Genomic DNA, 230686 nt, shown 5'->3' on the forward strand with positions numbered 1-230686 from the left:
TTGTCTCGGCGCCTGGGCTGCGGCCGCGGCCAGAAACAGCATTTCAAAACAGCATATTTCTATCTGATTGGGACCCATCGTCAGCGGGTTGGGAACATTATGATCCAACCCTCTGGCCCAGCGCTCCATGGAGCTGGTATAACGCCAGCGACGCCCCATGACCTGAGGCGGCATAACTAACGGAGACCACGTAATCCGCCGGTTCTGTTGATGCCACTGCTCAGCAATATTAATCGCATTTTGCACATGTATTAATGCCATAAATAAATCCCTGATCCCTGCTGAATTCGGTGCTCAGACTTTTTATTTCATACCAGCTTGGTTGCGCTTCCGCATCACTCGCTGGCGTTTTATTTTCCGTTTAAGTTAGCGCCCAGATGAAACAAAACCCTTAATAGTTTTTGCGTGAAATCAGCGTTCATTCTGATTGGCTTAGCGCATACAGCAAACACAGATTAACTCCGTCGTTATAGATGCGATTCGATGCCCCCCTGCTCTGCAACCGTATATCTCCAGTCCAAACGTTGTCGCCTTGGGACTCATTGAAGACGTCGCCGCGTCATCGCCAACCCATAAAAACAAGTCTGCTTGCCAAAAGATCGGATTTATCGCCGCTGCAGTTCATCACGGTCAGTCAAAGATAACCTCCTATTCCCCTGATAATTCGAGCCTTTTCGCACAGTATACAAGCCAGCTTTTAGACCAAACAGCCTCGAACAAAAGTTAAATTGCTTTACACAAGTAAATCACTAGAATTATTGCTTTTCTTGCACATCTAAGGAAAGCGAAATGCAAAACAACAACCTTCCTCCGCAGCATCAACTTACGCCGCTGGAAAACCCGCTCCCTGCCTGGAACTCTCAAACTCCCAAGGCCGGTAAAAAGCTGATGATCACCAGGGAAGCAGACGTCTTTATGCGCAGCCTGAATCTGTATGAAAAAACCCAGGTATACAAAGAGGCCCTTAAGCTAACCAGCGACGGCGGCTATGGCTGGAACAGCAGAGGCTTTCAAAAAGCGCCCATGTTCATGCGCCATAAGATCTGCTCAGGCGGAATCAGTTTTATGTACAGCGTGAATCCCGAGATGATTGTTATTAATCGGATGAAGCTGGAGCGGGAAATTACCCAGATTGAAACACCGGCGAACATGCAGCAGATGGGATTGTTTGAGGTGAAGCGGGAGTCTGATATTCGGTGGCGAGAAGAGATAACTGAGAGGGAGATTCCCATGCTTGAAAAGGCTTGGGGAAGGCCACAGCCAGTTCCAATGATCAGAACGGAGCATGTTGCGATTAATGGCATGTCGAATGATTTGACAAAAGCTTCCTGGCTTATGGGCGTTCACATGGATACCGCCTACTGGGACGATTACGCCAAAGCCTATACGCTTATCTACAACCCGACTCGTGGGAAAATCGATTTCTTCGAATGTATCGCGGATAAAATTTCGACCACCAAGCTGGCGAAATTTCTGGCGGTTATGTTGATCGAAAACCAGCAAAAAGGGTTGAAACGTAAATGGACGGCGCACAGTCAAGGCGGCATTATCCTGACGAGGGCCGTTGAGTTGATTAATCAGAGAGGCATACGCCTGGAGGGACAAAGAGTCTCCATTCATGCGGGAGGTAACGAGAAGACTCGCGCAGAGAAGGCCTTCAAGCAGGCAGGTATAATCATTGATGAAATCAAACGAGACCACCCAAACGACCTCGTGCCAAACCTTGCTGGTTTCAATGACCTCTCCCCCGGCTCTTTCTTGCGCAGTATGAACAGCATGTTCCTGGTATTCCGCAATAAGCGTCCAGTGCAAGCCAGCCCCCATACATTACCCTTCCTCAACGCCGAATGCGCCATCAGGCACCTGCAAATGAATGGCTATCAAAGAAAAGCGGAAAGGCTGGCGAAGCATACAATGAAAGAGTTAGGCCTATTATGATCAACCAACTACTCAAACCAATCTTAACGGGCAAAGGGCCAGACTTTTCAAAACTGACCGCGAAGGAATGCCGCATCGGCGACTATCACTTGAACTTCAAGTTACCGGGCAATGTTCAGAGGTTAGCCAAACATAAAGACCCCGACCTTACACAGGTCAATCTCACTCCGGACGTTTTCGAGGCGAGCATAGAGAAAGTGTTCAACCGGGAGTATGTGCATGCCTGTTTCGAGTGGTGGGCATACAGAGGCCTATTCATACAAGGCTACTCCGGCAAGCTCAGCGACTTGAGCCTCACGATTGACGTAAACCGCGTAGAGTCCCGCCACCCTATTGTCGAGGGAGACCTCGAAAGCCTGGAGACATACCTGAGAAAGGATCTGTGGGACTACTACGAAACTGAGAAAAACAAAGACGGAAAACCCGGAGCCAACTGGGAGGCGCGGTACGCATTTGAGCACCCAGAGGAAATGAGCGCCCAAGGTTACATTCCACTCGGGAAACTCGTGTTAGTCACCCATCTGCCGGAGGTCTACTACAGAGAAAAAATCAATGGCGTCGACTGGCTGCACTACGGCATTCGCGGCGAAGGCGTCGGCCGAGGCCTGAACTATTACTGGGCTTATCCATTGAGCGCTGGCTACTACCTGACGTTCAATTTCAATTTGACCTCTGAAGTCGGAAATAAGGAGCTGAGGTACCAGCGTATGTACGAAGACGCCAAGCGTATTATGTCGATGGTCGTGCTTCGAAAAGCCTGATGGTTAAGAAATATTGGGCTTACTATGAACAAGCGACAGCTGAAGCGGCTTTTAACGGGCAAAGGGCCTGCTTTTTCAAGGCTTACTGCAAAGGAATGCAACATAGGAGACTATCGGCTGAGGTATCAACTGCCAGGGAACGCCATTGATATTGGCATACCGAAGAAGCCCAATCCTTCGCACTTGAATCTAAATAATGACCTGTTCACGACGTATGATTGCGACAAAGAGTTCAACCGCACCTTTGTGCAAATGGGGTTTGAGTGGTGGGCCTATCGTGGGCTTTTCCTACAGGGCAGTTTTGGCCAACTAGGCAGAATGTCTTTGCATGTGGATGTTAATCGCGCAGAACCTCACGCCCCCATATCGGAGGGCGACCTTAATAGTCTGGCGTCCTACCTGAAACAAGAATATTGGACATACTACGAAACAGACGGCGGCATAAACCTGAGAGCCAGACAGCACTACGAAAATAACAAGGTTTTGATGGGCGACACGCCTGTCTCCGGTTTTTTAGTGAAACTACCCGAGTCCTACACAAAACAACGCATCAATGGCGCAGACTGGCTTGCCTACCACATCAACTCGGAAGGCATGGCCGGGCGCCACCACACCTACTACTGGGCCTATCCCTTAAACAAGGATTACTACCTCACCATCAGCTTCTGGATGCAGCTCGAAATAGGAAATCGCTTGATGCGGTCCGAACGCATGCGCGATGACGCCAGACGCATCATGTCCATGATGGAACTTCGTAAGGGCTGATAATGATCAACCAATTACTCAGACCTGCCTTAACGGGTAAAGGGCCAGATTTTTCTATGCTGACCACAAAGGAATGCAGGATTGGGCGCTATGACTTGCACTACAAGTCACCCGGAAATGTGATTGATATTGGGAGATCAAGAAGGCCAAAGCCTACGCAGCTTAATTTGCAGCCCAGTCTATTTAGCTCATATGAAACCATGCAAAGGTTCAACCGGGCTTTTGTACAAATGGAATTCGAATGGTGGGCTTACAGGGGGTTATTCCTGCAAGGCCATTTCGGCAAGCTCAGCGACATGAGCGTCACCATCGACGTTAACCGTGCAGAACCTCACTCCCCGCTAGTCGAGGGAGACCTCGATAGCCTGGAGACATACCTGAGAAAGGATCTGTGGGACTACTACGAAGCTGAGAAAAACAAAGACGGAAAACCCGGCGCTAACTGGGAGGCGCGATACGCATTTGAGCACCCAGAGGAAATGAGCGCCCAAGGCTACATTCCTCTCGGGAAACTCGTGTTAGTCACCCATCTGCCGGAGGTCTACTACAGAGAAAAAATCAATGGCGTCGACTGGCTGCACTACGGTATTCGCGGCGAAGGCGTCGGCCGAGGCCTGAACTATTACTGGGCTTATCCATTGGGCGCTGGCTACTACCTTACGTTCAACTTCAATTTGACCTCTGAAGTCGGAAATAAGGAGCTGAGGTACCAGCGCATGTACGAAGACGCCAAGCGTATTATGTCGATGGTCGTGCTTCGTCAACAGCCTTAGAAGCAGAAGCAGCACCGGCCCCCTATTAGATGCATGATAATGCGTACTTCAAGGCTACCAGCATGAATAAAGCCAATTTATTTTGAGTGGTCAGATGCATCTGTGGAAATTTGTTCTAACTTTCTTTAATAGGGCTAACCTAAAAAACAGCGCCTTATTCATATGCTATTGATATTAAGGATAAAACATGGATGACCAAGACTCGCCTGGATCATTTATCACACTCAAAACAGATATTGGAGAACGCTCATTCGAAACCTACGATGAGCTAAAGGAGTGGTACACAAAAGAGGCTAATGCATGGGGCTGGCTACAAGAAACTATTCAAAAAAAACACGATGCTACGCTAGCGGATGTTTGGAACAGAATCAGCAGCCCCTTAAACAGAATCAGAAAGTTTGTCGATAATTTCCCTACCTTCTCTGAGAACCCAGAAGAACTCCATAAACAGAAAAAAGGCCTACAAATAGAAATTCATAATTCTGTAGAAAAAGGATATACAACAACAAAATCAAAGGAAGGGATATTTATATTAAGTCTAAAAGGAAAATCCACATCGTTAATCGCAGGATATGCGCTAGCGTTCATAAAGGAGATTGAGGTTAACACCAACTCAAACGCTGCTATTGAAGGTTGCTACTGGGGACTACAATTCCGCCATGGACACGCTGTAGAAAGTATCGCCCCAAATATCCGATCGTTAAATCTAAAAATCGAAGAATGGGAAAGAAGGCTAAATAAATCACTTAAATCTCATCTTGAGGAAAGAGGAACTCATGAAAGTGATTTAAAGGAACTAAAAGATAATTTCAGAAAAATCATAATTGAAAGCAAAAATCAGTGCGAAGAATCAAAAAGTGCATTGGAACTACTACTAAAAGAATCAAAAGCTGAGCTAGATAACATTGAGTTAGTTTACGACAAGAAACTCGCTTTAAAGTCATCAGTTAACTACTGGATAAATAAGCGAAAGCACCACCAAAATGTTATGACGTGTATGGCTTTACTCACTCTTGGAATAGGTACATCAACGGGGGCAGGGTTTATATGGGCTGCGAAGTCATTTCTTACGGAGGCAGCTGCCCAAACCCCTCTATGGAAATTAGGGGTCATGTTGGCCATATCCACTTTCGGAATATGGATGACTCGTATTTCTAGTAAAATTTTCATATCCAACTTACATTTAAGAACAGATGCCGACGAACGTGTTACGATGATTCAAACCTACCTAGCACTGTTAAGGGAGGATAACGCCATTAATGAAAATGAGCGGCAATTAATCTTGCAAACATTATTTAGACATAGCACATCAGGGATCATTAAAGACGAAGGACCAGCCGGGCTATACGAAATGCTAGCCGCGCACATCACGAAGAAATGACGCACAACTTTCTATATTAATTCAAATTACAATCTAGCCTTAAATGAAAGCCAACCAAGGAGATTAACAAATGTCACCAGAAGAATTAAAAGAAGTTGTTAATGCTTTAAAGAGTATTATTGATATTACGTCGCAAAAACCCAATCAATGGCTCCCTCTTTATGCAGCTCTCGGTGGTGCAGCAATGGGCGCCCTTGCCTCATTTATACCCACATGGATTTTCGAGAAACGGAGAGAAAAAGTTCAATCCATACAAATAGAAAGCAGTCTAATCTCAGAAATATCGGCACTAATAGACATTATAGAAACAAGAAAATATTTGCCCGCAATACAAGAAGCAATTAAGCACTTAGATTCAGATAAAACCATCACTCATTATAAAATAATAATTGATGTTCCAGCCCACTATTCAAGAGTTTATCAGAATAATTGCAAGAATATTGGCGCTATAAAGCCAGAAGTAGCTCGCAATATTATCTTATTTCATCAAATTATTGACGCTGTTATCCAAGACTTAAAACCTGGGGCCATCGTCCAGAACGACGAAATTGAGCCTCCAGCTAATTCAGAAGACACATTAGATACTTTTAGAGAGGTAGCCCGTTTACTTGAGCAAGCTCTATCTATCGGTAGGAATTTGTCAAAACAAGCCCGCAAGTATTCAACATGAAGCAACACTCAGCCACTCAAAATTACGCCAAATCGCCCCATCCCAGTGCACTGATTCCCATACAAAAACCACTACGCACCAAGATCGCCCCGCTATTTTCTTCAACTTTGCGGGCTGGGTCACGGTAGGGGAAAACAGGTGTGGTTGAGGGTTGTAGGTGAAACTTATCACGATTAGCTTAATCGGCTAATGGGTCGCCCCATTGCAATGGATTACCGGTTTTAAGGTTTCGTTGTACAAAAAACTACTCCTTAATGCAGATGATGGCGTCACATCTATCAGGTGGAGCAGTGTGTTTTCCAATCAATCCGATTGTACGAAATGTTTGGAAAAGTATCAGGGAGCGACGCCGCACTGTCGAAACAGAGAGTTGCTGATCAAAGATTCATTCGGGAATATGGGTCAGCTGCTTTCCCAGCCTAATTAGACGTCATCACAGTCATCGCGCCGACGATTCAAAGAAGAATAAACATCCAACTTCACATATGTCGTGGTTTCGACAGTGTAGAAGTCTTTCACCGCTGTTCGAAATAGATGAGGTGCTTTAATGAAGCTATCTATGGTAATGGTTTTGCTGGTATTGGCTGGACAGTTGTCCGGCTGCGGAGGGAATGACGATAATAATTCGGAAAGGACGCATGAAAGCGGCGATAGTAATGGCGATGTGACAACGCCAGATAATGACGCCTCCTCCAATGACGAGGACGACGCCGCCCTGGAGCCTACGCAGCTGCGTTCGGTTGAGTTCGCCCAGTCGCATGTTCTTCCTCCGGGAGGCCTTAGCTGGGACCTTAAAGAATCCGGCGAGCTGCAACTGGTCGAAAAGAGAGACACGCTGGTATTGGCCACCTTCGACGAAGCCGTGCAGGCTGCGGAAGTGCGCGTTTATGATAAAAACCATCAGTTACTTTCCTCCCTGAACCTGTCAAAGCCAAGCGACCTTCCTCCCACTGAGGGCGACGATCTGCCCTACTCGGACGACGCCTGGTCGGCGGTGATTCCGTCTGACGACATGTCTAAAGGCGTGAATATCCGCGTCGTCGCGCAAGGTAAGAGCGCATCGGAAATCGTCACTCCCGCTTTGCATCCCGAGTTGGATCTCACTATTCAATCGCTGCCCTTCCTGATCTATGGCGCCAATGAAAGTAATATCCCGTTTAAAATCGACGATCTGAAAGTGATGTTCGCAGACCCCGACACGGCCGGACAGGGCTTCGCGGGTATGCCCTTCTCAAAGACCCATATCGTTAACCATCCGTTGGGGGTGTTTGAATCGGACTATCTGATTGCGCCGCCGTCAGGATCGGCTCCGGCGAAGAAAGTGGAATCCGCTGCGGACCCCGACTATTCCAAACCGATTTTGGATATGGTCTGGCACATCGAATACGCCACCGGCGATATGGCGCTGAACAAAATCACCTTCGCCCCGTCCATGCTCATCGACCACTCAAAAGCGGGCCCGATTAAAACCCGTGGGTTTGGGGGCATGGCATACACAGGCTCAGGGGCGTCTATGGGTTATCCCTCTCTCGGACTGCTTTGGCACGAAGGCGGGCATGCATTAGGGCTTCCACACTCGTTGAGCGGCAGTAAAGATCTAAGAGGCCCCTACTATCCCTATGCTGAGGGCAGTTTAAGCGGCTCCGCCTGGGGGTACGATCAGCACAAGGGGTATTTCCGCTCCCCCCTTACCGCGCCGACTTCCCGCTACTTCGTCTGTAACGGAGAAAGAGGCGGAGGCGTTTTCCAAAAAACCCCGGAGGGACGCTGCTATCGATTCGATCCGATGCACTCTGCGGACGAGCAAAAAGACCCCGACGCCGCCTTCCCGTTATTCTCTGATTTTAATGCAGGAAAAATGCAGCGCTGGGTGCGTAATCGCGCCAGAATGAATCCCTCCAACGATGGCTTTCAGGTGCTTGACGACAACGGCGACTGGGCGGACTTTGTCCCAGAAACCAAACACTACGCGGGTTGGCACATCAAAGAGCACTACCCCGTGTCGTTTGATAAAACCACTGACTTCATCATGATCACCTATAGCCTCGCGGGAACCGACGCCGCGTCGCACTTCTATAACCCGATCCGGTACAAAGGAAACGCCATTGAGTATGTTGACGCGATCAATCAGGACGGCCTCAACAGCATTAACGCCGATATCTCAAGCGGCGCCAGAGCCAAATACTCCGACTACTGCCGACGCCAGGGGTGTGACTTTACCCTCAAGGTCACCTACGAAGACGGCTCAACCTCATACCGAGTGTTAAAGGGAAGCGCCCGCAAGGATTGGCAGCCTTCTGTGTGGAAGGACGACTATCTGAATGAAAACAGTAAAGACAGCTATCTGTTTTGGGCGGTAGCGCTGGTGGCGCCCGATGGCGCGCCGAAAGTGAAAAAGCTTGAGCTGCTCGACACGCCCATACTGTGGAATTTGAGCCCCACCGCCGTTATGGGAGCGGAGGCGCTCGTAGTCAAACAGCTGTAGCAGCTAGACAGGTTCAGCTTGCCCCCAATGCTTGAGCGTTCAGTTTTAGATAACCGAAGCGGCTTAACCGCCTTGGTTTTCTTAACAAGAGCGGAATCAAGTTTGGGGGAAAGTTTCACGCTTTTTATTAATATGGCAATGATATTGGCATGTTAATCATCAGGCGCATGGATGCGCCTGCGCGGCGGCGAGCCGCGGGAGACAGGGCCTGACCTGTGCAGGCCCTGTCGTTGCAGACAAATAGAAGGAAGCTATTTGTCTGCCTGATTAATAAGTCGCCCTGTCGGTCTGGGCGGACGGAGACCGGGCCGAGGCCATACCAGTTTGGGGTGCTGGCGGAACCGGGTCGTCCGGAGTTGTCATCGCCTTGAATGGTTACGGGAGAGATGGCGATATGACCGACCAGCTCGCCCTGCTCTTCCGCCACCAGTGAAATCGTCAATTTGCCGCGACTACGGAGCGCGTTGACGACCAGATGTTCCGTATGGCTGGTATGGGGCGCGTTCAGAAACGCCTGTTCGGTAACCTGGGTAATCGCGTCCAGATCGCTGGGCTGTTCATTGCGAATATGAAAGTTCATGCGCGGTCTCGTTGTTTCCTGCTGAACATAAACATCCCTGGCGGGCTGTGGTCAGCCGCCAGGGAATGAAGGTTTACTGGTTATCCAATTGCGGACGTACGGCTTTCAGCCCGGCCATATTGATTTGATAAGGCTTTCCGCTTTTCGAATGGATAAGGCGTTTGTTCTTGAGTTTAGTGAAGACCGGCAACGTGCAGTCGGCAAGCACATAGCCCTCGCGGGTGTAGCATTCAACGAATGTCACCTTACCTGAGCTATTGCGGGTAAATATGATGCGGCCGCCTTTGGCGAGGACGTGCAACGTCCGTTGTTCCGGCTTGGAAATGTTCATGTTGGAACCTGTAGCAGTAATCAAATATGCGACACGACAAGCATGCGTTCATGCTCGCCACGAAAATGCGCGTATCGATAACCGAAACTCCTGACAAAACAGGGGTTGGGTTATCGGATGACTGCTATCTCCAACATATAAACCTCTTGAAAGGCTGTTAAGCGATTCCATCCCGCTGTTTTTAAACAGGGATGAAATGAAAAATTCTGAATGAAAACAGACGCTTTGCGTCAGGCGGGGGAAGTTAGCTGATTTTTCGAGTAAGTGTCAAGCCGCCGGAGGCGCTTTCCGGCGGCGACTGGGGTGAGAAAGAAGGGCCGCGTTACAACTTGAATCGCGACACCAGACCGTTCAGCCCTTCGTTGGCGCTGGACAGTTGATTCATGGAAGCCTCGGAATTCTGCGCCAGTTTGGTCAGCTCACTGATGATCATGGAGATTTCCGACATATTCTCGCTGATCTTGTCGCTGACCTGGCTTTGCTCCTCGGCGGCGGTGGCGATATGAGTATTCAGGTCGTTGATCTCATCGAAGGAGCTGAGCACTTTGTCCAGGCCCAAGGTGAGTTCCTCGTTATCCTTCACGACTACTTCGCTGCTGTCCTTCATACCGGACATGGCGTTCACCACCACGGACACGCCGCTCTCAAGACGATTCAGCATGCCGTCGATTTCTTCCGTGCTGTTCTGAGTGCGCGCGGCCAGGGCGCGGACCTCGTCCGCCACCACGGCGAAGCCCCGGCCCTGGTCCCCGGCTCTGGCGGCTTCGATGGCCGCGTTGAGAGCCAACAGGTTGGTTTGTTCGGCGATGCCGCGAATCACATTGATGACGTTGCTGATCAACTGCGCCTCCTGGCGCATGGTGTTGACGTTCTCCACCGCCTCCGTGACGCGGCGACTCAGGTCCACCACGCTCCCCCGCGCCCGGGACACCGTCTCTTTGGATTTCTGCGCAGACCGGCTCGCTTCTTCTGTGAAAGTAGAGGTTTCCGTGGCGTTCTTGGCGACGGATTCCGCCGTGGCGGCCATCTCCGTGACGGCGGTGACCACCTGCTCGGTTTCCCCCGCATGCTTGTTCATCATGCGGTAGTTTTCTCTGCTCTGCTTCTCCACCTCCGACACGATGCCGGAGATCTGTTTGCTGGAAACCGACAGCTCGCCGATCATGGCCGCCAGATACTTGATGAATGTGTTCACCGACTCCGCCACGCTGCCCACTTCGTCGTGACTGCTGATTTGAATGCGCTTGGTCAGATCCGCCTCGCCCGTGCTGAGAATATCGATATTGGCGCGCAGCACGCCCAGGCGCTTGCTTAGTTGCGTGAAGGCCATGAGGCCGAAGAATACAATCGCCAGCGCAATGGGAATCTGAATCGCCGCCAGAGTGGTCATCACCGAGTCGGTCGCCGCGCTCAGCAAAGACGTTTTGATACTGACCGCCAACAACCAGGGCGTACCGGGCACGTCGCGGACAAAGAAGGAGTAGTCTTCGCCGTCTTTGGCGTTTTCATATTCGCTGGAATAAGTTTCTTGATTGGACGCCGAGCCCAGATAGTCTTTGACCTCCGCCAGAAAAGGAGACTGCGACGCCAGCTCGCTGACGTTCTTCAGAATCGCATCGCCCTGCAGTCCGCTGCTGTTGTTGAGAATCTTGCCGTCCCGTTCAAAGATCAGCAGTTGGCCGTTCAGCTCTTTTTCCTTCTCCGCCGCCAGGCCGTTAAAGAATCCCAGGGTCACATCGATAGTGGAAACGCCATAGGCTTCGCCGTTGACGCGAATGCCCATGGAGCAGTTGGTGCGCGCCTCCGGGCTGGCGGAATCCCGATAGGCCGGCGCCCAGGCGCACTGCCCGACAGGGGCGTTCAAGCCGTCTTTGTACCAGCTCTGCTCGTAATAATTTTGCGATTCCGGGGAGTTCCAGTAGGTATTGGTGACCAGCTTGCCGCTGCCGTCGCGATGGATAAAGGTGCTGTTCTTGACGACATTGCTGTCCCGTTTGCGCGGCAACGGCCAGACGCCGCCGCCGAATACCAGCTTCTTGCCGTACTGATCGATCATCGCCCCCAGTTGCTTATCGATCTGGTCGCTTTCCAGCAGCGGTACAGTCTGGGTGATCACCCGTTGTTGCGCCTGTACTTCGGACAGCTCCGACAGAATCTCATGCACCAGCGCATGCAGCACGCTGTTGATATTTCTCTGTTCTCCCTGCACCAGCGTGGGCGCCACCCACTGCTGAATTCCTAACGCCGTAAATACGCCGACAATGGCCAGAAACACAATCAAAAACAGGGTGTACCTGTAACGTATGGACATGACGTCTCCCCGAATGTACGCCTTGATTTCAGGATCTGTTGGAACAATTCAGGATGCGCCGGGCGCATCTCAACTAACTTTAAGATATAGCACTAAATTCCAGATTTTCCCTTTTGCAACGCAGGAGTAGTGGAGAAAGTCGGCGCTCATGGGTATTTTTCAAAGCGTCGTTTTGATAGCGCGGGGGGCTTGCGGGAGGGCTGATACACAAGAAGAGGCCGGCAAGCCGACCTCCTCTTTTTTTCTGCAGTTCCTTGCATGCAGTGCGCTTCCTGCTTGCATTCCTGAAGATCTCCTTATGTAGAATTCCTTTTTCTGGCGTCGGGCGCTGATGACAGTTTCACGTCGATCTGACATCAGTTTTCATCAAAGACATCAAATAACCCGATACCGCTATTTAGCGCCGCTCAGGCGGCGTTCTGCTGCATTGCGGAGTCCCAGGCCTTAATCCATCACAATCAGGGACATGTCATCCATGCGCACCCGTTCGCCATTGGTGTAGCCCATCAACTGGCCGATCACCCGAATGCGATACCAGCCGGTTTGCGAGGCGTAGAAGGTTCCATGGGTTTCATTGCTGCTCCAGGTCCCCAGAATGTTATTGCCATGGCCGGTGCAGAACGCATTGTCGCTGTTTGATGGCGCAATAATGGAGACGCTTCCGTTAGGGTAAGTCACCTCCAGGTTGATATCGAACCAAGTGTAATTGTCCGCAGACTGCACGGAACACTCCGCGTTGAAGAACACCGCCCGGGTGTCCACGTTGCTGACATAGACATAAGCGATGGTTCCGCCGCCGGAAGTGATCGGCAAAGCATGCGCCGCGCCGTCAGCATAAATCACCGGGTTAAGGTAGTAAGCACTGGACTCCACATCCGCGAAGCTGAAAGCGGAGGCTGCGCCTAACAGCGCGCCCGCGGTCAAGGAGATGAGTCTCTGTTTGGTTTTCATAGTAATGCCCTCTTGTTTGCTCGTATTGAGGCGCGCACCGCCCGCTCGCCGTCTAAAACCGCGACTGCGACGACGAGGGAATGTGTGCTCTGTGAATTTCGGATAAATGCGCTGGATATTTGGGGTCGGTTAACAGTTAAGGCGTCTGCGCCTGTTGTTCGTTGTCGGTCAAAGCCGCCACACTGCTTGTAGAAGAAAGAGAGGTGAGAATGGCCGTCGCCTGCTCTTTGACGAAAGGATCGCTGTCGCTTTGCATGGCCAGAGCCAGATCCCGTCTGATTGTTACGTCGATATCCTGCTGGCTCATCAGCTGATTGAAAGCGATGGCGCGCACCAGCGGCGACGGGTCCAGACGCGCCAGCCGGCTCAATTGGTCGAACGGAGCCGCTTCCCCACGCTCCGCATAGGCGCTCAGCGCCATGGCGCGGGTATCCGCATCGCTGGATTGCAGGCCCTGGTCGAATAGCCCGCCCACCTGATCAGGCGTCGCGCTCAATAGACTGGTCCGATACTGGGTGACGGGATTGTCGTCCACCGCCTCCGCAGGCGCGGACGCATAGAGACTGGCGTTAAGAAACAGCAGAGATTCGGTCAGCTCAATCTGCTCCCTCGGATACAGACTGATCGCCGCGAGGGATTCGCCGTGATAGAGATCCGCGTGATTATAGGACTGAGACAGGCGCTTCATGGCCTCGGAAACCTCGGCGCCGACGACCCGCAGCGTCACCTTGCTGTCCCGCAGGCGATCATCCAAATAAAAGCGAACGCCCGTCAGCGCTTCCAACTTGTTAGTCAGTAACGAGAGCGGAAATGCGTTCACATTAATCGTCACTGTTCCGTCGTCAGCGACAGCAATGGTCCCGTCCGCAGGCGTCGGTGCGCCCGCTGGCGCCTGCGTCTCCACATCGGCGACAGCCGGTTTCGGAGCCACGGTTGCAACCCTGTCGGCCGATGGCGCCACAGCGGTTTCCACGTGGCGGCTAACCGGCCTGGAACGGTCGCTCGACAGATAAATTGCGTTGGCGCAAATCGCCGCGCCCAAAACAATGGCGATGGAAAAATGAATGGTTTTCATAGCTGCCTCCTGCATTTATGATCCATGGGCTCCGCAACAAACTGGCGGCGCAGCCTAATGGAAACCTTTTGCAACGACGCTGTGTTTTATCGCTGCCTGTCATCAGGATGGAATCAGTTTACGAAGGGACGGATCAGGGAGCAGTTAACTATTGGGACGAAAAAATGTGACATTGTCACGAAACCAGGGAAAAACATTATTCACTTAATGAATTAGTACATAATTTTTAATTATTTTATCGCATATAAGAAGACACCTAGAATTGTCCGATCTTTATCAAAGGCCATGGGAGGCTTGTATGAAATTCAATCGCTTACGTCGCACTCTTGTACTTGGCGGCCTGGGTCTGGCCCTCGCCTCCGCTTTAGTCACCCCCAGCTTCGCCGCGGAAGACCTGCTGCAAAGCATTCAAAAAAGGGGCTCCATCCAGGTTGGACTGGAAGGCACTTATCCTCCGTTTAACTATCAGGACGAAAATGGCCAGCTCACCGGCTTCGAAGTGGAATTCGCCAAAGCGCTGGCGGACCGGCTGGGCGTGAAGGCGGAATACCAGACCACCAAATGGGACGGCCTGCTCGCAGCGCTGGAGTCCGAACGCCTGGATGTGGTGATCAACCAAGTGACCATTTCCGACGCGCGCAAAAAGAAATATGACTTCTCCGCGCCATACACGGTCTCCGGCATTCAGGCGCTGACCCGCAAGGATCTGGAAAGTGAAATTAACGGTCCTTCCGATTTGGCGGGCATGAAAGTGGGCGTCGGCCTGGGCACCAACTATGAAACCTGGTTGCGGGAAAACTCACCGCAGGCGGAAGTGAAAACCTACGACGACGATCCCACCAAATATCAGGATCTGCGCTTCGGCCGCATCGACGCCATCCTGATCGACCGCTTCGCCGCCTTCGAACTGCTGAACAAGACCGGCGACGCCCTCGCCCTGTCCGGCGCGCCGTTCTCTCGTCAGGAAGCGGGTGTGGCGCTGCGCAAAGGCAACCCCGAGCTGCTGGCGGCCATCGACCAAGCCATCGCCAAAATGCGCGAAGACGGCACGCTGCAAAAACTGTCGGAGAAATGGTTCAAGGCTGACGTAACGCAATGATCGAAAGCAGCCTCAAGCTGATTGCGGACTCCGCCCCATTCCTGCTGAAAGGCGCCGGATACACCGTCGGGCTCAGTCTCGGCGGTATGTTCTTCGGCCTGATTCTGGGCTTCACGCTGGCGATGATGCGGCTGTCCAGTTTCCGCGCCCTGGACTGGACCGCCCGGGTCTATATTTCCTTCTTCCGCGGCACCCCGCTGCTGGTGCAGCTGTTCATGATCTACTATGGACTGCCGCAATTGGGCGTGCGTCTGGAACCGCTGACCGCCGCGCTGATTGGCTTCTCTCTCAATATGGCCGCCTACGCGGCGGAAATTCTGCGCGCCGCCATCGCCTCCATCGACCGTGGACAATGGGAGGCCGCCGCCAGCATCGGCATGACCCGCACGCAGACGCTGTATCGCACCATACTGCCGCAAGCCGCGCGCACCGCCCTGCCCCCGCTGGGCAACAGTTTCATCTCACTGGTGAAAGACACGGCGCTGGCGGCGACCATTCAGGTGCCCGAACTGTTCCGTCAGGCGCAATTGATCACCGCCCGCACCTTCGAAATTTTCACCATGTATTTGGCCGCGGCGCTGATTTACTGGGTGCTCGCCAGTGTGCTTGCGCACTTGCAAAACCGCCTGGAAGCCCGGGTCAACCTGCATGAAAAGGATGCTTGATTGCCATGATCACCCTGCGCAATTTGACCAAACAGTTCAAAGGACAAGCGGTGTTGAAAGGCATCGACCTGGATATTCAGCCCGGCGAAGTCGTCGCCATCATCGGCCCCAGCGGCTCCGGTAAAACCACCCTGCTGCGCTGCATGAATCTGCTGGAAGAGCCCAGCGGCGGCCACATCCGCGTCGGTGATTATGAAATCGACGCCGATCGTCCTCTGGGAGCGCAGCAAGGTTTGATCCGCAAGCTGCGCCAGCATGTCGGCTTCGTCTTTCAGAACTTCAATCTGTTTCCTCATCGCACAGCGCTGGAGAACGTGATGGAAGGCCCGGTGGTGGTGAAGAAGGAGCCCCGCGAACAGGCCGCCGCCAAAGGCCGCAGTCTGCTGGCCCGTGTCGGCCTGACCGGGAAAGAGGACTCTTATCCTAAACGCCTTTCCGGCGGACAGCAGCAACGGGTGGCCATCGCCCGCGCCCTGGCCATGGAGCCGGATGTGATTCTGTTCGACGAGCCCACCTCCGCCCTTGATCCCGAGCTGGTGGGCGAAGTGCTGGCGACGATTCGCAGTCTGGCGGAAGAGAAGCGCACCATGGTGATCGTCACTCATGAAATGAGTTTCGCCCGGGACGTGGCCAATCGCGCCATTTTTATCGACGGCGGCGTTATCGTGGAGCAAGGGGACGCCAAAACGTTGTTCAGCAACCCTAAAGAAGCGCGCACCCGTCAGTTCCTGAACAAGTTCCTCGGCGACAACGCGGCTCAACCTCTGCCGGAAGACGCGTGAGCGTGCTTCCGGTGCGGTTGCGCCTGCAATAACCAGCGAAACAGCGCAAACTGCGACGGCAGGTAAAACAGATATTCCGGATGCCATTGCACGCCGATGATCTTGCGCCCGCTGACGCATTCCACCGCCTGCACGATAAAGTCCAGATCCCGCCCCACTACTTTCAGGCCTGCGCCGGGCACCTTGATGGCCTGGTGATGCAGGCTGTTGACGCGCAGCTTGCTGGCGCCGCAAACCGTGGAGACTCGGGAGTCCGTCTCCAGTTGCACCTGCTTGGTGGGCAGCAATCCCGGCCGGTTGTAGGTGAGCTTGCGCATATGGCGGATGTCCTGGTGCAACGCCCCGCCCAGTACGCAATTGATCAGTTGCGCGCCGCGGCAAATGCCCAACAACGGAATATTGTGCTCCAGAGCCTTGTGAATCCAGGCGATCTCCAGTGCATCCCGATCAGGGTCTATTTTGACTTTCTCATTGATGTCGCCGTTGTAATGCTCCGGACTGATATCGTCGCCGCCGCCAATGATCAAAGCGTCCAGAGGTATGCCGCTGGGCGGGTGGCGCACGCTGATGCGCTCTGGATGCGCGCCCGCCATGCGCAGCGCCAATTGCGAGCACCACCAGGACGGCGACCACTTGCGGCCGCTGCCGGTTACGCCAACCCGGAGTCTTGTATCCATTGTTCCATAGTCTCTATCCAATCATGACGGCTGACGCCCAATAAGGGACGCCACGCGCTCAGGTAGGCGGCGCTCAGGCGTTCGATGTCGTCAGAGCGACACGCCAGCTCCTCCACCACCCACCAGCTGTTCCAGGGAACCGCCAGGCTCCAGTCAGGACGGTCGATCAGTGAGTTCGGCAAACGGTAGTGAAAGGTCGGACGCGCCTGAACACGCTCATCGTCCACCGCTCGCCGCACCCGCTCGCCGTCTATTTCCGTCAGCAGCGGCAACATATCCAACGCGCGGTTACGAGTAGGATTATAGGCGAGATAGTCGATAAACAGCCGATCCAGGCTCGGCGATGGGTCCGACAGAAGTTGTCGCACGTAGGATTCGGGGTAAAGGTCGATATAAGGGCTGATGCGCCGAGTCAGGTCTACCTGCAGACGCTCCACCAGCCACCACTGCAACAGGCTGAAGGCCTTGAGATACGCAGCGATGGCGGCGGCGTCCAGAGAGGGAATTTCCGGGTTGATATGCACGCCATAGGCGGCGATGGGAGAATCTTCTGTGCCTTGCGCGCCGGCGTCTCGCAAGGCGGAAACCATGGGGTCCAACACTGTCAGCCCGGTTATGGGCAGCGGCGGACACACCACCTCCATCGGGACCAGTAACTTCGCCGCCTGCCCCAGTAATTGCACCCATTCGTCACCCTCCTCATCCTGTTGCAGGGCGGCCTGACGTTTGAAGTAGTCCCAGTCCACTTCGACGCTGAATTTCCCCAGCGACTCCACCTGTAGTTTCTTTTCCGCCGCCGAACCGGAGATCAGTTGCGCGCCCAGGGAACGTTTCAAAGCAGCAACGGTTTGTTCCAGGGTCAATCCGGTGAACTCCAGTTCAAATCCAACCAGACGCACTTCGCCATCGCCTCTGCGGACGATGGATGGGGTTTTGAAGCTGTCGCCGGCATTCATGCTATGGCCTCTGTTATTAATATGGCAATGATATTGGCATGTTAATAATCAGGCGCACGGATGCGCCTGCGCGGCGGCAAGCCGCGGGAGACAGGGCCTGACCTGTGCAGTCCCCGTCGTTGCAGACAAATAGAAGGAAGCTATTTGTCCTGATTAATAATACGCACTGGCGCTGCGGATTCATGATTGGGATTGTAGCATCCGGCGCCGGCCGTTGACTGCGGCATCCGCTTCAGGCGCCGTCAAAAATAAGTTCTATACGCACTCAACGCGGCGCCCGATGTCTTCAAAGGCCAGAAATGACGCCGCCTGGACAAAATGATTACGAAGAATTCAGGCTCGCAGAATTCTGCTGAAGCGCCCAAACCAAAGTGATAACCTTTCTCGTATAACAATGACGCCCATATTGACGGCGCCGTCAGCGTCCTAAGCGAGCCCACCACGCCAGGCCGCCCGAATCCGTCGGCGCGCACGATGCGCTTGTATTAATGTTTTTTCAGGCTAAGGACTCAGGACATGTTTTCACGAACGCTGAACGGGGCGCTGGCAGCAGCCCTGCTTGGTAGCTGTATCGCAGCGCCAACATACGCCGCCGGCAAACCGCCCACTGCCGTCGTCGCCGCCTCCGTGCAATCCGCGCCCTATTACGACAAAATCGAAGCCCTCGGCACCGTCAACGCCAACGAGTCGGTGAACATCACCCCGAAGATCACAGAGAAAGTCGTCAGCGTCCATTTTGACGACGGCGCCAGCGTCAAACGCGGCGACTTGTTGATCAAACTGGACGACGAGGAAGAACAGGCCAATCTGCGTTCGACGCTGGCGGTGCAGGCGGAACGGGAAAGCGCCTATCGTCGCGCTCAGGAGCTTTACAACCGCCGCGTCGGCAGCGAGGCGGATTTGGATGCTGCCCGCGCCCGCGTGGATCAAAGTCAGGCGGAAATCGAGGCCATTCGCACCCGCATCGCAGCCCATCAGATTACCGCGCCGTTCAACGGCGTACTTGGCTTGCGCCATATCAGCGTGGGCGCGCTGGTGGAGCCCAGTGACGTATTGACCACCCTGGATGACCTCAGCGTCGTCAAAGTGGACTTCGCCATCCCTTCCGTTTTTCTCGCCAACCTGAAGCCAGGGTTAAAAGTGGAAGCTGAAACCAGCGCTTATCCCGGCCAGACATTCACAGGCGAACTTAAGAGTATTTCTCCCCGTGTCGACCCGGTCACACGCACCGTGCAGGCGCGGGCCGCCTTCAATAACCCGGGGCGCATGCTACTGACCGGCATGTTGCTGCAACTGGACCTGCAATCACGCCCGCGCACCGCTCTGGTGATACCGGAAAGCGCCATCTCAACGGTGGGAACCTCCCATTACGTTTTTCTGGTCACCGCAGGCGAAACATCGAAAGCGCAACGCCGACAGGTGGACATCGGCTCACGCAAAGCCGGCAAGGTGGAGATTCTGCAAGGCCTGAACGAAGGCGATCTGGTGGTCAGCCACGGATTGGTGAAAATCTCCGACGGCGCCGCAGTGAAAGTCATTGCGGTGGATGACGGCGCGCTCAACGTCGCCAAGCTCTTGCAAGGCGAACAGCAGGCGGAACAAACCGAATGATGCTCTCAGACCTCTCCGTCAAACGCCCGGTGTTCGCTTCGGTCATCGGGCTGTTGCTGATCGCCTTCGGTTATCTCTGCTTTGAGCGTCTGCCGTTACGGGAGTATCCCGCCATCGACCCGCCGGTGGTGAGCGTCACCACCGACTATCCCGGGGCCGCCGCCAATGTGGTGGAAACCCGCATCACTGAAGTGATCGAAGAACGCATCTCCGGCGTCCAGGGCATCGTGTCGATTTCTTCCCAGTCCAGCAACGGACGCTCCCGCATCACCATAGAATTCGACATCGGCCGCGACATTGACGCCGCCACCAATGACATTCGCGACCGCGTCTCCCGCATCGCCGACAACCTGCCCGCCGAAGCGGAACCGCCGGACATCGCCAAAGAAGACAGCAGCGACGATGTGATCCTGTGGTTGAACCTGTCCGCCACCAACATGACCGTGCCGGAGCTGACCGACTACGCCAACCGCTATCTGGTGGACCGCCTGTCGGTACTGGACGGCGTCGCCCGCGTGCGCGTCGGCGGCGGCAAGGTTTACGCCATGCGCATCTGGCTGGATCGCAGCGCCATGGCGGCGCGGCGCATCACAGTGACGGATATTGAAGGCGCGCTGCGGGCGGAAAACGTAGAGTTGCCAGCCGGCAGCATCGAATCCCGGGACACCCAGTTCACCGTACGCACCGAGCGCAATTTCCATACCCCGGAAGACTTTCGCAAGCTGGTGATCGGCGCTGGACAGGACGGCTACCTCATTCGCCTCGGCGACGTGGCCAAGGTGGAGCTGGGCTCCGTCGAGGAGCGGGGAATCTTTCGCGGCAACGGCGAAACCATGGTTGGCGTGGGCGTCACCAAACAATCCACCGCCAATGTGCTGGATGTGGCGCGGGCGGTGCAGGCCCAGGCCAAACGCATCAACCCGACGTTGCCGGAAGGCATGACTCTGCAGGCCAGTTACGACTCTTCCGTTTTCGTGGAAGGGGCCATCAATGAAGTGGTGAAGACCCTGTTTATCGCCATCGGGCTGGTTATCCTGGTGATCTGGGCGTTCCTGCGCGACCTGCGCGCCACCCTTGTGCCGGCGGTAACCGTGCCGATTTCCCTGATCGCCACTTTCTGCGCTCTGTACGCCTTCGACTTCACCATCAACATGTTCACCCTGCTGGCGCTGGTGCTGGCTATCGGGATGGTGGTGGACGACGCCATTGTCGTGCTGGAGAACATTTATCGTCGCATGCACGAGCATAACGAAACGCGATTGGTGGCGTCATTCCGCGGCAGTCGTCAAATTGGCTTCGCCGTTATCGCCACCACTATGGTGCTGATCGCCGTATTCGTGCCGATCGCCTTCCTGCAGGGCGATATCGGCCGCCTGTTTTCTGAGTTCGCCCTGACTCTGGCCGCCGCGGTGGCGTTCTCCAGCGTCATCGCCCTCACCCTGTCCCCGGCGTTGGCTTCGAAGATTCTGCCCAGTGACGACAAGGCCCAGGGGCTGAGCGAAGGCGGTCATTTCTTCCATAAAGTACAGCATGTCTACGGCAGGATTCTGGCGGGTTGTCTCAAGGTGCGCTGGTTGTTCGTTATCCTGATGCTGGCGATTTGCGCCGGCTCCGCCTGGCTGTATAAAGATTTGCCGGAGGAGTATGCGCCCAAAGAAGACCGCGGCGCGTTCTTTATTCTGGTGAACGGCCCGGAAGGCGCGACCTACGACTACATGCTCGACTACATGAATGAGATTGAACGTCGCCTGATGAAGTTCGTCGACTCTGGTGAAGCGCAACGAGTGCTGGTGCGGGCCCCACGCGGGTTCGGCAATATTGAGAACTTCAACTCGGGATTCGCCCTGGTGGCGCTGAGTCCCTGGGGAGAACGCCGCTCCGCCTGGGACATCATGGACGATGTGCGCAAATCTCTATCGGACTTGCCGGGCGTACGCGCCTTCCCAGTCATGCGGCAGGGGTTCGGCGGCGGCATCTCCAAGCCGGTGCAGTTTGTCATCGGCGGCGGCACTTATGAGGAACTGGCGGAATGGCGCGATATTCTGTCCAAGGAAATCGACGCCTCCAATCCCGGCCTCGCCGGCGTGGACTTCGATTACAAGGAAACCCGCCCTTACCTGTCCGTGCAGATCAACTATGATCGCGCCGCCGATCTGGGGGTAAAAGTGCAGGATATCGGCCGCACGCTGGAGTCTGTTCTCGGCGGCCGCACCGTCACCACCTATCTGGATAACGGTCAGGAATACGACGTCATTGTGGAGGGCGAACGCGACGCCCAGCGCACCCCCGCCAGCATCCAGAACATCTATGTGCGATCACAGCGCAGCGGCGAGTTGATCCCTCTTTCCAGCGTGGTGACCCTGCGCGAATTCGCCGACTCCAGCAATCTCAATCGCTTCAATCGACTGCGCGCCATCACTCTGGAAGCCAATCTGGAGGACTCCCTTACCCTGGGCAAAGCGCTGAGCTATCTGGAAAATCTGGTGGAAACCCAGCTTCCCGCTCACGCCCAGATTGACTACAAAGGCCAGTCAGCCGATTTCCGCGAAGCGGGAACCGCGCTGGCGACCACATTGGTATTGGGCATACTGATTGTATTCCTGGTATTGGCGGCGCAATTCGAAAGCTACGTGCACCCGTTCGTGATCATGCTGACCGTGCCGTTGGCGGTAGCGGGCGGCATGCTCGGACTCTACATTACCGGCAATTCGCTTAACCTGTACACGCAGATAGGCTTGATCATGCTGGTGGGTCTCGCGGCGAAAAACGGCATTTTAATCGTAGAGTTCACCAACCAGCTACGCGATCAGGGGCTCACTTTCGATAACGCCCTGGTGGAAGCGTCCATGGCCCGTCTCAGGCCGATTCTGATGACAGCGGTGACCACCATCGCCGGCGCTGTGCCGTTAATGCTGTCCGACGGTCCCGGCTCGGAAACCCGCTCAGTCATCGGCATCGTCATCCTCTGGGGCGTCTCCGCCGCCACCCTGTTTACGGTGTTCATCGTTCCTGTGGCGTACAGCCTGCTGGCCCGCAAAACCCGTTCGCCCAAAGCGGTGGAAAAACAGCTGGAGGAAGAACTCAAGCTGCATGAAGACCACGCCATAGAGCATCTGGCGGATTAGATTCACTCCTCATAGCCCGTCGGGAAGGCGATTGCCGACGGGCCATATCCTTTAGCGCCCCCTTGTCATCAATGAGACGGCGCGTTTGGAGTTTGCTTTGGGTGGATAGCAGGAGTAATTCTTCGTCCCTGATACAGCGCGCTATCCCGCAAAAACTCCCTTGCCAACTGCGCCGCTGCAACTTGGTTATCCCTCACACTGGCGATTTCCTGCTCATTCAATTTAACGCTGATATCCTGAACAAAAGGCCCTCCAGTCAGAAAAGTCAGATACCAATCCTCACCTTCTTGCATCAGTAAATAGGAATACGCCTCTTGAAAAATAACTTTCAACAAGCCGCCTCAAAAGAAAAAGTAAATCTGTGGCGGTTGACCGACGCGCTGATTTTTTGATAATTGATTATTATCGTAATTATAAATAATCTATCTATTACCATTTTCGTCATTATATTAAGAAAGCTTCCTGCTGACGACACGCACCCAGTCTTCAACATCTATTTGATCATCGGTTTCAACAGAAAGAAGCTGAGTAAACATCTGAGTTGAAGTTACTATTGCCCAGATAGAAAAAAGACAGGCCTCATAGTCGTCTTGTGTTAAATCTGGAAATTCAGACAGTATCATCCTTCTAATATTTTCGTTAGCCCAGATACTGTCTAATAAATCAGCAACAAAAACATTTCCATTTATCGTAGCTATGCCTTGACGTATAACCTCTCCCTCTTTCTCTGTGCTTGCCCAATGCAGCTTACTCACAAGATTAAGTGATTCATCAGAGGTAGAGCCATGAAGAAGCATCCCCGCCCTTATACGATCAGTGGCCCTAGGCAGTTCCTCATTAGGCGTTAACCTAGTCGACAGCTCCTTAATAATGCAATTAAGAACTTGCTTTCCACTGCCTTTTCTCATAGTCATGCCTTATGCTTTTATTTAAAATTCCGCCAATTTTCGTTTTGGAAAATCAGTCTGATAATCCATGAAAAAATCACAGATAGGAGAGCATACTTAAAAAAGCGCCTATTTTTAATCTCAATAATTAACGATAAACTTCTACAGCCACTCCCACCCACGCAGGAAATAACGCTGCCTTCTGATGTCACTTCAATATAAAATATGAGGTATACAGCTGAGCCAATTTAGTCTTTGGTCTAAACAGCAGTACAGGCCATTTTGCGATTACCTGACCCGATCCTACCTATCGATGGTAGAACCGATTTAGTTCTTTGGAGTTTGTTTTGGATAGATGGACGGCGTAATTCTTCGCCCTTGATACAGCGTGCTATCCTGCAAAAACTCCCTTGCTAATTGCCCTGCTGCGACTTGATTATCCCTTACCCTGGCAATTTCCTGCTCATTTAGCTTCACGCTGATATCATATATCCCGCCCCCTCCCGAAAGAAAAGTCAGATACCAATTTTCTTCGTCTTGCATCAGCATATAAAAATATGCCTCTTGAAAAATAAGCTTCAACAAGCCTCTTCAACCTCTCTCATACAGGCAAAAACCACATCGCTTCCAAGCTTTTCGATATAACTCGCATGAATCTCCAGTTCAGGCTTCACTGCGTCATATAGGCCTGCGTGATGCAGTAAAGCCAAATAACGCCGTAAGAGTAGCGCCGCCGGGCTGTCATGACTCGAAAAGAGGTTAACCCCCGCCATCCGTCCCCGGTTCTTTTCCGCAAAATAAGAAGATAGGTTCGCTAGTAGATGAGAAAGTTCCTCACCCGTCATGTCAAGCCCTGCCATATAGGCCAAAAAAGCCTCTTCGAATTTCTCGCCACTCTCTTCAGATTCCGCTACAAAACGGCAGACTTGACCACTGATATTAGCCCCGTGCACATGTCCAAAATAATCTGGACTACGCACGAAATACCGATCTTTACCACGGAAAAAGTCATCAATTTCATTGTGATTGGGGGCGTACTCAAACGTGTTGGGGTTAGAGACCAAGATTTACCTCTTATGCCTTCAGTTTAGTAGTGAAGCGACTGCTGTCATCACACTGTATTGTGGGCTTTAATGTATTCCAAAGTCAGATGCTCAGGATTCCCCGTCCAGCCTTTTTCTAAATCAAAAACGTAACCAGTATTTTGATTGTTATAGCAGTAGAAGGTGGAGCCTTCCTCTCTGATAGCTAAGCCAGTTCTCTTTCCAAAAAAGTCACTTCCACAAACTGCTCAAAATTATCGCCATAGTAAATCAACTCATCTCCGGCAAGATAAAAGCGGCCATATTTATCCAATCTCTGGATTTATCAGGAAAGATATGTCAAAACTCAATACGGCTAAAGCAGGAGTTCATAAACACCTTATAAAACAGATCATGAAGCCAACAAGCCTTTGTAGGGGTAAGGCAGCAAACTAACTAATCTCTAAGTTACTGATGACTGAGCCTTCAGCCATTCACAAGCAGCGCTATCTCAATTTATATTTGCCCCAATAATCTTCGCATATCTCTGTGCCGCCTTATTAGCTCCATAACCACCAAAGTACAGCATTAGTCCTCCTTGCTCAGTAATCTCAGCGAAATACTTTATATTTCCCCCTTCTCCAACAATCCTAATCTGATCACACAAATCATCTACAGGAGGACCAAACTCCTTCAACATTCTGCTAATTTCTTTATATGTTTCATTTTTATTAGAACATTTCAGGCACTCTTCAACAGATTTAACCGGAGATGATATATGCGCGCTTTCTGCATCACTTAATATTTCGTATTTCACATAGGCTTTTTGACACACTAACTTTTTAAAACTATCAGCATAGAACTGCCCAATATCACCACAACTACTATAATGAACAAGACCATTAGATACGTTCATTGCAAGATCAATTCCTGCATGTCCTGCACCAACAATCATCCAATCACCTTCAGGGAAATCCTCAGGAAATTCGTCAATTTCCTCATAAGTTAGAATTAGGTTTTTCACATCCGTAAATGCTGGAATACTACTTAACAGCCCGCCATCGTTTACTCCAAAAACTTCAAGAAAACTTACATAATCCTCCGGGAGTTTCTTCCCGACAGCATCTTGTAGTTCATTAATTTCTTTATCGCTAGCACCTAGCACCGAATTATCTAGATTTTCGTCAATACAGCGATACTTTTCTTTTATTTCATGCGCCCAGCTCATATATTCACCCCTTCATCGCCTTCATCGCCTTCATCGCCTTCATCGCCTTCTTCATATATACTTCTTCATTATATTTATCAGAGCATGTATCGCAAGGATTCATTTCCGTACTAATATATTCTTTTATTTCATCCTTATTAGGTCCAGAATACGCATGAGGATTAGCCGTCTTTCCTCTCCACTGAGTTGACATTCCAGTTATCGGGCTATCTATTTCACTGGCAGATACAGCACATTTTGGCTCTGCACAAGCTCCCGGCATATTTCCTCCGTCTATTTGAGCAACACCATCCTCTTCGCCTAGTGTTTTATCACATACACTGTACTTCCCATAGCCGTATTTCTTATCCAATACCTGCTGTAACTTTTCTCTATTATTCTGAAATTTTTCTGAGGCCACATTTCCTGACAAACCTACACTGATACGCCCATCTTGATGTGTAAAGACATTAACTGCGGGGCTGCTTTTCTTACTTATCACCCCTTCCATCGACTCTATAACCTTTCTTGCTTCCTCTTGAGCCTCACGTGTTCTTGGGGGGTATTTATATGCTGTGTCTGGTCTCTGGTTAATTTCAGTTTCAGATTTATTGTTTGGACAGTAGCTTCCCGCCACCTCATTAAGGTTAGCCTCACTCTCCAAGCCTTCCTTTTCGAATTCACTTTCATCCATCATGCTAGTACTTCTTCCATTATTGGCTGACTTCTACAGTAGTAATAAAGCGCTTCCAGGCGGCGGCTCAAGGAGCCAAAGTTTCTATTCTCAAGATAATCAGAGCGAATCCAGGACAAGGACTTGTTATCCATAAAATCCCAACCATAAAGCACGCAGATATTGAGAAAGAAGAAGGCATCTTGGCGAATAGTGGCGCCGATACTTTGGGCCTGCTTGATTGCAGCCTCAAAACGCACAAAAAGCTCATTGTCATTCAAAGGCTGTAGCTTTTTCGTATAACGCCTCTTGAACAGTTTTACCATTCGCCGAACATATGCGTCCGCACTAACTTTGGCCAAAAGATCCCGTTGATCTGGTCTAATTTTCATTCCCAGACCACTAGATTCGGGATGTTTGCTAAGGTCAGTTATGTATAAATCGACCTCTGCTCCTGTGTCATTACTAGTACGCACTTCAAGCTCAATACCCCTGCGCCGATACCGACGAGAAAACGAAGGCTCGTCACCCTCCATCCAGAAAGCGCCAATATCTCCCATAATTTTGTTTATCTGCGTCAAATCGCAGCTTGGCAGTAGTGCACCGAGAAAGCGTGGATCACAATACCTAAAGTACCAGTTCTCATTATTGGGACCGCGAACTTTAGCAATTCGCCGAAAATGTCGCACCAGATCAGGCATGGGCTTATTGCTTGCTAAAAAAATCCCCCAACTTTTTCCCCACGTTTCTTCAAACAACCAGTTGCTGAAGCTGCCTTCCTTCAGCTCGACTATATGAGGAGATGCAGCTTTTAATTCCTCACCAACCTTTGGCCAAAAAAGAGTAGAACTATCGCAGGAGCTCTGGGTAATCGCAGGATATAGTCCATCATTACTGGCACAATCAATCAGCGCATAATAATGTCGATAACCAGGACAACACCCTTTGAAGGTTTTTAGTGTCGGCTTTTCGTATAAACTCGCATCATTAGTGGGCATAAATTATGCGTTTCACTCCTTTAAACTCCTTAACAGCTCTTTCTAGACAGACCAGCATGGGCCTACGTTTAGCTTTCTAACTCCAAATCAAATGCAATATTCTGACACTTCTTTAAAATTTGCGACAACTCTGGATCAGACTCTTCAAACTCTCTAACAGCAAAATGCCCAAGAATTATCTTATCTAGCTTACTTTCATCTTTTTCCTTTCCATCAACTATCGCAAGCAAATAATTAAGTTGCCTAGCTATACTATGGTAAATTTCAAAATCCGGCGTTAGCTTAAGCCTTTCTTCATTTATTGCTATAGCTTCGCATAGTGTTTCTTTTTTATTCATCCAACCACCGCTTTATAGCTCCCTTTATTAGCGCTAGCGGAGATTAGCTTTGTTCGCCTACTGCTATGGCCCAGCGCATACTGCATAATGGTCTAATCACTGACAATTCAGTAATTATCTGTCACAAGCTTTTTATCTACATATCTGATCCTGTTCTGCGGCCCATGGCCTGCATATTCGGTATAGGTTAAAAATACCGCCTTACAAATCATGCAAACATTTATATATGACTCATGGTAAGGGTAAAAATGAATGGCTATTGGAGCATCCTTGCTCCAATAATTTGTACCGTCTACGTGATACTCGGTATAACCATTCTTTTTTATTGACTCTTCTGCGCCTTCAAACTCTGCTATAGGTTTGATATTTTTACTAGTATCTGGAGTGATATTTGACCATCCCCTTAAGTCTTGCTTTCTACAGAATTCACAGGCATCAGTATTTTCTTCCTCTATTAGTTTTAGAAGTGACTCAAAATCCATTTTAACCAGCTTTTCTTGACTCATTATTTGCACCTACTTATCTTTAATTATCCTTGCATTTTCAAATGCCTTTTCATATCCATCTAAACTCTTTCCATGATCAACTTTCTCTGCACCAATAAGAGCAGCCTCTGTAGTTCCTGATTTAGTTTTCCCTCCTGGGACCCATTCACCAGGAATAGCACCAAATTCATTCCCTGTAGGCATTTCATAAGAAAATCTAGAGTCTCCTGGCTTTATTTGCACATACATTATTCTATCTTTCTCCAGTCCTTTTAAATCCATATCGCTTAGTCCGAGATTTAGCTCATCATTTAAAACATTTAAGTCACCAGTTGATTCAAATTTCTGAATAACCTGATCCATTTCTGACTTTAATCCTACAAACTTTCTTGGAGGGAGTGTCGAATGTCGGCTACCAATAGTCCAGCTTTCAACCACTATAAAAGCGCCGCCTTCAGAGGCAAATTTTTGCTTATAACTATCTATATAGGATTGAGGTAGGTAAGAAGCTGGATCATCAGGCTTACTACCTCTAGGCATACCTTCAACTTCCTTCATCTTCTGATAACTTTTTGCCGCCTCAGTACTGTTCGCAAAGTGTCCCTTAGTGTCTTTTTGGAACTGGTTCCAAGAGTTTTCCTTACAAGTCAACCCATACGGATCGACCCACCCCGTGGGATTCGGCGCATATTGATAGTTGTTGTCTCCCCCCAACAGCCCAACTGGGTCCTGGTTGATGAACCGTGCGGCGCTGGGGTCATAATAACGGCGCCGGTTGTAATGCAGGCCGGTTTCTTCGTCGTAGTATTGGCCCTGGAAGCGCAGTGGGTTCTGTACGTCTTCGACGTCTTGCAGCGCCAGATTGCCGTAGGCTTTGTAGCGGGCGGACCAGACGACTTCGCCTTCCGCGTTGGTCATTTCCTATGGCTTGTCCTGGTGGTAGTAATAGACCTGTGTATTCTGGATGAACGCCAACCGATGGAAGGAGCTTGTTCTTATAGACGTAGAGTTTGTTCAGAAATAGCTAGAGGGGCTCTGAAGAGAGAGTAGTCATTCACGCCAATCTGTACCTTCCCCCTCCTAGGGCTCAAAACATAAAGTCTCCCACCTTTAAATCATAAACTTCAACTCACTAGCCATCAAAAGTTTAATCAGCACTCATTCCCTTCAGGTGCTCCCTCAGCTTTAGTAAGTGCTTGCGATAATTTTCAACCACATACACTTCATCTCTATCAAGTTTATTTGTATAAAAGTCCCTCAAATCTACTTCGCATGCATCGATCAATTCTTGATCCATTCCTTTGTTTCGGTAATTCTCTATTTTATCTTCAGAAAACGGAAAAAATTTTATATATTCAGACCTTTTTTCGAGAATATCACTCAACGCTAATTCTGAAAAATTTTTCAGACATTCTTCTAACGCACTTATATATGCATCAGTCACAAATAAACACAGATCTATATTTTCCGAATAATATTTAACATACTCCTCACACCCTTTCTCATCTTCATCAAAGTCATATATATACGGGGGAAGATATGAAAGCCTAGAATCCCTTATCTTAACAATCATTTTTTTCACAATATTTTTCAAAAACATAATTTTCCGGAAGAATTTTTTCCAAAATCAACTTATCAGAGACAGGCGAAGTAGTTTTATCCCTCACTTGATCATTTTTACTAAGTAACCAAATAAAAAACTCCCAATAAAACAGGCTACTTAATAACTGCCATCTAAAGTTACCAAGGGTAAAAAAACTAGCCGCCCATGATCATACGGTTAAGCTCACAGATAGCACCTTCAACACTAGAGGCTATCTGAAATTTATTCACCGCCCCCCTGAGTGCTTCCTTATTTTCATCTGCGAAAACAAATTTTATTGGACTATCAGGCTCTATAAACCCCGAAGGATAAAGGCTAATATCATCTCCCCACACATAATCCAGCAATGTCAAATCTACAACGACCATATCCGGTTCAAGTAGAGTACAAACCTCTCTAAGGGCCCACTTTATTTTTAATGCATCCTCCTCTCCACCAGAACCATGTCGATACTTTCCGACAATTTTAATGCACACTCCTCTTATTTCCTCCCCCCAGGACGAGGCCTCATAACTTATATCCGAAATATCAAACGAAACACTCTTAGAATTATTCACTATGTAATCATGCGAAGCACAGTCCACATATATATTTTTGAAATATTTTTCAAAAGAAACAGGCAAGTCCTTTACTGCAGCCTCAATAGAATCAGAAACAATTACATTATCGATATTTCCAACCTCTTTACCTGTAACAATATAGCAGTTTCTTCTCCTCCTTATAAAGCGAGAAAACACATAATCAAATACAATTTCATTGACTTGACTTACTTTACTAACATCAAAAATCATCACCTTGCTCTTCATAAGCTCAAAAACCATACATGAAAGCAAGTACAGCATCTTATCAATTATAACTGAGTCATATTTGTCAAAGCGAACTTCTGATATATTAACAATTGCCACATCAGCAGTTGATCGAGGCAATTTAAGACACACTATTTCCAGCTCAAAAAAATCTGAAAAGGGTGGAATTGTAATTTTTTTCAGCTTCATCTATTATGATTTCCTCGTAATGACATAGTCGCTTTCTTTTTCTCTTTCAATAACTGACTTATTTAGCAATACCGCATCTGCTTTTCGACCGAGTTGATTGCTAGTTGTCTCGCTAAATTCGTCTAAAACCTCTTGCAAAACTGGATCTAACTCTTCCATTTTGTCTGGTTTTAAACGTCCATCATCTGTAAAGTATCTTGCATATCGTCTTTGTAATTTGTCACTGGTAAAAAAGAAGTCTACGTCACTTGCTTTTAGCTCACCACGATCAACCCGATATGCGCCGCCTTTTGAAGATACCCCCGTTAACTGCGCTCCCTCTGATTCCAATTTCCACATCATCAATCCCGAGTAAAGCAAGTTTATTTTTAAGATACCCTGATCTTTCCATAAGTTCGCCAGCATTCCTAAATCCACGAACTTTTTTCCCAGAGACAATGGTTTTTGATTCCCGATACGCTCTTCGCCTTCTTTGCCTATCACAATCTTTAGCCTGAAGTCCAAACGGATCGACCCACCCCGTGGGGTTCGGCGCATATTGATAGTTGTTGTCTCCCCCCAACAGTCCGACAGGGTCCTGATTGATGAACCGTGCGGCGCGGGGGTCATAATAACGGCGCCGGTTGTAATGCAGGCCGGTTTCTTCGTCGTAGTATTGGCCCTGGAAGCGCAGTGGGTTTTGTACGTCTTCGACGTCTTTAAGCGCCAGGTTTCCGTAGGCTTTGTAGCGGGCGGACCAGACGACTTCGCCTTCCGCGTTGGTCATTTCCTGCGGCGTGCCCAGGTGATCCAGATGGTAGTGGTAGACCTGTTTGTCCTGGATGAACGCCAGCGGGCGGAAGCTGTTGGGTTCGTAGACGTAGACTTTGTTGAGGTGGTTGCGCTGTTCCGAGAGCAATACGTCGCCGTTCCACAGGAACTCGGTCTTGCCGAAGGCGTCCTGTTTGGCGATGCGGCGTCCCAGGGCGTCGTAGTCGTAGCAGGATTCCGACGCGCCCAGGCTCTCTCGCAGCTATCGACCCACTTTGAGGGGTTGCTAGACGCTCAAGTGGAACTGTAACGGGATTGACATAGAGCCTCTGCTTTAATACCGCCTCTTTCTTTTTTAAAAAGGAAGTGCTAGATAAGACTGAAATATTCACTCTTTTTATACGAAAGATATTTTTTCTACATTTCATCAAGCATATTTAGCGCATCGCAAACTTCTTCCCTTATAACTCTATTGTTAATATTTTTCGCCGCAATCAACCCTTCTTTTGCTATCCTTCCTGCCGGTCTGTCAAGCGTTGCTATCCAGTGCAGGCAGTCAATACATTTTATATTTATATTAAAATTAAAGTCTCCATTTAATTCATATGGAATATAATTCAAAAGAGAAGTTGTCGCCTGCACCAATAATTCGTCATTTATTGGCTCCTCGACAAGATCGGAAATCAGATCAACAACCGCTTCAGGATGAAACTCCTCTTTATAATTATCCAAAATATCGCAGAAATATTTCATGTAAATTTGTTTTGGATTCTCTCTGCAAAAATAAAAGAGTCTAGCAACTAGCCCCCAATTCCTGTCGTGAATGGCACTATCAATAAGAGAAGAAATTACTTCCTGTGGAGGTGAAGAGATGTCTCTTAGATCATCGAAAGAGCAGCTGGCAATCTGATTCTTAAATTCGAGTTTGTTCATGTTTTTTTTCTTGGAGTCTATTTTTGTCATTTTAATCGGTTTAAATAATTCCTTTGTTTCTGGGCTCAGGCCATAATTCAAGCTCCCTCTCTCGCTTTTCAGGTGAATATATTTTTCTTTTTCAGATAATGCATTAGTAAATTCCGGCAAACTGGAAAATTTGCTTAACTCAGGTTGGTTGGGAGCACGAGCGCCATGTTCTTCCAACAGACTTCTCGTGCCAGCTGGCACTTCCAATTTAATAAGATGGTCGTATTTTTTCTGTGTTTTGGGTTTACTTTTATACATCAGATATAAAGGATAGCTTTTATCTTGGGTAACAAAGTAGTCTACGCCTCGGGGAACAATATTATTTTCTTTCTGCATTCTTTCCCACTCTTTATCACAAACAGCTCTATAAAAAATTTCGACATCTGCACACTGCCCTCCGGGCAGACTACTCTCTGCCGTAGGTTGCACTGCTTCAGCCTTAGGACAATCCCCAGGTTTGGCAGTCAACCCATACGGATCGACCCATCCCGTGGGGTTAAGCGCATATTGATAGTTGTTGTCTCCCCCCAACAGTCCGACAGGGTCCTGGTTGATGAACCGTGCGGCGCTGGGGTCATAATAACGGCGCCGGTTGTAATGCAGGCCGGTTTCTTCGTCGTAGTATTGGCCCTGGAAGCGCAGTGGGTTCTGCACGTCTTCGACGTCTTTAAGCGCCAGGTTGCCGTAAGCTTTGTAGCGGGCGGACCAGACGACTTCGCCTTCCGCGTTGGTCATTTCCTGCGGCGTGCCTAGGTGGTCCAGATGGAAGTGATAGACCTGTTTGTCCTGGATGAACGCCAGCGGGCGGAAGCTGCTGGGTTCGTAGACGTAGACTTTGTTGAGGTGGTTGCGCTGTTCCGAGAGCAGCACGTCGCCGTTCCACAGGAACTCGGTCTTGCCGATGCGGCGCCCTAAAGCGCCGTATTGTAAATAAGCCGCTTGATCCAGTTATTCGCTACTTCAGCGTCAAGCTCCTAAACCTGCGGGTCGATGATATCAACCGCGTTACAACCTAGTCAGATCTCGTTTGTGTAGCGTTCATTGTGTGTGTTTTCTAGTGCTATAACGTAGGTAAGGCGTGTACTCAAAAGTCTGCGCCTTATAGCCACATTGTGGGCGTGTGGAAAGCCCAAGAGGCTTACTCATCACAGTGATCACGACAGGGTAAAGTACACTGAGCGTTTGGATGAGGCAGGAATTAGGACCTCTCCTTCTGGTAGCGTAGAAGACTTCTACGACAACGCCTTGCCAGAAATAGTCAACGACTTGTACAAGACAGAAGTCATCTACTAAAACACCACCTGAAAAGGGCTGGATAAACTTCGATCAGCCCTTCTCACTTATGTGAGTGGTTCAACATTTGTCAAAATATTGACATCAATATATATCCTTCCTCTCAATATTTTCTATATCAATCTTCAATAACTCTAAAAAATCAGGCCCATACTGCTCTCCATTAACATGCAATTCTATCTCAACCCCACTTTCTTTAAGTTCATTTACCATCTCATAAACCAATCTCAAACCACAGTAAAACTCTGAGGCTTTCAGCCGGACATTACATATAGAGATTTTTCTTTTTATTGTTTCCGCGACAGATGAAACAGGGACATCAATATATTTTATAATTATTTTTATGGTTGAAGCCAGATCGTCTTCACTAACGACAAAAACCTCAACATTCAAATCTTTTTTCATTTAGCTATATGTCCTGCTTTTGCAACCACACCATCTTTTTTCTTCGTATCACAAATTTCCCTGTATAGTTACCTACAATACCTCAGAAGCACTTTGATTAAACTCAATCTTCATGAGCATCATGGTGCTTATTGTATGCATTAATCACCACACGAACCCAATCATCTATATTGATATCATCCTGAGTTTCAACTGAACGCAAATATGAGAACATTTGAGAGGATGACGTCATAGCCCAAATTGAAAAAAGACAAGCTTCGTAATCGCCCTCTGTCAAAGAAGGATATTCATCTAATATTAGTGACTTAACCTTATCGTTACACCATATACTTTCTAGTATATCTGAAACAAACACATTCCCATTTAAAGCAGCCAGTCCTTGGCGCACCACTTCTCCATCTTTCTCTGAGCTTGACCAGTGAAGCTTACTAACCAAGTCGAAGTTAGTTTCTGATGTAGAGCCATGAAGCAAAAGACCCGCTCTTATTCTATCTGTTGCTGCCGGCAGCTCCTCTTTATCGATCAGTTTTGTCGAGAGTTCATATAAAATTTTAAGAAGAATTTGTTTCCCGCTACCCTTTCTCATTCTACAGTTACCTTTTTAACTTTTTCATTAAACTCATCCAATAAGTTTATGCCAATACCGAATGCTCCCGGTTCATTATCTTTCGTAAATACTCCGTCAGGAAAGCCGGCTTCTCCCACATCCATATCCCAATAGTCTTCGGATAGGCTTTCGAGCCACTGAATGGTACCTGGCTCTACAAACATAGTTACTGTTTTCTCATGTCCTTTCTTGCTTAAGCTTTCTTGCTTATTCTTGACAGATACCCATTTTGCGCCTCTGCTGCCATGTTTTGGAACTAAACCTTTAGCTTCCATCATCTGAGCTGCTTCATCCTGATTTGTGCGCCTTACAATAGTCTCATACGAGTCTTTATCTTTCTTTTTCTTCTTCGGGCAATCTTTCGACTTAGTAACTATCTCATAACCTCATTGACGCCCCTGTAGCCGCCACATCCGCCGAAACCATAACAGACCACATGCCAATTGCAGCAATCCCAGATAGTTGCTGTCCTTTTTGTCATAGCGAATCAGTAACGCACGGCACTTAGACAGCCAACCAAACGTGCGCTCCACTACCCAACGCCGGGGCTTTCCACTTGGATGACGGTCCGCTGGCTGCGCCTCCTCGCCAATTCGGCAGATATGCGGTATGTAGTCATGCCGGGCTGCCACGTCTTCGCTCGCCACATTGTCATACCCCTTATCCAGGCATAAATGCTGCCGCGCCTCCACCGTTGGAGCCGGACGCTCTACCACAATCGACTCCAGCGTCGCTTCCAGCAGCTTATGGTCGTTGACATTGGCTCCGGCGATGACGAGTCCCAAGGGGCCTCCCTCGGCTTCCACCAGCAGGCTTTTCTTGGTTCCCTTCTTGCCTCGGTCTGTCGGGTTCGGCCCCACATTCTCCCCCCCCAAAGCGGGCTTTCCCCAGCCAGCCGTCCGCACTTTGCCATTCCCAGTCCACCCCTTCCAGTTCCTGGCAGTCTCGCAATAGACTCGCCCAGATCTTCTCCATCACGCCGTTTTTACTCCAGCGCTGAAACCAGCGATGGACCGTGGCGTCATCCCCAAATCGGCGGGGCAACTGGTTCCACTGACAGCCTGAACGCATCCGAAAAATAATCCCGTTCAAATAGCCCCTCCAGTTGCCGATGGGGCGGCCACCCTTGGCGCTGGGTTGCCAGTCTTCTTTTAAAATGGGTTCGATTCGTAGCCATAGCTCGTCCGGTACTTCCCATAGAGTGTCCAGGGGTTTCGATTTACTGGACGGGGCGCTTGAGTCCTTTTGTGACATGACGTTTCCTTATCAGAGAAGTGGCGCCTCAGTGAACCGGCAAAGGTTAAAAAATTCAAGTGGGGGTTATGAGATAGTTACTTAGCCATTAGACCCAAAGGATCCACCCACTCTATGGGATTCAGCACATATTCGTAGTTGCTCTCACCTCCCAGTAACCCTGCAGGGTCCTGGTTGATGAACCGTGCGGCGCTGGGGTCATAATAACGGTGCCGGTTGTAATGCAGGCCGGTTTCTTCGTCGTAGTATTGGCCCTGGAAGCGCAGTGGGTTCTGTACGTCTTCGACGTCTTTCAGCGCCAGGTTGCCGTAGGCTTTGTAGCGGGCGGACCAGACGACTTCGCCTTCCGCGTTTGTCATTTCCTGCGGCGTGCCCAGGTGATCCAGATGGTAGTGGTAGACCTGTTTGTCCTGGATGAACGCCAGCGGACGGAAACTGTTGGGTTCGTAGACGTAGACTTTGTTGAGGTGGTTGCGCTGTTCCGAGAGCAGCACGTCGCCGTTCCAGAGGATCTCGGTCTTGCCGAAGGCGTCCTGTTTGGCGATGCGGCGTCCCAGGGCGTCATAGTCGTAGCAGGATTCCGACGCGCCCAGGCTCTCTCACAGCTATCAACTCACTTTGAAGGACAACTAGACGCACACATTGATCTGTTACTTAAATGACCCAGAGCTTCCCCCTCCCTGCCCTATTAGAGTTAAATCTTCTTAATAAGAGAGTTAATTTCTTTTTTTAAACTTTCAAGAAGTTTCTTTTTCTCTTCACCATCTACATTCAATGAACATATTTCATACACTATACTTCTTGCTTTAGAGTATACATGACTGGGAGTAATAGGTTTTTTAAAATTTTTAAAAACCTCTCGCTCCTCTTCAGTAAGGCTAATTTGGACGCTTGTCGGCATCATCACGAGATTGTTTTCTTTAATATCTATCTGATGCGCAAAGAATGTGATGCGAGCACGACCAACTTCTGTGTAAAGAGCTCCACCATGTTCTTGGAAAATGCACAACTGTTTCATATAGTTTTGTCTAACCTTTTTTATATGGTTCTACTTTATGCTTTTGTATATTGGTGACTTTAGGATTTTTATTTAAAGCGGGCTCTTCGTACTCTTTCCATATAGCGCCTTCATAAGCCTGAACTACATTTACATCTCCTGAAGCACGCTCAGCATAATCCTCTGATATCGCGGACCATAACCGCCTTCCGTCTGTTGGCTTTCCTGATCCCCAGTCTTCGTAGATGAAGAACTCGTCCAGATATTTCCAATTATTAAATATATTTCCTCCAGGAGTCATCTCCAGAGTGGTCGCCCCTGGAATACTTTCTCTCAAATTTAACGCAAACTCTTCTGCTTTAGGGTAATTTCCTGACCAGAATACTGCGCCATTATTTGGGCTACTTAAATCGAGAAGCTCAGCCATTTTATCAAAGTCTCTGGCTTGAAAAAGCTTCCATGCAGCAGATGCCTCCGTAGAATTTTTAAACTGCCCTTTGGAACGCTGCTGGAACTCGTTCCACCTATTTGGTTTGGACTCCTTACAAGTTAACCCAAACGGATCCACCCACCCCGTGGGATTCGGCGCATATTGATAGTTGTTGTCTCCCCCCAACAGTCCAACGGGGTCCTGGTTGATAAATCGTGCGGCGCTGGGGTCATAATAACGGTGCCGGTTGTAATGCAGGCCGGTTTCTTCGTCGTAGTATTGCCCCTGGAAGCGCAGTGGGTTCTGTACGTCTTCGACGTCTTGCAGCGCCAGATTGCCGTAGGCTTTGTAGCGGGCGGACCAGACGACTTCGCCTTCCGCATTGGTCATTTCCTGCGGCGTGCCCAGGTGGTCCAGATGGTAGTGGTAGACCTGTTTGTCCTGAATGAACGCCAGCGGACGGAAGCTGTTGGGTTCGTAGACGTAGACTTTGTTGAGGTGGTTGCGCTGTTCCGAGAGCAATACGTCGCCGTTCCACAGGAACTCGGTCTTGCCGAAGGCGTCCTGTTTGGCGATGCGGCGTCCCAGGGCGTCGTATTGGTATTCGGTCTTTTGCCCGTCTTTTTCGATGGCGATCAGCTGGTTCTGCTTGTTGTACTGGTAACGGGTCTCCAGCTTGCCGCCTTTGCCGCGTTTTTCACGAATCAGGTTGCCGGCGGCGTCGTATTCGAAGTGGCGGTCGCCATGGAAATTCAGGCGGTTGCCCTTGGCCTGATTCTGACCATCGAGAATATTGCCCGCCGGGTCGAAGGCGAATTCTTCGTTGCAATAGCCTTCGACGGTTTTCAGGCGATCCAGGGCGTCGTAACGGTAATGAGTGGTCCCTTTTCTCAGGTCGTCGATGAGCGCCAGATTGCCGCTGGCGTCATAACCGTAGCTGCGCTCGATGATGCGCGCTTTGCTCTGACGATGACTGACCCGATGACGGATCAGGCGTCCCATGACGTCGTAGTCGTAGCGGGATTCCGCCGCGCCTTGGCGGCGACGTAATTCGCGTCCGTCCTCATCCCGTTCGATGCTGGCCAATACGTCGCCATTGAAACTGGCCTGGGTGAACAGGCCATGGCGGTCATAGCCGAAGCCGAGGACGCCGCCATCCGGCAACAGGGATTGGATGCGGGCGCCCAGTGGATTGTATTCATGACGCAGTCGCTGCCCGTCCTGGATTTCCTCCGCCAGACGTCCTGTCGGCGTATAGGCGAATTCCAGGGTGCGGTAAGGGTTGCTGGCCTGCGTCAATTGACCGTTGGCGTTGTAGGCGAAGCGGCTGATGTCGCCGTCCGGGCTGTGCTTTTCACGCAGGCGCCCCATGGGGTCGCGCTTGAACAGCGTGGTGTGTTGCGCGCGAATGCGTTCGTCGTCATGTACGCCTTCAATATGCGCTTTCAGATGGCCCGCCGGGTCATACTGATATTGCTGCACCCGGCCGTCGAAGCCGATTTCCTGAATCAGACGCTCATTGCGGTCATAGGCCAGTTCATAGCGCTCGCCCTTTTCGTTGATCAGGCCGATCAGGTTGCGTTCTTTATCGTACAGATACTCAAATGTGTGGCCGGCCGGGTCGATGCGTTTGCGCACCTGGGCCAGGCCGTCATACACGTATTCGGTGCAGCGGCCGGCGGCGTCGATAAAGTGCGTCAGCTGGTCGTTGGCGTTGTAACGCATTTTCAGGACGGAGCCGTCCGGGCGTTTGACTTCGGTGACGTTGCCGTTGCGGTCGTACTGATAGGCCGTGGTTTGTCCCTGATGATCGGTGGCGGCGCGGACCTGTCCCTGCGCGTTGTAGGCGTAACGGGTGGTGTGCTGGTTGTCCGTTTCGCTGACCAGTTGGCCTTCCCGGTTCCACTGCAGCTCCCGGGCCTGTCCCAGGGCGTCGATGATCTTTTGCGGCAGCCCCTGGGCGTTGTATTCGTACTGGGTCTGCGCGCCTTCTGGATCAGTGATGCGGGCCAGCAGGCCCTGTTCGTTGTACTCGCGACGCCAGACATGGCCGAGGGCGTTGGTGATCGCCACCGGCATGCCGTCGTCGTTGTAGTCGATTTTGTAATGGCCGCCGTTGGCGTCGATCAGGGCGGTTAACTGGCCGTTGTCATTGTAGGCGTAGTGGGTGCTGTGGCCGTTGGGATCGGTCTGCTCCACCAGATTACCGGCGTTGTCGTACGCGCGTCGGGTGATTCCGCCTTCCGGATCGATTTCTTTAACGATCTGGCCGCGATCGTCATAGTGGAAAGTGGTTCTGCCGCCGTTGCTGTCGATGGCGTGGGAGGTCTTGTTGGCCGGGTCCCATTCGAAGCGGTAGTCATAGACGCCCTGGTCGCCCCACTGACGCACACAGCGGGCGGCTTTGTCGTAGCGGCTCCACTCGAAATAAAAGCTGAAGCCGGTCTTCAGGGTGCGGCGGGTGATGACGTGGTTGCGATAGGCGTAGGATTCACCCGCGCCGGCCGGGTCCCGCACCTGCGCCAGATCCTGGGCGTCGTCGTATTCGTACCTGACCAGGGTGTCCACATCGCCGTCCGCGCGCAGCGACTGGATCTCGCAGATCAGTCCCTGGGCGTTATGCAGCACGTACAGACGTTTGCCCCAGCTGGTCTGAATAAGAGTGACCGGTCGCTCGTAGCCGTCCAGGTCCTGCCAGTATTGAATGCGCACGCCATTGCCGACGCCATCCAGCAATCCTTCCAGACGGTAGACGCCGCCGGCGCCCACAAACAGGCGGATGGGCTCGCCGCGTTGTTTAAGTACGTAATGGGTGTCGTCAATCCGGCGCAGTTCCAGATGTTCAGCGGCGTTGCGGACGGTCTGGCCGGGTTCCGCCAAAGGAAAATCAATATAGCGGCCTTCGTCCGTGGTGAAGACCAAACGTCCTTCCTGCTCCTCCAGCTGCTGACACAGCATGTGGGTCCAGCCCACGCCCAGACCGCGTTGATGGGGATTGGAGGATTTGTAGGTGCGCTTCCAGATAATCGGCAGAGGGCCGGCGACGGTGAAATCGGTCAGATCCAGCAATTCCTCGCCGGTGACCATGCTGATAGGTTCGCCGCTGGTGCAGACCTTTTTGTTATCCGGCGTGGTCGCGCCATTGTCATTGCCGCCGGATTTTTCGCTGACGCTGCTGTCGCTCGAGGGTGACGCGGAGCCAGCTCCGCCGGATTTTTCGCACTCCTCGCAGAAAGGTAACTCATCTTTGGCGGTGTTCTTAAGAGCCTGTGCTTGCGCCTGCTCATCCACCGCGCTTTCCGGCGCTGCGGGAGCCGCCTGGGCGGGAGGAGCGGAATAGGTCTTGGGTGGAGCCTGATGACTGGTGGACTCTCTGGGTTTGCTTTCCCAACCTGGGTTGCCATTTAGCGCAGTGACATCCATGACTTCGCCGGTAATCGCCGGCGGTGGTGGTGGTGCGGGGTTGGCGCGATTAATCAGACGCACGGCCAAAGTCAGTTCAGACACATTGGGCTTGAGGCCGTCTTCGCTCTCGCTCACAACAGAGCAAAACGGCTTTTTCTTGTCGGTAAAGACCAACAGGATTTCGCCTCGTTCGAGCCCTTTAACAAAGTCTTCTTTCCACTTACGCAGATGCCGTGAACCTCGGCCGGGAAACCCGCCAAACGATGAGCGAAAGTGACTCCCCTTTAAGTGATTAACGACATCGCCGACTTTGGCGTCTATGTTCAGACAACGCTCGGCATAGCTGGAAGCGAAAAAGGGGGATTCTACAAACGGCAGGTCCGCAACGGTGATGTCAGACCAATGCTTAAATACATAACTGCGAGTGGAATACATTCGGAGTACGTCCTTTGTAAAGCGACACAGCAAGCCAAACGGGCCATGGCGTCATGAAAACGGTTACTGGTAACTGGGGGCGATCAGCGAATACCTTAAAACTAACAACGACACATACCGCCCACTTGCCTTACGACACGTCGCGCCAATCTCCATGAGCTTGATTTACGCGCATACGTAGCCAGTTAAGCGTTAATACTGGGAATTTTCCTTCATTATTCAGGTGGTTATTTCGTGATGTAAGCAACGTTTTTGTGATGATGGCGTCAATTATCTTCTGACTTGCTCTTAAACATCTTCAAGGGATCAGCTAAAGCTTCTGCAATTAGACTCTTAACCCTCCGGTTGCAAAAGCGACTTTTCACCGGTCCCGCGAATTTCGGATCATGCATAACAATACTGATCAACGCAATGTCCGGCGCCCAACCTGCGTAGTTCAATGCCTGGCGGAGTCCGTTAACATGCGCGCCATGCTCTTCCGTCTCGCAACCATTCACCCAGGATTTATAGCAAGGTGGAGAGCCTCCATCGCCGATAGCGGCCACTTCAAACCCAACATCTTCTGTTTGGCCTTTGAACCGGAACATTTTAGGGTTAAAAGCCCATTTTGGTCCGCTCCACATCAGATAAGCCAGTTCCATCAGCCCCTGTTTAGAGACATAGCGTTCTCCATCAAACTCTACAATCAGTCCAGAGTATAAGTGAGCTAACTCAAACATCGCTTTTCTGAGCTGAAAGAAGTCAGGCAAACGATTATGAAACACTGACGGATCAAGAGTGAATTTAATGGAACTGCCGCTCGGTCCGTCGTATCTGAAACTTTCCAACGGCGCTAATACATCGCCTTTTCCGAAGACCTGCCTCCATCGCCATGCGCCATTGGAGCTTTCGATAGTCAGCTTTTCTGAAACTGCGTTTACCGCCGCCAGCCCAAGTCCGCCTCCCAGCACATGTATATGAGGAGCATGGTCATCCGCCGTTGGTTTATCGTGATGATGGGTGAGATAGCGTTCGACAAGATTGTGGGCGCTATCTTCTACTGGAAATGGAAAGCCCGGGCCGTCATCAATGACTATAATTTCACACTCACTGACATCCACCTTCAATGTCGTCGCCCTACCCGCCAAAAATAAATCCACAACATTTGCGACTAGCTCGTAGATAACATGATTGACGGCATTGTGGTCGATATCGCCAAAGTACATGCCAGGACGTTTTCTCACTGCGTCTTTAAAGGACAACATGCTTCATTCTCCTGCGCTGAATTATCCCTCTTCGCCCAATACATCTGCTTATGGCCTCTATCCTCGTAATCTTTCACCAGCTTCAAAGCTTCGGATTGAGTCATGTCGCCCTGGATGAAGAAGGTATTGTTGTTATCGTCCTGACGCCAGACTGACCAGTTTGGGGTTGCCGTTTCAGCAAGGTCTGACGGTTCGAATGCCGTTTGATCCAAAGGACACTCTTTAATGACGAAATGCTCCGTCAGGCCCTGAAATGGCGTTTGTTGAGAAAAATCTGCAATGGCTTGATCGGCTTTGGCTCGGGAGGTGAACACGCCGATAAAACCAGAAGGGGTCGAGTGATGGGAGGGGGAGAAAAATAACGCGTAGACGAGTTGCATGGCTAACGATCACCTGTCTGAGTGGAGCGTTTCAACGGGCGATAATTATACCTGAAGTTGTCGTTAGAAGCCTTTTAAATCTGAGGGTTAAAGCTAACTGGGCATCCCTGCCCTTGGCGCATATTCCTTATCTGCAATCCTGCTTGGCGCCCGTTTTTATCACGCCGCGCGCTGCAAAATTTCCCGACTGACATCCAAGGTGATTGCGCGATTTTCACCCAGTGCGGTCATGCCGTGTTTTTCCAGCGCGTCCACCAGGGCCGGAACGGCTGTGTCGCCTTCGATGCCAGCATGAGAGAGTCTGATGGGGATCTCCAAACTGCTGTAAAGGCGTTCGATGGCTTCGATCGTGGTTTCCGCCAGGTTGTCGTCCTGAGGCAGATTGAACACATTGCGTCCCATTTGCTCCAGCTTGGCGCGTTTGTCCGCGATCTGCACGCGCAGCAACGAGGGCTGTACGATAGCCAAAGTGCGAGCATGGTCAACGCCATAGAGGGCGGTGATTTCATGGCCGATCATGTGAGTCGCCCAATCCTGCGCCACCCCGGCGCCGATCAATCCGTTCAACGCCTGGTTGGCGGTCCACATCAGGTTGTTGCGCCAGACATCGTTGTCACGCTGCGGAAACTCTTCCGCCAGACGCACCAGGTTACGCAACAGCGCTTCCGCGTAGCCATCCTGCACCCAGGCGTCGCTGTTATGGGACAAGTACTGCTCACAAATATGCACGAATGCATCGACGACGCCATTGGCGACCTGACGCTCCGGCAGAGATTTGATCACATCCGGGTCCAGCACCGCGACGCGAGGCAACACCAGTGGAGAGCCGAAGGACAGCTTTTCTTTGGTCGCGGCTTTGGTGACCACAGAGCCGCCGTTTGATTCCGAGCCGGTAGCCGGCAGCGTCAGCACCACGCCCAAAGGCAGCGCGCGGGCGACGGTGTATTTGCGGGTGAGAATATCCCAGCCATCGCCGTCATACAGCGTGGCGGCGGCGATATATTTGCAGCCGTCAATGACAGAGCCGCCGCCGACCGCCAGGATGTAATCCACCTTCTCTTTGCGCGCCAGCTCCACGGCTTTATCCAGCGTTTCCACCGTGGGATTGGCTTCCACGCCGGAAAACTCCAGCCAGGAATGATCTTTCAGGGCGTCTTTGATTTGATCGTAAACGCCGTTCTTCTTGATGGAGCCGCCGCCGTACACCACTAACACCTTTTGATCTGCGTCGATCAATGAGGCTAATTTGGCGATGCGGCCTTGTCCAAACTCAATACGGGTGCTGTTGGAAAAAGAAAAATTCATACTCACTTCCTTTAAATCGCAATATCTTTGCAGGCGCGTCGACGCAGAGCGGCGCTGGACTAATTGCGCATACTCGTAGAGGGCCTTTCACTACGAGAAACAGGAAAACATCCGCGTCGAATATGGGACAGGAACATACTCCTATCGCGAGAGGAAACAAAGCGCTCCCCCTGCCTCGGAAGGAAGTTAGATAGAAATAGGCAAGGATTCGACAGAATCGGGATAAATACAAATGATCGACGCTGCGCCGGCGACAGTGCGACGCAGCGTTTTATGAAAAGAATAGATCAGGTTGGCGCATCCACCTGGATTACGCCACCGCCCCGGACTTTTTCACTGTTGCGAACGCCCTGCGCCGCCCCGTGAAAAACACGCCCTTCACCCACAGATAAAACAGCGGCACGAAGAAAATCGCCAGCGCTGTCGCCGCCAGAACGCCGCCCAGGACACTGGTTCCAATAGCGTTTTGACTCGCTGAACCGGGTCCGGTGGAGAGCGCCAGAGGGGCGACGCCGGCGCCGAACGCCAGTGAAGTCATCAGGATAGGACGCAAACGCAAGCGCGCGCCTTCCACCACCGCGGTCATCGGCGCCATGCCCTGGCGCACCGCCGCTTCCGCAAACTCTACGATCAGAATCGCATTCTTGGCGGAGAGCCCGATCGTCGTCAGCAGACCTACCTGGAAGTAAATGTCGTTGGGCAGTCCGCGCCAATACACCGCCAGCAACGCGCCCAGTACGCCAAGAGGTATCGCAGGCGCCACGGCGCAAGGAATCGTCCAGCTTTCGTACAACGCCGCCAGACACAGAAAAACAAACAGGATAGACGCCAGATACAATAACGGCGCCTGTCCGCTGGACAGTTTGTCCTGATAAGACAGGCCACTCCATTCGAAGTTAGTCCCAGGCAGGCTCGCCGCCTGTTTCTCCACCTGCGCCATCGCTTCGCCGGAACTGACGCCCTGGGCCGCCGCGCCGAACAGAGGGACCGCCTGCAGTCCGTTATATCGGCTCAATTCTGTCGGCCCATTGCGCCATTGCGTCGCGCTGAAGGCGGTGAAAGGCGTCATGGCGTCTCCGGCGCCGCGCACAAACCAGTGACGCAAATCCTCCGGCGCCGCGCGATAAGGCGCATCCGCCTGTACGATCACCTTTTTCACCCTGCCCTGATGCACGAAATCATTCACATAAGAACCACCCCAGGCCACGCTCAGGGTCTCATTGACGTCCTCCAGCGCCAATCCCAGGGCGGAGGCTTTCTCACGGTCGATATCCACGCGCAGTTGCTGCACGTTGCGGTCGGCGCCGGCGCGCACGTAGGAAAACGCCTCGCCGCCCTGCAGACGTTGTTCCAGTTCCGCAGCGGCGGCGGCCAGTCCTTCCGTCCCCAGTCCGCCCAGGTCCTGCAACCATAACTCGAAGCCGTTGCTGCGCCCCAGGCCTTCAATGGGGGGCAACACCATGCTGTAAGCCTGGGCGTCGCGCAGACGACTGAACGCCTCAGTGGCGCGATCGGCGATCGCCTGCGCGCTGTTTTCAGGGCCTTCCCGCTGCGACCAGTCCTTCAGCGCCACAAACCCCATGCCGGCGTTTTGCCCGGCGCCGTCAAAGCTAAAGCCGGACAGGATATACACCGTCTCCACATTCGCCTTTTCCTGTTCCAGGAAGTAGCGTTCAATTTCTTGCGCCACTTTCGCCGCGCGGTCATAGGTGGCGCCTGCCGGCAGATTGAATTGAACCAACACGGTTCCCTGGTCTTCGTCCGGAATAAAGGCGGTGGGCAGACGCCAGTACACCAGCGCCATCAATCCAACCGCCAAAATATACGCGGCGCTGAAACGAACCGGCCGGGACAGCATAAATCTCAGCCCGCCGACATAGCGCTGCTGAAACCTGGCGAAACCGCGATTGAATGCGTTGAAGCCGCCTGCGGACGCTTCGCCGTGGCGCAGGAACTTGACGCAAAGCGCAGGCGTCAGACAAATCGCCGCCACGGCCGACAGCGCCATCGCCGCGACCAAAGTCACGGAGAACTGTCGATAGATCACGCCCACAGAGCCCGAAAAAAACGCCATGGGCAAGAAAACAGCGGCCAGCGCCGCCGCCACGCCAATCAGCACTCCGGTAATCCGGTCCATGGATTTCAGGGTCGCCGCGCGGGCGTCCAGACCTTCCTCGCGCATGATGCGCTCAACGTTCTCCACCACGACAATAGCGTCGTCCACCAGCAGACCAATCGCCAGCACCATGGCGAACAGACTGAGCGTGTTGACGGAATAGCCGGCTGCGGCGAGAACGCCAAAGGTTCCCAATAACACAACAGGCACGGTTATCGCCGGGATCAAGGTCGCGCGCCAGTTCTGCAGAAATGCGAACATAACCAGCACCACCAGCGCCACCGCCTCCAACAAGGTCTGCAGCACCGAGTGGATAGACAACTTTACGAAACGCGTCGTGTCTTCCGGGAAGGCGACTTTCACTCCTGGCGGAAAGACGCCCCGTAACTGCGCCACTTTCTGCTTAACCGCCTCCGCCACTTGCAGAGCGTTGGCGCCGGGCGCCAGCATCACCGCCAACCCGGAGGCGGGATGTCCGTTCAGTTTGGTCGTCCCGCCATAATCCTCCGCGCCCAGCTCCACCCGCGCCACGTCTCCCAATCGCACCACGGCGCCGTCCGCATCAGTCTTGATGATGATGTCGCGGAACTGCTGCGGCGACGTCAAACGAGACATGGAGGTAACCGTCACATTCAATTGCTGGCCCGGTCTGGCGGGCAGCGCCCCCAACTCCCCTACCGAGACTTCCGTGTTCTGCGCGGCGATGGCGTCGGTCACATCTTTGGGCATCAAGCGAAAGCTGTTGAGTTTGTGCGGGTCCAGCCAGATCCTCATGGCGTAGGGGGAACCAAAGTTCTGCACCGCGCCCACGCCGTCGACCCGACTCAAAGGATCTTGCAGGCTGCCGGCGAGCCAGTCGGAAATGTCCGTGTCGCTGAGGCGATCGCTGGCGTCGTAGAACCCCAGAATCATGAGAAAGTTATTCTGCGACTTGTTAACCGTCAGCCCTTGTTGCTGCACTGGCGCAGGTAATCTTCCAGCCGCCTGGGCCGCTTTGTTCTGCACTTGCACCTGGGCGATGTCCGCGTCGGTTCCATGCTGAAAAGTCAGCATGACTTCCGAGGCGCCGGAGCTGCTGCTGCGGGAACTGAAATACATCAGGTTATCCAGCCCCTTCAACTCCTGCTCCAGAATCTGCGTAACGCTGTTTTCCACCACCTCAGCGGACGCGCCCGGATAGCTGGCGGAAATCATGATCGTCGGCGGCGCAATATCCGGATACTGCGATACCGGCATGGACATCAGCCCCAGCGCGCCGGCCAACATCACCACTATCGCCGCCACCCAGGAAAATACGGGACGATTGACGAAGAATGCGGCCAGTCGTCGCTGACTCAGGGCGTCACCCTGTATGGAGTCTCGCATCGCCGCCGCCTATTGTTTCAGCGCCGCCGCGGCGACATCGAAGTTGAGTTCCGTCGCCAGCGCCGGTTCGCCGGGAGTGGCGTTCAGCAGCCCTTCCACAATCACCCGGTCTCCGGCCTGCAGACCATCGCCGACAATCCAGTGATTGTCCTGCGCGCCCAGAATATGCAGTCGCCGCTCTTCGACAACCCCCTCAGCGCTGACCACCAGCGCTGTGGCTTGGCCACGGGCGTTGTGGGTCACCGCCTGCTGCGGGGTCAGATAGACGCCGGAGCGTACGCCTCCCGACAATTCCGCCCGTACGAACATCCCTGGCAGCAGGAGTCCGTCAGGATTGGGGAATTCCGCCCGCAACGTCACTGATCCGGTCGCCTCATTGACGCTGACTTCAGTGAAACGAAGCACGCCGGGATGAGGGTAGTCGGAGCCGTCTTCCAGCGTCAGTCTGACGTCTTTGGCCTCCTGTGAGTCAGGCTTCTCCGACAGGGACTGACGCAGCGCAAGCAGTTCACGGCTGGACTGCGCCAGGTCCACATAAATCGGGTCCAGTTGCTGGATCAACGCCAGAGGCGCGCTTTGCCCTTCCGTGACCAACGCCCCTTCACTGACAGCCGAGCGCCCGATACGACCGGGAATAGGCGCGTCAATGCGGGTGCGCTGTAAATCCACCGCCGCCAGTTGCAGCGCCGCCTGTGCGGCCTGCACAGCGGCTTGCGCCTGGCGGTGATCGCTCTGAATGTCTTCATGGTCCTGCCGGCTGACGCTTTTGTTGGCGGCCAGCTCCGCATAACGCCGACTCTTGCCGCCGAGACTGTCCAGGCGCGCCTGCGCCGTCGCCAAACTGGCCTGCGCCTGGTCGTACATTGCCTGGTAACGGTCGGATTCGATGCGATACAGCGCCTGCCCCTGCTCCACCACAGCGCCCTCTACAAACAAACGACGGTCGATAATGCCGTTCACCTGGGGACGCACCTCGGCGGAGCGGTACGCTACCGTCCGCCCCGACAATTGCACCCGTATTGGCGCATCCTGCGGCGTTAGCGTCACCACGCCGACCTCTGGAGGCGGCGGAGGGGTGGGCGCAGGCGCTTTCTGCTCGCCGCATCCGGTCAATAACAGGGGGAATAGCAAATAGCGAATTTTTTCCATGATGACTGCGTTCGATACTTCCTGAGTAAGAAGAGACGCCAACGAACGACGCGCTTCCAATTTATTGATTGTGGACAAGAATTACATAATGATAATAGTTATCATTTGCATTAGCATTATATGAGTCCTGACCGGCGACCTGTCAACGCGTTAGCGCGGCTTTTTACCTGTCGACACTCGATAAGCCCGCGCCTGCAGCGATTCAGGCGCCTTCGTTGCACACGGGCAGGACGCCAACAACCAATCAAAGGGGTAGAGATTTCACGATGTTGCGTAACCGCTTTTTACTTCTTCTCATATCGTTTTGCGCCTGCCTGCTAATCGCCTGTAGTGGAGATCGCGATGGCCCTCCTGACGCCTCGGCGCAATCATCCCCCTCCCTGACCATCCAGAATGCGTCGACCTGGCCAAGAACGCTGGTGACGTCACAGGGCGAACTCACCCTTGAGCAGGCGCCGCAACGGATCGTCTCCACCAGCGTGACCTTGACCGGCGTTCTGCTGGCTATTGACGCCCCGGTGGTGGCCAGCGGCGCCTCTTCGGCCAATACAGAGGTCGCGGATGAACAGGGCTTTTTCCGCCAATGGGGGGATGTCGCCCGTCAGCGCGGCGTACGTCCGATTTATCAGGGAGCGCCCGACGCGGAAGCCATCATCGCCGAACAGCCGGACCTGATTGTCATGGCGAGAACCGGCGGCGACTCCGCCCTCGCCCTTTATGAGCAACTCAGTCTTTTCGCGCCGGTGTTAGTCCTCAACTACGACGACAAAAGCTGGCAGGAACTGGCCTCAGCGCTGGGAGCCGCGACGGGGCGCGAGCAGCAGGCGCAAGCGGTCATAGAGGAATTCAACGCCCAGGTCGCCAGCGTCAAAACGCGCTTGCAACTGCCGCCGCAACCGGTCTCTGCGCTGGTGTATTACGAAGATGGCTCCGGCGCCAATCTGTGGACGCCGGATTCCGCACAAGGTCAGCTGCTGCAGGCGCTGGGCTTTGAAATTGCGACGCCGCCCTCCCACGTCCAGGGAGGAACCCTGCAGGGCGAGCGCAAAGATATTGTCCAACTCGCAGGGGAGAATCTCTCCGACGGACTCCAGGGCCGCACCATGCTGCTGTTCTCCGCTGACGAGAGCAGCGTCCGGCGCATCAATCAAGACAAGTTTCTCGCGCATACACCCGCCATTCTGAGCAACCGGGTGTACGCCGTGGGGTTGGACACCTTTCGTCTGGACTACTACAGCGCCAGCAATCTTCTGCAGCGACTGGCCAGTCTGTTTCCTGAAACGCCCACCGCTGTCGCCGACGCTAACTCGTCATTCATGAACCGCCCTTAAAACCTGTTACGCCTCCTAACCGGCGGACTCTGACTGTCTTTGACCCTTTACCCACTGCGCTGAGCGCAGCGGGTAAACTCAACATCAGGCGGGTTCTTCACTTTCCGCGACGTAGCCCGCCATGGTTTCAGTTTCATTGGGAGCCGCGCCGGATTGCAGTCTGCGCAGCGAACCAAATCCTACCGACATAAGCGTCCCCGCCGCGGCGATCGCAACGCCGAATGAGAAAACGCCCAGCACTGAGGTCACCGCCTTGGCCAATGCGCCCAACCCTACCGCGCCGACGCCGTCGCCGACCACATCCTGCGCACTCCACAGGCTGTTCACCCGGCCCAACAGTCGATCCGGCGTGTGGCCCTGCACCAGCGTAAACTGCAACAGAGAGGTGATGGAGCCAAGGTAACCGATCAGCGCCAGCGCCGCCAAAGCAGGCCAGATATGCCCGACCACGCCCAGAGAGGCCACCGCCAATGCGGACGCGATCAGCGTACTCAGCATTAAGGCGCCGGGGCGTCGCCAGCCTCCCACCCAGCCACTGGTGAAAGCGCCCAGCATGGCGCCCAGGGGTACGGCGGAAAACATCAACCCCACTTCAAAAGCGCCGCCGCCATAGCCCTCCTCGGCCAACGCCGGAAACAGTACGCGAATGGCGCTCAGCGCCGTTTGCGCCGTGCCCACCAGAATGACCGCGCCAACGATTTTATGGCCGAACAAAAACTGGAACCCTTCCTTCAGTGCTTGCAAGGGATGCCCCGGAGGACCGTCGCCAGGCTTCAGCGACGGCAAACGCACCAGCGGCAGCAAGGTTGCGACGGTGCCAACGCCCGCCAGAAGGTAGTTCCAGCTCACATCGGCGGTGACGATAATCAGACCGCCCACCGCCGGCGACATCACCGCGCCCAAGCGCACGGTAAGCATGCTCAAAGCCCCCGCGGCGGCCAGATTTTCCCGGCCGACCAAGGTGGGAATCGACGCCATTAAAGCGGTGATTCCCATGGCCCCGAAAAAGCCGTCCCAGGCGGAAACGACATAAAGCGCCAGCAGCGACGGCGCCGCCACGAAGCTATTCAACGCCAGGGCGAGAAAGCCCGCTCCGCAAAGGAACCGCGCCGTCAGAATGAGCTTGCGGCGATCGAACCGATCCGCCAGTACGCCGCCGCACATGAGCCCGACGAACATGCCGACGCTGTCCAGCGCCATGGCGAAACCGACCTGCAGCGTGGAGCCGGTCAGCTCGTGTATCTGAACCGGAACGGCGACAGTGAGAATGCCGAGCGCGAATACCGACATCATTCGCGCCACAAAAACAGCGCGAAAGTGTGAGTTGTTTTTGAGCAGACTGAAGTCCACAAAGATAGATGATTTGCTCATTACACCAGCCAAAGAATTGATGAATAGAAGTGATTTCCCTGCCTCTATTCGCAGGATCGCGCAGGAGTGGTTTTACCCGCAGGCGCAGCATGATAGTATACCAACCGTTAATACAAATCATTCTCATTTGCATTTGAGTCAGATATTTGAACGACGCCACCCTCTCCGCTTCCGCCCCCTCTTCAGCGCCTCGTTACCGCGCGCGGTGGGCGATATTCACAACAAGTCTGCTGTTGTTGGCCTTCATCAGCGCCCTTAGCTTAATGCTGGGAGCGAAGGCGATTCCTTTCCCCATCGTTGTGGATAGCCTGCTCGGGGTGACTGGCGGCGCAGACGCCATCATCGTTCTGGACAGCCGCTTACCCCGTACGCTATTAGGTCTGTTGGCCGGGGCCGCCCTGGGCGCCTCCGGCGCTCTGATCCAGGCATTGACCCGCAACCCTCTGGCTGAACCGGGCATACTTGGCGTCAACGCAGGCGCCGGGCTCGCGATGGTGCTGGGGGTGGCGTTCTTCGGCGTTCACTCGCAGCCAGGGTATCTTGGACTGGCGGCGCTGGGCGCGCTGCTTACGACGCTGCTGGTGTTTTTCGCCGGTTATTACGGGGCCACGCGCATGGACCCGTTGCGCTTTGTGCTGGCGGGGGTCGCCATTGGCGCGGTGATGTCCGGAGCCGCATCCGGCGTCACCCTGCTGCATCCCACAGCTTTCGACACCATGCGTTACTGGAGCGCCGGTTCACTGAACGTGCGTAGTCTGGAGCCGGTGCTGTGGGTCGCTCCCGTCATCGTCGCAGGCGTTATACTGGCGCTGATCCTGGCGCGTCCCCTTAACGCCATCGCCATGGGAGAAGAACTATCGGTAGCCTTGGGCGCCAGACCGCAATGGACGCAGGGGCTGTCCATCCTGGCGATCACGCTGCTGTGCGGAGGGGCCACCGCCGCGGCGGGCCCTATCGCCTTCATTGGTCTGATGATTCCCCATATCGCCCGCTGGCTGATGGGTGCGGATCAACGCTGGATCATCCTGCTTACATTGACGCTTTCTCCCTGTCTTTTGCTGTCCGCAGATATCCTGGGACGTTTTCTCACGCCAGGAGAACTGCGCGTCTCTATCGTCACCGCGTTCCTCGGCGCGCCAATGTTGATCTGGCTGGCGCGGCGTCAGCATGGAGAGTCGAGATGAACCGCGCCGACCACTTTCTGATTGGCGGGCTGGACAGCGCCGTCAGCCTGCCCCTCGATAAGCGCGCGCTGCGCCTGGGGGTCATCTTATGCGCCGCCTGTCTGGGATTGAGCCTGTTCGCGCTGGGTTGGGGAACGTTGACGCTCACATTCAACGATGTCGTGCAGGCGTTATTCGGAAATGCCCAAGGGCAAATACAGGTTGTGGTGACGCAATGGCGGCTACCCCGGATTACCGCAGCGGTCATACTGGGGGCGGCGCTGGGCGTCAGCGGCGCCATTTTCCAGTCGTTACTCCGTAACCCTTTGGGCAGCCCGGATGTAGTCGGTTTCAATACCGGCGCATACAGCGGCGCGCTCCTGGTCATCGCGGTATTTCAAGGCGGCTACTACGAGACCGCCGCCGGCGCGCTGTCAGGCGGTTTGGCGACGGCGTTGGTCGTCTATGCGCTGGCCTGGCGCAAGGGCTCCGCGCCGGGGTTCCGACTGATTATTGTCGGCATCGCCGTCAGCGCCCTGCTCAACGCCTTCAACACCTGGCTCATGATCAGCGCCAGCTTGCAAACCGCCATGTCTGCGGCATTGTGGGGAGCGGGATCATTGAATGGCGTCACCTGGAGCAAGGTTTCTCCATCTCTGATTTTTTGCCTGCTGGCCATCGCCGCCGCGGTCCCGATGCAGCGGCGCATACGATTACTCGCCATGGGCGACGACGCCGCTCAGGCGCTGGGCGTACCCGTCAATCGCTCCCGTCTCGCGCTTATGCTGCTGGCGGTGTCGCTGACCGCCGCCGCCACCGCCGCCACCGGTCCCATCAGTTTCATCGCCCTGGCGGCGCCGCAGATTACCCGACGCCTGCTGGGCGCCAACGACGTCAGCCTGCTTAACGCCGCCTGGATGGGAGCATTATTGCTACTCGCGGCGGATCAGATTGCGCATCACCTGTTCGCCCCCAGCCAGTTACCTGTCGGCGTCGTCACCATCAGCGTGGGTGGCGTCTATCTGGCCTGGCTGCTCATCAACGACTCACCACGGAAAACCTCATGACGCGACAGCCCTCCCCTTTACATATCGAGCCTCCTGCACCCCGTGCGCCACGCTTGCAGGCGCAGGGATTGACGGTGGGGTATGAGCGGCGCGTTATCAGCACGAACCTCAGCGTGGCTATTCCGGACGGGTCGTTCACAGTGATCGTCGGTCCCAATGGATGCGGCAAGTCCACGTTACTGCGCAGTCTATGCCGGTTGCTGAAGCCCGTTTCCGGAGAAGTGCTGCTTGACGGCCAGGACATCCATCGCTATCCCGCCAAACTGGTCGCGCGTCAGCTGGGGCTGCTGCCGCAAAGCGCCAACACGCCGGAAGGCATCCGCGTTCGGGATCTGGTGGCGCGGGGTCGCTATCCGCATCAAAGCGCCTTTCGCCGCTGGAGCCGGGAAGATGAAAGCGCCGTAAACGAAGCCATGATCAATACCGGCGTCGAAGACCTCGCCGACCGCATGGTGGATGAGCTTTCCGGCGGCCAGCGCCAGCGCGTCTGGGTGGCCATGGCCCTGGCCCAACAAACCTCTCTCCTGCTGCTGGACGAACCCACCACTTATCTGGATATCACCCATCAGATCGAATTACTGGAGTTGTTCCGCACTCTGAACCGCAGAGACAACCGCACCCTCATCGCGGTGCTGCACGATCTTAACCACGCCTGCCGCTACGCCACTCATCTCATCGCCATGCGCGACGGGGCCATCATCGCTGAAGGCCCGCCCGCAACCATCATTTCCGAGACGCTGGTGCAGGAGGTATTTGGGTTATCCAGTCTGATTATCGAAGACCCGGTGAGCCATACGCCGCTGGTGATACCGCGAGGCAAAGGAACTATGCAGGCACTGACGATTGCAGCAGATGCGAGAGATAGCTCTGTTTGCGGATGACAAAAGCGATCAACGCCTGCGCGAAGTCCACATCCACCGCGTCGATGACCGACTGTCTGGCCGCCAGTCGCCGGCGCCAGGCTTCGACCTTTGCGAGGCCCTTAAACAGGTCGCTTTCGACCAGGGTGCTAAAGACATCAAAGTAACGAAACACAGGCGCGTAAACGGCATCCACAATCATGAAATCCGCCCCTGAAAAATAGGGGCCGGCAATCACGTCTTCGAGCTTTTCAAATCGCCCCCTGAGTTGCGCTTCCGCATGACGAAAACTCTCCTCGTCTTTGGCGGAATAATATCCGCCAATTGCAGCAAGCGTCTGAGAGCCAAACTCAATCCATGACCGATGCAGCGCCCGTAATTTAGGGTCCGCCGGGAACAGGCTTCCCTCCGTGACTTCATCGAGGTATTCGCATATCACCGCCGATTCGAAAATAGCATCCTTGTTATCTATCAAGAGCAAGGGCACTTTTCCTGTGGGGGAAAGCGCCAGAAACCAGCCCGGCTTGTTCGCCAGATCGATATCCGTGCGTTTAAACACAACGCCTTTTTCCAGCAGTGTGATCACAGAGCGCTGCACGTAAGGACATAACTTAAAGCTAACCAGCTCAATCGTTCCGATATTCATTTCAGGCCTCCTTGGTGATGGTGTAACGTCCATTGCCCAGGAAAATCTGAGTGGCCGCCATCAAGACCAAAACCAGAGGGTATTCCCAGCCACCGCCTTCATTTTCAAACAACCACCCCGCATCCCAATGCGCCCAGGTCGCACCAAGCAGAATGGGCGCAACCATGGCGGCGGCGATCTGACTATGAAAACCGACAATGAGCGCAATCCCCGACACCGCCTCCACGAAGAAAAAGAAGTAGGCCAGAAATGCCGGCAGGCCTATCGAACTGAAGAATTCAGCCGTGCCCGGCAGGGTAAAAACCACCAGCTTTAAATACAGACTATGGGCGATCAGCACCGCGCCAAGCGTCACGCGCAGCAGCAACGCCGCCAGTTCATAGTTTCGGGAAATAGTCATGTGCGTCTCCAAGTGAATAGTGATGTTTTCATTCTATTCATTGCATTAATGCGTTATCAGTTGTAATTTTTGAAATTCTAAATTGCATAAATGCATTGGTTATGGACTGGAATTCTCTGAAGATACTCGCCCTGGTCGCCCAGAAAGGATCTATGTCCGGGGCGGCGAAAGAATTGGGCGTCAACTACACGACAGTGTTTAGACGCATGGAGTCGCTGGAGAATGAGATCGGCGGGAAGCTGTTTGAGCGTGGCTCAAAAGGCTATGTCGCAACGCCATTGGCGGAGAAGATGCTGGTGTTCGCCAACCGCATGCGCGACGGCGCGGAGCAGATCGAACGCCAGATTGTCGGCAGGGAGTTTCAACCTAGCGGCGTCGTGAAGATTACCGCTCCCTTCAATATTGCTAACCGTTACCTGCCGGAGGCATTGCGCCCCCTTGCGCAAGACTATCCCGACATCACCTTCGAGATACTCTCCAGTAACGACGATTTCAATTTGAATTCACGGGTCGCCGACATCGCCGTAAGAGCGACCCGCTCGCCGCCGGATCACTTGATAGGCCGCAAGGTCGCTTCGATCCCCTGGGCGATGTTCGTCGCGGAATCGTTTCTAGAGCGATTTTCACAACCGCCGACATTAGACACCCTGGCGGACTACCCGCTCATTGGCGCCTCGGGAAGCATGCTCAACCTGCCCGCGTTTACCTGGCTTGAGAAGAATCACGCCACCTCCATCGTAGCAAGATGCAACGAACTGACCGCCATGTCCTACTGCGCAGAAAGCGGACACGGCATTGCATTTCTACCAGTGGATCAACGCCGCAGCGGACTGGTTGAGTTAGCGGAATTTGCGCCTGGAAAAACCAGCGACATGTGGGTCTTGAGCCATCCGGATTTGAAAAAGACTGAGCGCATACGAATCGTTGTGGAGCAGCTTGTCAGCTATTTCAGGAGTCTGGATTTTTGAGGCTGGAATGTGGCCGGGATTGACGCCCCAGCCGAAAACTCAATTTCTGAGCATCAAAACAGCTAACTGACTTCAGTTACAACTGGATAATGGTCTCCGCCTTGCTCATGGTGGCGCTCTGTATTCTTGGTGAAAACACCCTCGCTACGCAGAAAAAAATCAAGTTCTTTGCCAGAGCCAGGGTGCGTAACCTTACCGCAGTTAGAAGGGTAGACTTTAAAGCCTCTCGACGCTGTTCCTATCTGGACAGTCCTGGTCATGCCACTGGGTAGTTCCGATGGCTGACAGTTGAAGTCGCCTCCGACAATAAAAGTATTTTCGCCAATACTGTTAATAAGAGACATCGCCGTTGTGGCGTCAAACTGACCACTTCCACCCGCATTAGAATGCAGCGTTCCAATCACCATGCCATTGTATTGGGTATAGATTACGCTTCGTCCGGTATCGCTTTGCAGGTATTTTGAGTCAAACGACAGACCCACATGACGGGTGATGATGCAAGTGGTGCAGCGATTATTCAGCGCACCGGCCTGCCCTACACTGTATAGGATCTTGTGCGCCGAAATGGCGTCTAATTCCGCCTGCGTTAGACCGCCGCACTCTTGTATTAAAACAAAGTCGCAGTCATTCAGCAGTTGCTTCAGTATCTTTTGTTTAGGGTCCGTAGTGGGCTTTCCCTGAGAGTTCCAAGTCGCTATTTTCACATTCACCTCAACTGGATCAGAATCATATAGCCGTTATTCAGTGATAAATATTAGGGAACCTCTGAAGAACGTTGGCGAGGCCGCCAATATTTATGTGAACTCAGAGATAAGCGGGGCTATCTCTATCATTCCTTCAGTTGATCTGAAAAATGACCCGATCCAAACAATCCCCAGCGAAATATAGACGATGGAAATTCAGTGCTTTTCCACATGGGTGAGCAACAATTCCTCGTTCTTTATTGAGGCGTCGATAGCTGTGCAATTCTTGCCGTCATGACACAAGCCCTATCACCTACTGGCGAATCGCCGTCACTTGAAACAACTTGAGCGAACCGATAAGAGAGCCGGGATCAGTTTCTCTCTGGCGCCCTTCAGCACTGGCTGCTCGATGTGAATATCGCTCACTTGCAGAGAAGCCGGCATATCGTTCAGGAGGCGGTGTCCATAGTCATAATTCACCCTTTCATTTTGCCCAGCTCAAGCGTCAGCTCACTGGCGTAATAGAACTCAGATAAGCAGGGGTAGCAAAACTGGCTGGATAATTCCGGCTCCTCAAACACAGCCGCTCCGCCAGGATTCAGAAGCCCTGCGACTCTTTCCAGATACCTCTGTTTATGCGGTTGATGCATTAATACGAATTCCATAACATGGTTCAATACGTTCATGACCAACAGATCCATGCGCCACAAAAACATAATTATCCACCTGATTATCGGCGGCTTCCTGCTTCTCAGCGCCTGCGCCACCTTCACCTCAACTTCCACCAAACAACGCTATCTGGACATGACCTACCAGGACTTCGGCCCGCCCGCCCTGGCGACGGATTTATTAGGCTCCGAATGGTGGCAATGGAATCCTCACGGCGACCCCAGACCAAGACAGTACGACGTTCATGTGATCGTCTACCGCGATATAACGGAGAAAGAAATCCGCAAACGCTTCCCTATCGACGAAGCCACCGAAAAAGACTACCGCTACCTCCCCTACTCAACCGCCATGACTTACCTCAACACCCACATCGCAGAACTCGCCTCAGATGACGAAAACGTAGTGCAGGAGATTAGAGAGCAGTTGATTCAGACAAGGAGAGAAATTGTTCGAGCGCTGGGGGATTGAGGCGTCTACTCTTTTGTAGCCAATGACGACCTCCCAGCCCCGTTCGCCCCGTTCGCCCCGTTCGCCCCGTTCGCCCCGTTCGCCCCGTTCGCCCCGTTCGCCCCGTTCGCCCCGTTCGCCCCGTTCGCCCCGTTCGCCCCGTTCGCCCCGTTCGCCCCGTTCGCCCCGTTCGCCCCGTTCGCCCCGTTCGCCCCGTTCGCCCCGTTCGCCCTGAGCCTGTCGAAGGGCTCTTCAAAACGCAAGCAATACATCAACAATTTCCCCTGCATTTTCGACGTCCTTGTCTATACTTCTTTTCACCTGATCAAAAATCAACCACAACCAGGGACGACTCAGGCATCTCCATATGACATGGAGAATTAGGATTCGATTTGTTTACTGCTTGATTTCACAGAAATTACTGCACAAACAGTCTTCAGGAAGCCTGAACGATGGACGTATTCGAATATCGCGATGCCGTAATCGCCGACTACGAAAGCTTCAGCCGAAGCTTCGCCAAAATCAGCGCCGCTGATATCCAAAGTTTTATCTCTGAACGATACGAAAAAGGTCACTATTGGCCTGCGCCGTTGATTCAAATTAACCCTTCATTCGTGCCTGGCGACAATGTTGAAGCGTTAGTAGCAAAAGGGACTTTGCATAAAGAGTGCGCGAATATTTTCCGTTTTAACCGCAGTACTGCAGATCCCCAAGGCATTCCGGCGGGCCTGCATACGCATCAGCAGGCCGCCATCGGCTTGGCGCAAAGTAGAGAAAGTTATGTATTAACCACAGGAACCGGTTCCGGGAAGTCGCTGAGCTATATCCTGCCGATTGTCGACGCGATACTGAAAGAAAAAGAACATAACTCCCGCCCCTCCATCAAAGCGATCATCATTTATCCCATGAACGCCTTGGTGAACTCACAGCTTGAAGAGTTGGAAAAGTTTCTTGGCCACTATGGCGACAACAAGCCTGTGACCTACGGAAGATATACCGGTCAGGAGTCCCAAGAAGCCCGCCACGCCATGTCGGCCAATCCACCGGATATTATCCTGACCAACTTCATGATGCTTGAGCTGCTTATGACGCGGCAGGACGAGATTGATCGCCTCGTAATCCAGTCTGCGAAAGGTTTACGCTTCCTCGTACTGGATGAACTCCATACCTATCGGGGGCGGCAAGGAGCGGACGTAGCAATGTTGGTGCGTCGCGTTCGTGAGGCGCTAAACCCGGAAGTGTTATGTATAGGCACCTCAGCCACTATGGCCAGTGAGGGGTCGCTGGCGGCGAAGAATGCAGCCGTGGCGACCGTGGCCAGCAAGTTGTTCGGCGCGCAAGTTAAGTCAGAAAATATTGTGACTGAAACGCTGCAGCGTATAACTACTCAAGACATTAAACCAACGCCCGAAACACTGTCTCGCGCCCTGCAACAGCCCATTCCTTCAGCTTTTGATTTCCGGGCATTCTGCGCACACCCCATCGCTGTCTGGGTCGAGCTGACTCTGGGATTGGTATGGGAGGAAGAGCGTTGGGTTCGCGCCAAGCCCCAGAACCTCGCATGGGCGGCGGAGAAACTATCCGCCGACTCGGGTTTAGACCAGCAATCATGTCAGGATTATCTCCGTCAGTTCTTGCTGGCGGCGTATCGCTGCAAGAGTCCGACAGGTAAGCCGGTTTTTGCATTTAGACTGCATCAGTTTATTTCTGGCCCCAGCCATGCTTACTCCACCTTAGAGCCGGAAGGAAAAAGAGTGGTGGACCTCAGCGGCCAGCAGTTTCTGCCTGGCAGCAATCGGGAAAAATTGTTCTACACCCTCTATTTCTGCCGCCAATGTGGGCAGGATTACCATCCGGTTTGTTATGAGAATGAAAGCGGCGAAGGCGCGTTAAAGCCCCGGGGCATTGATGACAAGAATAACGATGAGGAATCCAGTGATTGGGGCTATTTCATGCTCGATCCACAGCGTAGATGGGACGATGGCAATTACGAAAGCAGTTATCCGGAACACTGGTTAGAGGAAAAAAACGGCGATTACCGTCTTCGCAGCAGCTATAAGAAATTCAAACCGACCGAAACCTTTGTAAAGCCAGACGGAACAATCGATATTCAGGGCGAAAGAGGATGGTTCATCCCGGGTAGTTTCAGATTCTGTCTTAACTGCGGCTTTGTACATCGCGGGAAGAGTCGAGAAGCGAGCCGGCTCACGTCTCTCAGTGGCGAGGGCCGCTCCTCCGCAACAACGGTGCTAACTATCTCTGCATTACGCTACTTGCTTGAGCGCGATACAGAATTAAAGGACGACGCCAAAAAGCTGCTGGGTTTTACCGATAACCGACAGGATGCTTCACTGCAGGCAGGCCATTACAACGACTTTATTCAGATACTGCTACTCCGCTCCAGTCTGCTGGCGGCAGTTAAAAGCGCTCCAAACGGCTACCTCACGGATAGCCTTTTATCGCAAGCGGTTTTTCAAAGCCTGGGATTCGACAGAGTTGAGGAAAGGCCCCAATACCTCGCCAATCCATCCGTCGATGGGCCAGGCTTGAGAAAAGCGGAGGAAGCGTTACGGAATGTGCTTTCCTATCGGCTCTATTTTGATTTAAGAAGAGGTTGGCGATTCAACAATCCTAACCTGGAGCAACTGGGATTATTAAAGATCGAATACGAAGGGCTCGCTGATCTCAGTCAGGACCAACGCAAGTGGGAAAATTTAAAATTTCCTGAGCTGCAGAATGTTTCGGTAGAATTCAGATTTAAAGCCCTCAAAGCCGTTCTAGATACAATGCGCCGAGGTCTGTGTATCAAAAGCAGGTTCCTGGATGCTTATCAGCAAGAGCAGTTCAAGTCTCAAAGCTACGCACACCTTATAGAGCCCTGGGCTTTCACGGAAGAGGAGCAACTTCAACCAAGTTGCACTATGATTCTGACAAGCAAACCCAAAGGCAGGAACAGCTACAATCTTGTCACTGCCTCAAGCCGATCCTCATTGGGCCAAACCTTAAAAAGGTCCAATGTATGGGGTGATGACCTCTCACTGCTTCCTAGAATAAACGACGCCAATTACCCTGATCTCATCTTAAGTTTAATCGGAGTGCTTCAGAGTTATGGTCTGGTCGAGGAAGTCAATGAAGAGAGAGGAATACAAGGCTATCAACTTGTTGGGGAGTTTATACAATGGATGCCCAGCACAGGCGTATCCTCAACTGATCCGACGACCCCTTACAGCTCAGAAAACGAGTACTTCAAAAACCTATATCAAAACATCGCTGAATTTTTAGTTGCTGGAAATAGGACATTCTTCGAGCTTGAAGCTCGTGAACATACCGCCCAGGTCAGCATTGATAAACGGGAGGAGCGGGAAAAACAATTCCGCGAAGCCACTTTAAAAACACTATTCTGCTCCCCCACCATGGAGCTTGGCGTGGATATCGCGTCCCTGAATTCTGTTTACTTACGCAATGTCCCTCCTACGCCAGCCAACTACGCACAGCGCTCCGGCAGGGCGGGCCGTTCCGGGCAACCCGCCTTGGTCATCACCTACTGCGCCGCATTAAGTCCTCATGATCAGTACTTCTTTTCCGATCCCGCCCGCATGGTGCACGGTCATGTCAGCCCGCCCACTCTGGACCTGGCGAACGAGGACCTTATCGCCAGCCACTTACATGCCATCTGGCTGAGTGAAACCAAGCAAGCGTTACCTAAGACCGTCAATCTGATGCTGGACATGAACCAACCCTCGAACATGCCGGTTTTGGATGAGTTCGACATGCAGATGAACAGCGATAAAGTTCGCAGCCGAACCATAGAACGGGGTTTGGATATTATGAGAATGCTGGTTGGCGATATAGCAGTCGCACAAGGCGCCTGGCTTAGTGACGAGCATTCTTTAGAGGAAGCCATCAGCCAGTGGATGAAGCGCAAGGTGAATGCCGCTTACATAGAGTTTTGCGATTCGTTGAAGCGTTGGAGAGAGCTCTATGCCTCAACTCAGGATCAAATGCAGAAAGCTCACCTGATCAATACCAATCCAGCGGCCAGTGAGACAGAGCGGAAAGCCGCTGGCCAACGTTACGGCGAAGCGCGAACGCAAATGGATTTATTGCTTGATGCGCACAGCGACACCAGCTCGGACTTCTCTACTTATCGCTATCTCGCCAGTCAGGGTTTCCTGCCTGGTTATAACTTCCCTCGCCTGCCTTTGCTGGCCTACATCCAAGGCCGACGCGGCAACATCGGTCGCGATAGTTTTCTCGCCAGACCGCGCTTTCTGGCCATTTCCGAATTCGGACCTTTAAGTCTTATTTATCATGAAGGCAGTCAGTATCGGGTCAAAAAAGTCATCTTGGGCGTGCGTCCAGAGCAATCACTGGATCAGCCCGGTTTAGTCAAAGAAGAAGCCAGACTCTGTCCAGCTTGCGGATATGGGCATTTTCATACCCAACTGGAGGATGAACTTTGTAACGCCTGCGGTTCTCCCATTGAGGGAGGAAAGCGTGTGTCCAATCTTTATCGCATCGACAATGTCAGCACCAAGAGAGCTTACCGCATCACCTGCGATGAAGAAGAGCGGCAAAGGCAAGGTTACGAAATGCAGACCACTGTTCAGTTCCACCAGACTGACGGTTGCCTGCGCGTCACCCAAGGCGAACTACTCAGCCAAGGGAGCCGTCTGTTTACGGTCCAGTATGCGCCCACCGCCACAGTTTGGCGGCTGAACCTGGGATGGCGGCGTAGAAAAAATCCTTCCATCTATGGCTTCAACATCGACGCCGTTTCCGGCCAATGGAGCGCCGACGAACAAGCCGCCCAGGAAAACAGCGATGATCTGGCGCAAGGAGAAAACCATGTAGAGCGTATCACGCCCTATGTGGAAGACCGACGCAACATTCTGATACTGAGGCCGGAGGCGGAGCTTAAACTTGATGAACATGCCCTGGCCACGCTGCAATACGCCTTGAAACGAGGCATTGAAGAAGAGTTCCAGATTGAAGAAGCGGAGCTGGTGGTTGAACCGCTGCCCAGTCGGGATGACCGGAATACCATTCTATTTTATGAAGCCTCAGAAGGCGGCGCAGGCGTCTTAACCCGGCTGACCAGCAGCAAATACGCCTTTGCGAGCATTGCAGAGCGCGCACTGAGAATCTGTCATTACTCGACAAACGATGACTGGGCCAGCGTGCCTGAAGATATGAATACTGACTGCGATGCCGGTTGCTATCGCTGCCTGCTCAGTTACTACAACCAGATTGATCACAAGCTGATTGACCGCAAGAACAGTGAAGCGGTCAACGCGCTTCTCAAGCTGATTCACTCTGAACTAAAAGTTGGTGCAGGTTCAAAACCTTACACAGAGCAGGAAGACTATTTAAAACAGCTTTCCGGCAGCTCGCTGGAAAGCGCCTTTCTTAATCACCTTAAGACAAACGGTCACCGGTTGCCGGATAAAGCGCAGGTCGTCATAGAAAAGTTCAGAACCCGGCCGGACTTTATATACAGCGATCATAACGCCGCCATATACATAGACGGTCCTCACCATGAAATGCCCCAGCGGCAAAAGCTGGACGAAGAGCTTTCGAGGCGACTTCGCGCGCATGGATTAACCGTGATCCGCTTCCCCAAAGAACGTGAGCGCTGGCCATCTATCCTCGCTGAGTATCCAGATATTTTCGGAGCGGCGACGAAATGAGCGAGCACACTTTCAGCCCGGGATCAGTCGTCACGGCCAGAGGCAGAGAGTGGATAGTGCTGCCGCAGAGCGACGCCAGGTTACTCCATTTACGCCCTCTTGGTGGAGGTGATGACGCCATCACGGCGCTGCTTCCCGAGTTAGAACCCATTCACTCCGCCAGCTTTCCGCCTCCACAGGTGATGCACTCCGGCACACAAGCCGCCGGCCTGCTCTTGCGTGACGCATTGATGCTGAAGTTGCGGGCCGGCGCAGGCCCATTCCGCAGCTTTGGCAATATCGCAATAGAGCCCCGCGCCTATCAGCTGGTCCCCCTCATGATGGCGCTAAAACTGGAAACCATTCGCCTGTTAATCGCGGATGATGTAGGCGTTGGCAAAACCATCGAGGCGAGCCTGATAGTCCGTGAAATGCTGGATCGGGCGGAAATCAACCGATTTACCGTGCTGTGTCCGCCCCACTTATGCGAGCAATGGCATGAAGAACTGAAAGAGCGTTTCCATCTGGACGCCACTATCGTGCGCTCCACCACAGCGGCGCGCCTGGAGAGAGGTCTACTGCAGGACCGTTCGATATTTACAGAGCACCCTTTTACGATTGTGTCTCTGGATTACATCAAGAATAAAACCCGCCGCGACGCCTTCCTGCTTCATTGCCCCGAGTTCGTCATTGTGGATGAAGCCCACACCTGCGCCAGAAGCGGCATGGGGCCTCATTTGCGTTATGGACTATTAAAAGACCTTGCAGCGAACGAAGCCAGACACATGGTGTTGCTGACAGCGACGCCGCACAGTGGTGACGAAGAGGCTTTCTATAACCTGCTCTCGTTATTGAAGCCTGAGTTCGTCGACCTGAGAACCATCGATAATGCGGCGCATCCTCTTCGCCAGGCGCTGGCCAACCATTTTGTGCAGCGACGCCGGCAGGATATCGGTGAGTGGAAAGAAGGCAACCTGTTCCCCGACAGGCTGACCAGCGAAGCGACTTACAAACTGACGGGAGAATGGAACGCCATTTTTCATGATGTGCTTGAATACGCGCGCGAGCTGGTCAGTAGAGAGTCGGAAGGTACGTTCAAGGCTCGAATGAACTGGTGGGCGGCGCTGGCGCTCCTCCGCTGTATCTCTTCATCGCCTCAGGCGGCGATACGTGCGCTCAATACACGCCTCGACAACACCCTCTCCCCCGATGGCAAATCGCCTGACGAGGAAGACCAACGATGCCATATTGAAGCTTTGAACGAAAAAGGAGCCCTAAGCGTACTGGATGGAACGGATGACAACCTGACGTTGGACGATGTCGAGCCCGGTGCAGCCCAGGAGGAAGATGTTGCAATACTGAAGCGCTTGATTGAACGCGCCAAACATCTGAAAAGCGGCAACGACCCCAAACTGCAAACCTTAAAACAGATTATCAAGCCCGTGTTGGACGAGGGCTATAACCCTGTCATCTTCTGCCGCTATATCGCCACAGCGGAATATCTGGCGGACGAACTGAACTCCGCTTTTCCTCAACGAGAGGTCATTCATGTCACCGGCGATTTAACGCCGACGGAACGGCTTGAACGCATTGAACAGCTCAAGGAAAGCGACAAAGCCCCATTACTGGTCGCCACAGACTGCTTATCAGAGGGCGTGAACCTGCAAGAGCAGTTCAATGCCGTTATCCATTATGACTTGAGCTGGAACCCGACCCGTCATGAACAGCGTGAAGGCCGGGTTGATCGCTTCGGGCAAAAGGCTAAAAACGTTAAGGCGCTCATGTACTACGGCGAGGAAAATCCTGTGGACGGGGCCGTCCTGCAGGTCATTCTCAGAAAAGCGGAAAGTATTCGCAAAGCCCTTGGCGTTACCGTTCCCATGCCCGAAGAAGGAGACCGCGCAGAACAAGCCCTGATGAAAGCCGTACTCCTGCGCAGCGGCAACTATATCGGCAGTAAAGGCATGGACGACCTGTTCGCCCAGGACGCAGACCTCCAAGCGTTAGACGCCAAATGGGAATCGGCTCGCGAAAAAGCCAGACGACACCGCACCTTGTTTGCGCAAAACCGGTTAAAACCGGAAGACGTCCTGCCGGAATGGGAAAAAGCTTTTGCCGTGCTGGGAACAGAGGAAGACGTAAAGCGCTTTGTTTTAAACGCCTGCGAGCGCCTGGGCGCACCCTTGAAAAGTCTGAAGCAAGGCGGCTATCAAGCCCCATTACCCCATTTCGGCGAAAAGCACCCCGGCCTTCGTGATCGACTGGACGCAGCCGGCTTACTCGCCTTAAAGCACATTGATTTCTACTATCCAAGCGCTCTCAAAGCGGAGTTTATCCATCGCACCCACCCACTGGTCTCACACTTGGCGGACTATCTTGCGGAACTGGCGATGAGCGGCGAAGACACAAAACTGATCGCAAGAGCCGGCGCTCTGTACACGAAGGAAGTAGAAACGCGCACAGTCATCTATTTGCTGCGCATCCGATCACGATTGATTCTCAAAAGAACCTTGCATGAGTGCGACCTGCTGGCGGAAGAGGCGCTGGCCATCGCCATCAATGCCGATAACCAAGCCTCGGTCATACCGAAAGATCAGGCCTTAAAACTGATGCAGGCGTCCGTGAGTAAGGATATGTGTAAAGAGGCTAAAGAGCGCGAATTGGCTGAGGAACTCAACCAACTGGAAGAAAAGCAGCCAATGTTTAGAAGCCTGGCGGAAGCGCGAGCCAAGCAATTATTAGCGGATCATCGCCGCACCCGCGAGGCGGCGCAAGCCAAAGGCAGCTATGAAGTAAAACCACAATTTCCTGTGGATGTGCTGGGCGTGTACGTGCTGATTCCGGACCTAAAACTTTTCTAAGCCCCGGATACAGGCCCTCACCTCAAGTTATCTGAAGTCGACTTCGGTCAATCGCAGTAGGAGGGATGAACATGGCGTTAAAAAGGCAGATCGAGCAGCCCTTTGAATCAACACATGTCATAGGCGGGTTATTGAGTACGGAGCTTTTAACCCGCTTGCGAGAGACCGGACGCAACGCCCTGCCAGGGCGCTCCGAGGCGGAATACGGCATCCCCAAGGGCCTGAAGTTCAATGAAGAACTGGGGCGTTATTGGCGTATTGCACAGTCGTTATGGCAAAACTATCGGGAACTGGCCCAGCGCCAGGATTACGCTGATCATGAAAGCCAGAAAAGGTTAGCCCTTGAGGAATGGCTGATTCCCCTGCTGCAGGACGTCTTCTGTTATCGCCCTGAGCCAACCGACCCGATAACCATTGGAGAACGTTATTTCCCCATCACTCATTTTGCTAACAAGCACACCCTTCCCTTTGTGTTATGCGGTGCAGACCAGGATCTGGATAAATCTGATGCGGAGTTTGGCCAAAAAGATAAAAAAGGCGATAAAAAGCGTTCTCCGACCGCCTTGGCGCAGGAGTACCTGAATGCAGAAGAGCAATGCCTGTGGGCGATCGTGGCCAATGGGCTCTATCTTCGCCTGCTGCGCGATAATCCAGCGATCACCCGTCCCGCATACATTGAAGTCGACTTTGCCCGCATATTCGACGAGGAAGACTATGCGGAGTTCACCATCGTCTGGCTATTGCTGCACCAGTCTCGCACCCGACCACTGACATCAAAAAATGTTTCCGTTCTTTCCGTGGAGCGTTGCTGGTTGGAGAAGTGGCGCGAGAAAGGCAAAGAAGAAGGAGAAAGGGCCAAAGAGTCTCTTCGCTATGGCGTTGAACATGCCATGGAGTCCCTGGGGACGGGCTTTCTGTCACACTCCAAAAATCAACGTTTACGTGATTTATTCACCAACGGGCAACTGGACGAAAAAGGCTTCCATAATCAGATTCAACGCCTGGCGTATCGGTTTCTGTTTCTGCTGGTTGCGGAAGACAGAGACATCGCCCTGTTGCCGCAGTTTTATCAACAACAGGACTACCGAGGCGCCCGGGAGCTGTATCAAAAATGGTACAGCGTGAGCCACTTCAGGAAACAAGCGCGCCTGCGCTCATGCCGGGACTCATACGGCGATGCATGGCGGCAACTGCTGGTCACTTTTAAAGGCTTTGCCGTGGGGCAACCTCTGCTGGCGCAGCCTGCGCTGGGCGGTATTTTCGCGCTCGATCAGTGTCCTGACTTGGACCAGTGCGAGCTTGAAAACAAATACCTGTATGAAGCGTTATTCAATCTCTGCTTTTTTGTACAACACGACGTGTTACGGCCGGTTAATTACCGAGATATGGACACCACTGAGTTTGGTTCAGTCTATGAGTCTCTGCTTGAATTGATGCCGCAGATTAACGTGAATGGTGTCTGGCGGTTTTGTTTAATCAAAAGCAAAGGAGATAAAAAGGAACTAGGAACCTATTACACTCCCGAGAATCTGGTCCAAGAGCTTATCAAATCTGCCCTTAAGCCCGTCATTGAGAATCGACTAAAAAATATAGGGGGTAACCCCAGTGATAAAATTCTATCTATCACTATTTGCGACCCCGCTTGCGGTTCTGGTCACTGCCTGATTGCGGCTGCTAAATGTCTCGCTGCGGAGCTGGTGCGTTATGACACCCAATCAAGGAACTCGGAACTGCAACATCGTATTGCCATGCGAAAAGTAATACAAAAGTGTATCTACGGTGTAGATATTAATAACATGGCGATTGAGCTTTGTAAGATTGCACTATGGTTAGAGTCAGTAGAACCGGGTAAGCCACTAAGTTTTCTAGACTCTCACATTAAACACGGTAATTCTTTAGTAGGAATCCTGACCTCCTCTCAAATAGAAAAAGGAATACCTGACGAAGCTTTCCAACCGCTAACCAGAGATGACAAAAGTATATGCCCAGACTTAAAAAATAAAAACAAAAAAACTGGAAAAAATATTGCAATCTCTCTAAGGACAATTGGCCTCCTACACCATGATCTGGAAGAATTATGTGAGGATACTCTTGAAGAGGTATCTTCTAAAGAGAGCAGGTATAAGAAATTTGAAAATAGTGAAAGTTACCTTCAGGAGAAATTAAAAGAAGACTTATTCACTGCATCCTTCTTTATTCCGAAGACCTTTGAAACCAAAGCATCGGTCCCGACTAACGAAATGCTACATTTATTCTCGCATGGTGAAAATTTACCTCCAGAGACTTTGCAGCTAGTGCAAAAAACTGCAAAGTCCTACCACTTTTTTCACTGGCCATTGGCCTTTCCGAATATTTTTGGAGATAAAGGACGAGGAGGCTTCGATGTAGTCATTGGAAATGCACCATGGAACGTTTCCCAATTAAGTGAAGACGAGTACTTCGCCGTAGACGCCCCAAGTATTACTAATTTATCTGGTGCAAAACGCAAAAAAGCCATACAAGATCTAGAAGTAAGCAATCCTGATTTATGGAATAGATTTCAAATAGATAAACATAAAATTGAAAGCCACAATCAATTCTATCGTTTTGGCGGCCGCAACAAGCTTACCGCGAAGGGAAAAATAAATCTTTATGCCCTCTTCGCAGAACTTTTCGCCACTATGATAAATAGTACTGGTCGGGCAGCTATGATATCCCCAACAGGAATCGTTACAGATGACTCTACAAAGTTATTTTTCTCTTGGTTAACTAGCCAAAAAATTCTCGCAGGTATTTACGACTTTGAGAATAGGAAAAAGTTATTCCCTGCCGTTGATTCTCGGATTAAGTTCTGCGTGCTGTCTATAGGGCATGATATTGAATTAGCGAAGTTAGCATTTTTTCTTGAGAAAACAGAACAAACTACGGACACAAACCGAGTTTTCACCCTGAGCAGCCAAGACTTTAACTTGATTAACCCAAATACAAAAACATGCCCTGTGTTTCGCTCTCAAATGGACTGTGAGCTGACTAAAAAAATTTACAAAAGTGCTCCAGTCCTTATCAAGGAAGAGACTGCCAATGAGCCTGAAGTAAATCACTGGGGAGTCCGCTTTTCCCAGGGTCTGTTTAACATGACATCTAAAAGCGATCTATTTAAAGAATATAGCGAGATTATTGATGAGGGAGGAGCTGTAACCAGGAATATTGCACATATTAACGACCACAAATATCTCCCCCTCTACGAAGCCAAAATGGTCCACCACTACGACCACCGCTGGGCTACCTACGAAATAGACGGCAAGACAAGTCGCGACTGCACCCTCGCGGAAAAACAAAATCCCAACTACCACAGCCTGCCTCGCTATTGGGTAGCGGAAAATGAAGTCACACTCCGCACAACCCGAGCGCCAAAAGCCGTCCTGGATGCGATTAAAAAGCAAGACGCTGAAAAGCTGGATCACACTCTCAGACTATGGGCTGCGGGCTCATACATCGAAACCCATCCTGACGGACTAGACAGCGCGATTGTTAGAGGTCTTCTGCAAGACGCCCGATCCAGTGATGACAATGACTTGTATGACGACACTTATGATCACCGCGCTATAAACACTGCCTGCTTGTTAGCGAAAGAGTCCATGTTGAGCAATGAAGAAGTTGAACAGCTCGTCGCCAATCTAAACCGCTCACAAGATCCGTTTTCATTCATCTGGCCGCTGCTGGAAGCACGCCGGCCAAAATACCTGCTGGGCTGGCGGGATATTACAAATGCTACTAATGAGCGCACTGTGATTGCCGGAGTGATTCCGTTGAGTGCTGTGGGAAATAACATGCCTCTTGCTTTCGTTTCAGAGACTTATAGTGCGAAGCATATAGCGGCACTAACAAGTAACTTATCATCATTACCTCTTGATTTCGTCGCTCGTCACAAAGTGGGCGGTACTCATTTAAATTTTTTCATATTTAAACAGCTTCCAGTTTTGTCCCCTGAACAATATGAAACCTCTGACCTGGAATATATTGTTCCCCGCGTATTGGAGCTCACGTATTCATCATACAACTTAAAGCCATTCGCTGAAGACATGGGCTACAACGGCCCTCCCTTCAAATTCGACCCAGAACGTCGCCACCTCCTCAAAAGCGAACTAGACGCCTACTACGCCAAACTCTACGGCCTCACCCGCGATGAACTACGCTACATCCTCGACCCGGCAGACGTCATGGGCGAAGACTACCCCTCCGAAACATTCCGGGTACTGAAAAAGAATGAGATGAAAGCGTTTGGCGAATACCGCACTCGGCGGTTGGTGTTGGAGGCTTGGGATCGGTTGGGATAGACGCAGACCAAGAAAGCTGAATCGCTCGCATATTTTATAGGAGGAAAAGCAATGTCCAGGGTTCCTACATACAAAACGCTCTTATGGATTTACAACAATAGCCCCGAAGAAGTCAGATCCCATTTCGACCACATACGACGAAGTGTATAACGTGGCGAAATTCAGACCCTTTGGCGATATGCTCGGGTTCAGAGGCAGAGCCGATTCATTAGATATTAATACGACAAAATGGCTTATGCGCGGCCTGGGGTTTGGCGTCAGGGCCTAGCTGAAAATACCTTCATAATAATAAACACTTGGGCGGCTACTCATAAGAAATCATCACTATTGAGAGGAGCCAGGCTATGCCGATGCATAAGAAACATTGGTTAAAGTGCAGCCATTGTGGAGAAAATGTCACCAGGGACTCTTTCGCCATCGCACGTCATTTCAAAATGAGACATAACATTAACCTGTCGGAAGGTGAAGCCTATCGGTTAGGCTCTTCTAAACCCGTTATCCTGATGGATCAAAATATAAAGCTTCGACCTGCGGAAAATGTTAGCCATCATGATAAGCCGCGTAAAAAACGTCGTTCCCGAGGCCGTAGCATGGCGTCAAAGAAGCCAAAGCTCTCTAATCCCCCGAAAAACTATATCCAGAAAAGAAAACAGAAAATAGAAGCCACTCATAAGATATCTGGATATAACCGTAAGAAGGTTAAGTTGGTGCAAGGTGGCTCACCGGGCCTTGGTAAAAATGCTTAATATCAATATTAATGATTAGGCATATAAATCACAAAAACCTGTTGATTTAACCAGCATTCCAGTTAATGATAGAAGGGTATTTCCCATGTTAGAAACCGACCGTTTCCAAAGGAAAATATAACTAAATATCTTGATTTAAATATATGAATTGAAGCGCTACCCCTGAGTGCTCGCAACACCCAGAGGCAGCTAACCACAAAAGACTTACCAGGAGTCAATCATGGCTAAGCCGCATGATAAGCCAGAGCGTCGCTCGGCTAAAGTAAAATCTGCCCTTCCCCATCAGCGCCGTCTCAAGGTCCGCAAGGGTTATTACGATTATCACCTCTCCTCCAGCCGTTATGATTATGGCGGTTTCAAACCCGTTCCCTGGATGTTGATTAAGGGTTATTGGCTGGAGCAAGCCGGGTTTGGGGTGGACACGGAGGTTGAAGTCAGCGTCAGTGAGGGCAGGATTGTATTCACCGCAGGGGCGGGTTAGTGGTTTTGGATTAGCGCTCTGGGAAGCCCTTCGACAGGCTCAGGGCGAACGGTGGATGGAGTGGCGCGTTTGAGTCTTGGCTCGCGCGCCTTTTGCTTTTCAGGCTCCAAGCTTGCTGCAGGTGTGTTAGCGATTTATTCGTGCTGAGGCTCAATTACTGTGACGTTTAAGCCCCAATCAGGAGAAGGTTCGACAAAGTATTTTGTTATTTGCACAAACAACAACCTATAAGGCTATAAATATAACCTTATAGGTTATTAATTTGTCGCATAGTGTGAGGGTAACTAAGTTTTCTTCCTGCTCTTATCACTATTGTGAACCAAGGGAGGCTTCCTCTCCTCGGGACGATACTCTTCGATTTCGTCAGGAAACGCTTCAGCATCACTGGAATTTAAAGACTTTTCTCCGCCGAATATAACACCGCTTTCATCGAAATCAGCAGGACCGTGCTTGAACATATCATCAACAACGGATTGAGTCTCTTGGCGCACCCATTCCTCGAATTCTTTCGTTCCAGGTTTCGGACGTTCATTACTCATGACAATTTCCTATAGCAATAGTCTCCTCTCTCATTGTAAGAGAACCCAAACAGGCAATTAAGGTAATAGTTTCAGACGACTTCATTGATAGGTTTCATCCAAAAAGTCGAGCCAGAGCTTATCACCGGTCCACGTTAGTCTGCCTAATGATAGCCCTCGCGCCACCTCTAAACAGGCTCTTTGGATTAGATAAAACTCACGGTTTTTAACCATTACCAAAATGGTTAGAAACCCCTGGCCTGTATGAATAACCCCTTATCTCCCCCCCTAATATGGACTTTAAACAATGTCGGTTTTTATAAGCCGCTCCCACATGTCGACGGAATCCAAGTATTCAAAAATACGTCGCGAAGTCGTTGAAATGGCAAATGAGTTACTCCCTATCCACTATAAGCACTCGGTTTCATATGGTTTGATAGACATGAAGGCTCTTATGGAACACAGATCCTGGCATGGAGCACCAGGACGCAAGGTAAATTGGGATTGGGAAAGAGGAGACTATGGCTACAATCACTACCTTTACCAAGAGCCAAAACGGTTTGAAATTGCTGTTTGGTGGCGCCAAATGAAACTATGTGGCTTGTCCTTGGGGCAACCAACATGGTCAGGAAGCCGCTTGCGGCTAGACTTCATTGAAGCAACGCCTCTCGACAACCCGATAAAAGGGCTTACCTTCTCATTTATTGAGAGGGCGGCGGAGCTATACGCAATGCGCATTGACGCCAACGAAATCAGATTAATGAAGCCCATCAGCGCAGGCGTGATAGACTACTACGGAAAGAAAGGTTATGCCTACAATAGCCGTGAGAACTACTGCTACAAGGTGTTGAGATGACCAAGCAGAAAAAGCCTGATCCCGATTCTGTAGATATCGAGGAGATCAAAAGGAAAATGCGAGTCCGGTTTAACGAACTCGTAGATGAGGAGCCCATGGAAAATGAGCCCCAAGTACTCTGCGGCTCCCCTGACCTGTTTTTCAAAACCGACGCTGAGCTTTTCCCAAGTGATTTAAGCGAATATCGCCCAGAAGAAAAGAAGTTGCGACTTGTGAAAACAGACAAACGCAAAAAGGATACGGACGACGATCAGATCGGAGAATAGGCGCATTCACCGCCAGTGAAAAGAGGGGTATCCTGGCGCTCTATTAAAGGTGGAAAATGCATGATTAAACGTGAAGTATTGATGCCAATTGAGCTTATAGAAGATATTGCTCGAATTGTGCACGAGGAAGGTTATGTTGCTTTACAAGACGCATTTCCCAGCATTGATACTAAGCCACCAATATTTCTTAGCGACGTGGAGGCTGAGGCGCTAATTGATTTGGCGGTTATTGAAAAGAAGAAAGTCAGGCTTATGTTCCCGTACTATGATGATGAGCACCCGCTCTTCAATGAGGAGCATGAAAAAGGGTTCGATGACATACAAATGGGAATATATGAGAAAACCATATATTACGTCGAATCCGCTTTTAAAAAGCGGTCGATTCGATCATCTGATTTGATAGACATTAAACTACGGAATAGACACATTCATCGCCAATGAATATAAAGGCGCTTATGCGCCTTCACCTTTTCATAACCTCACTTACAAAGCCGTACCAGACCATGATAGATCGCAAAAAGCACCAACATTCGGCTCTCCCTACTACTTAAATTTCTATATTTTCAATTGCAGCCCCATCGCCAGAAGTTCCAGACACGCATAGCATCTTTTCAACCACCGCTACATGCGCCCTTTAAAAGTATTCCCTTCCAGAGAAGGATTAAAGTATGCCTTTTACCCCACTCGGGATCGAGGCCGTGGTTATATCTGCATAACCTACTCCGGTTTGATTACAGGGGGACACTTCCCGCTATTTTTCACCGTTCAACGCCCGTTCAAACGCTCTCGAAACCAAATGAACCAGCTCATCATGAATCGCATGCCGTGAGCGCCCGCCACCGTCGGAGCATATGGGTTCTCCAATCTGTTCTTCTTCGGCGATGTCCGCCGCATGAGGTTTGCATTCGCCAAACAGGCTGTAGTGACTGGCGTCGCTGATCAGTGTGTAGGTGGCGTCAGGGATGGCCTTGGCTATGTCAGAAGCCAGTGCTGTTTGCGGGATCTTTCCAGATGGTCCCAGATTTATCAGCGCAACGGGAATTGTAATGTCCTTGAAAGAGTCGTCGGCAATAACGTCTACAGGCACTGGATCGATAGCCATCGCAAAGCGAATGCGTTGATCACGATAGTCACGGCCTGCTGGTTGAAGGTCCCATTTATGGAGATCCACGCCGCTTTGCCTTACCCACTCACACAGAGACGCATTACGCTGGTCGGTATCACAGTATGCCGCGAGGAGTTCAGGGTCGAGGCGGGCTCCAGCCATCAGCAATGCCGCGCCGCCGCCCATGGAGAGCCCGAGAACGCCTACCCTGTCGAAGCGTGAATATTCGCGGAAAAACGCATCCGTCTGCATTGCATTAAGGGCGTCAGTTAGATCAACGGGCCGTAGCCAGAGTTTCATCGTTTCAGCGGCGGATCTATTCGGCCCAGTGTTGCCGGGATGAGTCGGCGCGATGACGATAAATCCCCGCTGCGCCAAAGGCGTGGCTATCCAGCTCATAGCTTGGGCGCTTCCGCCCAGCCCTGCGCCGTGGGAAAGCAGGATAAGCGGAAATTTTCCGGTAACCATAGGTGCGTTAAGCGCGGCGGGAACGCCAGAGAAAAAAATACTGTCGCCCCGTAACACCGGCTCACCGCCCTCGGTCGCCGGATACCATACCGTCACATCAAGATCGCCGGCTCGCTGCTCCGACGCCACATTGAGATGCCGCACGCCCACATGATCCGCCGCCATCACGGTACAACCCGACGCTATACCCAACATCAGGATCGACCAGTTAAGAAACCTGCTAAATACCGCCATTAGCCTCTCCATATTCGTGCTGTTTAGAGGGTTGCTGACGACAACCCCGAAGGCAGCTATTAAAACGGAAAAGCCCGTACGGTAAGACCTTGATCGTGATTTAGGACGTGCTGCCGAAGTAGTTTCTCAGAAAGAATGTACTCTAAAGATATATGCAAACCACTCCCAGATGTATGCCTCCTCGCATCAGCCATCTTTTACGCCACCGCAATTAAATGCATATAAAACAGATTGTTAGCTATCAAATAGCCGACGTAAAAGTATGCCGCATGGCCATTGACACCCTTTTCAACGGGAACCTAAACTCCCCAACCTTTTAATGAGTTGGTTCATGAACACTTTTTTCATTGACGACGACGGATATAAGTTTCAACAGATTCTGCTGACGCAATTTGATTTAAAGCAGCACGCGCCAACGGACATACCCCGCCACGAGCTTTACCTCTTCTCAGATTCGAACCTGCAAATGTCTGGCTGGTGGAAGCCGTTAGAAACCGCCTTTGAGTCAGTTGAAGACTATCCAGATGGAGAAATACCTGATTTATCCAAATGGGTTGGCGCTTCAATGATTCTGTCTCCAAGAGCATTTGAGGCTTTAGGAGAGAAGCTTGAAAGATGTGGTGAACTCCTTCCGTTGAAAATCGATGGCTCAACTTATTATTTATTTAACTGTTTAACCGAAGGACGAATCGACGAGATTAACAGCAAACCCCATAAGTTAGGAGAGGAACCCTCGGAACCTTTCACAGTTGCCTTCAACTCAGAGGATGTGAGAGACAAATTGGTGTTCAAAACCAAGTATGACAACTGCTCAAGTCTCTATTGCACTGAAGAGCTTAAGCAGTTGGTTGAAAACCATGAGTTGACAGGCGTGAGCTTCGTCAGCACGCGAGAGACTCAAGGCTAGTTAAGGCACGAAAGGCCCAGAGGCTTCCACTTGCCAGTTTTCCGGTAAGGTGCGGGTGGCGACGAACATGTGAATGTCGCCGCTTCAGCATCCAGCAGGCCGAGGAATCGCCAAACGCGCAATTTGGCGACCAGTCCATGGGCAGAGGGGGGGCATTTTCACGGCTGAGGGTGGTTAGTGGGTTTGGGTTAGCGCTCTGGGAGGCCCTTCGACAAGCTCAGGGCGAACGGAGGAGTGGCGCGATGACGTTTTGGTCTGCGCGCCCTATTCTTATTTTTGCTGAGCTTGTTGGCGCACCGATCAAATCTCAAGTCAAGCAGACATAGGGTTCCAACACAATATGCCCAATCTGAAATATGCCAGCTAATGGCTCAAGACCCTTGATAATGTTTGAAGGCGTGCGCTTTTTCGCAACTATGTGAAGATGTATGCAGCACCCTCTCAAATTGAATAAGCTAGTTATTTCGATTTACGAAACGCTTCAGCCATTTTTTCTAGCTTATCCATAAGAAATTCATCCCTATCAGTACCTTTAACAACCTCTGGTTGTTTCCAATTCCAGTGTTTAACAATGCTAATCAAAAGATACCAGTTAGGATTATAGAACCCAGGACAGTAAACCAAAACATATCCAGATGTACGGTAGAACTGAACCGTATAAAGGGGGAACTTTTTACCTCCACGCATAATATGTATGTGCTGCAACTCGAGATATTTTCTATTCGTAGTATGGTCATAAGGGGCGTCACGTCCAAATGTATCAGGTAAAACTCCAGTGCTCTTATACGCTCGAAAGTCATCAAAAAGAGCTTGAGCTTCTTCAGGGTCCAAAGCCTTAGCAATAAGCTTGCTCTGGAATATCTTAACTTCTACTTTTGACATCAAAAATCCTTTTTCCCTTTCTCATATAATACTTTCTCTGTAGTCTCACTCAGCTTCTTCAGCCTACTTTCTGTAGGCCTAAACTTCCCTTTAACAGAAGAAGAGACTTTGTCATTACTATCTTTTCGGCCATCTTCGTATATTTCGATAATTTCGTTATCTATACTTTTTATGTATTCTTTTCGCATTCTATAAACTCTCCAAGATCATCATCTGACAAGTTTTTTAATCTTTCCGTCATGTCATCAACCATATCAGCGGTTAAATTAAACTTCCCCGGGGCGGTTTTTAGTTCAGTATTTCCACGCTGCATATACTCAACATAATTAATAATATCTTCAAAAAGCTTCGCAGGAACAGCATAAAACTGAACATCTCCTTTGGCTGTAATAGCAACAGGAGCGCCTTCACCTTTCTCTAGCGCTTCGTTTGGGTCTGAAACAAATTCTTCAACTGAAAAGGTTTTGCTACTTATGTGATTATTTGACATATATTGCCTCCGAAATTACCTCTGGCGTTAATAGACTGCATATAGGTTTTAAGGGTAATAGTATAGTTGGAAGTCCCCTTCTAAACTATCCGCCATTTTCTATAGATTTCGATAAACCATTACCTTTTGAGGATATTACTGTATTTGGTGAATATTAGAACACTACAATCACACTGAGCAGATGCATCAAGGACTGTTGAATGCCAGGGCGCCGTATACATCACCACATTGCGCGATTTCCTGTTAGATGAGTTTCGACATTGGTCATGTCGGAAGGCGCTGCGCTTTTCCAACCTACTTGAGATACGAGAGGATCTTTCCGCATTTTGTAAACGCTCCAAGATTCTCTCCATGGGCCAGGGAAAGGCCCGAGGCTTCCACCCCAGGGCCAAATCTAGATCAGCGCTCGCCACCTCCTTCGCTTATTTCCGTCAGCAGTTTATTCAGCAGCGGCCCCAACGTTTCCAGCGTCTCCGGGGAGACGATGTCTTCGTGGTTACAGGGAATATCGTGGCGGGTCATGGTGCGAATGTAGGGCTTCCAGCTGCCTTCCACTTGCCAGTTTTCCGGTAAGGTGCGGGTGGCGACGAACATGTGAATGTCGCCGTCATAGATCGGCGTTTGCGCAGTGGATAGGAGTTTTACGGAGGCTTCGTAGTTGGCGACGATTTGTTTGAACATCACCGTTTTCTCCTGCTCGACGAAATCATCCGCCGCAGCTTCCGCGTCCAGCATGAACTGCTCCTTCTCACGCTCCACTTCCGCGTGCGCTTCTTCTTCCGTCGGGCCGCTCCAGTCCTGACCTTCCGGGGGATATGCATCCAGCAGGCCGAGGAAGGCCACGTCTTCGCCGAGCATACGCAGCTTCGCAGCCAGGCCGTGAGCGATGGTTCCGCCCAGCGAATAACCGATCAGATGATAAGGGCCACGGGGCTGAATGCGACGCAGCGTCTGCAAATGACGTTCACATACCGCATCGATATCGTCGCTGGCGGCGATGGCTCCTTGAGAGCCTGGCGACTGCAAGCCAATCAGTGGAATATGCGCAGGCAGGTGGCGCACCAGTCCGCTGTATTGCCAGGCGAATCCAGAGGCGGGATGCACACAGAACAAGGGCGCGCCGCGCCCGGCGCGCAGGTGCAAGACTTCGCCAAAGCCGGCGTTGGCGGGGTCGCGCATCGCGTTCTCGTCCGCCAATAACGTCGCCAACTGCGCCACGGTTGGCGAGGTCATAATCGTCCCGACGGAGACAGGACGCGCCAACGTCTTGCGCAGTTCCGCCGCCAGATTCATCGCCAGTAAAGAGTGGCCTCCCAGTGCGAAAAAGTCATCGTCCGCCGCCACTGTCGGCAATTTCAGAACCTGCGCAAAAACGCTCGCGATCTGGGTCTCCAACCCCGGCCTTGGCGCCCTGCCCTGCATCCCGCCAGTCACTGCGGAAGGTTCCGGCAGGGCTTTGCGGTCCAGTTTGCCGTTGGCGCTCAGCGGGAATTCGCGCACCGGTACGATGGCGACGGGGACCATGTGGGCCGGCAGCGTTTCCGCCAGTCGGCGGCGCAGGGCGTCTGCGTCGATGTCGTCAGCATGAGGGATGACGTAGCCGACCAGTTGACGATTGTCCGCCCCCGCCATAGCCGCCTCGCCGTTATTGATCACCCGGGCGCAAACCACCGCCCGTTTGACGTCGGGCAGGTTCTGCAAGGCGGATTCGATGTCTCCCAGCTCGATACGCTGGCCGCGAATTTTAAGCTGGTCATCGCTGCGCCCCAGGTATTCTACATCGCCGTTCGACAGCCAGCGCGCTACGTCGCCGGTGCGATACATCCGCGCGCCCTCGCCTTCGGTATCGGCGACAAAACGCGCAGCGGTCAGGTCCGGTCGTCCCAGGTAGCCATCCGCCAACTGCGCGCCGCACAGATACAGCTCCCCCGCCACGCCGACCGGCGCCGGACGCAACCATTGATCTAGGATACGCAGCTGGGTATTCCACACCGGGCGTCCGATCGGCACACTCAAACCGGTACTTTCACGCTCTTTATCGAGTGGCCCGGAAGCCTGCTTGTAGGTGACGTCCACCGCCGCCTCCGTCGGGCCATAGAGATTGTGCAACGGGGCGCGGATGTAGACGGAGTATAGATCCGCCAACTCACGAGTGAGCGCCTCGCCGCTACAGAACACCCGCCGCAGTCCGGCGCAGGGAACCTCGCCCAGCTCGGCGATCGCCGCCGGCAGACGGTTGACGAACGCCGCCAGCATGGACGGCACGAAGTGCAAGGTCGTCACCTTGTGACGCTCGATCAGCGCCAGCAACTCATCCGGGTCGCGGTGCGCCTCTGGCGGCGCCATATACAACGACGCTCCCACCATATGCGCCCAGAAAAACTCCCACACCGACACATCGAAGCTACAGGGCGTTTTCTGCAGCACCACGTCGTCGGCTTGCAACCCGTACTCCGCCTGCATCCACGCCAACCGGTTGACGATAGCGCCATGAGACACCAGCACGCCCTTAGGATTGCCGGTGGAGCCGGAGGTGTATATCAGATAGGCGGGATGATCCGGCGTCAGCCCTGGCGCCAGCATGTCCTCGCCCTGCTCCTGCGGATACTCCTGCGCCACTTCCGCCGTCAATTGATCGAACAGCATCAGTTCTCCCATGGCGCGGAAGCGCGAGGCCTGTTCCGAAGAAGTGATGATCAATCGCGGCGCGGCGTTGCGCACCATGTACCCCAGACGCTCATCCGGGTATCCCGTGTCCAGCGGCAGATAGGCCGCGCCGCTTTCCAGCACCGCGGTCAGGGCGATGCTCAAGCGGGCGCTTCGGGGCAAGGCCACCGCCACGATATCTCCGGTACTGACGCCAGCCCGCCGCATTTTCTGCGCCAGCGCCAGGGCCTGGGCGCGCATTTGCCGATAGCTCAGGCGATGCGTTTCATCCTCCAGCGCCACCGCATTCGGCGTCTTGCGCGCCTGTTCCGCCAGCAGCTCGCACAAGGTAGCGTTAGCCACGGCGGCGTCAGTGGCGTTGACGCCGTCAATCAGGTTACGTTCGCTTTGCGTGCGCAGGTCCACCTGGCTCCACGGCGTATCAGGGTGATACGCGAATTGCTCCAGCACCGTCAGCAAACGCTGCGCGATCACCTGCGGCTGGCTGACCGGTTCCCGATATTCAATGATCAGACGCAGACTGTCGCCGGGCAGCACCATGATGGTGAGCGGATAATGGGTGTAACCGCGATTGCGGATATGAGTCAGCCGCGCGCCGCGGTAATCCCGCGAGGTCAGCGCGCCGTCATCCGGATAGTTCTCACTGACCAGCAAAGTATCGAACAGGGTCGAGACGCCCGCCAGCCGCTGGATGTCCGCCAGACCCAGGCAGTCATGCTCCAGCAGCGTCACCTGTTGCGCCTGTAACTGCTGTAACGATTCCAGCAACGTCTGCTCAGGACGAAGGCGAACGCGCACCGGTATCGTATTGCTGAACAGACCCACATGTTCCTCCAGCCCATCCACGGGGCTGAAGCGCCCTGATACCGGCGCGCCGAACACCACGTCGTCACGTCCGCTCAATGCCGCCAATACAGCGGCCCAGGCGCCCTGCATCAGCGTATTGAGGGTCAGTCCACGCTCGCGGCAGCAGGTTTGCAGGGCCTGCTCCAACGCCTTCGGCAAGGTCAGCTCCAGCTCTTTCACCTGCGCCTGGGGCGAAGCGCCTTCAAACAACAAAGTCGGTCGCGCGTCCTTCAACGCCCCGCTCCAGGCGGTGGCCGCCGCCTCAGTATCCCTGTCGCACAGGGCGCGCACCACCTGCGCATAATCGGAGCGGGTCGGCGTCAGGGTATCCGCGCCGTCGCCATACGTATGCAGAAAATCCCGCAACAGAATCGGCGTGGACCAGCCGTCCACCACCAGATGATGGGCGGTTAAAAACAGGGTATGCCGGTTATCGCTGTGATGAATTAACCGGGCGTGCAACAGGGGCTGCGCAGGCAATGCGGCGATGTCGAAATCGCGCTCCAGTTCTTCCTGCTCCAGGCTCCATAACTCCCGCTCCAACGCCTCGCCACGCAGATCGCCCAGATAACATTGCGACCAGGGCCAGCGGCGTTCGCCGTCGATCACCAGAGGGATCAACTGCAAGGGTTGGGCGAGAACTTCCGTATCAAACGCCGCCGCCATTTGCGGATGGCGTCGCAACACCGCTTCCAGCGCGTCCCGAATCCGCTCCACGTCCAGGGTTCCGGTGAAATCCAGGCGCGTGGTGGAGTTGTATTTACTGGCGGCCTCTCCCAGCTGGGCATGAAACAGCAGCCCCTGTTGCAAAGGCAGCACCGGCAACGCCGCCGCCATGGCGCCGCAGCGGGCGCGTAAGTCGGACAACTGCCGTTCATCCAGCGCAACGCCCGCTATCACCGCTTCCGCCGCCACCAGCGTATCCGCCGCAGCGCCGGGACGATAGGCGGCGAAGTGATCCAGTTCGCGCAGATTCTCAACGATGCGCTGATGCAGACGGCCAATCAGCCAGCGGTCATACAGGCCGTCCGCCCAGGTCCAGTTGATCGCCAGTCTGGGCTCGCCCTTGCCTTCCTCAATGAAAATATTGATTTCCAGACCGTACAACATAGACAGGTCGCCATCGATATCCACGGCGAATGCGTCTTTGAAGCGCTCCCCCAGATTGCGCGGCGTCCAGTACCCCTCGCCGGCGCTGAAGCGTCCCAGGTAGTTGAACAGCACCTGGGGACGATGCTCGACTTCCAGCATGGCCAACTCGTCCTGGCTGGACTTATCCAGATAGCGCAGCACGCCATAGCCCAGACCACGGTCCGGAATACGCCGCAGACTGCGCTTCACCGCCCTTACCGGCTCCGCGCTGTCCCGCTGCCCCGCCAGCACCGCCGTCATGTCGAAAGCGACGGGATATTCCGCGGTCAGCCAGCCAACGGTGCGGGCCGGATCAATGTGCTCCTGTAAAGGCTCGCGTCCATGAGACTCCAGCGAGAAGCGCACGCCGGGCGCGGCGCGTTCTTCACAAAACGCTTTCGTCACGGCGGCCAGCAGAATTTCTTCAATCGTCGCCCGAAATGCTCCCGGCAACGTCTGTAACAGTGCGCCGGTCAGGGGAGCGTCGGCCAGGGTTCGCCACTGTTGCGCCGCGCCGTAATTGTCAGACACCGGATCAAGCGGACGCCGCGACAACAAAGGCAGATAACCTTGCAGCATCTCCCGCCACAGCGCCATCTCGCGGCGGCGCGCGGGAATCTCTTCACTCAACGCCCGCGACCAGTCGCGCAGCGAGGTTTCTTCCGCCGCCACCTTGGGCGCGGCGCCGCCCGCCGCGGCTTCACAAGCCGTTTCCAGCTCCCGCAACAGCACCCGCCAGGACACCCCGTCGACCACCAGATGATGCAGCGTCAGCAATAGCCATGCGTCACCTTCTCTATCGGTAATGCGCCTGGCGCGCATCATCACGCCGGCGACCGGGTCCAGCTCCGCCGCAGACGCCTCGAACAACTCGTCCGCCAGTTTGCCGAACGCCTCCGACTGCGCGCTATGCGCGACCTCCACGCGGGTGAGTATGCGGCTGTCGAGCCCCGCCTCAATGTCTTTGATCGCCAGCCCTTCCTCTGCGATATAGGCGCGCAGGGCGGGATGCGCCCATTGCAGCGCGTGCAGCGCCTCGCGCAGATGGGACGGCTGTATGGACGCAGGAATGCGCAGCATCACCCCCTGGGCGAAACGGCGCTCCCAGCCGTAGTGCTCAGCGAACCAGCTTGGCGCCGGCAAAGGACCGACCGGCCCCTGTATCAGACTGACGCCGCTTCCCGCCTGCTTTTTCAACGGTTGCATGGCCCGGCTCATTCGCGCCGCCGTACGCTGGGTGAAAACATCCTTGGGACGTAACTGATAACCGCTGCGGCGCAACTCGGTTCCCAGGCTCATGGCGGAGATACTGTCGCCGCCCAGGTTGAAGAAATCATCGTCGACGCATGTATGTTCCAGGCCCAGCACCTGGGCGATGGCGGCGCACACCAGTTTTTCTTCCGCGGTGACCGGCGCTTTTCCTGTCTGACGGGATGGCGGACGAATGGTCGGCAGCGCCTGTTTGTCGATTTTGCCGTTCACGGTCAATGGCCACGCCGGCAAAATCGCCAGGGCGGACGGCATCATGTAATCCGGCAGCATTTCAGAGAGTTGGCGATACAGGCGATCGCGCAACGCCTCGTCATCATGGCGCAGCCCTTCGTTGACGGTGCAGTAGGCGGTCAAGCGATGGCTGGCGCCCGCCGTGGCCGCCGTCACTACCGCGCCGCTGACGCCCGGCAACGCCTCCAGAGCGTGCTCCACCTCGCCCAACTCCACACGGAAGCCGCGCACTTTCACCTGACGGTCGCTGCGGCCCACGAATTCCAGTTGTCCGTCTGGGGTCCAGCGCACCAGATCGCCGGTTCGGTACATCAGATCGCCTTGCCCTTCCGGGTCAGCCACAAAACGGGCGGCGGTCATGCCGGGTCGCGTCAGATACCCTCGCGCCAGTCCCGCGCCGGCGACATAAAGCTCGCCGGTGACGCCCTGCGGCGCATAGCGCAGCGCCTGATCCAGCACATAAATCCGGGTATTGGCGATCGGCCGTCCCACCACCGGCTGCTCCGCCGCACCGACGCCAGCGCCCAAAGCATCCACCGTATATTCAGTGGGGCCATAGAAGTTGTGTACATGCAATTTCGGATACTGCTTGACCCTGCGCCACAGCGAAGGCGGCGCCGCTTCGCTGCCGATCAGAATCAGGCAAGGGTGCGGCGCGCCTTCCCGCATCAGTCCGCAATCCAGCATCTGTTGCAACATGGAGGGCGGCACATCGAAGGCGTCGACGCCGCGTTCATGCGCCAGTTCAACCAGGCCCTGAGCATCGCGGCGCTGTTCTTCCGTGCAGATATGCAACTCCTGTCCCAACAGCAGCCAGATCAATTGCTCCCAGGAAGCGTCGAAAGAAAACGACGCGCTGTGGGCCGCACGCACGCGACGGCCATGCAGTTGCATCATGGCTGCGCCGTACAGGGACGCCTGATGCGATAACACTAAATTGAGCAGACTACCGTGGGTCACCATCACGCCTTTGGGCGCGCCGGTGGAGCCGGAGGTGTATATCACATAAGCCAGATGACCGCTGCGCAACGGCTCGGCGCGTTCTTCATCGCGAACCGGCGCGCCGGAGCGGGCGTTCACCCGTTGCGTCAACGCCGGATCATCCAGCGCCACACAGGGAACGATCGCCGCCAGGGCATCCTGCGCCGCTGCGTTGTGGACCAGCGCCAGCTTCGGGCGGGCGTCTTCGAGCATCAGCGCCAGACGCTCCGGCGGATAATCCAGATCTAAAGGAAGATAGGCCGCCCCCGCCGACAGCACCGCCAGAATAGACACCACATAGTCCACGCCTCTGGGCGCCGCAATCGCCGCCAGATCGTCCGGCGCCAGCCCTTGCGCGATCAGTTCACGGGCCAGGCGGGCGACGCGGGAGGAAAGTTCAGCGAAGGTCAGGCTTTCATCGCCGCAGCGCAGGGCGACCTCTTGTTCGGAGACCGTTGCATTGGCCTGAAACAGGTCCAGTATGGTTTGCGTCCCGGCCGGCGTCGCCACCTGGGGTCCCACGGACCAGGTCCGTAGACGCGCCAGCTCTCCTGGCCCCAACAAAGGCAGTTCGTCGATCGACGTTTCCGGCTGACGCAATGCGGATTCCAGAAAATGCGCCAATCGCTCGCAATGCAGCCGCAACTCCTGATCCGCGTAGCGCTCCGGGTTGGCGGTCAGCTCGATCACCAGCGCGTTCTGCTCCATCCACAGCCCGAACTCCAGATCTTCCACCGGGCCGGCGGCGAGCACCTGCGTCACGCCGGGAACGCCGTCCAGGTTTAGGCCCTGATCGTAGATCTTCAGGTTAATCGTGGCGGCGTATAACCCTCTGCCGGAGCCCACCACGCCCACGTCCCGTTGCAGTTGTTCCGCATCGTAGCGCTGACGACGGCGAATGCGGGCCAGCTCCGACGTCAGACGGCGCGCCAGACTGTCGATGTCCGGCGCGCCCTCCATATCCAGTTGCACCGGCAGCACATTCACCACGGGGCCGGAGGCGTTCAGCGCCGCCGAACCCATGCGTCGCATAAAGGGCATTCCCACCACAATCCGCGTGTTTCCGGTCATCCGGCGCAAATAGGCGAACACGCCGGCCATGGCGATTTCATTCGGGTTCTGACGCGTCTCGCCCACCGTGACGAAGCGCTCCAGAGGCAGGCGCAATCTTCGTTTGAGCGTATTGACGTTGGCGAACCCCGCCGCCATTTGTCGCTCACCCGCCGCCAGAGACACCGGCTCCGCCAGCGCGGCGGCGTAATCCCACCAGAAGGCGCGGTCCTGAGCGAAGGCGTCGGACGCCTGATAAGTCTGATATTCCTGCACCACTTTGCCGAACGGAGTCTGACGCCCCTGGTCCGGAGCGCGTCCCTTGCGCAAGGCGTTATATATCTCGGCGATGCGGCGGGTGATGGCGGCGAAGCTGTAGCCGTCTACGCTGACGTGATGGTAACGCTGATACCAGTACCAACGCTCAGGTCCGACTTTGATCAGCATGTGCCGATACAGCGGCTGATCCTGTTCACCCCGCCAGGGCGTTCCCAGATCCTCGTACATGATGGCGCCGGCCTGGCGTTTGGGGTCTGCTTCCGTCGTCAGATCCAGCAGGTCCGGGACATCCACATCGTCAACGCACCGGTTCATCGGCAGGCGCTGCGTTACGCCTCTGTCATCCTCAATAAAACGGGCGTGGGGAGTATCCGTCTCCGCCAGCCCCATGCGTATCGCACGCTGCAAAAGAGGCGCATCCACCGCCCCTTGTAAATCCACATAATGAGCCACCACGTAACTGTTGCGTCCCACCGCAATCTGATCGGCGAGCCAGATGCCCATTTGCGTTCCAATCAGAGGAAGTTCCACCTCCTCTGGCGCCAGAGAGTTCTTACCTGAAGTTTCTAACACAATGCCTTCCCTCTTGTCGGCCGGATAAATTCGAATCGGGAGTGTTGGGACAGACGCTCTACGGCGTCGTTAATAACCAGACGCATCAATGCGTCGGCGCGGCCACTAGCCGCGCGGGACAGGGCCCGACATACTCAGGGCCTGTCGTTTTCAGACAGCAGGAAAAACGTTACTTGTCTGCGGGATGAGCAGGTAATCGGGGGCGGATGTCGGTCCAGTTCTGCTCGATATAGTGAATACACTCAGCGCGCCTGGCCGGCCCCAGCACATTGCGCCAACCGGGGGGAACCGAGGTGATTTGCGGCCAAAGACTGTACTGCCCCCGGCTGTTGATCAGCACCAGGAAAGGCAGGGATTCGTCGTCAAATGGATTGGGCTGTTCTGTATTCATAGATGGGTCTCCTTTAATGCAATCGGCCGCCGCGGCGGCGTCTGATTAATCCGTCAGTCAGGTTGTTCCAGCAGCCAGCGCAGGCCTTCTATGAGTCCGCCGCGCCAGCAGAGCCAGTCGTGACCGCCTTCGAACAATTGGTAATTCACGTGATGGCCGGCGCGTTCAAGCTCTATGCGCAGGGTTTCGTTGAGGTCGATCATCACATCCTCCCGCGCGCCGACTTCCTGATAAATGCGCAGCGGCCGGGCGCTGAGGCGGCCTTGCGCCAGTTGCTCCGCCAGCGCGCCGCGTTCTCCGGGTCGACGCACTGCGCACTGCCCCAGGGGCGCGTGCAGCAGCTCCACGTAGGGCCACCAGAAGGAGCCGGACTGGCTAAGCACACAGCCGAAACGCTCGGAAAACGCCAGTCCGGCGTACATCGCCGCCAGTCCCCCAAAGCTTTGCCCCGCCACAATAGTGTCCATGGCGCGACTGGAGAATGGCGTCACCGTAGCCGCCAGCGGGATAAGTTCATCCTGCACCGCTTCCCAGAAGCGGGGGTTACAGCAGAGCTCTTCGCTGCGCCGTTCGCCGTCGATGGAGTCGATCATCACATAGACGGCGGGAGGCAACGCGCCCTGCCGGGTTTCATATTGCAGGGCGGAAAACGCCGGCATGCGGGTCGCCCAGTGTTGCCCGTCGAGCAGAATGACAAGAGGACGTCGGCGAGGGTCAATATTGTCGCCCTGCGCCTCTTCCGGGCTGAACACCCAGATTTTGCGGCGATTGCCCAGGGTCTCGCTGTTCCAGTACAGCTCCTGCAGCATCGCGCCGCCGTCATCGCCAAAGCTCCCTTCGCCGGCATCCACCCAAGACCAGGCGGTTTGCGCCGGCGCCTGCGGCAGATGCAGGGCGGACGCCGCGCCGCCCCAGCCTGCGCTATAGGGCCGCTGGGGATTCAGCGGATCGGCGATGGCCTGACTCATCACATCCCGCCACCACACCCGCTGGCTCATGCGCCGGCGCTCTTCGCTACCGCTCCACCGGGGCGGCAGATAATCCTTCGTGACAGGGGCCAATGCATAGGTTCCCCGCCAGTTGGCCGATAAGGTCGTCCGCCAGCGCCACACATCCGTCCCGGCGATGCGCTCCAGGCTTTGTGGATTAGGGCTGCGGTGATTGGTGACGGAGTTGACGTCGATATACACGCGCCGAACAGGCGAACGGCTTTCGTCTCCATGAGGGTCGCGCCAGATAAAGGTGACGCGCGCCTGGCTGGCGTCAATGGACTCCACCAGGGGCGTTCCCTTCTGTTGCAATGAGCGCCACCAGAGATCGTCGCCAATAACGCCCGGCAGTCCGAATACGTCGAATTCCGTGGACGCCTGCGGCAGCGTGGTTGACGACGCCAATGTGCTTGACGACGCCAGTGTGGCGGGCGGTCGTTGCGCGCTGGATGATTTTTGTGGGATTGGGACCGGCATTCTGCGGTCAATGGCCTCGGACATGGTTTTCACCTTCCCGGGACGGCGCCCGGCGTTCATTTCTTCCATCTCTTCCATCTGCAATGGACTCGCGGCAGTCAGGAGCAGCCAGGAACGGCAACGCCGTTCGCTAACGCCAGACTCTCCCGCCCTATAACGGTAAAGCCGCGTCGACTAACGAAATTTCCGCTCTGTCTGCATCAGTGTTGTTTTACATAATAATAATGATTATCATTTGCATTCAATAGTTATTTGCGAATGATTCTCATTTAGATAATCATCCGTCCGCACTGCGCCGGTTTCCGATGCAGATAGTCAGGAATGCCTGCGGACATCACCCGAGGTCGTCATCCACCCTCCTCTTCGATCGCATTAACAGGGAGCCAAGCACAGGGCGCGTCCGCCAGCGGCGCACAGCAATTACCAACTATCTGGGGAGACAATGATGTTCCTGTTTCGGGATAAACGATCGAATCCACGCCTGCATCCCTTGGCGTTCGCCACCAAAGTCGCCGTCGCTACGCTCGCAGGAGGCATGGCCGCCCATGCTGCGGCGGAAACCCTTGCACTGGCGCAGCCGGATCGCGTCAAACAGTCAGCAAGCACCACCCTGGCGCCGGTGGTGGTGACCGGTGAAAAGATCGACCGCGACCTGCAGGAGTCCACCAGCGCCGTCACCGTACTGGACGACCTAAAAGTGGACTCCGGCGAGACGCAGTCTGTCTTCGAGGTGGTGGATAAAGTGCCGAACATGATTGCGAACCCCTACGGCGTTCCCAACATCCGGGGCGTGGAGGGCTCCGGCGCGGCGAACGGCAGTTTCGCGCTGGTGGCGGGCTCGCGCCCCAAAGTCAGCACCAGCGTCGATGGCGTTTCAGAATCCTGGTTCGGCCAGGAGTATGTAGACGCTAATTTATGGGACGTGCAGCAGGTGGAGGTATTACGCGGACCGCAATCCACCACTCAGGGTCGCAATTCCATCGGCGGCGCTATTGTCGTGCTGACCAAAGACCCGACTTATCATTGGGAAAGCGCCATTCGCGCTGGCTATGAAACCGCCGACAGCAAGCAGCAACTTGCGTTGATGACGTCCGGTCCTCTGATCGACAACGAACTGGCGTTCCGCCTCGCCGCCAGCGCATCTCAGGGCGAGGGTTATATCGACTACCCTATCAGCGATCAGGAATGGCCCTGGGACCCGTCTGAGTCCAAACGCTACAACCTGCGCGGCAAATTACTTTGGGAGCCTTCCGCTTTGTCCGGCCTGTCGGTGAAGTTCACTGCGACGCACCGCAGTCAGGAGGGCGAATACCTCAATTTCGTCAACGGCGACTTCTTTGACTATGAGCTGAACGGAGACGTGTCCAACACCCGTTATCAGGACTCGGACAGCGCCAGCTACGCCCTGGACGTTCAATACGCTCTCAATGACGCGCTAACCGCTTACCTGACCTTGAACCACGCCGACACCAACGCCAAGTTTGAGGAGTACGCTTCCCGCGTGAGGGATATCGATCTGAGACTGGATCTGGAAGAGCGAAGCAACTCGCTGGAAGGCCGTCTGGTGTATGACCCTGCGTCGGGCTCGTTAAGCGGCGTGGTGGGCGTCTATCTGTTCAAGCGCACCCAGGACCTCGCCGTGGTTCCCGCAACCTTCACCGGGGATGACGATGTCAGCACCGTCGCGGTTTATGGTGACGCCACCTTCGCGCTGACGGATCGTCTCGATCTGATTTTGGGCGGCCGGGTGGAACGGGAAAGCCAGGAACGCAATATCCTCGCCTGGCCGGATACCAGCTATGAAGGCCGCTTACTGACCGATATCGGCGAAACCATGTTCCTGCCCAAGGCCGGCGTCAGCTATCAGGCGACGCCGCAAACCACGTTGGGTCTGGTGGTGCGAAAGGGCTACAACCCAGGCGGCGGCTCGTTGGACTGGGATGACAGCAGCTTCTATGAGTATGACAAAGAAGAAGTTATTACCTATGAAGCCAGCAGCCGCTCCAGTCTCTGGGACAATCGCATGACGGTGGGCGTCACGCTGTTCGCCAATGAGTACGACGGGTATCAATCCATTCTCAACCGTCGTTTCGTGAATATTCCACAAGGCCGCAGCTACGGCCTGGAGGTGGAAACCAACGCGCAGGTGGCGGCGGGACTTGAAGTATTCGGCTCCGTGGGCCTGCTGAAAACGGAAGTCACCGAGGCCGTCGCAGGCGGGCCGGACATCAAAGGCAACGAATTCAGCTACGCCCCGAGCGTCAACGCCAACCTGGGCTTCACCAAGTATTTCGACCAGGGCTACTTCGCCGGGGCTGACGTCAGCTACGTCGGCGAATACTACTCCGACGTCACCAACAACGACGACCTGACCGCCGGCGATTACGTGATCACCAACGTCAACGCCGGCTACGAAAACGACGACTTCACCGTGCGCCTCTATGTGAAAAACCTGTTCGACGAAGAAGTCCTCTACCGCCAGACAACCACCTGGGCCACCACCGAAGCCCAGATCGGCCCCCCCCGCACCGCGGGCATCGTGGTCGACTACCGACTCTAGAGTGAGACTGCGCTCACCCCTACCCTAGAGCGCAGCAGACCGCCAAGGACGGCCGCAGCTGCAAACCTGCAATCAAAGTCTGTTTTTGGGTGAGCGATGCTCACCCTTTTTTTGTGCTTCACCTGAAACCTTTGACTCTTCAACCCTCTACTGTAATTAGAGGATTAATAGATTTATCACTCCGCCAGACTGCGGATAATTGCAGGAAGATGGCGACGAGGATTCTATCGCTCAATGGCCGAGGCTAATGGCTTGGCTCCTCTTGAAATAGAGCTGCCCAAAGAAGTGAAAACCACCTCATTCTGTTCCATCATCATACCCCCTTTAGGAGAGTGACTTATTCTTTTAGTCGCCCGGGGAGGCCCTTCGACAAGCTCAGGGCGAACGGTGGAGGGATCAATTTGGAGGAGATGGTTGGACGTTGACTTTACTGATTCATAGAACGGGAAGCTGACCATGGCATGGTATCGCCGAGGGGGGCAAAGCTGCTCGCCTGGAACATTGAACGTTACTTATGCCTCGGAAAGACGAAAGCCCAACCGCCAATTAATCGTATCCGAAACCTCCCCGCTCTCACTTCCCCCGTTCGCCCTGAGCTTGTCGAAGGGCTTTCCAGAGCGTTAATTCATAGACGATTATCCCCTGTCTCCATTACGCGCCCTGAAGAAACAGCATAACTTTTCCCTCTGCCACCCAGGAATGCCCTTCTACAAGCTCAGGAAAACCTAACACGCGCCCAATAGATGTTTAAGCCGCTCATTAGCGCTCTCCAATGAGATGAAAACGACCTCGCTCGGCTCCATCATCATTTCAGAGTCTACGAGTGATATAAGGCCCTCTTGAGCCATTTCGCCGGCAATCACCAACGTCTCTAATTCCCGCTCGCAACCCGCAGCGATGACGCCCGCCATCGCATCTCCCCACTCGTATGTGAGTTTTGAAAAGTCAAACACCAGCGCGTCTGGATCAGCAAAGGCAATGGAGGCATGGGTCATCGCGGTCATGTATCTGGCGTCGGTATTGCCCTTACATCCATATCCGTAGGTACCGGAAAAACGCATCAGCAATACAGTTTTTTCAAACTCACCCTTCAATGTATACAGCATAGGCTGGCAATCAATGTTATGTTCAGGGGCGATATTCAACGGCTGTATTTCATTCATAAACGCTTACTTCAATTCGTTGATGTGGATGAACTCAACTTCCTGCGGCAGCGCCGTCAGTCGTTCTTTGAGAAATTGCGGCCATAGATTTAGTGAGGCGACGTCCGCCAGTTTAACCCAGCGAAATACGATGTTGACGTCTTGCTCCAGTCCTCTGACGTCTTGGCCGAAAGGGATGGCGTTTGGGTCTTGCAGTGTAGTCAGGTAGTAGGTGGCGATTTCGTGGCTTTTCACGCCGCCGCGGGCGTAGAAGTCTTCCACGAACCAGAGAGGTCGGACGATGTTGGCGGCGACGCCGAGTTCTTCCTCCAGTTCGCGGATAAGGGTGGTGTGGGAGAATTCGAAGAATTCCACTTTGCCGCCCGGCAGCGCCCAGAAGTCGCCTTTGACGACTTTATGCAGCAAAACATGGCCATTGTGGATGATCACCGCCACGCTGCGGAATTTGAATCGCTTATCGCCGCTCTCGAATTTCAACGTCCCTCTCCTCTATTAAGCAGTTCCCAATGCCCTTTCGCTCAATAGCGCACCCATGAGCGAAACGCGGGGGAGCCAATAATCAGCTTTCGATTTCATTCACTGTCAGAAACTCAACGCCTTCAGGCAGGGAGCGCAGGCGGGTTTTGAGGAAGTCGGGCGCCAGTTCGATTGAGTCCAGTTCACTCAGCTTGAACCAACGGAAGATCAGGTCGACATCTTCCTCCACGCCCGGAAAATCCACATTAAAAGGAATGACGTCAGGATCGGCCAGCTCAGTGAGATACAGCGTGGCGATTTCGTGGAAACGCGTCTGCTGATACTGGAAAAAATTCTCTACGTACCAGAGAGGGCGAATCACGCGAGCCGTCATCCCCAGCTCTTCCTCCACTTCCCGCGCCAGGGTATCGCTGGAGAATTCGAAGAACTCCACGCGACCGCCCGGCAACGCCCAGAAATTGTCCTGCACTGCTTTATGCAGCAGCACGTGATCCTGATGCATAATCACCGCAGCGCTGCGGAAATTAAAGCGGTTGTCGCCAACATCAAACTTCAACATGGTTTACTCCTTGAAAACCGGTCTAAATATTTTCTCCAAATCGCCACAGCACGCCGCTGGGGTCCGTCAGGGTAAAGTCCAGCATGCCCCAGGGCTGCTCCATCACTTCAGAGAGACGAACCTCGTATTTCTCTACTACGCCCGACTCCATCACCTTCTTCCGCCAGGCGTGAATGTCCTTCACCAAGACATGCATCATGAAGTTTTCAGCGTGTTCCTGACGATAAAAGTCCTGCAGTAAAAAGCTGCAATTCCCATGATGGAAATAAGCGACGCCGCCGCCATCCGAAGCCTGAGTGAAACCCAGGTCTCGATAGAAGGCTTTGGACTGCTCATAGTCTTTTGCGGGGACAAAGGCTTTGATTTCTACGATCTCTTCCATAGCGATTCCTCTTGCGGAGAAGTGAGCGGAATGGCGCCGCTGGCCAACGGCGCTGCGACAGGTTGTGAAAGTCTACTCTTTTTAGATTTAAATCATAACCTTATCACCGAGCACGGCGATAACTACAGCAGAAAGAAAAGGGCAAGGCGTCGCGGTTTTTCCTGGATGACGTGTAAGCCTTCCATCACCCAGGGCCACGCCGCCGGACAACAGGCGGTCAGCTCTTTTCACAAGCACTACCTGAACCGCTTCACTAGCTCATTCCTGACCCTGGACATAGGGGACGGCGGCGTGTACGACGGCAGTTTTTACTTCGTTGTGGTCGCCGCGTTTTATCCCGCCAGATTTACCCTATCCGCGAACTCATCCCACCAGCAACGGAAACGCCACTTCCCCCGCCGCCGACGCCCAGTTGCGCACCAGTTCCGCCACCATGGCGTTGGTGCTGGTCAGCCGTACGCCGGCGCGCTCCATACGTCGCCAGGACATTTCTTCCGCGATTTGGTTGGTGGAGCCGCAGGCGTCGCACACGACCTGTACGTTAAAGCCTTCCTCCAGCGCGCTGATGGCCGGGGACACCATGCATACATCCGTGGTCACGCCGGCCATGACGAAATTGCGTTTACCGGTTTGGCGGCACGCTTCCGCAAACGCAGGATCATCCCAGGCGTTCACTACGCCAATACGCTTGATGCGGACGGCGAACGCGTCCGGGGCGATTGCTTCCAGTTCCGGCATCAGAGGGCCTTGCACGTCGACATTGGTTTCCTGGCTGGAAGTGAGCACCAACGGCATGCCCACGCCCTTGGCGAATGACGCCAGAATGATCACATTGCGCCGCAACAGCTCCAGGGGCGTAGTGGACGCCCAAGTGTTAGTGCCGGTCTGGTGATCGATAAGAATCATCGCGGTGTCGTCAATGTTAAAGCGCTGCATCTCAGTTACCTCGTTAGTGGAGTCAGTGAGATACTACATTGATCCATTTGAAAGATAATGGCCGCGATTGCTATTCTCTTTTTCATATTCGCAACAATAACCAGCCACTATGAAAGACCTGTCCGCCCTGCAAAATGTCGCCCTGTTTGTGGAGGTGGCGCGCACTCGCAGCTTCAGCCGCGCCGCGGAGAATCTGGGTCTGTCGACAGCCACCCTGTCCCGACGCATCCGCGCGCTGGAGCGTGAGTCGGGAATCAGCCTGTTCACCCGCACCACTCGCCGCGTCGAGCTGACCGAGGCGGCGCGGCGGTACTTCGAGCGTTGCGAACGTCTGGTGGATGAGGCTTTCAGCGCTCAGGAAGCCCTGTTCGAAGAAGCCAAGCGCCCGCAAGGCACGCTGCGTCTGTCCATGCCGGTGGACCTGGGCGTCCACTATATCGCCCCCTTGCTGCCGGAGTTCGCCCGTCGCTATCCGGGCATTGATTTCGAAATCGACCTTTCGCCGCAACATCGCGATCTGGCCAGCGAGCAGATCGATATAGCGATCCGCCTTGGCGTGGTGAAGGATCAGAACCTAGTCAGCCGACGCATCGGCTGGATCGAGCAAGGCCTGTTCGCCTCCCCGACTTACCTGCAACGTCAGCCCGCGCCCTCGCACCCCGAACAACTCAGCGACCACGACTGTATTATCATCGGCGCGCAAGCACAGGCGGTCTGGCGTCTTCAGCGCGCCAATGAAACCGTAGAGGTTGCGGTTAAAGGCCGCTTCGCCGTCAACAATGTAAGCCTGATGCGCGTGCTGGCGGAACGAGGATTCGGCGTCGCCAGTCTGGCCACTGTGCTGGCCCGCGACGCGCTGGCTGAAGCGCGCTTGATACCCATACTGACGGACTGGACAGTACCCCGACTGCCTGTGCAGGCGGTCACTTCCTCGCGCCTGCCAACCGCCTGCGCAAAAGCGTTTATCAGTTATCTGGCCGAGCGCTTCACCTCCATTTGAATCCAGCCGCTCCCAGACCTTTGATCTGAGTCAGATTCCCCGCAAATACCTCTTTGGTGTACTGGATTCACTTAATAATAGCGTTAAGAATAGGAAAGATTCTCAATCTCACTTTCATTTAAAGGCGGTCGTATGAGCACGTTCGAGCATAAGCCTTTCCCTCTGGCGCTGGCGCAAGAGAGCGAAAGAGTGAAAGTTCATCTGTTACGCGGGGGCAAAAGCCTGGAAATGCGTTTGACCTCACTGGGGCTCAACGTGGGATGCGAGCTGATCGTGCTGCATCGCAAGGGCGCGGATCTGGTCGTCATTCGCGCCGATTCACGCCTGGCGTTGGGCGCCGGTATGGCGCAGAAAATCATGGTGGTGCGCGAAGGCGCCGCTGCAAGCCGTCACTGAGGAGAATCCCGCGACAATGAGCAACGTCAGTCTCAAAGATCTCAAAGTCGGCGATCAGGGCCGCGTATTAGGCTTCGGCGAAGGCGGCAAAAATTATCGCCGCAAACTGTTATCCATGGGCTTGACCCCCGGCGTCGAATTCAGCGTCACCCGCTATGCGCCTATGGGCGATCCAGTGGAAATCCTGGTGCGGGGATTTCGCCTCAGCCTGCGCAAAGACGAAGCAGGCGGCATTCTGATAGAGAAAATCTAGCCTTCTCTGAGTTCATTCATCTTGAATTCAGATGTATCAGTCCGGTCCCAAGCAGTTTTTTGGAGAGAGCAAGTCGATCATGGCCAGTCCCGAGCGCAACGCGGAAAAATACGTCATCGCAGTGGTGGGCAACCCCAACTGCGGCAAAACCACCTTATTCAACGCACTGACCGGCTCCAAACAGCGGGTGGGCAACTGGCCCGGCGTGACCGTAGAGCGCAAAAGCGGGCGTTTCTCGTTTCAAGGCGTAGACTTTGAGCTGATCGATCTGCCAGGCACTTATTCCCTCGACGTCTGTGAAGAAGACGTTTCCCTGGATGAGCAAATCGCCAGAGATTTCGTCGCCGGGCGCGAAGCGGACCTCATCATCAATATCGTCGACGCCTCCAACCTGGAGCGCAACCTTTACCTCACTTGCCAGTTGCTGGAAATGAAAACGCCGTTACTGACGGCGCTGAACATGATGGATGTGGCGGAGGAGCGCGGTCATGCGGTGGCTCACGACAGGCTGGCCAGTCTGTTGGACTGTCCCGTGGTTCCTATTGTGGCGGCATCCGGCGTCGGTCTGCCGCAGTTGAAGGCGGCGATTCTGGACGCTGCGCGCCGCAAACATGTCTCCAACGCCAACATCGCCTATCCCTCCCCTGTCGCCGAAGCGCTTAATGCCCTGACTCCCATGCTGGGCGCGCACAGCGAAGGCAAATGCGATCCGCGCTGGCTGGCGACGCGGATGCTGGAAGGCGACGCTTCGGCCTTGAAACTGGCTGACGCGACGCTGCGCGCCAAAGTGGAGGAACTGCAAGAAAACGTAGTGCAACAGCTGGAGGACGACATCGATATCTGTCTGGCGGACGCCCGCTATGGCTTCGTCAACGAGGTAGCGAGCGCCAGCGTCAAACGCAACCATGAAGTGCAACGCAGCCTATCCGACAAAATCGACCGCGTAGTCCTGAACCGCATGCTGGGCATTCCCATATTTCTCGTCGCCATGTACTTGATGTTCATGTTCACCATCAATATCGGCGGCGCCTTCATCGATTTCTTCGACCAATTTACCGGCGCGCTGTTCGTAGACGGATTCGGCGCGCTGTTAACCTCCCTCGGTGCGCCGCAATGGCTGCGTCTGCTGCTGGCTGACGGCATGGGCGGCGGCGTGCAAGTGGTGGCCACTTTCATTCCGGTGATCGGCTTTCTGTACCTGTTTCTGTCCGCGCTGGAGGATTCCGGCTACATGGCCCGCGCGGCTTTCGTCATGGATCGCGCCATGCGCGCCATCGGCCTGCCTGGCAAAGCTTTCGTCCCCTTGATCGTGGGCTTTGGCTGCAATGTGCCGGCGGTGATGGCCACCCGCACAATGGAAAGACAGCGGGACCGCATCATGACTATCATCATGGCGCCCTTTATGTCCTGCGGCGCGCGCCTGTCGGTGTACGCTTTGTTCGCCGCCGCGTTTTTCCCTGTCGGCGGCCAGAACGTAGTGTTCGGGCTCTACATTATTGGCGTCGCCATCGCCGTGCTCACCGGTCTGGTGATGAAAACCACCCTGCTGCAAGGTCAGGCCACGCCCTTCATTATGGAACTGCCGCCGTATCATATTCCCACGTTGAAAGGCGTTGGCATTCGCACCTGGGAGCGCACCCGCGGCTTCATGTTTCGCGCAGGCAGGGTGATCGTACCAATGGTGCTGGTGTTGAACGTGCTCAATTCCATAGGTACTGACGGCTCCTACGGCAATGAAAACAGCAATAAATCCCTGCTGAGCGAAATCGGCGGCGTCATCGCCCCCGCCTTCGGTCCCATGGGGCTCCGCGAGGATAACTGGCCCGCCGCGGTAGGCATTTTCACCGGCGTGTTGGCGAAAGAAGCAGTGGTCGGCGCTTTGGACTCCCTGTACAGCGACATGGCGCGCCTGGAGGCCGAAGCCGCGGGCGCAGAACCGGAACAGGACCCGGAATTTAATCTGCTGGACAGCGTGGCGGCGTCCTTCGCCACCATTCCCGCCAACCTCGGCGACGCACTGGGCTCCTGGAGCGATCCATTAGGTCTGGATGTGGAAAGCGCCGCCCAGGAACAAGCCGTGGACACGGGCACTTTCGGCGCCATGGCGGCGAAATTCGACGGCGCAGCAGGCGCTTTCGCTTACCTGCTATTCATCCTGTTGTACATGCCCTGCGCCGCCACGCTGGCCGCCGTCTATCGTGAAACCAACCTGAACTGGACGCTTTTCATCGCAGGCTGGACCACCGGCGTCGCCTACGTTGTCGCTACGGTGTTCTATCAGGTCGCCACGCTAAGCCGTCAGCCCGCACACGCCCTGTCCGTCATCGCCATTATGCTGGCGACGTTCGTCGCAGTCCTGGCGGCGCTGCGCTACGCCGGCGACAGGCAGAGCCCTGCCACGGCGGCGCCCCGATGATCCTGTCAGAAATACGCGCCTACCTGCAAACCCACAAGCGGGCGGCGCTCAAAGACATGGCCTGCCGTTTCAATACGGAGCCGGATGCATTACGAGGGATGCTTGATAAATGGATCGCCAAAGGCCGGGTGGAAAAGCTGCCGCAGGGTACGCCCTGCAGCGGCTGCACCCTATGCGATCCGGGAGACATAGAGATTTACGTGTGGAAGGAAGCTATTTGTCTGCCTGATTAATAATCAGGCTAGCGCAAGTTTCCTGTCGCGCTGCGCCCGGCGCGCCACCATGGCCTCTGTTTTCTGAACGGACGGCGGCGCTGATTGTAGCGCATCAGCCTTGGCGTCTTTTATCGGCAGCGCGTATTTGACGATGCGTTTAAGCACCGAGCCGAACTGACGCAGAAAAGGTCCTGTATTGTAGTGTTGCCCGTATTTGTCGCAGATGGCTCTGACCTTGGGGGCGATTTCCGGGTAACGATGCGCGGGAATATCCGGGAACAGATGATGTTCGATCTGATGACTGAGGTGGCCGCTCAACAGGTAAAACCGACGACCTCCCTCTATATTGCCGGAGCCGTGCAGCTGCCGCAGATACCACTGCCCCCGACTCTCATTGCGGGTTTCTTCCTCAGTGTAAACCCGCGTGTCAGCCGTGAAGTGACCGCAGGAAATAATGGCGTAGGCCCAGACATTGCGGATGACATTGGCCGCCAGATTACCCGCCAGCACCTTGGGCGCGCCGACGCCCGCCAAGGCGGGAAACAACACATAATCTTTGCCGAGCTGCCTGCCTGCTTTACGCAAAAAAGGCTTTAACCGACCAACCAATTCCTGTCTGCTCATTTTGCCGGACACCGCACGCTCCAGCTCCAATCCGAATAAGGCCACGCCCCATTCGAAAGTCAGCGCCTGCACCACATTGTATACCGGTTGCAGCAAGTAAACCGGCCGCCAGGGCTGCTCCGCAGTCAATCGGGTGATGGTGTAACCGAAATCACGATCTTTGCCGAGGATATTGGTGAACGTGTGATGCTCGTAATTATGGTAATGCCGCCAGGCGTCTCCGGCGCATACAATGTCCCACTCATAGCGCTTGGAGTTCAGAGCCGGGTCCTGGGTCCAATCGTACTGACCGTGCATCACATTGTGGCCCACTTCCATATTTTCCAGAATTTTGGACAAAGACAAACAGGCCACGCCTGCGACCACGCCCAGAGGTGTAAAACTGACGTGCAACAACACTCGGCCGGCTAACTCTGAATACCTGACCGCGTTTATCACACCCCGAATATGCTCCAGATCCCGCTGCCCCAGATCATCCACCACCTGCTGTCGCAGGTCGTCCAGCTCATTCTGAAAAGATTCCAACTGTTCCGGCGTTAATGCTCGACTGGAAGGATGGCGCATAACAAATCTCCTTGTTTGTTCTGATTCATCAGATATCACACATCAAGAGAGACATCGGTTATGGGGATGCAAATACACAACTGGATTTCTTCACTTCCGGCGCTGGAGGCTTTTCCTGTCACCAGATTACGCACCACACCCGCTCGTTTTCTGGCTTTGCAGCTATGGCAAATTCCCATCCGGCAACCAAAGGGCGGGTGCAGCCCGGCGGCTTCAGCCAAATCCAGCAGGCTCTGCCGGCCATCTGCTTCAATGACGCAGGCGGAGCGTTGAAAGTCCACCTGGCAAGTCGCCGACTGTGACGGCGCAATGAGTCCTGGGTCGAAGACGTCCTGAAAGGCGCCGGTGAAATCTTCGAAGCTAATGCGCGCCTCACCCCCCTCTTCCCGCCAATGCCGTCGCACGCGCTGCATCAATCCCTCAGGGCCGCAGACCAGTGTCCGCCGGTCGCGATAGTCCGGAACCCAGCGGGAGAGTTGGTCTGGATGAAAGCGTCCTCCCTCTTCCGCCTGGTTGTGACCCGCTGCGGTATAGCAGATATGCACGGTGAGATGCGCACACTGAGCAGCGGCTTTACGAATTTCCTCCGCAAAGATCAGCTCTTCGCGGCTACGGGCGTAGTAAATCAATACGGTGTTTCGAGGGTGTTCTTCGAGTTGATACAGCATGGCGCGCAACGGCGTAATGCCGCTGCCTGCGGCGATCAGCAGCAGAGGCTCTGACAGAGACTGCGGCGCTGTGAACTCTCCCTGAGCCTGACTCAGCAACAAAACATCCTGCTTGCGCAGATTCCGCAGCAGCCAGGAGGACACGCGCCCATCTTTCTTCTCTTTGACGGTGATGCGAAGCCGCTCCGGCTCACGCCAATCCGAAGACAAACTGTAGCAACGCTGCTGACGCACACCCTCTATTTCAACAGTGACCGTAACGAACTGACCTGGTCTGAAACCCCGCCACAGACCATTGGGTTGCAAGATAAACGACTTGCAGCCGGCGCTCTCATCGACAATATCGACGACCCGCGCCTTGACCTGACGCATGGACCACAAAGGAGACAAATGGGAGACATAAAACTCAGTCAGCTCGGCGTTCACAACGCGTTTCAGCCAAGCGGGCGTCAAGTCAGATAGAGAGCCCCCAGCAAAGGCGGCGGGAGGGAGGCGGAGAGTCCATGTCATGGCGGCGTCCATTGGGAGGGTGACCTATCTGAGTATACAGACGCCGGAACGATTAAATATACAGTTGTTCACAAATAAGCGTGAGAATGTGACACGAACCTGATTATGCGTATTGCGCCAACATCTTCACAAAAGCATCCTGTGGCCAGCTCTTTCGGTCCGATACCTGGCCATCGCCAATCTCCACCAAGCGAGTGACTCCATCCTGACGACGCGCCAGATCAATAGAGTAGAAAGGCGCGTCAATATATTGCGCTATTTCCCGACACAGGGCTGGCGTCTCGCCATAAGCTGAATAAGCAACGCCATTCAGGACAAAGTACCTCTGCTCAGATGCCTCGTCATAGTCCTCCACCCGACGCAGCGCAACGCCGCCTTCTATGCCGCCGCGATGAGCGCGGATCTGACTCACAATCTCAACCACTTCCTCCGGCGAGCGTGCGATAGAACCCTGCCCGGTCGAGTTGGATTTAACGAAGTCTTTTACAAAAAAGCTTTCCCAGCCCAAACAGGAGACCTTGTGTAGCAGCTCATCGTCGTCCGAGAAGAATCGGGTTTCCGCCGTAAAGGACCGACAGGCTTCATACCAGCCTGGTAAATGATGACAGCGCAGGTAATTTCCAAAAGACGTTATCGGCCTCCCGCCAGCTTCTTCAATCAATTGAGTCAACTGACGGTAACGCTCAGGAGCAAGCATCCAGCCCCGATAAAGCACCGGCTCACCCGCCCCTATTGCAGGACGTATACCACTCAGACCGTTGCCCAACGCATCAATATCAACAACAGAACAACTCACCCCAACCTGACGAAACGCCGTAAATTCTTCCAGGTAGGAGTCATCTGGTTGCTGAGAGTGAAGAGGATGGGAGGGGAAAAGAAGTCTCATAAGGACTTATCTATTAAGACGGCGAGCAGCCCGGCTTATTGTTTCTTCACCGAGCTGCCGCAACTAAAGTTTTTTCACTTAAAAAGAAAGGCGTATGCTTCCCAAATCAGGAGTTTTCGCCCTCACGCAGCTTCAGCAGCTTGTCGTGAATAACCGCCAGCTCTGGCTTGTGCTCCAGAATTTCTTCCGTGGTCAGGCCGTGCAATTCGTGGGGGAAAACCAACCATTGGTCCGTCTCATGTACGAAGTAGTCAGGCACTTTGTCGGTTTTGTTGTTGGACGGCTTAAAGTATGGCGTCGCAATCTTGATGTCTGGCGTATTCTTACGGCAGGCCGCTTTCAGATCCGTCACCACCTGCTGTACGCTCAGGCCGGTGTCGTAAACATCATCCACGATCAGAACAGAGTCTTCCGCATTGACGCGCTTTACCATGTAGTTCAAACCGTGAACGGTAACATGGCGGCTTCTTTCGCCGATGCCAGTGTAGGAAGAGGTGCGAATAGCGATGTGGTCGGACTCCACGCCCAGAAAATCAAGCAGCTCCTGCACCGCGATGCCGACCGGAGCGCCGCCGCGCCACACGCCGACAATATAGTTAGGTCGATAGCCGCTCTCGTAAATTTTCAGGCCCAGTTTGAAGGAATCGTCTAATAGCTGTTGAGCGCTGATGAAAGTCTTTTCCACAAATTAACTCCCGAATAAGCCGGTGGAAGCCCGGCGAACCATCTGAGGAAGACGCTATGCCGGAAAAAAGGTTGCATAAAATACAGGAAATTTCGGAGAACTCAACATAATAAATCCTGTTTTCGGGAAAATGCCAGGGTTTGAGCGACGTTCACGCAAGTCGCGCCGCCTTCCCGTTATCGACCCTAATCACACTGGGACGCTGGCGGCGAAATAGCTCTGGCTTCAAGTTCTATTTTATCGCCAGACTGCATATCAAGGGCCAAATAATAGTCACCACTTGTAAGCAACCTGGGACCTTCCACCGCATTAACCGAGACACTGCCGCCCCACGCCTCTCTTCTTGGAACGACAAGGTTCGCAAGCCCATCCGCCACGATGAAAACATCCTCCGAGCGACTATTTTTCAACGTAATCGTAGCAGCTCCCTTTTGCCAATCGACCGCCAACGCTACCAGCGTCCAATCATGCATAAACTTTTCGCCTTCGGTGGTATATTCAAATCAATTTCGCTCATTAACTGCTTTCAAGTTTTCTTCTACTGAGCCATCCATGAAACGACAACACAAACATTGAAAAGCTGAGCGCCACCAACAGCCTTTCAGCAAGCCCCTCATAGATATTAAAAAAAACAAATATAAGGAAGATCGTTGCAGCTTGGATTTTGTCTGCTTTAGATGTCTTTGAATACACCCTTACAAGACTAACCCCATAAGCTAGCCTGACCATCACCAGATAAATTAGTGTTAGTGCGCTCCAGGTAACTGCATGCCTGATCTTCTCAAAACTGATCATCGAGAGAAGAAAGTATCCTGCTATGACAAGCAGAAATACTAACGCTTCCTTTAAATTCACTCTTTCACTTTTCATCACAAAACTTCAAAAACATCAGTCTCACCATCAGTTAGAGAAAATATCAATAAGGAAAATCAACAGACAGTAACCATATATGATTCATCTCACCACAGAATTGACAAGAAAACTTCCTTTTGGATACGCACTCATCGTATGTCCTCAAAAAAATCATTCACCATTAGCTTTCGCTATCTATAAAAATAAAGTCACTAATTTCCTTAATCTTATAAAAGTGTTTTTCTTGAATTTCTGTAGCTGTAAAAAGTAGAGGAGATATAATCCAAGACGCTAAAATCAACCTCTTCTCGCCCCCACTCGTAACGAGCAACGCTTCCACTCGCTCTTTAAAAATCCCTGCATTATTAACGGAGATTACACCAAAATCCTTTACAACACTTTCTTTCTTTAATTTAAATAATCGCAGCCGAATTCTTTTCACGATACTCATCACTTCTACTCCTTACATAATTCCGATACAGACAAACATCTCCGTACAGTTGCGTAAAACCGAACATCCGTATGAATCTCAACTTTCGCTCTTTATTATTCATACCAAAATAGAGGAGCATCTCCAGCATATGATAAATTAACACAGTAATCTGTATCTGCACCTTGTAGGTTATACCTCTTACCTGAAAGCCACTTTACGAGATTAACATATATTTCCTTACCTATCTCGTTATGAGGTAAATGCACCCATGCCAAAAGCCTGTAGCAAATTTTAATGTCAACAACATCAAACAGTAGGCAACGCCCAAGAATTTAACATTCAACATATAGATAGATATAAAAGCTCATAAAACGCCAGTTTAAACCTTTATTTCGAGCCATTAATATTTATCTTAATTTCTGGAAACTCACCAAACTTCTCGTTCATCTCTTCCTTAGCTTCAACCCAATGACCTTCACTGTTCTTCAGTGATATTTTCGCTATCTTAGCCTTTTTCTCTTCTAGCAGTGTATCCAATTCAATTGCAACCAGTCTCACGTACTTCACTTCTTCCGGTGAGTCTTTCATTATCAGTTCCTTAACCACTGCTATCGCCTCAGCGCCGACTATATCGCGATCATCTACAAAGTTCAGCGTTGTCCTATAAATAACATGTACTAATTCCGGCCTTGTTTTATCCCGATATATATTGTCAATATAAACAGGTCTCCCGCTTTCCAATATATCAACCATGCCGCCATTCTGGACGCCAAACAGTCTGGCGAAGACACGCCTCGCTTCGTCTATGTTCTCAGGGCTAATCGCTGGCCCCAAAGCGACTCTGTATGGCTTTACTTCGCCAGATAACCTCCCCTCTTCCACGTACATTCCAGCCTTGCCCAAGATGCTTGAATCACATTCAAAGTAATACCTGGAGGTCTCTGAGAGACTATCGACAATATTGTCAGACTCTAGAATGAGATAAATATACTCTGAGTTTTCTGTAGGCCTGCAATTAGAGACACCTCCCCAGCTCTGAAGAAGCGTTTTAATATCCCAGCTCATCCGTAACTTTTTCTTTGCTTTATCTTTCGGTCTGTAATGCATCAACTGAACCGCCTCGGTCTCTGGAGCAGTTTGAAGCGCGCGCACAAATTCGGTTACGTCAGCCTTCGCCGTCGTGCAAATCATCATTAGAAAAATACAGGCAAATTTTTTCATTTCGTAGTTCTATATACAGGTTAAGGAGTGAGCATCAGGCGCGTTCAGTATTGCAGTGCAACGGGCGTTGTCTGCGGCGGATGTTAGTTCAGTTTCGGGCTTAGGCCAAGCATCGAAACTGAACTGGTTTTATAGTTAGCGTACAACAGCCGCGGAATGTCACCGCTCTTGAAGTATAATTCACTTATTACACTCCATGTTTTCGCCTATATCTCAACTCCCACTCCGCAATATATCCAACTGCTCCCTCAGCATTTGATTCTCCCGCGCCAGGTCGCTTTCGCGGAAGGCTTGTTTGACGTTTTCGCGCAGGTGCTCCGAGTTCCAGGGTTTGGTGATGAAGCGGAAGACGGCGCCTTCGTTGATGGCTTCGAGGACGTCTTTGAAGCCGCTGTAGCCGCTGAGCACCATGCGGACGGTGCTGGGATGGATGGCTTTGACTTTACGCAGCAGGTCCACCCCTTTTATTTCCTTCATGCATTGATCGGCCACAACGACGTGCATTTCGTGAGCGGCGAGTAGGCGCAATGCTTCCGCCAGGGTGTGCGCTTCAAAGATGTCGTAGCCTTCGTGGCCAAGTTCGCCGCAGACGGCGCGTAATATAGTTTCGTCGTCGTTGACGATCAGTATTCTTCTGGCTTGCGGGCCATCTTCGATTTCTTTGCGCTTTTTCCCCCACAGGTGATCTTCCTGCAGGAAGTGCATGCAGGCGGCGACCGGTAGCGGGGGCGAGTAAAAATAGCCTTGGATCAGGTCGCAGCCGGCGCGCACCAGGAAGCTGTATTGTTCGACAGTTTCCACGCCCTCCGCCACGATTTTGATGCCCAGGGTTTTGCCCAGGCCGATAATGGCGCGGATGATGGCGGCTTCCTGGGGATCATTGGTGACGTTACGAACAAAGCTTTTATCGATCTTGAGCTGATCGAAAGGAAACATCTTCAGGTAACTCAGAGAGGAATACCCTGTGCCGAAGTCATCCATGGACAGTTGTACGCCCATGGCTTTGAGCTGGGTCATGGTGCGTAACGCCTCTTCCGCGTTGTGCATGACCATGCTTTCCGTCACTTCTATTTTGAGGCAGCCGGGTTCAATATTGGATTCCTGCAGCACTTTGCGCACCAGTTCGACACAATAGGCGTCCTGGAATTGCCGGGGCGACAGATTGACGGAAACAGGGACCATCTGCTGTTTCTGATCCCGCCACATTTTTAATTGCAGACAGGCGGCTCGCAGCACCCAGGCGTCAACCTCAGTGATCAGGCCGGTTTCTTCCGCAATGGGGATAAACTCCAGCGGGGGCACCATGCGGTCGCCCTTGCGCCAGCGCACCAGCGCTTCCAGTCCGACAGCGCCGCCGCCATGGGGGTCCAGTTGCGGCTGGTAATACAGCTCCAGCTCGCCATTTTCGATGCCGCGCCGCAGATCTTGCTCCATTTGCACCCGTTTCTGGATCGACTCATTCATTTCCTGGGTGTAACTGCATATACGATTGCGTCCCCGCTCCTTGGCCTTGTACATGGCGGTATCGGCGTTTTTAAGTAAAGTGGAAGCGTCTTCCCCGTCTTCTGGAAACTGACAGACCCCAATACTGGGAGTGACCAGAATTTCTTTATCTTTCAAACGACGGGGCTGCGACACCAGTTGCTGGATACGGTTCAACATCAACCCCAAGGGCCTATCGCATTCTTCTTTATGCATCAGAATCACGAACTCATCCCCGCCCAGCCGCGCCAGCGTATCGCCTTCCCGCAGACAACTGCGCAAGGATTCCGCCACTTCTGTCAGCAATTGATCCCCGGTCTCATGGCCCATGCTATCGTTGATATACTTGAAGTTATCCAGATCGAACACCGCCAGAGCGAAGCCCTTGTTGCGCCTCGCCGCATAGGCGATGGCCTGCTGGATACGGTCATTAAGAAGATTGCGATTAGGCAGCCCGGTGAGGTTATCGTACTTGGTCTTGTATTCCAGCTGCGCCTGATACTGAATGGACTCCGTCACGTCGTTCAAGATAGCGACGAAGTGAGTGACGTCGCCCTTGGCGTCCGTGACCGGAGCGACTTTCAGCTCACTCCAAAACAGCGTGCCGTCTTTGCGATAGTTTTTCAGCAAGGCGTAGCCTTCGGTATTGGATTTAAGCGCGCGTTTGATGTTCGCAACGCCCAGTTGACTGGTTTCGTTGCCGAGCAGGAATAGAAAGTTGCGCCCTGTAACGTCCTCCAGGTTGTAACCGCTAATGCGTTCAAAGGCCGGGTTGGCGTATACAATGGGGTTATCCGGTTCGCTTTTATCGGCGATGATAATGGCGTTGACACTCGCGTCTACGGCGCGATTACGCAGTTTAAGTTGCTCCTGGGCTCTCTCTTTTTCCGCCATTTCCGCTTTCAGGGCGGAGGTGCGCTGCTCCACCAGACTTTCCAGACTGTCGAACAGTCTCGCCCGGCCCAGAGCGACCGAGAACTGATGCCCCAGAGACTGCAGCGCGCGCAGCGACTCCTCCGCCCAACGCTCGCCTTCGGTGCGGGCGACGTTGAGCAGGCCGATGACCTCTCCTCCCAGCAGTAACGGAATGGTCGCATGGTGATTGCTGATGAAAACGCCCTTCATCGCCGGACAGTCAGCGATATCCACAGCGCCGGTCAGACCATCGTTAATGACGCCATGCCGGCACGGACACTCACGGCCACAAGGGTCCAGTTGCGCGGAATTGATCTTATCGCCGCGATAGCCCGCCAGGCGCCAGCCGCCGTCATCCAGATCCGCATCCACCAGCAACAGCCAGGTGGCGATGACGTTGGGGAACGACAGCACCTGCCCCAGTCCTTGTTCAATGGTGTCCTTTTCCGTGCTGGCGGCGCTAAGTCCCGCTGTGAAATGAAACAAACTGTTGATCAGCGAATGAGTGTGACTGAGTTCTTCGTGCTTGGCTTTCAGTTCACGATTGAGGCGGATGCCTTCTTCATAGGTGGAAATCAGCAGGTCAAGGATCTGCTGACGGGCGGAATTAATGAAGTGACGTTCGCCGTCCAGAATAATTTCGATGCCCATCTTCACCCGCTGGTGATCCCGGTGCTCCAGATTGGCCAGGAAGTAACGGATGCGCGACAGCAGGTACTTCTCGTCATAGGGCTTGGTGATGAAGTTGTCCGCGCCGGCGATCAACCCCTGCACCACATCTTTCGGGTCGGTGAGCGTGGTGACCAGAATGACCGGAATGGATTCTGTCTTGGGGTCCGACTTCAGCGTCCGGCATAGGGTGTAACCGTCCATTTCCGGCATCATGATGTCGCTAACGATGATGGTCGGTCTGCGCTCAGCGATGCATTTCAAGGCCTGTACGCCGTTTTCCGCAACCGTGACGATGCAGTTATTCTGCTCCAGCAGCATTTGCAGTTGCAGGGCCTGGGTCAGACTGTCTTCGACAATGAGAATCTCTGTTCCTGTTAACATCACTTCAACTCTCTTGTGGTTTTCTCTACGACCTTGTTGCATAAGCAAATCAGACGCAGCTTTGTACCGGTAGTTCGTTTAGTAGCGCAGCGATGCGCGGGGGACTCAACACGTGCCGGGCTGCGCCCAGCTTCACCGCCTCCCCCGGCATGCCGTTCACTACCACCGTGGCGGGGTCCTGCGCAATGGTCAGGGCTCCCAGCCGGTGCAGTTCCGCCATTTCCGCAGCGCCGTCGCGCCCCATCCCCGACAGCAACACAACCACCGCGTTCCTGCCGAAATTTTTGGCGACGCTGCTGAACAGACGCGACACGGACGGACAGAGCGTCTCGTCGCGATTCCCGTTCACCAGACTGATGCGACAGGACCGATCCACCTCCATGTGGCAGCCGTCCGGCGCCAGATAAACCCGTCCCCGCTCAGCGCGCTCGCCGTACTCGCCGATACTGACCGGCAACGCGGACACCTGATTGAGCCACTCGCAAAAACTGGTCAGAAATCCCGGCGATATATGCTGCACCACCAACACCGGACAGGGGGTTTTCCGCGATATCCCCTGCAGCAATTCCTTCAGCGCCACCGGGCCGCCGGTGGAAGCGCCGATCGCAATCACCCCCGGCTGAAAACCTTCATGCTCATGGTTCACAGGGGGCGGCGGTTGGACCTCCTCGCGTTTTCCCTGGCGGCGACGAAACCTTCTCACCACTTTGACTTCACTGATGAGGCGAATGGTCCGCAACAGGCTTTCCACATCGCGCTCGAAGTCCGGATGTGAAGGCCCTTGCGGCTTGGGCGTGACGGTAATGGCGCCGGCCTCCAGCACCTGCATGGCGGTCACCGCGTCTCCCAGACTGTAACTGGCGGTCACCACCACAATCGGCGTCGGGTATTCCTCCATGATTCTCCGCGACGCTTCCAGCCCATCCATCACCGGCATGTGAATGTCCATAGTGATCACGTCCGGTCTGCGTCTGGCGATACAACGCAGCGCTTCCACGCCATTCGACGCTTCACCGATCACCCGCATGCCGCCTTCTTCAATGATGTGGCGCAGCAGCTGTCTGATAACAGGCGAGTCGTCCACTATCAACACATCCATCGTTGTCACCTCTTCTCCTGTTGTCGAGGGGCCATCCTGCGCCCACCCCTGAAATCAGAGCAACTGGCGGATAATCTCCAGCAAATTGGCCTGATCAAAACCGCTTTTTACGATGTAGGCGTTGGCGCCCGCCTCCATGCCCCGCTCTTTGTCCTCAGGGCTCTGCAAGGCGGTGACCAACACCACCGGCAACTCCGCGAAGCGGCGGTCTGCGCGCACCTTCGCGGTTAACCCGAAACCATCCAGGCGAGGCATTTCAATATCCGACACCATCAGGTCGAACGCGCCCTGCTTCAACGCCTCCCACGCCTCAACGCCATCGTTGGCGGTCACGGCATCATAGCCGGCGCTTTCCAGAATGGTTTTCAACAACCCCCGCGACGTGACGGAGTCTTCCGCGATCAAAATGCGCTTACGCCGGCGCAACTCCTCCATGTCTCCCACCTGGAGCGGCGCGGAATCCGTATTACAGGCGCTTTTATAGAGATCAAACGGATGCAGGATAGGCACAATGCGGCCGTCCCCCATTTGCGTCGCGCCCAGGACATTGCGCACTCGCAATAGCTGCGGCCCCAATGGCTTAATGATGACTTCGTGATCGCCGATGACTTCGTCCACCATCAGTCCGAAGCGATCGCCATTGACGTTCATAACCGCTATTTGCGCGCAGGCGGCCTTATCCGGCGCCGAAACGGAGGTCCCCAGCCCGAGGATATCCGACAACCGCCACAGCGGATTGGCTTCGTTATGCAAGGTAAAGGAAAGCCGGTTTTCCACGCTTTTGACTTCTTCCTGGGGCAGACGCAGCACCCGCTCCACCGACTGCGCGGGAATCGCCATCAGCTGGTCTTCCACTCGCACCAGCAGCGCACGGTAGGTTGCCATGCTGGTCGGCGCCTGCAGCGTGATGGCGGACCCGCCGCCAGGGGTCGTTTCCAAAAGGGTGCGGCCGCCCAGGCGCTCCACCTTCTCGCGAACAATAGCCAACCCCAAACCGCGTCCGGACAGATCCGTTATGATGCTGCTGGTGGACACCCCGGAAGTGAACGCCAGTTGCGCCGCGTCTTTGTCGCTCATCGCGGCGGCTTTATCTTCATCCAATACTTTCTGGGCGATGGCTTTGGCTTTCAGTTTAGCGGGGTCGAAACCTACTCCATCATCGCGAATTCTTACTTCAAACAGCCCGGCATTTTCCTGCATGAAGTCCAGTTCGATTAGCGCGCATTCCGGTTTACCCAGCTCGCGGCGGCGCGCAGGCGTCTCCACGCCATGATCAACGGCGTTACGCAGCATGTGCTGCAGCGGGCTCTTCAGCTCATCCAGCACGCGCTTGTCTACTTGCAGGGTTTCTCCCGAGTAGCGCAGGCGCACTTTTTTGCCCTGGGAACCCGCAATGTCCTGCACCATGGCCGGCAGGCCTTCCACTAACACAGAACAGGGCAACAGCAGCACCGTCTGCATCTGCGAATGCATGCCGTCCGCAACCGTAGCCACGCCTCTGGCGACTTTTTCTGAAATTTTGGCCAACTGGCTGAGCCGGTATTCCCACTGCCCAAGGAAGTCCGACGCCCAGGCGCTGAAGTCAATCAGGGTCTGTTGCTCCCGCTCCATCGACACCGACACCAGGTCGCGGTTCGCCTGACGTTCAGATTCGTGCTCGATATGCGTCCGCAACTGGCGGGCGGCGGTGGTGATTTCATGCCGGTGCTTGCGCCATTCCGTGAATCCAGCCACCGCTTCTTTCAGCATTAAACAGGCTTGCGTCGCCTCCAGCTTGGCCTGCTGCAAGTCCTCGACCTGATACATCAGTTCATCCAGATGCTCCGCCTTAATACGCAGCATGCCGCTGCTTCCCGTCAACCCGGCCAGCTCAGGAGGCCGTTGAGGCAGGGTTTGCCGCCCCGTCTCATTCGACGGCGCCGTTTCGTTTGACTCGGCGACCTCTTCCTGTAACGGTTGGGCTGAAACTGGCGGGGGTGCGGGACTGGCTTCGACTGGCGGCGGAGAAACTTTTGGCTCTTCCGGCATGGACGGTTCAGAGTCGTCTGGCGCCGAATCCTGAGTCAGGCTCTCAGTGGGCTCCGGACCTGCCAGATCCTCCCCACGCTCAATGCGCCGACAGAAGTCCGAGAGCTGGTCATTGGGTATGGCGGCGGCGTCCGCCATTAACTGTCGCAACAGACCATGACATTTACGATTGACGCTGAGCTGCGTTTCGCTGACGCCGGCGCCGCTATGTTTGATATCGGCAAGCAGAGTTTCCCAGGCCTGGCACAGTTTCTCCACCGCCCCCAGGGATACCGCCCTGGCGGCGCCTTTGAGGCTATGCACTTCCCGGAATACACTTTCCACCAGCGCGGCGTCGAAGGCGTCAGCAGACATGGCGAACGCATCCGCCAGAATTCGCATGCGGTCGCCGGCTTCCATACGGAAAGCCTCCAGCAACCGCTTTTTCAGCGCTTCATTTCTGTCTTGCATACTTCTTTCCACCCCGCATCCACGACAGACGTTTCCGTGCCATCCCCACTATTTCCCGCCCAGCAAAATCCTTTCCACAGCCTGAGTAATATGGCAATGATATTGGCATATTAATATCTGGCGCATGGATGCGGCGGCGAGCCGCGGGATTAATAAGTCGGCGCGCATTCGGCGTTGCTCAGGCATTGAACTGCGCAATCCGGTTCTGCATGCGCACCCCCAATTGATGCAGATTGCGCGCCGCCTGCTCCGCCTGTTTGGTGCCCTCCACATTGTCCTGGCTGGCTTTCTTGATGCTCTCCATGGCGCTCGCCACTTGATCCATGCCCACCAATTGCTGCTGGCTGGAAGCGGCGATCTGCAACGCAGCGCCGGAGGATTCTTCAATGCTGTCCGCCAGCATGCGGATGGAGTCTCCTGACAGCTTCGCCTGTTGATAGCCGCCATCCACCACTTTGCTGCCTTGCTCCGCCACCATGACCGCTTTGTTCATGGCTCGCTGAATATCATTGAGGATATTGCGCACTTGTCCGGTGGCCTGCTTGGACTGATCCGCCAGCGTTTTCACTTCCTGCGCCACAACCGAAAATCCACGCCCCTGTTCGCCGGATTTGACCGCTTCGATGGAGGCGTTGACGCCCAGCAGATTGGACTGTTCCGCCAGGTCGTTGACCGTAGCGACAATCTCCGCTATAGCCTGACTCTGCTCGCTCAGCCTCACGATACTCTCCGCCACGGCGTGCATCTGCTGACGAATCTGACTCATGCTGTCCTGGGTAGCCTCCACGGCCTTGCGTCCGTCCTGAGACACTTGCAGGGTGCGTTGCGCGGCTTCGGTGACATGCTTGGCTTTCTGATTGGAGACAGTCGCCGTCTGTTTGACTTCTTCCACTGTGGTGGTGATTTCACTGATGGCGGTGGCGGTTTCCTGGGCGCTGGCGGCGACCTGCCCGGTTGACGCCATAATTTCCTGACTGGCGGTGGATAGCACCGCCACCCCTTCTTTCAGGTCGGCGGTGAGGCTCTGTAAATTAGCGATCATGGCGGAAAACGCATTGCCCAAAATGTCGCGTTCGGAACGCGGCGCGACAGTCACTGTCAGATCCCCTTTGGCGATGGCTTCGGAGGTTTTCGCCAGCTCGCGCAGATTCTCCCCCATACGACTGAAGGCCTGACTCAGCATACCGACTTCGTCTTCCCGCTTTTCAAACTCCTTGCCATACATCAAATCCCCTTCCGCAATCTGCTCCGCCCATTGGGTCAAGTCAGCCAACGGTCCTGCTATCGATTTCGAGGTCGCCCATACTATTGTCGCCATCAACGCCAAAATGGCGGTAATGACAATAATCAGGGTCCGTCGCTGCTCATCGACTGTCTCTGCAGATTGCGCCAACGCCTGCTGAATGTTACGTTCGCCCAGATGGATTATCCGGTCCCCCAGCGCGCGTATCTGGCCGATTCGCTCAGCCTGCTCACGGGTCAGCATCACGGCGGCGGAGTCGTAATCGCCGGCGGCGATCAGGGGGATGATCGTTTTCTCCCTGGCGCCGGAATACGCCCGCCACTCATCGTCCAGCTTCTGCAGCAATTCCTGCGTTTCACTGGCGCGCGCCGCCGAAGCATTAAGCTCTCCCAGCAACTTCTCTCCCTGTAGACTGTTGCGTTTCACTTCATCCAGCAACGCTTCGCCAACTCCGCGCAACATCGCCATCTTCAGCATCAACGCCCGGTTTTCGTTGATATTGATCAGTAAATCCTTGAGGAGCATGTGCTGGGCGAACTGTTCGTCGAAGATTTTCTGTTGCGACTGCTGAACCTGCCGCAACCCCTGAAAGGCGATAATCAAAGCCGCCACGACGATCACTGCGATGAAACTGAACGCCAGAATCAACTTATTGGCGGTCTTCAGATTGCGATAGAACATACGTTATACCCTGTCATTGACGATCAGACGGGAATCATTCAGTAACTTGTACGCATCAAGCACCGCCCAATGAGATGGCGTGACCCCGAGCAGGTATTCCTTGCGCACGCCGCTCAGGTGATCAAGCCGGGTGTTCAGGGAACTCCGCGACACTATCCTTATGCCGGCCACCCGGTCCGTAAGCAGGCCGAATTCACGGCCTCCCTGTGACAACACAACGACAGAATTACGATCCGAAAGGCCTTTCAACGGCAGATCGAAGAACACGCGAAGGTCTAACACTGATACGATACGCCCGCGCACGCCGATCACTCCCAACACGTAGGGAGGCGTACAGGGAACAGGGGTCGGCGGCTTCAAGGGTACGACTTCCGCGATAAACTCCGGCTCCAGGGCGTAGGTTTCCTGAGCCAGCTCAAACACCAGGGCTTCCATGCGGTCCGACTCATCTTCCTCCTTCTCCGGTTCCGCCAACTCGCGCGCGCGATCCTGCAACCGCGCTCTGGCGGAATCCGGCGACGGATTGAACTCATTCGCCAGAAACTGCTCCACCTGCTGCAGATTACGCTTTAACGCTTCCCAGTCGGTGTAAGTTGAACCTTTCAACGCTGCTCTCCTTCCTTACAGTCCTTACAGTCCTTCAGACGCAATGCGCTTCACTTGATATCGCCGGCGATATCGTCAAACGCGCCTCGCACCAGTTCCAGCAGATCTCCCGCCGTCAGTCCTTCCCCCTCCTCCAGCGGCTGCTCCGGCGCCACAGACGCCAGCAGCTCCTTACAATTTCGCAAACAGCGCAAAGCGCGCTCAGGCTGGCCCAACCGCATGCACAAAATGCCGCTAAGATAGTGGGCCATAATGAAATCCGGTTGCAGATAGATCACCCGGGCCAGCGCTTCCAACGCCTGGCGACGCTCCGAGCGCCCGATGTGCAGAGACGTCAACAGCCAATAGGCGGCCGGCTGCAACCGATCCAGCCGAATGGCCTGATTGGCCCAGTCTTCCGCGTCCTGTATGCGATTACGGTTAGCGTGGCTGCGGGCGATGAGAATGGCGGCGTCCGCCTGCTGACGCAGCGATAGGCCTGTGCGGGCGGTGAAGCGCTGCAGATGTCGCACGGCGGCGTCGTAGTCGCCTTCACCGTAGGCCTCTTGTCCCCGTCGCCAGTCATTGTCCGCCTCGGACGCCTGTTGCTCTCTCGATAGGGTTTTCCTTTCCTGAGAATCAGACACGACAGACGCCGCCACTGAGATATCCTCAGCCGTCGCGCGCCAGGCATGCTGCTCAGTCCGCCCCGAAAGCGCATTCGCGGCTTGCAGATCTGGGCCTGAGGGTTGCGGCGCGGTTTCACGCCAACGCGACTCTTCTCCCTGTCGCCGCAGACATACCGCCTCCGGCCAGTTGTGCACTTTCTTCCCTGCCCATTGGCAGATCACGCTCTCCACCGGCGAGAGCAGCAACACCCCGCCCGGACTCAGGGACCGCTGTAAACGATCCAGCACCGCCGCCGCTTGCGAGGGGGAAAAGTACATCAGCACATTGCGACACAAAATCACGTCGCAATCGCACAGTCTTCGTTTCTCATCGGGATAGACCGATTGCGCCAAATTCAATTGAAAGAAATGTATTCGCCGCCGGAAGCGATCATGAATCGCCCACTGATTGGCGCCGATCTGAGTGAAATAACGGGCGCGCCACTGTGGGTCAGCCTGACGGAACGACCAGGCCCCGTAGTTGCCGCTTTGCGCCTTTTCCACAAATTCCGCCACCAAATCCGTGGCGATCAGCTCCACATTCCAGCCACGCATGTCGGGCAATAAGCCTTCCAACATTATCGCGAGGCTGTACGCCTCCTCACCGCTACAACAACCAGCGCTCCAGATACGCAGAGTTTTCCGTCCACTGCGGCGGCGTTGATCAAGCAGAGGAACAAGGAAGTGGCGAATCAGGTGCTGGTAACAGGCGGGATCGCGCAAGAAGTAGGTTTCGCCCACCGCCAGCTCCGTGGCCAAACGTACTTTCTGCGCGGTATCGATCTGGTCATACAACAGCGCGCGGGCGAACGCGGAGGGTTCATCGTAGCCCAGATCCAGGGAGGTCAGTTTGAGGTGGCGCTCCAGGTCGCTCCAGCGCTCCTGAGGATAATGCAACCCCCAAAGCTCGTTGATTTTCCACTGACAGGCCGACAGCAAATCCGGACTTAGCGCACTCGGGTTGGCCACGACGTCATTCATCGTGCTCAGCGAGCGCATACGCCAGCTCCTCTTTTTCCCTGAGATTGAGCAAGGTGTCGGGGTCGTTGATGTACAACACGCCATCGGGAAGGCAAACGACGCCTTTCAGCATCGGCGGTCGTTCTGGAATCTCCGCGCCGTCCAACATCGTGGAGCGGGGAAATATGCTGACGCCGTCAACGCTATCGCAGGTAAGAATCAGGTCCATGGCGTCGGCGCGCACCCACAGGAAGCGATCCTCCAGCGCCGTCGCGCGAGGCGGAAGCCCCAGGCGCAATCGTAAATCCGCCACCGGCACCAGTCGACCGCGCATATTCAACACGCCGCATATCACCCGCGGTCCTGAAGGCAACGGGTTGATCGCCGCCGCTCTGAACACTTTCCTGACTCGCGTCAATTCAACTGCGTAGGGCCTTTCGTCCAGACGAAAGACTAGCAGCTGAATGTCCTCCCCGCCCTGCATAGCAATTCTCCCTGCACTGTCTTATCAACAATAGACCTCTCCCGGCGTTTTACCAAACCCGGACAGCGCCTATTTAGCGCCGCTTTTCGTTATCGGGAGGGGCGCAGACACAAGCAGCCCAGCATACAGCTGACCGCAGCGGCCATGGAGCGCCGAGCCGTTACTTGCAATATCGGCGGCGCACAACGCGCAAACTTAACGAAAAATAATGTTCAGGATCAGGGCGGGGGGATTCACTGCCGGGTCAGAGAGGCTGATGAGATCGTTCAGCGTCGAGGCGACAATTCTTCAAAAGCGCGAATCACGCAGTCTGCATGTTCTTGATAGATGTGATTACGTTCATTCAGGTAAAGACAGGCGATCATATTGGCGTTGCGGGCCGCCTGCAGGTCAAAAATATAATCGCCGACATAGATCAGCTCACCACAGGCCAGCCCCCAGGTTTCGGCGATGCGCAGCAGTCCTTCAGGGTGCGGTTTGGGCTTACAGTCTTCGCGGGTCAACGCCAGCTCAACGGGAATGCCCAGCGCCTCAATGGCGATACGAGTGGCTTCGCGCATATTGCGAGTCAGAATCGCCACTGGAATATCGAGTTCCCGCAGCGACATCAACAGTTCTTTCGCTCCCGGCATCCAGGTCGCCGCACGCGCTCCGGCGATTTCATGGGCTTCCACTACCTCCCAGGCTCTGGCGACGGCGTCAGGATCATCCAGCGTCTGCAGATGCTCAAGAATGGGCTCTCCCTCCGGAAAGCCCAGTTCCCGCCGCATGGCGTCAAAGTCCAGACGGGAATCCACCAAGGTGCCGTCCAGATCGAAGATAAATCCTTTAACGCCATTGAGGTTCATAAGACGCAATCCAGGCGGAATCATCCGCTCAAAGCCCGCCGAACGCCGCTCGTTCTGCAACCGGCGTCAGAATACAGATCAGTATGGGCACTGATAGATAGCGAAACGCTGACGTCCATCAATGGAAATTTCACTATCAGGAACGACTGTGTTGCCGCCCAAAGCCGCCGCTTCGTTACGCGCCAGCGTAGACAGCTCTTCGAAAATGACTTTTTCGTCGCGGCTCAGGATACCCACGCGGCTGACGCCATTGGAGGTGGTGGTGCCCAGTTTCTGGCAGTTCGCCACTTCATTTCTCTTGGCCACCTTGACGGTTTCGCCTTCCGGCGTCAGAGAAACCCACGAACACCCGGAGGCCATTAAGGTTGTCGCAATCAATACTAACGTTGCTTTTCTCATCTTCTCTTCCATATTTTTCAGAATGTTAGAGTGTTTTACTAAAAAGTTTCTCAACTTTTTACCAGAACACCCGGTAAATTAGAACCTATTGTCTTGATAAACGCCACTCGCTCTTGGTCGTCAACATCACAACCGGGGCGCAGACTGGACCATTCCGGGTTGCTCCGCGCCTTGCGCAACCAGCGCGACCAGTCCCCCGGCAGTTCCGGGGAGCCGCCATCCGCCAGGGCCATGGGCTGCTGCGACGCATGTCCCCGCTTTTGCAGCGCTTCAAATAAATACTGTTGCCGCAGCCACAATACTTTGAGGGTGGATTCGTCAACGCACAACTTGCGTTGTTTACGTATCGCCGCCGTCAAATCTTCGCGATAACGCCGTCCGGTCTGCAATACCACACCCGCCAGCGCACCCAGCGCCGCCGCTGCGCCCAGGGTGAGGCCGCCGGCCATCAAATCGACGCCAACCCCGACCGCCGCGCCGGCGGCGGCGCCGCCGCCGGCTTCTACGCCCATGCGCTTCATGTTGTCCGGGTCGAACAAATCCAGCTCCCACTCACCGTCGCGCACCGGCAGATCAGCGATGGTCACATCTTCGTCGGCGAAGCGGAAGATTTGCAGCAAATCGGAAACGCAATCAGATTCCGCTTTGCGCACCTGTTGCTGCATTTGCGTCGCCGCGGACTGGATTTCCGCCGCTTCATTGGCGGTCATCCGGCGAAAACTGGCCACATCGGTCCATAGCCCAGCAATGCGTTGCGCAGCGCTGTCAATTTGCGCGTCCCACTGTCTCTGCCTTTCATCAATGAGCTTCTGTAAATCATCATAACGAGCGGCCATCAATGCCTGCATTTTCTGATAAAGGCGCTTTTCATCCTCAAAGTTGAAGGCGACCGTATCGAACTCAACCTGGGCGTGCAGATTCAACGCCGCCAGTTGCTCCCGCCATTGCGCCAGATTGGAGCGCGGCGCGGCGATAAAGTTCAGCACGGGAATCACTGGACGCGCCGCATAACTCAACACTTTCAGCTCGTCCCGGTATTTTCCCAACACCGGCTCGCGGACATCCACGACATAGAAGATCAGTTCATCCTGCAATAACTGTCGGATCACCTTGGCTTCTTGCGAAAACTGAGGATAGCGATCCAGGTCCTGAATAAAGGCGCGCAACCGCCCCAGTCCGTTATCCTGCTCCGGTCGTAGCTTTTCGAGCGCTTCCAGCAGCTCGATGGAGTCTTCCAGGCCCGGGGTGTCGAACAGAGTGATGACCGGGGTTTCGTTGACCAGAATCTGCCCCGCCTCCACATGCCGCGTGGCGCCGGGATGATTGGAGATAACGCCGAATTTCAGATCGCGCAGCAAAGTGCGCATCAGGGAAGTTTTACCTGCATTAGTGTGGCCGACCACCGCCACGGAAATCGGATCGCCGCCGATACCTGTCCGCGTCTTAGCCAGCGTTGCGTTATCCATGCTTCCTTTCCCCTTCGGCATGCGTCCCGATCACCCTGTGTACGACCCGTTGCGGTTCTATCCCGCATTCCGCCGCCAATTGGTGCCAATCACAGATACGAACGTCCCGCCCTTTCCCGTCCTGCTCGAAATATCCCGCTGTCTCAAACAGTTCCAGCCATGTGAGCATTTTGCGCTCTTCCGTCAGTTGCGTCAGAAAACGCTTCAAACCGCGATCTGGAGAGCGTTGCAGCGACACCGCCAGCACCAATGGCGCCTGTTTCAGCGCCTGGGTCCGCTGCAGCGCAGCATGTTGCCCTTCCCGATCCACTACATTACCCAGATTAAACGTTCCGGGAACGCTTTCCGCCGCAGCCAGGTGTGCGCTGTCCAGTTCGACGCCAAGCCAATAGCTTTGGGTCGGTGGGGTCTCTTCCCGCGCCTGTTGAGGCTCGGGGCCTGTCTGCGGGCGACCGCCTTCATCCGCATCCACCACGCCCAGCACCCGGGTGGCCGGAATCAGCTTCTGCTTCAAGCGGACATAATAAGGGCGCGCCAGATTCAGGCGAAAAGCGGCGCGAGCGCGTCCGTACGCCATCCAGGACGCCGCCAGCAATAAGAGACGAGGGATGATTCCATAGGTCAGCATGCCGCCCAGCAGCAGGCCGGACCATGCCTGACGCGCGGCCTCAGCGTTAGCTGGCGAACCGCCAATACGACTGGCGGCGATTTGCTCGGGCGTCGGCGCAGAAAAGCCAAGCCATTGCGGCAAAATCGCCAGGCTTTGAGTCAGTGTCTGGAAAGAAGATTCGGACAGGATGGTGGTTTCCCAAATAAAGTCATACTGACGAGCGGCCAGCATTAGCAGAATCATTGCTGATCCACCCAATAAGTAGGACAGCCATAACGCATGCGACAGCCGGCTGAGATTCCAGCGCCCCACCGCCCCGGCGTTCATAATAGCGAACCATGCCTGCGCCGCAGCGGCGTCTGCGCTGTTCTTGCCGCCCAACCTGGCCATCCAATAGCCCACCGCCCATTCCAGCGTCTGGCCGAGCATGCCTGTTTTAGCCCTGCGCGACGCCAGCGCCATGCCGCCCGCCCACAACGCCAGCATCAGCGTGTTGACGCCCAACAGCGCCAGCAACAGCCAGAAGAAATTCACACTGCCTTGTTGCGCGCCGTCAAACGCCTGCCGAGCCGCCAGTGCGCCCAGGCAAAATAATAGCGCTGTTGCGACAAAGGCGACTTTTTTCGCCGCCTCCGCCGTCTTTTGCAGGCGCGCGCTCAAAGCAACGCCTTCCCCCATCTGCCGGGCCCGGTCCAATACATGTTGCTCCAGTCCCTGACCCGAGGTATGCGCGGGCTCCAGCAACGCAAGCTCCGCATACGCCTCGTTTTCCTGAATATGCCGAATCGCTTCAGCCTGCAGCCGGTCGTTGAACTTATCCGGCATCATGCAACCTTACCCTGACGTTATTCGACGCCCCCTGCGACGAATAAGATTCAGCGATGTGTAATTTCAAAGCGGTTCCTCTGGCTCGTATCAGTCATCAGGCGAGTCCGTTGTCCCACGGCTCCCTGTTTGTCATTCTCTTGCGCTATAAAACACCCCGAAGCGGTCAGGCGACGCGCGCTTCGGGTCGGCCTAATAATACCTATTCGCCGCTCGCAACGACAAGCTCGGTCGGTAATGCGCCTGACATACCCTTGTGTTTCAGGAATATTAGCCCTTCGCTTGCCTTTAAAGTGGGCTATGCTAATTCTAATAGAAAGCAACGCACTGATACGCCCGGGTTTTCAGCCAGAGCCGATGCTTACCATCCTGCATTCATAAAAAGCGCATTAGCCGGTATCAAAGATGTTCGCACCCAAGCTCGTTCTGTTGGCGTCTCTAAACTGTTTGCTGGCTTCTTTCGCACCACATTCTCAGGCTGAGCAGCCGCCCTCGGTCGAGATCAACTATTACATCGTTGAAGACCTCGCCAGCCCATTTCAAATTGCTTCCGAGGGCGTCAGCAACGGCGGTCTTATCACCGATCTGGTGGAAATCATCTTTCGCGACACGCCACTGCGCGTGGTCCCCAAACCACTGCCGGTAAACCGTCTGCACCGGATCATCAGAGAAAACACCCAGTCGGTTTGGCTATCCTACGACGCCAAAGTGTGGAACTCGTTGGCGGATGTCGGAGACTTTGTGGAAGAACCGCTGTTCACCGTCAACCACGCCCTGCTCACCTGTCATGACCAACCCAGGAGTATCGAAACGGAAGCCGACTTATTTGGCATGACTTTGGCTATTCTCGATAACTTCAGCTATCCCGAGCTACGTTTACTGGAAGAGCGCGGCTCCTTGACGCTGACAAGCGTGGAAAAATACGAACAAGGCTTTCGTTTGGCGGCCGCCCGGCGTGTGGATGGGTTTGTAGAGATGGAAATTCGTCTGCGCTACAACCTGACGCAGGAAAACGAGACCTCATCGGATTGCTATCAATTCCTCAACATGGATGCGGTGATACCGCCCTACGAGATCTATCTCAGTTTGAGTAAGCAGGCCAGTCCAGAATTACGAAACATGGTGACGCAGCGGGTCAGGCAGCTCAAAACCAGCGAGGACTACAGACAGGTCTTCACCCGCTACATGGACAGACGCATCAGAGTGGATCAACCAAAGCGGGAGGGAGCGGCTTTCACCGTCCCCTGCCCGCCCGCCTGCCCTACAGCGGCGAATTAGCCTCTGTAGTAGCGATGCTCAACGAAGGTCGCTGATACGACGGTCACCGGCACTTCTTTACCGCGCACGATGGCTTTCAGCTCAGTTCCCATGGCGGAGCAGTCAGCGTTAACGTAGCCCATCGCCACCGGCTTCTCAACGCTGGGACCGTAGCCGCCGCTGGTCACGACGCCAACCACTTTCCCTTCCCCGTTGACGATCTCGACGCCTTCGCGCACTGGCGCCCGGCCTTGCGGAGCCAGACCAACGCGCTTACGGGGAGAGCCTTCAGCAAACTCGCTCAGCGTCACGTCCGCGCCGGGGAAACCGCCTGCGCGCTCGCCATCGGCGCGACGAGGCTTGGACAGCACCCATTTCAGATTCGCCGCCACCAGATTGGTGTCCGTGTCCAGGTCATGGCCGTACAGACACAGACCGGCTTCCAGACGCAGAGAGTCTCTCGCGCCCAGGCCAATAGCCTCGACGTCCGGGTGCGCCAGTAATTTACGCGCCAACGCTTCCGCACGATCCGCAGGCACGGAGATTTCGTAACCGTCTTCGCCAGTATAGCCGGAACGAGTGACGAAGCACTCCGCGCCGTCCAGCGTCGCCCAGGCGCCGGTCATGAAAACCAGCTTGGTCAGTTCTGGAGCCAGTTGCTCCATGACGCCCGCCGCAGCCGGACCTTGCAGCGCCAACAGCGCGCGGTCTTCCAACACCTCGATTTCCACCTTGTCGCCAAGATGCTTGCGCAGATGCGCGATATCCTGCTCTTTACAGGCGGCGTTAACCACCAGGAACAGGTCTTCGCCGGTGTTGGTGACCATCAGGTCGTCCAGAATGCCGCCCTTGTCATTGGTGAACAACGTATAGCGCTGCGCGCCATTCTCCAGACCGACGATATCGCCGGGGACCAATGCTTCCAGCGCTTCCGCCGCGCCAGCGCCTTTCAGCCGCACCTGCCCCATGTGGGAGACGTCGAACAGTCCAGCCTTGGCGCGGGTGTGCAAATGTTCTTTGATAATGCCTGCGGGGAATGTCACCGGCATGGCGTAGCCTGCGAATTCAACCATCTTCGCCCCGCACTCCACGTGCAGGTCATACAACGGGGTTTTCGCCATTTCGGCGTTGTTATGACTTTCAGCCATTGCTTCGTCTCCCTAAAGGCGTCACCGGGGACGCCATTGTTCGCATGAAATTCTGTGTTCGCCGAAGCCGGTCCCGCAGGACCGGCGCATCAGCATTCGATTACGTTCACCGCAAGACCGCCGCGAGCGGTCTCTTTGTATTTGGTCTTCATGTCGGCGCCGGTGGCTTTCATGGTTTTGATCACCTTGTCCAGGGACACGAAGTGACTTCCGTCTCCCCGCAGCGCGATACGCGCGGCGTTGATCGCTTTCACCGAGCCCATGGCGTTGCGCTCAATGCAGGGCACCTGCACCAGTCCGCCAATTGGATCGCAGGTCAGGCCAAGGTTATGCTCCATGCCGACTTCCGCGGCGTTCTCCACCTGCTGAGGCGTTCCGCCGAGCACTTCCGCCAACGCGCCTGCCGCCATGGAGCAGGCCACGCCCACTTCGCCCTGACAGCCGACTTCGGCGCCGGAAATGGAAGCGCCTTCTTTGTACAGCACGCCGATAGCAGCCGCTGTCAGCAGGAAACGCACGATGCCGTCTTCATTGGCGCCGCCAACGAACCGATCATAATAGTGCAATACCGCAGGAATGATGCCTGCCGCACCGTTGGTCGGCGCCGTCACCACTCTGCCGCCGGCGGCGTTTTCTTCATTCACCGCGAGCGCATACAGATTCACCCAGTCAAGAACGTTGAGCGGGTCCTTCATGGCTGACTCCGGCCGTCTGGACAGCGCGCGATGCAGTTCCGCCGCGCGACGCTTCACTTTCAGACCACCAGGCAAAATGCCCTCTTTACGGCAGCCGTTCTCCACGCAATCCTGCATTACCTGCCAGATGCGCAGCAGACCCTTGCGCACTTCTTCTTCACTGCGCCAGGTCTTTTCGTTCTCCATCATGATGCGGCTGATGCTGTAACCGGTGGCGCGACAGTGCTCCAGCAACTGCGCCGCCGTGCGGAAGGCATATGGCAGCGGCGTGGTGTCAGGGACGATCTTGTCTTCGCCCACCGCGTCCTCGTCCAGAACGAAGCCGCCGCCGACGGAATAATAGGTCCGCGTCCGCAGGGCCACCGCACCATGGTTAAACGCCGTAAAACGCATGCCGTTGGGGTGATAAGGCAAGGTGGCGCGCTTGTTCATCAGCAGATGTTCTTTCTCCACGAAATCGACTTCGTGCAGACCCAGCAGACGAATGCGGCGACGGGTGCGAATGCGTTCGATCTTCGCCTCCACGTCATCCGTATCGACATCTTCCGGGGTTTCCCCCTCCAGCCCCAGCATCACCGCTTTATCGGAGCCGTGCCCCTTACCGGTGGCGGCCAGAGAGCCAAATAATTCCGCCTTGATGGTGATTACCTGCTCCAGCAGGCTGTCCCGTTGCAATCCCTGCAAGAATTGACGCACCGCCTTCATAGGCCCCACGGTATGGGAGCTGGAAGGGCCGATGCCTATTTTGAGTAAATCAAAAACGCTTACAGCCATAAATCATCACTCGCAACGGAGCCGTGAAATCTTGAGAAACCCGCCCGCTAAGCGGACGGAGAGGCCGGAGCGCCTCACAGGGCGGCTCCGGATTTGGCGTTGGCGCGGTAGACAGGGAAGTCGCGGCAGATGCTCAGCACCTTCTCACGGACTTTCTCTACGACGCTTTCATCGCCCATATTGTCCAGCACATCGCAAATCCAGTTCGCCAGCTCTACGACTTCTTTTTCTTTAAAGCCGCGAGTGGTGACGCCTGGCGTCCCGATGCGCAGACCGGAAGTTACGAACGGCGACTGCGGATCATTCGGCACCGTATTCTTGTTAACGGTAATGTAAGCCCGACCCAATGCGGCGTCGGCGTCTTTACCGGTTACGCCCTTATCGATCAGGTCGATCAGGAAAAGGTGGTTATCCGTACCGCCGCTGACGACTTTGTAGCCGCGCGCCTTCACAGCGTCCGCCATGGCTCTGGCGTTATTCACGACCTGCTGCTGATAGTCGCGGAACGCCGGCTCCAACGCCTCTTTAAACGCTACCGCCTTCGCTGCGATTACGTGCATCAGAGGACCGCCCTGAATGCCAGGGAAAATCAAAGATTGCAGTTTCTTCTCAATCTCTGGGTTGGATTTCGCCAAAATCAGACCGCCGCGTGGGCCGCGCAAGGTTTTGTGCGTGGTAGTCGTGGTGACGTCGGCGATTTGCACCGGGCTTGGATACAGACCCGCCGCGACAAGACCCGCGACGTGCGCCATATCAACGATCAGGTACGCGCCAACACTGTCCGCAATGTCACGGAAACGCTGCCAGTCCACCACTCGCGAATAAGCTGAGAAACCCGCAATAACCAGCTTCGGCTTGTGCTCTTTGGCCAGACGCTCAACCTGATCGTAGTCGATTTCACCGGTTTCCGGGTTCAGACCGTACTGCACGGCGTTGAAAATTTTGCCGGAGAAGTTGGGCTTGGCGCCGTGGGTCAGATGACCGCCGTGGTCCAGGCTCATGCCCAGAATGGTGTCGCCAGGCTTGGCCAGGGCCAGATACACGCCAGCGTTGGCCTGTGATCCAGAATGGGGTTGCACGTTGGCGTAATCAGCGCCGAACAGTTGCTTGGCGCGGTCGATGGCCAATTGCTCCGCAACGTCGACGTGCTCGCAGCCGCCGTAGTAACGCTTGCCGGGATAGCCTTCCGCGTATTTGTTGGTCAAGACGCCGCCTTGCGCTTCCATCACCCGCGGGCTGACGTAGTTTTCGGAGGCGATCAATTCAATGTGTTCTTCCTGACGGCGCTTTTCCGCATTAATGGCCGCCGACAGCTCGGGATCGTAATCAGCGATCCGCATATCTTCGGTAAACATGGCTCGTGTTCCTCTTTCAGATTCTTATTTTGCGCAGATGAAGCGGGACGCGTGTGCGCCCCGCAGTACTGCTTAGTCCTCGTACTCAGTCATCGGAGGACATGCGCACACCAGGTTGCGGTCGCCGTAAACGTTGTCGATGCGACCTACCGGGCTCCAGTATTTGTCCGCTTTCAGCGCCTTCAACGGATACACGCCACGCTCGCGGCTGTATGGACGATCCCAGTCGCCCACCAGGTCCGCCGCTGTGTGCGGAGCATGGTGCAACGGGCTGTGATCCACGTCGTATTCGCCGTTCTCAATTGCGCGGATTTCCTCGCGGATAGCGATCATGGCGTCGCAGAAGCGATCCAGTTCCGCCAGAGACTCACTCTCGGTAGGCTCGATCATCAGTGTGCCAGGAACCGGGAATGACATGGTCGGCGCATGGAAGCCGAAGTCGATCAGGCGCTTGGCGATATCGTCAACGGTCACGCCGCAGCTGTCTTTGAACGGACGCACGTCGATGATGCACTCATGCGCCACGAAACCTTGCGACCCGGTATACAGCACGGGATAGTGCGGCTCCAGACGCTTGGCGATGTAGTTGGCGTTCAGAATCGCCGACTTGGTCGCTTCCGTCAGACCTTCGCCGCCCATCATGCGGATATAAGTCCAGGAAATGGGCAGAATGCCCGCGCTGCCCCAGGGCGCTGCGGAGATAGGCGCAATCGCTTTGTCCGCGGTCTCGCCCATGGCGCTGTGGCCAGGCAGGAACGGAGCCAGATGCGCCGCCACGCCGATAGGACCAACGCCGGGACCGCCGCCGCCGTGCGGGATACAGAATGTTTTGTGCAGGTTCAGGTGCGATACGTCACCGCCGAACTGACCGGGCTTACACAGGCCAACCATCGCGTTGAGGTTGGCGCCGTCGATGTATACCTGACCGCCGTGCTGATGCACGATGGAGCACACTTCGCGGATGCCTTCTTCAAATACGCCGTGAGTGGACGGATAAGTGGCCATCAACGCCGCCAGTTTGGCGCTGTGCTGTTCGGCTTTCAGACGCAGATCATTCAGATCCACGTTGCCGTTGTCGTCACACTTCACCGCTACGACTTTCATGCCGACCATCTGCGCAGACGCAGGGTTGGTGCCGTGTGCGGAATTGGGGATCAAACAGACGTCGCGATCGCCTTCTCCGCGGCTGTGATGATAGGCGCGAATCGCCAGCAGACCCGCGTATTCGCCCTGAGAGCCCGCATTGGGCTGCAGAGAGAACGCAGCGTAACCGGTCGCAGCGCTGAGCATGCGCTCCAGATCAGCGATCAGGGCGCGATAACCTTCAGTCTGGTCCAGCGGCGCGAAGGGGTGAATCGCGCAGAAGCCATCCCAGCTCACCGGGGTCATTTCCGTGGTGGCGTTCAGCTTCATGGTGCAGGAGCCCAGCGGGATCATGGTGCGGTCGAGCGCCAGATCCTTGTCCGACAGGCGACGCAGATAACGCAGCATTTCCGTTTCGGAGTGATAACGGTTGAATACAGTGTGCGTCATGAACGCGCTTTGACGGCGCAGCTCGGCAGGAATCGCATCCTTGGCGGAGGAGTCCAGCGTCGCGACATCCGCAACCGGCTTGCCGGAGGCGAATACATGTAAAAGTGCGGCGACATCTTCGCGGGTAGTGGTTTCGTCCAGTGAAACGCCCAGGGTGTTATCATCGATGCGCCGCAGGTTGATCTTCTGCTGCAGAGCGGCTTGATAGACCGCGTCTGTATCGCCGCCAGTGGCGACGGACACAGTGTCAAAGAAATGCGCCGTGTTGACGCTGCGTCCGGCCTGTTTCAGGCCTTCCGCCAGGATGGTAGTCAGGCGATGCACGCGACGGGCGATGCGCTTGAGACCTTCCGGACCGTGGTAAGCGCCGTACATAGAAGCGGTAATCGCCAGCAGCGCCTGCGCGGTGCAGATGTTCGAAGTCGCATTCTGACGACGAATGTGCTGTTCACGGGTCTGCAGCGCCAGGCGGTAGGCTTTGTCGCCGTTGGCGTCTACAGAAACGCCCACCAGTCGGCCCGGCAGAGAACGCTTGTATTCGTCTTTAGTGGCGATGTAAGCCGCGTGGGGACCGCCGAAGAACAAGGGTACGCCGAAACGCTGGCTGTTGCCGATAGCGATATCCGCGCCCAGTTCGCCCGGAGGCGTCAACAGGGTCAGAGACAGGATGTCAGCCGCCATAATCGCCAACGCATTGGATTCGTGAGCGGTTTTGATCAGTTCGCGGTAATCGCGAACATCGCCGTTGACGCCCGGATATTGCAGCAACACGGCGAAGTAATCATGGTTCTGTAAGTCTTTCTGCGGATCGCCGACAACCACTTCGATGCCCAGGGGCTCAGCGCGGCCTTTCACCACTTCGATGGTTTGCGGCAGGCAGTCTTCCGCGACAAAGAATACGTTGCTCTTGTTCTTGCCGTTGACCCGACGACACATGGTCATGGCTTCCGCCGCCGCGGTGCCTTCGTCCAGCAGAGAGGCGTTGGCCATTTCCATCCCGGTGAGGTCGCCAATCATGGTTTGGAAGTTCAACAGCGCTTCCAGCCGGCCTTGGGAGATTTCCGGCTGGTACGGCGTATAAGCCGTGTACCAGGCGGGGTTTTCCAATACGTTACGGAGGATGACAGTCGGCGTCAGGGTGTTGTAGTAACCCATGCCGATGTAGGTTTTGAAAACTTTGTTACGTTCAGCGAAGGCTTTCAGTTCCGCCAGCGCCTGCGCTTCGGTGCAGGGTCCGTCGAGTTCGAGACCTTCCTTAATGCGGATGGTTTCGGGAACGGTTTTGCTGATCAGCGTCTCCATGTCGGCCACGCCCAGCGCGTTCAACATGGCGGTCTTTTCCGCTTCATCCGGGCCAATGTGGCGACCGATGAAAGCGTCCCGCTGCTCCAGTTCAGCCAGAGTTTCGCGTGTATCGCTCATGATCTTACTCTCCTGTCAGCGCCTTATAAGCCGCGTCATCCATCAGCGACTCAACTTCAGAAGCATTGGATAGAGAGATTTTGTAAATCCAACCTTCTCCGGTAGGGTCTTCGTTCACTTTCCCAGGTTCGTCGCTCAGCGCTTCGTTCACGGCGACCACAACGCCGCTGACGGGGCTTTTGATATCGCTGGCGGTTTTCACCGACTCCACTACGCCGATATCTTCGCCCTGGCTGACTTCACGGCCCACTTCGGGCAGCTCTACGAAAACCAGATCGCCCAGTTGCGCCTGTGCGTAATCTGTAATGCCCACAACACCGATCTCATCGGACTCCATGGACAACCACTCGTGATCTTCGGTGAATTTCAGACCGCTCATACGTAACATACTCCTCAATTGGAACCGGTTGGAATAAATTATCCTTCTGAGCCCGCCCCAGGACGTATCGACAAAGAGAGACGCCGCCGAAACAGGGCTACAGCGATATCGTTTTTATATAACTGAACCATAACTCCGGGCTATTGATTTGTGAAATTAATAGTTAAAATGCATTTATTTAAAATATTTATGGTAACGCTGTGAATTATCTCCCCACCGATCTCCTGCAAACCTTTGTCGCCGTAGCGGATTATGGCGGTTTTACCCAGGCCGGCGACGCGTTGGGACGCTCACAGCCGGCGATCAGTCTGCAGATCCGGCGACTGGAAGAGTTAGTCGGCGCCACGCTGCTGCTGCGTAACAACAAGGCGTTGGCTCCCACTCCGGAAGGTTTGATTCTGTTGCAGTACGCCCGGGATATTCTCGCTCTTAATAAAGAAGCCATGATCAAACTGTCACAGCCGGAGCTGGCCGGCTGTCTGCGGTTAGGCATTCCTAACGAGTTCGCCAGCTCGTTGCCGGAGGTGCTGGGCAAGTTCTCCCAGGCGCACCCCAACGTCACGCTGGAGGTCACCTGCGATCTTAGCTCCAATCTGGTGGAGCGTTATCGCTCTAAAGAATTGGATCTGGTATTCGCCCTGCATACCAGTTTGCGCACTATCTCTCCGGAAGAAGGCTGGATGGAGGATCTGGTGTGGGCCACCAGCATTCACCATACTTGTCATACCCGGCATCCGGTGCCGCTGATCGTCGCGCCGCGGGGCTGCGTATACCGACACCGCATTATTGAAGCGCTGGATTCCATGAGCATTCCCTGGCGCATTGTGTATACCTGCGCCAGTTTCAGCGGCATCCGCGCTGGCGTCCTGGCCGGTCTGGGCGTCACGGTATTGGGTAAAAGCATCGTGCCCGAAGGCTTACGCGTAGTGGAGAGCAGCGACTACCTGCCGGCCTTGCCGGGCGTGCAAATGCGTCTTTTATACAACCGGGAGCAGACCTCTCCCGCCGTGGCCGGCTTCGTGCAGTTTATTTCCCGCACCGCGCCGGTGGCCGGAGACGGTTTGAGTCTGGATGGGCTACGCGCGGGCTAAATCAGTTCATGCAAATTTATTGACGGAATCTGATCAAAAAACGCGCTACTTGTTTTTAACGCCCCCTCATGGGCGTATTATCAGCGAAAGCCTTGCAATCAAGTCATTTGTCACGATGGCGGGAGGACGACGATGTTTCGTTCATGCACGATTCTTCTGGCTCTACTTATTTCAGTCACAGCCATGGCGGAGGGGGTGTTCGTGAATCGCGCGCCCCTCGACGCCCAAGTGGCCAACTACTTCGCGCAGGAAGGGATTCGTCTGCAACCAGGCCAATACTGGTACGACGCGCACACCGGCGCCTGGGGCTTTGAAGGCGGTCCGACGGTTGGCGTCACTTATCCGGGGCTTCCTATCGCGGCTCCTCTGCCCGCGGACATCTCCGGCGGCGGCACTGGCATTTTTATCAACGGTCGGGAAATTCACCCCAGCGAAGCCATGGCCCTGAGAAACTACTTTGGACAGGCGATTCCCGGGCGTTACTGGCTCAACGCCGCCGGCGTCGGCGGCTATGAAGGCGGGCCCGCCTTCTTTAACCTTGCGCCGATGTTCAGTAATCACGGCGGCTCCGGCGGTCGCGGCCTGGGTCATAACGGTCGTGGCGGTTCTGTCATCAGCGATGGAACCACTTCCGGATTTATTTCATCCGACCCCAGCCATGGCGTCAGCGTCACTTGCGGTCCTGACGGCGGCTGCATTTATTAATCAGGCAGACAAATAGCTTCCTTCTATTTGTCTGAAACGACAGGGCCTGCACAGGTCAGGCCCTGTCTCCCGCGGCTAACCGCCGCGCAGGCGCATCCATGCGCCTGATTATTAACATGCCAATATCACTGTCATATTAATATTAGCAGCGCAAAAAAGGTGTAGAGGGCCACGCCCAAAAGCGTCCTAGTCGCCGGCCACCGGTTTCCTGACAACCGTCAGCGACGCCGGTGGAATCGCGGGCAGTCCTTCCCCTTTCAGCATCTTTTCAAATGCCGCCTTGGGCAGAGGCTTACTGAGCAGAAACCCCTGCGCCTCATCACAGTTGCGTTCCTGCAAAAAGCGCAGCTGCTCCACATTCTCCACGCCTTCGGCCACCACTTTGAGCCCCAGGGCCCGTCCGAGCAGAATAATGCCGCTGGCCAGAGCCTGATTATTAGGGTCGTCCGGCAGATCGCGAATAAACATGCGGTCGATTTTAAGCGTGTCGATCGGCATGTGTTTCAGTCGACTCAGGGAAGAATAACCGGTGCCAAAATCATCAATGGCGACGCTCAGTCCCAATAATCGCACCTGCCGAAGGACTTCCACGCTACGCTCCTCGTGCTGCAGGGCGCCTTCCGTCACTTCCAGCTCCAGATCAAGGTCGGACGGCTCCAGTCCCCAGCGTTGCAATGCATGCTCGATACGTCCTTTGACATCGTAGTGCTCCAACTGTTTGCTTGAGACATTGAAGGCGATGCGAGGCAACTTCAGCCCCCCTTTCAACCAACCCGCCACATCCCGGCACAGCTGATTAATCACCCATCCGCCAATGGGGTCGATCAGAGCGCTGTCTTCCGCAATATTGATGAAACAGTAGGGGGTTATCAGTCCCCGCGTGGGGTGCCGCCAGCGCAGCAGCGTCTCCGCCCCCACCAGCCTGCCGCTGGTCAGGTTGAATTGCGGCTGGTAATAGAGTTCAAACTCATTGCGCTCCAGCGCCTGCCGCATCTCGCTACTCAGGGTCAGGTGCTCGATCGCCCTTTCCGTCAGTTCGCTGGTATAGAACTCAAAAGTGTTGCGGTGTAGCTCCTTGGCCCGATACATGGCCGCATCCGCCGCCCGCGCCAGATTTTGCGCGTTGTCGGCGTCATGGGGAAAAATGGCGATGCCGATGCTGGCGGAACAGACGATTTCATGGCCACCGATATGAACGGGCTGACGAATGGTTTCTATCAATTTGCCGGCCTTAGCGGCGGCGTCCTCGGTGTTGGACAGTTCTTCCAGACTGATGGTGAATTCATCCCCTCCCAGGCGCGCCACCATATCTTCGCCCCGCACCGCTTCCAATAAACGTCGCGCCACGGTTTTCAGCAGAATATCGCCGGCTTCATGCCCCATAGTGTCATTGATGATTTTGAAGCGATCCAGATCGATAAACATCAACGCCACTTCCATACGACGACGCCTGGCCCGCTCCAGGGAGTTTTCAAGGCTATTGAAAAACAGCAATCGATTGGGCAAACCAGTCAGCGAATCATGATTGGCGAGATGGCGCAGCTGTTTCTCTTTTTCTTTGATCACACTGATATCGGAGAACACTGATACATAATTGGCCACATTGCCGTTTTTATCGTAGACCACATTAATGTTCTGCCAGGCGGGGTAAATCTCGCCATTGCGCCGTTTGTTCTCGATCTCGCCCTGCCAATGGCCATGCTCAGTAATCGACCGCCACAGGGAGCGATAGAAGGTTTTGTCGTGACGACCTGATTGTTGCAGGCGGGGGTTACGCCCATAGACATCATCCAGGGTGTAACCGGTAATATCGGTGAAGGCGTTGTTTACCGCAACGATATTGCGTGCGTCATCGGTAATAATGACCGCTTCGCGGATGGCGTCGAACACCACCGCCGCCTGTTGCAATTCTTTCTCGTGACGGCGGCGTTCCGTATAGTCCACCAAAATGCAGCGGCTGCCGCGAAACTCGCCGTCTTCGCTTTGCAGCGCCGTACTGGTCAGTAAAACACAGAACAAACGACCGTCTTTACAGCGGATATTGAGCTCCAGATTGCTCAGTGCGCCTCCTTTCTTCAGTTGCCCCAGCTTATCCCAGCACAACTGCACACAGTCTTCGGAGAGCAGGTCGCAAAACATCACTTTACCGACCAGCTCGCTGCGCGAATATCCCAGCCAGCGCAGCGCCGTTTCGTTGATATCCACGATTACTCCCCGGGGGTCCAGCGAGTGATAGCCGCATGGCGCGTTGTTGTAGAGATCGTAAATCAGGTGCGCATATTCATTCTTGCGATTTTCATCCCGCTTACGTTCGGTAATGTCCTGAATAGTGCCGTGCATTTGCACAGGATTTCCCTGCACGTCGAAAATCACTTCGCCCGCGCCACACACGATGCGTTCCTCACCGTCGGGCCAGATAACACGGTGCTCGATGCCGTACACCTGTTTGTTCTCCAAGGCCTCGTCCACCAGTTTGACGATGCGCGCCCGGTCGTCCGGATGCACGCACTCCAGAAACTTCTCATAAGAAGCTTTGTTGTCATGCAGCGACAACCCCAGATTGCGGTAGACCTGATCCGACCAATACACCTCGTTGCGCTTCAAATCCCAAACCCAGTTGCCCAGCCGGGCGATTTGCTGCGCTTTATCCAGGTTGTTGCGGCTCTCACGCAAGGCCTTGTTGCGAGCCTCATTGGCGGTAAGCACCCAAGCGACCACGCCGCCGATCAGGACGACGCAGGCGATCAGGATATACAACATGGCGCTTTGCAGAGACAGCTCCGCTTTTTGCGCGGCGGGCAAGGTCTCCATCAGCTGGTAGTCCGCCCATAAGAAAACTGTGGAGAGGAGGCCTGCGCCCAGCAACGAAAAGACGAGTAAACGCCGGAGATAAGAACGAATATGACTTTTGAGGTGTATCAAGCGCACGCTGTGGCGTCTTCCCTGGTTTTCGCATGTCCGCCTGCGGCGGCTTTGTTGTTTTTATAAAGAAAACTAGCACAAGACCGCAATTTTGCCTTACTGGTGCGGAACAAATGGCAGTTGAATTGATGGCTGTCAAACCAGAAAAAAATTTATGCGGAAGCTATGGCAATTGCTGATATTTTGACCAGACTATCTGCTGACATCCTCAAGGACTCCATGATTCACCAATAATTCAGGGGCATTACTTACCCGCCAGCCTATAAAGGAGACGTCGTCATGATTAAACCTGTCCTCGCGCCTCTTAACGCCCTTTTCTTCACCTTGATACTCTGCCTGGCCGCCTCCGCCTCTGGCCACGGTTTCTTTGGCTCAAGCGCTTCCGACAGCGATTGCGATGACTGCGGCGCCGGCATGATGCGGGGCCGACACATGATGGGAAGCGGCGGCATGTTCACAGGCGACGACTGGAGCGCATCCAACTGGAGCGGCTACGGTCGCCATTCCATGATGGAATCCCGTCGCATGTTTGGTCACGGATACATGATGGGCGATGGTTTTATGATGGGCGGCATGATGGATTTAAGTTCGCCAAGAATGGCCGGACTACTGGGGTTGGATGATAAGCAGCGCAGCAAGATAGAAGAAATTCAAAAACAGCTGGGCGAGCAGCAATGGGTCCACTTCCAGGAAATGTACAAACAACACGCCGCCATGCAGAACCTGCTCAACAAAGACGAAATGGATGACAAAGCTATTCTGGAAGCCCATCGCGCGATGGCTGACGCCCATCTCAAAATGCTGGAAATTCGATTGCAGGCGCGCAGGAAAATGCAAGAAGCGCTCACCGAAGAGCAACGGGAGCGCCTACATCAAATTCAGGATTATGACTGGGGGTCGCGGTAACGCCTTTCTGCGCTGAGGCGGCGGGTCAGTTTAACGCCGTCGTCTCTTTGACGCTCCGCTTGTCCAGAGACGCGTTGAGCTTGTCCTCGCGCCCGCTTTCCCGCAACACCGACTGGCGATTGCGACGCAGCAGGCTGGTCACTTCTTCCTGTTGATCCCGGGTGAAGGAACTCCACTCCGGCCATTGCTCCGGCGCCCACAGGAACTGGTTGTAGTCCGGCAACCATCCCGACATTAACTGCGCCCGTAATATTTCAAACAACTTGGCGGGGTTTTCGTACACAAACCATTCCGGTATATCCATGGCTTCAACAATTTTATAGGACACGGATTGCTTAAGTTCATCGTGCAGATACTGCGGCGATTTCTGCCCGATGATATGTCGCAAATAGCAGGCGATCAGATAAGGAAAACGGTTCTCAGAGTCAATGGAGGTTTTGTTGGCGCCGAGCTTGGGATAGTAACGATCCAGCTCTTCCAATGCATCCTCATTGCGTCCCAGTTTTATCAGCGTGGCGGCCACCGGCAGCGCGTAGGAGCGATTCCCGGGTTGTTGGCTGCGCCGCTGCTGAAATACGGACAACGCCGCGTCATAGTCCCGATTGATGGAGTACTGCAGACCTCGCGCATAGAGGTAATTGGCGCCGGTGCGCATGCCAGGCGGCACCTGAATCAGTAATTCCTGCGCTTTTTTCATGTCTCCAAGCGCCATCCATAGAATCGCCTCCGTCACTTTATTGTTGGGTTGCCGACCTATCACGTGAGGATACATGCGCGACCAGTTGAAGTAGTCTGTCGCCGTTTCGACGGTAATGGGCAGGAACTCCAGTTGGTCCAATGGACGGTACAGATAATCCGGCTCCAGCGCCAAGGCGCGCTGATAAGTGTCCCTGGCCTGCTCCAAACGCCCCATCCGCAGCAGAGTGTAGGCTTTGCCACGATTGATGCCGCCAGAAAAAGGCTCAAGCTCCAACGCCTGTTCATACATGGCCAGGGACTGAATGAAACGGCCCTGTGAGCGCAGCAATTGACCGTACCAGAGGTAAGCGGGCGCGTAATTCGGCGCCATTTCCAATGCTTTTTTATAGAACCCCTCCGCCTCACTCTCCCTGCCCTGCTCGGAGAACTGCAGAGCGCGGGACGCATAAGCCTGAGGCATGCCTGGATTCAGAGCGAACGCCCGATCCAACAGCGGCGCGCACTTCTCCGACACCGTGCTGGCGGGCATATCCGAATAGACGCTCAAAAAGTGATAGCTGTCGCACAGGGCGACATAGGCCGGGGCGAATTGACCGTCAAGGCTGATCGCCTGGGAGAAGTTCTGCAACGCGCGCTGGAGCGAGTGCACATCGCGCTGAGACCAGTAGTGACGACCCTGCAGGTAATAATCGTAGGCTTCCGGGTCAGGCTCGCGACGGTCACTGAACTCGTCATTAGGTACATTCAGCTGAGACAGCAACGCCTCCGACAGGTCCTGATGAAAGGAATACAGCTTTCTGACTTCGCCTTCGATAAGGCCGCTCCACTGGGAGTCTCTACCCGCCAGATCGGTGATATTAAGAATCAGCCTCAAGCTGGAGCCGGTAATCTGCAGACTGCCGCTGACAGCGCTGCCTCGGTCGGGACGCGACCAGGGCGCGGTCTCGCTGAACACGACCCGCGCCCCTCCCAGAGTCGCCAGTCGAGAACGAATGGCGTCCGTGACGCTGGTGGCCAAATACGCACTATCGCGATGATGGGAGGCGTCCACCAATTGAATCGGATAGACAATGATCTGGCTGGGAGCCTGGGATTTGGGATAAAAAACGCCGAACCCCAATGCGAACACCAGAGCAAGCGCGCCAACGCTGATTCCCCATTTACACAGGCCGCGCCGACGGCCTTTAGCATGACTATGGGGGCACAAACCATCCACATCGGGCTGCGACATTTGCGCCACAATACGGTATGTAGAGCCGTCTCTTTCTATGTAACGGCGCGGTCTGCCATTATCCCCGAACGCCTTGCGTAATTGGGAAATAATCTGATCGACGGAAGCGTCCGGCTGGGCGGACGACGACCAGATTTTTTCCTGCAGTTGCTCCTCCCCCAGCGACCGGCCCTGCGCTTCCACCAACGCCAGAAGAGCCGTCATCGCTTTGGGAGTTAGAGAGATTTCACAATCCTGGTCAGCCAGTTTGTTGGCTTCCGGGTCGACCCACCAGTCTCCGATTTTAAAGGGTCTAAGGGGGTGAATCTGGCGTTTGATCATCCTTCTTTGCCCATCAAGTCCTTGTTAGGTGTTGTCCTGTGTCCTGAAAATCGGGGGGCAGAGGCATTATGGAGAATTCCAATAGCGCTCGAAAGCGTATTTCCTCCGGGGAGCCCGTCGTCTTAATCTCCGCCATCGCCAGCGGATATGCTATAAGACTTTTCTCCCAAAACTGGTATTTTTCTCACATTGTTAAGAAAAAATAACTTTTCACAGACGGTTACGGCCATGCTCCCGTCTTCGCCTTCCCAGACGCCGATTCTACGCCAGCATTAATCAGAATAAAATTACCGCTGGCCACTTTGCACATTGTGACCCTCCCTGTTTTTACGGCATAACAGAAAACACCCAAAAGCGGACAATCTGTCCTCTTATTTGGCCACCAATAATAAAAAGAATGCGAGGGACACTATGCAACCCAGTTTCATCCCCGCCGGCCTTGCGCCGGCTCTTTGTCTTTCTATCGCTGCGCTGACCGGATGCAGTAGCGACACCACTGGCGGCGACGGCTCCAGCGGCTCGAATTTCCCCGACAACGCAAAATTCATCAGCGCCGACGGCGACATCACCATCGCAATCAAGACAGCGTTCATCACTGCGCAGTCCGGCGATTATCTGGTGTTGCCCGAAGGGCGCCTGCAAATAACCGATACCCTGACCCTTGACGGCGATCCCGACGGCGACGGCGCATCATTGGAGAATATCACCATCGCCGGTTACGGCATGGATAAGACCATTCTGGACTTTTCCGGTTCTCTCGGCGGCGACGGCATATTCATTCAGAACATGAAGGACGTCACTGTCCGTAACCTTGCGGTGGAGGAAGCCGCCAACAACGGCATTAAGCTGAAAGACTCCGACGGCATTCGCCTGCAATACACCCGCACGGAGTGGAAAGGCGCGTTGACCTCGGACAATGGCGCCTACGGCCTGTATCCCGTGGAATGCTCGAACATTCTGATCGAAGACTCCTACGTGCGCGGTTCGGCGGACGCCGGCGTCTATGTCGGACAGTCCAGCAATATCGTCGTACGGCGCAATGTGGCCAAAGAAAACGTGGCGGGCATCGAGATCGAAAACTCCCAAAATGCAGACGTCTACAACAATGTGGCGGAAGGCAACACCGGCGGCATCCTGGTGTTCGACCTGCCTATCGGGAACCACAAATACGGCTCCACTGTGCGCGTTTTCAATAACATCATTCGCGACAACAACACCGATAACTTCGCCAACGCCAGCAGCAATCCCGCCGGCGTGCATATCGTGCCTCCCGGCACCGGGGTGATCGTACTGTCCACTGCGGATGTGGAGGTTTATAACAACGCTATCAGCAACCACGACACCACCTCCGTCACTGTCTCTTCGTTCTTTATCGCCGCCAGTCAGACGGAGATGGAGCAATATGTCATGGACGACATCATGGCCGATGGCTGGCGCTCCGTTCCTCGCAACATATCCATTCACGACAACAGCATCAGCGACTCTGGCGGTAATCCGCGAGGCGATTTGATACAGGGTGTGCTCCCCGCATTTCAGGCCATTGGGGAGACCACCCTGCCCAGCGTGTTGTATGACGGCTTCGGGGAGTTATTGGCCCGTGCAGGCTATGGCGCTACCTTTTCAGAGGAGCCGTTCGCTGCGGACGGATCGGAGAACATCTGCGTCGTCAACAACGGCGACGCCACCAAGGGTTTCCTCTACAACCCGGACCCCACCACATTTACTGACGCAGATCCCGCCGACGGCGAACCTGACGCCACGACCGGCGTCGGCGCCAACCTGCTGGACTGCGATCTGGCCCGACTGCCCGCCGCATCCGCCACAGTCGCCGGCAAGGTATACGGATGCGGCCAGGATGACGCCCACGCAGCTTGCAGTCTGTGATGAGACATTGACGCCAGTTAATCAGTAATCAGTTGAGGCGCTTATGCAAAACAATAAAAAAGCCGCTATCTATGGCGGCGTGCTGTGGATAATGGCCAGCGTGATCACCGGTTGTAGCAGTGGCGGAGACGGCTCCGCCGATGATGGCGGAAGTTCCGCCAAGGAAGCGGGAGTATGCGGCGAAAGCGGCGATGGCGTGAACTGGAGCGCCCTCTCCTCCACCAATTGCCGTTACCTGTCCAGTTATCGCCTGTTCAGCGGCGCGGACCCCACGCAAACCACAGACGGGTCTGGCGTTGTCTATGATCTCGCCAGCCCCCTGTTCACGGATTATGCGAGCAAATACCGGGTAGTGTACGTTCCTGAAGGTAAACAAGCCCAGTACAGCGAACAGGAAGTCATTGATTTCCCCGAAGGAACCGTCATAACCAAAACTTTCGCGTTGCCGGCGGATACGGCCAATCGCGGCCTGGAAAATGAACGTCTACTGGAAACCCGCCTATTGATCCGTCGCGCCAGCGGCTGGGCGGCTCTGCCTTATATTTGGGACGCCAACAAGGAAGACGCGGAACTGAGCGTGGCGGGCGGAAATTACGCCGCAACGGTGGTGCACAACGGGGTGCAGCACAATTTCACTTATCAGGTTCCCGACACCAATAAGTGCAAGCAGTGCCATCAGTTCAAGACGGATTCCGGCTCCCGTTTTGTTCCGTTGGGTCCCAAAGCGCGCCAGCTTAACTGGACTTATGCTTACCCCAGTGGCGCCGCCAACCAGCTCGCCTATTGGAAACAGAAAGGCATTATTTCCGGTCTGCCGGATGATTTGTCCAGCATAGACAGCGTCCCCAGCTATAGCGACGCGGACGCCTCCAACCTGGCGGGCTATTCCGATGATCAGATCCATCGTTTGGCGAAAGGCTATCTGGACGTTAACTGCGCGCATTGCCATCGCCCTGAAGGCGGCGCGTCGAATACCGGCCTCAGCCTGGAGTTCTGGCGCAGTTTCGCGGACTATCAAAGTCAGCATGGGGTTTGCAAACAGCCCGTGGCCTACGGCGGCGGCGCATTAAGTTACGACATCGAACCGGGGTCGCCGGACGCATCCATCTTCAACTTCCGAATGGAGACCGACCAGCCTGGCGACAAGATGCCGGAAATTGGCCGTCAGCTTGTACACCAGGAAGGACAGGCGCTGATATATGAATGGATCGCGCGGATGGCGCCCAACGATTGCGTAGATTAAGCCCTTGCGTACGCCAGTATTTCAGGTTAAAAACTGACAACTGGCCGCGTATACGCGCCAAGCGATAAAAACTTTATAAAAACAGTCGCTAAAACAAATTTTGCGACACCCTGGAAGCTAAACCGAGCGGACTGCCCCCGGGGGCAGTCCCAGCCATTTCTTAAATGCGTGCCGAAAGTTGGCCGCTTCCGTAAACCCCAGCTGGTCCGCAATGTCGTCCACCGCCAATTCTTCTTCCTGCAACAGCGCAATCGCCTGTTGACACCTTATCCGATTGAGCAGGCGTTGGTAGTTGATTCCCGCCGTCGCCAATCGTCGCCGCAACGTGCGTGGACTCATATTCAGACGCCCGGCGATTTCCGGCAACTCTGGAAAGCCGCGACGGGCGTATAGCATGTCGCTGATGCGCTGCACCAGACTGGTTTCATCCCAGGCAGTGAACTGCAGATAGGTAGGTTGCTCCTGCATCGGAGCGGAGTCAGGCAAACGCACCCGCACCGGCGCCTCTAGCAAACGCACATCAAAGGCCCATTCAATAAACGGTTGCGAAAAACGCAATGGGTCGCCGAACACCAGACGATATATTTTTTGGTCCGTTGGCGGCTCTCGCGTAAAAGACACATACCGCAAGGGAAAGTCGAATCCCGCCACTTCTCTGGCGACCGTGAAAAAAGCGGCGATACAGATCTCCATCAGGAAATCGAGCGTCTCATGATTCAGACCGCTGACATTGTAGTGGCGCACCACCACTTGGTCGCCCTGCAAGGTCAGCGATTTATCCATCACGACGCCGAGCTGATCATAATTGCGCTCCACCAACACCAGCGCTTCGCCCAGGGTTCGGCAGGCAGCCACCTGTACGCCAATCTCTCCCAGACTGGCCAACGTATAAGACTGCCCGATAGCGCCCCCCAAACCCGGAGTGGCGTAGCGCTCGCGCACCAGATCCAGGGTTTGCAGCAATCTATGGGTGGGCATCGAGGGCTCTTCCCATAAGCGTTCCCAATCCAGTCCCACCTGTTTCAAAACGGACTCTACAAACTCGGCGTCGCCCCATTCCTCCAGGCACGCCAGGATATTGCGTAACTCATAACTGGGATAAGGCTGATCGCCGATCACCGACTGCGTGAAAAATCCCTGCTCCAACTCCTTAGATATTGCGTTCACAGTACTCCCTGCCCCCTTCCATTGTTGTTATCGATAGCTTCTAAAAACCTATCGCGGCGGCTGAATACTGATTGTCCGCAATACTGCAGGTTATAACCGGCCAGGCGTCAACCGGCGAATACAGTTAACTGAACGTTATTCAGAAGGGATCATGCACCCATGCCGTGAATTCAGGCAAAAGCTTTTTGGCGGAGGATTGGAGAATTGCGACCTGGGTCAAATCAGAAGGCTTGCATGTCCCCATAGGTTTTGCGTGGGGTTTATGCTTGATGCTCAATCGTCGGGGAATAATTTCTCTATAAGTTCATCTCTTGCTTTCTCATCAATCACACGCCACCAATACGGGGTCTCTTCCGTCTTCGGCTCGCCTTTAAACTCATATATTTTTGCTAAACCTAATAACTCGATCGGATTACTGGCGATGAACTTATAACCATTTTTTTCTGCGCACCAAAGGCACATCGAAAGATCCGCTTCAGCATGCGGGAGGCTCTCATCATCATAGTGAAGCCATAGCCTGTAACCTTGCTTTTTAAGAATATTCAGACATGTATTGTGTACGTTCGAATGACTTCCTAGCGCCATTTTCCACTCTCGTAGTGCTGGGTTGGATATAGAAAACAAAACCTCAAGCGGACTGCGAATAATTGTACGCCCGTCAATTTACAGTTGCTTGTAAATTACCGACATTTCGCGCTCAAGCCCAACAGTGGCCAGCGGATTTCCCTTAATATCACACCGCCACACTTGGCCCTAAGCGGCGATTGCTCTATCATGCGCGGCCCTTCTGTTTATTTCCTGGACAATGCTGTGATTAGTACTGCGAACATTACGATGCAATTCGGCTCCCGGCCGCTGTTTGAAAACGTCTCCGTCAAGTTCTCTCCTGGTGGCCGCTACGGTTTGATCGGGGCGAATGGCTGCGGTAAGTCGACGTTTATGAAAATCCTTGGCGGCGATTTGAGCCCCACTGCCGGCGTGGTATCCATCGAGCCCAACGCCCGCGTGGGTAAGCTGCGTCAGGATCAGTTCGCTTATGAAAATTACTCAGTGATCGACACCGTCATCATGGGCTATCCCGAGCTGTGGGAAGTGAAACGTGAGCGGGATCGCATCTACAGCCTGCCGGAAATGAGCGACGAAGACGGCATGAAAGTCGCCGATCTGGAAGGCGCCTTCGCAGAGATGGACGGCTACACCGCCGAATCCCGCGCGGGTGAATTGTTGATTGGCGTCGGCATTCCCGTCGAACAACATTATGGCCTGATGAGCGCAGTCGCTCCCGGCTGGAAGTTACGGGTTCTGCTGGCGCAAGCGCTGTTTTCCGACCCGGACGTGCTGCTGCTCGATGAGCCGACCAACAACCTGGACATCAACACCATCCGCTGGCTGGAAGATGTGTTGAACGCCAGAAACAGCACCATGATTATTATTTCCCACGACCGTCACTTCCTGAACAGCGTCTGCACGCACATGGCGGATGTGGATTACGGCGAGATTCGCCTCTACCCCGGCAACTACGACCAGTATATGGCCGCCTCGACACTGGCCCGGTCGCAGCTGCTGGCTGAGAATGAGAAGAAGCAGGCGCAGCTGGACGATCTGGCGCAGTTCGTCGCCCGCTTCTCCGCCAACGCCTCCAAAGCCAAACAGGCGACGTCCCGCGCTCGTCAGATGGAGAAAATCCAGCTGTCGGAAGTCAAGGCTTCCAGCCGGGTTAACCCCTATATCCGCTTCAATCAGGAAAAGAAACTGTTCCGACTGGCGCTGGAAGTGGAAGGCCTCAGCAAAGGCTATGAAGACCTCAGCCTGTTTAAGAAGCTGGATATGATGATCGAAGTTGGCGAAAAAGTGGCGGTTCTGGGCGCTAACGGCGCCGGTAAAACCACACTGATGCGCTGTTTGATGAATGAAGTCGAGCCGGACGCAGGCGCCGTGAAGTGGTCGGAAGGCGCGTCGATTGGTTACTACGCCCAGGATCACGCGGCTGATTTCGCTGAAGACATGAGCTTGTTCGAGTGGATGAGCCAATGGCGTCAACCCAAAGATGACGATCAGGTGATTCGCGGCATCCTGGGGCAATTGCTGTTTTCCGGCGATGAGATCAAGAAGTCGGTCACCAAGATTTCCGGGGGCGAACAGGGCCGCATGCTGTTTGGAAAGATCATGCTGCAACGCCCCAACATTGTCGTCATGGACGAGCCCACCAACCACTTGGACATGGAATCCATCGAATCCCTCAACCTCTCTCTGGAGAAGTTCGAAGGCACCGTCATTTTCGTCAGCCACGACCGCGAATTCGTCTCCTCCCTCGCCACGCGAATCATCGACATCACACCCAATGGCGTGATCAATTTCGCTGGTACATACGACGAATACCTGCGCTCCCAGGGCATGGACGTATAAGTCAAACATAAAGGGGCTGAAATTGTTTTCGGCCCCTTTTGAATTTTCCTCAAGCAAGCCTTTCCTGATCAACCCACCCGAACCAGAAACAACTGGCTCTCGTAGCTCAGCTCAATATTTCCGTCTTGCATAAACCGATTCAGCAACGCATCCAGGCTTTGTAGAAAGTGTGTTTCGTCCGCCGCCAGTGCGCGTTGCGCCTGAGTTGAAGAGCGGCTCATGCCGACGAAGGCTGAGGCGGGGATGGACATCGTCCAGTGGTGTAAGCGGAACGCCACCGCATCGCGTGGACAGGTAAACGCGTATGCGACCTCCCCCTGAAAATCGAAACTCCGATAGTGGCGGCTGTATCCTGGACTGTATGTCTCCAGCAGACTTTCGTAGCCATCCAGGAATGGGCTGTTTTGATAGTGGCGATTATTTTGAATGACGGCGAATACGCCATCGGAAGATAGCGCCTGTCGAGTCGCCGCCAGCATTTGCGGACGGTCCATCCACTGAAAGGATTGCGCCGCCAGTATCAGATCAAGCTTCGGTAATGTCGGGATGACCTCCTCCGCCTTTCCCATGCGCCAATCCACTTTAGGAAACTTGCGCCGCCCCTGCGCAATCATATCAGCGGAAATATCCACCGCATAATAACGATGCTGATTACCCAGAATCGGCATCAGCCCTTCCAGTGCGATGCCCGTTCCCGCCCCGACATCGGAGATGTTCAGAGAGTCGCGCTCAGGCAAGGCGTCCTTGATAATCCCCATTAACGCCTGAGGATAACGGGGACGATACAGATCATAGTCTTCTGCAAGACCATCGAATTTTTCCTTGGTCATCATGGCATTCCTTTATGAGTGAAAAAGCGAAGCGATTATAAACTCTTTTGCAATGACCGCGACCTTGCGCGATAGAATACGCCCCACCCCAGGCATGTATTGCATGCAACCACTCTCGTGCGAATTGGAGCCCATTTTATCCATGACCAAAGCAAGCGTTTACCTAGCCACCCTGTGCAGGTTGCGAGTAGTCATCGCTGTTGTTTTCACCTGCTTCGCGCTGATCACCGCCGCCCACAGCATACACGCATTATTCTTTGATGAGAGTTTGAGCGCCGCCAAAAGCATGGGGAGCAATTTACTGCTGACAGAAGGGTTGCTGATCCTGTCCGCTTTATGCGCCTCCAACGCCAGATCAGTCGTAGCAAGGCCTGTTTTTTACGCGCTGACTTTACCGGCCCTGCTGGTTGGCGTTCCGTTATTACTTACACTGATCGTGTCGGCGGCTGGCGCTTACTTATAACGAAAAAGCTCTCAAAAAACTCCTGCGCACATAATGACCACCGGTCATTTATTTGATATTTTTCTTGTTATTCAACCTACTAGACGGTAGATTGATTCGCCTTCCCATCGCGGTTGGCGTCCACAGAACCATTCACTTCCTGTATCGCCGCCGCTTAATACAAGGAGTACTTCTGTGACAAAAGGCATCGTTACTTTCGCCTCCCTGCTCTCTCTGCTATCCCTCACGGCGTGCGGCGGAGGTTCTGGAAGCTCAGGCGGAACTGCAGGTCAGACAAATACGCCAGATCCTGCCGAAGTGGTCGACCCTGGTCCGGCGACAGGCCAGTTTCCTGACAGCGCCATGTGGTCCGGCCGTGCGAACTACCGCAATATTTCTTCTGACGTCAAAAATCAGATAACGAAGGTCGCACACGGACCTGACGGCTCAGTCTGCTACACCTATGCCCAAAGCGCTGCTGACAACACATGGACAAGCAAGCTGGAGTGTCTTGCCCCGCAGGGAGATCTGCTGTTCAGCAAAGAGCAGGATGGGCTGAGCGCCTTCAAAGACATCGCTTTTACACCTCTTGGGAATTTGATAACGGTGGGACTGCAACCTGTCGGTCCTGAGCTGCCGGCCAATCCCGAGCGCAGCTATGTCGTGCTCAGCAAGTTCTCCATGCAAGGCGACGCCCTGACGGAAACCCGCCTGGTCGACGCGCCGGATGCAGCGGACCTGATTGAGTACGATGTTCAGGAAGACGGGACGATCACCACGATTCCCGTCGCGGATTTGAACTACGGAAACAACCCCACACTTCCCAATAACGCACTGCTTTCCCTCAAAGTGGAGGCTAACGCCGTTTATCTTCTTGCCTATACGTACGGGATCAAGGTATACGCCATGAACCTGAACTTATCCCAAACCTGGGATCGTCAGGTTATGCCCACCCATTTCGCGATGTGGCGCAGAGTCAGACCGCTGCTCGCCAAGATAGCGGTCTCGGAAGGTGATGATCGCATCGCTGTCGCCTTTGAGACCAAAGACGCCTTCATACCCGTCTATGAACAGCACTTTGGCCGTATGCTGCAACTGAGCAACCTCAATGAAGGCGATAATGACGAAGACATCGCCGTCACGCTGTTGACCACTCAGGGCCACTATCTGGACACACTGCTGCTGGATAAACAGTTTGACGAATCTCTGGGTGGAGTTGTCGTGCAGAATGGCGAAATTTGGATTGGCGGCGACGCCTCCGTGCAAAAACCAGGCGGAGGCGTTGAAAGAGACTTCTTTTTAGCCGAGTTCGCATCAGACGGAAGCCTGCATAACTACACATTGATCGACCATAAACAGGACGAGGCGGCCGTCGATTTCCAGGCGCTGGATATCGGTAAATTTCTGTTTTCCGGTTCAACAAGCTCGACTAACGGCGTCACGGCCGGCCTGTTGCTGCAAGTTACAAACGAGGCGAAAAAGCTGAGATTCACAGAATTCAGCGCCGCCCAGTCCGCCCATATCGCTGCGGCTTCTCCCCTCGGTAATAGTCAAATTCTGTTCGGAATGGTTTATGACCAGACCAACATAAACTTGACCTGTGGCGCTGACGGAGCCCAATGCAATGGCAAATCCGTTATTGGCGTAGCAGGACAATAAAGACGCCTTTTCGGCGCTCGTACAGAGCGCCGCGCTCCCTTTGATACACTTACGCAAATCAATACTTAAACCCCCACATACAATACGTTAATACCGATATATTTACATAAATACCACATATCGTTTTTCATAATTGATTCACATCAATTCGCCTTTTATATAACCCCATATTTTTAACTTTTCGTCATTTATTTTCAGCGACTCGTAGAAAATACGATAGGCGGGGTTACTTTCCCTTCTTACAATGCGCGCCGTTGCAGTCAATGGGTTTTATATATTCTAAACGTCATTCCAATCAGATTATATTCTGCTCATTTATTGCCAAATTATTTCAATATATGGAAATTAAAATTACAGGTTAGAGGTAACAATGAGATTAATTAAACTGGCTCTGCTTTCATGTCTGTGTATTTTCACTCTTCCCGCTTTTGCGGAAGGTAAAACTGATGCCTTGATCTGCACCATGGATATCAACGTCTGGGGCAACGCCAGTATCTGCCAGTGCCCTGAAGATTTGGTATACAGCGAAGTAACCGGCACCTGCCTGACTCAAACCGCCTACAACGACCTTGGCAGACAAGGCCGTTACCCTCAGATCTGCACCCGCGATCTGGGCGCCTGGGGCGCTCCCAGCCACTGCTCTTGCGACGAAGGCCGCGTTTACTCTGAAGAAAGCGGCGCCTGCGTCACTGACGTAACGCCTAATATTGTTACTCTGAGCGGCAAACTGGTGGTCACCAAGCCCGCCAAAGACATTCGTTTCGCCGATATCAGCCTGCGTACGCCGGAAGGCGGCAACTACCTGTTGAACTTCAGCATCAATCAGCAGGACGCGATGAAGCTGGACGGTTTGTGGGTGGAAATCGTGGGTGAGAAAGTGTATCTGCGCGAAGGCTCCATGAACTCTCAAGCGGGTACTTTAATCACAGTACAAGACATTTACTGGCTGGATTAATGATTAGATCCAGACAGGATCTATAAGAGAGAAAAAGCAGATTCGATAATAGTCGTCTCTGCTTTTTCGCTATCCACGCCTAAATGTCGACTTATCTCAATAATGGCCTAATTATGGCAAGCAGAAACATATATTAAAAAATAGATTGATCACTCATAAAAGTCCGCTATATCTCTTCCATAAAGTCTTCAATGACTTCCGGACTTAGCTCCATTATCGCTTCCGCCATTGCAGCCTCACCATGTACAACCGCCATCACGGCGGCCAACACTCTCACGCCGACTTCATCTTTCGGTTTCGCCTTGGCGGCGAGGCCCGGCAACATGGCGATGGCGTTGTGATAACCCTCCTCCAGTTCCGCCGACAAATCAGGTCCATGACCATGAAGACGGGTGATTTCTATTGATACGGGCAACAGGAAGAAGTCTATCGGCGCCTCCTGGGGATTCCGGCTCAGAATGTCGACAATATGAGGAACCGCCGCATAGGATGCGGTATAAACGTCCCCCTGATGACAGAGCGCGTTCCAAAGCGAGAAATAGGGTTCTGATTCAAAGGTGTCTGAGGGCGGCATTTTCGCCAGCTCCCGCAGCATATCCGGGATATCCCCCGCCTCACCGAATGCGTGCGATAACTGCGCCCATCGTTCCCGATTCAATTCCAGCATGATATTCCCCCTCCGGCGCCAGCGCCTGTGCGGCGCAAATTATTCTTACCGTATTGAGACGAGGCTGCGCCACGAACCTACGGTATTTCTCTTATCACTCTAGCCGGATTTCCCGCGATCACCACATTATTCCCGAAGCTTTTGGTCACTAAGGCGCCAGAGGCGATGACCACGTTATCGCCCAAGGTGACGCCCGGATTGATCGTTGCGTGTCCGCCAATCCAGCAGTTGTGGCCAATGGTGACGGGCAAGGCGTATTCTTTGCCGCTGTTGCGCTCCACGGGATCGATAGGATGGGTGGCGGTGTAGATGCCGACCTGGGGCGCAATCAGACAGTTATCGCCAATGCGCACCTCCGCCACATCCAGAATGACGCAACCAAAGTTGGCGTAGAAGTTTTCACCCACATGAATATGGCGACCGTAGTCGCAGTTGAAGGTCGATTCGATGAAAATATTCTCGCCTGTGGTTCCGAACAGCTCTTTGACCAGACGCCTGCGCGCATCCGGCTCTACCGCGCTGATGGAATTCAGTTGCTCCGTCAGCAAACGCGCGCTCAGGCGCATTTCCACCAGTTCAGGATCAGTCGGGTCATAGAGCTGACCCGCCAGCATTTTCATCTTTTCCGACATAGCGTTTCCTTGAATGAGTTTTTCAGGCGCAACGCAGCCTGCGCGAACTGGAATTCACTATATCGGACAAATTCGTGGGAAAGGAACCCCGCGACGACGGCGAGCAGGATCAGTCCGGTATCTCCGGCTCCACCAGTCTCGCCAAATGCTCCAAAGACTCCTGCCAGCCCAGGTAGCAAGCTTCCAAGGGGATCATTTCCGGTATGTTCTCCTGAGTGATATGCAACTCGCAGCCGCAGGATACCGCTCTCAAGATAACAGTGGTCTGCATTTCTCCAGGCAGGTTTGGATCATCAAAAACGGCGGTGTAGCGGATACGTTCGCGAGGGACCAATTCATGGTAAGTTCCGCCAAAGGAATGGCTATGCTCCGTTGAGAAATTGGTGAAGGACATTCTGTATCCACCACCCACCCGCGCGTCCATAGCATGCACCTTACCGACAAATCCATTCGGCGGCAGCCATCTGGCCCAAGCATCCGGATCAAGAAAAGCGCGATAGATTTTTTCCGGCGTCGTGCGCAGCACACGATGCAGACGAACGGTGTTTCCAGACATAGTTATCCCTCCTTGAGGCCAACTCGTTCATACAGAAATTCAGCTTAGTCTTTGAAACAGACAAAGGCGGTGGAAACCGCCTTTTCATGTCCCTTCACATAACTGTCATCACCCATTCGGCGGCATGCCTGGAACCCAGGTGCTCCAGAGTTCCCAGGTGACGATGAAGGCGTCGCTGTTGGTGGAGATGTCGAAGCGCCAGCCCATGGGTTCTGAGCCGAAAATGGCGAAGACGAATTCGACGCTGGAAGCTGGCAGGATGATGGATTGTTTGGTCTGCCCCGCCTGATCGGTGATGGTGATGGTGGTTCCCAGCACGTTGGCGTTGCGGATTTTGAACCACATGCCCTGCCCGCCCTGCACGCGCAGCGAGGTATTGCTGTTCCAGGTTCCAGAGGTGAGCAGCCGATAATTGGCGGGATTGCTGGGCGCCTCCATGGCGATAGAGTGGCCCACATAGGCGGAGAAACTCTGCGCCGCCGGGTTGCGCATCCAGTCTGGCAGGCTGGGCAAGTGGGCGATGTAGATGGGCGCTTTGTAGCTCATCTCCTGGCCCGCCAGGGTCGCCTGCTTCTGTTCAAACTGCCGATAGGTTTCCGTGTATTGGGAACCGCGGTTGGACGGACGGAAGCTGCTCATGCCCTGCTCCCAGGGATCATTGATATGCAGGATGGTGCCGTCCGGCGTGCCGTCGCCGTGGATGCCGGTGACCACGCGGATATGAGGTCCGGGCTCCGCCGTGGCGATCCATAGAGGGCCATAGTTGCGCAGCAAGTTGACGAAGGCTTCGATCGTATAGGACTGCGGCGCTTCCGCGGTGAAGCCCCACACATTCATCACCCGCAAATCTTCGGGATGCAACCCATTCTGATATTGTGACCAATAGCCCACCGCCCTGGCGATCTCGGAGGGGTCAATACTCATTTGTTCGCGCCAGCCGACAATCATGGCGAATCCCGCCGCCCAGCAGGAGAAGCCGGTTTGCTGGGGCACCAGCTGCACGTTGTAGCGCACATCGAAAGACTGATTCATCGCCATCGCCTGCCGATGCGCAGCCAGCGCGTCGGTATAGTCAAAAGCGCGGCTGTGACCAATCGCCGCCGGCGCGCTGAAACTGCGTGACGGGGCTGGCAGACTGCGACCATAGGACATCGCCCGTTGTTCGCTGACCGCATCCGCCTGCCAGTGCACGACCTGAATGCGCATATAACCAGTGCGACGCACTTCCTCTTCGTACTTGGGAATGAACACGGCGATCGATTCTTCATAGCGTCTGCCGCCCGCCGGATCGACAATCTTGAACTTGGTGTTTTCCGGCGTACCGTCGCCGTGCATGCCGATAATGATGCGGGCGTGTATCGCCCAGGGTTCCCCTGGGGCTTCGTCAGTGGTCACCCAGACCGGGCCGTAGTTGCGCAGCAATCCCTCCCACCCCTCCAGGCTGTAGCTTTGCGGCGGCTCAGCCACCAGGCCAGCGGTAGAAATGAATGTAGGTTTATCGTCGCCGGCCAGACCGCCATTGGCGCGGAAAATATTCACCCAGCGCTCGCCCACCGTCGCCAGCGCCTGCTCAATAGTCAACTGACGTTGCGAACGCCAGCTTTTCAGCATAGTGAAAACCGTCGCCCAACAGGTCATGCCGGAAGGCTGCGCCATGACCCAGAAGTTTCCAGGCACGTCATAGCTGATGGCGGAGAAACTGCGAGCAGCGTGACGCCCCCGCCCCGGCCAACGGGATACCCGGGCGCTGAGTCCCTGCCCCACCGGCGGCGCGCTGGGCGCCTGCGGAGTAGGCTGTGGCTGCTGCATACGATCCAGCGCACTGCGTACTTTCTGTTGCTTATTGGGTTTGGAGCGAGCAGGCGCGCGCGGCGCCAGTGTTTGCTCCAGGTCAGCCAGTCGGTTGCTCATTGTCGTCACCTGCTGTTTCTTCAGTGCGGTTTGCCTTGTTGTCTGTCTCGGTTTCCAGGATGGGCGGCTGCGGTGGACGCTCAGCGCCGATCTCCGCCAGCTCCGCCACCAAATCGAACTCATCCAGATTCATGGGGTCCACGAAGGGACTTTGCACAGTCGGCGACGCCGACGGTTGCGGGGGCTGCGCGGGCGTTCCCTGCAGCTCTCTCTCAAAATGATCAAAGCGCTCCTTCAAGGGCACAGCGCCCAGATCGAAGCTGTTCGCATACCGCATGGCCAGCCCCATCTGATCGAAAATATCGTGCGTAGGACGGGCGGGCGCCTGATCCTCGCTTTGCGGCGTCCCCGCCGCGTTTGGCGTCGGAGGCGGTGCGGGTTGCGCCGGTGAAGTCAGCGGCGGCTCGGCGGGCCCGGAAGCGGAGGGCGCCGGATGCCCAAGAATCGCGGCCAGATCCCGTTCGAAATCGTCTTTCGCTAACGCCAGTCCCGCATCCAGCGCCTGCTTGCTGGCCGCCGTCACCCGCTGCGGTTGCGATTCCGTCAACCAGTTAAGGTCATCCTCTTCTTCCTGTCGACTGACGAAAGCGGGAGGCGCCGCTTGACCGCCATTGGGCGATTCCGTCCGTAAACTTGGCTGGGACGATGGCGCGTAGGCGGGCGTAGCATTGGAAGGCGCTGGCGACGCTACGGCGGGGTCAGGCCGAAATAAGTCGTCCGGCGAAGTGGGGCCGCTCAATGCCCGACTGTGAGAAACCGCCTGCGGCTCTTCAAAAGGCTCTACTCGGAAGCGCCCGGTATCCGGGGCGGAAAACTCAGGGGCGTATGCCAGAGAACCCGCCGCAGGCTGCGGATAGCTTTGCTGATGGCTTGTTTGATAATGGGGCTGATAACTTTGCGAAGCGCTCCAGGACTGCGCCACTGGCGCGAAGGGGTTCTGTTCCAGTGCGGGCGCAGGAAGCGATGGCGCCTGCTCCTGATCCATCCGCAGCATGGTGCGTTGCGGCGGCTTCTCCACCATCGCCGGCGGGCCGGGCCGGCGTCCCAGCACCCGATCCTCCAGCGCTCTGAGACTGCGGGTCGGCTGCGCGACGCGTTGACCGCGCACCACCTCGATCTGCTCCCGATACCCAGTGGGCGGCGCTGACATGCCCGCTCCCCTTCGTACGTCTTCACGTTTGAGTCCTCTGGCGTCGCTGCGTTCGGGATAGGCGTCCCGCGCCAGCGATTGCTCCAGTGATCGCAGACTTCGTCCCATAGAGGCGTCCTCTCCGATGGTTCGTATCCAGTCAATAGTTGTTTGGCGGGTATCGCTACCGCGCCGCCTTTGGTCTTTCTCTTCTGAACGAAACGTTATCCTCAGGACTGCAGATTCAGTTGCATCACCGCGTAGGGGTCCAGGGCGATGGCCAGGGCGTTGTCGCCGTCTTTAAGCGCCTGCCGCGGCACTTTCAGTCTCAACTCGCCGGCGTCCGCATGCAGCACTTCCGCTTTCTGGTTATTGACCATGGCGGCCGGATAGCTGGTGCTTTGCTGCAAGACAAAGTTGCTGCCCCGCAGAGTCAGCTCCACCGCTTCCTCTTGTTCTGTCGCGCTCAGCGTGGACAATTGCGGCGACAGTTTGCGCCGCCGCGCCTTGTTGATCAGATTGGCGAGGTCGGAATAGTCGAGGCTTTTCTCGCCGCCGGTCTTCTCTTTCACCACGTTCTCAATATTCACATTGCGCTGATTCAATTTCTCCAGATCCCGCGTCGAGGTGACGCCGACCTTGCGCAGGCTTTGCTTCACCTCTTCATCCACCTCATCCAGGGTATCCAGTTGCACATCATCCTTGTTGGGCGGCTCGTTGGCGTTCTCGCGAATCTGCCGATCGGTGATGGAGCCCAGTTGAAAGGAAATCCGTGAGCCGCCGGTCTCGCCGGGTTTCACCATCTGAAATTTCACCTTGCCGTCCTCCAACACCGGAAAAATATTCAGATCCAGCGCCACATCCTTTACGGTATAGGTCAGCTTGCGCGTCAGCCCCTTCAGGGACAGCGTGTCCTGCGCCTTATCCAGCTCCAGGATCAGGGAGTCCAGAAACTGCTCCAGATTCCAGGATTTGCTTTCACGCGTCGTCATCGTCGTTCAACTCCAGAGTGACCCGCAGTCTGTGCAACACCGGTTGCACGCTGGTTTCGATCCATTGGGTCGGCGGCGCCACGCCAACAGTGAAAGCATCATTGTCATCCCGGAGCGACTGCAGCTCGATGGGCATGTCCAGCGCCAGACGTTCGACGAACAGGCCCAACAATTGATCCGGCTGCGCCGGGTCGACGTCAAAGGCCAGTTGCGGCGTCAGAAAATCCTCCAGCATAGCCGCCAGACCAGGAAACCGGTCTTCCTCAGCAAGAAGCTCCTGATCCTGTGGCGCCACCGGCTCAGTGACGCCATCCTGATCCCCGGCCGCCGCATTCTGATTTGGATTCATGGAGTCGCTCATTGTCGGCCCGCCTTATTGCAGATAATTCCGCATGGGACGCCGACGCCGGGGTGGCGCATCGCGCTCCACCTGTACGGGAAACAGCGTCACTTTGTCATTGAACTCCACTTCCAGCCCCTGGAATTGATCCGCGATATCGCGCTCGGAAAAAGATCGGGCACGTAGCCGCGAGCGCAGTCGGGCGCGCGGCTGAGAATGTCTGTTTTTCATGATTGTTTCACTCCCACAAAGTGCACCATGGCGGGCATGGGGAAACGAATACGCTCTTCCGACAGGCCGCCGATCACGCCGTTTTCATCCACATTTCCCGCCCGCACCATCACCAGGGTCTGCATCTTGAAGACAGGAAACGCCCACAATGCGGCGGACTCGCCGGGACGTCCGCGGATTTGCCCCTGATGCTGCGCCGCCTGATTAAAACGCTCGACAAAGTCTGCGCCGTTAAGCGCTTCCAGCGCCGCGTCGCTCAGCGCATCCTGATCCGGCGCCAGTCGCGTCATCAGGTGGTTCAGCGCATACAGGCTGTATTCATAGCCGCTGCGCAAACGGATATTGGCCCGCGGCCCTTCCTGTTCGGTGCGCACATCCGAGTCCAGTCTGGCGTTGCGATTGCGTTCTGGATTGAGAGTCAGGTAATAACGGCTCTGGATATCCACTCGCCGCGTCTCGCTGTCGAATGGCGCCTCCCACAGACGATGCCAGTAATCCCGATAGGTTTCCCGGTCGCTCAGGGGGATGAGTTCACCGGTTTCCTCCACCCGGTCAAAACGATAGTCCCCCATCACACTGACGCTATGCTGCACGGAGGTTCCCCGGCTCTGCCCCCTGCTATTGCGCCAGATCAGGGTGAGCACGACGATATAGTCTTTCTGCGGCGACAATCGCGCCGACACCGCCGCCTCCACGCGTGGGATAATCTCCAAGGGGCCGGCGCTGACGTCGCCCACCGGTTCGGCGTCCTCATGCACAATGCGTAAGTCGTCCGCCTGTTTGATCTGTAGCATCAGCTCGGCGTCGCGAATTGGTTGCGGCGTCTCCACCGATAAAGGAAATTGCAACGGTGCGCCCTGCTGATACAGGGACACTTCACGCCCGAACACCACTTGCGTCGGCGCATGATCCAGCATCAGGCGCACGCTGCGGACACGCTTGTAGTCGCGTCCGCGTCGGGCGGTCATGCCCAGACTTAATCCCGCCAGCAACTGATGCAGCGCCGGATCGTCCACGCCAGGATTCAAGGCGCGCAGGTGCTCATGCAACTGCTGATCCGCCTGCAATCCCAAGCGGGCGAAGTCGGTGATGCCGTTGATAATCTGTCCGGTCATGCGCTGTGGCGCGTCGATGATGCTCTGCACTGTCTGCGGACTCAGCACCTGCTGCAGTAAAGGCATCAACGCAGGCAGCGCCGCCAATAACGCCGGGGCGACTTGGGCCTGACTGTATTGTGAGCGCGCCAGACTGAGCCTGCGACGACCGGGTCGTTTCAACGACAGCGCACTGGCGCGGGCGGTCGTTCCGCCTTGCGCTGCGGAGCCGGCCTGAATCAATTGCATGATCTGACGCATATTGTCCGGGGTGAGGATCTGTTGCGATGCGGGACCTGCCGCCCGCAGGGCCTGTTCCGCCAGATTAGCGATTTGCGCCACGGCGGTCTGGGTCCCGGCGTCCGCACGCGGCGCGCCGCCGCCGGATACGCTGCGCACCACCTGCCCCGCCACTTGTCCTACGGCAGGCGCTACGCCGGCCAATAGAGAACCGATCGCCGGGGCCAGCATGGGCAGCAGGCTGGGCAGCGCGCCCACTATCGCATCAATAAACATGGGCCGGCTCAAACGCCTTTCCCGTAGATGAAAAGGCGCGTTATCCACTTGCCGCGCCATGGCTGTCTGTCTTTGATATGCAGGGGATACGGCTGTCATGATGCTGTCCTTTTTGCTTGCCTGTGTCGCCCCTAACGCCAGTCCCGCCGGTGGCGGCGGCTCGCCGCCCAGATCGCTGAGCAGGGAGACCGGCAGGGTCTCCACCGCAGAGATGGCGGGACCGGCGCCGTTGTCATCCCGATAGCTGGTGATTTGCAGCGCGCGCTTCTCCCGCGACAGCATGGCGCGGGGGATGACGAACTCGCCGCGCCCCCTCGCCTCCGGCCGCAACGGACCGATCAGGCTGGAGCGCCCGGCCGCGCCGGTCAGTCGCGGCAGTCCGTTGGCGGTCTCGCTCTCGCCCTCCCCCAGGCTCCAGCGCAGATAACGGTTATGACCAATGTCGAACCGCACTGCGACGCCTTCGGGTCCAGGCACAACCGCCAGGATCAGCGCCAGCGCCACGGTTTATCTTCCCGCTACCGGCGCTGGCGGAGCGGCTGCCGGCGCCGCGCCCGGTTGCGCACCCGGTTGCTGCGAGGGACCAAGGCGCGCGCCGCCGTCGTTGCCGCCCTGATACAGCGCGGCGAAGTTATCCAGCTTGAAGTAGTCGGATTTGAAGGTGATATCCACCGAGCCCGCGACCTTCGCCGCCAGCTCCGTATTCGCCACGCTCTTGGCGCTGGACACAGAGATTTTGGTTTTGCGCGTGCTGGAGGTATGACCGCCTTTGGGGCCGCCGAAGATGGCGCCGATCAGGCCGCCGCTGGCGCTGACGCTGTTGCTGGAGGACTTCAGTTCCTGCAACGCCGCCTTGTCCGCCTTTTGCACCTGTTCAGTCGCCTTGATGTCGAACAACACGGAGGCTTTCACGTTTCCTCGCTCCACCACCAGACGGGTGATGCCCATCAGGATGGTTTCACGCAGCATGGCGCGCTGCTCTTTCGCCATTTGAATCTTGGCGTCCATAATGCGGGCTTTGACCTGATTGTCCCCCAGATCCACCGGATCGCCGTTTCTGTCGGTCAGCACCACTTTGCGCGAGCCGTCGGCGTTTTCCTCATCACTGAAGTCCAGGCCGAATTCATCGCTGTTGTTTTCCGCCAGATAACCGAACGAAGCGGTGTCGTCGATGGCGTTGATGAATTTGGAGACGGACTGGGTCGCCGCCTTCAACAGCTTCTGATAGGACTCCATCTGCGCCAGGGTGACTTCCAGGTTGGCGTCGAACACGCCTTTAAGCAGGTCTTTGACGAAGCCGGGAAAATCCACCTCGTCAATAAAGCCGCCCGCCAGTTCGCCGGCCTGATCGATGCGTTCGTTTTTATGGCGATCGTCGTCGATCATGTCGCTGGCTTTTTTCGGTCCCGCCATGGCCTGGCTTGGCAGACTCTGCTGGCGGCCATAGGGCGCGGGATGATGCGCGCCGCCATTGGCGTTCAGCGCCAGTTGCTGGTAGTTCTGCCGGTAAACGTCCAGGTACAAGGCCTTTTGGTCTTCAATCCCCAACTGGTGAAATGTGGCCGACTGGGCCAAAGTCCTGCGCGTATATTCTCTTGCAATGTCTTTGATAGCCTGTTCACTCATGCGACTGGGCTCCCTGTTGGCCTGGGTTAGAAATCGTCGTCCTCGTCGGCGAATTCGAAGTCATCCTCTTCCGCAAACTCATCCATTTCCTGGTCGGATGCGGAGGTGAAGTTGAGGATGTAGGACTCGGCCGCCTGCAGGAAGGCGATGAAATCCTCCTGCCGCACCGCCGCTTCATTGAAGTTAGCGATCCACTGGAAGATGCGGTTGCCGTCCACCGCCAGAGAGCGATGCGCAGCGATATTGGGGGAAGCGCCAAATTCTTCCTTGGACAGCCGTTCGATCACCGTCCACAGGCTCTTACGGCGATTGCCGCCGAAGTAGGACATGATTTCGTCATCCTTCAGGATTTCGAAGCACTCCTGCAGTTGCGCATAGAATTCTCGCGCCTGCACATGGGCCATGCCGGTGCAGTATTCCGTCAGGTTGTATTGCAGCTCGCGAGTAGCCTGATAAATACGTGAGCGGGACACGGGAGAAAACTCCCCGGCGCCGTCGTCGACTTTTTCGGTCTTGTCTATGTATTCCGCCACTTCCGCCATCAGGTTGCGCCACAACAAGGGGAAAGGCTCGTTGACCACCATGCGCGACAGCACTTCGGTGGAGCCTTTGCTCAACACCCGGCGATACACCATGCCGCGTTCGTCGAGCGAGGCGCGCTCTTCCCGCAGCTTCCAGTAACGGTATAGGCGGGCGGCCGCCGGACCTTCCACCACATCGATGGAGCCTGCGGCCCAGTTCAGCACCAGCGCATCCACCAGACGGAACACGCCCAGGCGTTCGCCGAATTCGAAGATGTAATCCAGCGCGCCCGCCGCGAGAATATTCTCTTTGACGACGCCCTGCTCTTCCACATCCTCGAAGTGGTCGACGCTGAAGTCCCATTGTCCGAAACCGCGCCCGCCGCCTTTGCGCCGCGCCGCGTCCAGTGGGTCTTCCTCTCCGCCGGCGGTGCTCAGGGCATAGTCATAGGCGAGCGCGAAATGTTCGTCGTAGCCGCCCTTCTTAAGCTTGTCGATGTCGTCGATCTGTACGCCGCGATCCAGCAGGTAATCGATCATCGCCGCTTTGACTTCCGGCGTGAACCGGGACTTTTCGATCTCGTTGCTCTCGATATAGATTTCGAGCAACGCTGGCAGCTGCCCCTGCTCGTTCACCGAATTAATCAGTTTTAATACCGCGGCCTCCAGGGCGCCGGGGTTAAGCGAGATTTTTGTATTGCTAGGCATGGTTGACGTCCCGTTCGCTGATTACAGGCCGGCGCGAACCTGATGCGCAATCAGGTCGCACAATACATTGTCTTCGGCAAAATTGATGCGGTGCTTGGCCCCCACCAGTTTCACCACCTCCTGGGCGAATCGGTCGAGAGGACCGTCTTCGCGCTCCAGCTCGAACAACACCGAATCGGTGAATCCCATTTCGTCCTTCACTTCCTCATCCGCGCCGCTGCAACTCAGCAACTTGTTCAACAACGCCGGATACACCGCCGCCAACACCACGCGTTTGCTTTCGCTGATGCGCAGGCTGTTGATGCGTTTGATCACCCGGTCCAGCTCCGTCGCCCAGCCCTTGCGGGTGATGAGCTTACGCAGCGTGTTCTCATTGGTGGAATAAGCTTCTTTCACCTTGCTAAGCGCCGCTTCCGCCAGTGGGTCGATCTTGCTGGCGCGGACGTTCACCTTGAGCAGATTGCTCTCCGCGTCCGGCCGTTGCTTCTCCAGCAATTTGCTCCACTCGTTCTTCAAGTCGCCGAAGTCGAGAGCGGACGACGCCGTGACGGTGGTTCCCGCCGCAGTGCGGGCGGAGGACTCTTTCTTCTCTTCAGTGGTAGCCATATCGTTCTCTCCTTTGGCCAAGCTTGAACTCGAGATAACGCATCGCATCCGCCAGATTCAGTCTCCCGTATCCGGCTTTGCGGTGTTTGAAGCGATTGTCGATTTTGTCGCTGGTGTGCTTGAGGATATGTTTGATCTGCCCGTCGGACAGGGTGCGTCCGGCTTTGCGGGCATAGGATTTCAGCAACGCCACAGCGCCGGTTATGAAGGGCGCGGCGTGGGAGGTGCCGGTTGAAAACGCGTATTCGTTGTCCAGATAGGCGCTGTAGACGTCAACGCCGGGAGCGATAAAGGAGACCTGGTCTCCGTAGGTGGAAAAGTCCGCAACTTGCCCTTGCGCGTCCATTGCGCCGACAGCGATGACTGTTTCAAACGCGCCGGGGTAATACATTTCCTGTAGCCCGTCGTTGCCGGACGCCGCCACGATGGTGACTCCTTTCCGATAAGCGTAGTCGATAACTTCCTGGTGAGGTAGGCCGCCCCCCTCATGTCTTACGCCTAATGACATGTTGATCACATGCGCCCCTTGATCCACCGCATATTTAACGCCCGCGTTAATATTTTCGATGAGCCCGGCGCCGACTCGACGCCCTTGTTTTTCCATGGCGGCCAGCACTCGCACGGGGATGAGTTTGCAACGGGGGGCGACGCCTCCCGGCATGCCCTGCCCTTTACCGACGATAATGCCGGCTACATGGGTGCCATGGCCGACTTCGTCATCGGCGATGGCGTCCGCGTCGATATAGTCGCCGATGAATTCACTGGCGCCGTCGAGAATGTTGACGAAGTCATAGCCGCCGCGGATAGCATGGCGTAACTCGGGATGATCCAGCTCGACGCCGGTATCCAATACCGCCACCACAATGTCGCTGTCGCCCTGGCTGAACGCCTGCGCCTCCTCCAGAAATATCGCTTCCCGCGAGCCGCGGTCAGTACGCGCGCTCATGGCTGCGCTGCGGGGATTCAGCTCCATTTGCCCGATATCGCCGGGAGCGGCGTCCTCCACCTCCGGCAGCAGGCGAATTGCAGAAATCAGATCAGGCGGAATATCGCCATCGCGGGTCAAAATCAGCCGATAGACGCGGTTCAAGCCGCTGGCGACCTCCTCTTCAGACCAGTTCGTCCCGGCGGGCTGATATTCCCGCGTGGCGAAAAAGGACAGTCGATGTTGATGAAAGATACGATCAACGTCCGGCAGAAAACGCTCACGCTCCAGTCGCCGGTCGCCCAGCAACTGCTGCCAATGAGGCAGATCCTCCAGCGCCGCCACTGGCCGCCGCAATTTGATACGCACGTGGTTCTTCATTGTTATAGATTCGATCCGCTGAATTCTTGCGCATACGATCGCTGATTTTAGGTGAGCTATGCGTGAGCAAGCTTCATTCCACTTTTCCAGGCAATCAGCCACGTCCGAACGCGCCGGGCGACACCCGCGTTTTACGTTAAACCCAAGCAAAGATTTGGGGCGAAAAGCGGGTCTATTCAGACCCGCAAGAACCAGTCAGCTAGCAATAAATAGCCCCACCTTTCTTCGAGCTCACCGAGCCAGAATCAGCAATGCAGCAACAATGCAGTAACGCTGACCCGCGGTGGGTTATTTTTCACCCAGACTGGGGCGCCAGTGCGCCAGAATTTATGTCATTAGTTAGTGTATGAACGCCTGCAGTGAGTGGGATTAGAAACTCAAAATGGGTAAAATAGCGCCCAACCAGCGAACCGGCTCCACGCCGGGCACACAATCGCCCAACAACAGGACTATTCGGAAACTCCCATGGACGAACCTCCCATCGACAAAAACAGCCCTTTAATCAACACCTTTCCTGACGCCGCGAACCTGTTCGCCGCCTCAACCAAATAAGTTAGCAAAATAGTAGTGATAAGCAGTTGGAACTCCCCCATGAACCTCTATGACCTTTTTCAAAACTTCAAAATCTCCCGAGCCCATGGCGAAGCGCGCAATGCCAAAACCAGGGCGGAAGGCATCGCCGTAGACGTGCGCCTGTTAGAGAAAAAAGTGGAAAAACTATCCCACCTTTGCCAGGCCATGTGGGAAATCATGGAGGAAGATGGCTGCTCCAGCGCCAGACTAAAAGCCAAACTGGCGGAAGTTGAAAAGAAATCCCAAACCACATCCGGCAAAGCGACCGTGGTTTGCGACGAGTGTGGACAAAAAGTCAGCGCCCGGGCGATAAGTTGTTTTAACTGTGGGGCGAAGCTGAATGGCTAATGACGCAACCACTGGGCTTTTACTATGAATTACGCACTCCATCGCCTCACACCAGAAGACTGCATCAGAATTCAACGTGATCTCAACGAAGATTTGCCAGAACGCCTCTCTCATTTGGCCACTTCAGCAGGTCCAACACCAGGAATAAGCTTTGAATATGCAACGCCCTATGGAGACGTCTGTCATCTCAACCACTGGGTAACAGATACATCGAGAAATCACTATGCCGTAGAGATTGTTTATGTGTTGGGCGTAGGCAGAGTTCTCTTATATCTAAATGGTGAAAAACACCTCCTCGAAACAGAATATCAGACTCACACCCTTAAGCCGCTGGCAATCGAAGACAACGAGAGGAAAAATTGGGTTAAGACTGAAGCAATTGAAGCCTTAAGTGTGCTTAATCGTGGGAAGTATTATTTCGATGAGTGACAAAATTAAACCAGTACATAAATCGGCGCCAACGAGAGTCAACTCTATATGGAAATCGAGCCGTAAGCTTCGATGGTTCACTTATCTTTTACTGCTTTACTTTATTCTCATATATACATATTTTTTAAAGATAACGACCATGTTTCTAACGAATATTGGCACGTATTTGAGTACTGGGGATGAAGAAGGATTTATCCGCGAAGTAGGCTACACGGGAATTACCATAGAAAAGCTTACTCACTCTCTCCCTTCTGACGAAGAGATGGTTGATAACTTCCATAAATACAGGAATGACTTCCTTAGACTGGTGGAGCTTCAGTACCATTATAGTTACATACTTGCGTTAACCGCAGAAGGCAACCAGGGAAAGATAACTTTAAATAGCGAAGAAAAAGAACTAATAAAATCAGCAGCACAGGTGTCGTTCACTTGGGAGAACACCGATGAGGGCAAAGACATTATCGCCAGAACAGGGGTTGTTGGAATTGATAGTGGCGCCAGTTGGTTAAATAGTCCATATTCAAAAGATTATAATCAAAGAAGCGCAGCAGCAACGCTATCAGAGAGATCCAAGTTTAGAGAGCTAGATATATACACAAAGGATTCAAAGGCTTACTCCGCAAAACTTGGTCTACTTAGAAAAGAATACCTTTACATCCCCCAATCTCAAAAGTTTCAGAGCGGATGGCTTTTATCCACTACTGATCATAAAGGCGAAAATAGTAAAAGATTCCAGGTAGCGTCATCTCTAGACTGGTACTGGATATATCCATTTGGCTGGACATTAGACTGGCCTTTTGATAACACCTATAAAGAGCCATGTCTGATAAAGCCAATAGAAGAGCCCTATTGGTATATAAAACTATGCAGAAGTTAGAGACCCTTTTCAACAACATTAGCCCCAGGTAAAAAGCCTGCTCCTACATCCATATACTAGCTGCATCTAACGCCCTAGCGATAAGCAAAGAGAATCCAAGTGTTTCACTCATACATTTCATCGTGCCTTAAAGATCGAAAATATTTCTTTATTTTGATCACGATATCTTTAACTACAACCATATTATCTACGTTAATATTTTACAGTAGAATTAATAGCTATATTGATCCTCATTGGGGGCGGATTCTAGAAAGAGGAGCCGTACCCTTCAGTTATCTGGCGTTTCACGTTCTGACCTACATCCCTGCCCTTCTCTGCGGCTTTCTTGGCAGAAATATAGTTGCAAAATTTTCTATCATTGGTGTGGGAGCTGCTTGCATACTGACATCATCAGTTCTTGAAATGTCACTACTCTATACGGACCTAAGAGATGATTCAGATGAAGTCTACTTTGCTTCATACTTGGTAAGAGTATGTGTAGGCGTTATAGGTTTAGCCACGGCTTTATTGTACGGTTTTTTCGTATTATTTAGGAACCTTTATAGCCAAAAGGGAAAATTGTGAAAAATACAGTCGTCAAAGTATTCACGGCAACAATAATTTCAGCACTCAGCATTAGCGCGTGTCTGGCAGAAATAGAAAAAGTGAACATATCAAAAATAACCAGAGACAATGTGAACAGCTTTGATAGTGATGGGTGGGCGCCACTTCATAGGTTGATGGACTCATGCAAGTATCTAGTGCATATCAATAGAGATGAAAAAGAAGAGTGCGAAGATAACACAAATAAATTATTGGAGTTAGGAGCCAATCCTAACATGCCGAGCAAAAATAAATATAAAATATCACCACTAGCCATTGCCATGGTCAGAAGTGATCATCTTGTAAACTTAACAAAAGCAATGCTGAATCGCGACGTCGACATACATTCAAAACAATACAGGAATTCAACTCTCTTAGGATTAATTGTGAGATATGGCGAGTACGAAATATTTAAGACTTTACTAAAAAAAGGTTTAGATGTTAACAGCATCGCTTGGAAGAGTGGCGAGACTGAAAAGTCAATTATTGAGTATGGAATAATGAACCGTGTTGCAAGTGTTAAAGTTAAAGCAGATAGAGGCATCTTTTTAATAATAAAAGAAGCGCTAGCCAATGGGGCAAAAATGAGCTATGAAGGCAAGATAAACCGAACATTATCTCATGCCATATTAAGCAATGACAGCGAAATAGTAGATCTGCTTTTATCTCACAATATAGACATGACCGAATACGATTACTTACATTACTCGGTAAGAGTCAATTCGGACATCAAAATAGTCAATATTTTACTTTCGAAAAGTATCGAACTTGGTTTGTTTTCAGATAAAAAGAGACAGCTTTATCTGAGCACCGCCATAGAAGTGCGCAACACCAGTCTAGCCAAGCTATTTTCTGGAGAGCACTAGAGAACCTCTGCATACCCCATTGTTAACTGGGTTTCTATGCTCGGCTCACACCAGTTCGCTTGTCCTTTTGGCTAGAGAGCAATTTTTAAAGCATACAATCAAAGAATATTATACAAGCATTCATAAAACGTAATTTTGGTAAATACATGAGCTACATTTTAGAAGACCTAACTCCTGAAAGTTGCATAAGAGTTCAAGATGACCTGCGCGATAATTGGCCCGAGCATTTACTAGATACCGCTCACAAAAGAGGAGCTAAACCAGGAATTAGTTTTGAGTACGCGACGCCCTATGGCGATATATGCCACTTAAATTCCTGGGTAGTAGATCGAGACAGAAATTATTACGCAATAGAGATTGTTTATGTACTCGGTGTAAATCGGGTTCTCTTATATTTAGATGGAGAAAAATACCTTCTCGAAACCGAATATCAGACTCGCACCCTTAAACCGCTGGCAATCGAAGACAACGAGAAAAAGAATTGGGTTAAGTCTGAAGCAATTGAAGCCTTAGACGTGCTTAATCGTGGAATGTATTATTTCGATGAGTGACAATCATAAACCAACACACATGGATGCAGGGGTACTGAATGCATATGCTCAAAGATCGTCGCCAATAAAGCTCGGGAAGAAGGAGATAACACTCTGTCCCTGCGCTGCATGAGGAAAACTTTCCTGTTTATCTCTGGCTTAAGTTGGGAGAACTTCATGGATACAGCGTCATAGTGCGACGCCCCTAAAGCAGACAGCACAGCAACACCGACTCCAGACCGGGCCAATGCCAGCTGTTGAGCCAGGCTCGAAACCTCAATTCCGATACTCATCCATGCCACCACATCCGAGCCGTTGACGCTAAGCAAATGATGAATACTGGTATCGTTACTTTCCTTAAGCAAAGGCAGGCTCGCCAGATCACTTACATCCACGTCAGTCCCAAGCTTGTACTGGGAGGGATCGGCAAGCAACCCCAGAGGAGCGCTTAACAACGGGGTGCACAACAATGCTCCCGTGTTTCCGACAGGGGAGCCGATACCGAAGTCCACTTCACTATTATCAACCCGTCGGGTAATCCCCTTACTGTTGTCATTGATGATCCTGACACGCACCCTTGGAAAGCTTTGGGCGAACACCTTAAGCACGGCTGGAAGCACTGTGCAGCCAAATGCCTCCCCCACCGCCAGACTAATCGACCCCTGCTGCCCTGTCGCTTCCCCTCGCACCATATCTATCGCAACAGTCATATCGTTGAGAAGCCGCTGGGCGACCGGCAGAAACCTTTCACCTTCCATGGTCAGATTAATTCTGCGGGTTGTGCGCTGGAACAGGGTGACGCCGAGCTGGCTTTCAAGCTCCTTCAGAGCCCGAGTCAACGCTGGCTGGCTGATGTGCAGGATTTCACTTGCCCGAGAGACATTACAATAAGCGGCAGTGGTAACGAACATCTGGAGATGACGTTGAGATAGATTCATAACTCTTAATTATTAATCAGCTCAATTAATGCATTAGACATCACTCAAGCTGATTTTTAAAGTGGTGACGTCACTATTGAAGCTTGTATCGGAGCCGCACTATGAAACTGTCCAGTTTTCTTTTTGCCATGCTATATGCCTACGCCGTCCTTTCCCTGCAGGCGGAAGCCAAAACACCACAGGGAGAAGTAAAGGGGCACGCAAGCGCTCACGACGCTGTTTCATCCCGTAAGGCGATAAGCAACGCTCAGATAGCGCTGCCTGGCAGCGTCACTGGCGGCGATATCTATCTGGGATTATTAAAAAATGCACCAACGCTATTGGACAAAAAGGTTCCCGTGGTGGTGTTCCTGCATGGTTCCTCAGGTTTGGGTTTGCAAGCTATTGGTCAATGGCAACAGTGGCTGGCTGGCCTGGGAATCGCCAGTCTCGCCCCCGACTCTTTCGCCCTGCCAGATAGACTGGCTTATAAGTCGCCGGTCGGTAAGGATATCTACGAGAAAATCCATGCCCTGCGCAGCTCTGAAATCAATCTGGCCATTCAGGCGTTGAAGACGATTCCCTGGGCAGACAGTCAACGTCTGGCGCTGGCGGGCGCCAGTGAAGGATCGGTTGCGGTAGCCCGTTATAGCGGCGAGGCATTCGCGGGACGAATTATCTTTTCGTGGAGTTGCGAGAATAACTACTTTGTGGCTTCTCCTGATACTGCTGTGCTCGACGGGCGTCCCATCATTAACGTCATCAGCGCCAGCGACCCTTACTTCTCTTCCGCCAATGAATGGCTCGGAAATGCGTCCGCCAAGGGAAATTGTATAGAGGCTTTCAAAGGGCACGCTAACGCCAGCGTCGTATTAATACCCGATGCGCCCCACACCCTGCTTAACCTGCCTATGGCCAGGCAAGCGGTAGCCGCTTTTCTGGCGAATCTTTTCAGGCTCTAAGGCTCGTCACGATAGGCACGGCTCACGCCAGGTCGATGAGCCGATGTCGGGGATTCCGCTTCGTACTTGTCGGAATATTCTAAGGTTCGGAGTTTTCTGGTTGGTCATAGTTCACCTCTGTTGAGTGATTTACTCGCTTAACAGGGTTTCTATCATTGGTGGGTAGGAGCAAGTCAAGTCATGAACATTCGCTCCGTCTCTTCATGCTTATGGGCAGTCCATGGTCGATTTCCATATCAATGAGCATGCCAAAGCGTCGCTCATTGCCTTCTTAAGTTTTGCAAATCTCCAGATCGCGTTGGTCCTTCTCATGTGGCTCTGAGCGGATTTAATTGAAACGTTTACCCCCCTCCGCAGCATCATCCCCAGCGCACACATGTGGACGGCCAGGAGTCTGCCCAGCTCCTAGCCGCGCTAGTAAAAAGTTACGCCTCTATTCATCATTTTGGTTAACCTAGCTGTCTAAAATAGGTAAAATATCCCATCTTTTCATGCCTGCTATAAGGGAATATCAAACCGATCATGATGACAACTTCTCTCCACCGCCGCAGAGATCTCGCTCCTCCCTTTCTGTCTTGGCAACGCCTCCGACAATCTGGTCTGAAGCAGCCCGCAGCGCATAAGATTATGAAATTTCTATCGCTTAGTTTGTCAAAACTGAAACCAATTTGTTCAAATAGCAGCCTAAGTTTAGATTCAATAACCGACCAATCCTGTCGCTATGCCATGATATAAAATGCATAACGTTGATTTACGCTACGACAATTAGTCAATCTGTTGAAGCGCACCTTCCTCATTCTCAGGGATAAAGAAGCACGAGACAACCATGATAAATCTAAAGACATATAGGGAGTATATACTCACGAGCGCCTATATTTTGACGCTTATATTTCATTCATTTTCATCACTGTTCCTCACTATTATAAATGAGAAAAACAAGCTAACCAGATTGCACCCAGGTAAAACCAACTCCAATTAGCGCTCATTTTATATATTTTAGTTTAAAAACTCACACAGAGACAAAACTCTATCACATGGAGAACACCATGAAAAACAACACAATAATTACACTTTTATTTCTTGTTATTTTAAACATCTCAAGCAATGCATTTTCGTCGACTATAATAGCAGAGTCCTCTCAAGAAACAACGCAACATGAAGACAATATCAGAGCACTGATAAACAAACCAGATGAGCAAGGATGGCCACCGCTTTTTCATGCTATCGATACCTATTATCGATCTCCAGGAAAAGAAGAACTGAATAAAATCAGAGCACTTCTAGATATGGGAGCTGACGTCAACCTAAGAAGCAACAATGATTTTAAAATGGATGCATTCAATTATTCATATTTACGAGATTTCATGTATCCAGTTATGGACTTATTGCTCGACTATGGCGCAAATATAGACTCAATTAGCGGAAGAAGTAGAATTACCGCTCTTTCAAAGGCCATTTCCAAAAGAGATATTGTAGCCACAAAATACTTCATATCGCGAGGAGCCAATGTCAACGCAAACGATGGTGGCCACACCATACTTAATCAGTCAGTATTCAATGGCGACATTGATATAATAAATATTCTATTAGAGTCAGGCGCGGATCCTAATTTATCTGGCAATGGAATTAAGCCTATAGACATCGCAGTAGGAGAAAAGAGAAAAGACATAATAGGAGCGTTAGTTGAAAACGGAGCCAAAGTCAGCATATTGCCAGCAGTACTGTCAGCATCAGAGGATGATAGCAATATTGAGATCATTGGTATCTTAATTGACTCAGGTGCAGATATAGATGAGAAAGGTGACAACGGTAATACAGCACTACATAGAGCTCTCTATAGGAGAAATCATGAGCTTGTTTCCTTTTTAATTCGAAGTGGAGCGTCCGTAAACATTAAAAATGACGCAGGGATAACACCCAAACAGATTATGAAAAAAGAGAGTTTTGAAAAAAACCATGATGAATAGAGAAGATGCTGTTAATAGGGCGGAAGCCAATTTAAAGAACGCTGAAGCAAACTATCAATTCTGGTTATCAATGATGACTGTCGACGAGGTTGCATCTAACGACACTTTAGGAGTTGCAATTGAAGTGGCAAGCAACCCGTTAAATGGGTATGCAATGATTATGGGCTCGTTAAAAGGCATAGTCACTACACACACTTTCGATGGCGTCACTGACTTGCACTCACGGCTTGACCAAGAAATAGAGCTTGCTCGAAAGAAGGTTGATCACGCAAAGTATGTGCTTGAGCATATACCATCCCAAGAGGAAATTGATGAGTATATAAGAACAAATCTTTTGGAAGAGCAGTGGATAACCAACGACGATACTCGAATTACGATTGAGAAAAACATTGATAACTTGCTCACCATTATTGATAAAATCTCTCTCGCATCAGAGCTCACAATTAGAGAGATATATAACAACCCAGACATTAACCCAACAGACGAAGAGTGGTTTTCTTCAGCAGCATCTCGAGAAATAAACGATGTTTCTGATTACCTTCGACGCGAAGTAAGAGTAAAGCTTACAGAAGCTCTTAGAACGCTTCTATCCGATTGGAAGAAGTATGGCGGAAATCCGGTTTATGACCCTTCTGCCGATCCTAACTTACTAGCAAAATCGCTAAAAGATTTCAGTATATTAATAGCTACCGCGTTTACTGATTTCTCTGAGAGGTATGCTATTTTTGAGACTCGCGACCTAGGGATGAGTAACGAGCAGATTTGGATGCTGGTTGCACAATGGGATAGATTAGGTATTGACGAAGACATTCAGGCTTTTCTATTAGATTGGGCTGGGATACTAGATATGGGAAGTGGTGGCCCCTTGGATGAGGCTCCTGATCAATCTTCCGGAACAGACAGTGGTGCCATTATTGGTGGCGAAAGCGATGACGCCATCTCATCTAAAGAAGGAACTAATTACATATCTTCTAATGGAGGAAACGATACAGTCACTGGTTCAAATAGTGGTGATTATCTATCTGGAGGAAGAGGTAGTGATATTATCTTTGGCAATAATGGCAATGATTGCATATTAGGCGGAGAAGGTATTGATCATCTATATGGTGGCAATGGGGATGATACCATTGTCGGTGGAAACGAGGATGACACAATTGAGGGCGGAGCTGATAGCGATGTCCTTCATGGGCAGTCAGGAGCTGATATATTGGAGGGTGGCAGCGGCAGAGACTTCCTATATGGTGGCAGCGGCAAAGATACCCTTAATGGAGGCATTGGTAATGATTACATCGAAGGCGGAGCAGACAACGACACATACGTCTACACCAAGGGCGACGGTGCAGACTATATTGTCGATACAGAAGGTCTAAATAAGATCATTCTAAAAAATAGCGAGTCTGACTCTGGCAAAACTATCTCAGAGATTACGAGAGTTTCTCCTGATAGCAATATTTTTGAAGACGAAGATAGTAACCGTTACGTTCTTACCGATTCAAACCAACTCATCATCACATTAAAAGACGACAGTTCTGGCGGCTCTATCACGCTCGGCTATTTCGACCCAAATGACCCTAATTTAAATTTTGGTATCTCTATTAAAGAGCCGGAAGATAACGCGCCTCCTTCCGCCCCGGGAGCGTATAACGTCAATACTGGCGAAATCCTCCGACCCGGAACCACTTCCACCATCATCAAAACCAGATGGGAAGCGCGTGACGGCTTGGCATATCAGGATGAGATCAATAAATCCGGCCTGATATTTAAAGCGGAAGACGCGACCAAGCTGTGGGACTACGCCAATGGCAAAGACCATAATGGCGCCTCGCTGACGGAGTGGAAAAAAGGACAGGCGGACAGTGGCTATGTGTTCTTCTTTGAAGGCACTGATCATAAAGACCAGTTTTATGGCGGCCATCAGTCAGGCGATTCCTTTTATGGACGCGCTGGCGACGACTTTATGGATGGCGCGGCGGGCTCAGACCTGTTAGTCGGCGGTAGCGGCAGTGATCGCATTCTTGGCGGCACGGGCAATGACTGGATTTGGGGCAACGACAGCCAACGCCTGTATGACGACACTGGCGCGCCAACCCCCAACTACGCCAAAGAGTCCGCATCTTCCGAGGATTACCTCGATGGCGGCGATGGCGATGACTGGATTTCCGGGGATGAAGGCAACGACACCCTTTTGGGCGGTAAAGGCAATGACTACCTTAGCGGCGGCGCAGGCGCGGACATAATATTTGGGGGCGAAAACGACGACCACATTCACGGCGACAGCCGCAATGAGTACCGGTCCAACGCCTCGTCAGGCAGCGCTCAAATCAGCAATGACGACTTGCTCACGGAAGTGGAGGAAGGCGTCTCCTATGACGACGTTCTCTCCGGCGGCAAAGGCGCGGACAGGATTTGGGGCGAAGCCGGTTCCGACGTTATTGACGGAGGCGAAGGCGACGATATCCTCTGGGGCGACCGCAGCCAGGTGACGGGCCTGCCTGACCTGGACCCTCTACTGCATGGCAACGACACCATCTCTGGCGGTGCAGGCAGTGATCAGATTTACGGTCATGGCGGCGATGACGTCATCGATGGCGGAGCTGATAAAGACTACATCTGGGGCGATCACGATAAGCTGGCCGGCGAGTTTCATGGAAACGACCATATTGACGCTGGCGACGGCGAAGGTCAGATCATCATCGGCGGAGGCGGCAGCGACGTCATCCTGAGCGGCAGCGGCCGGGATATGATCTGGGCGGACAGCACCTATGACGCCACCAGCATCACCTCAAATGGCAATACCTTCGTCGTGCCTACGACGCCACAAGGACTGGACGAGGCTTTCCATGGCGATGACGAGGTGCACGCAGGCGGAGGCGATGACCAAATCCTCGCTGGCGCAGGAAATGACAGAATATACGGCGACGCTGGCGAAGATGTGATCTACGGCATTGCAGGCAATAACTACCTGGATGGCGGCGATGACAAGGACTTCATCTACGGCGGAGTCGATATTGACCATATCGTTGGCGGCGCTGGCGCCGACACGCTGTATGGGAACAAAGGCGACGACTGGCTGCAAGGCGGCTTGGGCGGCGACTTCCTGTATGGCGACGAAGGTAACGACACCCTGGACGGCGGCGGCGAAGGCGACGTGCTGGCGGGGGGAGAAGGCGACGATACTTACATCGTCAAAAGGGGTTATGGCGTCACGCATATCAAAGATGAAGAAGGAATTTCCACCATTAAATTTGCGGACACATACGCCTCATCGACAATCAACGTCATTCAAGGCGAAGACAAAGTCACCATTCGATATGGCGCGGAAGGCGACGCTGTCGTCATGTCAATTCAGACCTTCAAGAACGCTAAACTGGTATTGGCGGATACCAGGGGTCCCGCTACACCTGAATATGACGCGGCAGGCTCCGAAGGCCCTGTTTCCGGTAGTCTCAACAATGATGTGATCGACTTTTCTGACAAAGAGAGCGACTCCAGCATCTATGCCGGTGAAGGTAACGATATCCTTTATGGCGGAACGGGCGACGACAAGTTATACGGCGAAGGCGGCGATGATACTTTAGATGGCGGGCTCGGCAATGATCGCCTCAACGGAGGTCTTGGCGCCGATACGTATAACGTCAAAATTGTCGGTGGATTTAATGACATCATAGATGAAACCGGCTCTGACAAAAACCACTTGAACATTACCGGCGTTGACAGCCTTGACGATCTGGTTGTCACCAATGACAGGGAGTGGGGACTGGTTATCACCACTCGTCAGATTAATGCTCGTTCATTATGGTTGGGCAACCTCCCCGAGCACTACCATCTAGAGGGTATAACAACATACGACATCACCCTGCCAGACTTTGGACTTAATCTGGATAGTGACGCCATTCTTGATAAGTTAATGGAAGGCAATAGTTTCTCTCAGATTATCAGAGGGAATGAAAGCGCCAATGTCATTACGGCGGAAGGCGGCGACGATAATGTTCACAGCTATGGCGGCAATGATTATCTGTATGGCGGCTCTGGTCAGGATTATCTCAACGGCGGCGATGACGATGACGTCATCTACGGCGGCAGGGATAACGACGAGCTACAAGGTGGCAATGGCGATGATGTTTATGTTTATCAAAGTGGCGATTGCGTCGACACAATCATCCTCAATAAGTCAGGGCTTGGCGACAAAGACATCCTGGTGATTCAAGGCTTATCGAAGCACGAGCTATGGTTCTCCCAATCATCAGCGGATCTGACCATCTCCAAAGCTGGCGATCCCAAGTCACAAATCCGTATACCGAACTGGTTCAATGCGAACTATCAGGCATTAAGCGCCATTCGACTGGAAGACAGCTGGCTGAGCAGTGACGATGTGGCCCACTTGGCGGACGCTATGACGCGCAAAGAGGGAGAGACCATGGAGGCGTTCCGTGCCCGAGTGAGCCAGGAAATCGATCTAACCTGGAAACCTCTTACGCGCACCGACAACCATGGCCCGACTATCGGTCGCCCTGTAGAAACCATTGTCGTTAATGAAGATTCACGCTGGACCTATTCTTTACCGACAGGGACCTTTGTGGATGCGGATGGGGACATTCTGACCTACCAGGTAAAAATGGAAAGTGGCGAAGAGCTGCCCTCATGGTTTGGCTTTCATGAAAGTGGTACTCTCTACGGGCTCGCCACCAATGACGAGGTGGGAGAGCACGCTCTCATCGTCACCGCCACGGATGGCATAGCTTCAACCTCCATGCGCGTCACCTTAACTGTGCAAAACGTCAATGACGCTCCTGTCGTCAGACAGCCGATTAAGGATCTGCAAACACAGACGAATAGCGATTTCACCTACACCCTGCCAGATAATACCTTCAAGGATGACGATGCAGGCGACACGCTGGAGTACAGCGCCACCTTACCCGACGGCGCTCCCCTACCCGACTGGCTGTATTTTGACCCCGACACTCGAACCTTCAGCGGCGTCAACGACACCGCCGGCGTACTGGAGGTCAAAGTTACTGTCAAGGACAGCGCGGGCATTGAAGCATCAGATAACTTCAAGCTGACCACCTACCCCGAACCCACTGAGCCCACTGGCGATCCAAGCCATGAGTTTAGTTTTACCGACAACAATCTATACGCCACTATCGGCCAAGCGGATATTGTCGGCGACTGGACACTGGAAGCGCGGGTGAAGCGCTCCGCCGACTCCGATGGGACGTCCATCTTACTGAACTCAAGCAAGCACTCCATTCGCCTGGGACAATCCGGTGATGGGAAAGTGGGCATTGGCGTGTATGGCCGCAGCTATCAGGCATTTGACTATACGCTTCCGGTTGATAAGTGGGTGAACTTGACGCTGGTGAAGCGGAGTGGTCGAACCCACTTATACGTGAATGGCGAATTAGAAAACACTCTATATAGCTCGATCAGTCTGCCGCTTAGCACATTAAGCAAGAACAGTGCTCTAGCTGACTTGGATGACAGCCTGTGCGACCTGAGAGTGTGGAACTACGCCAAAGACGCTGACGCCGTCGCGGCGGCCTGGTATACGCCATTGACCGGCGAAGAAACCGGTCTCCATCTCTGGTACGACTTCAGCGAGGGAGAAGGCGCTCTGCTTAATGACCGAAGTGGAAACGGGCGTAATGCCGTACTCGCCTCCACAGATACGACCGGCGTCTGGGGCGAGGTTGTGTCAGGGACGGACTCCAGCGGTTCCGGTGAAAATCATGCTCCCGAAGTCATTGGCTCACAGGAAAACGTCAGTATCGCTGAAGACGCGCCCTGGAGCTTTACTGTTCCTTCCGGCCTTTTCACGGACTCAGATGGCGACACGCTAAGCTATGTCGCCAAGTTGGCCAATGGAGACTCCCTGCCCTCCTGGTTGAACTTCAACGGCGTTAAATTTACGGCGACTCCGCGAAACGCACACGTGGGAACCTACGAGATAGCGCTTACGGCGTCTGATGGGCAAGCCTCAGCCTCCACCGTATTCAACTTAACGGTTGAAAACGTCAATGACGCGCCGGTGGTCAGTATGGAGCTACTTAACATGCTGGCGAAAACCGGTGAGACGTTAAACTTCACCGCTCCGGCTGAAACCTTCAGCGACCCGGATGTGGGCGACGCGCTGACTTACGCCGCCACCCTGGCGGACGGCAGCCCATTGCCTGACTGGCTGAGCTTTGATGCGGAGACATTGACCTTTAGCGGTATTGTCGGGGGCGAAGGCGTCTATGAACTCATGCTGACGGCCACTGACCGCGCTGGCGCACGAGCCTCTGAAAGCTTTACGTTGAATGTGTCGCCAGGGGAAGCCCCCTCCCCTGGCTCCTCCAGCCATGAGTTCAGTCTCCCTGACAACAACCGATACGCCACTATTGGCGAAGCGGATCTGGCGGGGGACTGGACGCTGGAGGCGCGAGTCAAACGCTCGGCGGACGTCGATGGCGCGTCAATTCTGCTGAACTCCTCCAGGCACTCCATCAGGATGAGTCAGTCCAATAGTGGAAAGCTAGGCCTCGGTGAATACGGACGCTCCTACCAAGAGCTTAATTACTCCGCTCCATTAGATAAGTGGGTTAGCCTGACGTTAGTAAGAGAAGGCAAAACCACACACCTATATGAAAACGGTGAATTAAAGGCGACCCTCAACTCCAGCATTGACCTGCCTTTGGGCACGCTGAGCAAGAATAGCGAGATTGCCGATCTGGAAGGAAGCCTCAGTGATTTACGCGTGTGGAGCTTCGCTAAGAATGCCGACTCAGTTGCCGAGACATGGAACGCAACTTTAACTGGTAACGAAAGCGGCCTGCACCTCTGGTACGACTTCCGAGAAGGCGAAGGAACCACGGTGCATGACCAAAGCGGCCACGGCCGCGATGCGGTCCTGGCTTCCGGCAATACTACAGGCGTGTGGGGAGACGTGATTCCCGGCACAGGCGGGGCTACCATGGCGGCGCTCACCATGTCGGATTGGCCGGAACCCGTTCTGGCGGATGATTCAGGCATGGCGCATAAGGTAGAAGCGCTGGTCAGCGCCATGGCGGCGTTTGATGCGCCATCGGGTGGTGAAATTCTGCTTCCACATGATCCGCACAATCAGCCGAGCATGACCATAGCGGCGGCCTGGTAAGCCTTGTCGTCCGTTATCTAACTCAATCTCAGGCCGTCTCCTAGACGGCCTTTTTTATGCCCAAAGTGAAAGCAATTAACGCCAAGGCTAAATTTTTAATTTCGCGGGATAAAAAAGACTTAAGGAAGATGTGTTGGCTCTCACAATCTGGATACAGCCTCAAATCACCTGAGTATTCGAACGGGAAAAACGTCGGGGCATTTGAGGCACTATGTGTCAGCCAGAGAACCAGCCGTATGGCCTCATATCAGTGAAGGTTCTAACTTCTATTTTTTTCTTGAGGACTTCCCCTACCGTATCTATCAATTGCTCTTCGGATACCTCTAACTGTGCCTTATAAGTATAGCGGCCCTTTTTATCCCACTCGACAAGTATAGTACCATATTTATACGCTTCATTTTTTAGAGCATTTTCAAGACCAAAAACTCTGAGTGTATCAGGATTGTTTTTGTCACCGACTATCACAGTAAAAAACAACTCATTAGGGGCCTCAGGAACTGGAAAACTAATTATAATATAATCCAACCCATCAATTATCTTATTTGACAGACTCAATCCCTCGGGTCTCATTTGCTCGTCTTTAGGTAACTCTGCACCCACATTATTCCAGAAATTCCTTAAAGCACCCTCAGCCCTGTCATCAGTAAAAGTTCGGAGAAACATCTCTGGTTGAGAAAGAGCTACAAGAGGTAACATTAATTTTCCAAACTTGAAATGATGAGTTCTTGGCTCTTTTCGTGGAGGAGCTTCATTTATATTCAAACCACTTGGATTCCCTTCAACAAAGATATTGCCACTATCGTCTACCGAACCTTCAACCATTTCTCCCATCTTACGCTTTTCCTCGATTTCTGCATGAATGATCCCAGGAGAAGATAGAAATAAAAAAACGACTAAAAATGATTTCTTCATATTGCTTACCAAAAAGTATCTAATACTTTTCTTTTATGGGCTTTACATGCACAGCCATACTTAATATTTCAAGAATGAGCTCTGTGGAAGTCCAATTTTTTACCGCCAGGGCACACTATGTCAAGAATGTGCTGTTCCCAACGAATAATGCGGCCATCAGCTTCCAAGAAACTTACGACTGGAAATATATAGCCGAAATTTATTTTCATTAATTACAGTTAATGACCCGTCGATTAATTATTTTATATAACTCAAAACATACTTTTCAGCGTCCAATACCTGAGCAGAAAAACATTATCGCATATACCCTTAACTTATTCTTACCTCACAATCCCACTAAAATCTACTTATTTGATCTTCACCCAGTAGCTCCCACAGCCTACTTGTAATCCTAGGATCTTTACTACGAAATATAGCATGGTGCTCATCCGCTCCGCCACCGTATACTTGAGAATAAGACCAATCGCACCAATCATCGATATATTTAGTAACTTCAAATATATACGAGCCAGCCATATAAGCCTCAAGTTTACTTAAATCAGCATTAGCGGAGAAGGTTGCTTCTGCGATAGAATGATCCTCACTTGCTTCCGACCATATATCTAAGTAGGCCTTCTCATTACTTACTTGATAAATCAGATTGTTGTACTGAAACCCTACTCCCCCGGTTGTAAATTCCTTTACTAAAGTTAGCTTATCAAGGTGATTTTTATACCAAGGATCTTCCTCATCGGCCTCTATTTCGCTATTCCATATCCGATATAGTTCTTGATTTGTGAGGTCTATACGACACAGCAGAAAAGGCGGGTCTTCACCATTCGCTTTCGCTACTTCATACGCAAAGTAGCCCTCTACATCATAATCGTAAAACGTGGCAGTTCGTAGTGAGTCAATAGGATCGCCTTCATAAACGCTAATCTCAATATCTTTACCATATGCTTTCACTAAAACTTTTTCGATCAAATCAGGATAAGAAGTAACCAGACATCCGAAATCAGATTGATAGGTAGTAAAATAGGAGAACACAGCCCAATCAAAGTGTTTAAGCAAAGAGGCAACCTGGAGATTAAAGTTATCGCCTTTACAATCCTTTATGAAAGGGCCTGAATAAACCACTTCGGATAAATTTCCTTCATATCTTCCTGCAACCACCCAAGGTCTAGATCGCCAATTAGGCCAATATAAAATATCATCTTTGATCTGTTTTAAGCTTTCGACCAGTTTTACTCCGTTAGGCCGTAGAATATAAGAGCTCTTAGATTCATCAATCAATCGCTTAATCAATGAGCTAAACTTCGCTGGCTGATTTTCTATTTCAAAAACTGAGATCAACCCTTTCACTACATTCTCCTATTCCTATATCCAAAATTTCCATATGCTCAACGCCAAGTCGGGTGAAGACGTTATCTTATCTTGATTTTAATTCCTAATTAAATTGATCAGAAAAATAGAAAAATATAATAAGTAATTATTCGTAATATCGACTACCAGACACCAAACCCAAGTAGTGATTGGAGAAATAAAAAATCCTTATCGGACCGACCACCCCGATGGCCTATATATTTCCAGCGGTGTAAACACTTGGATTCAACCAATAATTGCAGCAACAGGCTAACTGCATCCCTCTTACGAGAGCGCCAAAGCGCACTGGATGGCGCTCATCCGAACCTAATCATACTCCTCCACCAACTCAGTCACACATAGCGCTTCAAAATCAATCTGACTGACTATGCGCCGGAGTTTCTCAATAGGTTCTTCCTCTTCCTGATGCCAGCAAATAGTCAGGGTCTTTTTTTCACGCTTGTACGCACCGCCTTCCTGGCATTTGTAGCTTGATACGCCGACTACCGCACGCCAGTATTCACCGGGAGGCAAATCGCTGGTATCCCGTGGAAGTTCGGCTATTTCCTTTTCAAGCTCGTCCAGCCCCCAATAGAACATACCAGGGCTTTCTCTTACATCACGCGCTCTTTTCAAGCGCATTTTCCTGATCATAAATGGAGAGCCTTCAAGGATGTACATGAAAGCGTCAGTTCCCTCTATTTGGGATAGAGAAACGTCAAATCCGTTTTTATCTGTAAATTTCCGCACATCATACCTCTTGGTCGCGTTTTAAATTCAGATAGGAAGTTAATCTGTTTAGGTTGAAGCCTGCATATTACGGTTCACTCGAGCACGGCGTTCTTAAACTTGCGACCATGATGTCCGTTTTCAGCGCGTCGTCAACCCCGCCGCCGCTCCACAAACGAGCAAAGCGACTCCGGATGATTTATTCAACACGGATTGCGCCTGTGCGCCAGCCAGCCATCGCCGGACACGGTTGGCCGCCATGGCGTATCCCGCCAGGATGAGGAAGACGATAACAAGGAACAGCGGCCCCAGCGTCATGAGTTGCGGGCCGACAGGCGCGCTGGCGTCGAGGAACTGTGGAAAAAATGCGATGAAAAACCCGATGATTTTAGGGTTAAGCAGGGTGACGCCCAAGCCTTGTTTGAAAGGATTTTGTTTGGCGACTTCAGTCGCGCCGGATAGATCTTCCGCTGAAGGCTGGCTGCAAAGCTGACGTACTCCCAGATACGCGAGATAAGCCACCCCAAACCATTTCAACAAATTGAACGCCCATGCAGAAGTCTGTACCAACGCTCCCAAACCTGAGACAGTCAGGCACAGCAGTATCGCGTCAGCGACCACCACGCCCAGACTGGTGTATATCCCCTGCCCCAGACCACTGCGCAGCGTATTGGCGATGACCAATAGCATGGAAGGGCCTGGGGCGAGTGTGATCAGCGCCGTCGCGACAATAAAACTCAATAACATTTGGGCTCTCCTTTATCCCCTTTATTATTCGGCGCCTTTAGTTGGCAGTTGCTGGCGTCAACGCAACAGCCCCAGATTGCCGGTGAATTTGTTGACAGTCTTTTTCGGTCCGCAAAGAGCGATCCCCAGATATTCAAGTTCATCCACAGGCGTCGATTGGAGTTTTTCCGCGTAGGCTTCATAGCTCTTAGTGGTCATGGTGGCGCTGGTGAGGTCAATGACGGTTAATTGCGGCTCGTGCTCTTTTAATTCCCCCCGCAGGTTTCGCAAGCGAGCGCCGTCAGCGCGCAGAATGGGAATCGGCGTGGTGGTGATGCCCGCGCGAAGGTGGCCACTGTTATCTGGCAAAGAATCGCCAATGAGGCCGGGAAAGGCTTTGCCCAGTGATAGCGCCAATACAGCGGCGGTATTGGCGATGGGTCCGGTCGGCAGGTTGGCGTCTATGACTATGACGCACTTCAGGTCGGCGGTTTCAGTATCCGTCATCCGTTGTTTCCTCAGAGAGTATGGTTAATCGCTGAAGAAAACTATATGCCCGCGCGATAGCGATGATAATATAGGCTAATTGCATTTAACTGATCGATATTATCGAACAATGATTGATGAACTGCGCGCCCTGGCGGTTTTCGCCAAAACCGTGGAAGCGGGCTCTTTTCGCGCTGCGGCAAGCGCGCTGAGCCTATCGCCCTCAGTGGTGAGCCACCATATTTCAGGGTTGGAGACCCGACTTGGCGTCGCCCTGCTCTATCGTTCTACGCGCCGTCTGTCGCTCACCAGTGAAGGCGAACGTTTGTTCGATCACGCCAAAACCATGCTTGCGGCGGCGGAAGCAGGGCTTAACGCCATCATCGAGCAGGCGGCGGAGCCTACTGGAAAGTTGACCATCACCGCCCCCGCCGTATTGGCGCGCGGTCCTTTCACCGCAGATGTCGCCGCCTTCGCCCTGGCCTTTCCCAAGATCTCTCTGTTCATCAACTACAGCGATATCCGTCAGGACCTGATCAGGGACGGCATTGATCTGGCCATTCGCATTGGTGAAATGGCGGACAGCTCTCTGAAGTCCAAAAAACTGTTCGATTTAACCCGTCGACTGGTGGCGGCGCCTGGTTATTTAAAAAACCGGCCAACGCCCAATCACCCGGCGGACCTGCTGCAATGGGAATGGATCGGACTAAAAATGCGGCCGAATTATAAGCTGCTGCACAGCGCCAGCGGCGAGCGCCAACGTATCGACTTTACGCCCCGCATCACCGTGGACAGCATCGACGCGGTATGCCAGCTGGCGGCGGCGGGACTGGGGCTGGCGACTCCACCGGCCTTCCTGGTGGAGGATGATCTGCGCAACGGTCGTCTGTGCGAACCGCTGCCTGCATGGCGAGTGGACACGTTGGGCGTCTATGCGGTCTGGCCGCCTAACGCCGCCAGAGAAAGCCTGACCTACCGTTTCATTCAATTTCTGCAGTCTCGTCGTGAACGGGGTTCACACGATCTCTAGACAAAAGTCTATTTCCGCCAATTACTTATTGCCGCTTTCAGTCACCTGTCTAATATCGGGACAAGGCCCCTGCTTTCCCTGTTCACTGGCCTGCGTTGCGCCCTCGGTGCTTTATTTATCTCATTGATTGTCAGTTTTAAGGAAACCCTCATGAGGAACGTGTTTTTACTGCTCATTTGCCTGTTTATGTCTCATTCGTCTTTCGCCGCCAACTATGCGGAGGACACCTTCCAAGCCATCAACGAACGCTTGAGTTACATGAAGGACGTCGCCTTGTTCAAAGCGCAAAAAGGCGCGCCTGTCGAAGATGTGGAACGTGAGCGGGTCGTGCTGGATAAAGCCAAAGAAGAGGCGGCCGGTCATGGGGTTGATCCCACATCGGTGAGCGACTTTTTCAGCGCGCAGATTTCCGCCGCCAAAGCCATACAGTTCAGATATCGCGCAGACTGGTTATCAGATGCTGACGCGTTGAAGCAGTCCGCTCGTGATTTGCAGGCCGAAGTACGCCCGGCGCTGTTGAAACTGGGTGACGCGATCATTATCGCTATCGCCGATAAACTGAAAAACGAAGGTCCCTTCACTGACGCTGAACGGGACCTGTTCAATGACACGCTGACCATCGAAAACCTGTCTCAGCGCGACAAAGACATGATCTTCCAGGCGCTCAAACAGATTCGTCTGCAGCAATAAACCTTCGACCAGACGCCCCCATGCCATGCGACAACGGGGGCGTCATATCAGGCGGACTTCCCTTATTTTTGTCCTTTAGTGATCTTGAACCAGTTCAGGTTCCAGCCGCCAGCGGGCGCATAAATGCCAAAGCGCTGCTTACCGGCTTCGAGGGTGACCTGATGCTTGATGGTTTTCCAGGTTTGCCAGCCGCCTGTGTTCGGCACATCCACGCTGCCATACACGATATCTCCACCTGCTTTCTCAAACTGCATCACGCCGCCGCCATACAGGCTCGCCACACGATACTCCACGGTATAAACGCCGCTTTCCGGAATATCGACCTCCGGGTAGGACATCCAGTCATTGGCGTCGATGTACCCGACGTTTTTACCGCCGCCTGCGTCACTGGTGTTTTCCAGCTCCACGCCGCTCATCACCAGGTACTCTTCCGCCTGCACGGTAATGGCGTTCGGCGCCGGTCCGCCTTTCTGGGTGACGTCAAACCAGTTCAGATTGAAACCGCCTGACACTGCCGCCAAGCCGATGCGTTGCTCTCCTGCGCTCAACTGAATGTCGTGTGAAATCGTTTTCCAGTTTTGCCAGCCGCCCGTGGATGGAATCTCTACAGAACCATACACAGGCGAACCACCGGCTTTCTCTGCCTGTATTATGCCGCCGCCGTTCAGACTCGCCACCCGATAGGAAAGAGTGTAGACCCCGTTGCTGGGCACGTTAATCTTATAAGTCATCCAGTCACCGGAGTCGATGTAGCCAAGATTCTGACCGCCGCCGGCGTCAGAGGTATTCTCTTTCTCGACGCCTTCCATTTCACAGTAGTTTTCCGCCTGCACCTTGCCGGGCGCGGAGACTGATCCGCAGTCCGGACCAGGACCGGGGTCATCGCCGCCAGGAATGGGGTCGGAGCTTTGGATAATGGATTTCACCAGTTTACCGGAAGGCGTCAGGTTTCCATCATTCCAACCACCGGTTCCACTAGCCCCAGGCCAGAACGTTGAGGCGCCTTCGGCTTTATCATTCAGCGCCCAGTTGGCGTGGCTGATGCCGTGGTTGCGCATGAAGTCGACCCAGGCCCAGGTTTCACTTTCATTAACCGCGCCATCGCCGCTGGCGTCTACGGTTCCCCACTCCGTCACGAAAAGTGCGATGCCGTTGTTCATGGCGTTTTGCGCTTTGTCGCGCAGCCACTGCTTATGCGTGCCGGCGTAAAAATGCAGCGTATAGGCGATATTGTTCTTGCGGATAGGGTCCCAGGAGGCTTCCTCCACTTCCTGCGACCATTGGCGAGTCCCGACAATGATCAGGTTATCTGGATCAACTTGGCGGATAGCGTCAATCACCGCCTCGGCGTAGGGCTTGATAACGCCGCTCCAGGACACATCCAGCGGCTCGTTATAGACTTCGTAAATAACATTGTTTTTATCGCCGTAGCGGCGCGCCATGTCCTGGAAAAACTCGATGGCTTCGTTCTTGTACTGATGAGCATGGTGGGAGTGCCAGTCGATGATGACGTACATATCATTGGCGATGGCGGCGTCCACCACGGAGATGACTTTATTACGGTTGCCTTCCCGGTCCTGTAAATATCCGCCGCCTTCATCCACCCCCATGGCGGCCCGCACAATGCTGGACTTCCAGTCGTTTTTGATGGCCCCTACCGCGCCGGAATTATAAAAGCGCTCCCCTCCCCAGCCGTTGTTGCTCCAAAACAGGCTGTTGCCTCCCAGACTGACTTGCTGACCGCCACTGACGACTTTATTGCCCTGCACCGATAACGGCGGCACAGCGTGGGCCAAGGTCGCGCAGCCAAACAATAAACCAAATATGAAAACGTTTTCATATCGGCGCCAATTTTTCCCATGACGTTTTTTCAATGCGCCCTCCAATAGTCTGGAAAGCCTTCTTTCTGATCTCTTGCTCATAGTGTTTTCCTGGATTCTTGTTGCTGTGGGCCAGAGCCGGCATGCAGGACCCGCCTCCGATCTCCCTGACGCCTTCCCGAAACACATCCTTTTTCTGAAGACGCTGAGGGATTTTTAAGCGAATGCGACGACGGGGTCAATCCCCCAATTTGCTTATCGTTTTCATCCGAATGGCGGGCGACGCCATATTCAGGCATACAGCAGGCAAATAAGACTTTGTTTCAGGCGTACTTGCCGCAGCTCAGATATACGCCAGACGAAGGGTGAAAAACGAACGCCGGCGTCAGGGCGTTCGTGAGGGGAGAGAAGAGAGTGGTAAATCAGGCGTTGAGGCTTTTAAACAGTCGACGCGCTTCGGTGTAGGCGGAACCCTGGCCGTCCACCAGCACCTTGTCCGAGCGCAGCAGGGTCAAAACCTGCTCCGGTATATTGTCCTGCCCTATTTCCGCAATCAGGTTATCGATTGCTTTTCTGAATCCGTCGCGCACTTGCGCCGCCTTTTCCGGCGAGGCGTCCGTCCAGTGTATTCCCTTATCGTTATACATCGCCATTGATCCTAACAGACCGATGATTTTTTCCTGTTCTTCAATATTCATCAAACAAATCCTGGTGTCGTACTATTTAAAAAAAAACCTGAACTACGATAAGCGTCCGTCGCCGGAAATCTCCGTAACAATTCTCGGAAGAACGGCATTGCAGAGGAGATAAACGGACGGCTTTCATTCGTGGTCGGGCACAATATGCACTATGCTCTCTTCCTGCAAGACACCCAACACAGTTTCCGCTAAAAAACGGGCCCTCAGTTTGGTGATTTCTTTCAAAAGCGGCTCTTGCAGCGCCTGATCGATTCCCTTCACTTCCGTCGCGGCGGTTTTGACGTAAACCTCCGCCAGACTTTTCAACGCGGCAAGATGTGGTTTGATACGTGGATCGGTGAGGCTCAATTCCAGACCGTGAGCCTCATTGATCTCATGGAAGAAATAGCGCAGGACGTCTTCCGGAGAAATATTGTCCTTGCGAAAGCTGATTACTACCCCCATCGATACATCTCCTTACGGGTTTCGCCGTTGCTCGCCTCCATTCTATGCAGATTCGCAAGCAGCTGGGAACCATGCTGACCGGTTGCGTCCTCGTCTTTTGGTCTAATCCGCCTGCGTCTGGTCCTGATTTGACGCCAGCAGTTGATTTAGAACTGCGCCTAAGCGTACGCCCGCCTGATAGAGGCGCATTTCAGCAACAGGGTATTCCCGCGCCAGATCTTTTTTACTCCATTCAGAGCCTTGCGGCGGCAGCGATTCATAGACTTTTCGGGTGATTGCGAGCGACTCATTCGCCCAGGCTTCCGCTTCCTGCAAGGATAATGCAGTGACCGTCTCTCCGCGGTGCTTACCACGCACTTTTTTGCCCGCCTTGCGCCAGTCCCGGGGCAAGCCCGACTCGGGGATATTCACATCCCACAAGCGGTGTAAATTAGTCTCTTCGCCGGCGACTTTATAGACGACCTTGTTGCCGCCACGGTCATCCGCATAGGACACATGCAAGGGCTGGTGAATATCGCCAATAAAGTGTCCGATAAACATCAACGCCTGCGCAGGAGTGGCCTGATAACCTTGGCGCGGCTCGCCCTTCAGCGCCTCCGCATAGGCATTCAGCGCAGTCAGCACGCAACCCTTGCTCTCACAGTTTTCCGCCGTCGACACACGCTTGGCGGCGCGCTCGACATTCACATAGTGATAGGAGCCTGTGTGTTTGAATTCTTTTTCAGACCTGACTTGATCCGGCCACAGGCAGGCTTCCGCGAAAGTGCGTTTACCGGCCTGCTGCAACAGTTTTTGCACCTGATCCCGCGCTACTGGAGACAACTCCTTCCAGGCGACATCGCACACCACACGGTGCCCCAACTCGCCCCATGCCCAGGCGGAGGTGGGCGAAAGCGCCAGCGCCGTCATGACGAGCATCGCCCGCCAGTTAAACCCGCGACCGCCAATCAACCTCAACACGGACAGCATTTGTTCTCTTTTCATGGCTAACTTCGCATTCATAAAACTGTTCATCATCCTGTCATAAACGGCGGATTAAGATGCCGCGATTTCCGCCTGACTGTGCGTCATCTATGAAAGTGGTACATTGGACTTACATCATTCTCGCATCCGCATTGCTGATTGTTGGCGCAGTGCTTCTTCCCTTGCCGATTCCTCTGGGCCTGCCGCTGATTTTTATCGCGTTGACCGTTCTGGCGCGATATTCGCCCAAGTTCAGGGCGCGGCTGCGCAAGCTCTCGCGAAAACACGCCTTTCTGCGCCGTTTTGTACGACGAGGGAGACTTGATCACAAGCCCTGACGCTTCCATAAGTTACCGTAAAACAATACATTAGCCTAGGGTCTGTTGTTGTTTCCATATACTCGGCAAGCCAAGAATACGCTCGGCGCCGGTTGCGTATAAATTTCACTGCTGACACTATCTGGATATGCGTAGCTTTAGAATTACATCCTTCATCCGTTTTATGACATTTGTTCTGCTGGCTTCTCTGTCACCCGTAAGAAGCGCTGTCGCGGACACTCAACTGGAGCGTTGGACGGAGGCCGTCAGGCAGACGCCCTATCGGTACAGTCTCAACTTTTACCGTAATCTGAGCATCATCCGGACCTGGGTATTGCTATCCACTGGATTTTGCGAAAAACCTGACCGCCACATCCTGTTCGACAACCAGGGCGTCTTTAAAGGTTATCTCAACAACCGGGACGATGAAGCCGCCACCCAGCAAGCCATCAACCAGTTACGGAAAAAGCTGGCGGCCAAACAGAAGGAGCCCTTCTGGGCGGAAGGCTCATTAAGCGACGCCGGTTACCCTTTCGCCCTCGCCTGCGACCAACCCCACGTGGACTTGCAGGAGTCTACGGCGCGCATGATGGGACCAGACAAAGACGTATTGATCTGGGGCTCCTGGGACGGCTTGAAGGTGGGCGACAAGAATGCGCCTGTGCCGCTATATAAAGCTTTCATCGACATTTATGAAACCCGCAAAGCCCAGGGACGCTATAGTTTTCCCGACTCCATCATGAAGGAGATCCTTGGTCAGGTGTTGATCGAAAGCGGCGGTTTGAAAAACAGCCGCTCCGTCGCTAACGCCAACGGCATCATGCAATTGCGCACCACCGTTCTGAAGGATTGCGGCATACCCAAGGAGTATTATCTGCATCGCATGGCGCAGATTGACTGCGCGTTGAAGCTGTATCAGCAGAACCATCGCAATTTGGAAGAGCCATTCAATGCTCTGTTCGGCAAGCTGCCGGAGAAAAAACGCAACGCCTTGTATGGCCTATTATTAATTCAGGCCTATCATGGCGGCGTCGGCCGTATTACACGCTTGCTGAACGATGAGGAACTCAACCAGAGCGCCCTGTATTTCAGCAGCCATCACCAAAGCTATAGTGCGGAAGATATCGCCCTGGGCATGGTGTATCACAATATGGGACGCGACCATTTCGGATTGGCTTCACTGTTTTATTTAGTGGACGTCGCCATCGCATCGGACAAACTGTGCGCGCATAAGGCGCTTAAAAACCTTAAATATTGCGCCGGCTGACTTTCTAGGGTAAAAGTCAGCTTTGTCAGCAGCGATTCCTCCTCAGCGGACACCGGGGGCGACGGAAACGCGGGGCCGGAAACGACGCCGCCCCGACTAGCAAGGAGCAAACGAATAAGAACAAGACACCGGGAAACCTCATACCACACAACTAGACGCTATCCTATGCGGTTGATAACTGTCCGAGCGACCAAAGAGCGACGCGGTCTGCCTGCGCTTGTTTTGGCTTGCGCCAGCTCACTCGCCCATGCCGTCGAAGGCCCCATACAGAGCGATATGCTCGCGGCGACCGACATATCCATGACGGACTGGCAATCCGGCGATATCCCGGTGGTGCTCACGCCAGCCCGACTCAAGCAGCCTCGCTCGGAGACCCCCGCTACCGTGACGGTACTGGACGCTGAGTTACTGCATCGGCTTGGCGTACGCAATCTGCACGACGCCTTCAGGTTGGTTCCCGGCATGACCGTCGGTTCCGTATCCTCCAATCTTCCCTCCGTCAGCTACCATGGCACCAACGCCAACGAGCAGCGCCGCCTGCAGGTGCTGGTGGATGGGCGATCCGTTTACAATCCGAATCTGGCGGATGTGGACTGGCTCAATATTCCTGTCGCCCTGGAAGACATCGCGCGCATTGAAATCACCCGCGGTCCCAACGCCGCCGCTTACGGCGCCAACTCGTTCCTGGCTATCGTCAATATCATCACCAAACATCCCTATGACACTCACGGAACTTCCCTCACATACTGGGACGGCGGCAATGGTTACAATCGCTACCACGCCAGTTACGGCGGTGGCGGCGAAAATCTTAACTACCGCATTTCCGTAAACGGCAAACAGGACGATGGCTTTGATCGCCGCGCCAATGACGAGCCTTTTGTGGACAGTTACGACCTGGACGGATTTAACTTTTCCGCCAATATGCAACTGGGGTCCCGAGACACCCTGCAAGTACAAGCAGGCCTACTGAATGGCGATCATCAATATCATCCGGATGCCGGCGACGGCCAGACCAGCATCCCCGAATCCGACGAACGCGACCGTTTCGCCTCCGTGAACTGGCGGCGGGAAGTTAACGCCAATCACTTTTTTCAGGTTCAGGCTTACGCCCATCGACGCATTCGTCGACAGGACTGGACCAACTGCAATCATCCCATTCTGTTCAGTGACAATCTGTCCGCCCTATATGCGGCTAATCAACGCTTCGGCTCCATTCTGATCGGCGCCAACGGCGCAACCCTGTCTGAGATCTACGCCAACATTGTCTCCGGATCGGGCTCAGGGCTTGGCTCTGCGGAAGATGACGCTATCGCCCGCGCGCTGATTGAAGAAATGTCCGCCAGCGATCCCGACGCCACGGTCTGTGGCCGTATTAACCTGGACATCGCCGAAACCCGTCAGGATATCGAACTCCAGGACACTTACACTTTTACCGATGAAGTCAGGCTGGTGTCCGGTTTAAGTTTCCGTAAAGACAGTTTTTATTCGGAGACCTATTTCAACGGCGGCGACGATAACTATTTGCAGCGCGCGTTTTTCAATCTGGAGTACCGCCCTCAGCCGGACCTGGGTTTTAACCTGGGAGGCATGGCTGAGCATGACCAGGCCAATGGCGCCTATTTTTCTCCCCGCGGCGCCATGTTCTATCACCTGACGCCCAATCAGACGCTGCGTCTGGTAATATCCCACGCGGTGCGCACCCCGGACACCTATGAACAGTCCGTCGCCTGGAGCTTTGTCGCCAGAGATCTAGACCCGCCAGTGGACGGAGAGACTGAGGCTCGCAGCTTTCTGATCCGCTCGCCTGGAGAGTTGGATAACGAAAAAATCGTCTCCCGTGAAATCGGCTACTATCTCAACTACCCGGAATGGGGGCTGGAAGCGGATATCAAGGTGTTTCACGATACTATGTGGGACTTGATCAGCGCGCCATTGCAGTATTTTTCCTTCGAGCCGGAAAACAATCTCAAGATCAAGCAAACCGGCTTCGAAGTCGAAACCACCTACTCTCCTTCCTTGCGCGACACCCTCAGAGCGACCTACGCTTATTTGGATCAGGATGAGGAATACACCGGCTCCGTGACGGACTTTTACACCGCCTACACCAGTTTCGACGTCAGTCGTTTGTTCCAGATCGAGTCTCGTATGTCCGCGCGCCACAGTGGCAGTTTCGCCTGGCTGCGACGGATCAACGACCGATTCGATGCGGCGACGGCCTATTATCTGGCGGACACCATTGGCGACTACGTTTACGAGCGCGCCGATCTCATCATCAGCTATCACCGCCGCCTGGGTCGCGGCCAAATGGCGCTGTCCGCCAAACTGGAGCATTACCTGAACGATGACCCGATCATGTACCGCGATAACGTCCTGGACGACCGCACCCATCTGTTTTTGTCCGCGAACCTGAAGTTTTGAGGCGGGGACCAGGGATGGCCGGTATTATCTCATCGTTAGCTCTCTCTCTCGCCGCTTCCTGGCGTTACGCAACCTGGGGCGCTTTGATGCTGGCGCTTTCTCTTTCCGCCGCCGCAAGCGCGCAGGAATCCAGTCTGAAAGTGTATGTGGCGGGACCGGAGAGAACCCCGATCGCGGCCAAATTCCTGGAGGAGTTCAAAGCATTGTCTCCCGCCCCCTGGCGCGCAGAGTTCATCAGTGACGCCAATATCCGTTTTTCCACCTTGGAGAAAAACGCCGTCATTCTGGCGTTGGGCGAACGGGCCTTGCAGCAAAGCCTGGCGGGGGCCAAGGGACAACTGGTGGTCAGTCTGTTCGTCAGCCGCAGTGAGTACCAGAGATTAACCCGGGAGTATCCCGACGCCGCGCCTCACACAGCGATCTTCCTGGATGCGCCGCTGCAGCGGCAGGCGCGGCTGGCGGGATTGATACTGCCCAGCGTCCAGACTGCGGGGGTGCTCAGCGCCCAGCCATTGACTGAACTCCCCGCCACGCCAGTAGCTGGACAGCTTCTCAGCAATTATCCCTTATCCCAATATGAGAGCGCGCAGCGCATGCTCAGCGCCGCACTGGACAATACGGACTATCTGCTGGGCATTCTGGATACAGACGTGTTCAACGGCGCCCAGATCAAGCATATTTTGCTTACCGCGTACCGTCACAACCGCTTTTTAATTGGCCCTTCTCTCGCTTTCGTCAAAGCGGGGGCGCTCGCCACCACCTATTCAACCAGCGCCGACTTCGCCCGTCAGACGACGGAAATAGTCCAGCGCTATCTTACTGACCAAAAGCCAGCTCCGGCGGAGTATCCCCGCTACTTTTCCGTCGCCGTCAACATCCAGGTGGCGCGCTCGCTGAATTTAATCATTCCCGATGCCTACGAGTTGCAGCATCGCCTGGAAATGTCAGAGGCCGAACAATGAAACGCGGTTTTCAAGACTGGAGCGTTTACAAAAAGTCCTTGCTGCTCGGCCTGTTGCCCAGCGGCTTGATGTTTGCGTGTCTGGTATTTTTCTTCACTACGGTAAGACTTAGCGAGGCGCGCACCGACCTGATCGCACGGGGACAACTGATCGCCGACCAGCTCGCCCCGGCAGTGGAATATGACGTCATCTCCGGCAATACCGGCGCGCTGGAGAAGCTGCTTGGCAAAGTCGCGCAGTCGCCATTGGTGCATCACATCACCATTCACGACTCCTTTGGCAACTTGATGGCGGAGATCGACGGCGCAGGCCGCAAGCTGGCCGACGCGGACGAAACGCCGATCATGCTGTCCGCGGACATTCTGCAGTCGCAGATCGAATTGGAGAACGACGCCTTCGCCAGTTTCGCCAGTGAGTTCCAGTTCACGACCGGCCCATCGCGAATCGGCAAAGTAGAAGTCGCCATTACCGAAAGCGTCATCATTGAAGGCCAGCAACGGATTGTCTACAGTTCCTTCACCGTGGCCGCCCTGCTCATGTTCCTCACCTATCTGCTGATCCGGAATATGGCCCGCTCTATCGCCAACCCCATTGAACAACTTACCGCTGGCGTGGAGTTGATCAAAAACGGCGACTACCGCACCCGGGCTCCGGATATCAGGGGGTTGGAGCTAAGCCGGTTGCGGAACAGCATCAATCAGCTCGCAGTGGCGCTGGAAAAGGCCAGCGTAGAGCAGACCGAACATCTGGGAATGATCGAAACCGCTCGAAACGAAGCGGAAAGCGCCAGCAAGGCTAAGAGCGAGTTTCTGGCCATTATGAGCCATGAACTGCGCACCCCTATGAACGGCGTACTGGGCATGTTGCAGTTATTGCAGGAAACCCAGCAGGACGAGGAGCAGAAGGAATACACCCATGTCGCCATGCGCTCCACGGAACACCTGATCGCCATCATCGATGATATTCTGGACTTCTCCAAAATCGAGCGTGGACGCCTTTCCATCGATCCCATTGAATTCAACCTGCGCGCTCTGGTGGAGGAAACGCTTAACGCCTTCCGCCCCCAAGTCGAAGAGAAAGGCCTGTTGTTGCATCAGGAGTATGAAGGCGAGCTGCAGGACGCGCTGGTCACCGCCGACCCTGCCCGCATCCGCCAGGTGCTCGCCAATCTGATCAATAACGCCATCAAGTTTACCGCGGAGGGCTACATCCGCGTGCACGCCAATTGGGAGGAAATCGGCGCCGACAAAGTCTGCTTCACCTGCGAGGTGGAGGACAGCGGCATTGGCATCGCTCCCGAACAGCAGCGACGCATGTTCAGCTCCTTCCAACAGGCGGACCAGTCCAATTCACGGCGCTATGGTGGAACCGGACTGGGTCTGGCGATAGCCAAGCGTCTGCTGGAGCTGATGGAAGGTGAAATTTTCGTTGAAAGCGAGTCAGGCAAAGGTAGTTGCTTTAAATTCGCTCTAACCCTGCACTATCGGCGTTCGCCGAACGGATCAACATGGAACGCCGCAGCGGCGGGACCGATTCCGCAGTTCCAGGGGCGCGTTTTGATCGTGGAGGACAATCAGGTCAACCAGAAAGTCACCTGCGGCATCCTCAATAAGCTGGGTATAGAGACTGAGAACGCTAACAACGGCGAAGAAGCCCTGCAAAAAGTACGCGGAGGCAAGTACGACCTGATCTTCATGGACTGTCAGATGCCGGTCATGGACGGGTATCAGGCCACCGCCAAGATCAGGCAGATGGAAACCCGCGCCGGAGTCAAACCTACCCCCATCGTTGCGTTGACGGCCAACGCTTTGGAAGGCGCCGCCGATGCATGCCGCAAAGCCGGTATGGACGACTACCTGAGCAAGCCCATCAAGAAACAACAGCTAGTGGAATGTCTGCAGACTTGGTTGGGCGATTCCGACGCGGACAACACCACGCCGGAAAACGCCGCCGCTCAGGGTAACGAAGAGCGCTAGGGAACCCGCTGGCGCAGATTCCTTTAGACAGGCTGCCGCATGGTGACGAACTCTTCCGCGCTGGAAGGATGGATGCCGATAGTGGTATCGAATATCGCCTTGGTGGCGCCCGCCCGAATCGCCACCGCCAGTCCCTGAACAATCTCAGCCGCTTCCGGGCCGACCATGTGCGCGCCAAGAACTACATCCGTATCGCCGTCCACGATCAGCTTCATCATGGTCCGTTCCTGATTACCGCTGAGGGTGTTCTTCAGTGCGCGAAAGCTGGAGCGGAAGATCTTGATGTTACTGTGATTCGCCCTCGCCTCTTCTTCAGTTGGGCCAATCGTGGCGACGCTGGGCTGTGAGAATACCGCCGTGGGGATGCGTTCATAATCCACCGCCACCGGATTCTCGCCAAACAGATAGTTAGCGACATACATACCTTCTGACAGCGCCACCGGCGTAAGCTGATAACGATCAATCACATCGCCGACGGCGAATATGCCGGGAACATTGGTCTGGTAATCGCCGTCCACCAGCACCTCGCCTTTGGAGCCCAGCTTGACGCCGCTTTCTTCCAAGCCCAGTCCGGCTGTATTCGGCGTTCTGCCCGTCGCATGAAGCGTTAACCCGACCTGCAGAGTGGCGCCGGACTTGAGCTTCACCAAATAAGGCGCGGCTTCGTCATCGGTCTTGTCGATGGCGACCACATCCTCCTCCAGATGAAGATGAATGCCTTTCTTGACGATCTCATCATGCAGAAAGTCACGAATATCGCCGTCGAATTTCTTCAACAGCCGCGGGCCGCGATAAACCAGGTGAGTCTCCACGCCGAGACCCGCGAGTATGCCCGCGAACTCCACAGCGATATAACCGCCGCCCACCACAATCGCCTTACCAGGCAAGCGCTCCAGATAAAACATGGCGTCGGAATCCAGGCTATGTTCGCAGCCTGGAAACTCCGGCGTAAAAGACTTGCTGCCGGTAGCCACCAGAATATGCCTGGTTTGCAACACGTCACCGTTAACTTCGACCTGGCCGGGTCCTTTAACGGTTCCGCGTCCGTCAATAATTTCCACGCCGGCGTTTTTGAGAAGATTCTCATATACGCCATTTAAACGATTGATTTCATTATCTTTATTCTCTACAAGCCGTCGCCAGTTGAATATCGGCGTCCCCGCCTCCCAGCCGAAGCCTTGGGCGTCATGGAAATCTTCACCATAGTGAGAAGCGTAGACAAACAGCTTTTTCGGCACACACCCCACGTTAACGCAGGTGCCGCCATAGAAACGCTCTTCGATGATGGCGACTTTCGCCCCCAACTGAGCCGCGACGCGAGCCGCCCTTACGCCTCCCGAGCCAGCTCCAATAACAACTAAATCATACATTTAAAGCGCCTTATTAAGCTTTTACGTTAGGTAAACCAATGAACCGGCGGACAGCGCGTTAGTGGCAAGGCTTGAACAACACCGTTTCGGTGACGTTGCCCAAACGCACCTCGCCGACTTTTTCATAGCCCAGCCCGAGATAAAAACGCAGGTAGCGCGCATTACCGGTATCCAGCCCTATGCCGGAGGATAACGGACTCTCCCGACAGATGCCTTCAATCACCTGCATCAGCATACGTCCGTATCCCTTACTCTGGTATTTGGGGTGCACGCCAATAAAAGGCAAGTGATGATGGGTGTCTTTCGGCAGGCAGGCGTGCACCTGCTCGTGATAATCAATGTAACGCTTGGTGGAGGATAAGCCCGCGGTCAGCATCATTCTGATGCGCCAGTTCAGTTGATCGGCGAGACTGAACCTGGCTTCCGGGCTGCCAATAAACGCGACAGCCACCAGCGTATCTTCATCCACCAGCCCTAGCGCATCCTGATCATGCGCAAAGTGCAGCTCCAATCCTTCACGGATAGTGGCGCGGACTCTTTGATCATAACCGGGGCGTGAAGAATCAAATAGATACTGAAAGGTGGGTTCATGACGGTATGCGTGAAACAGAATGGACTTTGCTTCAGACAGCGCGCTTCTGTCCAGGCGCACTAAAGCAGTGTCAGCGACGAGGTCCCCAGTCATTTTATGGTCTCCTGAGAGCTAGAAAGTATCATTATTTTTATATTTGTACTTCCAAGCGCGCTGAACAGGCGTTCTACAGGCTCAGGCCGGTTTTATACCGGCCTGACGCACCGTTACCCGCAGGGGGTCTCTTCAGGCGCTTGCCGACTGTATTACTGCTGTCGTTCCTTTTACTGCTCCAGCATTAAAAACCACTTCCCTAATCGTTTTAACGCATGCCCAAAGAGGAAAGTTCCCGCCCCTGGGCTTCGGGTTATACAACCCGCTGACGCGTCCTTGCGCCAGTCGATAAAAACAGGTCCGTATCTGAATTGCGACGAATTTTCCAGATAGCGTCAGCGGCTGATGAAAACAGCCGCATCCACTGATAATAAAGGGATTAAATGCTTAAGGAAAGCCTGGAGCTGACAACTCCGGGCGCATCGGCTTTGTCCACGGTAATCTGCTCAACCGCGACGCCATAGTTCTTCTCCAGCTCGCCCAACCACAGCATCAACTGGTTGAACGAAACTTTATCCAGCCACACATTAACCTTATCTTCGCCGCGTGGTTCGAAACGCTGTAACTCCAGCCCAAATTTACGCGCGCTGCTGCCAACGGTGGACAACAATGACTGGCCGCCGGAGATCGAACCGCGCCCAGAGCCGCTTTGACGGGAAGACGCGCGCGCGCGGGCTTCGTTCTCTTTCATCCAGGTTAACGACTCATGCGAAGCTTCCGCACTGTTCTTTGAACTCTCGACAAAATCCTGCACCGGCGCCCATACAAACATGTAGACACTGAACGCCGCCACGACCAGCGCCATCCACTTCAGCGCGGTCTGATCGCGCTGCGACAGGCCGTAAAACCAAGTCAAGCCTTTACCCACGGCGGGGATCTTTTTAAGTTGCTGCATGCTTCCCATTGCTTAGCTCCCCTTGATGGTAATCTTGCCGCGGACGCCGCTGGGCTCTTTGATCGCAGAGCCGATGTCCACTTGATAGCCGGACTGCACCAGCGCCTGCTTGTAACGATCCAACTGGTCCAGAGAGGGGGCTTTCACTTCCACCGCGAGCTCGCCGCGCTGGTTGCTGAATTGAAGGTTGTTGAAGCCCATATTCTGCTTGCCGGGCTGCACGGACAATTGATAGCCAGCCTCACCCAATAGTTGTAAAAAGCCTCCGCCGCCAGTGTTGCTGGCGTTACGCAGTTTGCCTTCCATCTGTCGCTTCGGGCTGCTCACGTTCTTTTCATTGGGATACAGAGAGCGGTACAGTTTGACCATTTGTTGCTCGTATTCGTCCGCCTGCTTCTGGTACATAAAGCCTTGGGTCAGATCCAGGCCGACCTGAATCGCAAACCATCCCGCCGCCACCGCCGCCACAGGCCACCACTTGCCGATGCCTGACGAGCCGCTGCTCTCTTTGATCGCATAAGGGCCCTGACAAAGATTGGCGGCATGACTGGTGTTGAAAAAAGATTCGCAAAGCAGATCAAAGGACGGTACGGAAAACGATTCTATCTGTACGATAGCGCCGTCGACGTGTTCAATTTGCGCCAGCAAAACGCCAAGGCTGTCTTTCTGATCTTCCGGCGTCAGCACGCGAATATTCCACGCCGGGGCCTCTCCCTCCTCGGATGAAGCGCGGCTACGCGCGCAAATTTCCAGATAGGGCAACAGATTTTCGTGATGGGTGCGCATACACACCAGCCCGGGCTGAAACAGCAACACTTCATCGCCGTCAAACAGCACCGTTAACGCGCCTTCTTCACCAGGGCACATTTGCGCATCCACATACATACCGTGTAACGGAAACTCCAGCGCGTTGGCGGCGTCAAACCAGCGGTCCATCCGTTCCCGACGGATGACCAGCACTGGATACTCTTCCTTGCCAATACGCTCGCCAGTCACCAGATGCATGGACTCAACATCTTCCGCAATGGCTTCTTCTATGGCGAAGGGCAACGCCTGCTGCACATAGCGCGCCTGCTTGGCGGCCACGTGGGCGACCGTGAAGGTGAAATGAGAGGCAGGCAAAACATATTGCACCCAGACATCCTGCAGGTCGTGCTGGGCCACCAACTGCATCAGTTCTTCGGCGTCGTCAGCCCTTCCGGAACCGATCCGCTCGCCCGTATAGCTGTACAACGCCCATTCCAGCGCTGTGGCGGCGGCTTGGGTGACCGGAATCGGTCTAACAAATAACTTGATGGTCATAATTCACACATTAATTATTTTCTTCCGAACAGTCCCGCGACGGAAAGCCAGAAACTGAACTCGTCCTTATTTGGGAACATACACTTCCTTGGTAATGTCTTCTTTTTTACCAAAATCCCGTCGCAAAACGCTGGTGTTACCTTCTTCAGCGTCACGATGAATTATAGATATTAACCGCGTTGTCCGTTCATTAAAAATAGCGCGCAACGTCGCCTGAAAATACTCGCTATTCACCTTGAACAGCTTCTTGGGTATGTCTTTCTTACCCGCTAACTCAGCCAGAGAAAGAAACTGATTCACATCGGCGAAATGCCCTTCTTCTTTGCGAATATCGACGATCTTATCCGCCGTCTGCTTATCCAGCCCGGGAATATACGCCATCAACACTTCCGCCGGCGCGGTGTTCACATTGAGCATGCCGGAGCTGTTGGGCAGGATCGCCACAAACTTTTTAAGCTCTTTATAAGTCGCCGCGTCCATGCCGTCGATCAGCCAAAATTCCGATATATCATTGAAATACGAGTTTGCGGCGCGATATGGCGGTTTTTTAAGCAGATAGGTTTCTTCTTCCGCCCCTTTGAGCTGATAGATCTGATCGTCCACATCTATCCAATCGACGAACTTCTCCGCCGTCACATCCGGATTGATGTCTTTCAGGGAGCTTAACAAGCGCTCAAACTGCTGCACCGCCTCTTTGTTCACGGCGCTGGCGCCGTTTTTATTGGTCACCAGACTATTGATATTGAAGCGCCCCATAAGATCGTCAATTTGGCCCTGGATGCCGACATTGGTGTCGATGGGAATCTGAATAGCATACTGTCCCCAGGGTTCATCGATGTTATCGACCTCATGGTCCACCATCTTGTTGGCTTTCTTATCTTGGGCGAAGTCTTCACGCAGAATGGTCCGGGCGTAGGTTTCCGCCGCCAGGGCGTACATCTTCGCCTGATCTTGCTCCAGAATATTGGAAGTGCGTCGGATATCCAGGTAATGAATGTTAAAGAGGCCGCCCACCAACACCATCACAAGCGCGACAATGAAGATAACGATTAGCGCCGCCATCCCGGACTGCTTGCGCAGCCCGCTATTTCCGCCGCTAACCACGACCGCTACCTGAGCCGCCGTTATTGTTGGGGTCTGGTTTATCGCCGCCGGAATTGTCGCTACCGCTTCCGCCGCCAGTGTTACCGCCACTCCCCCCGCCATTGGCGGCGTCTTTTATCTCAGCCCAGCCCGCCACTTGATAAATACGGCGGATGTTTCCGAACTTTTCATGATCCAGAGTGATCTCCAGCGCTTTGGGGACTTTCAAATAAGCGGGTTCGTTCTGGTTGGTCAGCATATCTTCAGTTGGCCACTCGTTATGCCACTGGTTATCTTTGTCCATAAACCTGAACTTCACGGATTTCACATTCGTCAGCAGACGTTGTTTTAGCGGCTCAGAGTCCTGGGCCCGGTCCATGACTTCCCAGTACTCCCGATACAACGTATTCTCTTCCAACTCATAGGAAACCCGCTGCAAATTACTGCGGCGACTGATTTCCTCTTCATCTTCCGTAATCAACTCCAGCAGATCGTTGGTGTCGCGCCAACCCGTGCGGGAAAATTCGATCAGCTTCAGCGCATTCAGATTGGTGACGGAATAAAATTCATCGCCATATTCTCCGCGCACGCTGCGGGCCACAATTTGGCCAAGATCCGCTTCCAGCACGCGCTGCGCCTTTTGAATCTCTCCTAAAGACTTGCTCTTGATTTCCAGATTTTCTTTATTACGTATCCCCTGCCCCAGAAACTGAAACGCGGCCGTGCCAATAATCGCCGTGATGGTGACGGCGATCAGCACCTCCAGCAAAGTAAATCCCTGTTCCCGGGAGCGGGCTTTCACGACACCGCGCTTTGACGACATGACTGCGGGAGACATCAGGAGTTATTACCTATAAACGAGGTGACCGAGAGAACCTGTCTTTCCGACAGGTTCGCCGTATCGGCGATCAGGACCTGAATTTCCACTTTTCTCATCTGGGGATTCGGCGTCGCGATGACTTTTTCAACGACGCGCCACGTACGGCTGGCGTACTCCACGGTTTTCTTCTTTTCGCCAACGGCGGGAAAATTTTCCGCAATGGCGAGTTCCGTATATGCATTGTCGGCGATCCAGGCGGCGAAGGTTTTTAGCTCCAACTGTTCCGTCTGCTTCACAATCTGCGTCATGCCCCGCACCAAAGCGGCGACGCTGATGGAAAAAATCAGCAAAGCCACTAGCACTTCCAGCAGCGTAAAGCCTTCTGCGCGCCGTTGCGGCGACCGTCGCAATGGTTTAAGCATCTTCATCATCCGCCGGCCCTTTCATTTCAAATCCGTTCAAGCCATCGGATTTGATGATGAACTTAATTTCTTCATTGCTTTTCAGCTTCAGTTCGATGTTGACCGGGGTATTTTCCCCACTGGACAAAAACAGGATTTGAGGGAGGAACTTCTTGTCTTTGTCGTCCTTTTTGTCTTTCTTGCCTTCGTCCTTGTTTTTCAGCTCAATCTCTTTGTTCTTTTTGTCGAAGTCCACAACCACCCACTCGGGCAGCTCTCTTTCCTTCAGAAATTCCTGTGGCAACTCGACCCAGGCCAGCGCCGTATCGTCAAATCCCATGAACCCATAGCCATGGTCATCCAAGCGCAATCCGATATCCACGTTCTGAAAGATGGCTTCGTCGGAGGTCATCTGCATGATGGCCAGAAGTTTCCTGGCCTCATTTTCCAGTTCTCTGCGCTCACGATTGCCGCTGACCACCAACGTGACCATGCCGACCATTACCGAGATAATGACCAGCACGACCAGTATTTCAATCAGCGTAAAACCTTTGTGAGCGCGCTTCATAATATCTCTATCCAAACACCGCCAAACACATAGACGGCGTACCGGTTATCTATCCCAACTGGTGATGTCAGCGTCGTAACCTTCGCCGCCTTCTTTGCCGTCGGCGCCCAACGAGTACAGGTCAAAAGCGCCATGGGTGCCGGGAGAAATGTAAACGAACTCTCTCTGCCAGCCGTCAACGGGCAGTTTGTCGATATAGCCCTCTGGGTTCCAGTTTTTTGCTTCTGGGAAACCGGACGGCTTGTTCACCAGCGCTTCAATGCCCTGCTCACTGCTGGGATAGTTGTAGTTATCCAGTTTGTACATGTTCAGAGCATTACTGATGGTTTTGATGTTCGTTTGCGTGGTCGTCACTTTCGCCTGGTCAGCGCGTCCCAATATCTTGGGCGCTACAGCAGCCACCAGCAATCCAAGGATAACCAATACAACCATGATTTCGATCAGGGTGAAGCCCTGTACGGATTTCCTGGTTTTGAATGACGCTTTAGGTTTCATTTTTTCCCTCTGTAACATTACTTCTTTTATTGATGTGTATTTTAACCAACCAGATCGCTCATGCTCAAAATCGGCAACATGATCGCCATAACGATAATCAACACCACGCCGCCCATGACCAAAAGCATCAAGGGTTCAAATAGTCCGACCATCGTTGCGATGCGGCTTTGCAGATCGTTTTCCTGGCTGCTGGCGGTCCTTTCCAGCATTTCCCCCAACTCGCCGCTGGCCTCGCCACTGGCGATCATATGAATCATCATCGGCGGAAAATAACCGGTCTGCTCCAGGCACTTGTACAGACTGCCGCCTTCCCGCACTTTTTGCGCCGCTTCGGCGACCCGTAGTTTCAACCATTGATTGCTCAACACCTCTCCAGCGATGCGCATGGCGTCAACCAACGGTACGCCGCTGCTGTTAAGAATACTGAGCGTACTGGCGAAACGAGCGGTATTGATTCCCCGCGACATCTTCGCAGTGAATGGCAGGTGCAGCAATTGCCGATGCACCTGAAGTCGAAACCCTTCTTTCTTCATCGCGTATGTGAAGGAGAAGAAGGCGATGACCAGAGCGGCCACAATAAGCAGCGCGTAGTTGGCGACAAAGTCGCTCAGCGCCAGGATCACCTGAGTTAAAGCGGGCAACGCCTGCCCTTTACTGACGAACACTTTGATGATGTCAGGCACCACGTAACCCAGCAGGAAACCAACGATGCCGAACGCCACGAAGGTGAGGATAATAGGGTAAATGGCGGCAAGCTGGATTTTCTGCCGGCTCATCTGCCGCTGCTCGGTGTAATCCGCCAAACGGTTGAGCACCAGATCCAGATGACCTGCGTGCTCCCCGGCCGCTACCGTTGAACGATAAAGTTCAGGAAACGCACTGGGAAACTCGCTAAGGCTATCCGCCAGAGAATAGCCCTCTAATACCTTCGCACGCACCGCCAGCATCATACTTCTGACTTTGGCTTTTTCACTTTGCGAAGCCACCGCGCTCAGCGTTTCCTCCACGGGGATGCCAGACTGGATCAAGGTAGCGATCTGACGGGTCAACAATGCAAGGTCAGCAGCGCCCAACCGGCTTCCGCGGGGACGAAAGCCGCCGCCTCCGCCATTTTTATTACTCTGCTTTTCAGACGCCTGGGTGACTTCCAGAGGCGTCCATCCTTTATCACGAATCTGCTGCCTGACCTGACGGGCGCTGTCCGCTTCAAGAACGCCTTTTTGCGGACGCCCCTTCTGGTCCAGGGCTTTAAAATCAAATGCTGCCATATGCGGTAATACTATGAAATTTAGACTGCCGTTCTGAAGTAAGCGCCCGCCGTCGAACCTTCTTCAATAATCGCCCTTTGCGCTTTACTCCCGGTGAGTTACCCGCACGACCTCTTCCACAGAGGTCAGGCCTTTCAATACTTTAGCTATGCCGTCCGCATGAATGCTCGGGCCCCGCTTGCGAGCGCTGGCTTCCAGTTCCATTTCGCCGGCTTGCTTATGCACCAGATGACGAAGCTCTTCATCAACCTCAATAACTTCGTAAATACCCAACCGCCCCCGATAACCAAGATGGTTACAGTCTGCACAGCCTTTCGCATGATAGATTTGCTGGGGGTTGTGCGGATCGATGCCGAGGAACTCGCATACTTCGTCGTCCGGCGTGTAGGCTTCCTTACACTGGTCGCACAATACGCGCACCAGACGCTGAGCTATAACCCCGATCAAACTGGAAGATATCAAAAAAGGCTCCACGCCCATATCCATCAAACGGGTTACAGCGCCCACCGCGCTGTTGGTGTGAAGGGTGGATAATACCAAGTGACCCGTCAAACTCGCCTGCACGGCGATTTCGGCCGTTTCCAAGTCGCGGATCTCACCGATCATCACCACGTCCGGGTCCTGACGCAGAATAGCGCGCAGACCGCGGGCAAAGGTCATATCGACTTTGGTGTTGACCTGAGTCTGGCCGATGCCAGGCAAGTTGTATTCGATAGGATCTTCGACCGTTAAAATATTGCGGCTGCGGTCGTTAATTTCAGAAAGGCCTGCGTACAAGCTGGTGGTTTTACCGGAACCGGTAGGCCCCGTCACCAGAATAATGCCGTGGGGACGATGAATCAGTTTCTTGATCAGCTTGAAGTCACGATCGGCCATGCCAAGCTTTTCAAGTTTCAGTCTGCCCGCCTGTTTATCCAGCAAACGCAGTACGATACGTTCGCCGTTGGCGGAAGGCATGGTGGACACCCGGATATCCACTTCTTTACCTGCTACGCGCAGGGAAATCCGGCCGTCCTGTGGAACTCTTTTTTCTGCGATATCCAGTCTGGACATAACCTTGATACGGGACACCAGCAGCGGCGCCAGCGCGCGCTTGGGTTTGACCATCTCTCGCAATACGCCATCCACGCGGAAGCGCACGACAAGGTCTTTTTCAAAGGTTTCTATATGAATATCCGAAGCGTTGGTTTTAACCGCTTCCGTCAGAATAGCGTTGATCAGACGAATGATGGGCGCGTCGTCTTCCTGTTCCAGCAGATCTTCCGTTTCCGGAACGGAATCCGCCAGACTGGCCAGGTCCATATCGTCACCCAAGCCTTCCACCATTTGCATGGCTTCAGTAGAGTCATTCTGATACGCCTTCGCAAGCCCATCTTCAAAGACGCCGTCTTCAATGACTTCAAAGCGGCATTTGCCTTCTACATATCGATTTACTTCCGCAAATATATGCGGCTTCAACGACTCTTTGTAATAGACAATTTGACCATGATCCTGATCAGGTTGACCGACAAACACGCCGTGACGCTTGGCGAATGAAAACGGCAAGCGGTAATAGGACCGCGGCTGATCCTCCTGATCTTCGGAATCGTCCGTCAATACTGGGATCGCGTCTTCAGTTGCTTCGAGTTGGCGCTCGTCCATATCTAACCTTTAGTCTATTGTAAACATTGTCATTCCGGCTTACGCTCAGGCCATATATGGAAGCCGGGAAGGTTTGAGAATCTACTTTATCTTTTCAAGAGATTCCAGACTACCTGGTCTCATTTCATTTATAGTTAATTATATGTAATAAAGACCATTAAATACCCGTTTTTAGTATATTTTTGAGAATTCCGGACTTTTCTTTTAGAGCTGCTACAGCAAGAATACCGGACATAGAATTACTTAACCGGGATAATGGTCGCACATAATAAAAAGCGAGCCATTAGAACACCGAGACAGATTCATCGTGAACAAAGACAAACTACTCAAATCCGCACCCTCCATTACGGCGTCGCTACTGCTGATCGCCGCTACTGCGACAGTTGGATGGCGCGGCTACCAGTTCTGGCTCGACTACAACACCACGAAGGAAATTGTAGTCAAAGCTGCGCCAGCGGCCCAGGTCAAACAGGAACGGACCGTCCAGCAACTGGCTCCACTGAACTTATTCGGTAAAAACGAGCCTGTCGCGCAGAAAAAAGAGACCGAAGACCTGCCGTCCACCAATCTGCGCCTGACCTTACGCGGCGTAGCCGCCACCAACCTTGAAAAAGGCGAGTCCGGCGGCGCACTGATTGAAGGGCCGGATCGCAATACCGATTTCTTCCGCGTGGGCGAAAACATGCCCGGCAACGCAACACTACATTCCGTCTACGCCAACCGTGTGGTTATTGACCGCCGCGGCAGCCTGGAAAACCTGTTTTTTCCCGAAGACTCCAGTTCCGGGGCCAGCATAGAAACCTACGCCAGCGTCTCCCGTGACGATTCCTCCGACTACTCCGAGCCTGCTTACGAAGAACCCGTGTACGAAGAGCCGCAGTACCAAGAGCCGGAATACCCGGAGCCTCAGTATGAAGAACCTAAATACGAGCAGCCTGACAGCGGCGGCGAGCCCGTCCCCGTCGTAGATGCTCCGCATGATGACGGCTCTCAGCAGGCGATTTCAGAACCGGCCTACCAGGAAGAACCGACTTACGCTATCGATCAGCCGCCAGAAGAGTTTTCCGAGCCCTCCAGCGACAACAGTTCTGAGCTGAGCGAAATGGACGAGCAACGTCGCCAGGAAATTCGTGATCGACTGCAAAAATTGCGCGAACAAATCCGCCAAAAGAACAACGGTTAAGCGCGCCCGATTTAAGCGCCGAAACGTCAATTTCGTTCCGGCGCCGCCTCCCCGCCTTCCTGGATTAACGATTTACAATCGTCACCTCCTCCAAATGCACTCAGCGCAACACGTTTTATTTTCCTTGTATTTAAGCCACTTAGGGCTAGTCTGAGGGTTCACCTTTCCTTACACAGCTTTACAAAACTCATCCAGTCAAATTTACGATTAATTCCTATACTTAAACTCATAAACATAACTACGACACCGGTTCATCAACTGGTATTAGCCACACCAACGACATCGACGACGGGACGCCCCACCTATGCAGTGGACAAGAAAATTGCGTGTCAAAACAGTCATTACCCTGTTTTCATGCTGGGCTCTTGTTGCGTCTGCGGCCTTCGAAATCAGCCAGCAAATTCTGACCCACGTAGAGCGCGAATATGGCGGCTCCGCCCGTGAGCGCCTGGAACGCTGGCAAAAACTGCTTAACACGCCCAAAGACATTCCCGACGAACGTAAGTTGATGATGGTAAACGCCTTCTTTAACGAAACGCAGTTCATTCCAGACATCAAACACTGGGGACAGGAAGATTATTGGGCGACGCCCGTCGAACTATTAGTCACCAACGGCGGCGACTGCGAAGACTATTCCATCGCCAAATATTTCGCCCTGCGTGAAATGGGCGTACCGGACGACAAATTACGCATTACCTACGTTAAGGCGCTGAAGCTCAACCAGGCGCATATGGTGCTCGCCTATTATCCTGACCAGGACAAAGAACCGCTGATACTGGACAACCTGATCCAGGAAATCCGCTCCGGCTCTGAGCGCGACGACCTCTACCCCATTTACAGCTTCAATGGCGACGGTCTGTGGCTGTCTAAACAACGGGGACTGGGCAAACGCGTGGGCCAGGCCAACCGCCTGGATCAGTGGAACGACCTGAACACTCGCATGCTGCAACAGCTACAGGCTCGTCTATAATCTCATATCGCTGCGCAGCCTCACTGAGCTGCGTCCGGCCTCTATGCTCTCTTCAATTTTCTTTTTCAATCAAACACTTTTCCGCTAACTCCGTGTTATTCCGCCCCAGCGCAAGCGCCATCCAACGGCTAAAGTCGACACCCTCAACATTCGCTATCCACCACTTCCATCTCCACTCCTCTCGGCGATGCATTATAACGTTGACGTAAACGTAAACTTACTGCAATAATTTTGCTCAATTCAGACAGAGAACGCCCATGACAAAAAACTACAGCATCAGTGACCTGGCGAAGGAGTTCGACGTTACCACAAGGACAATCCGATTTTATGAAGCGGAAGGGCTGCTCAGCCCGGAACGGCAGGGACAGACCCGTATCTACTCCGAAAAAGACCGCGTCTACCTCAAGCTTATCTTGCGAGGCAAACGACTCGGATTCTCCCTGGCGGAATCCAAACAAATTATCTGCATGTACGACCCGGACAGCGGCAACCGGGTGCAGTTACAACTGATGCTGAACAAAATTGCGGAAAAAAGAGACATCCTGAAGCAGCAACTTTCTGATATCCGCCTCATGCAGGAAGAACTGGATGAAGCGGAGGAGCGCTGCCGTCAGGCGCTGGCGGATTTTGGAAAAGGCTGACGACATATGCGCGCGGCCAATGCGCACAGACAATCGCCGCCGGCCTTCTTCTGACGACATTGATTCAACGTTAAAAATAACAAAGGAACCATTATGGCCAATCACTATCACTCCCTGAACTTCGGACTGGGCGAGACCCTGGATATGCTGCGCGAGCAGGTCGCAGGCTTCGCGCAGAAAGAGATCGCCCCTATCGCCGCCCAAGTGGACAAGGACAACGCGTTTCCTAACCAGTTATGGCCGCGCCTGGGCGAGATGGGCCTGCTCGGCGTCACCGTCAGCGAGGAGTTCGGCGGCGCTGAACTGGGATATCTGGCTCATGTCCTCGTCATGGAAGAAATCAGCCGCGCGTCTGCGTCCATCGCGCTCAGCTACGGCGCTCATTCCAACTTGTGCGTCAACCAGATTTACCGCAACGGCACGCCAGAACAAAGACAGAAGTATTTGCCGAAACTGATCTCCGGCGAACATATCGGCGCCCTCGCCATGAGCGAGCCCAACGCTGGCAGCGATGTGGTCAGCATGAAGCTGCAGGCGGTGAAAAAAGGCGACAAGTATGTGCTGAACGGCGCCAAAATGTGGATCACCAACGGCCCTGACGCGCACACTTACGTCATCTACGCCAAGACAGACGTTCAAGCTGGCCCCAGAGGCATCACCGCTTTCATCGTCGAACGCGACTACCCCGGCTTCTCCCGCTCCCCCAAACTCGACAAACTGGGTATGCGCGGCTCCAATACCTGTGAGCTGGTGTTCGATAACTGTGAAGTTCCAGAAGAAAATATCCTCGGCGGCCTCAACCAGGGCGTGAAAGTCCTGATGAGCGGTCTGGACTACGAGCGCGTCGTACTGGCCGCCGGCCCTATCGGCATTATGCAGGCCTGTATGGACGCAGTTGTACCTTACATCCATGAGCGCGAGCAGTTCGGTCAGCCTATTGGGCAGTTCCAGCTGATCCAGGGCAAAGTGGCGGATATGTACACCACCCTGAACGCCTGCCGCGCCTATCTTTATGCTGTCGCCGCCGCTTGTGATCGTGGAGAAACCACACGGAAGGACGCCGCCGGCGTGATTCTATACTGCGCGGAAAAAGCCACCCAAATGGCCCTCGACGCGATCCAGATCCTGGGAGGCAACGGCTACATCAACGAATTCTCCACCGGCAGACTGCTGCGCGACGCCAAGCTGTATGAGATCGGCGCCGGCACCTCTGAGATCCGCAGAATGCTGATCGGTCGCGAACTGTTCGAGGAGTCCCGGTAGCCCCTGGCGCCGGCTCTCCGCAAGGAATCCAAACAACCACCCAGCAAGACAGGACGAAGCTATGGCTGTTCTGAAATCCCAAACATCCACTGACAGCGAAAGCTATCAAAGCCAGTACGCGGCGATGAGCAAACTGGTGGATGATCTGAAGACCGAAATCAGTTTTATCGAACAAGGCGGCGGCCACGCCGCTCAGGAAAAGCAGCGCGCAAAAGGAAAGTTGCTGCCCCGTGAGCGGGTCGCCAAATTACTAGATCCGGGTTCGCCGTTTCTTGAAATCGGCCAATTCGCCGCCTACAACGTTTACGATGACAATGTTCCCGCCGCCGGCGTCATCGCCGGTATCGGACGCGTCGAAGGCATCGAATGCATGATTGTCGCCAACGATTCGACGGTCAAAGGCGGCACCTACTACCCACTGACAGTGAAGAAGCATATCCGCGCCCAGACCATTGCAGAAGAGAACAACCTGCCCTGCATTTATCTGGTGGATTCCGGCGGCGCCAACCTGCCGCAGCAGGATGAAGTCTTCCCCGACAAAGAAGATTTCGGGCACATTTTCTATCGTCAGGCGCGCATGTCCGCGCAGGGCATTCCTCAGATCGCCGTGGTAATGGGCCTTTGCACCGCTGGCGGCGCTTATGTGCCCGCCATGGCGGATGAAGCCATCATGGTGAAAGGACAGAGTTCTATTTTCCTGGCGGGACCGCCTTTGGTGAAAGCCGCCACCGGCGAAGAAGTCAGCGCCGAGGACCTGGGCGGCGCAGACGTCCATTGTCGTATCTCCGGAGTGGCGGATCATTACGCTCAAGACGAATTTCACGCCCTCTTGCTGGCCAGACAGGCGGTTAAACGCCTCAACCGCAAGAAAACTGTCACCATGGACATCCAGACGCCGGTAGAGCCGCTCTACCCCGCTCAACAGCTGCGCGGCGTCGTCCCTACTGATCTGCGTACGCCTTATGACGTGCACGAAGTCATCGCCAGACTGGTGGACGGTTCCGAATTCGACGAGTTCAAGGCGCTCTATGGCGCAACGCTGGTGTGCGGTTTCGCCCGCATCAACGGCTACCCCGTGGGCATCATCGCCAACAACGGCATTTTGTTCAGCGAGTCTGCGGTCAAAGGCGCTCACTTTATCGAGCTGTGCTGCCAGCGCAAAATCCCATTGGTGTTCCTGCAGAACATCACCGGCTTCATGGTGGGCAAGCAGTATGAAGAAGGCGGCATCGCCAAAAACGGCGCCAAGCTGGTTACCGCTGTCGCCTGTGCGGAAGTGCCCAAATTCACCGTCATCATCGGCGGCAGTTTCGGCGCCGGCAACTACGGTATGTGCGGCCGCGGCTACAACCCTCGCTTTCTGTGGATGTGGCCAAACGCCCGCATCGCAGTCATGGGCGGAGAGCAGGCGGCGGGCGTACTGGCGCAGGTGCGCGAGGATAATCTGCGCCGCAAAGGCGCGCTGTGGACCGAAGAAGAGAAGCAGGCGTTCAAAGCGCCCACCATTCAGCAGTTCAACGAACAGTCTCACCCCTACTACGCTTCTGCGCGTTTGTGGGACGACGGCATCATCGATCCGGCGGACACCCGCATGGTATTGAGCCTGGCGCTTTCCGCCGCGTTGAACGCCCCGATCAAAGACAGCAAATTCGGCGTGTTCCGCATGTAGGCGCGACAAGGACTTCACATGACGCCAACTCAGCCGACCACCAGACCAACAAGAGAGGTTACGCCGTGTCAGAACCCGTTTTATACCGCGTAAATCAGGGCGTTGCGGAAATCGTATTAAACCGGCCCGAAAAGCATAACGCCTTTAACGCCCACGTTATTCAGTCCCTGAACGAAATGATTGAAGAAACCGCCAATGACAGCGCCGTACGCATCGTCGTCCTGCGCAGCGAAGGCAAGCACTTCTCCGCCGGCGCCGACCTGGAATGGATGCGCGCCAACGCCAATGCGGACCATCAAGCCAATCTGGATGACGCCGCCGAACTGGCCAGACTCATGCGCGGCCTCTTCGAGCTCTCCAAACCGACCATCGCCAGGGTGCAGGGCAGCGCCTTTGGCGGAGCCCTGGGCCTGATCAGCTGCTGCGACATCGCCATCGCCAGCGCGCGCAGCAAATTCTGTCTCAGCGAAGTGAAACTGGGTATTCTGCCTGCGGTGATCAGCCCCTACGTACTCAGGGCCATCGGACCGCGCGCCATGCAGCGTTATACCCTGACCGCCGAGCTGTTCGACGCCAAAGAGGCATTGCGCCTGGGCCTGATCCACGAAATTGTCGAAGAAACCAGTCTGGATGCGGAAGTGGAGCTTTTCACCCGCCTGTTCAAACAAAACGGCCCCAATGCCCTGTTCCGCGCCAAAGCGTTGTTGCGTCAGATCGAGTCCGGCCCCATTGACGACGCGCTAGTCGATTACACCACCCGCGCCATCGCCGACGTTCGCGTCTCCCCAGAGGGACAGGAAGGGCTCAGCGCCTTTTTGGAAAAACGTCCCGCCGCCTGGACCCTTGCCGATGGAGCCGCCGAGCATGATTGAGACGCTATTGATCGCTAATCGCGGCGAGATCGCCAGCCGCATTATCCGCACCGCCAGTCGCATGGGCGTGCGCACGATCGCCGTATATGCGGATGTGGACCGTAACATGCCGTTCGTACAGGAGGCCGACGAGGCTTACCCCCTGCATGGCGTCACTGCGACGGAAACCTATCTGAATCAAGACAAAATTATCGCCGTTGCAAAAAAATGCCGTGCCGACGCCATCCATCCCGGCTATGGCTTCCTGTCTGAAAACGCCACCTTCGCCGCACTATGCGCGAAAGAGTCTCTGATCTTCATTGGCCCGCCCGCCAAAGCCATCGACGCCATGGGCGATAAAGCCCGCGCCAAGCATCTGATGGAACAGGCCAATGTGCCTCTGATCCCCGGCTACCACCGCGAGGACCAAAGCGTTGACGCCTTGCGCGCCCAAGCTGAAGTTGTCGGCTACCCGGTGCTGCTTAAAGCCAGCGCGGGCGGCGGCGGCAAAGGCATGCGCGCCGTGCGCAGCCCTTCTGAGTTTGATGAACAATTGGCGTCCGCACAACGAGAGGCGAAAAACGCCTTTGGCGATCAAACCATGCTGATCGAAAAACTGATCGAGCAACCCCGTCACGTAGAGGTGCAAATTTTCTTCGACGCTCACGGTGAAGGCGTCTATCTGTTCGACCGCGACTGCTCCATTCAGCGCCGTCATCAGAAGATCATCGAAGAAGCCCCCGCTCCCAACCTGGCGGACGAGACCCGCCGCAAAATGGGAGAAACGGCGGTGGCGTGCGGAAAAGCGATCGGTTATGTCGGCGCCGGCACCGTGGAGTTCCTCGTCGATAAAAATGAAAACTTCTACTTCATGGAAATGAACACCCGCCTGCAGGTAGAGCATCCGGTGACGGAAATGATCACGGGTCTCGACCTGGTGGAGTGGCAGATCAAAGTCGCCGGCGGCGAACCCTTACCGGCGACCCAGGACCGCATTCGCAGCAATGGCTGTGCGATTGAAGCGCGTATTTACGCTGAAGACCCGGAGAATGGATTTCTGCCCAGCGCCGGCGCATTACATTTTCTCTCCGCTCCCGCGAGCGGCGAACACACCCGCATTGATTGCGGCGTGGCGACGGGATGCGAAATCTCCCCCTTCTATGACCCGATGATCGCTAAAGTCATCGGCTGGGGCCCTTCCCGCGAAATGGCGCGGCGACGCCTGAAAGACGCCCTGGCGGATTTCCTGGTGACCGGCGTCACCACCAACACCGGCTATCTGTGCCGCATCATCAACAGCAATGACTTCGCACAGGCGCGCTTGACGACCGGCTTCCTGGAAGCCAATCCGGGGCTGGAAAAAGCAGACCGGGAAATCCCTTTTAACGCCAAATGCGCGCTGGCGGCGCTGTATTGGTCGAATCTCAAGGGCGCGCCCATCGCCGCAGATCAGGACCCGTTTTCACCCTGGGCGCAGATTAATAACTGGCGCCTGAATCTGGTGGAAGCGTCGGAGTACGAGTTCTGGCTCAATGGCGAATCCTTCTCCCTGCTGCTGGAGCAACATCATGACAAGCTAAAAATTGGCGACGGCCAGCACTGGGCGGATGTCAGCTTCAACCGCAACCATTCCCATGTGGATCTATGGGTGGATGGCGTCAAGAGCTGCTTCCGTTTCGCTATTTCGAAAAGCTGCATTGACCTCTTCAAAGACGGCGCGCATTGGCGCTTCGAGATTCCAGACGATAATACGCTGACGGAGCATCATGTGCAGGACAGCGGCTCTCTGAACGCGCCCATGGGCGGCACCATCGTCAAAACGGCGGTGCAAGCCGGAAAGAAAGTAGCCAAGGGCGACATTCTGGTGGTGATGGAAGCCATGAAAATGGAGCACAGCATCCGCGCGCCAGACGCGGGAACCGTCACGGAAGTGCTGTGCAAAGAAGGCGAAGTGGTCACCGCCAATCAGATTCTGGTGGCGTTTGAAGCCAGCGGCGAAGGAGCCTGATATGTCCTCTGAAGTGAACGCCACGCATATCACCGGCGACCCGGACTTTGTCCGCATCGTGGAGGTGGGCCCTCGCGATGGCTTGCAGAACGAAAGCAAGCTGCTCAGCGTTGAACAGAAAGTCCACCTCATCAAGGGGCTGATTGACGCGGGCGTAAGTTATATTGAGGCGGGAAGTTTCGTTTCTCCAAAATGGGCGCCACAAATGGCCAGCTCCGCCGAAGTGATCCAGCAGTTGCCTGAGCGCAAAGATGTGGTTTACGCCGCCCTGACGCCCAACCTGAAAGGCATGGAAGCGGCGCTACAGACTCAGGTCAACGAAGTAGCCGTGTTCACCGCTGCTTCCGAGGCGTTCAACCAGCGCAACATCAACTGTTCCATCCAAGAGAGCATTGAGCGCTTTCAACCGGTATTCGCATTGGCGCAGGAGCGCAACATCCCCGTTCGCGGCTATGTCAGCTGCGTACTGGGCTGTCCTTACGAGGGGCGCATTGAGATATCCCAGGTTCTGAAGACGACCAAACTGCTGCTGGAAGCAGGCTGCTATGAAGTTTCTCTGGGCGACACCATCGGCGTCGGCTCCACCCATCAGGTAGCGAATCTGCTGAAAGCCCTGCTGTCAGAAATTCAGAGCGACCGGCTGGCAGTGCATTTCCACGATACCTACGGGCAGGCTTTGGCCAACATCGACACAGCCCTTAACCTCGGTATTCGCACTGTCGACGCCTCTGTCGCAGGACTGGGCGGCTGTCCTTACGCAAAAGGCGCGTCCGGAAATGTGGCGACGGAAGACGTGGTGTACATGCTGCACGGCAACGGCTTGAAAACAAACATTGATTTGAATCGCCTCGCCATGGTAGGTAATGAAATCTCCGCCCTGCTGGCGCGCAATAACGGCTCCAAAGCCGGACTGGCGTTATCGCAGGCGCAATCTTCACAATAAGGATAATATCGGAGTCTATATGACCGCGCTTCCTTTATGGCGCCCCGAACACGAGCGAGTACAACAAGCAAGACTCACTGATTTCATTACATTTTTAAAGACCAAGAAACTGTCTCCGCCTTCTCATTACGAGGCGCTGCATACTTGGTCCGTCGAGAACAAAGAAGCGTTCTGGCTGGGAATATGGGAATACTTTCAAGTCAAAGGCGATCTGGGCGGCGCGCCGTTTTTGCGCAACGCAGATAAAATGCCCGGCGCGCAGTGGTTCCCCGAAGCCAAAATCAATTTTGCGGAAAACCTGCTTAAGCATCGCGGCGGCCAGCCCGCCATTATCGTTAGAGGCGAAGACGGCAGGCGCGAAGAGTTGAGCTTTGACGAGCTATTTCGTCAAGTCGCCAAATTAGCGCAGTTTCTGAAAGTGAATGGCGTTGGCCCCGGCGATCGCGTCGCCGCGTTCATCCCTAACTGCGCCGAAGCGGTTATCGGCATGCTGGCCACCGCCAGTCTGGGTGGCGTCTGGTCTTCCTGCTCCCCCGACTTCGGGCTTAACGGCGTGATTGACCGCTTTGGCCAGATTGCTCCCAAACTATTGATCGCCTGCCGCGGTTACAACTATAACGGCAAAGTGATCGACACCACGGACCGAGTGCAGGATATCGTCGGCAAGCTTCCCGCTTTGCATGGAGTGGTCTGGGTTAACTATCTGAAGAACCCGCAGGCGGCGCCGACAGACTTGTCAGGCGTCACAGCGACTTCCTGGGAAGACATAGTGGACGCGCCTGGCGAGAACGCCATCGAGTTCGTCCGGCGCGGGTTTGCCGAACCGCTGTACATCATGTACTCCTCAGGCACCACCGGACAACCCAAGTGCATCGTGCATGGTCAGGGCGGCACGCTGTTGCAGCACCTGAAAGAACTGGGACTGCATACCGATCTCAAACCCGGCGACCGCATATTCTATTACACCACCTGCGGCTGGATGATGTGGAACTGGCTGGTGAGCAGTCTGGCCATCGGCGCTACACTGGTGCTGTATGACGGCTCCCCGTTTCACCCGTCGCCTTCTCACCTGTTCGATATTGCTCAGGAAGAAAACATCAACGTGTTTGGCTCCAGCGCCAAATTTTACGCCGCCTGTGAAAAGAATCATCTCAAGCCGGCGCAGACCCATCGTCTGGACAACCTTAAAGCCATACTTTCCACTGGCTCCCCGCTGGCTCACGAGAGTTTCGATTACATCTATCGGGACGTGAAAGCGGGCGTCTGTCTGAGCAGTATCTCCGGCGGAACGGATATCGTATCCTGTTTCGCCCTGGGGTGCCCCACACTGCCTGTTTACCGGGGAGAGCTACAATGCATCGGCCTGGGCATGGATGTTGAGTTTGTCGACGATTCAGGCCGCTCTCTGGCGCAAGGCAAAGGCGAGCTGGTCTGCAAGTCGCCCTTCCCTTCCATGCCGGTTGGATTTTGGAACGACGAAGATGGCGCGCGCTTCCACAGCGCTTATTTTTCCTCGATCGACAACATCTGGGCCCATGGAGACTACGGCGAATTCATCAGCCACGCGGAAAACGGCGAAGTGGTGCAGAAAGGCGTCATCATTCATGGCCGCTCCGACGCCGTGCTTAATCCTGGCGGCGTGCGCATCGGCACTGCCGAAATCTATCGTCAAGTGGAGAAAATTGAAGAGGTGCTGGAAAGCATCGCGGTCGGACAGGCCTGGGGAGACGATGAGAGAGTCATTCTGTTCGTCAAGACCCGCCCCGGCGTCGATCTTGACGACGAGTTATGCAGCCGCATCACCCAGACCATCCGCAAAAACACCACGCCCCGCCATGTTCCGGCGAAGATCATTCAGATCGCCGACATCCCTCGCACCATCAGCGGAAAGATTGTTGAGCTGGCGGTGAAAAACGTCATTCACGGCAAGGAAGTTAAAAACAAGGACGCACTCGCCAATCCGGAAGCGTTGCAGTTGTTTGAAGATCTTGAAGAATTGCGCGGCTAGAACAGCCTGAAGAAGAGATCCCTCCCCGGAGGACTGGGGAGGGAGTATTCAAAACTGGCTTAGAGAACTTTATCCAGCTCAGCTTCCAGTTGCGGAACCGCTTCGAACAAGTCCGCCACCAGACCGTAATCGGCCACCTGGAAGATCGGAGCTTCTTCGTCTTTGTTGATCGCGACGATGACTTTACTGTCGGACATACCCGCCAAATGCTGAATCGCGCCGGAGATACCCACGGCGATGTACAGCTGCGGAGCCACGATTTTACCAGTTTGACCGACCTGCATATCGTTGGGAACGAAGCCTGCGTCAACCGCCGCGCGAGATGCGCCAACCGCTGCGCCCAGCTTGTCAGCCACTTTGTACAGCATTTCGAAGTTGTCGCCGTTCTGCATGCCGCGACCACCGGAAACAACGATGTTCGCACTGGTCAGTTCAGGGCGGTCGGACTTGGCCAGCTCTTCTTTCACGAAAGAAGAAATGCCTGCGTCGTGAGCCGCGCCAACGGATTCCACTGCAGCAGAGCCGCCTTCCGCCGCAACCGGGTCGAAACCGGTAGGACGCACGGTAATGACTTTGATCGCATCAGAGGATTGCACTGTGGCGATCGCGTTGCCCGCGTAGATAGGACGCACGAAGGTGTCAGCGGAATCAACGCGGATGATGTCGGAAATCTGAGCCACGTCCAGCAGCGCTGCAACGCGGGGCATGAAGTCCTTACCAGTGGTGCCGGCGGAAGTCAGCACATGGCTGTAGCCTTTGCCCATTTCAGCGACCAGCAAGCCCAGGTTTTCAGCCAGGAAGTGGCCGTAAGCGGCGTTGTCGGCGTGCAATACTTTCGCAACGCCAGCTACTTTGGAAGCCGCTTCAGCGACAGCGCCGCAATCAGCGCCGGCAACCAAAACGTGAACGTCTCCGCCGATTTTTTGAGCGGCTGCGACAACGTTCAACGTAGCGGGTTTCAGAACCTTGTTATCGTGATCTGCAATTACCAGAATGCTCATCTTAAATCACCTTCGCTTCGTTCTTCAGCTTGTCCACCAGCTCAGCTACGCTGCCCACTTTAATGCCCGCCTGACGTTGCGCAGGAGCTTCCACTTTCAACGTGGTCAGTCTGGGAGCGATTTCCGCGCCAAGATCCGCAGGAGTGACAGTGTCCAGCGGCTTCTTCTTGGCTTTCATGATGTTGGGAAGAGAAGCGTAACGGGGTTCGTTCAAACGCAGGTCGGTGGTTACGATAGCGGGCAGATTCAGCGCCACAGTCAACAGACCGCCGTCGATTTCACGGGTCACATTAACTTTATCGCCTTCAACAACCACTTCAGATGCGAATGTGCCCTGCGCGTAGCCGCACAGCGCCGCCAGCATCTGGCCAGTCTGGTTGTTGTCGGTATCGATGGACTGCTTGCCCAGAATCACCAGCTTGGGTTGTTCTTTTTCTACAACCGCCTTCAACAGCTTGGCGGCCGCCAGAGATTGAATCTCCTCGTCGGTCTCCACGTGGATGCCGCGGTCAGCGCCCAGCGCCAGTGCGGTGCGGATTTGTTCCTGAGCGGCTTTGGGGCCGATGGAAACTACGACGACTTCGGTAGCGACGCCTTTCTCTTTCAGGCGTACGGCTTCTTCCACTGCGATTTCGCAGAATGGATTCATCGCCATTTTTACGTTTGTCAGGTCTACACCGGTATTATCCGGCTTTACTCGTACTTTAACGTTGTAATCAATTACTCGTTTTACAGCGACCAGAACCTTCATAGATTCCTCGTTTGTGTTGTGATGTGTAATTAACGAAGCATATCCTCGCGGCTCTGGATTTTTATCCCGATAACCACCCTGTCTTAAACCGGGTTCTCGGCCAAAAACTTCAGCCGAAACGCCAGGATATGGTCCAAACAAAGCAGGCTAATACTGAACGCTTATCCCACTCAGGTCAATATTCAGGGGCGCGCCTGACGCGTCCGAAAAGGACCTGCGATCAAAGGACGATCGATTTATTGTTAACGCCGAAAAATATTCGGGTTCACTCCGTCCCGGAATTCAGGAAGCGGCCTTGCAGGCGTCGCCTGAGGCCCCACGCTCAACGCCGGAAACGCTCGTCTTAACTGCGTGCCGCTTATTAAAGGCGATTTTCCGCGAAAATTCAAACAAACGTTTGTTTGAGTGGGCGAATGATATATGCTACCTGGACTTAATCCATTATACTTCTGACGATTTTTAATAACTGCAGCACAGCGTAGTCGGAAAAATAAGACAGGATAAAATCAGTCAGGGACGCAGCTCGACCGCTTCCGCGGGACAGCATCGTCGCAGCTTTTCGCGACCCCCAAAAGCCGTGTTGCCTATAAACTTTTTAGACTGAGAGTTGTGAAGCTAAAAGGAGATCAATGGTGGAACGCGAATCGATGGAGTTTGACGTACTAATCGTGGGCGCAGGACCGGCGGGCTTATCACCCGCCTGCAAAATTCTCCAGTTGGCCAAGGATAAAGGGCAGGAACTGACCGTATGCGTCGTGGAGAAAGGATCGGAAGTCGGCGCGCACATTCTGGCTGGCACCGTTTTCGAGCCCACCGCCCTGAACGAGCTCTTCCCTAACTGGAAAGAAGAAGGCGCTCCCCTCAATACTCCCGTCGTCCGAGACGACATATTCGTATTACGCAGCCAGGAAAACGCCATCAAGGTTCCCAATGCGTTCGTGCCCCGCAACATGCATAACGAGGGCAACTACATCATCAGCCTGGGCAACCTGTGTCGTTGGCTGGCTGAGCAGGCGGAAGGCCTGGGCGCGGAAATCTATCCGGGCTTCCCCGCCGCCGAGATTCTGTATCATGAAGACGGCGGCGTAAAAGGCATCGTAACCGGCGACATGGGCGTCGGCCACAATGGCGAGCATAAAGATTCCTACACTCCCGGCATGGAGTTGCACGCCAAGTACACCCTGTTCTGCGAAGGCTGCCGAGGCCATCTGGGCAAGCAGCTGATCGAAAAATTCAAGCTGGACGAAGGCAAAGACCCGCAGCATTACGGCATCGGCATTAAGGAACTATGGGATATCGACCCCGCCAAACATGAACCCGGCCTGGTCGTCCACACAACCGGCTGGCCATTGGCGGAAAGCAGCTCCACTGGCGGTTCCTTCCTGTATCATCTGGAGAACAACCAGGTTTATGTCGGCCTGATCACCGACCTGGGTTACAGCAACCCGCACGTTTCTCCGTTCGAAGAATTTCAGCGCCTGAAGCTGCATCCGGAAATCAGTAAATATCTGGAAGGCGGCAAGCGCGTTTCATACGGCGCCCGCGCCATCACCAAAGGCGGCTTTAACGCCCTGCCGAAGCAAACTTTCCCTGGCGGACTGCTGCTGGGTTGCGACGCTGGCACCTTGAACTTCTCCAAGATCAAAGGCTCCCACACCGCCATGAAGTCCGGCATGCTTGGCGCAGAGGCGGTGTTTGAAGCGCTCCAGAAAGGGTCTGAAGGCAAAGAAGATCTCACCGCCTTCACGGATAAGTACAAAACGTCCTGGCTCTACAAAGAGCTGTACGAAGAAAGAAACTTCGGACCGGGCATGCACAAGTTTGGCAACATCCTGGGGGGCGCTCTGGCGTTCTTCGAGCAGAACATTCTGCGCAGGAGCCTGCCCATCACACTGCGTGATCTGAAGAAAGATCACGAGACGCTGAAGCCCGCCAGCGAGTGTCCGAAAATCAGCTATCCGAAGCCGGATAACAAACTGACTTTCGATCGTCTGACCTCAGTGTTCCTGTCAAACACCAACCATGAAGAAGATCAGCCCTGTCATTTGACCCTCAAGGACAAAGACGTGCCGATCAACTACAATCTGCCCAAGTACGACGAACCGGCGCAGCGCTACTGCCCTGCCGGCGTTTACGAAGTGGTTGAGAATGACGGCGGCGGCAAACGCTTCCAGATCAACGCGCAAAACTGCATACACTGCAAAACCTGCGATATCAAAGACCCCACCCAGAACATCATCTGGGTCACCCCGGAAGGCGGCGGCGGTCCCAACTATCCCAACATGTAGGTGCGACGAGAGTCGCGCTTGCGCGCTGTAACATGCTGATTTATATAGCATTTTACGGCATTGAAGTGCAGTCTATTCTGTACTTCAACCCCTGTCAACAAGGTGGCTTTAAGCTGGTACTTGGCGACAGGTTCAACGGCGGTGCTGTTGGTTTTTAACAACAGGTGCCGTTGAAAATCCTGCAACCCTGGCTTTTGCTGGGGTTGCATACGCACCTCAGTAATTCCAGGAATCGGGGTTGGACGACAGGAAGTAATTTGGCGACACTCTTGGTGACGTTGAACTGCTTTCTAACCCTTGGAGAAATGAACGATGAAAGATCGGAATCACGATGACAGTGATCTGGTGAACTTTGTGAAGTCTTTGCCTTCGGTAAAACACCTCAAAGTTTATGCACCCGGCGAAGCTGAAAAGCTGCCACCGGAACAGCTATCACCTGCCGTCAGGCGGTTACTGATACGCGAGCGCAATACCAGCAAGCGTTAATCGTGATCGCGAGAAATCATCTGTTACGACGACACCCGTTGTCAAAGTAGCTCTCTTCAAAAAGGGGCCGTATGGAGAGTCAAACAGGTAACGGTTTGAGCTTCAGCGAGTCGATGCAAGCGTGTAACGCTGCGTTGATGATTGTCGGCCTGACCTGTGATCGCCTTTCTTTTCTGAATAGCTAATCACATCTCAGTAAACGACCGGTTGTGTGACCAACCGTAGCCTAGGGGCAGCGCATTTCTGGCAACGGATTTGTGTGAAGCGCCCTGACAATGTACCCCCGCTTTAGCGGTGCCGTTTTATCGTGAGGTGAACGGTAGATACTGCCAGTAGCAAAGGCGGTTAAGGGGCTAGGCTGGGAGGTAAGGTGAACGCAAGTGAACTGTTGATAAACGTCGTTATCGGGAAAAAGCCAAAGCTACTGACAGGTTTTAACCAAAAGGTGTGTGGTTGGATACTCCTTTTTACATTGGGAATACGTCACCAGTAAAACCACCGGCGAAGAGACAGCACCTAACCCTTCCGTGTCATCAGCGCGGAACTCGGTAAGCCCGTAGTTGTGCCTTTTCCTTAACCGGACAAGGCAGGAGCGCCGTAAGGCAATCTGTTGCGGCTGCGGGTAGAGGAGGATGGAAAAAGCGAATGTCCGGCTGTAATGGCCGAAATACCGGGGTGAAACATACCCGGCAGCGAAAGCTGTGCCCACTTCCATCTGGTCTCTCATGGCGAGAGATCTGGATAACCCTTGAAGCACCCGAATTGTAGATAAAGAAAAGGCAGACCCAAGGGCCTGTCGATTCAGAGTTTACATATCAGGGTAAAAATCGGTGGGGAGTTCGAACATTTTGTTCGGCTCCTGACCGAGCCGAGTTCGAACTCCTTCCAATTACAAGAAGGAGACTAGCATGACAAGCGTTTCGCTCACAGCGGAATCTGCATTCTCCGGCAGACCGGAACACTGGCACCAGATTGACTGGAAGCATGTGAACCAGACTGTCCGAGGGATACAGATTCGTATCGCTAAGGCAACGAAGGAAGAGGATTGGCGCAAGGTGAAAGCCCTGCAACGATTCTTGACCCGTTCGTTCTGTGGCCGTGTTTTAGCCATAAGACGAGTGACTGAGAACCAAGGGCGCAGGACTCCGGGAGTAGACGGGGTTTTGTGGTCAACGCCCGAAGCTAAATGGGCAGCGATTGGTCAATTGAAGCGCCGGGGCTATCGCGCCCTGCCCTTGAGGCGGGTGCGTATCCCCAAGGCTAATGGGAAAGAGCGCCTTCTGGGCATTCCGACCATGCAAGACAGGGCCATGCAAGCATTGTATTTGCTTGCGTTACAGCCGGTATCAGAAACGCGAGCAGATCGGGATTCTTATGGATTCCGGCCTGATCGCTCCACAGCGGATGCCATTATGCAGTGCTATATGCTGCTGCGTAAAAAAGGTTCGGCTCAGTGGGTTCTGGAGGCTGATATTAAAGGCTGCTTTGATCATATCGACCACCAATGGCTGATTGATAATGTCCCGATGGACAAACTGATGTTGCGTAAATGGCTGAAAGCCGGAGTCGTCGATATGGGGCGAGTATGGAAAACGGAGGAAGGAACACCGCAAGGTGGAATTATCTCCCCTACTCTCGCCAATATGGCGCTTGACGGCATAGAGGCATTACTGGCTCAGCACTTCGGTGCCAAAGGCAGTAAGAAATTACGTCAATATAAGGTTGGTCTTGTGCGTTATGCGGACGACTTTGTGATTACCGGCAGCTCGAAAGAACTGTTAGAAAATGAAGTTAAACCGCTGATTGAGAAATTTCTGGCCGTTCGCGGTCTGAAACTATCGGTTGAAAAAACGCAGGTGACACACATCAATCACGGCTTTGATTTTCTGGGGTGGACGGTGCGTAAGTACCAGAGCAAATTGCTCATCAAGCCATCCAGAAAGAACACCAAAGCATTTCTAACGAAGTGCCGCGATGTAATCAATGCCAATAAAAGTGCTAAACAGGAAAACCTGATACACAGGTTAAACCCCATCATTCGTGGTTGGGTGAATTACCATAAACATCAGGTCGCCAGTGACGCATTCGCTCGCGTGGATGCTCAACTCTGGCACGCCTTATGGCGCTGGGCGCGGAGGCGACATTCGAAGAAGGGGAAGCGGTGGATTGCCAGTCGCTACTGGCAGCACATCGACAACCGGCTCTGGACGTTTGCCGACACAACAATTGATGATTTAGGCGCAGAGAAAACGGTGAAACTGGTTTACGCCACAGACACCAAAATCAAGCGGCATACCAAGGTCAAATCGGAGGCTAATCCTTTTGATCCTGAGTGGGAGTTGTACTTTGAGGAGTTGCGAGGCAAGCGTATGCGGGATTCCCTGCAATATCGCCGCCGCGTTAATAGCCTTTATGTACAGCAATTTGGTAAGTGCGCACTATGCGAACAAGCCATCACCCACGAAACCGGCTGGCACGAGCATCATTTGATCCATCGGGTCAATGGTGGCGATGACAGTCTTGCCAACTTGGTGCTTTTGCATCCTGCCTGTCATATGCAGGTTCATCATCAGCACATTTCAGTAACGAAGCCGGCTCTTTCGGGAGTTTCGTAGAGGCTTGAGCCGTATGCGGGGAAACTCGCACGTACGGTTCTTAGGGGGCTGGGGCGCAGTAATGCGTCCTGGCTACCCGACTGCAAAAAAGCCGGCTCACGCCGGCTTTTTTATTTCTGTTGTTTACCCTACTCCGCCAGCCAGATACTCCAACGGTCAGTCCACCTGCAATTGCACTCTGACCAACATGGTGTTTTTCTTATCGGGTTTGGCGGCCAGGGTTTCCAGGCTGGGCCAGTATGGCATTTGTTTGTCGCCGTCGTATTCGTAAGTCAGGGTCAGGCTGTCTTTGCTTTGCTCGGTAATCAGGCCAGTGCGACCCTCGCCCAGTATGGGAGCGTCGCTCAATTGCTGTAGCGACTGCCAGATTTCCTGTTCGAATTTCTTCATTCCCGCCTTGATCTCCTCCGGATCATCGCTGCTCGCCAAAGGATAATCATTAATGCCGTCTGGGTTGAGCGATGGGTACAGCCGCAGTTTTATAGGCTCATTAAAAGAGCCGCTTTCATCCAGGACCTGATTCCCACCTTTACGGTCAGTGAGCGTCGTAATATCTCTGACATTCAAGGATGGCTCCCATTCAGCGGAGAGTTCGTAACCCTGACCGAATAACGAGGGTTGCAGGGCTTTGATAGTCAGACCGGTGACTTTACCCTCAGCTGACACTTCCCGCTTGGTGCGCACATAATCTGACGCATCCGGCGCTTGTGAGTCAAAGAACAAGTTGACCTTCACATCTCCCTGCACGACCAGCTCACTGTCATCGTTCAGCGGCATATAGGGTTCCGTCTCCCAGCTGCCGCGCCCGTATTCAGGGTCCATGTCAGGAATCAGCTTATCCAGGTCCGGTCGAATCCAGACCGCCTGATCGGCGTTGGCGACCAGACTATATGTCCAATCGATTTGCGTGGTTTCCGGGCCGCTCAATCCCTGATGCACCTTGTGCTCCACTTTGGAGCCTTCCTGTTCGATTTTCAGTTCCACAAACAGCCGGCCTTTGCGCCAGCCGTCGTTGGCGGGATTCCAATCAAGGGGGTCGTCCGTAATATCCATATCGCCGTCAGCGCTGTAGTCTGGTGGCGTACCCGCCCTATCATCGTCTGCATAGCCAGCGTCGGTAGAGGAGTCTGAACAGGCGCTCAGGAGCGTAATACCCGCCAGCGCCATGCAACGGAACAGTAATGGAAAAGTTGAGACTATTTTCTTACTTTTCATAAAGGTGGACGACTTCCTGAAAATGAAGGGTATATCACCGCATGCTATCAGGGAGCGATAGAATTAGAAATGTGGAGAGATCACATCTTAGAGGATGATTGGCGCTGACGCGTCAATCGCGCAGCGCTTCCATCAGGGCGGCCCGAGCCAGCAAGCGAGTGGAGTCGAGCGTCGGCAGCGCTGCATGCAACAATGCCGATATGCCTGGGCATCTTTCCCTTCCTCGTCGTCACCCGTCCATATTTCGGGCCATTTTTACGCGACCCGAAGCCTCTGCGATCTAGCCCAACATCTTCATCGCAAGATAGATGAGTATACCGATGGCCAACATGATCCACCCTGTTTTAGCGTGGGACTCACCTTCAGGCGCTGGAGCGGATGGTTGGGCCTGCTGTTGTGACTGCACTGGAGTGGAAGTTCGCACTGGCGCGGGGTCCGCAGAAGAGGCGGCCGGAACCGCTTGCGTCTGTTGTTCCGCTTTCTCCGCCTTGCGCTCTTCCTTCACCTGCTCCGCCGTCTTCTCCAGTTCCGGCGCGGCGGATGCTTGCGCCTGCCACCAGTCTTCACGAGGCGCTTCACCTTTCGCCGCCTTCAGACGCATGCGTTTTTTATTCAACGCCAGCACGCGGGACGGCTTCACCTTCACGCCGTATTTCAACTTCAGCTGCGCCACTTTCTGCTGCAACGGCACGCCTTTTACCGGGTTCACCATCGCCACATAATTGGCGAAGCCGTCAATGGCGGCGAACAGCTCTCCCCGACCCCAGGATTTTCCAGCAGGGCCGTCTCTGTCGATTTGAAACAACAGCGCACGAAATCGCTTCAGTTGTTTTCTTTCCACCGAAGCCTTGTCATTCACGACGACGCCGGTGACTTCCTGTCTGCGATGCTTACGCATGATCCGGGTTTTGTCCGGATGCACCACAAAGCCTTCATCCTTGATGATGCTACGGCAGCGCCACAGCAGGCGTTTAACGTCGTCATCGGATTTGCCGTCAGCGGAGAAAGTCACGTCATCCGCATAACGGGTATAGGTAAAACCGAGTTTGGCGGCCATGCTTTGCAGACGACGATCGAGCTTTCGACAGATCACATTACTGATCGCCGGACTGGTGGGCGCCCCCTGGGGCAGAAAGCGTTCCCCCTCGCTGACAAACCACTTCTGGCCGTCCATCTCCACTTCCTGCGTCTTCGGCTGTGAACACAACAGCCCCAGGATAGTAGCAATTTGTTCGCTGTAGCCGAGATGGCGAAACGCGCCTTTGATGCGCGCATAGGACACAGTGGGGAAGAAATCCTTCAAGTCCAGGTTGATGACCACGTCTTTGCCTACATGAGGCTGCGCGTTAGACACAATGGAGCGCTCAACGACAAAGCCATGAGCGGCCTCATGCAGAGTCAGCGGCGCCAGGATGTTGTCCAGAACCCAGTACTGAGCTCTTTTCATACGTGGCATAGGCGCGGAGATTTCACGCACGCCGCCGGTCTTCTTGGCGATGGCGAACTGCTGATAATGGCTGAGCTTGGACACCTCTTTGCTGTAGGCGAGAAAACGCAGCTCGTTGAGCGTCACGCCCATCGCGGTGGCCAGTTCTTCTGCGGCGTTAATGATCGGCAGGTTCTGACTACGCAGACGCGCTTCGTCCGCAGTCGCGTCCTCCAGCCCCCCTGACACGCCCTCACCGAGATAGGTGATCTGATGCGCCTGCACCTCACGCCAATGCTGCGCTCTCTGGAAGCGTTCTTCGTTGCGTTTGCGACGCGTCTCTTCCCGCTTCGCCAGCGCCGCCTGCTTGCGCTGCTTATGCATTTCCTTCAGCGCTTTCTCTGGATCGGAGTACAGCATTTGCTGCTGACCTAACTCCCGCAACGCCGCCTGTAATTCAGTGCGTTTTTTGATAAAGGCTTCCGACAAAGTAGGCTTTTCCGAGTTATCCGGCCAAAAGCCCAAGCGCACCATTTCGGAGAGTATGTACTCGTCCTTGCTGGTTTCACGGATGCGTTGGTAGATTTCCTGACGGGTCAGTTTTTTCTCTTCGCTCATCTCAACGCCCTCCTCTCAATGCCGATGACAACTGCTTACTGCAACGACCGACGCACGCGTAAACAGACCGATTGCCGACAGTGACGGATAACGAGCGGGATGCAGGGAGTGAAAACGAGGACGCAAAGGAGCGCGCCGGAGCGGCGCAAAAAGAAGGCGGTAGCGCGACATGGTTTCCCTTCGTAGAATTCTCAGAACTGGACTGATCAACTCGACGCCGTACGCACCACCTATCGCTCATTGGTTTCGTAGAAACCAAACCGCAATAGCGATAGGTGGTGCAGTACGGCCCAGTAAAGATCTGGCCAGTGAAGCGTGATAAGTCTAAAAGCAAGAACGGCGATCCACCGCTCGGATTGCAAGGTAGTTTTGTCGCGCTACCGCCGTCGGGCAGTATAACAACCTGGGCGGAGCAAGCAAACCCCGACGTTGATTTAACAGGAAAAAATGCGTTCATCGCCCTGCCTCCTCTGCGCCAGCGAAGACATAGGGGTGCTGAATCTGATGCTGCTTGCGCAGCGCCAGCATGTGCTCACAAGGGCCTTTGCGCAGGCGATTATGCACATAGAAGTGACACTGGCATTCGCCCTGACGCAGCCGTTGATCGGCGTCAATCGACACCTTGGGACGGTATGCGACAGCGTTGTCAGTCACTTCTCCCTGCAATGACAGCACGCCATCGTTGACGTCCACCGCGTTCAGTTTCACCAGATTGGCTTTGTTGAAATTCTCCGCCTTCTCCTCACGTTCATTGGCGTAGCGTAATTGAGTCATGGGCAGAGGCTCACGACTTAACTCGCGAATGCGATAGACGCCATCCGCCAGATCGAACAGAACCTGCCCCTGTTGGCTATAAATGGACAGCGCAGACTGCACCACGGTCTCGTCCAGCCCCAATCGGGCGGCCAGGCCGCCAGCGCTCTCCAGCCAGTTTTCCTGCAAGCCGTGATAGACCCGACGCAGGGTGATCTCATCCACCTCGGCTCGCGGCGCCATCAGGTCAAAATTCCCCATACGCGACCAGTCGTTGGCGCTCCAGCCGGACAGTCCCAAGGTAAACGTCAGATCGCCCATTTCCGCTACATAGAAACTGGGCAGGCCATCCCCCATGAGATGCACGACGAATTTGTCCGCAACCGGAATCAAGCGCTCCAGGATATGCAGGCGACGACGCCCCCATACACGAATGCTGCGCGCTTCATGGCCTTGATAGATAGAACGGCTGCACACCACCTCTTCGCCCCAGGGTTCGAATATCACCCGCACCGGCTTGCCGGGCTCCAGCTCGTAACGCATCGCCCGCGGTCCGACACGTTCTTTCTTGCGACGCAGCACATAACACAGGTTATGCACGTCCATGGGCTGTAATTCGACTTTCACCATCGGCAACGTCATCGCCGAACTGACCTGTAGAAAACCGCGCACCCAGCTTTCCGGCAGGTCGATTTTCTTTTCATCGAACTGATCGTCATCGCCGGTCTGCACGCTAAAGCCGTCAGGGTCTACCTGTAACAGCGTTTCCCGATAGTCACGGATTTTCTGGAACTCGTTATACAGTCCCTGGGAGTAATCAATGTTGGTGGTGCCGCAGGCGGTGTCGCTGATGGTTTCAAACACCTCGTAGCCGCAGCTCAATTTGCCGTAGCTGGATTCATCCTCAGAAAAGCATTCGAAGAACACTTGATCCGGATGCACTGTAATCACCGGGTCCAGCACATACCAGGCGTCCAGATCATGCTTGTACAGATAGTTGAAATACTGGCGCTGAGCGTCGTAGTAAGGCTTAAGTATTTTGTCGCTCTGTTTGTTCAGATCGTCCAGTTCGCTGCGCAGAGAGCGAATCTCCGTCTGCAGCGATTCTTTACGGGACATGAACTCAGCCAGCATGTTCTGCTCTTCCTGAGCCAGCCAGCGTTTGTATTCTTCTTTGTCCTTGGGCTGAAAACGCATGTCGGATATGACCACGTTGTGCAGCGCGGAAATCGCTTCGCGAAAGGCGATATGTTTTCTCAGTTTGCCGACGAAGTGAGTCGGCGGCCGCAGGCTGTCCGGGGCGAAGGACAGATCCGTCTTGCCCGCATTGCTGTCCACGCGGCTGTGTCCGTGATAACGGTAACGAAACTCCATCAACGGCTCCTTAATATTCTCTTACTTCGGCGGGCTTGACGCTGAGCGGCGTTCCCAGTTGCGGATAGTGGCGACGCAGATCCAGCAGGGCCTTAATCAGCGCGGCTTTGTCTTTGTGCACAACGGTCAGGGAAATGCGGGTGAACAAATCCGCCGCCATATTGGCCACCTGTTCATTGAGCAGCGACTGTTCGGATAAAAACGCCAGAATGCGATCCTTACAGATGCGACTACGGTTCACTTGCGACAGCACCGTGGTGAAGTAGCCTTGCAGACTGAAAATGCGCTCCGAATGACCGGCGGCGTATTCATTGAGGAAGTTGCTCACGAAAAACTGCACATTGGCCGAAGGGTGCTGACTGAGTTTCAACAGATACTCGACGCCGTTTTGCTCCTGGAAGAAGCGCTGCAGTAATTCCATGCCGTAACGCTGCACATCCGGCCGCACGCTGTCGCACAAGTAGACCACCAGCTCAGGCGTCCACAGGGTTTCGCCCGCTTCCTCATAATGACTGCGAAAGAAGGCGAAGCCGAATTCGCGGCAGTCATCCCAGTTAGAGTCCAGAATGCGTAACCCGTCGCGAATCTCCGCCAGAATACGATCCGGGTTGGCTTCATACGCGTTAAAGGCGTACTGACGCACAGCCACATCGGCATGCTTCGCTAACTGCGCCCACTGACGGACGCTAAATTGCAGCGGGCTGCGTTGCTGCAACAGCAGTGCGCCGATTTGCTGCGCGCCGGTGGATTGCGCCTGCAACAGACGCCAGCAGGTATTGTCATCCACCGCGTCGAACGCAGCGCTGAGCGCGTCTTTGAAGAACGTCAGCCACTCTTCCCGTTGACCGTCCTGTTTCTCGCTACGGAACGTGAAAGGCAGCAGATGATGCAAAATCGCCTCCGCCCAGTCCCGCTGCGCCAGCGCCAGACGCTTCAGAATAGCAGCGGCGGCATTACGGTCATCTGCTTCGCCTTCGAAGAATTGCAGGGCGAGCACGCCAGCCTGTTTGATCAGTTCTGCGTCCGGCTGTTTGCCCAACAGCAAAGTCTGGCATGCTCGCACCGCAGACGACTCCGACTGCATGATGTGTTGCAGCAGGCGCTCGGGAATATCGCCAAAATCGACGCCATGCGCCACCAGCAAGCGCGCGCCGAATAACTGCAATGCCGTGTTGCGCTCCGCCAGCAGACGGTCGATAAGGTGCAGGGACAATTCCCGGCAGGCGTCGGCGAAGCGGGCGATACAGAAGTCCGCCAGCCATACTGCATGGGATTCCTGCGTCAGGGCCGGCGGCAGTTCAGAGGGCGTTTGCAACGCCTGCTCGATCAGAGCATGCAGGCATTGCGCCTGATCCGACGCAGTCCAGGGGTATTGCGCGGTCTTGTCCGCCGCAAACCGGCGCACTTCCTCGTATTGCGCCAGCAGCAACGCCGCCAGCAGGGGTGCTTCCACCAGGGTCGTCTGCGGCAATCGCGCCAGGATTTCCATACCCAGCGCTCGCGCTTCTTCCAGGCCGCTGTTCAGCAGCGCCAGTAACAGGCCATGTTCTATATGGCCGTCCAGGCGCGTCCGCGCCAGCTGCAATGCAAATCGCTGAGTCGCTTCATAGCGGCTGCGCAGCATGCGTTCAATATCAGAAACGGCGATCTCTGCGCAAAAAGACGCATTCGCAGCGAGCGCTTTGCAGGCGAATTCATGCACGGGTGCGCACTGGCTCTCCAGCAGCAGGCGCAGAGCGCAGTCGGGACGCTGATCCCACAAATGCGCAAAGGCTTCTTCACGAGCGCCTTCTGCGCGTTCATCAGAAACTTTCAACCAGGCGCGTCCGCTCGGGGCCAATTTATACTGTGCGCTATCGCCCCGTAGAATATGATTGAACGCAATCAAGCCTGCGTAATGATCATAGACGTTACGCGCGACCAGCTTGTGCTCATAACGACGGCCGTTGCGCTCCCAGCGATAGATATCCGCTTTACGGGTCTGACCTGCATCCGCATCAGAGACCGTCAGCAACATTTCCGTGGCCATGTCGACATAACGCAAATCGCCCACCTGACCGATGCGCTTGATGCTGCGCCAGCTACGACGACGCAGATAGTTACGGGTTTTATTGGAGTATGCGACCTTGGGATCTGGCTTTT

193 protein-coding genes and 3 pseudogenes (2 of these 196 cut by a window edge) are annotated in these 230686 nt (G+C 54.0%); 73 read left to right on the top strand and 123 right to left on the bottom strand.

Going from position 1 to position 230686, the window contains the following annotated elements; translation table 11 throughout:
* Positions 1-261, bottom strand: the beginning of a protein-coding gene (locus HCH_RS16730) for a hypothetical protein (RefSeq protein WP_011397537.1). 384 nt of this gene lie to the left of the window's left edge; the window shows 261 of its 645 coding nt (coding positions 1-261); the start codon lies at positions 259-261; its stop codon lies off the left edge, out of view.
* 528 nt (positions 262-789) lie between these two features.
* Here HCH_RS16730 and HCH_RS16735 point away from each other — a divergent pair.
* The 7 genes from HCH_RS16735 to HCH_RS16765 all read left to right on the top strand — a co-directional run bounded on the left by HCH_RS16735 (position 790) and on the right by HCH_RS16765 (position 8773).
* The gene (locus HCH_RS16735; protein WP_011397539.1) at positions 790-1938 is read left to right on the top strand and encodes a hypothetical protein; all 1149 of its coding nucleotides are present in this window, start codon (positions 790-792) and stop codon (positions 1936-1938) included.
* Complete coding sequence (locus HCH_RS16740) at positions 1935-2699, top strand: hypothetical protein (protein WP_041598729.1); 765 nt, start codon at positions 1935-1937, stop codon at positions 2697-2699. The genes HCH_RS16735 and HCH_RS16740 overlap by 4 nt, the downstream gene beginning before the upstream one ends.
* Before the next feature lie 24 nt (positions 2700-2723).
* Positions 2724-3464: a hypothetical protein gene (locus HCH_RS16745; protein WP_011397541.1), complete on the top strand. Its 741-nt coding sequence runs from the start codon at positions 2724-2726 to the stop codon at positions 3462-3464.
* Between the two features lie 230 nt (positions 3465-3694).
* Positions 3695-4237: a hypothetical protein gene (locus tag HCH_RS16750; protein ID WP_337998567.1), complete on the top strand. Its 543-nt coding sequence runs from the start codon at positions 3695-3697 to the stop codon at positions 4235-4237.
* Positions 4238-4424: 187 nt separating this feature from the next.
* Positions 4425-5618, top strand: coding sequence for a DUF6161 domain-containing protein (locus tag HCH_RS16755; protein WP_011397543.1), 1194 nt, complete (start codon positions 4425-4427; stop codon positions 5616-5618).
* A 70-nt stretch (positions 5619-5688) separates the two neighbouring features.
* Positions 5689-6288, top strand: a complete 600-nt coding sequence (locus HCH_RS16760; RefSeq protein ID WP_049780978.1) for a hypothetical protein — start codon at positions 5689-5691, stop codon at positions 6286-6288.
* A gap of 547 nt (positions 6289-6835) precedes the next feature.
* On the top strand, positions 6836-8773 hold the full coding sequence (locus tag HCH_RS16765; RefSeq protein WP_011397546.1) for a M66 family metalloprotease: 1938 nt from the start codon (positions 6836-6838) through the stop codon (positions 8771-8773).
* 127 nt (positions 8774-8900) lie between these two features.
* On the opposite strand, the gene HCH_RS34285 is transcribed toward HCH_RS16765, so the two are convergent.
* The 5 genes from HCH_RS34285 to HCH_RS16790 all read right to left on the bottom strand — a co-directional run bounded on the left by HCH_RS34285 (position 8901) and on the right by HCH_RS16790 (position 14021).
* Positions 8901-9353, bottom strand: coding sequence for a GNAT family N-acetyltransferase (locus tag HCH_RS34285; RefSeq protein WP_011397547.1), 453 nt, complete (start codon positions 9351-9353; stop codon positions 8901-8903).
* 73 nt (positions 9354-9426) lie between these two features.
* Positions 9427-9684, bottom strand: a complete 258-nt coding sequence (locus HCH_RS16775) for a YjhX family toxin (protein ID WP_011397548.1) — start codon at positions 9682-9684, stop codon at positions 9427-9429.
* Between the two features lie 322 nt (positions 9685-10006).
* Positions 10007-11995 carry a methyl-accepting chemotaxis protein gene (locus HCH_RS16780; protein WP_011397549.1) on the bottom strand — a complete coding sequence of 663 codons (1989 nt, stop codon included), beginning with the start codon at positions 11993-11995 and terminating at the stop codon, positions 10007-10009.
* A gap of 444 nt (positions 11996-12439) precedes the next feature.
* Complete coding sequence (locus HCH_RS16785; protein WP_011397550.1) at positions 12440-12946, bottom strand: hypothetical protein; 507 nt, start codon at positions 12944-12946, stop codon at positions 12440-12442.
* A 136-nt stretch (positions 12947-13082) separates the two neighbouring features.
* Entirely contained in the window at positions 13083-14021 is a 939-nt protein-coding gene (locus tag HCH_RS16790) for a hypothetical protein (RefSeq protein ID WP_011397551.1), read from the bottom strand.
* Between the two features lie 298 nt (positions 14022-14319).
* On the opposite strand from HCH_RS16790, the gene tcyJ reads away from it, so the two are divergent.
* From tcyJ to tcyN, 3 genes are read left to right on the top strand one after another with little or no spacing between them, the layout of a single operon-like run.
* Positions 14320-15120, top strand: a complete 801-nt coding sequence (gene tcyJ / locus HCH_RS16795; RefSeq protein ID WP_011397553.1) for a cystine ABC transporter substrate-binding protein — start codon at positions 14320-14322, stop codon at positions 15118-15120.
* Entirely contained in the window at positions 15117-15785 is a 669-nt protein-coding gene (gene tcyL / locus HCH_RS16800; RefSeq protein WP_011397554.1) for a cystine ABC transporter permease, read from the top strand. Before tcyJ ends, tcyL begins: the two co-directional genes overlap by 4 nt.
* 5 nt (positions 15786-15790) lie before the next feature.
* On the top strand, positions 15791-16567 hold the full coding sequence (tcyN, locus tag HCH_RS16805; RefSeq protein ID WP_011397555.1) for an L-cystine ABC transporter ATP-binding protein TcyN: 777 nt from the start codon (positions 15791-15793) through the stop codon (positions 16565-16567).
* Here tcyN and HCH_RS16810 read toward each other — a convergent pair.
* Positions 16543-17244: a gamma-glutamyl-gamma-aminobutyrate hydrolase family protein gene (locus HCH_RS16810; protein ID WP_011397556.1), complete on the bottom strand. Its 702-nt coding sequence runs from the start codon at positions 17242-17244 to the stop codon at positions 16543-16545. The two genes, tcyN and HCH_RS16810, sit on opposite strands and share 25 nt — an antisense overlap.
* Positions 17217-18200: an amidoligase family protein gene (locus HCH_RS16815; RefSeq protein ID WP_011397557.1), complete on the bottom strand. Its 984-nt coding sequence runs from the start codon at positions 18198-18200 to the stop codon at positions 17217-17219. The genes HCH_RS16810 and HCH_RS16815 overlap by 28 nt, the downstream gene beginning before the upstream one ends.
* 516 nt (positions 18201-18716) lie before the next feature.
* On the opposite strand from HCH_RS16815, the gene HCH_RS16820 reads away from it, so the two are divergent.
* Entirely contained in the window at positions 18717-19811 is a 1095-nt protein-coding gene (locus HCH_RS16820; protein ID WP_011397559.1) for an efflux RND transporter periplasmic adaptor subunit, read from the top strand.
* Positions 19808-22936: an efflux RND transporter permease subunit gene (locus tag HCH_RS16825; RefSeq protein WP_011397560.1), complete on the top strand. Its 3129-nt coding sequence runs from the start codon at positions 19808-19810 to the stop codon at positions 22934-22936. The genes HCH_RS16820 and HCH_RS16825 overlap by 4 nt, the downstream gene beginning before the upstream one ends.
* 68 nt (positions 22937-23004) lie before the next feature.
* On the opposite strand, the gene HCH_RS16830 is transcribed toward HCH_RS16825, so the two are convergent.
* The 14 genes and pseudogenes from HCH_RS16830 to HCH_RS35230 form a co-directional block, all read right to left on the bottom strand.
* Positions 23005-23268 (bottom strand): hypothetical protein, encoded by a 264-nt coding sequence (locus HCH_RS16830; RefSeq protein WP_011397561.1) that lies wholly within the window; start codon positions 23266-23268, stop codon positions 23005-23007.
* 117 nt (positions 23269-23385) lie between these two features.
* Complete coding sequence (locus HCH_RS16835; protein WP_041598731.1) at positions 23386-23844, bottom strand: hypothetical protein; 459 nt, start codon at positions 23842-23844, stop codon at positions 23386-23388.
* 306 nt (positions 23845-24150) lie between these two features.
* A complete protein-coding gene (locus HCH_RS16840) occupies positions 24151-24405 on the bottom strand; it encodes a hypothetical protein (RefSeq protein ID WP_011397563.1) in 255 nt (84 codons plus the stop codon).
* Positions 24402-24887 carry a hypothetical protein gene (locus tag HCH_RS16845; protein WP_011397564.1) on the bottom strand — a complete coding sequence of 162 codons (486 nt, stop codon included), beginning with the start codon at positions 24885-24887 and terminating at the stop codon, positions 24402-24404. The genes HCH_RS16840 and HCH_RS16845 overlap by 4 nt, the downstream gene beginning before the upstream one ends.
* Positions 24888-25356: 469 nt before the next feature.
* On the bottom strand, positions 25357-26073 hold the full coding sequence (locus tag HCH_RS16850) for an SMI1/KNR4 family protein (protein WP_011397566.1): 717 nt from the start codon (positions 26071-26073) through the stop codon (positions 25357-25359).
* A gap of 4 nt (positions 26074-26077) precedes the next feature.
* Positions 26078-26749, bottom strand: coding sequence for a hypothetical protein (locus tag HCH_RS16855; RefSeq protein WP_011397567.1), 672 nt, complete (start codon positions 26747-26749; stop codon positions 26078-26080).
* Positions 26746-27723, bottom strand: coding sequence for a DUF4123 domain-containing protein (locus tag HCH_RS16860; protein ID WP_011397568.1), 978 nt, complete (start codon positions 27721-27723; stop codon positions 26746-26748). Before HCH_RS16860 ends, HCH_RS16855 begins: the two co-directional genes overlap by 4 nt.
* A 68-nt stretch (positions 27724-27791) precedes the next feature.
* Positions 27792-28061, bottom strand: a complete 270-nt coding sequence (locus HCH_RS16865) for an immunity protein Tsi6 family protein (RefSeq protein ID WP_011397569.1) — start codon at positions 28059-28061, stop codon at positions 27792-27794.
* Between the two features lie 107 nt (positions 28062-28168).
* On the bottom strand, positions 28169-28567 hold the full coding sequence (locus HCH_RS32460) for a hypothetical protein (RefSeq protein WP_011397570.1): 399 nt from the start codon (positions 28565-28567) through the stop codon (positions 28169-28171).
* Between the two features lie 9 nt (positions 28568-28576).
* Entirely contained in the window at positions 28577-29464 is an 888-nt protein-coding gene (locus tag HCH_RS35030) for an RHS repeat domain-containing protein (RefSeq protein WP_011397571.1), read from the bottom strand.
* A gap of 229 nt (positions 29465-29693) precedes the next feature.
* Positions 29694-30128, bottom strand: a complete 435-nt coding sequence (locus HCH_RS16880; protein WP_148212595.1) for a hypothetical protein — start codon at positions 30126-30128, stop codon at positions 29694-29696.
* Between the two features lie 176 nt (positions 30129-30304).
* Positions 30305-31144, bottom strand: a complete 840-nt coding sequence (locus HCH_RS16885; RefSeq protein ID WP_011397574.1) for a hypothetical protein — start codon at positions 31142-31144, stop codon at positions 30305-30307.
* Between the two features lie 3 nt (positions 31145-31147).
* On the bottom strand, positions 31148-31627 hold the full coding sequence (locus HCH_RS33865; RefSeq protein ID WP_148212596.1) for a hypothetical protein: 480 nt from the start codon (positions 31625-31627) through the stop codon (positions 31148-31150).
* Between the two features lie 73 nt (positions 31628-31700).
* Positions 31701-31910: pseudogene (locus HCH_RS35230) on the bottom strand (RHS repeat-associated core domain-containing protein); the annotation flags it as partial.
* A gap of 27 nt (positions 31911-31937) precedes the next feature.
* Between HCH_RS35230 and HCH_RS35235 the strand changes: the two are divergent.
* Positions 31938-32204, top strand: coding sequence for a hypothetical protein (locus HCH_RS35235; RefSeq protein ID WP_420794864.1), 267 nt, complete (start codon positions 31938-31940; stop codon positions 32202-32204).
* Between the two features lie 107 nt (positions 32205-32311).
* Here HCH_RS35235 and HCH_RS34810 read toward each other — a convergent pair whose 3' ends face one another.
* Positions 32312-33592: an RHS repeat domain-containing protein gene (locus HCH_RS34810; protein ID WP_238384907.1), complete on the bottom strand. Its 1281-nt coding sequence runs from the start codon at positions 33590-33592 to the stop codon at positions 32312-32314.
* Between the two features lie 27 nt (positions 33593-33619).
* Between HCH_RS34810 and HCH_RS34815 the strand changes: the two genes are divergently transcribed.
* Together HCH_RS34815 and HCH_RS34820 are read left to right on the top strand one after the other, a co-directional pair.
* Positions 33620-33772, top strand: a complete 153-nt coding sequence (locus tag HCH_RS34815) for a hypothetical protein (protein ID WP_238384908.1) — start codon at positions 33620-33622, stop codon at positions 33770-33772.
* A 222-nt stretch (positions 33773-33994) separates the two neighbouring features.
* Positions 33995-34144, top strand: a pseudogene (locus HCH_RS34820) (IS3 family transposase); the annotation flags it as partial.
* A 90-nt stretch (positions 34145-34234) separates the two neighbouring features.
* On the opposite strand, the gene HCH_RS16905 reads toward HCH_RS34820, so the two are convergent.
* The 12 genes from HCH_RS16905 to HCH_RS16960 all read right to left on the bottom strand — a co-directional run bounded on the left by HCH_RS16905 (position 34235) and on the right by HCH_RS16960 (position 49242).
* Positions 34235-34555 (bottom strand): hypothetical protein, encoded by a 321-nt coding sequence (locus HCH_RS16905; RefSeq protein ID WP_011397578.1) that lies wholly within the window; start codon positions 34553-34555, stop codon positions 34235-34237.
* A 103-nt stretch (positions 34556-34658) separates the two neighbouring features.
* The gene (locus HCH_RS16910; protein ID WP_041598735.1) at positions 34659-35141 is read right to left on the bottom strand and encodes a hypothetical protein; all 483 of its coding nucleotides are present in this window, start codon (positions 35139-35141) and stop codon (positions 34659-34661) included.
* Complete coding sequence (locus HCH_RS16915; protein ID WP_041598736.1) at positions 35138-35440, bottom strand: hypothetical protein; 303 nt, start codon at positions 35438-35440, stop codon at positions 35138-35140. The genes HCH_RS16910 and HCH_RS16915 overlap by 4 nt, the downstream gene beginning before the upstream one ends.
* 108 nt (positions 35441-35548) lie before the next feature.
* Positions 35549-36371 (bottom strand): IS5-like element ISHch3 family transposase gene (locus HCH_RS33205; protein WP_085944396.1). Its coding sequence is split into 2 segments (ribosomal slippage): positions 35549-36047 and positions 36046-36371, totalling 825 coding nucleotides; the frame shifts between segments, so codons are not numbered across the junction.
* Positions 36372-36493: 122 nt separating this feature from the next.
* A complete protein-coding gene (locus HCH_RS16925) occupies positions 36494-36910 on the bottom strand; it encodes an RHS repeat domain-containing protein (protein ID WP_011397580.1) in 417 nt (138 codons plus the stop codon).
* Positions 36911-37110: 200 nt separating this feature from the next.
* Complete coding sequence (locus HCH_RS16930; RefSeq protein WP_011397582.1) at positions 37111-37434, bottom strand: hypothetical protein; 324 nt, start codon at positions 37432-37434, stop codon at positions 37111-37113.
* Positions 37435-37444: 10 nt separating this feature from the next.
* A complete protein-coding gene (locus HCH_RS16935; RefSeq protein WP_011397583.1) occupies positions 37445-41683 on the bottom strand; it encodes an RHS repeat-associated core domain-containing protein in 4239 nt (1412 codons plus the stop codon).
* A gap of 266 nt (positions 41684-41949) precedes the next feature.
* Entirely contained in the window at positions 41950-42927 is a 978-nt protein-coding gene (locus tag HCH_RS16940; RefSeq protein ID WP_011397584.1) for an ATP-binding protein, read from the bottom strand.
* Entirely contained in the window at positions 42903-43307 is a 405-nt protein-coding gene (locus HCH_RS34630) for a hypothetical protein (RefSeq protein ID WP_011397585.1), read from the bottom strand. Before HCH_RS34630 ends, HCH_RS16940 begins: the two co-directional genes overlap by 25 nt.
* A 159-nt stretch (positions 43308-43466) precedes the next feature.
* Positions 43467-44612, bottom strand: a complete 1146-nt coding sequence (locus HCH_RS16950) for an iron-containing alcohol dehydrogenase (protein WP_011397586.1) — start codon at positions 44610-44612, stop codon at positions 43467-43469.
* 310 nt (positions 44613-44922) lie between these two features.
* Positions 44923-48093, bottom strand: a complete 3171-nt coding sequence (locus tag HCH_RS16955) for an efflux RND transporter permease subunit (RefSeq protein ID WP_011397587.1) — start codon at positions 48091-48093, stop codon at positions 44923-44925.
* A 9-nt stretch (positions 48094-48102) separates the two neighbouring features.
* Entirely contained in the window at positions 48103-49242 is a 1140-nt protein-coding gene (locus HCH_RS16960) for an efflux RND transporter periplasmic adaptor subunit (RefSeq protein WP_011397588.1), read from the bottom strand.
* 266 nt (positions 49243-49508) lie between these two features.
* On the opposite strand from HCH_RS16960, the gene fepB reads away from it, so the two are divergent.
* Entirely contained in the window at positions 49509-50573 is a 1065-nt protein-coding gene (gene fepB, locus HCH_RS16965) for a Fe2+-enterobactin ABC transporter substrate-binding protein (protein ID WP_011397589.1), read from the top strand.
* Between the two features lie 84 nt (positions 50574-50657).
* Here the strand turns inward: fepB and entS are convergent, their stop codons facing one another.
* Entirely contained in the window at positions 50658-51944 is a 1287-nt protein-coding gene (gene entS, locus HCH_RS16970; protein ID WP_011397590.1) for an enterobactin transporter EntS, read from the bottom strand.
* Positions 51945-52090: 146 nt separating this feature from the next.
* Between entS and fepD the strand changes: the two genes are divergently transcribed.
* From fepD to HCH_RS16985, 3 genes are read left to right on the top strand one after another with little or no spacing between them, the layout of a single operon-like run.
* Positions 52091-53128 carry a Fe(3+)-siderophore ABC transporter permease gene (gene fepD / locus HCH_RS16975; RefSeq protein WP_148212597.1) on the top strand — a complete coding sequence of 346 codons (1038 nt, stop codon included), beginning with the start codon at positions 52091-52093 and terminating at the stop codon, positions 53126-53128.
* Entirely contained in the window at positions 53125-54174 is a 1050-nt protein-coding gene (fepG, locus tag HCH_RS16980) for an iron-enterobactin ABC transporter permease (protein ID WP_011397592.1), read from the top strand. The genes fepD and fepG overlap by 4 nt, the downstream gene beginning before the upstream one ends.
* A complete protein-coding gene (locus tag HCH_RS16985) occupies positions 54171-55055 on the top strand; it encodes an ABC transporter ATP-binding protein (protein WP_011397593.1) in 885 nt (294 codons plus the stop codon). The genes fepG and HCH_RS16985 overlap by 4 nt, the downstream gene beginning before the upstream one ends.
* Here HCH_RS16985 and HCH_RS16990 read toward each other — a convergent pair.
* Together HCH_RS16990 and HCH_RS16995 are read right to left on the bottom strand one after the other, a co-directional pair.
* Positions 55000-55680 carry a glutathione S-transferase family protein gene (locus tag HCH_RS16990; protein ID WP_011397594.1) on the bottom strand — a complete coding sequence of 227 codons (681 nt, stop codon included), beginning with the start codon at positions 55678-55680 and terminating at the stop codon, positions 55000-55002. The two genes, HCH_RS16985 and HCH_RS16990, sit on opposite strands and share 56 nt — an antisense overlap.
* A 1-nt stretch (position 55681) precedes the next feature.
* A complete protein-coding gene (locus HCH_RS16995; protein WP_011397595.1) occupies positions 55682-56080 on the bottom strand; it encodes a DoxX family protein in 399 nt (132 codons plus the stop codon).
* A 101-nt stretch (positions 56081-56181) separates the two neighbouring features.
* Here HCH_RS16995 and HCH_RS17000 point away from each other — a divergent pair, with 101 nt between their 5' ends.
* Positions 56182-57048, top strand: coding sequence for a LysR family transcriptional regulator (locus tag HCH_RS17000; protein WP_011397596.1), 867 nt, complete (start codon positions 56182-56184; stop codon positions 57046-57048).
* Between the two features lie 62 nt (positions 57049-57110).
* Here HCH_RS17000 and HCH_RS17005 read toward each other — a convergent pair whose 3' ends face one another.
* On the bottom strand, positions 57111-57752 hold the full coding sequence (locus HCH_RS17005) for an endonuclease/exonuclease/phosphatase family protein (protein ID WP_041598738.1): 642 nt from the start codon (positions 57750-57752) through the stop codon (positions 57111-57113).
* 455 nt (positions 57753-58207) lie between these two features.
* Positions 58208-58417: a hypothetical protein gene (locus HCH_RS17010; protein ID WP_148212598.1), complete on the bottom strand. Its 210-nt coding sequence runs from the start codon at positions 58415-58417 to the stop codon at positions 58208-58210.
* Here HCH_RS17010 and HCH_RS17015 point away from each other — a divergent pair.
* The 6 genes from HCH_RS17015 (at position 58416) to HCH_RS17045 (ending at position 72920) form a co-directional block, all read left to right on the top strand.
* Positions 58416-58868, top strand: a complete 453-nt coding sequence (locus HCH_RS17015) for a hypothetical protein (RefSeq protein WP_011397601.1) — start codon at positions 58416-58418, stop codon at positions 58866-58868. The two genes, HCH_RS17010 and HCH_RS17015, sit on opposite strands and share 2 nt — an antisense overlap.
* A 431-nt stretch (positions 58869-59299) precedes the next feature.
* Positions 59300-64537 (top strand): DEAD/DEAH box helicase, encoded by a 5238-nt coding sequence (locus HCH_RS17025; protein ID WP_011397602.1) that lies wholly within the window; start codon positions 59300-59302, stop codon positions 64535-64537.
* Positions 64534-67377, top strand: a complete 2844-nt coding sequence (locus tag HCH_RS17030; RefSeq protein WP_011397603.1) for a helicase-related protein — start codon at positions 64534-64536, stop codon at positions 67375-67377. The genes HCH_RS17025 and HCH_RS17030 overlap by 4 nt, the downstream gene beginning before the upstream one ends.
* Positions 67378-67448: 71 nt before the next feature.
* Entirely contained in the window at positions 67449-71693 is a 4245-nt protein-coding gene (locus HCH_RS17035) for an Eco57I restriction-modification methylase domain-containing protein (protein ID WP_011397604.1), read from the top strand.
* A 344-nt stretch (positions 71694-72037) separates the two neighbouring features.
* On the top strand, positions 72038-72439 hold the full coding sequence (locus HCH_RS17040; RefSeq protein WP_011397605.1) for a hypothetical protein: 402 nt from the start codon (positions 72038-72040) through the stop codon (positions 72437-72439).
* A 220-nt stretch (positions 72440-72659) separates the two neighbouring features.
* The gene (locus tag HCH_RS17045; RefSeq protein ID WP_011397606.1) at positions 72660-72920 is read left to right on the top strand and encodes a SymE family type I addiction module toxin; all 261 of its coding nucleotides are present in this window, start codon (positions 72660-72662) and stop codon (positions 72918-72920) included.
* A 284-nt stretch (positions 72921-73204) separates the two neighbouring features.
* Here HCH_RS17045 and HCH_RS17050 read toward each other — a convergent pair whose 3' ends face one another.
* Entirely contained in the window at positions 73205-73459 is a 255-nt protein-coding gene (locus HCH_RS17050; RefSeq protein ID WP_011397608.1) for a hypothetical protein, read from the bottom strand.
* 313 nt (positions 73460-73772) lie between these two features.
* On the opposite strand from HCH_RS17050, the gene HCH_RS17055 reads away from it, so the two are divergent.
* The 3 genes from HCH_RS17055 to HCH_RS17065 are packed head-to-tail and all read left to right on the top strand — an operon-like array spanning position 73773 to position 75001.
* Positions 73773-74294: a hypothetical protein gene (locus tag HCH_RS17055; protein ID WP_041598742.1), complete on the top strand. Its 522-nt coding sequence runs from the start codon at positions 73773-73775 to the stop codon at positions 74292-74294.
* The gene (locus tag HCH_RS17060; RefSeq protein WP_011397610.1) at positions 74291-74560 is read left to right on the top strand and encodes a hypothetical protein; all 270 of its coding nucleotides are present in this window, start codon (positions 74291-74293) and stop codon (positions 74558-74560) included. Before HCH_RS17055 ends, HCH_RS17060 begins: the two co-directional genes overlap by 4 nt.
* A gap of 60 nt (positions 74561-74620) precedes the next feature.
* The gene (locus HCH_RS17065; RefSeq protein ID WP_011397611.1) at positions 74621-75001 is read left to right on the top strand and encodes a hypothetical protein; all 381 of its coding nucleotides are present in this window, start codon (positions 74621-74623) and stop codon (positions 74999-75001) included.
* Positions 75002-75311: 310 nt separating this feature from the next.
* Here HCH_RS17065 and HCH_RS17070 read toward each other — a convergent pair whose 3' ends face one another.
* Positions 75312-76367 carry an alpha/beta hydrolase family protein gene (locus tag HCH_RS17070; RefSeq protein WP_202945258.1) on the bottom strand — a complete coding sequence of 352 codons (1056 nt, stop codon included), beginning with the start codon at positions 76365-76367 and terminating at the stop codon, positions 75312-75314.
* Between the two features lie 331 nt (positions 76368-76698).
* On the opposite strand from HCH_RS17070, the gene HCH_RS17075 reads away from it, so the two are divergent.
* Positions 76699-77274 (top strand): hypothetical protein, encoded by a 576-nt coding sequence (locus tag HCH_RS17075; protein WP_011397613.1) that lies wholly within the window; start codon positions 76699-76701, stop codon positions 77272-77274.
* A 459-nt stretch (positions 77275-77733) separates the two neighbouring features.
* Here the strand turns inward: HCH_RS17075 and HCH_RS17085 are convergent, their stop codons facing one another.
* The 6 genes from HCH_RS17085 to fes form a co-directional block, all read right to left on the bottom strand.
* Positions 77734-78156 (bottom strand): type II toxin-antitoxin system YafO family toxin, encoded by a 423-nt coding sequence (locus HCH_RS17085; RefSeq protein ID WP_011397614.1) that lies wholly within the window; start codon positions 78154-78156, stop codon positions 77734-77736.
* Positions 78156-78344 carry a hypothetical protein gene (locus tag HCH_RS17090; protein WP_011397615.1) on the bottom strand — a complete coding sequence of 63 codons (189 nt, stop codon included), beginning with the start codon at positions 78342-78344 and terminating at the stop codon, positions 78156-78158. Before HCH_RS17090 ends, HCH_RS17085 begins: the two co-directional genes overlap by 1 nt.
* Complete coding sequence (locus HCH_RS32480) at positions 78326-78646, bottom strand: hypothetical protein (protein WP_011397616.1); 321 nt, start codon at positions 78644-78646, stop codon at positions 78326-78328. The genes HCH_RS17090 and HCH_RS32480 overlap by 19 nt, the downstream gene beginning before the upstream one ends.
* Positions 78647-79045: 399 nt before the next feature.
* On the bottom strand, positions 79046-87676 hold the full coding sequence (locus HCH_RS17100) for an amino acid adenylation domain-containing protein (RefSeq protein ID WP_049780986.1): 8631 nt from the start codon (positions 87674-87676) through the stop codon (positions 79046-79048).
* Positions 87677-87845: 169 nt separating this feature from the next.
* Positions 87846-88067, bottom strand: a complete 222-nt coding sequence (locus tag HCH_RS17105) for an MbtH family protein (protein WP_011397618.1) — start codon at positions 88065-88067, stop codon at positions 87846-87848.
* A 53-nt stretch (positions 88068-88120) separates the two neighbouring features.
* Positions 88121-89557, bottom strand: coding sequence for an enterochelin esterase (fes, locus tag HCH_RS17110; RefSeq protein ID WP_011397619.1), 1437 nt, complete (start codon positions 89555-89557; stop codon positions 88121-88123).
* A gap of 418 nt (positions 89558-89975) precedes the next feature.
* Here fes and HCH_RS17115 point away from each other — a divergent pair, with 418 nt between their 5' ends.
* Positions 89976-92093 carry a TonB-dependent receptor gene (locus HCH_RS17115; protein ID WP_049780987.1) on the top strand — a complete coding sequence of 706 codons (2118 nt, stop codon included), beginning with the start codon at positions 89976-89978 and terminating at the stop codon, positions 92091-92093.
* A 725-nt stretch (positions 92094-92818) separates the two neighbouring features.
* Here HCH_RS17115 and HCH_RS17120 read toward each other — a convergent pair.
* The 5 genes from HCH_RS17120 to HCH_RS17140 form a co-directional block, all read right to left on the bottom strand.
* The gene (locus HCH_RS17120) at positions 92819-93256 is read right to left on the bottom strand and encodes a hypothetical protein (protein WP_011397622.1); all 438 of its coding nucleotides are present in this window, start codon (positions 93254-93256) and stop codon (positions 92819-92821) included.
* Positions 93257-93262: 6 nt separating this feature from the next.
* Positions 93263-93733, bottom strand: coding sequence for an NUDIX hydrolase (locus HCH_RS17125; protein ID WP_011397623.1), 471 nt, complete (start codon positions 93731-93733; stop codon positions 93263-93265).
* Positions 93734-93815: 82 nt separating this feature from the next.
* Positions 93816-94292 carry an NUDIX hydrolase gene (locus HCH_RS17130; protein WP_011397624.1) on the bottom strand — a complete coding sequence of 159 codons (477 nt, stop codon included), beginning with the start codon at positions 94290-94292 and terminating at the stop codon, positions 93816-93818.
* Positions 94293-94314: 22 nt separating this feature from the next.
* Complete coding sequence (locus HCH_RS17135) at positions 94315-94674, bottom strand: VOC family protein (protein WP_011397625.1); 360 nt, start codon at positions 94672-94674, stop codon at positions 94315-94317.
* Between the two features lie 363 nt (positions 94675-95037).
* Positions 95038-95610 carry an isochorismatase family protein gene (locus HCH_RS17140; RefSeq protein WP_011397626.1) on the bottom strand — a complete coding sequence of 191 codons (573 nt, stop codon included), beginning with the start codon at positions 95608-95610 and terminating at the stop codon, positions 95038-95040.
* Between the two features lie 109 nt (positions 95611-95719).
* Here HCH_RS17140 and HCH_RS17145 point away from each other — a divergent pair, with 109 nt between their 5' ends.
* From HCH_RS17145 to HCH_RS17165, 5 genes are all read left to right on the top strand, one after another.
* Positions 95720-96610: a LysR family transcriptional regulator gene (locus tag HCH_RS17145; protein WP_011397627.1), complete on the top strand. Its 891-nt coding sequence runs from the start codon at positions 95720-95722 to the stop codon at positions 96608-96610.
* Between the two features lie 132 nt (positions 96611-96742).
* Positions 96743-97006, top strand: a complete 264-nt coding sequence (locus HCH_RS17150) for a FeoA family protein (RefSeq protein WP_011397628.1) — start codon at positions 96743-96745, stop codon at positions 97004-97006.
* Between the two features lie 16 nt (positions 97007-97022).
* Positions 97023-97259 carry a FeoA family protein gene (locus HCH_RS17155; RefSeq protein ID WP_011397629.1) on the top strand — a complete coding sequence of 79 codons (237 nt, stop codon included), beginning with the start codon at positions 97023-97025 and terminating at the stop codon, positions 97257-97259.
* A 31-nt stretch (positions 97260-97290) separates the two neighbouring features.
* Positions 97291-99675, top strand: coding sequence for a Fe(2+) transporter permease subunit FeoB (gene feoB, locus HCH_RS17160; protein WP_011397630.1), 2385 nt, complete (start codon positions 97291-97293; stop codon positions 99673-99675).
* Entirely contained in the window at positions 99672-99908 is a 237-nt protein-coding gene (locus tag HCH_RS17165) for a FeoC-like transcriptional regulator (RefSeq protein ID WP_011397631.1), read from the top strand. Before feoB ends, HCH_RS17165 begins: the two co-directional genes overlap by 4 nt.
* Positions 99909-99911: 3 nt before the next feature.
* Here HCH_RS17165 and HCH_RS17170 read toward each other — a convergent pair whose 3' ends face one another.
* From HCH_RS17170 to HCH_RS17260, 19 genes are all read right to left on the bottom strand, one after another.
* Positions 99912-101078: a fatty acid desaturase family protein gene (locus HCH_RS17170; protein WP_011397632.1), complete on the bottom strand. Its 1167-nt coding sequence runs from the start codon at positions 101076-101078 to the stop codon at positions 99912-99914.
* Positions 101079-101113: 35 nt separating this feature from the next.
* The gene (locus tag HCH_RS17175; protein ID WP_158304968.1) at positions 101114-102256 is read right to left on the bottom strand and encodes a ferredoxin reductase; all 1143 of its coding nucleotides are present in this window, start codon (positions 102254-102256) and stop codon (positions 101114-101116) included.
* Positions 102257-102359: 103 nt separating this feature from the next.
* Positions 102360-103142, bottom strand: a complete 783-nt coding sequence (locus tag HCH_RS17180; RefSeq protein WP_041598745.1) for an ATP-grasp domain-containing protein — start codon at positions 103140-103142, stop codon at positions 102360-102362.
* Between the two features lie 106 nt (positions 103143-103248).
* Entirely contained in the window at positions 103249-103827 is a 579-nt protein-coding gene (locus tag HCH_RS17185; RefSeq protein ID WP_011397635.1) for a phosphoribosyltransferase, read from the bottom strand.
* A gap of 185 nt (positions 103828-104012) precedes the next feature.
* The gene (locus tag HCH_RS17190; protein WP_011397636.1) at positions 104013-104300 is read right to left on the bottom strand and encodes a hypothetical protein; all 288 of its coding nucleotides are present in this window, start codon (positions 104298-104300) and stop codon (positions 104013-104015) included.
* A gap of 43 nt (positions 104301-104343) precedes the next feature.
* Positions 104344-104697, bottom strand: coding sequence for a hypothetical protein (locus tag HCH_RS17195; RefSeq protein ID WP_041598746.1), 354 nt, complete (start codon positions 104695-104697; stop codon positions 104344-104346).
* A gap of 163 nt (positions 104698-104860) precedes the next feature.
* Positions 104861-105130 (bottom strand): hypothetical protein, encoded by a 270-nt coding sequence (locus tag HCH_RS17200; protein ID WP_011397638.1) that lies wholly within the window; start codon positions 105128-105130, stop codon positions 104861-104863.
* 369 nt (positions 105131-105499) lie between these two features.
* Positions 105500-106333, bottom strand: a complete 834-nt coding sequence (locus HCH_RS17205) for a hypothetical protein (protein WP_041598747.1) — start codon at positions 106331-106333, stop codon at positions 105500-105502.
* 213 nt (positions 106334-106546) lie between these two features.
* Positions 106547-109783: an EAL domain-containing protein gene (locus tag HCH_RS17210; protein ID WP_041598748.1), complete on the bottom strand. Its 3237-nt coding sequence runs from the start codon at positions 109781-109783 to the stop codon at positions 106547-106549.
* Positions 109784-109832: 49 nt separating this feature from the next.
* Positions 109833-110882, bottom strand: coding sequence for a chemotaxis-specific protein-glutamate methyltransferase CheB (gene cheB, locus HCH_RS17215; protein ID WP_011397641.1), 1050 nt, complete (start codon positions 110880-110882; stop codon positions 109833-109835).
* A gap of 54 nt (positions 110883-110936) precedes the next feature.
* Entirely contained in the window at positions 110937-113360 is a 2424-nt protein-coding gene (locus HCH_RS17220; RefSeq protein WP_011397642.1) for a hybrid sensor histidine kinase/response regulator, read from the bottom strand.
* Positions 113361-113538: 178 nt separating this feature from the next.
* Complete coding sequence (locus HCH_RS17225) at positions 113539-115284, bottom strand: methyl-accepting chemotaxis protein (RefSeq protein WP_011397643.1); 1746 nt, start codon at positions 115282-115284, stop codon at positions 113539-113541.
* Positions 115285-115287: 3 nt separating this feature from the next.
* Positions 115288-115890: a chemotaxis protein CheW gene (locus HCH_RS17230; RefSeq protein WP_011397644.1), complete on the bottom strand. Its 603-nt coding sequence runs from the start codon at positions 115888-115890 to the stop codon at positions 115288-115290.
* Positions 115891-115940: 50 nt separating this feature from the next.
* On the bottom strand, positions 115941-117536 hold the full coding sequence (locus HCH_RS17235) for a CheR family methyltransferase (protein ID WP_011397645.1): 1596 nt from the start codon (positions 117534-117536) through the stop codon (positions 115941-115943).
* Positions 117511-117981 carry a chemotaxis protein CheW gene (locus HCH_RS17240; protein WP_011397646.1) on the bottom strand — a complete coding sequence of 157 codons (471 nt, stop codon included), beginning with the start codon at positions 117979-117981 and terminating at the stop codon, positions 117511-117513. The genes HCH_RS17235 and HCH_RS17240 overlap by 26 nt, the downstream gene beginning before the upstream one ends.
* Positions 117982-118247: 266 nt before the next feature.
* Positions 118248-118829: an HAD family hydrolase gene (locus HCH_RS17245; protein ID WP_041598749.1), complete on the bottom strand. Its 582-nt coding sequence runs from the start codon at positions 118827-118829 to the stop codon at positions 118248-118250.
* Positions 118830-118907: 78 nt separating this feature from the next.
* Positions 118908-119228, bottom strand: coding sequence for a DUF4156 domain-containing protein (locus tag HCH_RS17250; protein WP_041598750.1), 321 nt, complete (start codon positions 119226-119228; stop codon positions 118908-118910).
* A gap of 50 nt (positions 119229-119278) precedes the next feature.
* A complete protein-coding gene (locus tag HCH_RS17255; protein ID WP_011397649.1) occupies positions 119279-120694 on the bottom strand; it encodes a GTPase/DUF3482 domain-containing protein in 1416 nt (471 codons plus the stop codon).
* Positions 120687-122132, bottom strand: a complete 1446-nt coding sequence (locus HCH_RS17260) for a DUF2868 domain-containing protein (RefSeq protein WP_011397650.1) — start codon at positions 122130-122132, stop codon at positions 120687-120689. The genes HCH_RS17255 and HCH_RS17260 overlap by 8 nt, the downstream gene beginning before the upstream one ends.
* Before the next feature lie 402 nt (positions 122133-122534).
* Between HCH_RS17260 and HCH_RS17265 the strand changes: the two genes are divergently transcribed.
* Positions 122535-123407: a substrate-binding periplasmic protein gene (locus HCH_RS17265; RefSeq protein ID WP_011397651.1), complete on the top strand. Its 873-nt coding sequence runs from the start codon at positions 122535-122537 to the stop codon at positions 123405-123407.
* Here the strand turns inward: HCH_RS17265 and gcvT are convergent.
* The 5 genes from gcvT to gcvH all read right to left on the bottom strand — a co-directional run bounded on the left by gcvT (position 123404) and on the right by gcvH (position 130692).
* Positions 123404-124534 (bottom strand): glycine cleavage system aminomethyltransferase GcvT, encoded by a 1131-nt coding sequence (gene gcvT, locus HCH_RS17270; RefSeq protein ID WP_011397652.1) that lies wholly within the window; start codon positions 124532-124534, stop codon positions 123404-123406. The two genes, HCH_RS17265 and gcvT, sit on opposite strands and share 4 nt — an antisense overlap.
* Positions 124535-124623: 89 nt before the next feature.
* Positions 124624-126003 carry an L-serine ammonia-lyase gene (locus tag HCH_RS17275; protein WP_011397653.1) on the bottom strand — a complete coding sequence of 460 codons (1380 nt, stop codon included), beginning with the start codon at positions 126001-126003 and terminating at the stop codon, positions 124624-124626.
* 74 nt (positions 126004-126077) lie between these two features.
* Complete coding sequence (glyA, locus tag HCH_RS17280; protein ID WP_011397654.1) at positions 126078-127358, bottom strand: serine hydroxymethyltransferase; 1281 nt, start codon at positions 127356-127358, stop codon at positions 126078-126080.
* A 72-nt stretch (positions 127359-127430) separates the two neighbouring features.
* The gene (gene gcvP, locus HCH_RS17285) at positions 127431-130313 is read right to left on the bottom strand and encodes an aminomethyl-transferring glycine dehydrogenase (protein ID WP_011397655.1); all 2883 of its coding nucleotides are present in this window, start codon (positions 130311-130313) and stop codon (positions 127431-127433) included.
* 4 nt (positions 130314-130317) lie between these two features.
* On the bottom strand, positions 130318-130692 hold the full coding sequence (gene gcvH, locus HCH_RS17290) for a glycine cleavage system protein GcvH (RefSeq protein ID WP_011397656.1): 375 nt from the start codon (positions 130690-130692) through the stop codon (positions 130318-130320).
* A gap of 200 nt (positions 130693-130892) precedes the next feature.
* Here gcvH and HCH_RS17295 point away from each other — a divergent pair, with 200 nt between their 5' ends.
* Positions 130893-131783 (top strand): LysR substrate-binding domain-containing protein, encoded by an 891-nt coding sequence (locus tag HCH_RS17295; RefSeq protein ID WP_011397657.1) that lies wholly within the window; start codon positions 130893-130895, stop codon positions 131781-131783.
* Positions 131784-131915: 132 nt separating this feature from the next.
* On the top strand, positions 131916-132488 hold the full coding sequence (locus tag HCH_RS17300; protein ID WP_011397658.1) for a hypothetical protein: 573 nt from the start codon (positions 131916-131918) through the stop codon (positions 132486-132488).
* 186 nt (positions 132489-132674) lie between these two features.
* Here the strand turns inward: HCH_RS17300 and HCH_RS17305 are convergent, their stop codons facing one another.
* On the bottom strand, positions 132675-135416 hold the full coding sequence (locus tag HCH_RS17305) for a sensor domain-containing protein (protein ID WP_011397659.1): 2742 nt from the start codon (positions 135414-135416) through the stop codon (positions 132675-132677).
* Positions 135417-135689: 273 nt separating this feature from the next.
* Between HCH_RS17305 and HCH_RS17310 the strand changes: the two genes are divergently transcribed.
* Positions 135690-136316, top strand: a complete 627-nt coding sequence (locus HCH_RS17310) for a Spy/CpxP family protein refolding chaperone (protein ID WP_011397660.1) — start codon at positions 135690-135692, stop codon at positions 136314-136316.
* 862 nt (positions 136317-137178) lie between these two features.
* Here HCH_RS17310 and HCH_RS35240 read toward each other — a convergent pair.
* Positions 137179-138567, bottom strand: a pseudogene (locus HCH_RS35240) (tetratricopeptide repeat protein); the annotation flags it as partial.
* A 411-nt stretch (positions 138568-138978) separates the two neighbouring features.
* On the opposite strand from HCH_RS35240, the gene HCH_RS17320 reads away from it, so the two are divergent.
* A complete protein-coding gene (locus HCH_RS17320; RefSeq protein ID WP_011397663.1) occupies positions 138979-140451 on the top strand; it encodes a parallel beta-helix domain-containing protein in 1473 nt (490 codons plus the stop codon).
* 43 nt (positions 140452-140494) lie between these two features.
* Positions 140495-141694 carry an SO2930 family diheme c-type cytochrome gene (locus HCH_RS17325; RefSeq protein ID WP_011397664.1) on the top strand — a complete coding sequence of 400 codons (1200 nt, stop codon included), beginning with the start codon at positions 140495-140497 and terminating at the stop codon, positions 141692-141694.
* Positions 141695-141811: 117 nt separating this feature from the next.
* Here HCH_RS17325 and HCH_RS17330 read toward each other — a convergent pair whose 3' ends face one another.
* Positions 141812-142861 (bottom strand): AraC family transcriptional regulator, encoded by a 1050-nt coding sequence (locus HCH_RS17330; RefSeq protein ID WP_011397665.1) that lies wholly within the window; start codon positions 142859-142861, stop codon positions 141812-141814.
* 273 nt (positions 142862-143134) lie between these two features.
* Positions 143135-143446 (bottom strand): hypothetical protein, encoded by a 312-nt coding sequence (locus HCH_RS17335; RefSeq protein WP_011397666.1) that lies wholly within the window; start codon positions 143444-143446, stop codon positions 143135-143137.
* A 225-nt stretch (positions 143447-143671) separates the two neighbouring features.
* Between HCH_RS17335 and HCH_RS17340 the strand changes: the two genes are divergently transcribed.
* Positions 143672-145267: an ABC-F family ATPase gene (locus HCH_RS17340; RefSeq protein ID WP_083769877.1), complete on the top strand. Its 1596-nt coding sequence runs from the start codon at positions 143672-143674 to the stop codon at positions 145265-145267.
* A gap of 68 nt (positions 145268-145335) precedes the next feature.
* On the opposite strand, the gene HCH_RS17345 is transcribed toward HCH_RS17340, so the two are convergent.
* On the bottom strand, positions 145336-146100 hold the full coding sequence (locus HCH_RS17345) for a class I SAM-dependent methyltransferase (protein WP_011397668.1): 765 nt from the start codon (positions 146098-146100) through the stop codon (positions 145336-145338).
* A 139-nt stretch (positions 146101-146239) separates the two neighbouring features.
* On the opposite strand from HCH_RS17345, the gene HCH_RS17350 reads away from it, so the two are divergent.
* From HCH_RS17350 to HCH_RS17360, 3 genes are all read left to right on the top strand, one after another.
* Positions 146240-146560: a hypothetical protein gene (locus HCH_RS17350; RefSeq protein WP_041598752.1), complete on the top strand. Its 321-nt coding sequence runs from the start codon at positions 146240-146242 to the stop codon at positions 146558-146560.
* A 174-nt stretch (positions 146561-146734) separates the two neighbouring features.
* Complete coding sequence (locus tag HCH_RS17355) at positions 146735-148198, top strand: hypothetical protein (RefSeq protein WP_011397670.1); 1464 nt, start codon at positions 146735-146737, stop codon at positions 148196-148198.
* Positions 148199-148568: 370 nt separating this feature from the next.
* Positions 148569-149153 (top strand): hypothetical protein, encoded by a 585-nt coding sequence (locus HCH_RS17360; protein ID WP_011397672.1) that lies wholly within the window; start codon positions 148569-148571, stop codon positions 149151-149153.
* A 166-nt stretch (positions 149154-149319) separates the two neighbouring features.
* On the opposite strand, the gene HCH_RS17365 is transcribed toward HCH_RS17360, so the two are convergent.
* From HCH_RS17365 to HCH_RS17425, 13 genes are all read right to left on the bottom strand, one after another.
* Entirely contained in the window at positions 149320-149820 is a 501-nt protein-coding gene (locus HCH_RS17365) for a hypothetical protein (RefSeq protein ID WP_011397673.1), read from the bottom strand.
* Positions 149821-149897: 77 nt separating this feature from the next.
* Positions 149898-150452, bottom strand: coding sequence for a sugar O-acetyltransferase (locus HCH_RS17370; RefSeq protein ID WP_011397675.1), 555 nt, complete (start codon positions 150450-150452; stop codon positions 149898-149900).
* A 109-nt stretch (positions 150453-150561) separates the two neighbouring features.
* Positions 150562-151008: an SRPBCC family protein gene (locus HCH_RS17375; RefSeq protein ID WP_011397676.1), complete on the bottom strand. Its 447-nt coding sequence runs from the start codon at positions 151006-151008 to the stop codon at positions 150562-150564.
* A gap of 108 nt (positions 151009-151116) precedes the next feature.
* The gene (locus HCH_RS17380; RefSeq protein ID WP_011397677.1) at positions 151117-152919 is read right to left on the bottom strand and encodes a papain-like cysteine protease family protein; all 1803 of its coding nucleotides are present in this window, start codon (positions 152917-152919) and stop codon (positions 151117-151119) included.
* Positions 152900-154177 carry a hypothetical protein gene (locus HCH_RS17385; RefSeq protein WP_011397678.1) on the bottom strand — a complete coding sequence of 426 codons (1278 nt, stop codon included), beginning with the start codon at positions 154175-154177 and terminating at the stop codon, positions 152900-152902. The genes HCH_RS17380 and HCH_RS17385 overlap by 20 nt, the downstream gene beginning before the upstream one ends.
* A gap of 101 nt (positions 154178-154278) precedes the next feature.
* Positions 154279-155040, bottom strand: a complete 762-nt coding sequence (locus HCH_RS17390; RefSeq protein ID WP_011397679.1) for a hypothetical protein — start codon at positions 155038-155040, stop codon at positions 154279-154281.
* The gene (locus HCH_RS17395) at positions 155027-155401 is read right to left on the bottom strand and encodes a hypothetical protein (protein ID WP_011397681.1); all 375 of its coding nucleotides are present in this window, start codon (positions 155399-155401) and stop codon (positions 155027-155029) included. Before HCH_RS17395 ends, HCH_RS17390 begins: the two co-directional genes overlap by 14 nt.
* 12 nt (positions 155402-155413) lie before the next feature.
* Entirely contained in the window at positions 155414-155611 is a 198-nt protein-coding gene (locus HCH_RS17400; protein WP_011397682.1) for a hypothetical protein, read from the bottom strand.
* The gene (locus HCH_RS17405; RefSeq protein ID WP_011397683.1) at positions 155608-157725 is read right to left on the bottom strand and encodes a hypothetical protein; all 2118 of its coding nucleotides are present in this window, start codon (positions 157723-157725) and stop codon (positions 155608-155610) included. Before HCH_RS17405 ends, HCH_RS17400 begins: the two co-directional genes overlap by 4 nt.
* Before the next feature lie 3 nt (positions 157726-157728).
* Complete coding sequence (locus HCH_RS17410; RefSeq protein ID WP_011397684.1) at positions 157729-158847, bottom strand: hypothetical protein; 1119 nt, start codon at positions 158845-158847, stop codon at positions 157729-157731.
* 26 nt (positions 158848-158873) lie between these two features.
* A complete protein-coding gene (locus tag HCH_RS17415) occupies positions 158874-160076 on the bottom strand; it encodes a hypothetical protein (RefSeq protein WP_011397685.1) in 1203 nt (400 codons plus the stop codon).
* Positions 160077-160097: 21 nt separating this feature from the next.
* Positions 160098-160682, bottom strand: a complete 585-nt coding sequence (locus HCH_RS17420) for a hypothetical protein (RefSeq protein WP_011397686.1) — start codon at positions 160680-160682, stop codon at positions 160098-160100.
* The gene (locus tag HCH_RS17425; RefSeq protein ID WP_202945260.1) at positions 160669-161976 is read right to left on the bottom strand and encodes a S8 family peptidase; all 1308 of its coding nucleotides are present in this window, start codon (positions 161974-161976) and stop codon (positions 160669-160671) included. The genes HCH_RS17420 and HCH_RS17425 overlap by 14 nt, the downstream gene beginning before the upstream one ends.
* Before the next feature lie 603 nt (positions 161977-162579).
* Between HCH_RS17425 and HCH_RS17430 the strand changes: the two genes are divergently transcribed.
* From HCH_RS17430 to HCH_RS17450, 5 genes are all read left to right on the top strand, one after another.
* The gene (locus tag HCH_RS17430; protein WP_011397689.1) at positions 162580-162909 is read left to right on the top strand and encodes a zinc ribbon domain-containing protein; all 330 of its coding nucleotides are present in this window, start codon (positions 162580-162582) and stop codon (positions 162907-162909) included.
* A 24-nt stretch (positions 162910-162933) separates the two neighbouring features.
* Positions 162934-163338, top strand: coding sequence for a hypothetical protein (locus tag HCH_RS33880; protein WP_148212602.1), 405 nt, complete (start codon positions 162934-162936; stop codon positions 163336-163338).
* A 139-nt stretch (positions 163339-163477) separates the two neighbouring features.
* On the top strand, positions 163478-164215 hold the full coding sequence (locus tag HCH_RS17440) for a hypothetical protein (protein ID WP_041598754.1): 738 nt from the start codon (positions 163478-163480) through the stop codon (positions 164213-164215).
* 560 nt (positions 164216-164775) lie between these two features.
* Entirely contained in the window at positions 164776-165663 is an 888-nt protein-coding gene (locus HCH_RS17445; protein WP_011397691.1) for an ankyrin repeat-containing protein, read from the top strand.
* A gap of 146 nt (positions 165664-165809) precedes the next feature.
* Complete coding sequence (locus HCH_RS17450; RefSeq protein WP_041598755.1) at positions 165810-166214, top strand: hypothetical protein; 405 nt, start codon at positions 165810-165812, stop codon at positions 166212-166214.
* Here HCH_RS17450 and HCH_RS17455 read toward each other — a convergent pair.
* Positions 166199-167131 carry a LysR family transcriptional regulator gene (locus HCH_RS17455; RefSeq protein ID WP_011397692.1) on the bottom strand — a complete coding sequence of 311 codons (933 nt, stop codon included), beginning with the start codon at positions 167129-167131 and terminating at the stop codon, positions 166199-166201. The genes HCH_RS17450 and HCH_RS17455 overlap by 16 nt on opposite strands.
* Positions 167132-167232: 101 nt before the next feature.
* On the opposite strand from HCH_RS17455, the gene HCH_RS17460 reads away from it, so the two are divergent.
* From HCH_RS17460 to HCH_RS35040, 3 genes are all read left to right on the top strand, one after another.
* On the top strand, positions 167233-168072 hold the full coding sequence (locus tag HCH_RS17460) for a dienelactone hydrolase family protein (RefSeq protein WP_011397693.1): 840 nt from the start codon (positions 167233-167235) through the stop codon (positions 168070-168072).
* 1046 nt (positions 168073-169118) lie between these two features.
* On the top strand, positions 169119-170039 hold the full coding sequence (locus HCH_RS17465) for an ankyrin repeat domain-containing protein (protein WP_011397694.1): 921 nt from the start codon (positions 169119-169121) through the stop codon (positions 170037-170039).
* Positions 170040-170886: 847 nt separating this feature from the next.
* Positions 170887-177174 (top strand): putative Ig domain-containing protein, encoded by a 6288-nt coding sequence (locus tag HCH_RS35040; RefSeq protein ID WP_011397695.1) that lies wholly within the window; start codon positions 170887-170889, stop codon positions 177172-177174.
* Positions 177175-177390: 216 nt separating this feature from the next.
* Here HCH_RS35040 and HCH_RS17480 read toward each other — a convergent pair whose 3' ends face one another.
* The 5 genes from HCH_RS17480 to HCH_RS17500 all read right to left on the bottom strand — a co-directional run bounded on the left by HCH_RS17480 (position 177391) and on the right by HCH_RS17500 (position 181389).
* Entirely contained in the window at positions 177391-178086 is a 696-nt protein-coding gene (locus HCH_RS17480; RefSeq protein WP_041598759.1) for a hypothetical protein, read from the bottom strand.
* A 336-nt stretch (positions 178087-178422) separates the two neighbouring features.
* A complete protein-coding gene (locus HCH_RS17485) occupies positions 178423-179427 on the bottom strand; it encodes a hypothetical protein (RefSeq protein WP_011397697.1) in 1005 nt (334 codons plus the stop codon).
* Positions 179428-179754: 327 nt separating this feature from the next.
* On the bottom strand, positions 179755-180063 hold the full coding sequence (locus HCH_RS17490; protein ID WP_148212604.1) for a hypothetical protein: 309 nt from the start codon (positions 180061-180063) through the stop codon (positions 179755-179757).
* Positions 180064-180297: 234 nt separating this feature from the next.
* Positions 180298-180903, bottom strand: coding sequence for a LysE family translocator (locus HCH_RS17495; RefSeq protein ID WP_011397699.1), 606 nt, complete (start codon positions 180901-180903; stop codon positions 180298-180300).
* A 57-nt stretch (positions 180904-180960) separates the two neighbouring features.
* The gene (locus tag HCH_RS17500) at positions 180961-181389 is read right to left on the bottom strand and encodes a DUF2000 domain-containing protein (RefSeq protein WP_011397700.1); all 429 of its coding nucleotides are present in this window, start codon (positions 181387-181389) and stop codon (positions 180961-180963) included.
* 109 nt (positions 181390-181498) lie between these two features.
* Between HCH_RS17500 and HCH_RS17505 the strand changes: the two genes are divergently transcribed.
* Positions 181499-182398 (top strand): LysR family transcriptional regulator, encoded by a 900-nt coding sequence (locus HCH_RS17505; RefSeq protein WP_011397701.1) that lies wholly within the window; start codon positions 181499-181501, stop codon positions 182396-182398.
* Positions 182399-182548: 150 nt separating this feature from the next.
* The gene (locus HCH_RS17510; RefSeq protein WP_011397702.1) at positions 182549-183088 is read left to right on the top strand and encodes a chorismate mutase; all 540 of its coding nucleotides are present in this window, start codon (positions 182549-182551) and stop codon (positions 183086-183088) included.
* Positions 183089-183150: 62 nt separating this feature from the next.
* Here the strand turns inward: HCH_RS17510 and HCH_RS17515 are convergent, their stop codons facing one another.
* The 4 genes from HCH_RS17515 to HCH_RS17530 form a co-directional block, all read right to left on the bottom strand.
* Positions 183151-185010 carry a carbohydrate-binding protein gene (locus HCH_RS17515; RefSeq protein WP_011397703.1) on the bottom strand — a complete coding sequence of 620 codons (1860 nt, stop codon included), beginning with the start codon at positions 185008-185010 and terminating at the stop codon, positions 183151-183153.
* Between the two features lie 320 nt (positions 185011-185330).
* Complete coding sequence (locus HCH_RS17520; protein ID WP_011397705.1) at positions 185331-185606, bottom strand: hypothetical protein; 276 nt, start codon at positions 185604-185606, stop codon at positions 185331-185333.
* Positions 185607-185729: 123 nt separating this feature from the next.
* Complete coding sequence (locus HCH_RS17525) at positions 185730-186050, bottom strand: hypothetical protein (RefSeq protein ID WP_011397706.1); 321 nt, start codon at positions 186048-186050, stop codon at positions 185730-185732.
* A gap of 102 nt (positions 186051-186152) precedes the next feature.
* On the bottom strand, positions 186153-187034 hold the full coding sequence (locus HCH_RS17530; RefSeq protein WP_158304970.1) for a S1/P1 nuclease: 882 nt from the start codon (positions 187032-187034) through the stop codon (positions 186153-186155).
* 89 nt (positions 187035-187123) lie between these two features.
* On the opposite strand from HCH_RS17530, the gene HCH_RS17535 reads away from it, so the two are divergent.
* The 5 genes from HCH_RS17535 (at position 187124) to HCH_RS17555 (ending at position 193953) form a co-directional block, all read left to right on the top strand.
* Positions 187124-187351, top strand: coding sequence for a hypothetical protein (locus tag HCH_RS17535; protein ID WP_148212605.1), 228 nt, complete (start codon positions 187124-187126; stop codon positions 187349-187351).
* A gap of 163 nt (positions 187352-187514) precedes the next feature.
* Complete coding sequence (locus HCH_RS17540) at positions 187515-188597, top strand: hypothetical protein (protein ID WP_238384909.1); 1083 nt, start codon at positions 187515-187517, stop codon at positions 188595-188597.
* A gap of 165 nt (positions 188598-188762) precedes the next feature.
* Positions 188763-191015, top strand: coding sequence for a TonB-dependent receptor plug domain-containing protein (locus tag HCH_RS17545; RefSeq protein WP_011397710.1), 2253 nt, complete (start codon positions 188763-188765; stop codon positions 191013-191015).
* Between the two features lie 14 nt (positions 191016-191029).
* Positions 191030-191977, top strand: a complete 948-nt coding sequence (locus HCH_RS32485; protein WP_011397711.1) for an ABC transporter periplasmic protein — start codon at positions 191030-191032, stop codon at positions 191975-191977.
* Positions 191974-193953: an ATP-binding protein gene (locus HCH_RS17555; RefSeq protein ID WP_011397712.1), complete on the top strand. Its 1980-nt coding sequence runs from the start codon at positions 191974-191976 to the stop codon at positions 193951-193953. The genes HCH_RS32485 and HCH_RS17555 overlap by 4 nt, the downstream gene beginning before the upstream one ends.
* Positions 193954-193976: 23 nt before the next feature.
* On the opposite strand, the gene gorA is transcribed toward HCH_RS17555, so the two are convergent.
* From gorA to gspE, 11 genes are all read right to left on the bottom strand, one after another.
* A complete protein-coding gene (gorA, locus tag HCH_RS17560) occupies positions 193977-195323 on the bottom strand; it encodes a glutathione-disulfide reductase (protein ID WP_011397713.1) in 1347 nt (448 codons plus the stop codon).
* 58 nt (positions 195324-195381) lie between these two features.
* Entirely contained in the window at positions 195382-196008 is a 627-nt protein-coding gene (locus tag HCH_RS17565; protein ID WP_011397714.1) for a GNAT family N-acetyltransferase, read from the bottom strand.
* A gap of 379 nt (positions 196009-196387) precedes the next feature.
* Positions 196388-196903 carry a type II secretion system protein GspM gene (gene gspM, locus HCH_RS17570; RefSeq protein WP_238384910.1) on the bottom strand — a complete coding sequence of 172 codons (516 nt, stop codon included), beginning with the start codon at positions 196901-196903 and terminating at the stop codon, positions 196388-196390.
* 12 nt (positions 196904-196915) lie between these two features.
* Positions 196916-198205: a type II secretion system protein GspL gene (gene gspL / locus HCH_RS17575; protein ID WP_011397717.1), complete on the bottom strand. Its 1290-nt coding sequence runs from the start codon at positions 198203-198205 to the stop codon at positions 196916-196918.
* Between the two features lie 66 nt (positions 198206-198271).
* On the bottom strand, positions 198272-199399 hold the full coding sequence (gene gspK, locus HCH_RS17580) for a type II secretion system minor pseudopilin GspK (RefSeq protein ID WP_238384911.1): 1128 nt from the start codon (positions 199397-199399) through the stop codon (positions 198272-198274).
* Positions 199302-200126, bottom strand: a complete 825-nt coding sequence (gspJ, locus tag HCH_RS17585; protein ID WP_011397719.1) for a type II secretion system minor pseudopilin GspJ — start codon at positions 200124-200126, stop codon at positions 199302-199304. The genes gspK and gspJ overlap by 98 nt, the downstream gene beginning before the upstream one ends.
* Positions 200126-200530 carry a type II secretion system minor pseudopilin GspI gene (gspI, locus tag HCH_RS17590; RefSeq protein WP_041599679.1) on the bottom strand — a complete coding sequence of 135 codons (405 nt, stop codon included), beginning with the start codon at positions 200528-200530 and terminating at the stop codon, positions 200126-200128. The genes gspJ and gspI overlap by 1 nt, the downstream gene beginning before the upstream one ends.
* Entirely contained in the window at positions 200523-201077 is a 555-nt protein-coding gene (gene gspH / locus HCH_RS17595; protein WP_011397721.1) for a type II secretion system minor pseudopilin GspH, read from the bottom strand. The genes gspI and gspH overlap by 8 nt, the downstream gene beginning before the upstream one ends.
* A 45-nt stretch (positions 201078-201122) precedes the next feature.
* Positions 201123-201572: a type II secretion system major pseudopilin GspG gene (gene gspG / locus HCH_RS17600; RefSeq protein WP_011397722.1), complete on the bottom strand. Its 450-nt coding sequence runs from the start codon at positions 201570-201572 to the stop codon at positions 201123-201125.
* Positions 201573-201613: 41 nt separating this feature from the next.
* Positions 201614-202840, bottom strand: a complete 1227-nt coding sequence (gene gspF, locus HCH_RS17605) for a type II secretion system inner membrane protein GspF (protein ID WP_011397723.1) — start codon at positions 202838-202840, stop codon at positions 201614-201616.
* Between the two features lie 84 nt (positions 202841-202924).
* Positions 202925-204481: a type II secretion system ATPase GspE gene (gene gspE / locus HCH_RS17610; protein WP_011397724.1), complete on the bottom strand. Its 1557-nt coding sequence runs from the start codon at positions 204479-204481 to the stop codon at positions 202925-202927.
* Positions 204482-204788: 307 nt separating this feature from the next.
* Here gspE and HCH_RS32490 point away from each other — a divergent pair, with 307 nt between their 5' ends.
* From HCH_RS32490 to HCH_RS17655, 9 genes are all read left to right on the top strand, one after another.
* On the top strand, positions 204789-205664 hold the full coding sequence (locus tag HCH_RS32490; protein WP_011397725.1) for a type II secretion system protein N: 876 nt from the start codon (positions 204789-204791) through the stop codon (positions 205662-205664).
* 304 nt (positions 205665-205968) lie between these two features.
* Positions 205969-206634: a transglutaminase-like cysteine peptidase gene (locus HCH_RS17620; RefSeq protein ID WP_011397726.1), complete on the top strand. Its 666-nt coding sequence runs from the start codon at positions 205969-205971 to the stop codon at positions 206632-206634.
* 257 nt (positions 206635-206891) lie between these two features.
* A complete protein-coding gene (locus HCH_RS17625; protein WP_011397728.1) occupies positions 206892-207275 on the top strand; it encodes a MerR family transcriptional regulator in 384 nt (127 codons plus the stop codon).
* 93 nt (positions 207276-207368) lie between these two features.
* Positions 207369-208538, top strand: a complete 1170-nt coding sequence (locus tag HCH_RS17630; protein WP_011397730.1) for an isovaleryl-CoA dehydrogenase — start codon at positions 207369-207371, stop codon at positions 208536-208538.
* A gap of 61 nt (positions 208539-208599) precedes the next feature.
* Positions 208600-210207 carry a carboxyl transferase domain-containing protein gene (locus tag HCH_RS17635; protein ID WP_011397731.1) on the top strand — a complete coding sequence of 536 codons (1608 nt, stop codon included), beginning with the start codon at positions 208600-208602 and terminating at the stop codon, positions 210205-210207.
* 65 nt (positions 210208-210272) lie between these two features.
* Positions 210273-211079 (top strand): enoyl-CoA hydratase/isomerase family protein, encoded by an 807-nt coding sequence (locus HCH_RS17640; RefSeq protein ID WP_011397732.1) that lies wholly within the window; start codon positions 210273-210275, stop codon positions 211077-211079.
* Positions 211072-213066, top strand: a complete 1995-nt coding sequence (locus HCH_RS17645; protein WP_011397733.1) for an acetyl/propionyl/methylcrotonyl-CoA carboxylase subunit alpha — start codon at positions 211072-211074, stop codon at positions 213064-213066. Before HCH_RS17640 ends, HCH_RS17645 begins: the two co-directional genes overlap by 8 nt.
* A gap of 1 nt (position 213067) precedes the next feature.
* On the top strand, positions 213068-214009 hold the full coding sequence (locus tag HCH_RS17650) for a hydroxymethylglutaryl-CoA lyase (RefSeq protein WP_011397734.1): 942 nt from the start codon (positions 213068-213070) through the stop codon (positions 214007-214009).
* A 19-nt stretch (positions 214010-214028) separates the two neighbouring features.
* On the top strand, positions 214029-216017 hold the full coding sequence (locus HCH_RS17655; RefSeq protein ID WP_011397735.1) for an acetoacetate--CoA ligase: 1989 nt from the start codon (positions 214029-214031) through the stop codon (positions 216015-216017).
* A gap of 59 nt (positions 216018-216076) precedes the next feature.
* Here HCH_RS17655 and HCH_RS17660 read toward each other — a convergent pair whose 3' ends face one another.
* Both HCH_RS17660 and HCH_RS17665 read right to left on the bottom strand, forming a co-directional pair.
* A complete protein-coding gene (locus tag HCH_RS17660; protein WP_011397736.1) occupies positions 216077-217018 on the bottom strand; it encodes an electron transfer flavoprotein subunit alpha/FixB family protein in 942 nt (313 codons plus the stop codon).
* Position 217019: 1 nt separating this feature from the next.
* The gene (locus tag HCH_RS17665) at positions 217020-217769 is read right to left on the bottom strand and encodes an electron transfer flavoprotein subunit beta/FixA family protein (RefSeq protein WP_011397737.1); all 750 of its coding nucleotides are present in this window, start codon (positions 217767-217769) and stop codon (positions 217020-217022) included.
* Between the two features lie 629 nt (positions 217770-218398).
* On the opposite strand from HCH_RS17665, the gene HCH_RS17670 reads away from it, so the two are divergent.
* Positions 218399-220057 (top strand): electron transfer flavoprotein-ubiquinone oxidoreductase, encoded by a 1659-nt coding sequence (locus tag HCH_RS17670; protein ID WP_011397739.1) that lies wholly within the window; start codon positions 218399-218401, stop codon positions 220055-220057.
* On the opposite strand, the gene HCH_RS17675 is transcribed toward HCH_RS17670, so the two are convergent.
* A complete protein-coding gene (locus HCH_RS17675) occupies positions 220042-220266 on the bottom strand; it encodes a hypothetical protein (RefSeq protein ID WP_041598761.1) in 225 nt (74 codons plus the stop codon). The two genes, HCH_RS17670 and HCH_RS17675, sit on opposite strands and share 16 nt — an antisense overlap.
* A 103-nt stretch (positions 220267-220369) precedes the next feature.
* On the opposite strand from HCH_RS17675, the gene HCH_RS34290 reads away from it, so the two are divergent.
* Both HCH_RS34290 and ltrA read left to right on the top strand, forming a co-directional pair.
* Entirely contained in the window at positions 220370-220543 is a 174-nt protein-coding gene (locus tag HCH_RS34290) for a hypothetical protein (RefSeq protein ID WP_158304971.1), read from the top strand.
* 908 nt (positions 220544-221451) lie between these two features.
* Positions 221452-223158, top strand: a complete 1707-nt coding sequence (gene ltrA / locus HCH_RS17680; protein WP_011397742.1) for a group II intron reverse transcriptase/maturase — start codon at positions 221452-221454, stop codon at positions 223156-223158.
* A gap of 156 nt (positions 223159-223314) precedes the next feature.
* Here ltrA and HCH_RS17685 read toward each other — a convergent pair whose 3' ends face one another.
* The 4 genes from HCH_RS17685 to HCH_RS17700 form a co-directional block, all read right to left on the bottom strand.
* Positions 223315-224373 carry a hypothetical protein gene (locus HCH_RS17685; RefSeq protein ID WP_011397743.1) on the bottom strand — a complete coding sequence of 353 codons (1059 nt, stop codon included), beginning with the start codon at positions 224371-224373 and terminating at the stop codon, positions 223315-223317.
* Between the two features lie 280 nt (positions 224374-224653).
* Positions 224654-226417 carry a reverse transcriptase family protein gene (locus tag HCH_RS17690; protein ID WP_011397744.1) on the bottom strand — a complete coding sequence of 588 codons (1764 nt, stop codon included), beginning with the start codon at positions 226415-226417 and terminating at the stop codon, positions 224654-224656.
* A 453-nt stretch (positions 226418-226870) separates the two neighbouring features.
* On the bottom strand, positions 226871-228544 hold the full coding sequence (locus tag HCH_RS17695; protein ID WP_011397746.1) for a hypothetical protein: 1674 nt from the start codon (positions 228542-228544) through the stop codon (positions 226871-226873).
* Between the two features lie 10 nt (positions 228545-228554).
* Positions 228555-230686: the 3' portion of a WGR domain-containing protein gene (locus HCH_RS17700; RefSeq protein WP_041598763.1), read on the bottom strand. Its footprint extends 1117 nt past the window's final position; only the last 2132 of its 3249 coding nucleotides appear in the window; its start codon lies off the right edge, out of view; it ends in the stop codon at positions 228555-228557.

Source organism: Hahella chejuensis KCTC 2396 (genome assembly GCF_000012985.1).
GTDB lineage: Bacteria > Pseudomonadota > Gammaproteobacteria > Pseudomonadales > Oleiphilaceae > Hahella > Hahella chejuensis.

Excerpts from the sequence above, each read along its gene's own strand:
- HCH_RS17390 (WP_011397679.1), bottom strand. The coding sequence starts at position 155,040 with ATGACGACGCGTGAAAGCAAATCCTGGAATCTGGAGCAGTTTCTGGAC.
- HCH_RS17150 (WP_011397628.1), top strand. The coding sequence starts at position 96,743 with ATGAGCACGTTCGAGCATAAGCCTTTCCCTCTGGCGCTGGCGCAAGAG.
- HCH_RS16760 (WP_049780978.1), top strand. The coding sequence starts at position 5,689 with ATGTCACCAGAAGAATTAAAAGAAGTTGTTAATGCTTTAAAGAGTATT.
- HCH_RS17200 (WP_011397638.1), bottom strand. The coding sequence starts at position 105,130 with ATGAGTATCGTGAAAAGAATTCGGCTGCGATTATTTAAATTAAAGAAA.
- HCH_RS34290 (WP_158304971.1), top strand. The coding sequence starts at position 220,370 with ATGAAAGATCGGAATCACGATGACAGTGATCTGGTGAACTTTGTGAAG.
- HCH_RS17380 (WP_011397677.1), bottom strand. The coding sequence starts at position 152,919 with ATGAGCAACCGACTGGCTGACCTGGAGCAAACACTGGCGCCGCGCGCG.
- HCH_RS17140 (WP_011397626.1), bottom strand. The coding sequence starts at position 95,610 with ATGCAGCGCTTTAACATTGACGACACCGCGATGATTCTTATCGATCAC.
- HCH_RS17515 (WP_011397703.1), bottom strand. The coding sequence starts at position 185,010 with ATGAGCAAGAGATCAGAAAGAAGGCTTTCCAGACTATTGGAGGGCGCA.
- HCH_RS34810 (WP_238384907.1), bottom strand. The coding sequence starts at position 33,592 with ATGACCAACGCGGAAGGCGAAGTCGTCTGGTCCGCCCGCTACAAAGCT.
- HCH_RS17670 (WP_011397739.1), top strand. The coding sequence starts at position 218,399 with ATGGTGGAACGCGAATCGATGGAGTTTGACGTACTAATCGTGGGCGCA.
- HCH_RS17250 (WP_041598750.1), bottom strand. The coding sequence starts at position 119,228 with ATGAGAAAAGCAACGTTAGTATTGATTGCGACAACCTTAATGGCCTCC.
- HCH_RS17145 (WP_011397627.1), top strand. The coding sequence starts at position 95,720 with ATGAAAGACCTGTCCGCCCTGCAAAATGTCGCCCTGTTTGTGGAGGTG.
- HCH_RS17460 (WP_011397693.1), top strand. The coding sequence starts at position 167,233 with ATGAAACTGTCCAGTTTTCTTTTTGCCATGCTATATGCCTACGCCGTC.
- HCH_RS16775 (WP_011397548.1), bottom strand. The coding sequence starts at position 9,684 with ATGAACATTTCCAAGCCGGAACAACGGACGTTGCACGTCCTCGCCAAA.
- HCH_RS17385 (WP_011397678.1), bottom strand. The coding sequence starts at position 154,177 with ATGGGACGAAGTCTGCGATCACTGGAGCAATCGCTGGCGCGGGACGCC.
- HCH_RS17335 (WP_011397666.1), bottom strand. The coding sequence starts at position 143,446 with ATGGCGCTAGGAAGTCATTCGAACGTACACAATACATGTCTGAATATT.
- HCH_RS17255 (WP_011397649.1), bottom strand. The coding sequence starts at position 120,694 with ATGGATAACGCAACGCTGGCTAAGACGCGGACAGGTATCGGCGGCGAT.
- HCH_RS17310 (WP_011397660.1), top strand. The coding sequence starts at position 135,690 with ATGATTAAACCTGTCCTCGCGCCTCTTAACGCCCTTTTCTTCACCTTG.
- HCH_RS16815 (WP_011397557.1), bottom strand. The coding sequence starts at position 18,200 with ATGAATGCCGGCGACAGCTTCAAAACCCCATCCATCGTCCGCAGAGGC.
- HCH_RS17025 (WP_011397602.1), top strand. The coding sequence starts at position 59,300 with ATGGACGTATTCGAATATCGCGATGCCGTAATCGCCGACTACGAAAGC.
- HCH_RS17240 (WP_011397646.1), bottom strand. The coding sequence starts at position 117,981 with ATGCAGGGCGGGGAGGACATTCAGCTGCTAGTCTTTCGTCTGGACGAA.
- gspJ (WP_011397719.1), bottom strand. The coding sequence starts at position 200,126 with ATGTCTCCCGCAGTCATGTCGTCAAAGCGCGGTGTCGTGAAAGCCCGC.
- HCH_RS16910 (WP_041598735.1), bottom strand. The coding sequence starts at position 35,141 with ATGAGAAAGGGTAGCGGGAAACAAATTCTTCTTAAAATTTTATATGAA.
- HCH_RS17060 (WP_011397610.1), top strand. The coding sequence starts at position 74,291 with ATGACCAAGCAGAAAAAGCCTGATCCCGATTCTGTAGATATCGAGGAG.
- HCH_RS17500 (WP_011397700.1), bottom strand. The coding sequence starts at position 181,389 with ATGACGGATACTGAAACCGCCGACCTGAAGTGCGTCATAGTCATAGAC.
- gcvP (WP_011397655.1), bottom strand. The coding sequence starts at position 130,313 with ATGAGCGATACACGCGAAACTCTGGCTGAACTGGAGCAGCGGGACGCT.
- HCH_RS16855 (WP_011397567.1), bottom strand. The coding sequence starts at position 26,749 with ATGATGGATGAAAGTGAATTCGAAAAGGAAGGCTTGGAGAGTGAGGCT.
- HCH_RS17465 (WP_011397694.1), top strand. The coding sequence starts at position 169,119 with ATGAAAAACAACACAATAATTACACTTTTATTTCTTGTTATTTTAAAC.
- feoB (WP_011397630.1), top strand. The coding sequence starts at position 97,291 with ATGTATCAGTCCGGTCCCAAGCAGTTTTTTGGAGAGAGCAAGTCGATC.
- HCH_RS16850 (WP_011397566.1), bottom strand. The coding sequence starts at position 26,073 with ATGAGCTGGGCGCATGAAATAAAAGAAAAGTATCGCTGTATTGACGAA.
- HCH_RS17690 (WP_011397744.1), bottom strand. The coding sequence starts at position 226,417 with ATGAGCGAAGAGAAAAAACTGACCCGTCAGGAAATCTACCAACGCATC.
- HCH_RS17265 (WP_011397651.1), top strand. The coding sequence starts at position 122,535 with ATGTTCGCACCCAAGCTCGTTCTGTTGGCGTCTCTAAACTGTTTGCTG.
- glyA (WP_011397654.1), bottom strand. The coding sequence starts at position 127,358 with ATGTTTACCGAAGATATGCGGATCGCTGATTACGATCCCGAGCTGTCG.
- HCH_RS17130 (WP_011397624.1), bottom strand. The coding sequence starts at position 94,292 with ATGTTGAAGTTTGATGTTGGCGACAACCGCTTTAATTTCCGCAGCGCT.
- HCH_RS17325 (WP_011397664.1), top strand. The coding sequence starts at position 140,495 with ATGCAAAACAATAAAAAAGCCGCTATCTATGGCGGCGTGCTGTGGATA.
- HCH_RS17105 (WP_011397618.1), bottom strand. The coding sequence starts at position 88,067 with ATGAATACAGAACAGCCCAATCCATTTGACGACGAATCCCTGCCTTTC.
- HCH_RS32485 (WP_011397711.1), top strand. The coding sequence starts at position 191,030 with ATGGCCGGTATTATCTCATCGTTAGCTCTCTCTCTCGCCGCTTCCTGG.
- HCH_RS16740 (WP_041598729.1), top strand. The coding sequence starts at position 1,935 with ATGATCAACCAACTACTCAAACCAATCTTAACGGGCAAAGGGCCAGAC.
- HCH_RS17430 (WP_011397689.1), top strand. The coding sequence starts at position 162,580 with ATGAACCTCTATGACCTTTTTCAAAACTTCAAAATCTCCCGAGCCCAT.
- HCH_RS17495 (WP_011397699.1), bottom strand. The coding sequence starts at position 180,903 with ATGTTATTGAGTTTTATTGTCGCGACGGCGCTGATCACACTCGCCCCA.
- HCH_RS17415 (WP_011397685.1), bottom strand. The coding sequence starts at position 160,076 with ATGCCTAGCAATACAAAAATCTCGCTTAACCCCGGCGCCCTGGAGGCC.
- HCH_RS17225 (WP_011397643.1), bottom strand. The coding sequence starts at position 115,284 with ATGTTCTATCGCAATCTGAAGACCGCCAATAAGTTGATTCTGGCGTTC.
- HCH_RS16790 (WP_011397551.1), bottom strand. The coding sequence starts at position 14,021 with ATGAAAACCATTCATTTTTCCATCGCCATTGTTTTGGGCGCGGCGATT.
- HCH_RS17205 (WP_041598747.1), bottom strand. The coding sequence starts at position 106,333 with ATGAAAAAATTTGCCTGTATTTTTCTAATGATGATTTGCACGACGGCG.
- HCH_RS16930 (WP_011397582.1), bottom strand. The coding sequence starts at position 37,434 with ATGAAACAGTTGTGCATTTTCCAAGAACATGGTGGAGCTCTTTACACA.
- HCH_RS17545 (WP_011397710.1), top strand. The coding sequence starts at position 188,763 with ATGCGGTTGATAACTGTCCGAGCGACCAAAGAGCGACGCGGTCTGCCT.
- HCH_RS17345 (WP_011397668.1), bottom strand. The coding sequence starts at position 146,100 with ATGATGACCAAGGAAAAATTCGATGGTCTTGCAGAAGACTATGATCTG.
- cheB (WP_011397641.1), bottom strand. The coding sequence starts at position 110,882 with ATGGATGTGTTGATAGTGGACGACTCGCCTGTTATCAGACAGCTGCTG.
- HCH_RS17525 (WP_011397706.1), bottom strand. The coding sequence starts at position 186,050 with ATGGGGGTAGTAATCAGCTTTCGCAAGGACAATATTTCTCCGGAAGAC.
- gcvT (WP_011397652.1), bottom strand. The coding sequence starts at position 124,534 with ATGGCTGAAAGTCATAACAACGCCGAAATGGCGAAAACCCCGTTGTAT.
- HCH_RS17510 (WP_011397702.1), top strand. The coding sequence starts at position 182,549 with ATGAGGAACGTGTTTTTACTGCTCATTTGCCTGTTTATGTCTCATTCG.
- fes (WP_011397619.1), bottom strand. The coding sequence starts at position 89,557 with ATGTCCGAGGCCATTGACCGCAGAATGCCGGTCCCAATCCCACAAAAA.
- HCH_RS17275 (WP_011397653.1), bottom strand. The coding sequence starts at position 126,003 with ATGGCTGTAAGCGTTTTTGATTTACTCAAAATAGGCATCGGCCCTTCC.
- HCH_RS16885 (WP_011397574.1), bottom strand. The coding sequence starts at position 31,144 with ATGAAGCTGAAAAAAATTACAATTCCACCCTTTTCAGATTTTTTTGAG.
- gspH (WP_011397721.1), bottom strand. The coding sequence starts at position 201,077 with ATGAAGCGCGCTCACAAAGGTTTTACGCTGATTGAAATACTGGTCGTG.
- gcvH (WP_011397656.1), bottom strand. The coding sequence starts at position 130,692 with ATGAGCGGTCTGAAATTCACCGAAGATCACGAGTGGTTGTCCATGGAG.
- HCH_RS17480 (WP_041598759.1), bottom strand. The coding sequence starts at position 178,086 with ATGAAGAAATCATTTTTAGTCGTTTTTTTATTTCTATCTTCTCCTGGG.
- HCH_RS16905 (WP_011397578.1), bottom strand. The coding sequence starts at position 34,555 with ATGAAAAAAGATTTGAATGTTGAGGTTTTTGTCGTTAGTGAAGACGAT.
- HCH_RS17375 (WP_011397676.1), bottom strand. The coding sequence starts at position 151,008 with ATGTCTGGAAACACCGTTCGTCTGCATCGTGTGCTGCGCACGACGCCG.
- HCH_RS17420 (WP_011397686.1), bottom strand. The coding sequence starts at position 160,682 with ATGGCTACCACTGAAGAGAAGAAAGAGTCCTCCGCCCGCACTGCGGCG.
- HCH_RS34285 (WP_011397547.1), bottom strand. The coding sequence starts at position 9,353 with ATGAACTTTCATATTCGCAATGAACAGCCCAGCGATCTGGACGCGATT.
- HCH_RS16990 (WP_011397594.1), bottom strand. The coding sequence starts at position 55,680 with ATGAATATCGGAACGATTGAGCTGGTTAGCTTTAAGTTATGTCCTTAC.
- HCH_RS17085 (WP_011397614.1), bottom strand. The coding sequence starts at position 78,156 with ATGTCAAAAGTAGAAGTTAAGATATTCCAGAGCAAGCTTATTGCTAAG.
- HCH_RS17120 (WP_011397622.1), bottom strand. The coding sequence starts at position 93,256 with ATGAATGAAATACAGCCGTTGAATATCGCCCCTGAACATAACATTGAT.
- HCH_RS17190 (WP_011397636.1), bottom strand. The coding sequence starts at position 104,300 with ATGCATGATTGGACGCTGGTAGCGTTGGCGGTCGATTGGCAAAAGGGA.
- HCH_RS17050 (WP_011397608.1), bottom strand. The coding sequence starts at position 73,459 with ATGAGTAATGAACGTCCGAAACCTGGAACGAAAGAATTCGAGGAATGG.
- ltrA (WP_011397742.1), top strand. The coding sequence starts at position 221,452 with ATGACAAGCGTTTCGCTCACAGCGGAATCTGCATTCTCCGGCAGACCG.
- HCH_RS16750 (WP_337998567.1), top strand. The coding sequence starts at position 3,695 with ATGGAATTCGAATGGTGGGCTTACAGGGGGTTATTCCTGCAAGGCCAT.
- HCH_RS16765 (WP_011397546.1), top strand. The coding sequence starts at position 6,836 with ATGAAGCTATCTATGGTAATGGTTTTGCTGGTATTGGCTGGACAGTTG.
- HCH_RS17350 (WP_041598752.1), top strand. The coding sequence starts at position 146,240 with ATGACCAAAGCAAGCGTTTACCTAGCCACCCTGTGCAGGTTGCGAGTA.
- HCH_RS17675 (WP_041598761.1), bottom strand. The coding sequence starts at position 220,266 with ATGCAACCCCAGCAAAAGCCAGGGTTGCAGGATTTTCAACGGCACCTG.
- gspF (WP_011397723.1), bottom strand. The coding sequence starts at position 202,840 with ATGGCAGCATTTGATTTTAAAGCCCTGGACCAGAAGGGGCGTCCGCAA.
- HCH_RS34815 (WP_238384908.1), top strand. The coding sequence starts at position 33,620 with ATGGAAGTGATAGACCTGTTTGTCCTGGATGAACGCCAGCGGGCGGAA.
- gspI (WP_041599679.1), bottom strand. The coding sequence starts at position 200,530 with ATGCTTAAACCATTGCGACGGTCGCCGCAACGGCGCGCAGAAGGCTTT.
- HCH_RS17660 (WP_011397736.1), bottom strand. The coding sequence starts at position 217,018 with ATGAGCATTCTGGTAATTGCAGATCACGATAACAAGGTTCTGAAACCC.
- HCH_RS32480 (WP_011397616.1), bottom strand. The coding sequence starts at position 78,646 with ATGTCAAATAATCACATAAGTAGCAAAACCTTTTCAGTTGAAGAATTT.
- HCH_RS17360 (WP_011397672.1), top strand. The coding sequence starts at position 148,569 with ATGAGATTAATTAAACTGGCTCTGCTTTCATGTCTGTGTATTTTCACT.
- HCH_RS17300 (WP_011397658.1), top strand. The coding sequence starts at position 131,916 with ATGTTTCGTTCATGCACGATTCTTCTGGCTCTACTTATTTCAGTCACA.
- HCH_RS17400 (WP_011397682.1), bottom strand. The coding sequence starts at position 155,611 with ATGAAAAACAGACATTCTCAGCCGCGCGCCCGACTGCGCTCGCGGCTA.
- HCH_RS17115 (WP_049780987.1), top strand. The coding sequence starts at position 89,976 with ATGATGTTCCTGTTTCGGGATAAACGATCGAATCCACGCCTGCATCCC.
- HCH_RS35030 (WP_011397571.1), bottom strand. The coding sequence starts at position 29,464 with ATGACCAACGCGGAAGGCGAAGTCGTCTGGTCCGCCCGCTACAAAGCC.
- HCH_RS17175 (WP_158304968.1), bottom strand. The coding sequence starts at position 102,256 with ATGACATGGACTCTCCGCCTCCCTCCCGCCGCCTTTGCTGGGGGCTCT.
- HCH_RS16745 (WP_011397541.1), top strand. The coding sequence starts at position 2,724 with ATGAACAAGCGACAGCTGAAGCGGCTTTTAACGGGCAAAGGGCCTGCT.
- tcyN (WP_011397555.1), top strand. The coding sequence starts at position 15,791 with ATGATCACCCTGCGCAATTTGACCAAACAGTTCAAAGGACAAGCGGTG.
- HCH_RS16955 (WP_011397587.1), bottom strand. The coding sequence starts at position 48,093 with ATGCGAGACTCCATACAGGGTGACGCCCTGAGTCAGCGACGACTGGCC.
- HCH_RS17235 (WP_011397645.1), bottom strand. The coding sequence starts at position 117,536 with ATGCGCTCGCTGAGCACGATGAATGACGTCGTGGCCAACCCGAGTGCG.
- HCH_RS17210 (WP_041598748.1), bottom strand. The coding sequence starts at position 109,783 with ATGTTAACAGGAACAGAGATTCTCATTGTCGAAGACAGTCTGACCCAG.
- HCH_RS17440 (WP_041598754.1), top strand. The coding sequence starts at position 163,478 with ATGTTTCTAACGAATATTGGCACGTATTTGAGTACTGGGGATGAAGAA.
- HCH_RS17555 (WP_011397712.1), top strand. The coding sequence starts at position 191,974 with ATGAAACGCGGTTTTCAAGACTGGAGCGTTTACAAAAAGTCCTTGCTG.
- HCH_RS17635 (WP_011397731.1), top strand. The coding sequence starts at position 208,600 with ATGGCTGTTCTGAAATCCCAAACATCCACTGACAGCGAAAGCTATCAA.
- HCH_RS17010 (WP_148212598.1), bottom strand. The coding sequence starts at position 58,417 with ATGAACGTATTGAACCATGTTATGGAATTCGTATTAATGCATCAACCG.
- gspE (WP_011397724.1), bottom strand. The coding sequence starts at position 204,481 with ATGGACGAGCGCCAACTCGAAGCAACTGAAGACGCGATCCCAGTATTG.
- HCH_RS17070 (WP_202945258.1), bottom strand. The coding sequence starts at position 76,367 with ATGGCGGTATTTAGCAGGTTTCTTAACTGGTCGATCCTGATGTTGGGT.
- HCH_RS16810 (WP_011397556.1), bottom strand. The coding sequence starts at position 17,244 with ATGGATACAAGACTCCGGGTTGGCGTAACCGGCAGCGGCCGCAAGTGG.
- HCH_RS17410 (WP_011397684.1), bottom strand. The coding sequence starts at position 158,847 with ATGAGTGAACAGGCTATCAAAGACATTGCAAGAGAATATACGCGCAGG.
- HCH_RS17565 (WP_011397714.1), bottom strand. The coding sequence starts at position 196,008 with ATGACTGGGGACCTCGTCGCTGACACTGCTTTAGTGCGCCTGGACAGA.
- HCH_RS16835 (WP_041598731.1), bottom strand. The coding sequence starts at position 23,844 with ATGAGAAAAGGCAGTGGAAAGCAAGTTCTTAATTGCATTATTAAGGAG.
- fepB (WP_011397589.1), top strand. The coding sequence starts at position 49,509 with ATGTTGCGTAACCGCTTTTTACTTCTTCTCATATCGTTTTGCGCCTGC.
- HCH_RS17520 (WP_011397705.1), bottom strand. The coding sequence starts at position 185,606 with ATGAATATTGAAGAACAGGAAAAAATCATCGGTCTGTTAGGATCAATG.
- HCH_RS17055 (WP_041598742.1), top strand. The coding sequence starts at position 73,773 with ATGTCGACGGAATCCAAGTATTCAAAAATACGTCGCGAAGTCGTTGAA.
- HCH_RS17540 (WP_238384909.1), top strand. The coding sequence starts at position 187,515 with ATGACATTTGTTCTGCTGGCTTCTCTGTCACCCGTAAGAAGCGCTGTC.
- HCH_RS17685 (WP_011397743.1), bottom strand. The coding sequence starts at position 224,373 with ATGAAAAGTAAGAAAATAGTCTCAACTTTTCCATTACTGTTCCGTTGC.
- HCH_RS16950 (WP_011397586.1), bottom strand. The coding sequence starts at position 44,612 with ATGAATTTTTCTTTTTCCAACAGCACCCGTATTGAGTTTGGACAAGGC.
- HCH_RS17505 (WP_011397701.1), top strand. The coding sequence starts at position 181,499 with ATGATTGATGAACTGCGCGCCCTGGCGGTTTTCGCCAAAACCGTGGAA.
- HCH_RS17455 (WP_011397692.1), bottom strand. The coding sequence starts at position 167,131 with ATGAATCTATCTCAACGTCATCTCCAGATGTTCGTTACCACTGCCGCT.
- tcyJ (WP_011397553.1), top strand. The coding sequence starts at position 14,320 with ATGAAATTCAATCGCTTACGTCGCACTCTTGTACTTGGCGGCCTGGGT.
- HCH_RS17035 (WP_011397604.1), top strand. The coding sequence starts at position 67,449 with ATGGCGTTAAAAAGGCAGATCGAGCAGCCCTTTGAATCAACACATGTC.
- HCH_RS16755 (WP_011397543.1), top strand. The coding sequence starts at position 4,425 with ATGGATGACCAAGACTCGCCTGGATCATTTATCACACTCAAAACAGAT.
- HCH_RS17370 (WP_011397675.1), bottom strand. The coding sequence starts at position 150,452 with ATGTCGGAAAAGATGAAAATGCTGGCGGGTCAGCTCTATGACCCGACT.
- HCH_RS17135 (WP_011397625.1), bottom strand. The coding sequence starts at position 94,674 with ATGGAAGAGATCGTAGAAATCAAAGCCTTTGTCCCCGCAAAAGACTAT.
- tcyL (WP_011397554.1), top strand. The coding sequence starts at position 15,117 with ATGATCGAAAGCAGCCTCAAGCTGATTGCGGACTCCGCCCCATTCCTG.
- HCH_RS16780 (WP_011397549.1), bottom strand. The coding sequence starts at position 11,995 with ATGTCCATACGTTACAGGTACACCCTGTTTTTGATTGTGTTTCTGGCC.
- HCH_RS34630 (WP_011397585.1), bottom strand. The coding sequence starts at position 43,307 with ATGCAACTCGTCTACGCGTTATTTTTCTCCCCCTCCCATCACTCGACC.
- HCH_RS17045 (WP_011397606.1), top strand. The coding sequence starts at position 72,660 with ATGGCTAAGCCGCATGATAAGCCAGAGCGTCGCTCGGCTAAAGTAAAA.
- HCH_RS35040 (WP_011397695.1), top strand. The coding sequence starts at position 170,887 with ATGGGAAGTGGTGGCCCCTTGGATGAGGCTCCTGATCAATCTTCCGGA.
- gorA (WP_011397713.1), bottom strand. The coding sequence starts at position 195,323 with ATGTATGATTTAGTTGTTATTGGAGCTGGCTCGGGAGGCGTAAGGGCG.
- gspG (WP_011397722.1), bottom strand. The coding sequence starts at position 201,572 with ATGAAACCTAAAGCGTCATTCAAAACCAGGAAATCCGTACAGGGCTTC.
- HCH_RS17030 (WP_011397603.1), top strand. The coding sequence starts at position 64,534 with ATGAGCGAGCACACTTTCAGCCCGGGATCAGTCGTCACGGCCAGAGGC.
- HCH_RS17395 (WP_011397681.1), bottom strand. The coding sequence starts at position 155,401 with ATGAGCGACTCCATGAATCCAAATCAGAATGCGGCGGCCGGGGATCAG.
- HCH_RS16995 (WP_011397595.1), bottom strand. The coding sequence starts at position 56,080 with ATGACTATTTCCCGAAACTATGAACTGGCGGCGTTGCTGCTGCGCGTG.
- HCH_RS17630 (WP_011397730.1), top strand. The coding sequence starts at position 207,369 with ATGGCCAATCACTATCACTCCCTGAACTTCGGACTGGGCGAGACCCTG.
- HCH_RS17165 (WP_011397631.1), top strand. The coding sequence starts at position 99,672 with ATGATCCTGTCAGAAATACGCGCCTACCTGCAAACCCACAAGCGGGCG.
- HCH_RS16960 (WP_011397588.1), bottom strand. The coding sequence starts at position 49,242 with ATGGAAAAAATTCGCTATTTGCTATTCCCCCTGTTATTGACCGGATGC.
- HCH_RS17155 (WP_011397629.1), top strand. The coding sequence starts at position 97,023 with ATGAGCAACGTCAGTCTCAAAGATCTCAAAGTCGGCGATCAGGGCCGC.
- gspM (WP_238384910.1), bottom strand. The coding sequence starts at position 196,903 with ATGCAGCAACTTAAAAAGATCCCCGCCGTGGGTAAAGGCTTGACTTGG.
- HCH_RS16935 (WP_011397583.1), bottom strand. The coding sequence starts at position 41,683 with ATGTATTCCACTCGCAGTTATGTATTTAAGCATTGGTCTGACATCACC.
- HCH_RS16915 (WP_041598736.1), bottom strand. The coding sequence starts at position 35,440 with ATGATGGAAGCTAAAGGTTTAGTTCCAAAACATGGCAGCAGAGGCGCA.
- HCH_RS17090 (WP_011397615.1), bottom strand. The coding sequence starts at position 78,344 with ATGCGAAAAGAATACATAAAAAGTATAGATAACGAAATTATCGAAATA.
- HCH_RS17650 (WP_011397734.1), top strand. The coding sequence starts at position 213,068 with ATGTCCTCTGAAGTGAACGCCACGCATATCACCGGCGACCCGGACTTT.
- HCH_RS17170 (WP_011397632.1), bottom strand. The coding sequence starts at position 101,078 with ATGCGCCATCCTTCCAGTCGAGCATTAACGCCGGAACAGTTGGAATCT.
- HCH_RS17450 (WP_041598755.1), top strand. The coding sequence starts at position 165,810 with ATGAGCTACATTTTAGAAGACCTAACTCCTGAAAGTTGCATAAGAGTT.
- HCH_RS16820 (WP_011397559.1), top strand. The coding sequence starts at position 18,717 with ATGTTTTCACGAACGCTGAACGGGGCGCTGGCAGCAGCCCTGCTTGGT.
- HCH_RS17220 (WP_011397642.1), bottom strand. The coding sequence starts at position 113,360 with ATGCAAGACAGAAATGAAGCGCTGAAAAAGCGGTTGCTGGAGGCTTTC.
- HCH_RS16985 (WP_011397593.1), top strand. The coding sequence starts at position 54,171 with ATGACGCGACAGCCCTCCCCTTTACATATCGAGCCTCCTGCACCCCGT.
- HCH_RS17320 (WP_011397663.1), top strand. The coding sequence starts at position 138,979 with ATGCAACCCAGTTTCATCCCCGCCGGCCTTGCGCCGGCTCTTTGTCTT.
- HCH_RS17180 (WP_041598745.1), bottom strand. The coding sequence starts at position 103,142 with ATGAGACTTCTTTTCCCCTCCCATCCTCTTCACTCTCAGCAACCAGAT.
- HCH_RS17015 (WP_011397601.1), top strand. The coding sequence starts at position 58,416 with ATGACCAACAGATCCATGCGCCACAAAAACATAATTATCCACCTGATT.
- fepG (WP_011397592.1), top strand. The coding sequence starts at position 53,125 with ATGAACCGCGCCGACCACTTTCTGATTGGCGGGCTGGACAGCGCCGTC.
- HCH_RS17620 (WP_011397726.1), top strand. The coding sequence starts at position 205,969 with ATGCAGTGGACAAGAAAATTGCGTGTCAAAACAGTCATTACCCTGTTT.
- HCH_RS16860 (WP_011397568.1), bottom strand. The coding sequence starts at position 27,723 with ATGCCCACTAATGATGCGAGTTTATACGAAAAGCCGACACTAAAAACC.
- HCH_RS17040 (WP_011397605.1), top strand. The coding sequence starts at position 72,038 with ATGCCGATGCATAAGAAACATTGGTTAAAGTGCAGCCATTGTGGAGAA.
- HCH_RS17000 (WP_011397596.1), top strand. The coding sequence starts at position 56,182 with ATGGACTGGAATTCTCTGAAGATACTCGCCCTGGTCGCCCAGAAAGGA.
- HCH_RS17535 (WP_148212605.1), top strand. The coding sequence starts at position 187,124 with ATGAAAGTGGTACATTGGACTTACATCATTCTCGCATCCGCATTGCTG.
- HCH_RS16865 (WP_011397569.1), bottom strand. The coding sequence starts at position 28,061 with ATGAATAAAAAAGAAACACTATGCGAAGCTATAGCAATAAATGAAGAA.
- entS (WP_011397590.1), bottom strand. The coding sequence starts at position 51,944 with ATGAGCAAATCATCTATCTTTGTGGACTTCAGTCTGCTCAAAAACAAC.
- gspL (WP_011397717.1), bottom strand. The coding sequence starts at position 198,205 with ATGACCATCAAGTTATTTGTTAGACCGATTCCGGTCACCCAAGCCGCC.
- HCH_RS16940 (WP_011397584.1), bottom strand. The coding sequence starts at position 42,927 with ATGTTGTCCTTTAAAGACGCAGTGAGAAAACGTCCTGGCATGTACTTT.
- HCH_RS16735 (WP_011397539.1), top strand. The coding sequence starts at position 790 with ATGCAAAACAACAACCTTCCTCCGCAGCATCAACTTACGCCGCTGGAA.
- HCH_RS17365 (WP_011397673.1), bottom strand. The coding sequence starts at position 149,820 with ATGCTGGAATTGAATCGGGAACGATGGGCGCAGTTATCGCACGCATTC.
- HCH_RS16825 (WP_011397560.1), top strand. The coding sequence starts at position 19,808 with ATGATGCTCTCAGACCTCTCCGTCAAACGCCCGGTGTTCGCTTCGGTC.
- HCH_RS17645 (WP_011397733.1), top strand. The coding sequence starts at position 211,072 with ATGATTGAGACGCTATTGATCGCTAATCGCGGCGAGATCGCCAGCCGC.
- HCH_RS35235 (WP_420794864.1), top strand. The coding sequence starts at position 31,938 with ATGGTAGTGGTAGACCTGTTTGTCCTGGATGAACGCCAGCGGGCGGAA.
- HCH_RS17260 (WP_011397650.1), bottom strand. The coding sequence starts at position 122,132 with ATGATGCCGGATAAGTTCAACGACCGGCTGCAGGCTGAAGCGATTCGG.
- HCH_RS17195 (WP_041598746.1), bottom strand. The coding sequence starts at position 104,697 with ATGAAAAGTGAAAGAGTGAATTTAAAGGAAGCGTTAGTATTTCTGCTT.
- HCH_RS32460 (WP_011397570.1), bottom strand. The coding sequence starts at position 28,567 with ATGAGTCAAGAAAAGCTGGTTAAAATGGATTTTGAGTCACTTCTAAAA.
- HCH_RS17245 (WP_041598749.1), bottom strand. The coding sequence starts at position 118,829 with ATGAACCTCAATGGCGTTAAAGGATTTATCTTCGATCTGGACGGCACC.
- HCH_RS16785 (WP_011397550.1), bottom strand. The coding sequence starts at position 12,946 with ATGAAAACCAAACAGAGACTCATCTCCTTGACCGCGGGCGCGCTGTTA.
- HCH_RS17530 (WP_158304970.1), bottom strand. The coding sequence starts at position 187,034 with ATGAAAAGAGAACAAATGCTGTCCGTGTTGAGGTTGATTGGCGGTCGC.
- HCH_RS17065 (WP_011397611.1), top strand. The coding sequence starts at position 74,621 with ATGATTAAACGTGAAGTATTGATGCCAATTGAGCTTATAGAAGATATT.
- HCH_RS17075 (WP_011397613.1), top strand. The coding sequence starts at position 76,699 with ATGAACACTTTTTTCATTGACGACGACGGATATAAGTTTCAACAGATT.
- HCH_RS17655 (WP_011397735.1), top strand. The coding sequence starts at position 214,029 with ATGACCGCGCTTCCTTTATGGCGCCCCGAACACGAGCGAGTACAACAA.
- HCH_RS17665 (WP_011397737.1), bottom strand. The coding sequence starts at position 217,769 with ATGAAGGTTCTGGTCGCTGTAAAACGAGTAATTGATTACAACGTTAAA.
- HCH_RS33880 (WP_148212602.1), top strand. The coding sequence starts at position 162,934 with ATGAATTACGCACTCCATCGCCTCACACCAGAAGACTGCATCAGAATT.
- HCH_RS17625 (WP_011397728.1), top strand. The coding sequence starts at position 206,892 with ATGACAAAAAACTACAGCATCAGTGACCTGGCGAAGGAGTTCGACGTT.
- HCH_RS17695 (WP_011397746.1), bottom strand. The coding sequence starts at position 228,544 with ATGGAGTTTCGTTACCGTTATCACGGACACAGCCGCGTGGACAGCAAT.